Raw genomic sequence first — 230,686 nt, 5'->3', positions numbered from 1 at the left:
TTCTTTGAGGTTTTCATATTGATCACCTTTATTAGCCTGCCTTGAGTACGCTTTTGCAGCATAGTATTGAGCACGTTTTTCAAAACCTTTAGTTTTAGCAACCTGCATTTCGACTATCACTTGCACCCCATTTTCATCTCTGCAGAGAACATCAACAATGCTCTGCTTTTTAGAGGCAATTTCAGCATCTTGAATAGTGCTGAGAAACTCTATTTCTTTTATTTCATCCTTGCCAGTAAAGCCCAAGATATCATTGAGAAAATGAATGAGGATGTCCTTATTCTTTTCAGTACCAAAGATACGACGAAACGCTACATCATTTTTAGGGTCGAGAAATTTTGAGAAAGCCACAACTATCGTGCTTAAAATTATTAATAATTATACACTATTATTAATATTTATTCAACCGTATTTTTAAAGATAGCTAGTTTAAGCCATCTTTTACATTTGTTTCAAATTAAAAAGCTCAAGTAAAAGACCGCACCCTTCTAGAGTTACAGAGGCAGGTTATCATGCTTTTTCCATATCCTGTCTACTTTCTTATTCCTGAGTAGCTCTAATGCCTTATGAAGGTGATGCCTCGTTTTACTTGGCACTATTATACCATCAATATACCCATGTGATGCGGCAAAAAATGGATTAGCAAATTTTTCTTTGTATTCTTTAATTAGTGTTTGTTGGTCTTTTTCATGTCGAAATATAATTTCAACTGCACCTTCAGGGCCCATCACAGCTATTTCAGCAGTTGGCCAAGCATAGTTTATATCACCTTTTAGATGTTTAGAGTTCATGACGATATATGCCCCACCATACGCTTTTCTAGTGATAAGGCTAATTTTTGGCACAGTTGCTTCAGCATAAGCGTAAAGTAGCTTTGCTCCATGCTGTATTATATTATTGTATTCTTGATTTGTGCCGGGCAAAAACCCTGGAACGTCAATGAGTGTGATGAGAGGGATATTAAATGCGTCACAGAACCTTACAAATCTTGCAGCTTTTCTTGAGGAATCAATATCCAAACATCCTGCAAGGTGCATAGGTTGATTTGCAACAATACCAATAGTATTTCCTTTAATTCTACCAAAACCAATTATAACGTTACGAGCAAAATCAGGTTTCAGTTCAAAAAACTTCCTTTCATCACACACCTTTTCAATAAGTTCACACATATCATAAGGAGTATTAGGATTGTGAGGAATCAGGGTATTTAAGGATTCATCAATTTCATCAATATTATCGCAGGTTGGCACAGATTTAGGAGATTCCTGATTGTTTGCTGGTAAAAAGGTAAAGAATTCACGCATTTTTAGCAGCATTTCAACATCATTATTAAATGCGAAATCTGCGACTCCTGTTTTGCTTGTATGCACTTTTGCCCCACCGAGGTCTTCATGGCTTACATCTTCGTAGGTGACCTTTTTTACTACATCTGGTCCAGTTATAAACATGTATGAACTGTTTTTCACCATAAAAGTAAAGTCAGTTAATGCTGGAGAATAAACTGCACCGCCAGCACATGGTCCCATGATTAAAGAAATTTGTGGTATAACGCCTGATGCATTGACATTTCTTTGAAAAATCTCTCCATAACCGGCAAGAGAATTTACTCCTTCTTGAATTCTGGCTCCACCTGAGTCATTTAGCCCGATAATTGGAGTCCTGGCATTGATTGCCATATCCATAATTTTGCATATTTTCTTTGCATGTGAAGCACCAAGCGATCCACCAAAGACAGTAAAATCCTGGGAATAAACAAAAACCTTTCTGCCGTAAATAGTGCCATGGCCAATTACAACTCCGTCACCTAGAAAGTTGGCATTTTGCATGCCAAAGTCAGTTGCATGATGTTTTACGAACTTATCGTATTCTTCAAATGAGTTTTCATCGAGCAATATACTAAGCCTTTCTCTAGCAGTTAATTTCCCTTTTTCATGTTGTTTATTGATCCTATTAAGACCACCTCCTTTTTCAGCTTCTAGAGCTTTAGTTTTTAGATTTTCTAGTATTTTAAAATCTTGCATATCAAAAAAAGTGATTTTCAGTCAACGAAGTATACATTACTTTTTAAAAGTGTAAAAAATTCTGTTCTTGACATAAATAGCTTCTTAAGTGATAAATATGATTTTTAGCTACAGGGAGGCTACAAATGATGAGTGAAAAGCTTAGGGTAGCATGTGTACTGGCATTTTTGCTTACCTTTTCGGTTGAATGCTTGTCTAATGAGGCTCAAATAAACAACCTAGAAAATTTTTACGTTAAGGCCAACTATTTTGGAGCATTATTCAATAATATAGGAAGTCTAGAAGGAAAAGAAGATGCAAAAAGTGATGTAACAGATGGAGTTTTTAGTATTAATAAGAAAGGGAGAATTGAAGCTGGGCATAACCCTAAATACGTTCCAGGATTTGCTGGTGGTGCTTCAATAGGATATTCGCTGGGTGATATGAGAGTTGAGCTTGAAGGTTTATATTCTCAAACTGACTTATACGATAAAGATTATTCAAATAAAAATCATGCGAGGTATGTTGAACTTCGTCGTAAGAAAGAGTATTCTGTTGGAGCAAAATGTGGCTCACCCTGGGTAAGTATTAAGTTTTTTAAGACCAAGGATGAGGCTAAAGTAGATACTGAAAAATGTGACAACATTAGTAAAAATCTAGCAGATTTTAGAGCTGCATTCAGAATGAAAAATGAAGGCTTTAATAATTTGGCTGGAATGGTGAATGTATATTACGACTTTAATAAAGAAGAAATGCAACTTGTGCCTTATGTTGGTGTTGGTGGAGGATTGACTAAGGTCAAGTTTTTAGGAAGAACAAGATATGCATTTGCTTATCAAGCAAAGCTTGGTGCTAATTACCAACTCACAGCGCAAGTGCAGGCATTTGCTGGTTTGCGCTATTTCGGTATTCTCGGTAACGAATTTAAAGACATTGTACCTGTAATCAAGATACTAAAAGGTGAGAAATATACCCCTAGTGGAGGAAACAAAGCTGGGGTTGATGAACCCGCGCGCATTGAATCCACTACTGCAACTATCACAAATAGATTTGGTATATACGGTTTAGACTTTGGATTGACCTATCATTTCTGATGTGGATAGATGCTTCTAAGTATTTCAAAAGTATCTGTTCAGCGGAGTGGCAAAATAAGGTAGACAAGGTAGTATAAAAAGATAATCACAGAGTAAAAGTGAATTTACAACAAAGGGTGTCATTCCAGCGCTTGACGCTGGAATCCAGCCTTTTTTGCAGTCTTATTGAAAACGTTGTGTTTTAGTATAAGATTAGCTGCCTTCTATGATTACCAAATAAGTTTAGCAAGCAAACTTTCCTGGATCCAAGTGTCTGCTACTTTGATGACACCACTTTTGCTTCAATATTCGCACATTAGCCACGTTCCTGAACAGATATTTTTAAAGGTATATTAGAATTATTATATCCAAGTGTATAAAAACCTTTACCATTCCAAAAACTATAGGAAAGTACTTTTGCTTCTCCCAATAAAAAAGTCTAAAGCATGTCCTTTTTAAGTAAAAGCTCTTAAGTTAATAACATTACCTCTTGTTGGCTATTTTACGATAAAAACCCAAGATACTATCTGGTTTTTATTATACTCAAGCTAACAATATGCATAGTTTAAAATTATAGACATGATGAACCTCCTATAAGAAAGATCCAGGAAAAATGCAGCGCGCATACGACAGAAATAAGCATGCATGTGCACCTACATGCACTGAAGAAGATACACTAAGCTTTTTAGTGAACTTCGTTATTTAATGGAAAAGCTTGCAAGCGAAGAGAGATTTTTGGATCCTAAAACACCTTCGCCACCAGTTATAGTAAAGCTATAAAGTATGTTAAGCAATTTTTTGTAAAAAATATTTTAAGCTTTCTTTCTACTTTTCTCAGTAAGATTAATCAGCTACGAAATTAGATATGTTGATTGTTGTAAAATCACATAATTGTTTCGTGGAACTGTGCCCTGTGATAATTACTATGCCATTTTGCTCAGAACGTATTGAGATTAGGTTCAGCACTAATTCACAGGTTGCACTATCAAGATTGCAAAATGGCTCATCTATCAGCCAAACATTCGCATTAGAGATTAAAAGGCGAGCAAGTGCAACTCTTCTTTTCCAACCTGCAGAAAGTTCGCCGTACCTAATATTAAGAACAGGTTGTAACTGTAAACAACAGACAGCGGCCATAATCAATTCTTTAGTATCTCGTATTCCTGCCCAGAGTTCTATGTTTTCAGCAACAGTTAGACTATTCTTGCAGGCATTTTTATGCCCTATATAAACCATAGAAGGTATATAAGACTTTGGGTCATCATATATGTCTTTTCCACAGTGCCTTATGTTGCCTGATACTGGTGGTAAGAGTCCAGATAAACTTCTAATTAGGCTGGTCTTACCACTACCATTTGGACCGGTGATTAAGATCTTCGATTTTGGCTTAGCTTGGAAACTGAGATTTTTAAATAATATTTTGTTATTACGGGTGCAGGATAAATTTTCACATTCAAGCATTTACTGGACCTCCAAAGAGGATTTGGAGCCTAGATACTTTGATGTATGAACATTGCAATTTGCAAGCAGCTTGTGTAACAGATAGTAAATGCTTAATACGTAAGCATTGTGATTTGAAAATTCTTTTCACTAAAAGGGTGTCATCCCAGTGCCACGCTACAATGTTGAACATTTTTTTTGCGTTTCCAAAGCCAGTTCTTGAAACCGAAACACTATGTGCATATCATCGTGGTCAATTTTAATACCTCTCATTAAGAATAGAATTATCTTTAGTTTAGTCTCAAAATTTGCTTGATCAAGCTCTGATTTAAACTCAGAGGCAAAGGCTTTTGCACCTTCATCACCAATACTGTTCCACCCTAAGTCAAGCTTAGTGAGATTTTTGAGATTGGATAAAGCCTTTGCACCTTCATCATCAATTTTGCTATGGTATATACAAAGTTCAGTCAGTCTTTTCAAACTGGCTAAAGCTTTTGCACCTTCACCGCCAACATTGCTACAATCTAGGTGCAGTTTAGTAAGATTTGTGAGACTGGCTAGGGCCTTTGCATCTTCATCGTTAATACCATTATTTCGCAGATAAAGTTCAGTAACATATGCGTTACTTTGTAGGAAGCCTACCAATTCGCTTATATTTATTGAGGTACTATTCAATACTAAAATTTTGCCTCCCTTTTCGACGTACTTGCTAAAGTTCATTCTTTCTAGATTAACACTGCTGCATGAGTATTTTATCCAGTATTTGATGATTGTCAATTTTGTTAAAAAATTATGAATAACTTACAGAAGATACAAAACTCTGTGTGATCGTGAGAGGTGAATTATTTATTTCTCCAAAAAGACACAAAAATTTTGCAAAAGAGCACCATTTATGTAAGAATCTCGTTCTGGCAAAAATTAGACGTATTATATATGGCTAAAGTTCAAGCTTGGAGCTTACTAATCTTATTGTTTTTAATGCTAAATAGTAATGTTGCGTATACTGATAAAATAGTTATATCTTCGTGTGATAAAGTACCTTTAGATTATAATGGTAAGGTTTTTAGAATTAAGACTGATTATCCAACCAAGATTAGTGATAAAGAAAGACCATGGGAACACATATCATTTATAGAGGAACCACAGAAATATGCTGATACAATTTTAAAATATATATATAATGGGAACACCATCTGTGACTTTGATTTGCATTGCAATAAAGTTGCTGATTGGTATCATGCCCCATGGATGCATTATGGGGTAAATGGTAGAGAATTTGTTAATGGTCTAACAAGGGAACGCTCCTTTAAGCCAGGTGAGCTACATAACAATCAAAAATCAATAATACAGAATTGGGCAATTTCTATTATTAATGAGCAAGGAGCCTATACATATGGGCAGGTATGGCAAGATATAGATAATCCTGATATTACCAAGGGTCAATTCTTAGACGGTACAGTAAGCGCAAAATTAGTATTCACAGAGGCAACACAGAATGATATTCCATCTCTTAAAAATAGCGTTACTTGGACTGCCTATATTAATCAATCTGATAAAGGAACTCAAAAAGTATTTAAGCAAATTAGATTGTTTCAAATTGATTTTTTAGTCAAAGATAAGCGATCAGAAGAAACAGGGTGGGTTGCAGGTACGTTTATTTATGATTCTACTATAAATAATAGAAATCCATGGTTAAATATGAAGTTAGTGGGTGTTGCCTGGGGTAATGATTCTAATTATTTTACGGCCGATTACATAATCGGGAAGAAGCTGCTAGAATGTTGGATAAATCCCGATGTAGTACAAGGTTCTTTAGGGTATTTAGGCAGACTTAATGGTCCAGTGGATAATAAACAATCCTCATGTTTATCATGCCATAGTACAGCACAATATCCTGAAAAATCTTCATCAGTGCCACCAAAGCAGGCGACAGAAAGAGAAATAAAATATTGGTTTAGAAACTTCAAGGGAAAATCGTTTGATGGTGAGGCATTTAATTTTGATTATTCCAAGCAATTAAGCCATGGCATTAGAAATTACCATAGTGCTAAAAAAGAAAATGATCCTATTGGATGTAATAACTTTAATCGTAAAGATATTACTCAAGCTTCAATTAACTAATAAGCTATGAATCTTATATTGACGACATATACTTTTGAGATAGCTGTATAAACTTCTTTCACTACTGCCTTTTAAATTACTAAATCTACATTTGCATACCTTGTTTTTTTGCTGCATGTTCTACACGTACATCACTTCCTAGGGACTTAGATATATCTTCTTCATCTATAGTTTGTATTGCTGCTTTTCTCAAATTTTTTAAGTCCTCATCACTTAAATACTCAGCAATATATAAATGAGCAGGACCTCCCTTACTCAAACCATCAAAGTGTTTAATGACTATTTCACCTATATTTAAAGCTTCTACTCTTTGTTTCGCTTTCTTGAATAAATAGTCTAGATCATTGGCATATATAGGAAATTTATTTCGATAGTTACTTCTTTCTAATACTTTGGTGAATTGTTCATTCCGCATATAGTATTCTAGCTTATCAATACTCTTGCTTACCAAAATACTATAAAACGTAATATTTCCACCAACCTTTTCTTCTTTCATTTTTTTTACTTCATCTAGACATTTATCCCAATATTCAGAAATTTCTCTATGTTCTGTTAGGTAATCTGGCTTTCGTACCTCAGAACCCTTTAGTTTAATTTCATGTGCTATTAGAAACTCTGCTACATCTAATTCATCAAATTGAGCAGCAAAATGTAGAGCAGTTTTACCATTGTTATTTGCTTGATCAATATTAACATCTCTCTGTTCTACAAGGTATTTAACTATATCTAAGTGACCATTTGAAGCAGCAACGTGTAAAGCGGTTTCGCCATCGTTATCTACTTGATTAATATCAACGTTTCTTTGCTCTACAAGGTATTTAACTGTATCTAAGTAGCCATTCAAAGCAGCCCAATGTAAAGCAGTGTAGCTATCGTTGTCTACTTGATTAACATCAACATTTTTTTGTTCTATTAGGTATTTAACTGTACCTAAATGGCCATACTGAGCAGCCCAATGTAAAGCAGTGTCGCCGTAGTTATCTATTTGATTAACATCAACATTTTTTTGTTCTACAAGATATTCAACTGTATCTAAGTAGCCATTTGAAGCAGCCCAATGTAAAGCGGTTAAGCCATCGTTGTCTACTTGATTAACATCAACATTTTTTTGTTCTACAAGATGTTTAACTATACCTAAGCGACCATTTTCAGCAGCAACGTGTAAGACAGTTAAGCCATCGTTATCTACTTGATTAACATCAACATTTTTTTGTTCTACAAGGCATTTAATTATATCTAAGTGGCCATTTAAAGCAGCTATGTGCAATAATGTATGTTCTAGACAAATTTGACCATCTCGTATGTTAAATAGATGGTTTACGTTGAAACCTCCCTGTTCCCACTCTTTGTATGTGTCAAAATATTGTTCTTTTAATTTCGCTTTTACCTGTTCAAGTACATCACCTGGGTTGTTGTTGAATTCTACTGCATTTAATATTTCTTCCCACTGTTCCAGCGTTAAAGCCATATCTTCCTCTTAAATATCAATAGAGTTTCATTATTACACTTCTTAGACACATGAGAGTCAAAATTTGTCTGTATGAATTTTTAGTTTATTATAGCTTAGTTAATACAAAAATACACGCTAATATTTGTTTTGATACGAAGGAGGGATATTGATTTTAGTTCTACTGAATATAGTAAACTACTGGGTGATTTCTTCCAGCAAAGGCTAATTGTTAAGTAGGGATCAAGCCACACCAGCAGTAACTTTACCAAATTGATAGAGCATTTAATTAACGTTTCTGTTTCTTACCTACCTATTAAGATTATTTCCAAAGCCACCTACTTCTACATTAGAAAAACAAGTTGACACTTTGTCTTCTCCAAGCACATTTTTACAGAAACATTTTTTACATTCTTTTAAAACATTATCCAATCCAACATTACCACTAAACTCAACTCCTCTCTTAAAGCTTTCTACTATTTCTGGATATGCATTTTTAAGTTCAGCACGTACTCTAGCGCGTTCCTTCAGACTAAGATTTTTTATTTTATCTTCTATAAATGAATCAAATTTCTTAAGAGCAAATCTAACTGCAACATCAACACTTGGTACAACCTCTACTTCTTTACTTATCAAATTCTGATAACGCTTGCTTGCTGTTTTATCTAAAGCATCAGCAATACAACCAGCAGCAGTAATATTTGCAGGGCTTAGAATGTGACTTAGAAAACTAATAGGTCTACTACTCTTTATCGCTTCGCCATGCTGTGATGTGTTAGGTAAACTTTGTGCTGTATAGCTCTCTCCAGGTAATGCAACTTTGGAACTAAACAATATCCCTAAGGAATCCTTTGCGCGACCAAATAAGCTATTTACCAGCGAAGATGGCTTACTTCCTCTACTTGTAGCTTCATTACCTTTTATCATGATATTATCATTTTTAACACTACGTTGACTACGAGTATCTGTTGACAAGATTTCCTCTTTCTCTTTTCTCATACTTTCCTCTAACAAGCTAACTATTTCTATATGATTTGCTTTTGCAAGATCTAAAGGTGTTTTACCTTCATTATCCTTTGCATTAACATCAGCTCCTTTTTCTATGAGAAGCCCAACTAACTTTAAATTCCCTTCTTGGGCAGCATAGTGAAGTGCTGTTCTATGGCGATTATCTTGTACCGTTGCAAGAAAACTAGCTACTTCTGTTTTACCATTCTTACATGCTAACTCAAAAGGTGTTTTATTATCATCATTTTTAGCGTTAATATCAGCACCCATATCTATAAGAAGCTTAGCTATATTTCCTGTATTGGAGACAGCAGCGGAATGTAAAGGTGTCCAACCAAACCTGTCTTTAGCATTAATACTAGCACCTTTATCGACAAGAAACTTTACAACTTCCAAGTTACTTAATGATGCGGCGTGATACAGTGATGTACGTCCTTCTTTATCAGTATCATCGCTCGCACCACTGCTTAAAAGAAACTCTATAATATCTGTATTGCCTGTAATTGCAGCAACATGTATAGGTTGTTTGCCAGAATCATCCTTAGTAAGAATATCAGCCCCTCTACTAAGACATTCTTTAACCCTATCAAGATTACCTTACTTTATAGCGTTGAACAATTTCCTATCAACTTCTCTCATAAACCCTCCTATGATACTAGTCTTTCTTTACGCTATAAAATTGTTATTAAATTATGTAAATTTCAGTATACGTAGCACAGATATTTTTGGCATGCAACAAATTTTTTTTCTGCACGAAATTACCATTACAACTATATGCGATTCTTTTAGAGGGTTTTAAAATAGAGCTCTAGCATAATCTAAAAAGAATAGTGTAGGTGATATAAAAAACATTAATATGAAGTTCTCGTAAATTCTTATACAACAAAGCAATTGACAGTTGCTGAAACGCTAACTACGTTATACCTATGTTAATTGGGGGGTAAAGTGAATTTTAATCAGTACGTAAAAGGTGACGCTTTAGAAGTATTATATGTAAAAATCAATGTAAACGAGCTGGTAAATTTTTTACAAAATAATACACACATTATAAGGCTTAGTTTAGAACGAGCAGGAATTGATGATGAAGGTGCAAAAAGATTAGCCGAGCTTACACATCTTACTTCGCTTAATTTAGTAGGTAATGAAATTGGTAACAAAGGTGCAGAGGCTTTAGCTAATGGAAATCTTTTAAACCTTACTGAGCTTTATTTATCACATAGTGGTATAGGTGACAAAGGTGTAGAAGCCTTAGCTAATGGTAACCTGGTACGTCTTGCCAAACTTGATTTACATGACGAAAATGCTGAGAAATATATCATTACTTCATTAGAAAAAAGATGTAATAGAGAAATGGAAGAGAGTTCGTCAAGCTCTGATAGCGATACGGAAAAGAGTTCATCAGGTTCTGACAGAGACGGTGATCAATCAGATTTAATTCGCAGATTAAATGAACAGCATAATATAGCAGAAGTGTATTTAAAACAAGGTAGGTACAGTAAGGCTCTGGAAACATTACAGGTAGTACTTGAAAAAAGAAGAGATGTTTTAGGTCCTAACCATCCTGACACTTTAATGACTCGTTATCATATGGCGTTAGTGCTAGACAAACAAGATAACTACAGTGAGGCACTTAATATCTATCAGGAGGTATTTGAAAAAAGAAGAGACGTTTTAGGCTCTAGCCATCCTGATACTTTATGGACTCGTTATAATATGGCGGGAGTACTTGATGATCAAGGTAAGTACAGCGAGGCTTTTAACATCCTACAGGAAGTATTTGACATTCAAAAAAGAAGAGATGTTTTAGGCCCTAGCCATCCTGATACTTTAATGACTCGTTATCATATGGCAGAAGTACTTTATGATCAAGGTAAATACAGTGAGGCTTTGAAAACCTTTCAGGAAGTATTTGAAAGCAGAATAGGTGTTTTAGGCCCTGATCATCCTGATATTTTAGCTACTCGAAATAATATGGCAGAGGTGCTTACAAGCCAAGGTAAATATAGCGAGGCTTTGAAAACCTTTCAGGAAGTATTTGAAAAGAGAAGAGATGTTTTAGGTCCTGAGCATCCTGGTACTTTAAGGACTCGTTATCATATGGCAGTAGTGCTTTACAAGCAAGGTAAATACAGTGAGTCTTTAAGAGCTTCTCGGGAAGTGCTAAATATTCAAAAGGACAAGTTAGGACCTGATCATCCTGATACTTTAGATACCAAAGCTCTCCTTAATTTACTAGAAGAAAGATGTAATAGAGGAATGGAAGAGAGTTCGTCAGGTTCTGATAGAGATAGTGATCAATCAGATTTAATTTGCAGATTAAATGAACAGCATAATATGGCAGAAGCGTATTTCAAACAAGGTAGGTACAGTAAGGCTCTGGAAACATTACAGGTAGTACTTGAAAAAAGAAGAGATATTTTAGGACCTCTGCATCGTCACACTTTAATGACTTATTGTCATATGGCGGTAGTGCTTAAAGAACAAGGTAAATATGGCGAGTCTTTAAGAGTTTTTCGGGAAGTACTAAATATCCAAAAAGACAAGTTAGGACCTGGGCATCGTGATACTTTAAATACCAAAGCTCTACTTAACTCACTAGAAAAAAAATGCAACAGAGAAAGAAAGGAAAGCCATCCAAGGAGCAGAGTTAATGAAGTACTACAGCCAATAAATTTTGATCAGGCACCGAGCCCTTCCTTGTATCACTAAAGTGTGTGTAGGACTTCTATAAATTCTTATGCTATATCAGATAAAGTGGACATACGGAATGGGTAATGCTAAAAAGTCAAATGATGATAATCAATTTTCCAATCCCCGTAACACAGCTTCAGGCTCACTCAGACAATTGGATCCAGAAGTTACCGCTCGCAGACCACTGAAGTATTTTGCTTATTCTTTGATCGGCGGAACAGAGAAGACCCAGCTTGAAGTATTAAACAAATTGAAAGAACTTGGTTTCTGTGTTAACGAGTATAAATTTTTAGCAAACAATACAGACGAAATGCTAGAGTTCTACAATCAAATCTATAGTAATCGTTATAATTTAGGCTACGATATCGATGGCATAGTTTATAAGGTTAATGATTTGAAATCGCACGATAAATTAGGCAATACCAACAAAGCACCAAGGGGTTCCATAGCACATAAATTTCCTGCAGAATATGGAAAAACCATTATAGAAGAGATATCGATACAGGTTGGTCGAACTGGCATATTAACACCCATCGCTCAATTAGTTCCAATAAATATCGGTGGCGTTCTCATCACTAGAGCAACTTTGCATAATAAGGATGAAATTAAGCGTAAAGACATAAGAGAAGGTGATTTAGTGGTAGTAGAGCGAGCTGGTGATGTAATTCCTAAAATTACCAGTGTTGATAAAAGTGCCCGTCCTAAAAATACACCAAAATTTGTTTTTCCTGACATCTGCCCCGAATGTAGCAGTATAGTTGATAGCTGGGGAGCTATAGTTAGATGTTCAGGTGGAGACATATGTCCAGCACAGCAAATAGGAAAGGTAAAACACTTTGTTTCTCAGTTGGGCATGACTGGTTTTGGTGATAAGCAAGTGGAGTTCCTTTGTGATCTGGGCTTGATAGACAACATAAATGACATTTTCACCCTCGAAGAAAAACTCAAAAGATTTAACTTACATGAGCTAAATGGATGGGGAGAGAAGTCTATATCTAATCTACTGGATTCGATCAATAGTAGAAGAACCATAACACTTGAAAAATTTATAGCCTCTTTGGGAATTAGACTTGTTGGACCGCATGTAGCAAAATTACTAGCAAAGCATTATCAATCTTATGAAAATTGGTATTCTGTAATGTCTACATTGCCCTACAATAGAAAAGTTTCTGGTCAATTAATGAGCATCATCGGCATAGGCGAAGAAACTATAGCTTCTTTGAAAGAGTTTTTCTCCGATGTGGATAATATTGTAATGGTAAGTGATCTTGCTTCTCAACTAACAATTCAGTCTGTGAGTGCTAATACCAATGATTCTCCCCTTAGTGGAAAAGTAATAGTGTTTACTGGCACCCTTTTGACCATGGAAAGGAATGAGGCACAAGAAATGGCTGAATCTTTAGGTATGAAAGTTAGCAGTAGTGTGTCCAAGAAAAATACGGATTTTGTGGTTGTAGGTAAAAATCCAGGATCTAAGTACCAAAAAGCTTTAGAGTTAGGTATTAAAATCTTAACTGAGGAGGAATTCTTGAAATTAACCTAAGGACACACTTTGTGCTCTATAGCTAACCAAGGAAAGATTTCCCCAAGATAATATGAAAATGCAATTATATTATTAAGCAATAGAAGTTACCTTTGTCCTTAGCGCCCGGGGAAACCTAATTTGGGTTAGCTATATATGAAATTTTTGCTATGATACCTTCAAACTACGTAAATTCCTTAGCAGATAAACTAGATGCTCGTGAGATCACATTGATAGAAACGTCTAATTCAAGTAGTTTTTTTGCAACTTTGATCTTTTCTGCTTTTTTAATCTTGTCGGTCTTCATATCTTTAGATAAGGATCTCAATACCTCATCTAACATATCTACTGATTTTTGATTCTTAATTTTCCTGTACTCACTTTGGAAATCCCATAGTTTACTACTATCTTTTCTTGTTTCAGGCAATAGAGCTCTAAGAACATGTCTTCAAACTAATAAACGTGATAATTTATGAAGCATAACAGTAATCATATGAAAGAAGAGATTATTGAGGTGAGAGGAGAATGCTCATAATCTTTGCTCATACGCCTAAAATTGGAGAGCCAGGCAAATGTTCTTTCAACAATCCAACGTTTAGGAATAACCTGAAACCCTATATCAACTATTTTCTTGGTAATTGTTAATACACATCCAGTTTCCAATAAACAGCGATTTTGTAACTTACCAGTGTACCCCTGATCAGCAAAAAACTTGCATAGAGTTGGAGCTTTGCATTTAGCTTGAGCAAAAAGATTTAAAGCACCATTACGATCTTGCATGCTTGCACTATGTACTTCAGCAGCAATTATAAGACCTACAGTATTTACAATAATATGGCGTTTTCTACCCTTTATTTTTTTGCCAGCATCGTATCCTCTTGATCCCCTTTTTGAGTAGTTTTTACTGATTGGCTATCAATTATACCTACTGATAGAGTTTCATTCTTACCAATCATCTCTCTTACTTTTTTCACTAGAAAGTCGTGAATTTTTTGCCATATTCCACTTTTTCTTAAACGTGAATTACAGCTATACACAGTTTTCCATAGAGGAAAATCTTTAGGTAATTGTCTCCATTGACATCCTGTTCTCATTACATAGCGGATTGTGTCAATAATTGTTCTAATATTATGTTTTCTTGGTCTGCCGGTCTTTTTAGGTTCACAATAAGGTTCTATTATCTTCCATTCTTTGTCACTTATATCGCTTGAGTACATTTTAAATATATCTTATACCATACTTCTTAAATGCTTCCTACATAATTTGAAGACATGTTCTTAAACTCCAAGATATTTTGTTCAACATTGTAACAGGATCCCAGCGTCAAGCGCTGAAATGACAGGATTGTAGATTCCAATGTCAAGCGCTGGAATGACACCACTTTTACTTCAATATGCCTCTGAATGGATACCCATTTTATAATGCTTGCCCTATGCTAAAACACCATACGTAGTACCTAGACAAACACAGGCACTGTAAAACGGCTGCTCTTGCCAGTTATATTCTAACTTGGCTGATCATAATGTGATACTACTACACTTTCTCTCTCACCAGAATGTAAGTGACAACTATTATCCCTTAACAGTTTCTCGTCATAAGTTTCAATATCAAAATATTCTTCATATTTATCTATATTATTACAAAGTGAAAGTGCTCTAACCTTGCTCATAATCAAACCTGTACCAGCAGGAATTAATCTTCCTACTATAACGTTTTCTTTTAACCCACTCAAAGAATCTTCTTTTCCACAGAATGCTGCTTCTGTCAGCACTTTTGTTGTCTCTTGGAAAGAAGCAGCAGAAATAAAGGAGTTGGTTTCAAGGCTCGCTCTTGTGATTCCCTGCAAAATAGAAAGATACTTAGCAGGTCGTTTGCCAGAATTATTCATAGCATCATTTTCTTTATCAACTTCCAACCTATCAATGTTTTCCCCTACCAAGTACATAGTATCACCAGGATCAGTAATTTCTACTTTTTGCAACATTTGTTTTAATATCACCTCTAAATGCTTGTTGTCTATACGCACCCCCTGCAACCTGTAAACTTGCTGTATTTCAGAAATCATGTAGTGTGCTAAAGCTTCTAGCCCAAGTACACGTAAAATATCATGAAGATCAGGGTCACCATCCATCAACAGATCACCCTTACGCACAAAATCACCCTCATTGACTATTACATGCTTGCTTCTTGGTACCAAGTATTCGACTGGAGAGACTTCTCCAGCAATAGGCTTAACTAATATGCTACGCTTTCCTCTCCTGTCTTTCTCAGAAAATGACACGTAACCATCAACTTCACTAACAATGGCATGTTCTCTAGGACGCCGCGCCTCAAACAACTCTATAACTCTTGGTAAACCACCAGTAATATCACGAGTTTTGACCGATTCCCTTGGTGTTCTTGTAATGATGTCACCTGCATGAACCTTCTGACCATCTTGTACATTGAGTACCGCACCAATTGGTATAAAATAACATGCCTCAACACCACTTGCGAGTGTCATCACTTCACCCTTATCATCAAGTAGCACTATCCGAGGACGTAAATTAGCTCCACCGGAGTGCAATTTCCAGTCTTTTACTACTTTGCTTGATATTCCTGTAGATTCGTCCATAACCTCAGCAATTGATACCCCATCTTTCAGATCTTGATAAGATACTGTACCTGTCTTCTCTGTAATGATAGGCAATGTATAAGGGTCCCATTCTGCAACTTTATCACCAATTTTTACTGACTGGCCTTCATCTACATAAAGCTTTGCACCATAAGGTATACTATGTCTCAATTTTTCACTACCAAGACTATCAATCAATACAACTTCACAAGAACGACTTATTACAATTTTATCCCCGTTTTTGTCTATAATTATATTACTGTTATTTAACTTTATTTTAGCATTAATAGAAGCTATAACATTCGAGGATTCAACGCCTCTAGTCATTACTCCGCCTATGTGGAAAGTACGCATCGTTAACTGAGTACCCGGTTCTCCAACAGATTGAGCAGCTACTACACCGACTGCTTCACCTATTGAAACAACTCTGCCGGTTGCAAGATCTCTTCCATAACATAGAGCACATACACCTGGACTTATTTCACAGGTTAACGGTGATCTAATCTTTACAGCGTCAAGGCCTGCGATATTAATTTGCTTTACCTTACTTTCATCAATTAATTCTCCAGCTTTTACTAATAGTACTTTTGTTACTGGATTATATATGTCATTTGCAGCTGTTCTGCCTAGCACAACACTCTCTAAAGATGCAACTATGGTACCTCCTTCAACTGTGGCTCTCACAACAAGACCATTTTTAGTGTTACAGTCATGTTTTGTGACTATGCAATTTTGAGACACATCAACTAAACGACGGGTTAAATATCCAGAATTTGCAGTTTTAAGCGCAATATCAGCAAGACCTTTACGTGCACCATGAGTAGAATTGAAGTACTCAAATACGTTTAATCCCTCACGGAAGTTAGAAATTATAGGCGTTTCTATAATCTCACCAGAAGGCTTAGTCATGAGCCCTCTCATTCCAGCTAGCTGTTTCATTTGTGAAGTGGAACCCCTTGCGCCAGAGTTAACCATCATATACACTGAATTATACTTACTATTTTTAGTATACACAGATATTGCTTTTAACATATCATTGGCTATCATATCCGTACACTTAGACCACTCATCTATAACTTTATTATATCTTTCACTCCTAGTGATCAGCCCATCTTGATACTGCATAGAGAACTTCTTGATTTCACCTCTTGCATGATCAACATGTGTAGCTTTAGTTTCAGGTATAACCAGATCACAACGGCTAAAAGAAGTACCAGAAAACGTGGCATACTCAAAGCCAAGTACCATTAGCTTATCACAAAATTCCACTGTAGCACTTTGCCCACAGTTACGATATACTAAATCAACTACATTGGTTACTTCCTTGACTGTTAATACCTGATTTACAAAATCAAAGCTCAGATTTTCATGTTTAGGAAAGATTTGCCACAACATTAAGCGGCCGGGAGTTGTACAGACAGTTTTATAGCGGGTTTCGCCATCATCACTATACTTCATCCTATACCTTATACTAGAATGAATATGTAAAGTGCCATCGCTCAAGGAATGTTCGACTTCACCAAAAGTACCTAAAAGTGGCAAATTATCTTCCTTATCAATCTGATCTTGTAAAGTCAGGTAATATATACCAAGTATTATATCCTTACTAGGAACTATGATTGGTCTGCCATTTGAGGGACTTAGAACGTTATTAGTTGACATCATCAACACCCTGGCTTCGAGCTGAGCTTCTAATGAAATCGGTACATGCACCGCCATTTGGTCACCATCAAAGTCAGCATTAAACGCTGTACAGACAAGTGGATGAAGTTGTATTGCTTTGCCTTCGATTAGGATTGGTTCAAAAGCCTGAATACCAAGCCTATGTAGAGTAGGTGCTCTATTTAGCAAAACAGGGTGCTCTTTTATTACCTCTTCCAACATATCCCAAACTTCTGGTTTCTCTGCTCTTATCAGCTTACTAGCAAATTTAATAGTTGGAGCCATACCATACATCTTAAGTTTTGAGTAAACAAAAGGCTTGAATAATTCAAGAGCCATTCTTTTCGGTAACCCACATTGATTTAACTTTAAAGTTGGGCCAACAACTATTACAGAACGGCCAGAGTAGTCTACCCTTTTTCCTAACAGATTTTGGCGAAAACGGCCTTGTTTACCTTTTAGCATATCGCTAATAGATTTTTTATATCCGACAGCACCAGTTTTATTTGCCAGAGCATTACGACGGCTATTATCAAAAAGAGAGTCAACTGCTTCTTGTAACATCCTTTTTTCATTACGAATCATAATTTCAGGAGGGTTTAAACTTAATAGTTTTCTCAACCTATTATTTCTATTGATAATAGTCCTATAATGATGATTCAAATCAGAAACCGCAGGACGGCCGCTTTCGAGAGACACTAAAGGACGCAAATCAGGTGGTAGAATAGGTATTGTTGTAAGTATCATCCATTCAGGTTTATTACCTGATTTAATGAAGTTTTCAATAATACGCAACCTCTTTATAATCTTTTTTCTTCTTATTTCGGAAGCAACAGATTCTAACTCCTGTCTTAGATTTTTTCTGATTTCATGTAAATCAAGACGTGTTAGTAATTCCCTTATAGCTTCAACACCTTGCATAGCAACAAAACTATCAGCCCCATAAGTATCTTTAGCTTCATTGTACGCTTTTTCACTAATAATCTCACCTTTTTCAAAAGAGGAAACAAGAGGATCTATTACAACATAATTATCACTATATAAAATATTCTCAATGTCTCTTAGAGACATATCTAGCAATGCTCCAATTCTTGAAGGAAGTGACTTCAAAAACCATATGTGAGCAACAGGAGATGCAAGCTCTATATGACCCATCCTCTCTCTTCTCACTTTAGAAGATGTGACTTCCACTCCACACTTTTCACATATACGACCTCTATGCCTTCTCTTTTTGTATTTTCCGCACAAACATTCATCGTCATTAACGGGACCAAAAACCTTAGGACAAAACAGTCCGCCTTTTTCAACTTTAAATGTTCGGTAGTTTGCAGTTGAAACATCTTTTATCTCACCATAAGACATAGACTTAATGCTCTCAGGGCTAGCAACCGATATACTAATCTTATCGAAAGATTGTGCAATATTAGTATGAGATATGTCTTCAATAACTACATCATTTTGCTTTAAAGCTACATTTAAACATAGAGAACGCAGTTCTTTTATCATTACATTAAAAGACTCAGGGGTCCCACACTCAAAATTACTGTCACCTTTTATTATTGACTCATAAATCTTAATCCTACCATTAATATCGTCAGACTTCACAGTTAACATTTCTTGTAAGGTATAAGCAGCACCATAGGCTTGCAATGCCCAGCATTCCATTTCACCAAAACGTTGACCACCAAAATGGGATTTTCCTCCAAGAGGCTGCTGAGTAACCAAACTATAAGGCCCTACTGAACGTGCGTGAATTTTATCATCAACTAGGTGATGCAACTTAAGCATGTACATATAACCAACCGTAACCTTACGGTCAAATTTTTCACCAGTACAACCATCATACAATACGGTTTGTCCAGAATTATCCAAATCAGCGAGCTCGAATAATTTTGTTATTTTTTCATCTTTTGGACCTTCAAATACAGGTGCAGCCACAGGAACACCATCACGTAGCTTATTTGCAAACTCAATCAAATTACTATAATCAATTTCACGGATGTTATTGCAAATGGATACGTTACTACCACAACTATAAACTTCAATAAGGAAGCTACGTAAATTATTATATGCACTTTTACAAGAGTTTAAATAATTTCCCACTAACACATTTAGCTCAGCATTTAGTGCTTTCTGATTAGATATATTAAAAATAGAAGCCACTATCTCATCATCACTAACTTCTTCAGCTTTTCTATTATCAAGATATACTGCTGCGAATTTTGCAAAGTTGTCACAGTCCAGAGATCTAATTTCCTTACAGAAAGTACTTTTAATTTTATTGATTTCATCAAGAATGCTACCCACTTTTTCTCCTAGCTTTTTGCAAGCCCAACCTACGTGAGTTTCTAGTATTTGTCCTACATTCATCCTTGACGGAACACCAAGAGGATTAAGGATTATGTCAACAGGAGTACCATCTTCCAAATAAGGCATATCTTCCACTGGCACAACCCGGGAAATAACTCCTTTGTTTCCATGTCTACCAGCCATCTTATCCCCCGGCTGCAGACTATGCTTTACGGCAATGAAAACTTTTACTGACATTGACACACCTTGAGGTAGATCATAACCTTCATCTAGTTTTTCTACTTTTTGCTTAAATTGTGTTACTGTGTTTGATATTTTTTCATCAAAATCTTTTTTTAGACTCCTAACTTGCTCAGAGATAGAGCGGTCTTTTAATCCCATGCCCCACCATTGCTCACGCTCAACAGCATCAAATTTGGTCTGGCCTTGAGAGCAAGAATGAACAAGAAGCTTTTTTAGTTCATCATAAAAATACTCACTAGTAACATTGATTATATAATCTCGCTCTTTTTCTAAATCCTCCATTTCTTTCTGCTTAATAAGCAATGCCCTCTCGCTTTCCTCAACCCCTCTACGCGTAAAGACCCGTACATCAACCACTGTTCCTTCAACATCCGGTGGTGTATACAAAGAAGAATCTGCACAATCAAATGACTTTTCACCAAAAATTGTCATCAACAATTTTGTTTCAGGAGGTAAGGAAAGAGAAGGTTTAGGTGTAACTTTACCTACAAGAATATACCCTGGACCTACTCTTGTACCAATTTTTACTATACCACTATCATCCAAATGATATAAATTTTCTTCATTAACACTAGGTATAGCACGAGTTATTTTTTCTGATCCTAAGGGAGTATCATGTACAACACACTCAAATTCTTCTATATGTATAGAAGTAAATAGATCTCTTTCAACAACTTTACTGGAAATAATAATAGAGTCTTCAAAATTATAACCCTGCCAAGACATAAAAGCGACCAACAAATTTTTACCAAGTGCTAGTTCACCACTATTGATAGCAGGACCATCAGCTATTACATCACCCTCTTTAACATAGTCACCTACGCGTACTAATGGTCTTTGGTTAATGCAAGTATTATGGTTGGAACGTTGAAATTTTTTTAAATGATAAATGTCTACACCCAGGTAGTTAACCCTTTTTTCATCAAAAGTACGTATAACTATAGAATTACTATCAGAACTATCAACTATGCCATCGCGTTTTGCTAAAACTACAGCACCAGAACCAGAAGCCACAAAAGACTCCATGCCAGTGGCAACCAAAGGAGCAGTAGGTTTCAATAAAGGTACAGCCTGACGTTGCATGTTTGAACCCATTAACGCTCTATTAGCATCATCATTTTCCAAAAATGGAATTAAGGAGGCTGCAACTGATATTACCTGTTTAGGAGATACGTCAATGTAACTTACTTGATCACTGCTTACCATGACAAAACTACCAGCATATCTACAATATAGCATGTCATCGACAAAACGATTATTTTCATCAAGCTTGACGCTGGTATCAGCTATATAATATGAACCCTCATCGATTGCAGATAGGTACTCAATTTGATCAGTCACGACCCTGTTAACTACTTTTCTATAAGGACTTTCGATAAAACCATATTTATTAACACGTGCATATATAGCTAAACTGTTGATTAGCCCTATATTTTGCCCTTCAGGAGTTTCAATTGGGCAAATTCGCCCATAATGAGTTGGATGAACATCACGCACTTCAAACCCTGCACGATCCCTTGTTAAACCTCCAGGACCCAGGGCTGATAGCCTTCTTTTGTGTGTTATCTCAGATAATGGATTAGTCTGATCCATAAACTGGGATAACTGAGAAGAATTAAAAAAATCTCTCAAAACATTAGTTAACACTTTTGGATTAACAAAATCAGATGGAGAAACTTTGTCTAAACTAGAAGTAGACATGGAATCAATTATTACACGCTCCAATTTTACTAACCCAGCTCTAAACTGATTTTCTATAAACTCCCCAACTGATCTCACCCTTCTATTTCCTAAGTGATCAATGTCATCTACAGACCCTTGACCGTCACGTAACAGTACTATTTTTCTTATAATTTCAATAATATCTTCATGTGTTAAAACAGTTAAACCCTCATCGTAGTTTAACCCAAGGTATGAATTAAGCTTCAATCTACCAATATTAGATAAGTCATAATACTCGGAGTTAAAGAAAAGATTATGAAAAAACTCCTCTACTATCTCTAAAACAGGAACTTCACCAGGACGCAAGACTCTATATATTTCATATAGTGCATCCTGGTAAGACATGTTTTCATCTAAAAAAAGTGTATTTAATATATAAGGCCCAACAGATAGGTTATCGATATTTAATGCTGATATCTCATCTATAGATAATAACTCAAGCTTTTTTACGTCTTCCACCTTTATAGGCTCACCAGCAGACAAAATTTTCGTAGAACTAACACTATCTATTAAATCTTCTGCAAGAAATAAACCACATATAGAATCAAAAGGTACTAGATACTCTTTTAAGCCATCTTCGTATAGCTTTTTAGCTAACCTTGAGGTAATACGCACATTAGCCTTAAGTAACACATTGCCTTCAACATCCGTTAAATCAAAAGGTAACCTGACTCCCTTAAACCTGTCAGGCATGAAAGGTACTTTCCAACTATTTCTATATTTTACATACTTTATCTTTTCATAAAACTTATCAAGTATATCATTGTTTGACAGGCCTAATGCCTTTAACAAAACTGAGATTGGTAGTTTCCTTTTTCTGTCAATACGAAAATACAAGAGGTCTCTAACATCAAACTCAATATCAAGCCAAGATCCTCTATAAGGAATAACTCTAGCAGAATAAATTAGTTTACCAGAGTTGTAAGTTTTTCCCTTATCGCTGTCGAAAAACACACCAGGAGATCTATGCATTTGTGAAACGATAACTTTTTCCACACCATTAATTATAAAAGTACCTTTATCAGTCATCATCGGCAATTCACAAAAGTGGACTTCCTGTTCCTCTATGAATTTTATAACAGTTGTAAGCTTAGAATGATCTCCACTCTCTTTGATCAATTTATATTCATCGAGAGAAATACCGTCCTGCATAACAACAAGACGTATAAAAGCAACAACTCGAGCAGAAAAAGTTATACCACGTTTTATGCATTCAGACTCATCATATTTAGGATTGTCTATTCTACAGCTTATAAACTCAATAATGGCTCTATGCAGAGGATCATCTACTGGAAAGACCGAATGGAAAATAGCTTCAAGTCTTTCATTACCATGACCTCCAGGAATAAATGACTTATATGACTCTTTTTGAACCTTGACTAGATCTAATAAAGAATCTTTTAAATCAATCGACCTAGAATAAGAAACCCTAGGAAGAAAAGTACTAGAAACGTGCATACAAGAAGAACCAACCATCAAAATACCCCAAACTAACTAAAAGTGCTACATCAATATGAAGCTGATATATAAAAACAAGTATCTTATTCGAGTTCCACTTTGGTTGCTCCTGCTTCAATGAGTTGTTGCTTTATTTTTTCTGCTTCATCTCTGGGAATATTAGCAGTTAAATCTTTAGGCAGGGACTCAACCAGCTCTTTTGCCTCTTTCAAACCTAATGTAGAATCAACCTTCCTAACTGTTCTAATAACTTCCATCTTTTTGCTTGCATCAATTTCTTTAATTACAACCTTGCATTCAGTTTTTTCTTGAACAGCCGGACTTGCAGTATTATCACTAGTAGGCACACCAGCACCAACAACTCCACCAACAAAGGAACCAGCAGGTAATCCTATTTTCTCTTCTAGAACTTTTACAAGTTCAGCAGCTTCTAATAAGTTTAAAGATAATATTTTATCAACCAAATCGTTTGTTACATTACTCATACTACTACCTAAATTACCAACAAATTTATTTTTTAGAACTATAATAATCCAATCCTCTAATAAGCCTCATGGAAGGTGAGTTAATAGATAACGCTAATCGCGCAGGAATATTATAAGATATTAAACGCATAATTTTAATATGCAGCTCATCCAGAGAAGGCAACTTAGCTAATTTGTTAACATCTTCCACTGTAAGCAATTGATTTGAGTGAGCTGCGCAAATTACAGACATCTTCTCTTTATTAGCATCAGTGAAATCAACTATCAGTTTCGCAGCCTCCACTATACCACTGGAGTATACAATAGCAACTGGACCAGAAAACTTGTCTGACAGATAAGAAAACTTACCAGTTCTTTCCAAAGCCAAACGGGCTAGAGTATTTTTAACTACCAACATCCCACCTGCTACAGACTTTAGTCCATTCCTCAGAGCGAATGAATCGTTAGCATTTATAGATTTAAAATTCACCAATATTAAGAAATCATTACTTACGAACACATTTATTATGCTCTGTATAAACTCATCCTTATTTTCGCGCTTCACTGTATTACTCCCTAAACTATATCTTCCACTTTGCTTATTTTATAAGCTTTACCCATAGTTGAATTTAAAAAGATACTCTTAAAGTATACTCCCTTCACAGAAACAGGTTTATTATTTTTAATGACTTTAAGAAAAGCTTTCAAATTTTCTAGTAAATCATCAACGCTAAACTTGATATTTCCTAATTTACCGTGAATGATACCATTTTTATCTGTCCTAAATTTTACTTTACCAGACTTAATTGTTCTAATAGCTTCTTCGACATTAGGAGTTACAGTACCAAATTTAGGGTTAGGCATCAATCCTTTAGCACCCAATACTTTCGCAATAGGAGTGATTTTTGCCATGAAATCAGGAGTGGTAATACACCAATCAATATCTAGCTTTTTACCCTTCTTTATCTCTTCAACTAAATCCTCTCCTCCTATAATATCAGCACCAGCTTTTTCAGCTTCTGATAGATGTTTGCCCTGAGCAAAAACAGCTACTTTAATATCTTTTCCAACACCCTTAGGTAAAACTACTGTACCACGTACCTGCTCTTCAGACTTACGCGAGTCTATACCTAAATTAACTGCGATATCAATTGACTCGTTAAATTTTGCTGAAGCAGACTCAACAATCTTTTCTAAACATTGTTTGGGATTATCGTAATGCGTACTCATGACTTCTAACCTTCTATAACTTCTATACCCATAGATTTAGCAGTGCCTATAACCATCTTTATTGCTGAATCCTCATTATCCACTTTCATGTCAACCATTTTATATTTTGCTGTTTTAATTATAGCAGACATAGGCAATTTAGCCACTAATTCTTTACCTGGATTATTAGAACCTTTACTCAATTTAGCTTCCTGCTTGAGCAAATAAGCAACAGGTGGGCCGCTGACAGTGAAATCATGAGAGCGATCATCCTTTATAGAGATTCGCACTGTTACTAAATCTCCCACTTTATAATTTGCACTAGCTGTGCTAGTTACTTTATTAAAGGCCTCGCAAAACTTAGGAACTGGTATGCCACGTGGACCAAGAACTGAAGCAATCTTTGGCCCAGGCACTGCTTTCCCCGCTTCCATTAACAGGTTAATCTTAGCAATTACAACACTCATAATTAATCCTCTATTTTCTCTACTTGAGCTAAATCTAACTCTATTATTGTTGGCTTACCTAGAATTGACACCTCTACATTAATAATTTTTTTCTCATCGTTAATCATATCCACTTTACCAGTAAAATTTTGAAAAAGACCATCGTTAATTTTCACTTTTTCTCCTTTTTCATAACCATGACCTAATTTTTTTGTCTCTTGAGCATTATAAAGTGCGCTACACATTGAGGTGATTTCATCATCAGAAATTACCTTGGGAACGTTACCATTTTTTAAGAACCCATAGACTTTCAGAGATTTTGGTATATTATTGACAAAGTTTAACACTTCATCACATAAATTTACATACAAAAAAACATAACCAGGAAAACACCTTCTCCGCATAGCAGCTTTTTTAGACCTTAGTTCCGCTTCACTTGGTTCTTCGTATGGGATAAAAACTTCCTTAAAATAATTACTAACTCCCAATCTCATAGAATTCTCCAATATGTGTTGACACACTTTTTCTTCGTAATTGGAAGCAACCCTTAAAATATACCACTTGTATTTATTGAATTCTCGACGCTTTGCACTTACTTCATCATCTGAAACCACCTCAAAATCACTAAGTTCACCATTAGAGAATTCCAATGCTTGATTTAAAATACCTTTACTCTCATCACATAGATGCATGCACACGTACACTTCGCACGGCTGCTCCCTTATACCAGATTTTGAATTACACACCGTTTGATAAGGAATAAATACCTCCTTGAAATAAGTAGTACTACTTGCCAATTCAAGTACATGTTGTTCATGCCCGTAATTAATTTTAATGATGTACCATTTATATTCCATAAACAATTCCAAATAAAGCTTTAATGGCGTAAAGAGATATAAAATCTACAAAACAAAAGAAAACCGAAAAACACAGTATAACAATTACTACAACAAGCAAAGACGATAGCACCTCTTGCTTTTTTGCCCAGACAATCTTTCTTATTTCCTGCTTTATATCACAAAAAAAGATACTCAAACTTTTTAACATCTTTACCACAACATTAATGCAGGAGCGATAGGAATTGAACCTACAACCTCTGGTTTTGGAGACCAGCGCTCTACCAATTGAGCTACACTCCTATGACTAAAACTTTCTACTCCAAAATTTCAGAAACGACACCAGAACCAACAGTCTTGCCACCTTCTCTTATTGCAAAACGCAACCCCTTATCCATCGCTATCAATGCCTGTAACTCCACTTCTATACTTACATTATCTCCTGGCATTACCATCTCCTTTCCTTCTAGTAACTTTACACTCCCCGTTACATCTGTCGTCCTGATATAAAATTGCGGTTGATAATTTGCAAAAAATGGTGTGTGCCTACCTCCTTCTTCTTTCTTCAATACGTACACCTCCGCCTTAAACTTCTTGTGTGGCGTTATCGTACCTGGCTTCGCTAATACTTGCCCCCTCTCCACTTCTTCTCTCTTTGTTCCTCTAAGCAATATCCCTACATTTAATCCAGCACTCCCCTTATCTAGGCACTTCTTAAACATTTCTACACCAGTACATATCGTCTTTTGCGTCGCCTTCAAACCTACTATCTCTATTTCTTCCCCAGGCTTTACTTCTCCACATTCTATTCTCCCTGTCACTACTGTCCCACGCCCTGGTATTGAAAATACATCCTCAATTGGCATTAAAAATGGTAAATCTACACATCTCGGTGGAACTGCCACGTATTCATCTAACTTTTCCATCAATTTGTCTATTGACTGCTTTCCATATTCACTATCTTCACCCTCCAGCGCTTTTAATGCAGATCCAACCACCACAGGAATATCATCACCTGGAAACTCATACTTGTTGAGCAATTCTCTCACTTCCATCTCCACCAAATCAATCATGTCAGGATCAGCCACATCAGCTTTATTTATATACACAACAATATGCTCAACACCAACTTGCTTTGCAAGTAATATGTGTTCCCTTGTTTGCGGCATTGCTCCATCAACTCCTGACACTACTAATATTGCTGCATCCATCTGTGCTGCACCTACTATCATGTTTTTTACATAATCAGCGTGCCCAGGACAGTCTACATGTGCATAATGCCTATTAGCTGTTTCATACTCAACATGTGCTGTTGCTATCGTTATCCCCCTTTTTTTCTCCTCAGGTGCCTTATCTATTTCATCGTATTTTACTTTACACTTCGCATAACAGTGCGTTATCGCCGCTGTTAACGTCGTCTTCCCATGATCCACATGTCCTATCGTCCCCACATTTACATGAGGCTTCCCAAATGCTTCTACTACTGCCGTCATAATTTAAACTTTTCTACCTAAAATACAAATACATCAATAAATAATATGTTGATTTTATAAAAATACAACAAAAAAAAGAGCGGATAGTGGGATTCGAACCCACTCCACTAGCTTGGAAGGCTAGAGCTCTACCAATTAAGCTATACCCGCACAATGGAGGAGGTAGGATTCGAACCTACGTACGCTTTCGCGGACAGATTTACAGTCTGTTACCTTTAACCACTCGGTCACTCCTCCACAAAAATTTGTTAAGAAGCCAGTATCTTAACTTAATCTTTTACCATATTTAATAATAAATGCCTAAAACTAAAAAATCAAGCAGTAAAACCCTATATAATTAAAATCATGTGGACTTTGCTTTATATAACTCAATGTTGCTAACAAAGTGCCTGAACAAATAATGTGAATCGTGTGTACCAGGTGCTTCTTCCGGATGATATTGCACAGAGAAGACCGGGTAGTTCTTCATCATTATTCCCTCTACACTATTATCAAATAAAGAAATATGAGTCACCTCTACACTTTCTGGTAGGAAAGATGGATCAACAACAAAACCGTGATTTTGGCTGGTAATCTCAACTTTCTCGCTATTTATATTATAAACGGGATGGTTACTTCCTCGATGACCAACATCCATTTTAATAGTTTTTGCCCCTAAAGTGATCGCGAGTAATTGATGACCCATACATATGCCGAGAATTGGTATTTTAGACTTTACGATAACATCTATTTCTAAAATCACGCTTTTTCCTATTTCTTGCGGATCACCAGGGCCATTTGAAAGTACTATGCCATCTGGACACATACTTAATATCCTGTGAGCGAAACCTCTATCTGGCTTAATGAGTTCAATTATGCAGCCAAGTTCCATTAAGCGTGAAGCTATGCTAGACTTTACGCCAAAATCAACTATTATAACTTTATATTTTCCAACAGTCTGGACTTCAGTATTGACTGCTTGGGTTATAAGAGACATATTAACATCATTGCTTAAGCTGACTGTATTAGTTATCTCCATTCCGTTTATGGGTTTATATTTGTTCAATTCATCCGACAGTTTTTTTATCGAGTGAATAATGCTATCAGTATAGGTTTCGGTGTTACATACTGAAGATTGGGCCAGTGAATATATCATTCCATTTTGATGCCCATACCTTCTTAAGTGTCTAGTCAAGGCTCTAGTATCAACCCCTGATATTCCAACTACGTTATTTCTCCCTAACCAATCATTTAAACTAACATATGAAGAAGGATGAGACATAGGGGAAAGTTCACGCATAATCACACCACTTGCAAAAACTTTCTTTCCCTCATTATCCGTGTTATTTATTCCAATGTTACCAATGTGAGGAAAAGTGAACATTATAATTTGATCAGCGAAAGAAGGGTCTGTTATAGTATGCTGATAACCAGTCATACTAGTGGTGAAACAAATCTCACCTATGCACTTTCCTTTCTTACCTATCGACTTTCCTGAAAAGCATTTGCCATCTTGTAAAACTAAAACTGCATCCTGCACTCAATTCCCTCTAATTGACTATAAAGGTTCCAAACAATACGTACAACTCTTTCTAAAATTTTAAACGAACCAATTAAAGAATAACATGAAAAAACTTTTAACACACTCTATTCATATAAAACATACCTTGACTACTTTTGTATTGCATGTATAAATAAATTCTTAATAAGCAGAAAGGGGGTATAATGTTTAATGATGAAAATCAATCTAAATCAGTAAGCAGTAAGTTACTTGTCAAATGATGTTACCTTCTATTTTTCTTGGCAAAAATAGCTATAGGGCTAACTATGGTTTCAGTTGCAGCAATAGCGGTAAAAATTGCTTTAAAAACAATGTCGAATGTTTTTAAAGGCAAATCAGCTGATCAAGAACTAACAATGCAACAAGTAATACAAAGTAAAATCCTAAATCTAGCTATTGGATTAGTGTCCATACTTGTGGGTGGGCTATCACTCATTACCATCGCAAAAACAGGTGTAACTGCAGCATGTGCAGCTGTAACTGCTTTAGTTCTATACGGGTGTTTTGAAGAAATCGGTAAAAGCGTAAACGACAAGTTTGATGAAGTAGCTAATAATATAACAGACTTTATTATCAGTAATGTTAAGAAGCTTTTTCTGCCGCAAAGTTGCCAAGTGTAGCCTGCTTTTATATTTATTTTGGTACGTCAATCAAGTTTGTGTTTCTCTTAATTACCATAGGTTAATTATGCAATAACTGTTCACAAATGGCGTTAGCTTAAGAGCCTTTTTAAGGACATATTTCAAATTTTTTTTGTCAAAATAAAATGAAAACAAAAGCACTATTTTTTGCAGTTTTGGGGTAACTTAATGGAAAAAATTTTAGAGAGAAATTTTATATACAATCACTGACATTTTTCTTGAAACCGTTGCCATTATCCTTTCAGCATCGATCTTCTGATTTGCCATCAACGCTTCTCATCTGCTGAATGCAATTTGTATTTGATTAGCATTTGACCTTTTTCCAATTCTTTTAGCGCATTAAATGCTTTCGAAGTTGTTCAGCATCCATCTGTTGAAGTTTTTTAATAGTTCTATCACCGATTCATTAGAACCGAAAAAATCATGAAATCAATTTGTTGACATTTTTACCCTCTAGTTAATTAATATATTATAATTTTATATTCCCAATGATTAAATTGTTATGCTCTTTGCTTAACTATCTTGTTTTATCATTAATAGGCTATATTAATTAAACAATATTTTCACACGCAACACGTGTACCTTAATAAATCTTCTACACGTAATACGAGTAATGAAGTTTGAAATAAATATTTTTATGTTATATACTAAGTTATATTAAAAAGATTAGTTGAGTAGGAGCAACCGATGGCGCAACAAGAAATGGTAACAATTAATGCAGAATTACGTGATGTAACAAAAACAAAAGCGATGTATTCTCTGAGAAAGAAAGGATATATACCTGCAGTTATATATGGTAAAGGACATGATAATGTAAATTTAACGTTGTTCTCAAAGGAATTCACGAAACAATATAAATTGGGTTCCCTTGCTGCACATGTGATAGAATTGAACATTTCAGGTAAAAAAGAATATGCTCTTGTTCGCGATATTCAATGGCATGTGGTGAAGGATACTGTACAACATGTTGATTTTCAATTTGTTGATAAAGGCAGTGAAATCAAAATAGATATACCTTTATCATTCATAAATGAAAGTAAATCTCCGGGAATCAAGCTAGGTGGAGTGCTTAACATTTTATGTCGCTCCATTACTGTTAAATGTTCTCCTGATAAAATACCTCAGGCTATAGAAGTCGATTTATCTGGTAAAATGATTGGCCAGTCTATACACATAAATGATGTAAAACTGCCAGAAGGAGTTAAGCTTGCAGCACACGAGGAAGAAAACTTCACTGTTGTTACAATTTCTGCTGCCGATAGTGACGTTGAAGAGCCTCAAGCAGAAACAGAGGAATAGTGCATTTGATAATTGGGCTTGGCAATCCAGGTAGCCAATATGAGATAACTTATCACAATATTGGCTTTATCATTGTTGATGCAATTTGCAAGTGTTGGAATTTTCAGCCGTTCTCTAAAAAAGCTGATTACCTGATAACCTCTGGTATGATTAATGAAAATAAAACTATATTGTTAAAGCCTTATTCATTTATGAATAACTCAGGCATTCCCGTTGCAAAAATACGAAACTTTTACAAACTTTCATTAGATAACATCATTGTTATACATGATGATGCTGATCTAGAACTTGGAAGAATAAAAATAAAGAAGGGTGGCAGCTCTGCTGGACATAATGGACTTAAGTCTATAGACAGTTTTATTGGTAACGATTATTGGCGCCTAAGATTCGGAATAGGCAGACCTAATGACCAAAGAGATCTAGCGGATTATGTATTATCTAAGCTTTCAAACTTGGACAATATCACCCCTCTAGTAGAAAAAGTCGCAAAAAACATACACTTAATGCTTCAAGAAGATAACACAGCTTTCATCAGCTCAATTGTGCATTAATTTTACAAAATCGTCTTGTATAATTTGGAAGCCACCTAAAAAACTAGAGTACGTTTTCGAATAACTTCTAAACAAACATACAAAAGTATACTCAATGCTTACTTTGTAAAGTAAAAATTTATTGGGGCGAGCGACCAGGATCGAACTGGCGACATTCAGTACCACAAACTGACGCTCTACCAACTGAGCTACGCCCGCCAAATTTCTGCACACAAGTGCAAAAACTGTAAAACTTTTAACATATCAGCAAAAAAAAGTCAATTGACTATTTAAGCAGCATAACTCTCCATACTATTGCTCAAGGATTTTTTTTACAAAATATCTAAATGTGAGTGCAGTAAGTTAACCACCCATTGAAACAGATAAATCATCCTTATGTGGTTGAACATTTACTTGCTTAATCTGAGAAGAATTTTTAAATTCACTTCCTCCTCCCCGTTTAGCTTGAGAAGAATTTTCATACTCACTTTTTACTTCTTCAAAAAAGTTTGATTGACCGAAAGCATATCCTACTAAGTTAGCAGCATAATATTGAGCATTACCTAGAACCGTACAGTTAATTTTGCTTAGCATTCTCGAAGGGTAGTAAAAAAGAGACACGCTGTTGTTCGATTGAAAATCATTTTTATCCATTGCTTTAATAGCTTCATGGTAACCGTCTATTTTATGAACAGCATATTCTTCCGGTGCTGATACTCTCAATTGTGCACCTACATGAGCATAACCAAATGAACCAGGTGCTACTGCTGGCACTGGATCTTGTCTATGCTGAGTTACCCTAATAGTTTTTTCTTGAAGAGCATCATTATAAGTTTCACTAGCAGTAAGATCAAAGACTCTTGGATCACCAAAAGTTGCAACATGAAGGTCTTCAGCCTCTTCTGTTTTGTTGAAACATAAAGCTGCTATTTTAGCAACAGCTCCTCCCATACTGTGGCCTGTGAGGTTAATCTTAAAATCTTTAATTTCTGATCTTTGCTTTTCAGCATAAGATCTTAAGATACCATAAAGACTAGGCCATGAATCTGTAAATGCATTGTAAAAGCCACGGTGAATTCTTCCGCCTTCAGGTAAAAGTTCTGAGGTAGTAAAAAATGCGTTTACATCGGTTATCACATCGTTAAAGCCTTGAGTACCACGATAGGCTATAGTTACCTCCCTATCTTTTGCAAAAACAAAACCAGCGCATTTTCCACCGCTGTAATAAAATGGAATAATATTGTAACCTTCTTCAATAAAATCAGCTTTAGTTTTATAACCTCTGTCAGATAATATCGGATCATTATTACCATAGGTCATCTTAGAGAAAGCACACATCTCCAACAGCTTCTCTTTACTAAACCCTGCAATTTCTACAATACTTTCGCTTGTCTGATCAGGTAAGGAATGTATTTCATTTGGATCACGAGGATTTATAAATTCATAGTCTTCAATGATTTCAAACTCATCATCTTCTTCTACATTGTTTATACTATATTTATTACTATCTATTAAGGGAGAGCTTGACTGCTTAATATCATTCGGCTTTAAACTTACACTGCTTACACTGGTGTCTGTAGTACCAAACCAATTGCGCAAGAAGCTAAAATCCATAAATACCTCAATATATTGCAAATTATTACTCAGAGTATACTACAGGTTAATGCCATTGTCAATAATTAATTTTTTAACAAGAAAGTATTATATCACTTGGCCACAGAAAAATTTCACTTCCATAAAAATTAAGTAACGAAGTTATTTACATATAGATAAGTAAGACCTCTGCGCTAAGTTTTAGTTAACATATATGTTAGGCATATTAAAAAAGTTGCTCTTGAGGTATTGCATTTTGCTTTTGTTTTAGCTATAAGGTTGCTTTAAGTTGAATGTTCAACACTTTTGTACTATTTTACATTTAAGATAATGATTTTGAAATTTTTTGGGGGCACTTCATGAAAAAATCTACCTATACTAGAACTGCTCTAGCTTCTTTGTTAACTTTATGTTCTTTCAGTAGCTTTGCTGCTGACTTTTCTAACGAAGGTATAAAAAAGCAAGAGAGTACACCAACTTCTGAAAAAATGGAAGTTATGAAAACATCAAACAAAAGACTGAAAGAGAAAATGGACAGGATATGTAATGCTGATCCAAGGAAAAAAGCTGAAGAGCTTAAGAAAAAAAAGGAGCTGGAACTAACAGCCGAGAAAAAGAAAGAGGAGCTAGCCGAGAAGAGAAAGAAGAGGAAAGAGGAAGCAAAGCCAGCACATGAGAAAAAAACAAAAACTAAAGCTAAGGATTGTGATTTAAAAAGTTCGAAAGCTAAAAAGGTTAAAGCTGAAGCCAAAGTCACAAAAGTAAAAGTTGCTAATCAACATACAGAGGAAAAAAGCAAGGCAAGCACTGTTGTTTCAGTTGGTGGCGTTGATATTATCGATACTAACCAAGGGAAGAGTGGTTTGAGAATAACTTTCGGTGGTGTCGTTGATGCTCAAAGCTATGGTAAAGCAGGACCGAGTAGCAATGAGTATGAACGCTATAGCGTTATGCCAGGCAAATCTGCAGATTATTATCATGCCACTGAGGATAAAATTAAAGGAGCAAATCCGATATTTCCAGGAGGAATAGGAAATATCGGTGATTATAGCGAAAACATGGGTATGATTGCAGATGCAATATTGCACTTAAGAGCTGAAAATAAAAATGAAGATTTAGGTCTTCTTTATGGTGCTGACGTACAATTTCATGTTCCAGTTACTGAGGGTAAAGGGGCTTCACAAGGTGTGAATGCGGCAAGAGGCAGAAGTGCGCACGTATTTTTAAACTCAAAATACGGTGACTTGAAACTTGGTTATCAATTTGGTCCTGAAGCTCTGATGAGGCTTGATGCAACGAGAATTGCAACTGTTGACGGAGCTGCAGATAGTGACTGGTTTAGAAAAGTAAACTTAGAAGGAAGTGCTGCAAGCTTTCCATTTTACGTAACACCGCGCCTTTACACTGAAAGTTTCTCAAGTGAAAGTGAAAGGCTCTCTTTCCGCATGGCAGGGAAATACCATAAAGAAGTTATGACTACACTGCCGTTTAGAGTTGCTTACTACTCACCAAATTATATGGGTGCAAGGTTTAGTGTCAGCTACTCACCTCGTTATGATAGTAGTTTGTCCATTGTAAAAGAAATAGTTCCTGTCAAAGATCCTAAAGATGAAAATAAGGTAAAATATCAGGAAATATTAAAGCATGTCGGTCCAGATTATGAACACATAGTAAGTGCTGGTGCATCATATGAATATGACTTTAACAAACATAATATCAGAGTTAAAGCTGCTGTGGTTGGTGAGTATGGTAAAGCAAAAGAACCAAATAAAGATAAGCATCTTTATCGGGAATTTGTTGAGTACAATGACCTGATGGGTGTTAACTTGGGTGTAAGCACTGACTATAAGATTGATGAAGATCAAGGTGTAAAACTTGCAGCTTCTTTTGCATATTTAGGCAAATCTGGCCAGCCGAAAGATATTAAGCAGTTATACGGTAGTAAGTACGAGCAAATTAAGGAAAAAGTTGATGGGGGTACGGATAATCCAGATTATGTAAGAATTACAGGCTTAAAAGATCAGTTTGTAGGAGATGATAAAAATACTATGTATTGGACTGCAGGTGCTGGCTATCAATATGAGAGCTTCTACACGAGTTTAACATACTTTGGTAGTAAAATGAGTGATGGAGATAAGCTTCATGATTTTGCACTTGGTGTTCAATATGCACTCTCTCCTGTTTATAGTAAGAGCAAATTTGTTCCTTATGTATCCCTTCATTACTTTATGACTGATGAAAAGCAAGCTGATAGTTATAAGATTCCAAAAGCAGGCAGTAAAAATGAAGAGGTAGCACCTTCTAACCAAGGAATACTCTTTCTAACTGGCGTAAAGTTTTCTTTCTAATTAGCTAAGAATACATACCACAGTCGTGGTGTGTATTCTTTTCTAGGCAGTGCTGCCTAGTTGTACGAACATTATCCATTTTACTGTTTGGACTCTCTGTATCTTTCGATTGGCTTTGCTGTTCTTTCGCTGCCAGGTCTGTAGAATCATTTCCTAAATTCCGTTGATCATTGTCAACAAAGTTCTTCACTTTGTCAGTTGAATCTCCAAAAAGCTTCTTAATGCCGTTAAATCCTAAAGTTAAAGTAAGGCATATGACTCCAGCAATAGCTATCATAGAAACTGCTGCTCCAACTCCAATCTGTCCCTGAAAAAATGCAAATGCTGCCATTGCAACTACAGTGGTTGTTATTATAATTGTTAATAATTCACGAGTTCTACTTGCTGGATCCATGTATTTTCCAAAAGCAGATATTCCTTTTTTTAGACCAGAACCTATATCGTGTGCAGTATTCAATAATTTCTTCGGAAGAGTTTTGATGTTGTATTTTTTCTCAAGTTGCTCTTTTATTTCTCTAGCTTTTTCTTGCGCTTCATATGGAGTCTTATGATAATCTTTTAAATTCCGTAAAACTAGGCTCTATGAACAAAATTTTAGAGAAGCCATATGAGAGAGCCAACGAAGTTTAAAAAACCCATAAAAACCTCAGCAGTCTTGTCGAATCGAGAAAAAATCCGTCTAAAGTTCTTGATTTTTCCAAAGAAGCATTCAATCAAATGCCGCTCTTTATAAAGATGTTTGTCGTAGTTTCTCTGCACCTTTCGATTCCTCTTTGGTGGAATCACAGCTTTACACTTTCTGTTCTCAAGGCTGGCTACAAAAGCATTGCTGTCATAGCCCTTATTCAGCTACTACAATGGAGTTAACGAAGTTTTTAGTCAGCGTTTCAGCTTGTGTAATTTCGTTCCTCTGACCTGGTGTGAGTCAGTGGATTACCAAGTGCATCAACAGTAGCATGAATCTTTGTTGTGAAGCCACCTTTGCTGCGTCCTAAAGCTTCTTGATTCGCAGAGTTTTTCTTATATCCAGCAGAACAGGCATGAGCTCTCACGATTGTTCCGTCAATTATGTGCACTTCCAAATCTGGCTCCTGTGTATATTTAAACAACTTTTCCCAAATTTTCTTTTCACACCACTTTTTAAATCACCTGTGTATACTTCTGTAATTGCCATATACTTTAGGTAAAAGCCTCCACTGGCAGCCACTTTTGGCCATGTACCTACTGCTTCCACAAACATTCTCAATTTCTCTTCATTCTTGCTGTGTATTCCTTTCATGCTTTTCAAAAAGCCAAAAATTTGTTTCCAATTTCCTTCTTTTATATAATATTCCATTCGGTAGTTTCTCTATTCTAGCTAAGTTAAACTACCAGTTCTTACTACATTTTTCCTTATTTTTTCATGATGAAATTTTCTTCACAGAGCCTAGACTGACTGCATAACTTCTGAGATTTATTTTTAGATACTGGTATTCTCAACGCTTTCGAATTGCTTTAGCTATAAATATTAAGAAATTTACCAAATGAGAAAAAAGGCAAAAGAAGCCCCGATCGGTGGCTAATTATTTATATTAACCTTATAAATTGGCGTTTTTTTATTCTTAATGTCTAATCTAGCTGCTTTTAAGCTGCAACTGATCTAATTTTAAACGTTAAGAAATTTACTAAGCAGAAAAAAAAGGCAAAAGAAACCCAGAGCAGCTAGTATTCAAATTCTCCCTTGTTCTATTTGACGTACTATACTGTCTTGAACGACTTATAAGCGCGTTTCAGCTTGTATAGGGAAAAACCTAGAAGTCTAGGTGAAATTAATAAAGACATGAGGTGCACATAGTGCAAAAAATTAAACATAAGACGCCAACCGTGATACTTTCGTCGTTTAATCTGCACAGATTGAAACTAAATAAATAGCTTCGATCATATGATAAGCTGACTTTTGGGGATTGTCAAGTGGTTTTTTGTTTTTCACCGCGACGCTGAAAATTGTTGTGCAAAAAGTCTACTAAATTTATCATGATGAATACAAAGCCCGTCAAGATCTTTGTGCCATCAGATTTTTTGCAACATCAAGCGCTGCATAGGTAAATATTGCACTCGCACCTGCGCGTTTAAAGCCAATTAAAGACTCATAAATTACTTTGTCATAATCCAGCCAGCCATTGTTTGTTGCGGCCTTTATCATTGCGTACTCACCGCTTACTTGGTAAGCAAAAATCGGAAAATTAAACTTATTACTTGCTGTTTTAATTACATCTAAGTATGGCATTCCGGGCTTTATCATAATGAAATCTGCACCTTCGTTTATATCCATGTTAATTTCGCAAATGGCCTCTCTTGCGTTTCTACAGTCCATTTGATAACCACTTTTATCGATAGAATTTGATGACGCACATGAACCAACAACTTGCCTAAATGGTGCATAGAAACTGGAGCAATATTTTACTGCATAAGACAATATTGACACATCCTGAAGGTCATTATCATCCAATGTCCTTCTTATTTTTCCTATTCTACCATCCATCATATCAGAAGGAGCAACCATATTACATCCTGCTTTTGCTAAAATAAGTGCTTGCTTTAGCAACACTGAGATAGTTTCATCGTTTTCCACGTCTATCTGATTGCTTTTTAAAATGCCATCATGACCGTGAGTAGTGTATGGATCCAGTGCAACGTCCGCGATAATACCAATATTAGGCACCTTTGATTTTACGGCACGAATTGTCCTGCAGATTAAATTGTTTGGGTTGTATGCTTCTTCAGCATTCTCGGATTTTAATTTACTGTCAACTACAGGGAAAACTGCAATAGCATTAATTCCTAAATTTTCAGCTTCCTGAGCTATGGAAACCAATCCATCTATTGAGTAACATTTTATATCAGGTAAACCAGGAATTGGTTCTGTTGTTTCTCTTCTGTCATGAACAAAAAGAGGCAAAATCAAATCATTTATTGATAAAATGCTTTCACTCGTTAAATTGCGCACCCACACACTTGAGCGCCTACGTCTTAAACGTGTGCTTGGAAAATTAAACGTCATGCCTTTGTTTGATTCTTGTTGATAAAACCCAAGATATCATTGAGAAAGTGAATAAAAATATCTTTATTTTTTTAGTACCAAAGATATAGTGAAAGGTGACGTTATTTTTGGGATCGGAAAACTTAGGAAAAGCCACAACTATAGCGCTTAAAAATATTGATAATTATACACCACTCCTCACAAATATCCAATTTTATTTCGACTTACAACTTTAAACTTGATGTGCATGACTGTGTGCTATGCACTGGCTTCCAGATGGAAATATATTGAAATACTCAAACAGTTATACACTTGACACTGAGTTCTATGGCACTTACTTTGATAATAAGTTATTAGCAGAGCTGTTAGTTTTGCATAGGTGTTGTGATAATTACTATAATATATGGAAAACATGAAAATAACTATACATTCACAAGAAGACTTCAACTTTATGCGTAAGGCTGGCAGGTTAGCAGCTGAGACTCTTGATTTCATTACACCGTATGTAAAGGCAGGGGTAACAACTAATGAGTTAAACGATTTATGTCATGACTTCATAATCAAAGCAGGCGCAATTCCAGCACCACTTAATTACAGGGGGTATCCCAAATCAATTTGTACCTCAAAAAATGCTGTTGTTTGTCATGGCATTCCTGATGATAAGCCGCTTAAAGATGGGGATATTGTAAATATAGATGTTACAGTAATTTTAGATGGCTGGTATGGTGATACAAGCCGTATGTTTTGGGTTGGTAACCCATCAATAAAAGCAAAGCGCTTGTGTAGTGCTACTTATGGTGCATTGATGGAAGCAATAAAACAAGTCAAGCCCGGAAACAAATTGAATGAAATAGGGCTTGCTATAGAGAAATATGTTGGAAATTTTGGATATTCTATAGTACGTAATTATTGTGGACACGGTATAGGAAAGGTCTTCCATGCTCTGCCAAATGTATTACATTTTTATGATAAAGATGAAAGTCTTGTCTTAAAGGAGGGTATGTTTTTTACAATAGAACCAATGATCAATGCTGGGAAACATGAAACTTTGCTCAGCAAGCTAGACGGCTGGACAGTCACAACACGCGACCTTTCACTCTCTGCACAGTTTGAACATACGCTTGGAGTAACAAAAGATAGCGTTGAAGTATTTACATTATCACCTAAAAATTGGCACTTCCCACCTTATAACTAAAACCTTGCAGCTATCATTCTGTATCTGTCCAGAATTGCAGCAAAACAATTACTCGAAGAAGCTGAAAGAAAAACTATCTTCATAGAAGATTGTTACTAAAGATGGAGATAAGAGAAAAAGTAGCAAATAACCTTCTATCTTTTATTGTTGGAAGGGAAGTTCATTTTTAGCATTACTGGTTCATTCAAACAGATAATTTTCTAGGTATAAGATAATGATTCAGCTTGCTGGTGATAATTTGTTTGATAAGATTATTGTTAATAAAAATATATATTAAATGGAAAAAATCCGACTTTATGTCGAGGAAGCGTTATCGCAAGGCGTTAGTTTGGTGTTAAATCCGCGACAAAGTCATTACATTTGCAACGTAATGCGGCTTAAAGAGTATGATAATGTTTCCTTTTTTAATGGAAAAAATGGAGAGTGGTTAGGAGAGATAGTTGATATATCGCATAAATTGGTGAAGGTTACACTCAAAGAATGTACTAAACGGCAGCAATGCGAAGAAAATTTGTACTTATACTGTGCTATAGTAAAAAGTGCTGCTTTGAGCAACATAGTAAGACAGGCAACTGAAATGGGAGTAACCTGTATTCAATTCATTTTAACAGAACATACAGTAGTAAAAAATATTAATCTAAGTAGAGCAAGATTACAGGCAATTGAAGCAGCAGAACAATGTGGTAGAACAAGTGTGCCAGAGATCTTGTCCCCTATTCATTTTCGTGATTTATTTGACTCTCAGGATAGAAGTTTTATTTTATGTGATGAAACAGGGCAGGGAAAATCTCCTAATGAGGTTCTGAAAAACAAAAAAAATGTTGTTATTATTGTTGGTCCCGAAGGCGGTTTCTCACACGATGAACTTAGCTTTGCTGATAAGTTCTGTCAGAAATTAAGTCTGGGAAAAAGAATCTTAAGGGTGGACACTGCTGTGGTCGCTGCACTGGCTTTGGCTAATGCAAGATGGACTACACACCTTTGAGAGGCTGCTGACAAAGCTGAGAGGATTATCGTAACTTTCCTTACTGCTATCATACCTGCTGTCAGAGCTTGAAGATCTAGATAGTTTTCTCTTCTTTAAATGACCATTATAACTCTCACAATCGTTATGAGATGTGCTGTCACACCTTGGGGACCTAGGTCCTTCTTCTAAATCATCAATGTTTCCGGTAAGCTTATAAAATGTTTTTGCATGATCGTTAAAAATCTTTTGTTTACTAGTAAATAGTTGATGAATTTCTATACTTAACATTTCTACTTGACTGCTTAAGTATTTCACTTGACTATCTAAATCTTCTACTTCTCCTGTACTACTGCAAAGTTCATCCTTTACTTTTTTAATTTTTTGGACTTTATTCGCAACTATTTCTGTCAATGCTGTGAACATTTCTTCCCATCCTTCAATCTTTGCTTTTAATACGTCAATTTCACCTTCATACTCTTCAAATCTCGACTTCAGTTGCGGACCATACTTATCTACTATCTCTTGCGCTACTTCTGCTTGTAACTGGTCTCTTTGCTTCTTAACTTGTTCATCTGTTAGCTTTAGCTTTTCTGTTAACTCTGTAATTTTCCACAATAACTCCTCTATTTCTTGTTTAGAAGATTCTATACACGCCTTACTCTCACTTTCCAAGTTTTGCATTTGGGATTTTAAATTTGTTATATACTTCTCCTTTTCATTCATTATGCATTCTGCTTGTTCTACCTCTTCTTCAAATCGCTTTAATTCATCTTCTAGTTTCTCCCTCTTTGTATTAACAACTTTCAGGTCTTTTTCCATATTTCCTTTTTTTTCATACACACTTTCAAGTTCTTGTGTTGCCTCCTGTAGATTTTCTGATATGCTTGCCAATTCTTCACTCTTTTGTTTTAGTTTGGCTTGCAATTTCTCATGTTTTTTCTCCTCCATTTCGAGCTTATCTTGTAAACTATCATTCTGTTTACCTAATTCTTCAATCGTTTGCTTGGCCTTTACAAGTTCCTTATTCACTCCAGCCTTTTCTGCTTCAGCGCTTTTTAGACTATCGATTAGCACTTGTTTTTCTTGTCGTACTTCTGATAACCTTTCTTCCAAACTCAATATCTCTTGCAAAAGCTGTTCTTCTCTCTCTTTTATGCTCTTATTAGAACGTTCTAACCGGTCGTTCTTATCCTCTAATTCATAATTTTTCCCTTCTAGTTGATTTAGTTCCTTTTGTAATTCCCTTAACTTACTTAGCAACTCTTTCTTTTCTGCACTAGCCACTTCTAACTTTTTCTTTAGGTTTTCCTTTTCTTCATGTACATTTTCAAGTTCTCGTGTTTTCTCTTGTAGGTTTGCTGATGTGTTTGCTAACTCTTCATCTTTTTGTGTTAGTTTAGCTTGTAGCCCTAGATTGTTTTGCTTAGCCCGTTCGAGCTCATGTTGTAAATCATCCTTCTGCTTGTTTAATTCTTTAATTTCTTGCTGAGTTGCAGTTGATCGGAAGTCAGTATCCGTCTGAGACTCAACATGTTGTGTAGTAACTTCTGCCTGAACTGCAGCGTGTTGTAGACTAGCCTCTGTTTGGGTTGCAATTGGTTGAGAGTCAATTTCCGTCTGGACCGCAATGTATTGTGTAGTAATTCCTGTCTGAACCGCAGTGTGTTGTAAACTAGCCTCTGTTTGGGTTGCAATTGATTGGAGGTCAATTTCTGTCTGGACCTCAACGTATTGTGTAGTAATTTCTGTCTGGACCTCAACGTATTGTGTAGTAATTTCTGTCTGAGCTTCAGTGTGCTGTAGGCTAGCCTCTGTTTGGGTTGCAATTGGTTGAGAGTCAATTTCCACCTGAGTTGCAACCTGCTGTAGATTAATCTCTGTTTGAATTGATGCATTATTGTGAGTAGGAAAAAGGAGGTTATTGTTAGCATCATTTTCAAAGTTTTGCCCATCTAATTCCTTGTCCTGATTAACCTTTACAGATTCATTATTTTGCAGGTTATTATTAGCAATTGGTATAACATCAGGCAATGATGCATTTTTATTCCTTTCCAATAATGCTTTTACAGCCTCATGTAAAGAGAGGCCTTGAATGTATAACTCACGATTTTGCTCTATTAACTCTAAGACTTCATCTGACGCCGTAAAACTTTTACCATTAAATTTCAGTATTTCCGTGATACCATCATTACTCACCTTCATAACTAGGGTACACATAAAAGTTTTTCCCAATTTATCTATTGCAGACCAAGTGCTTGCCATTTCATAGTATGCACCATCTTGAAATTCATAATGTCTTTCCTTATCTTTTCGATAAGCGTGTATGTCATGTTTTTTATTACAATACACATTCAATTCACTAATATTTTTCTCTTGCTGTAAAATATCACTAATCCTTATTTGCTGCTCTTCATTATAATTAGTCAGGTTAATGTTTAAAATTCTATCAGCATCATTAGTTCCTGTATAATAAGCTTGAAACTCTATGCCTTTCCTTTCAAAGTACTTACTGACAGCTTTTTTTGTCTGGTTTGCTAATTTTATGTAGCAATCCAAGTCTTTTTTAAAGCTCTTGCTAAAATATTTTTCTATGTACGCTTGCTTAAAGTCCTTATCATTTGTTAAGTCTCTCAATAAGTCATGAAATTCCCATTCATCCTGACAGTATTTTCTTAGAACGGTAATGCTACTTTCCTTTTTCAGCTCTATTAATATTTCTTGTAATATCGGAAAATTTGTTGGCATAGCATACCTCCTTTGCTATATTAACCTAGTTCCTTTAAAAACAACCAGGCTATTAAAACCTCTTTACACTAACTTTTATAATTAGACTTACCGCAAGCGCTATGCTTGAAGTTTAGCTCTTTCGCTTCTTGTTATACATTGAACTTGCCCCACTACGTGTTTATATTACAATACTAAGTTAGTAATAGCATTGAATTCTCAGTGATGCAAGAATTTTTTTGGATATAAGAACTAACACAAGTGCTAACCAGTAATGTTGTATCTTTAAGAAAGCATTAGATGCTTTCTTAAAGATACAAGGCAATCTATTGAAAATCTTGACTTTTTTAAGTCTAATGTCACCTAAGAACGGCAGTTTATTGCATACCTCGTACGATTAAATTGTTGATACTTTTTCTCCTTTTTATCCATGCTCTAGAATGAGCATTATAAAATTCTTGATCGCTTTTTGTTTTTCATGCTCATCTTTTACTATAGATTAATTATTTGATTATAGTATCATCTTAATTAAGCTTATGCTTGAGATATTTATGAGAAGTATTTTATACTTTACATTGTTATTTATCGTATTTGGATCGTCGAACCTATTTGCTGTAGAGCAACTTGAGGGAAAAAAAATTGATGTGGGTGAATCAGTTGGTTCTGTACATGAAGATGTAGGTATAGAGAAAGACCTAAAGCAAGATTTACCACACAAGCTAATCCAGCAGGAAAACGAGCTGGAATTTTCCAAAAGCGACATTGATGAATTGAATATTGAAAAAACACAGGATACCAAAACTGAACAAGCGGCTGATAAAGAAGAGCTAAAGCACAATGAGAACGAAATTTCTACGGTTGAAAAAGTTATAAATGAAAAAGGGGCAAGAGATAAAGATTTTGACAATAATCTACCAGAAGAAAGTAAAAATGAAGTTACTCCAAGTCCACCAAGTGTAACCGATAAGGAAATGAACAAAAATTTGGCTTTATCTCCAAGCGTTGGTTTAGATGAAAATGCAACTGATCTGCAAAAAGATCTACAAGTTGATAGAAGGGTTGATGTTAAGGAGAATCAGCCTTCAGAAAATAGTGCAAATAAATTATCAGAAGAAAAAAAGGCGAATGGGCAAATTGAAAAAGAAGAAGTAGAAAAGTCAGCTGAAGACCGTGATGAAAAAAATCAAATAAAACCCATTGCTGAAAAAGGTAAACAAGAGGAAAAGAAAAACCTGCAGGAATGGACAAAGTTAAACAGGGAATCAATAAAAGAGTGGTATCATCAAAACGCACAAAGCAAATCAATATATAAGCGACAATATGATAACTTTAATGAGCACCTTCCAGCGACAGTATTTGTTGATGACTACAGTAAGCAGTTTTTTTATTGTATTAAAAAAAATAACTTAGTTTGTTTAAGGGGGATGATGGGTAAGTTAGAAAAGCTTGGATTAACAGTTCAGGAAGTGTTAAAGCTTAGAAATAAATTTGGAGATACTCCTTTAATTTATGCAGTTAAACGAGGGGAGATAGATATAGTACGTTTTCTCTTATTACAAGGTGCTGATCCTAAAGTGGTTAATAATAGTTTTCAATCTTCTATTGATATAGCGGTCGAGAAAGGACGGAGTGATATGGTAAATGCAATTGCTGAAATGATACCATACCTTTCAAACTATAAAAAAATAGATAATAAAGAAGGTCTAAAAATGTATGATTGGGCTGTAAAGACAAAAGAAGATAATGAACTACAGTGCAATGAAGAAGATGATTAGATTTTTGATATTAATTTTAGTTAGCTATTTGTGTTATGGGAATGAAGTAAATGATAGAAAAGATCTGATTAATGATTTTTTGAACACTTTGCATAAGATAGAATATGCGTCTTATAGCAAAGAAGACTTTGCTAAATTCTTAGTGAAGTGCCATAAAGAAGATATACCAGAGGATTTTGGGAAAGGTTTTGGTCCTGATTTAAATGGAGCTGATTTTAGTCGGCTATACCTAAATGGATCTATTTTTGATGGAGTCAGTCTAATTGGGGCTGATTTTTCTCATACTGACTTATCAGGAGTGTCCTTTATTAATGCTGATTTGCGTGGAGCTAATTTTTCTAATGCCAACTTACAAGATATAAGAATAGAAGGTACAAATTTAAGCTTTGCAAAATTTGTTTCTGCGAATTTGACAGATATTACATTTAATCAGTCTGATGTCAGTTACGCCGAGTTTGTCAGTTCTGATCTCAAAAAAGTGGAAATGTACAACACAACTGGTTTACATACTAATTTTTCAAACGTGAAAGTGAATTTTTCTAGTTTGTTAGATTCGAATGTTAATAGTGTAAACTTTAGTGATAGTGAAATAAACAATACTGTTGTGCAGAGGAGCAATCTCAATAACGCAAATTTTTTTGGAGTGGATTCCTATAGATTAAAAATACAATTTTCCTCATTAGAGAACGCTGATATGTATGGTGTAGAAATAAAGGAGTCAGATTTTACAGGCAGCAATCTCTCTAATGTTTGTCTCAATTCTTCTGCTATAATCGACAGTAATTTCAATAGGGCTAATTTAAGCAACGTACAAATTTCCTATCTGGACAGTACTAATTCAAGTTTTGTTCAATCTATATTGAATGGCTCTAAGATAAAACATTCATATGTTTCTGAAGTAAGTCTTCATGATGCTGATTTATCTAATATTGATTTTGGTTCTAGCGAATTGTATCAAGTTGATGTTTCTGATTCTGACGTTCGTCATGGAAAATTTGATAGTACTAAAGTTACAAATTCTAACATGAATGGTTCATTTTTTGACTATTCGTTATTTACCTCTACAAAGATAGAAGATACAGACCTTTCCTTAGCTTCAATGTATAAGGTAAAAGTACAAGATTCTCAAATTTATAATAGTAAACTCTCTCATCATAGCATCGATTCTAGTGAAATAGAAAGATCAACATTTTTTAATGTGGTAGCAAATAACTCAAGCTGGTCTAATCTAAAAGTCATTAATTCACATTTTGTTGAAAGCAATTTTGAATCTTCTTTGCTTCGCGGTAATGCATTTAAGAAAACGTGCTTTTTTCTTAATAATTTCAATAATTCAGCAATTGGTGGTACATCTTTTGATTCTTCAAGCATATACAAAGGTTCGGTTGTTGACGCTCACTTAACAGATTGTAAGTTTAACCATTCAATTTTAATTGGCAATAAAGGACAGGAAAAGCTTACAGGCTTAGAAAATGCTATAATCTCAATTAAAGATTTGCAAGAGGAAATATTGCGGAATAAAAGATTTGACGTAAATTATGCTTACTTTGAATTTCAGGACATGAATCTAGAAAATGCTGATCTTTCTGGTTCAATGTTGAGTAGAACAAAGTTTATAAATGTTAATTTGAATAAAGCAAACCTTGAAAAAACTGATCTGCGTTATGCTGTTTTTGATAACTCTTCTCTTGTTGGTACCAATTTTTTAAACTCTAATAGAGAGCATTCTGACTTTTCAAAATCTGATTTAAAGAACGCCGTATTGGAAAATTCAAAGTCTAATAAATGAGAAACTTTGTTTGTTGAGTTACTTAGAAAAGAAAAATGACTACAAAAAGTGAAGGTATATTATTAGTTCTATCTTCTCCTTCTGGAGCTGGAAAAACTACTATACTAGAGAGGTTACTTGAGCAATCAACTGATCTAGTTAGGTCTGTTTCTGTAACTACACGTAAACCTCGCCTCGGTGAAGTAAATGGAAAAGACTATTTTTTTGTGACTGAGGAAAAATTTCACGAATTATGCAAAGCTGGTCAAATGCTTGAATATGCCAAGGTTTTTGAAAATTTCTATGGTATACCGAAGGATTTTATAGAACAAAATCTGAGCAATGGAATAAGCGTTTTATTGAGTATAGATTGGCAAGGAGCATTTCATTTATTTAAGCTTATGAGGGAGAAAATCGTGAGTATTTTTATACTCCCCCCTTCAATGGAAGAGCTTAGATTGCGTTTGCAAAGGCGTAATAGCGATAGTGCAAGTGAGATAGAACGCAGACTAGCTGAGGCTCAAAAAGAGATGAACAAACGTGATAAATATGATTATATAATAATCAATGATAATATTGACAAAAGTATAGAAGAGATAAGCTCTATATTAGCAAAAGAAAGGCTTAAAAGATCAAAAGAGAAGCTGTAGTTAGGGTTTAGATGTATGTATGGTCCAGGACCTGGTGGTATAAAGGGGAGGGCAAAGTTTGTACATGAGCCTTATGCCCAGACCAAGCTTGGTTTTACAATTTATACAGTTGTTACATAAAATTTTATTTACTCTACGGCACGTTTATTTATAGTAGTACTGGTACAGAAACAAATTGAGAAGACATTGGAAAAAGAAAATTGCAATATTAAAGAATTGAAAGGAAACTTTTTAGAACAAGCAATCAGAGTAAACCATGCTGGGGAATATGGAGCTATTTGCATTTATTCTGGTCAAAAATTTATTCTTAAAAAATCTTTTATAATCAATGAAATAATTGAAATGGAAGAACAGGAAAAGAAACATTTTCATTATTTTAATGAGAAAATTAAAGAGCAAAAAGTTCGTCCTACTGTTTTGTTGCCAGTGTGGCATGTGTTAGGAGTGTCGCTTGGCGTTGCTACCGCAATGATGGGTAAAAAGGCTGCTATGGCTTGTACTGCTGCAGTTGAGGAAGTGATCGGAGAGCACTACAAAAAACAAGTCTCACATTTGGAAGATGGAGAGTTAAAAGAAACTATAAGTAAGTTTCGTGATGAGGAGCTAGAACACAGGGATATTGCAATTGAGCACAACGCTGAAGGTGCATTTGGTTATAACATCTTATCTTCGTTTATAAAAACAGGTTGCAAAGCTGCTATTTATTTATCTAAATTAATTTAGCTGATTTTTAGGCGGTTTTTGTCCATAAAGATAAAACTACATAAATGTGGCAACTTAAAGGCGCATGTTGTATAATACATGCGTTAGTAAGAGGTAGTTTATGGATTTGAGTAAAATAACTGCAAAAGCAGATTTTTTGAGCGTGATAATTGAGATAGGTGCAAATGCTGAGCCTATAAAGTATGAGTTCAATAAAGAGCTCGGATTATTACAAGTTGACAGGTTTTTGTCTACTGCAATGGCCTATCCTTGCAATTATGGATTTGTACCAAATACCTGTGCAGGTGATGGTGATCCTGTGGATGTTTTGGTGTTAACTCAATTTCCATTAGCATCTGGTGTTTTGATATCGGTACGTCCAATAGGTGCTCTACTTACTAAGGATGAAAAAGGGGAGGATGAAAAAGTATTAGCTGTACCTACTTCTAGCGTTGATAGTTATTATGATAACGTGAAGAACTACTCCGATTTGCCTGAAAGCTTGCTAGATAGAATTGTTCATTTCTTTTCACACTATAAAGATCTGGAGAAAGGGAAAACAGTAACAGTTGGAAAGTGGGTTGGCATGGAAGAAGCTAAGAAAATTATTGAAAAGGCTATTAAGTGAAAATTGGTGCATATCAACTGGGGTTAGTGCATTATACACCTGTAGAGAGGTTTTGTGGTTTATAATACGAAATACTGCCATTAAAAGAATTAGACAGGTTGTAAAGTCTTGGTATTATATAGACTTTAGGTTCAAGATTTGGAGAGGTGGCCGAGTGGCTGAAGGCGGCGGTTTGCTAAACCGTTATACGATTGAAAAGTCGTATCGAGGGTTCGAATCCCTCTCTCTCCGTGTTATTAGCGTATTAGCTATGTCAATCTATTTTTACTATTATTTGGATATATAAACTTACGTATCTATTCAGGGGTATGGTGAATATTGAAACAAAAGTGGCTCATCCCCTAACAGGCTTTGAATTACTTTAGATATATGCAGCAAGAAATTTACCAAGTGGGAAAAAGTAAAAGAAGCCCTTGCCAATATCTACTTAAGAAGTTGATGTTAATACTCTATAAACCTGACAAGTAGCTAACCTTGGGGTTGTAAATACTCATCATGCCACAGCAAAAGACTTGATGAGAGTGTAAAGAGACTTTGTAAGGGAAGAGCGGGAGAAGGGGCTCGAACCCTCGACCTCAACCTTGGCAAGGTTGCGTTCTACCAACTGAACTACTCCCGCAGCTAAACTAATTTAATTATAAACGTACACAACAATTTGTAAACCCCATGCATACTAAAATGTTAGGAGCTGCCTATTATTTGTATACTTAAAATTCACTTTCAATTATTATTAGTCTTTCAATGTTTTACAGAGCCTTATGAGGATATTTGTACATAAAGATGATTTACCGGCTAGTTCAATACCAGATAACGTAAGGTCTATAGCTGTTGATACAGAGGCGATGGGGTTACTTCATGGCAGGGATAGATTATGCCTTGTGCAGCTCTCTTTCAACGACGGCAATGCTCACTTAGTGCAATTCAAAAACAACTATACAGCTCCAAATTTAAGGAAAATATTGGAGGACGAAAAGATAACTAAAATATTTCACTTTGCACGGTTTGATGTAAGCATAATACGTTATTATTTGGAAACTTGGGCGCTTCCGTGCTATTGCACAAAAATAGCCTCACGTTTGGTTCGTACCTATACGGATAATCATAGTTTGAAAGAGTTATGCTTCGAACTACTTGATATCAAATTAAATAAGCAGCAGCAATCTTCTGATTGGGGAAATGAAAACTTAACAGACAAACAAAAAAGTTACGCCGCATCTGACGTTTTACATCTCCATCAAATAAAGGAAAAGTTAGATTTAATGCTGGAACGGGAAAACAGAAAAGAATTAGCACAGAAGTGCTTCGAGTTTCTCCCTACCCGTATTGAATTGGATTTAATGGGATGGGAAAATGCAGATATTTTCAATCATCAGATGTAATAGAAGTTTTTGCTTGTGTAAGAAACATTTTAGGGTATTTTTCTTGCTCTTTGGCGAAAATTTAGTTGATTAGTTCCCAGCCAGTGCGCTATTATTGTACAAATTAAGCTTAGGTATTTTATGAGTGGCGATATTACATCAATAAACGATCAAAATTTTAAGTCTGAGGTCGCTGATTACAAGGGGTTTGTATTAGTGGATTTTTGGGCAGAGTGGTGTGGACCATGTAAAAGTCTAATGCCGCGTATTGAACAATTAGCTCAGGATAAAAAAGGCAAGATCAAAATCTGCAAGTTCAACATAGATGAAGGAACTGAAGTTCCAAGTAAATATGGAATTCAATCTATACCTACTTTAATCGTATTTCAAGATGGTAAAGAAATTGCACGTAAAATTGGTGCAATAAATGACTTATCAAGTTGGGTTGATAGCGAAATAAGCTAATAGACAAATTTGTTTTTGTGTGTATTATAAATACTAATGAAGGGGATTGTAGCTCAGTTGGTTAGAGCAGTTCGCTCATAACGAATTGGTCGTAGGTTCGAGTCCTACCAATCCCACCGAGTATATATGCGGTAGTATCGTTGAAATCTCAGTTAATATTCCTCAGATTACCTATAAGTAAGCCTAAAACAAACACTTTACACACCATAAACAATAAGGTTAACTTATATAGCTATATTTTGGTAGAACCGCAATGGACGATTATCTCTCACTGCTAAATCCAGAACAACAATCGGCTGTGACTAACATAGATGGACCAGTTTTAATATTGGCAGGAGCTGGAACAGGAAAAACAAAAACGATCACCTCAAGAATAGCGCACATAATTAGAAACAACTATGCTAATTCTAATGAGATATTGGCGGTTACATTCACAAACAAAGCTGCAAACGAAATGGTATCGAGGGTGCTTGAACTCACGGGTACAAATATACCATGGCTTGGCACTTTCCATGCAATTGCAGCAAAAATTTTACGCCGTCATGCTGAAATCGTAGGCTTAAACTCCAACTTTACAATCATCGGTGTGGATGATCAATTGCAGGTAATAAAAAATATCATCAGTGAAATAGGCCCAGATAACTTATCAGAAAAACATAAGACCATTATGAGTATTATTCAACAATGGAAAGAGAAGTGTCTGTTGCCATCTGAAGTGGAAAGTGCTCAATTATTTAGGTCTGTGTATGTGACTGCGCTCAAAGTCTATCACCAGTATCAGGAAAGGTTAAAGTTCCTTAATTCCGTCGACTTTGGTGATTTATTATTATACAATATCCAGCTCTTTAATCAAAGTGCTGAAATCCTATACTACTACCAAAATAAATTCAAGTATATCATGGTAGACGAATACCAAGATACAAACGCAATACAATATCTTTGGCTGAAACACCTTGCAAAAGAGCATTCAAATATTTGCTGTGTAGGAGATGATGATCAGTCAATATATAGCTGGCGTGGGGCAGAAGTTGAAAATATTTTGAAATTTTCTGACGATTTCAAAAATGCAAAAACTGTTAAATTGGAATGTAACTATAGGTCAACATCCCATATACTTGCAACCGCTTCATATGTTATCAATCACAACAAAACTCGCTTGGAAAAAAAATTGTGGACGACAAACGCTCAAGGGGAAAAAGTAAATCTAATAAAATTGTGGGACGGGAAAGCCGAAGCAAGGTTCATAAGTGAACAGATACTAAAGCTCAATAAATATAGATTTAGTGACATTGCGGTGCTGGTAAGAGCCACTTTTCAAACTAGAGTTTTGGAAGAGTACTTTATCAAATATTCAATTCCCTACAAGATTATAAGCGGCGTAAAATTCTATGAACGTCAGGAAGTTAGGGATATAATTGCATATTTAAGGCTTGTTATAAACAATAATGATGACTTAGCTTTTGAAAGGATTGTAAATCGACCAAAACGAAGCATAGGTCTTACTACCCTGAAAAAGATATATGCAATTGCTCAAGACAACAAAACTTCTTTCTTCGAAGCAGCAAAAATATTAGTTGGCAGTAATCAAATCACTGAAAGGATTAAGCTATCGCTAAGTGATTTTTTAAATAAAATTAAAGCTTGGGGAGAAATGGTAAGTGTAAAGCCATTACATGAGTTTGTTAAAACTATAGCAAATAAATCAGGATATATTGAAATGCTTGAGGATGAAGGAGTGATGGGCTTAGCACGAATAGAAAATGTTAAAGAGCTCATCTCATCTTTAAAAAATTTTGACAACGCTACAGCTTTCTTGGAACACATAAGCCTAGTGATGGAAGTGGATAATATGAATAATGATGACACCGTGTATGTTATGACTCTTCACGCAGCTAAAGGACTTGAATTTCCATGCGTGTTTCTACCTGGTTGGGAGGAAGGATTATTCCCACATCAAAAATCTTTTGAAGATGAAAGTGGTAAAGCTTTAGAAGAAGAAAGGAGGCTCGCATATGTTGGGATAACCAGAGCAAAAGAAAGGTTGATTATTTCATGTGCAGACAGAAGAGAAATGAATAACCAGTGGCAATCAATGTATATATCGCGATTTGTCAAAGAACTACCAAGAGAAAATGTTGAGGTCATTAGAAGTAGCATCACCTACTGCTGAAACAGGCAATTGGAAGCTCACTTAAGAGATTTTGATAATATTTAATCCACTTGTTTTTCTATTTTCCATATCACGATGAGCCTCTATTATCTCGTTGAATTTGTACTTTCTGTTAATCCTTACAGCTAAGAGTTTTTTCTTTATCATCTCAAAAATTTCCATTGCAGTAAGTACTAGTGTGAATCTATCGCGCTTATAGTGATATATTGAAGTTCCTGTGGCAAATAGCGAACGTGAGCTAAGTAAAGAAAAGCTAACCGGAGCACTACCTGATATCTGTCCATAAGAAACATATATGCCAAATCTTCCTAAAGACTCAAAAGAAAGCCTGCTTGTGACGTAGCCTATAGGGTCATATACTGCACCCACCCCTTTATTTTGTGTAATCTCCATAATTTGAGAAACGAAGTTTTTATCATTGTAATTTAACGCATATGTGCAGCCATTCTGTAGAGCTACCTGCATTTTATCGTCGGAACTTACGGAACCTATTACTACTCCTTTTTTATTACTTGCCCACTGGCATAGTATCTGTCCTAGCCCGCCATTTACTCCGTGTACAAGCACAACAGCACCAGGTTTTATTTTGTAAGAGTGGTTAACCAGGTAATGGGCTGTCATGCCTTTGAATAGCACTGCGGCTGCAATTTCATCTGATATTTCATTTGGAATTTTTATCAAATATTTTTGGTGTATGACACGTTTTTCGCAATATGCTCCAGGTGGTGCTGTGCAGTATCCAACTCTATCTCCAATCTGTAAACCGTCACCTGCTTTTTTACCAAGCCTTTCAACAACTCCTACTGCTTCCACTCCGAGCACTGACGGTAAGCTTTTTATTTTACGAATGCCTTTTCTATGTTCCAAGTCATAACGGTTTAAACCTATAGCTGTGTGACGTACTAAAACCTCCTCGCCTTTTAGTTCACCTATACTTTGATCCACAAATTCCAATACTTCTACCCCTCCAATTCTTTTAATTTGTACAGCTCTAACCATAGTAAATGTTAAGAAAAAACTTTGATTATGTTATCTAATAACCAATACCTTGTAAAATTATTTACACCGTAAGATATGCATGAGTAGTGGGGTGGAGAATCGGGGCGGAGAGATTTGAACTCCCGACCCTTTGGTCCCAAACCAAATGCGCTACCAGACTGCGCCACGCCCCGACTTCTTTACTACAGAATATCAATGACTAAGAGAAAATGCAAGGTTCATTTAAAAAGCACTTGCTTTATGAATATGTTCATTATAATACCTTTGCGTTAGCTAGCTGGCATTTGGATTGTATAGAAACAGAACCAAAAAACCACTTGACGTTTCCAAAAAGTCAGCTTACCATGTGGCTGAAGCTATTCATTTAGCTTCAATCTGTGCAGATTAAACGACGAAAGTATCACGGTTGGCGTCTTATGTTTAATTTTTTGCACTATGTGCACCTCATGTCTTTATTAATTTTACCTAGACTTCTAGGTTTTTCCCTATACAAGCTGAAACGCGCTTATAAGTCGTTCAAGACAGTATAGTACGCCAATTTGCAGGATTAGAGAGTGAGCAGCTTCTACCACGTGATTTCTTTTGTCTTTTTTTCTGCTTAGTAAATTTCTTAAACTCTGTCATTCCAGCGCGTGACGCTGGAATCCAGCCTTATTTTCATTTTTATATAGAATCGAAAATAAGAGATTCCTTATGTTCATTGAAGGGTGTCATTCCAGCACGTGACGCTGGAATCCACAATCCTGTCATGCAAGTAACTGGACACTAAAATCCAGAAATTTTGACAAATAAGTGATCATAAAAGCTACGTTAAAATGCACCATTTTGGGCAAGCTGGATCCCAGTGTCGGGGCACTGGGATGACAAGAAAAGGAGCTACTTGGATGACACAATTGGAGCTACAGGGATGGACATCTGCAGATTACCTGCTGATTGCAATGTTCGTGACCATAATGCAAGAAATCTATCACCGTTAAGATAAGCTTTATTTTCATTTTACGCAAAATCGAAAATAAGAGGTTTCCCATGTTCATCAAAGGGTGTCATTCCAGCGCGTGACGCTGGAATCCAGAAAAAAAAGAGTGGATCCCAGTGTCTGGGCACTGGGATGACAAAAAATAAGCACTGGGATGACATTATTAGGCTACTCGGGTGACATTGTTGGGCCATTCAGATGACAAAAAGACATATGGGAATGACATCTACAATCCTGTCATTCCAGCGCGTGACGCTGGAATCTAGTGAAAAAAAGAGTGGATCCCAGTGTCTGGGCACTGGGATGACAAAAAATAAGCACTGAGATGACATTATAGGTGGCTACTTGGATGACATCATTCTTTGCAAACAAGTGCTCAATAGTTTTGTGTTACCACCTAACGTTTTCAAATTTAATCAATTATAGGAGGTGTTTATGCAAACTACATTAAAAAACCATTTAGCTGGAGAGTTACTTACCATTACTACATGCTGGAAATTAACGCTTGCAGATGGAAAAGTAATGGGATTCACTGATTACGATGAAGATTTGAGTATTGATAATATACTCTATAAGTCTTCAAGTGGATTCACAGCAAGTAGCATAATATTAAACAGCGACTTAAAGACTGATAATCTAGAAATTGAGGGAGTATTAAATAGCGATGACATCAGAGAAGAAGATGTCTTGTCAGGAAAGTACGACTTTGCAAATATCGAGATATTTCTTGTGAATTATAAGGATTTGAGCCAGGGAATGATGAATCTGCACCTGGGAACTTTCGGTAAAATAACATTAAATAGTGGAAGGTTTATCGTTGAAATCAGAGGACTAGCAACAAAGCTTGAGAGAAGCATAGCAGAATTATATTCCCCTGTATGCAGAGCACAATTTTGCGATGGTAGGTGTAAAGTCGATGCTAAAAAATTCAGTAAAATAGGCACGATTACTAAAGTGATAGATGAAAGAAGATTTGAAGGTACTAATTTAACTGAGAGCGATGGATATTATAAGCACGGATTAGTAAAATTCTTTGATTCAACAACACATGCAGCATTTGAAGGTATAGTGAAAGAACACAAAAATAAAGTAGTTACATTGTTTACTTCGCCTCCATATCAAGTTTCTGTTGGGGATAAATATTCGATACTCGCAGGTTGCGATAAAACATTTTCAACTTGTAAAAGCAAATTCCACAATACTGTAAATTTTCGCGGTGAACCCTATATACCTGGTTTTGAACTTGCTCAGCAGCACAATTTTTAATATTATAAGTAGTGTGGAAAGGTGGCTGAGTGGTCTAAAGCACACGCTTGGAAAGCGTGCACATATGAAAATATGTCGGGGGTTCGAATCCCCCCTTTTCCGTGTCGTATGCATGCGAGAACAAAAACATGAAGAATATAATGCTAATTGGTGGTGGAGTTGGAAATGCAGTATTGTTTTCAATAGGAAAAGCCTGTCTTGAAAATAATAATAGAGTTTTATACTTTGCTGGCTATAGGAAATTAAATGATGTATTTAAACAAGTACTGATAAAACGTGCATCAAGTGCGGTAGTTTGGGCATGCGAAGAAGGATTAATAAAAACAAACAGGGATCAAGACAAATCCTTTCGTGGGAATATAGTCGACGCAATAATCTCTTATCAAAAGGGAATATTAGGCGATATCACGATTAGTTTAGATGCTATAGACAAAATTATCACTATCGGTTCTGATAAAATGATGAAGGCCGTAAATGAAGCGAGAAAAACGATCTTAAGGCCATATTTGAAATCTAGTCACATGGCAATATCATCGGTCAATTCGCCTATGCAGTGTATGATGAAAGAAATCTGCGCTCAGTGTGTGCAGCGGCATATCAATACGAAAACGGGAGAAGAGAGTTATGTATATAGTTGCAGCAATCAAGACCAGGATATGGAGCTTGTTGACTTTGATTTTTTAAGTGAGCGCCTGAAGCAAAACAGTTTACAAGAAAAACTCACTGCAAAGTGGATAGACCATGTTCAAAGATATTAAACAACAAAAAAAGGAAATAAGAGAGCAATATAGGGCTATAAGAAAAAATATTGATGAGAGTTATTCCAATTGTGCAGCAAATTCTCTTGTTAATCTCTTCAATCAGAACTTAAGTTACATTAAAGGCAAAACAATTGCAGCTTACATTCCAATTGATGGAGAGATAAATGTTATACCTTTGATGCATAATTTGCTCAATTTAGGCTATAAAGTGGCAATTCCTGACGAAAACAAGCCACTAAGGTTTAAGGAATGGAATAAAACAGATGAAGATATAATTCCCGACACAATCATCACTCCAGTTATTGCTTTTGATGATCATTTGAATAGATTGGGTTTTGGTGGTGGTTGGTATGATGCGGTAATAAAAGAACTGCGGCCACTTGGCAAAATATTTATAGGTGTAGCTTATGAAAAACAATATTGCAAAAATCTGCCAATAGAAGAACACGACCAAAAATTAGATGTCATAATCACCGAGACACGTTTTAGGCGTGGGTAGTGGTTCTTCTAAAATCTTCAAAATATCAGTTGCACAGTAAACTCGCTCTCTCTTTCCCTTAGAAGTTTGTGAAACAATGCCTAAATCTTCAAGTTTCATGACCGCCCTTTGGGCTGTTGTAAATGCAACACCTAAGTTTTCAACTATTCTCTTTATAGTAAAGTAAGGGTTTACAGCTAAATATCTTATAATATCACTCGCAACTCCTTCGGTTTTAGAACTTTGCCAATCTGTAATTAAGTTGTTAATTTGTTCTGCCCTCGATAATACGTCCAACGATTGCAACGCTACACCATTTAAGAAATAAGAGAACCAATCATGCCACGTACCTTTGCTGTTTATATTGTAAAGTTGTATATAGTATTCACTTTGCGTAGCTTCGAAGAATGCGCTTATACATAACAAAGGAGATGGTAATAACTTTCTTTCGATAAGAAGTAATGTTATGAGTAGACGTCCAATACGCCCATTGCCGTTCGAAAACGGGTGAATTGCCTCAAATTGATAATGGCATAAAGCTATATATATGAGTGGAGGTAATGTCTTATCACGTAAAAACTTTTCAAAAGAATACAGACAATCCATCAACTCACCTGATGCTGGCGGAATATATTTTGCTGTATCTATTGTACACCCTGGGGCTCCAATCCAGTTCTGCATGTGACGAAATTCTCCTGGTCTTGCATACTGCATAAGTCTCCCGTAAATTTCTTTAATGAGTCGGAGCGACACTGGAATAGATTGTAAACGCATTAACCCATAATTGAGTGCTGCTATATAATTGCGTACTTTTTGTAAATCATCGGGGTTGCAATCTACATTAGCACCTGCTTCTTGAGCCAAAACTTCACCAAGAGTTGCTCGGGTCCCCTTGATTCTACTTGAAAGGACTGCTTCACGTGCTATAAAGGGTCGCATGAGAGGATGAGGGTTAGGTAATTTAGCCCCTTCTCTGGATAACATACCCAAAATATGATCTGCTCTGGAAAGGCTTTTGACTAAATCATTGTCCCATTCAAATTTTGGTGGCAAGGGATCGGGTATAAATGCCTGATAACCAGCAAGTGTATTAATGACCTTACCTGATGGTGATTCTTTAATATCCATTCATTCAATTCCAGCACACCATATTTTTATAGTATATATTATTTTCAAAAAAGTAAAAAATGAAAATAAGGCTTTATCCATTTGCGTGGATGAAAATGAGAAACCTCTTATTTTCGATTTTGTGTAAAAATGAAAATAAGGCTGGGTTCCAGCGTCACGCTACTTGCATGACACTGTTAGGAAGTGAACCAGCGTTAAGCGCTGGAATGACAGGGTTGTGGGTGTCATCTGAATGGTTCAGCGATGTCATCCAAGTAGTCCTTGTTTTTCTGTCATCCCAGTACTTGATACTTGGATCCATTCTTTTTTCACTGGATTCCAGCGTCACGCGCTGGAATGACACTCTTTGATGAACATAGGAAACCTCTTATTTTCGATTCTGTATAAAAATGAAAATAAGGCTGGGTTCCAGCGTCACGCTACTTGCATGACACCGTCAGGAAGTGAACCAGCGTTAAGCGCTGGAATGACAGGGTTGTGGGTGTCATCACTTTAGCCTCTACGATGTCATCCCAGTACTTGATACTTGGATCCACTCTTTTTTTTTTGGATTCCAGCGTCACGCGCTGGAATGACACCCTTTGATGAACATAGGAAACCTCTTATTTTCGATTCTGTGTAAAAATGAAAATAAGGCTGGGTTCCAGCGTCAAGCGCTGGAATGACAGGGTTGTAGATTCCAATGTCATGCGCTGGAATGACATCACTTTTACTTCAATATGCCTCTGAATGGATACATAAAAATTCCTTGCCATAAATTAGTTATTCAAGAGAGCTAATAATTTCAATTGAAGTTATTAAAATGGTATTTCATCATCAATTAGCTCTTCTTTTATTTCACTATCAAAATTTTCATACTGATTTTTTTGCACTGGTTCGTCTTGTTTGTACTCATTTGGTTTATAGTCAGAGTTTGGTGCACTATTTCGTGGATCCAAAAGTGTAAGAATGCCACTAAAATTCTGCAGCAGCACTTCTGTGATATATCTTTCACTACCATTTTGGTCAGTATATTTCCTAGTTCTCAAAGAACCTTCAACGTAAACTTTACTGCCTTTACGTACAAAATCCTTGACGATTTTTACTAATCCTTCACTAAACACTACAACATTATGCCACTCTGTCCTTTCAGAGCGTACACCGGAGAACTTATCAGTCCAGCTTTCAGATGTGGCTATTGAAAAACTTGCCATTTCTTTCCCATTCTGCATAGTTCTAATTTCGGGATCCCTACCTAAATTACCAACTAATATAACCTTATTTACAGTACCACCGGACATAATTGTGCTTTGAATAAACTAGCTTATATTATCTTATGTGAAAATACTGTTGTCAAATTTAATAAAAAGTGCGCTTGGAGGGATTCGAACCCACGGCCTTTGCCTCCGGAGGGCAACGCTCTATCCAACTGAGCTACAAGCGCACATATATCAAGTTATCTAATAGATAAACTATCTAAGTCAAATTTTTGGCTTGGATAAAGCGTGAACATAACGTTTCCATGCCCCAAATATACATTTTTAGAACTATTTGTTTGTTTTTTCATCATGTCTTGATCCACAGCCCATATAAAAGTTACATAGTTTTCAGTTACTGAATGAACTTTTAAATCCTTAGTGTTCGTAAACAGTCTCCCGTTCACCCATATTTTCCATGTGTCAGGAGAAAAATATAAGATTGAATCTAAACTCACTACCTTACAGTCAAAATTACTTAGTATACCTCCATTTTGAGCTCTTGAGAATCGCAAGTGAAACTTTTCCATTTCACTAACTATTCTATTAACCGGTTCTTCATCAAAAAAAATACTTTTCATGTCACTGTATTGTGATAAAACGTCAGAGTCGTTTTCTACTGCTTCCTTTATTATTTCATCTCGATCTGTGTAGCTTGTCTTCTGGTCGCTTATAAAGAAACATTCTTTTGCACGCGAATTTGCTATATCAGTAAAATCATCAATGTCTTGGTTGTTAACTTTAAAAATGCTTTCAAAATATTTTTTTTCCATCATCATCCCGTGCTTAGAGTGGTGACAAACCATTTCATCATTATCTTGTTTTTCTATATATACACATAAACCTCTGCTGTTTAATCCTAGTATTCTATGCTCGATAAAGTCTTCATTGCTAATATATTGTCGACAAGTATATTCTTTACAAACTTCTATACTTTCTATGATGCCTTTACAGCTACAATATGCATTAGCCTTGAAAAATAGTAGAGTAAAAATAAAAAATAGCTTTGTTTTCATTATCTCATCTACTTAGTATGGTGTACCAGTCAAAGACTATATCAGCTTTCACTATCTCTATCATATTACCATTTAAAATCTGATCCATAGTTGTAGCATCAATATCTCTTTCTTTATTCAGAACAAGGGATTTGATTGTAATATAACCAGGCAAACCTGGAATAGACTGTAAAAATAAAAAAATATGCTTATCGCTGATTGAACTAAAACTTAGAGCAACTTCACTTTTTATTACTTTCGTGTGTTCACTTTTACCGTGTAATTCAACCTCCTCAGGTATAGAAATTGATATTTCAGGTTTTAATATATAGTATTTTTTATATAGCCTACTAAGCTCAAAATTCAAGTTTGCAATGTACTTGCTGCTGTGTAAATTTGAGGAAGAAATTTTTTTCCACAAATTTAGGTTTTTATTTAAAATAACCTCCTTCTTTTGAACCTCAGTAATTTGTAAATTTATGGAACGTATTTCATCAATGGCATCTTGATTTTTACTATAGACCCTTTTGTTATAGACGACAATATAAGTAAGAGACCCTATTAACCCAATGGACAATAGTAAGTAAAATACAAGCTGAATTGCAACTCTTCTTTTTAACTGAAAAATAGTCATTATTTACATAGCCTCTCCTATTTGAACATCAATAGATACATTTTGTTTCTTAGTGGCAGGCAAACTAGAAATATCAACATCATAGGTACGAAAATTATTGTTTAACTTTTTTTGCAATTCCTTGTATTGATAAGAAATATCTTTACCAGGTTGAAAGGTAAACCTTAAAGTTGTAATAATATAATTTTCCGCCTCATTATAATTCCACTCAAATGATTGAAGTTCTACACCTGGTACTTTCAACCTTTCTGCGTACCTAACTTGTACAAGAGGAGAGTATTCCATCTTAGATAAAATGTTATTGATATTAATAAAATCGTAAACTTCATCTATTTTCTTCACATTATAACTTTGACTTAGCTTGATTAGTTGATTATCCAAGGCTTCCTTTTTTGCTAATAAATTACCAGCAACATTAAGATTTGAGTGTAGATTTAACAAATAAAGAGTATTGATTGCAATAAAAGTTGCGGCAAAGCATAGAAAAACTCGAGGAGAGTTTAAAGAAAGATAATTTAACAGGTAAAATTCTTTAGTTTCTTTCGTGTTGAAAACGGCTGCTGGTCCATTCTTAAAACTGTGGAATAGAATTATGGTATCGCAGAAACTGTCTTTTTCACTTACAGCCAATTCCGATCCCAGTAATTTACCTAACTCATATGGAGTGAATATACTAACGCTATTCTCTGAGAAATTTATGACTGATAAACTAGTTTTAATATTTTCTGGCACTACCATGCACAGATCAATAGGATCATTCTTTTTAAAGCCAAACTTAGTTAAAGACCGAATAGTATTTCGCACTTCTTGATATATCCCACCTGCAATAATTCCTGGTAGACTATCGTTAGTAAAGGGTACTAAACGGGTAAATACCATTTTATTCTCTTTAAGAACTACTTGCCTGTAGCCTCCAGTTTTAGTTGCAACAACTATGACTTTCCAATTATGAGAATTTTCACAAAAAACCTTTTTCGTCATATTATTTATTTCCATAGGAAACATTAATATTCCCTTAAAGTTAGAACCTCTCTCTATAAATATATTTAACCAATATTCTACTAAATGCTTTGCTTTTGATGAAACAAGGAGATAATACCAATTTGGGTTAATTTTGTTTGGCTTCTCAACAAGAAAAACTGAGCTTATATCATTATTACAAGCAAAATGCTCCATCTTTGCTTTTGCTGATAGATAGGCACTGATCCTATTTACTTTTGGAATGGACTGTAGTAAGTAATTCTGATCTGCATGATTGAGCACCAAATATAAAGGTGCTTTTTTATCTGATGCAAGACATAAGCTTAAATCAGAGACTGCTTTATCATTTTTGTCCTTAACAAAATATCTTTTATTTAAAGTATTATTTTTGAAATATAGTAATATTGTACCTCCTTCTCCAACAGAAAGCATAAACCTACTTTTGGATTTTGAACTAAACATATTAACAGAGCGTATATTTGTCCATAATTAAAAAAGCAATTTATTGAAATTCATTAAACATAGAGGTGAAATATTGTTATAAACTCCTACAACAACGTTATATATATTATAATTTTTTGATAAGTTTAGTACTGATATTAATACATTTGTGTAATAAAGTTAAGAAAATTTATTTTATATTTTAGTTGACATAAGCTATTAACCCACACTACCATTAATATTGCGTTAATATGTGAGGTAAAAAGTGAGTACTTCTATAGCCAGTCCAAAGAAGGTCTACGGGTGCTGAAAAATAAAATCAATAGTAGAATTAATATCAGGCTAAAAGTTCAGCATCATTTTTCTTACGGCATGTTTGATGACAAACCACAATTCTCAATTGGATCTGAATCTCACTTTTACCCACAAATGTAAGTGGAATGATTACGACTTACCAGATAAATGTCATGTTGAAATAGCTTTTGCATAAAGTCTATATGATATCTAGGCTAAGTATAATTTATTAATCACAGCCGAAGAAAAACGGACGGTGCCTATAACTAATTGGGCTTTAACTATTTCTCAACTTGATATTTTTTCCCTAGTCGATTAAAAGTTGAGTTGAACTAAAAATTTGGTTTGACACACTTTTTTAAACATTCCTCTTTTTCTGCTTCATTAGCCTTGTTAATTAAAATATGGGCATATTCTGGATATTGTGCTTGTAAGCTTTTTTGGTTGCCAAACTTACTGCGTACGTTTTTATTTCTTTCCCATATACTAACTAGATTATCAATGTTGCTTTCTCTTAAAAAGTCATACAGTGACTTATCCTCTTCTTTAAGTTTTCTGATTTCCTCTTGACATTGCTTCCAATATTCTAACACCTTCCTGTTAAAATTAGAATCCTGCTCTAAATAATCTAGTCTGTTCACTTCGGTATCTTGTAACAGAGTGTATTGTACCAAAATCTTTGCTACTTCCTCATGTTCGTGCTCGATAGAAACAACTTTTTGCACACCGGGTTCAAGGAATAAGTGAGGTATAAGTCTTATATGGTCATCTTCAACAACTAAACGTAATGGAGTTCTTCCATCTTTATCTACTCTATTAACACAAGCTCCTCTGTTTATTAGAGTTTTTACTATTCCTAGACGGCCATCTCTAGCAGCCAGATGCAATGGAGTTCTTCCATCCTCATCTACTACATCAATATCCTCAGCACCTTTGTTTATTAGAGTTTTGATCATCTCTAGGTGACCACTTTTAGTAGCCAGATATAATGGAGTACGTCCATACAGATCTACTGCATCAATATTCGCTCCATCTTCTATTGACTTTTATTATCCCTCCTTTTTTAATAGCACTAAAAAGCTGTTTATTTAACTCTGTTTGTTGTACTTCATTCATAAAATACCTCCAACTTATCAGTGTACTAATATAATAATGCAACATAGATATTTGATATTTATTAATATTGCTATATTTATATTGTGTATAAAATCTTCAACTCAACTTATCGCCACCCGGCAATGGTGGCAGACCGAAAGCTTCTCTTTTTTCGTTGAGGGTCATGAAGCTTGCGTTTTCTACGTATTTCCATAGCTTTTGCCTTTTTTCCATGAGGATTTCTATTGCATCCTTGTCATATGACAAGCACAGATCCTCGCCAAACTTTGGTGTCAGCCAAGAATTCAGATGACAAACGATATTTTCCAGTATCGGTAAAACCGTCTGCTCCCAAAGGGAAAGACGTGCTTCAACTAAATTGCTATAAGTGTTATCACCTGGTATGCCAAGCAACTGCGGTGGAACACCAAAAGCCAGCGCAATATCGCGAGCTGAACTATGTTTGGATTCGATGAAATCCATGTCCCTAGGTGTCAGGCTCATCTCCTTCCATTCTAAGCCTCCTTCAAGCAATATCGGTCTTCCAGCGTTGACGGAACCTGAATAGTGATCATTTATCTGTTCTTTCAAGCGTTGATACTGCTCCTGGCTTAAATTTCCACTGCTCCCATCTTTTGTTGATTTTACAATTATTGCGCCACTTGGTCTTGCCCCATTTTGCAGCATTGCCTGATTCCAAGCACCAGCTTGGTTATGCTGATCTATGCTATATGCTGCTGCCTCAATTGGTGACAGTCCATACCAATCACTCAAAGGATTGAAGGTTTTAAGATGTAGCACTGCTGAACGTCCAGTTAGCTTATCAACCCTAAAGTCATAGCTGTTATCATTTACAGTATAGCGGTATATATAAGGAACGTTATTTCTTCCAGGAATAATCTCAACTCTATCTGGGCGCAGAAGATAAAGCTCTGTTGGTAATTTTTTATTTGATTCAATCATCAGCACATAAGCGTTGCCGCTGATTAATCTATAGGTCACAATTCCCTCAATAAACTCTGACTTTGATACTCTTGGATTAGGAGAATAAAGTAATTTTAGTAATGGGTGGACTTTTAGTTGTGACTTTCCCTGATGAGTAAGTTGATAGAGAACCAAGGGTACCGAAGATGCAGCGTTTGCAATCATATTGATCGCTCGAAAAGCAATAACGTTTTTAACGTAGCCTTCCTCAGCAAAACTCGCATAACTGAGCTCACTCCAACTTGGATCCATTGTGAGCTGCAGAGCAGAATATTTGTGTGTTTTTCTCCTTTGAAAAATATTAAGGTTCATATTTACCTCCTGAAAAATTAAGTTTATTAAAAATTTGAGATTATAGTTAAATGAGTATAAAATATTAATAAGCTGGTGCCACAAGAAAGTATAGACCCGCTGCGAATCAAGCGATAAAAAAAGGAAAGGAGGGTGACTAAAATCAAGGTTAACTAAAAGGCGTGCTTAAGATTCACAATACCAGCAATAATATTGAACCTCAGGTTATATTTTTTCTGAAAATTGCGATAAACATTCGACATAATCTTAAATATCTTTATCTCTCGGATCTTATTTTCTACTCTCATTTTTACCTTACTCAATCTGCTGATTCTTCTTCTACCTCTCTCTCATCATTTTTTCAATCACTTTTGCAGCAGGTCTAGAGGCTGACTTTAGTTTACTGTTGACAATCGAGATTTAAGAGTGTTTATTTCTGAAGTTTTTGTAGGAAGTGTTTACTCTATTGTAATACGAATACAACATTATAGGTCTTTTCATTTAAACAATGGTTATACAGAATTCTTTAAATTCAAAAACAATTTTAAATATTGATGGAAAATCATATAGCTACTTTAGCCTTAGCGCTGCTGGTAAGTTTTTAGGAATAGATCCAACTAAATTGCCCTGTTCGCTAAAGGTTTTACTTGAAAACTTGTTGCGCAACGAGGATGGAGTAAGCGTAAAGCTGAATGATATAAAAATACTAGCAAGTTGTGTTGAGAAACACGTTAATCATGAAATTAGCTACAAACCGGCAAGGGTGCTGATGCAGGATTTTACTGGAGTTCCTGCCATCGTTGACTTAGCCTCAATGCGTAGTTATGTAAAGAAAATTGGGGGTGATCCAAGCAAAATAAATCCATCTGTGCCTGTTGATCTTGTGATCGACCATTCCGTTCAAGTGGACAGTTACGGGAACACTTCCGCGTTTGGTAAAAACGTTGAACTCGAAGTAAAAAGAAATTTGGAAAGATATGAGTTTTTGAAATGGGGAGAATCATCCTTCGCAAATTTTAGAGTAGTACCGCCTGGCACAGGAATTTGCCATCAGGTAAATATCGAGTATTTAGCGCAAGTTGTATGTAACGAGAATGAGATTGTATATCCAGATACCTTAGTTGGCACAGATAGCCACACCACTATGGTTAATAGTTTATCGGTTCTTGGCTGGGGTGTTGGTGGAATAGAGGCTGAGTCTGTGATGCTTGGTCAGCCAATTAGTATGGTAATTCCAGAGGTGGTAGGGTTTAAGTTAGTAGGAAGGCTCTCAGAAGGAGTAACTGCGACTGATTTAGTACTAACAATCACACATATCTTAAGAACAAAAGGTGTTGTTGGCAAATTCGTAGAATTTTATGGTAGTGGTTTAGATTGTTTATCTGTGGCAGATAGAGCAACCATAGCTAACATGGCTCCAGAGTATGGTGCAACTTGTGGATTTTTTCCGATTGATCAGAAAACTCTAGATTATTTAAGCTTAACCGGAAGGCCAGAAGAGCTGATTAAATTAGTTGAAGTCTATGCGAAAGAGCAAGGATTGTGGCGAAGCAATGACGAGTTAGTGTTTTTCGACATACTGGAGCTTGATTTATCAAGTGTGAAGCCAGTAATGGCCGGTCCCAAAAGACCGCAAGATAAGGTTTTTCTTTCGCAAGTGGCAGAGTCTTTCTCTACAGCATTTTCTGTTAATGAGTCGAAGGAAAGTGATAAATTCCAAGATGGAAGTGTAGTTATTGCTGCAATAACTAGCTGCACCAATACTTCAAATCCAAGTGTAATGATTGCTGCTGGTCTTGTAGCACGCAGTGCAGTTAAACTTGGAATTAAATCAAAGCCTTGGGTTAAGACTTCTCTTGCCCCAGGATCGCAAGTTGTAACGGAGTATTTAGAAAAATCAGGGTTACAAAACGATCTAAATGCTTTAGGTTTTAACCTAGTTGGGTATGGCTGCACGACTTGTATTGGAAACTCCGGTCCACTTGATGAAGATATAGAGGATGATATAAAAAGCAAAAATTTGACTGTTGCTGCGGTTTTATCTGGTAATCGTAATTTTGAAGGAAGAATTCACCCTTTAGCCAAAGCTAATTATTTAGCATCTCCGCCACTTGTCGTTGTGTATGCACTTGCAGGTACTGTGCGAATTGACCTAACGAAAGATCCTATATGCAAAGATAAGGATGGAAATGACATTTATCTTAAAGATCTATGGCCAACAAATAGTGAGATTGAAAGTTGTATTAAAAGTGTAGTAACACGTAAGATGTTCATACAAAAGTATAAGGATGTTTTTTCTGGTGATGAACATTGGCAAAAAATGAAATGTGAGAAAAGTGAAATTTATAACTGGGACACAAAAAGCACCTACATACAAAACCCGCCTTATTTTGATGATTTATCGACGGAAGGCGATGAAAATAATGTAGTTAACATAAAGGATGCGCGGATACTAGCAATGTTTGGTGATAGTGTAACCACTGACCACATTTCTCCTGCTGGAAATATTGCCTCAAGTAGTCCTGCAGGGATATATTTAAAAGGTCTTGGAATTGAGCCGCGCGATTTTAATTCATATGGATCTCGTCGTGGCAATCATAACGTAATGATGCGTGGGACTTTTGCTAATATCAGAATAAGAAACGAAATGGTGAGTATCGAGGGTGGATATACAAAGCATATTCCTTCTCAAGAGACTATGTCAATTTTTGATGCAGCAATGCACTACAAGAAAGAAGCGGTTCCATTAGTTGTTATTGCGGGAAAAGAATACGGCACAGGTTCAAGCAGAGATTGGGCAGCAAAGGGTACTGCATTACTGGGAATTAAAGCTGTAATTGCAGAAAGTTTCGAGCGTATACACAGGTCTAACTTAATCGGTATGGGTGTTCTTCCGCTCATGTTTCAAGATAGGATGACCAGAAAACTATTTGACGGTAGTGAGATAATAAACTTAAAAGGTAGAATAGTGCCAGACGGAAATCTAGAATGTGTCATTACAAGAAAGGATAATTCAAAGCAATCAATTCAACTTAAGTGCTGCGTACAAACCGCAACTGAAATGAAGTATTTGATAAGTGGCGGGGTACTAAACTACATACTTACACACTTCTCTTAACCTAATGAAGTTATTGTAGTAAACACTAGACTTTTTTAGTCAATTCTGGCCTGTTATGTAAATAATGATTTATTCTACGCGAAGTTATGATATAATTTTACCTTTCATAGTATCAGGTATTTTGTAGATAATTATGATCAGTTCTATACAAGAACCTAACGAACTGCAAAAACGTTTGCAGGGATTTTATCGTGCTGATGAAAAAAGTTACGTGCGTTATCTTGTGGAAAAGATAGAACTTTCGGCTGATTCAAAAAATAGAATTTACAATATTGCAAAACAAGTTGTCGAAAAAATTAAAGGCAGTAAATTAGGCATCATAGATTCTTTTATGCAACAGTACTCGTTTTCCAACGAGGAAGGAATAGCGCTGATGTGCATTGTTGAATCACTACTTAGAATACCAGACGATTATACGATAGATCAGCTAATCAAAGATAAAATTGCTAATCAAGAATGGAGTAAACACTTAGGACGTTCTTCTTCGTTATTTGTTAATGCTTCTACGTGGAGTTTAATGATAGGAAGCAGTATACTAAGGAGAAATGGAGAAGATCCAAAATTTTATCATGTAATCTCTAGATTACTTAAAAATTTAGGAGAGCCAGTAATCCGCAAAGCAGTAAAACAAGCGATGTTAATGCTTGGTAAGCATTTTATTATTGGGGAAACTATAGAGAAAGCATTGGAAAATATAGAGTCAGATGATCATAGCAAGTATTTATGCTCTTTTGATATGCTTGGTGAAGCTGCTTGCACATCTGAGGATGCAGAAGAGTATTTTAATTCCTATATGCATTCAATAAAAGCCATAGGTGAATCTACTGATACGAGTGATTACTTTAAGTCTCATGGAATCTCAATCAAATTATCTTCATTACACCCACGTTATGAGTTCAGCCAATTTGATAATATAGCCGAAGAACTTAGAAACAAAGTATTGGAGCTTTGCCATGAAGCAAAAAAGTACAATATTTCATTATGTATAGATGCAGAAGAATCAGAAAGGCTTGAGATGTCATTAGTTTTATTTGAGCAATTGCGTCTTGATGAGTCACTTTCTCAGTGGGAGGGGCTTGGCTTGGCTGTACAAGCGTATCAAAAACGTGCTTTATCTGTTCTTGATTTTATTGAGGATGTTGCTATTCGATCAAAACATAAAGTGATGGTGAGACTTGTGAAAGGAGCATATTGGGACTCAGAAATCAAGCGTGCACAGGAATTAGGATTAAGTGGTTACTCAGTGTTTACTAGGAAAAGCTACACAGATGTATGCTACCTTGCTTGCGCACAGAAACTTTTAAGCAAAGCAAGTCACTTTTATCCATGCTTTGGAACTCATAACGCTTATACTTTTGCTACTATAATAGAGCTTGCTGATAAAAATCACCCTGGATTTGAATTTCAACGTCTACACGGAATGGGTAAAAATCTGTATGATTATGCAATGTCAGAACTGGCAACAAACGTTAATTGCCGTGTATATGCTCCTGTTGGTAAACATAGTGATTTATTACCATACCTTATTAGACGCCTTCTTGAAAATGGAGCTAATAGTTCATTTGTCCATCAAATAAATGATTCTAACATTAAAATTGAAGAGTTAGTTTCAGATCCATTAGAAAAAGCTAAAAGCTTGGAGTATGAACCTCATCCGAGCATTCCATTGCCACAAGATATTTTTGGAGAGGAAAGGAAAAACTCTTTAGGCATGGATATCAGTGATTCAGTGACGGTTTCACAATTTGCAAACGACATAGAAGAATTTAGTCAAAAGAAATGGCAGGTTGGGCCGATAGTAAGTGGAGAGTTGCTATTTGGTGATACTGAATTTACTGAAGTAGTTAACCCAGCACATTTGGAAAGCGTGATCGGAGAGGTATCAAGTGCAACAAGTAGTCAGGCCTTAAACGCTCTTGAAATAGCACATAGTGCTTTTGCTAAATGGCAGAGTGTTTCAGCAGAGGAACGTGCTCAGTGCCTTGAAAGAGCTGCAGACTTGATTGAGGAAAAGATGAAAGAGCTGATTTACATTCTAATTGTGGAAGCAGGAAAGATTTTATCTGATGCAATAGCAGAAGTAAGGGAGGCAGTTGACTTTTTACGTTACTATGCAACAGTAGCAAAAAATGAGCTAAATAACTGGAAAAAATTGCCAGGCCCAACGGGCGAAGATAACTTTATCTTTTTTGAAGGTAGAGGGGTTTTCCTATGCATATCACCATGGAATTTTCCACTTGCTATCTTTATTGGGCAGGTTGCAGCCGCACTTGCGGCAGGCAATACAGTACTGGCGAAACCGGCAGAGCAAACGCCAATTATTGCTTGCGAAGCTGTTAAGATACTACACGAGGCTGGGATACCAAAAGATGTACTGCATCTTATTCCAGGGGATGGCCAGTATTTGGGTAAGACATTGGTGCCAGATAATAGAATCTCCGGTGTAGCTTTCACTGGTTCAATGCAAACTGCTCAAACAATTAATAGAATGCTTGCCAGCAGGGATGGTCCTATTGTACCACTTATTGCTGAGACCGGTGGATTAAATGCTATGGTTGTTGACAGCTCTGCTCTCTTGGAGCAAGTTACTTCAGATGTTTTACTTTCCGCATTTCGCAGTAGCGGCCAACGTTGTTCTGCGCTTAGAGTGTTATTTATTCAGGAAGATATAGCAGAAAAACAGATAAGGATGATATGCAGCGCAGCTCAAGAATTGAAGATCGGTGATCCAATACAGCTCAGCACTGATATTGGCCCAATAATTGACAAAGCATCTATTGATATGCTAACTAAACACACGGAGAAAATGTCAAGAGATAAAGATTCGAGCCTCCTATCGAAGGTGCCCGTAGATACAAGTTCTCATAACGGTTATTTCTTTTCTCCATATATTTATGAGATACAAAAAATTTCACAATTAAAGCAGGAGGTGTTTGGTCCCATTTTACATATAGTACGTTTTGATAAGTCACAACTAAATGAGGTTATAAGTGACATAAACAGTACAGGATATGGGCTTACGTTTTCTTTACAAAGCCGCATACAAAATCATATCAATTTAATAAGCAAAAAAGTGTCAGTTGGAAATGTGTACATCAATCGCAATCAGATAGGCGCAGCAGTTGGTGTACAACCATTTGGTGGTAGAGGGTTATCTGGCACTGGGCCAAAAGCTGGTGGTCCTAATTATTTACACCGTTTTTCTACAGAAAAGGTTGTAAGTGTCAATGCTACAGCGTTTGGCGGTAACGCTACACTTATGTGCTTGGATTAATTTGCAGAGATATTTTCTTTCTTTTAAAAGTGGGCTTCTTGTATAACCTAAACTCAGGTTATCAATACTGTGGTAGTCAGAAGTGTGTAGCTCAGTAGCTCAAAAATAAGACCAATCCGGTAAATAGGCGTTTGTGGGAGTAGAGATCATTTTGTGATTTTTCTTTACTAGGTCCACTAAATATAGTTTAGAGTTACTCTGTGATTCTGTTTTTGTAAAGATGATTCCCCTACCGTTTGGTAGCCATGCTGGAGATTCGATTTTATATCCTTCTGAGAGTAGACGTTCTTCTTTACCGTCTGGCTTCATGACCCCTATGTAAAATTTTCCCGATTGGATTTTCGTAAAGGCTATCAACTCTCCTTTCGGTGACCAAACAGGTGTAGCATATTTTCCACTGCCAAAACTAATTCTCTTCGGTTTTTTATTTTTTTTAGTAAAGTCGATTATGTATAGCTGCTGACTTCCACTTACATCAGAACTAAAAACCATATATTTCTGATCTGGAGAAAGAGATGGAGAAGTGCTTATCGCTGAACTTTTAGTAATTTTTTTCGTATGTTTGCTATTTAGATCTAGAGATAGTATGTTTGTTTCACCATTGGATGAGTGAGAGATTAAAAGAGATTTTCCATCAGGAGAAAATCTCGGAGCAGAGATGACTCCCTCGAATACACTAACTATTGACTCAACATCGTCTTTCAAATTTCTCAGTATTATATAGCTCCTACCATCCAAGTATGAGATGTAAACAATGCTTTCTCCACTGGGAGAAAATCTCGGTGTTGATACAAATCTATCACCGTTTGTTAAGTATTTTACATCACTTCCATCTTGATTCATAACAGCAATTTTGCGTATGGACTTATAGTTACTGTCTTTTTCTTCAGCAATGTAAGCTATCTTCGTGTTAAAGTGCCCCCTCTCACCAATTAATCTATCATGTATTGCATCTGAAATAAGATGGGCAATTTTTCTCCAGTCTTTTGCAGGGAAAACAATTGATTGAGTAAATAACTCCCTTTTTGTGAAAGCATCAGACAAACGCAATGATAGCTTTAAGGTTTTACTTGATACCTCACTTAAGCTAATTGTAGCTAATGCATCGCTTTTCCAAGATTTAGACGATGTAGTTTCCGTACCACGTTTTACATTAAATAAGCCACAATCAGATAAGTTTGTCTCAATTATTTTTGTAATGCTCTCGCTTAATTCACTTTCTAACTCTGTTTTACATGCGCATTTGGAAACGACAAGGCCAATGTTACTAACGCTGTTTTTTCTTATGTCAACATATAGAGCAGCTTTAGTAAAGCAAGGAATAAATAAAGAAAAAAGTAATACTAGCTGAATGAGCAACTTTATTAGATTTCCTACTTTACTCTCTGTCATCTCAGCAAATATTTATTTTGGAGTTAAACTGCGCAACAAGCGATGTCATAAGAATGGCTAATACTGAACTTCTCGTGTTACAGTAGAATAAGGACATGACATTAATTTCTGGTGTCATTCCAGTGCCAAGCACTGGAATCCAGAAATTTGACTGTAAGTAGGCGCACTGAGATGGTAAGCATAAAAGTAGCTGTTTTATGCTAAAACAAACGTCTTTGACGAGGTTGCACGAAAAACTGGATCCCAGTGCTCTGACACTGGGATGACACCTTCCTGGTGGAGATTGTCCTAAAGCTATAGTGTTTGTACAGTTGTACTCATGAGCAGTGGGATGACACCCCTCTGGTAGACTCAGATCACAATGTTCATATAGTTGTGTGCTTTGACACTGATTTTTTTTTACGGATTCCAGCATTGCGTACTGGGATAACATCAAAGAGTACATTGTCAAATTCCTACTCAAATAATGGTTGATATAAAGAGGTCTATTTCATACCTGTTCTATCTGAACCTCAATTATAGGCCTTTTTAGTAAATATTCCTTTAAGATACTAAATATTGAGCTTTCAATCTTATTCCTTATTTTTTTTGTCGACTGTAAACTAAACGCTGACTCAACCATTTTTATTATCCTTTGCATGATTGCTGTATCTTCTGATATTTCAAAAACACCTGGTGCGAATACTTTTGGTTTCGCAAGCAATTTATTTTTCCTATTGACAACTGCTGTTACTACAATGGCTCCTGCATCTCTCATCTTCTTACGCATTTTTATGACATTACTTTCTGGGTAGCGCAGTAACATACCATCAACACCAAAGTAATCAACATCAATTGAATCAACTTTTTCTCCGCTTTCCAGATTAACGATATCGCCCGGTGCGATCATCATTGCTTTTTTCACACCGCATTCCTTAGCAAATTTTACATGTGCGTGAGTGTGGATATATTCACCATGCACCGGAATAGCTATCTCAGGTTTTATCAAAGAATACATTTCTTTTAGCTCTGCTCTCACTGGGTGTCCGGAAGCATGAACATTCTCTGTTTTTTCAGTAACAACTTCTACCCCCATTTCGATAAAAGCGTTGAGCATGTTATGTGCGCGAGTTTCATTTCCAGGAATGATTTTTGATGAAAAGATCATTGTATCACCCTGCTGCATTTTGAATGCATGATGACTCTTGTAAGCAAGCTTTGAGGTTGCTGCCATTGGCTCACCTTGGCAACCAGTGCAGATTAATAATAGCTTTTCTCTTGGTAAATCTGCTACATCTTTTGCTTCAAGGAACTGGAAATCAGTTAAATAACCACTATCTTGTGCAACTTTTACTATTCTCCATAAAGACCTTCCAAGCAGAACGACTTTTCTATCTAGTGCGTTTGCAGCTTGGCTTATCGTCTCAATCCGTGCTACATTTGAAGCAAATAGTGCCACAGCAACTAGTTTTTTAGAGCGCTTTATTACATTATAGAGATTATTATAAATTTCACCTTCTGATTCAGGATTATGTTTACTTAATATGTTTGTTGAATCACAAATTGCTGCAAGCAAATCACCTTGGTCGCCAATTTCCTTTAAACGACTTACATTAGAGGTTGAACCAACAACAGGCTTCGGATCAAATTTCCAATCGCCAGTATGAAGCGCGCTACCCACATCAGTGCTAACCAATATTGAATGTGCTTCAGGAATTGAGTGAGTTACGTTTATAAACTCAACAGTGAAAGGACCCAAGTTTATGCTGCCGTTTATATCTACCTCTTCCACAGGCACCATACCCTCTAATCGAAATTCCTTCAGTTTCTCTTTGAGAAAATTAACTGTGAACTTTGTTGTATATATGGGACATTGCAATTCTTCCCATAAGTAAGGTACTGCACCACAGTGATCTTCATGTGCATGCGTAATTATTATTCCAAGTAAATCCTTTTTTCTTTGAGCAATAAAGCTTACATCAGCAATTAATAGCTCAATACCTGGCATAGTTTCATCTGCAAAACCAATACCAAGATCAATCATAATCCACTTATCTTGGTAATGATATAGGCTAACGTTCATTCCAATTCTGCCTATTCCTCCAAGTGGAAGAAATAAAAATTCATTTTTGTTTATGTTCATTAATTTTAAATTATTAAAATGTGAGAATAGCAAAACTTCAGCTTTAAATAAAGGCATTTGTTACTTTTGCATAACCCTGGAAGGGTTCAGGCAATAGCGTCAACTTAAGAGCTTTCCTTAGCAAACTCTTCTAAAGAGATGATGGCGTTTGGGCTTATCTACCTTATTGCAGTTATAGGGAAAACACAATCACTGACATTTTTCCTTAAGTTGACGCCATTGGCTGAACGTATACGATTCTTTAATATCCATTCATTCAATTCCAGCACACCATTTTTTATAATATACATTATTTTCGATTCTGTATAAAAATGAAAATAAGGCTTAGTAGCTGACATTGGGATCCAGTCTTTTTTTCACTGGATTCCAGCATCACGTGCTGGAATGACACCCTTTAATGAAAATAAAAAACCTCTTATTTTCGATTTTGCGTAAAAATGAAAATAAGGCTTAGTAGCTAACACTGGAATCCATTCTTTTTTTCACTGGATCCCAGTGTCGCGTGCTGGAATAACACCCTTTGTTGTAAATTCACTTTTACTCTATGGTTATCTTTTTATACTACCTTGTCTACCTTATTTTGCCACTCTGCTGAATAGACAATGGCTTTGACTTAAGAGCCTTCCTTAGCAAACTCTTCTAAAGACATGATAGCATTGTTTATCTACTTTATTACAGCTATAGGGAAAACACAATCACTGACATTTTTCCTTAAGTTGACGCCATTGAGGGTTCAGCCCTTCACATCATCTTAAATTCATACTGACTACAAAAATTGCTTTTAAGCGTAGTTAACTGCTTGACTTTGCCTAACTAATATTCCAAATTGTAAAAAAGTAAATGGTTCTATGGCAACAAGTCTATTACAAGGCAAAAAGGGGTTAATAACCGGGATAATAAATAAGAGGTCGATAGCGCATGGTATAGCAAAAACTCTCTTGGAGCATGGGGCAGAACTTGCAATCACCTACCAGAATGAAACAATAAAAGAAAAATTGTTACCTATAGCAGATGAATTAAATGTGGAGCTAATATTACACTGTGATGTTGCAAATGAGGGAACTATAGATGATGTTTTTAAGGTAATAGAAAAAAAATGGGGCACGCTCGATTTTTTGGTACACGCGATTGCATTCTCTGATAAGAATGAATTAAGTGGCAGGTATGTCAACACTTCACTGAACAACTTCCTCAACGCAATGCATATATCGTGCTATTCTTTCACTGCTTTAGCACAAAGGGCTGAAAAAATGATGCCAAATGGTAGTAGTTTACTTACTTTGTCTTATTATGGCGCTGAAAAAGTTATGCCAAACTACAATGTCATGGGTTTATGTAAAGCAGCACTTGAAGCAAGCGTAAAATATATGGCGTGCGATCTTGGACCTCAAAATATCAGAGTAAATGCAATTTCTGCTGGCCCAATCAGAACTTTAGCATCTTCTGGAATAAGCGATTTCCATTTCATATCAGAATGGAATAGAAACAATTCTCCACTTAGGCGTAACACCACAATAGAAGATGTTGGAAAGGCAGCACTGTATTTATTAAGTGACTTAAGTAGCGGCACCACTGGAGAAATTCTACATGTTGACTCAGGATACAATGTAGTAGGAATGAAGATAAGCGATTCAAGTACAACTCAAAGTTGATGGGCAAGTACAAAAAAAGCCTTTTGAAAATTGGTAATATGATTTATAATTACCTACATGGATTTTAAATACTCTATGCTCAAAAAGTTAGCCTGGTACTGGTCCTTTGTAGAATTGATTAAAGGGTTCACTATTACATTGAAATATATGTTTAAGCCAAAGGTCACGCTAAGGTATCCTATGGAGAAAGGACCTCTAAGTCCAAGGTTTCGCGGTGAGCATGCATTGCGTAGGTATCCAAATGGTGAAGAACGGTGCATAGCTTGTAAATTATGTGAAGTTATCTGTCCTGCCCAAGCAATAGTTATTGAAGCAGAGGAAAGAGAAGATGGCAGTCGCCGCACTACGCGTTATGATATTGATATGACAAAGTGTATATATTGCGGACTTTGTCAGGAGGCATGTCCAGTCGATGCAATTGTTGAGGGTCCCAACTTTGAGTTTGCAACAGAAACAAGAGAGGAGCTAATGTACAATAAAGAAAAGTTATTGCATAATGGTGAAATTTGGGAAGAAGCAATTGCACTAAGGCTGAAAAAGAATAGGCCGTATTACTAATGTCAAAAAGTTACAGTACGAGAGCTCTGTCATTCCAACGTCCTTCTATGCCATACCAGCACGTGACACTGGTTCTTTCTTTCTGGTCACACGCACACCTATACGAATGTTACAGATTTGAAGGCAAAAGTACAACAAATGGTGTCATCCGAGTAGCGGATACTGGCATCCAGTTTTTGGCAGTCTCGCTGAAAATGCTGTATAGTGGGCTTGTTTACGATCAGCCTTGCTGGATCCCAGTGTTAAACACAGAGTTGTACAAACATTGTGATACAAAAGTAGTTTTTACCAAGAAATATGTCATCCCAGTGTCCAGACACTGGGATTCAGCAAACTTAATTTTAAATGAGCACAGCAGATGGCTATATAATAGAAACTGGATTCCAGTGTCAAGCACTGGAACGACATCAATCGTTAATGTCTTACACTTACTCTATTGCTCTGTGGAGTATTTGAATAATTGTGCTTGTATTTGGATAACAACAAAAGGTATGATAAATGATTAGACTTACTTTTCCAACTGAACAAAAAGTAGAAGAATACAGCGGTAGAGTCACTGGTTTTGACATATTACAACCAGATGTTTTAAAGGAAGCAGTTGCCCTAAGGGTGAATGGTGAGCTGTATGACCTCTCACGCGAAATTGAATCTGATACAGAGATAGAAGTAATACGGTCCAGTGACGAAGTGGGTTTGAATATAATAAGGCACGATACTGCTCATATAATGGCTCAGGCAATAAAAGAGCTCTTTCCTGATACTCAGATTACTATTGGTCCGACAATTCAGGATGGTTTCTACTATGATTTTGCTACAGATCGTACCTTTACCACGGATGATTTTGCTGCAATAGAAAAGAAAATGAAAGAAATCATAAAAAGCAATCACAAATTTGTTCGAGAAGTTTGGACGCGTAAGCAAGCAATAGATTTTTTTAGCAGTATAGGTGAAAAATATAAGGTTGATATTATCTCCTCCATACCGGAAAGTGAAAATCTCACTGTTTATAGACAAGGTGATTTTGTCGACTTGTGCCGTGGTCCGCACTCGCCATCAACAGGTAGAGTCAAAGCGTTTAAACTCATGAAAGTTGCAGGAGCATATTGGCGTGGTGATGCTAATGGTCCAATGCTACAGCGAATATATGGCACCGCGTGGCAAAATAAGGATGAATTAAATGCTTATCTTAAGCGTTTGGAGGAGGCGGAAAAACGCGATCACCGCAAGATTGCTAAGGATATGGACTTATTTCACATCCAAGAGGAAGCTGTGGGGCAAGTTTTTTGGCATGAACAGGGATATATCTTATATAATGTGCTTGAGTCTTATATAAGAAAAAAATTAATAAATCACGGCTATTTTGAAGTAAAAACGCCTATTTTAGTAAGCAAAGAGCTATGGGAGAAATCAGGACATTGGGATAAATTTCGTGAAAACATGTTTATTGTTGATGAGTCTGGGGATAAAAAGCTAGCAATAAAACCTATGAATTGTCCTTGTCATGTGCAGATTTTTAACTCTCACACCAAAAGTTATCGCGGTTTACCAATACGTATGGCGGAGTTTGGTACATGTCATAGAAACGAAAGTTCAGGTTCATTGCATGGACTGATGAGAGTGCGTGGTTTTACGCAGGATGACGCGCACATTTTTTGCATGGAGGAGCAGATTAATTCTGAAACTGTAAAATTTTGTGACCTTGTAAAAGAAGTATATTCAGAGCTTGGGTTCAATGAAATCTCCGTGAAATTTTCAGACCGTCCAAATGTTAGAGCAGGAGATGATGAAGTGTGGGATAGAGCTGAAAAAGCGCTACTTGAAGCTGTCAGAGAAGCAGGTTTAAACTATGAGCTTAACCCTGGTGAAGGTGCATTTTATGGCCCAAAATTAGAGTTTGTTTTGAAAGATGCAACAGGTAGAAATTGGCAATGTGGAACGTTGCAAGTTGACTTCATTTTACCAAAGCGCCTGGAGGCTTTCTATATAGGAGCAGACGGACGAAAGCACCACCCTGTTATGCTACACAGGGCAATTCTTGGAACTTTTGAACGTTTTATTGGAATTTTAATAGAGCATTATGCAGGAAAATTTCCACTGTGGCTTGCTCCAACGCAACTTGCTATTCTAACTGTCACAAATGAAGCTGACAGCTATGCTACAGAAATTAGTAGTGCTTTAAAAAAACAAGGCATTAGGGTTAAAACTGATTTAACCAATGAAAAAATTAGTTATAAGATACGCTTGCATAGTTCAAATAAGGTTCCTATATTATGGATTGTAGGTAAAAATGAGGTTGCAAACAAAACTGTGTCAGTGAGAAATTTAGGATCAGAAAAACAAGAGTCTTTTTCTTATGAAAAAGCTGCTGAGTTGCTATTAAAAAATGTTAATTTGAGTTAAGGGAGTTAGAATTTGCAAATTAAAAAAAATAGAATTAATGAATTCATCACAGCCAGGGAAGTACGTCTAGTTGATCAGGACGGCAAAATGGTTGGAATTGTGTCAATAGAGCAGGCTTTAAGATCTGCACGGAATGTTGGTTTAGATTTGGTAGAAATTGCACCTGACTCAACTCCTCCGGTATGTAAAATACTAGACTACAGCAAACAAAAGTATGATGCAAAAAAGAAGGCAAGCGAGGCAAAAAAGAAACAAAAAACATTAACTATAAAAGAGGTTAAGCTGGGTCCCAATATTGGCGATCATGATTATGAAACAAAGTTGCGCCAAACGAGAGACTTTCTTGCACATGGGCATAAAATCAAGGTTACAATGAAATTTAGGGGTAGGGAGCTCATAAATACTGAGGTTGGACTGGAAAAATTAGAACGGTTAATTAGAGATACCGATGATATTGCAAAGGTAGAGCTGGCACCTAAACGAGAAGGGAATCAATATTTTTTGGCTTTGGTTGCTAAATAGTGAAGTTTGTTTACGTGAGAACCGTTTATCGGTTTTCACTTCAATTGACAGAACATTTTTCTTTTATCTCAATAAAGACATAGAAGGCTGGTACAGCACTATAACTAGGTATATGGGGCTAAAGTGTGATTAAAACATGAGAAATGTAATCGCAGGAAAAACTTCACCAATCAACTTTTTTGTCTGTGGCTTTAATTTGAAGCACAGATATCAAGCTGATTAACGCGCAGGCAGTAAGATAAATGCCTGCTGCAAGCATTGTTTCAGTTTTTTCTATAAGCCACATGCATATCGATGGAGAAAGACCGCCAAAAATACCTGCAGATATATTGTGTGCTAAGCTAAAGCCAGTGCATCTAACTTTCGTTGGAAACAATTCACAAGCAAGAGAATTATATATTCCAAAAGACGCACCTATTGGTATGCTCATCAATAGAAAAGTTAGTGCTACAATGTAGTGGTTATCGTAAGATAATAGCGAAAACGCCGGTAAGCTGACACAAGCTAAAACTACTAATATAGGAATCATCACGCTTTTCCTACCCACTTTGTCAGACAGTGTTGCAAGCAACACTGCAGATACTCCAAATGTGATTTCAACCATAATCCTTACTACATTTTTAATATCAATGCCTGAAAGGGTAAATTCTTTTACGGATATGTTATAAAACATGATTGCTGAATAAACGATTGCATTTTGGGCGATGCCAAGCCCGACTGCTATCAAAAATGCCCTTTTATAGTCTTTGATTAATTCTAGAAATGGAGAATGAGATAAACTCTTATTTTGATCATGAGTTGTATATGCCAGGCTTTCTTTTATTATGTACCTTATTAAAAAACCTATTACGCCCATAACGGAGCAGAAATAAAAGAGCAGTCTCCAACCCCAAATTTCATAGTTTTCGCCTGTAAATTTTTTACAAATAGCTATCATTACAAAGCATGTAATAGAACCAAGAGCACCACTAAAAGCTTTCATGCTACCCAAAAAGCCTAGATTTTTTTTATCGACCGAATGCTCTATTAAAAAGGCTGAGTTGATACTCGTTTCTCCACCTGCTGCCATTCCCTGTGTTATTCTACAAAGCAAAAGTAATATAGGAGAAAATATTCCTATTGCTCTAAAACTCGGTATAACTGCAATTGCAGTAGATGATATTGAAGCTAATATTACGGAAATTAGCAAAATTCTCCTCCTTCCGTGCTTATCTCCAATGTAACTAAAAATAAGTGCACCAAGTGGTCTAAACCCAAATCCAATTGCAAAACAGCCAAGAAATTTGATTGTGCTTAAATAATCATTTTCTGAAGGAAAAAAAACATTGCTTATTATATGCGTCAAAACCCCAAATAGAGTTAACTCATACCCTATAATCATGTTACAGATTATGCCCGATAGTATTGCTTTTTGGATGTTATTCATGATTTCTCAGTTTAATATAATCTATGGTACTTAGTTAATGACCTGCAAAGATAATTCATGTAAATGTCTATTGTCTACCTCAGAAGGAGCACCCATGAGAACATCTTCACCTTGCTGATTCATAGGAAAACAGATTACCTCACGAATGTTTGGCTCGTCAGCAAGCAGCATCACCATTCTATCAATTCCTGGTGCTATTCCGCCGTGAGGCGGCACTCCGAATCTAAATGCACGCACAAGCGCACCGAATTTTGTATCAACTTCCTCCTTGCTATAACCCGCAATGGTAAAAGCTTTGTACATAATATCCAATTTGTTATTGCGGATTGCCCCGCTTGAGAGTTCTACTCCATTACAGACAAGATCATATTGATATGCAAGGATATCTAGTGGATTTTTTTCTTCTAAATCTTTCAAGCCGCCATGAGGCATAGAAAATGGGTTGTGAAAGAAATCAATTTTTTTGCTTTTATCGTCATATACGAAATATGGAAAATCAATAACCCAACAGAACTTGAAGATATTGTCATCTATAAGGCCTAGTTCTGACCCTAAAAGAGAGCGTACTTTTCCTGCGATTGTTGCTGCTTCATTTTCTTGATCAGAAGCAAAGAACACGCTATCCCCAGGCTCTACATTCGTTATTTTCCTTATGCGACTTAACCTATTGTCATCAAGGAATTTAGCAATTGGCCCTTTTGCAGTGCCATCTTTATCAAATGTTATATATCCAAGACCTTTGGCACCGAATTCTTTTTGCGCATGTTCTATTTTTTTATCAAAAAAGCTACGTGATTCCTCTGCTGTTTTGGGAGCAGGAATAGCTCTCACTACCATACTACGTTCAATATTGCTTTTGAAAATATTGAACTCTGAATCACGAAAAATTTCTGTAACATCGCTGATCAATAATGGGTTACGCAAATCTGGTTTATCAGAGCCATATTTGAGCATTGCCTCTTTGTATGTAATGCGTGGAAAATCTTTATCGACAGACTTGCGAGAAAATTTGGCGAACACTTTATATAAAGCAGATTCAATAATATCGAATATGTCTTCTTGAGTCACAAAAGACATTTCAAGGTCTAGCTGATAAAATTCCCCAGGAGAACGATCAGCCCTTGCATCTTCATCACGAAAACATGGTGCAATTTGAAAATATTTGTCAAATCCCGAAACCATGAGCAACTGTTTGAAAATCTGTGGAGCTTGTGGCAATGCATAGAATTTACCAGGGTTTAGCCTGCTTGGCACTAGGTAATCGCGTGCTCCTTCAGGGGAGGAAGCCGTGAGTATTGGAGTTTGAATCTCCAACAATCCTTGCTCTATCATGAGCCTGCGGAGTTCTGCAATGACTTGTGAGCGCAAAATAATGTTGTTGCGGGTCTTTTCACGCCTTAAGTCAAGAAAACGATATTTAAATCTCATGTTTTCTGGGTATTCTTGCTCGCCGGTAATGCTTGCCAATATACTTCTTTCTTCTTTTGCTATTTCTTCATCCTGGTGGAACTTAACTTCTGATTCGACATGCAAACTGCTAACTATAACCTCAATTTCTCCAGTGGAAATAGAGCTATTTACTGTATCTTCAGTTCTAGCTTCAACTGTTCCCGTAACAGTAATTATACTTTCTGATTTTAAATTTGATATTTCATCAAAAAAATCTTTATCGTTATTGAACACTAGCTGAGTAATCCCATAGAAGTCTCTTAAATCAACAAAAATCAGATTACCGTGATTGCGCTTGCGGTATAACCATCCAGAGAGGGTAACCTCCTTCCCTACATCACTCCTCCTTAGTTCGCTGCACGTATGAGTTTTATAGCAGTTCATATTTGTTTGGTCACTTAGAATTCTTAAAAAGTATAGAAATAAACCTTATTACATACAAGCCCATTCGCTAGATATTTGTAAATTTTTAAAATAGCAGGGAAATTTTGGTATCCATTCATCGAATAGTGTCAACTTAAGGAAAAACATCAGTGATTGTATTCTCTCTATAGCAACGATTTTGAAGTCTAATATTGCCTCTTACTATCATCCTTTATATCGCCTTTCCGTGCAAAAAATTGCAAAATTCCTATAGTTGTGGTATAATTATAGATAACGCTTGCAATAAGCTGAGTACGAGACATGCCGTTCGAACAAATCGTTACATATGGTGCAACATTACTTGCTATAGCTGCAACATTTCTCTTTTTAAGGAAAATATACAGAAATCGGATTAGGAAAATCATATTTCCTAGAAGAGTCCTTAAAGAAGAGTGGGAAGAAAACAGAAAATTTAATGAATTATATCAAAAAAACAAGCAAAGAGAGTTTATAAAACATCAAGAAATGCTACGCGAAAAGCAAAAATATATACAGGTTTACAAAGAAGATCTAGAAATAGTTGAAATTGCAAAGCCAGTAGGTAAATGGACAAAAATGGTCATGATGGGTAATGGTTTAATGCAGCGTCTTGCACAACTTATACAGAGAGAAGGTGGACAGAAAGGGTTTTGGGAGCTTTTTGTAAAAGCTCAGGCTTCCACTCGGGGTAAACATAAAGGGAAAGGCAGGTAATGTACCCGTTATATAGCCTATCTTCTAATATTAAACTTCCTGAATTATGTTAAGTTTTACAGCCAGTGTTGCCTCAGACACAAGGATGTCATCCCAGTACTTGACACATGATTGTACGAGCATTTGTTTGTAAAGGTAATCTATACAAAAAATGGTGTCATGCTTGTGCTTGACACTGGGATGACACAATTGGAGCTACAGGGATGGACACCTGCAGATTACCTGCTGATTGCAATGTTCGTACAGCTTTGACCATAATGCAAGAAGTCTATCACCACTAAGATAAGCCTTATTTTCATTTTTATACAGAATCGAAAATAAGAGGTTTCTAAGATGTATGGTCCCAGAGTGTGGTGGTAAGGATTGAGTATAAATAAATCAGGAGACTGTGTCCACTGAGAACATATAAATTCAAAAGGAGTAAGACCATTAAGAGTTTTAAGTCTTTTAGCGTAATTGTAGGCCATAACAAAGTCATAAAGATGATCTTTGAGTTGTTGATGTGACCGATAATAATATTTCTTTACAGTAGCATTTTTTAAAGTTTTGTTCATACGTTCAACTTGCCCATTCGTCCAAGGATGGCTGATTTTTGTTAGACGATGTTCAATGTCATATTCTTGACAAACTCTATCAAATATGTGTTGGAAAGATGACGCTTCTGATTGGTAAATTGTATGCCGTTGTCGGTCAAAACGGTGTGAATTTTATACGGTAGAATTTTAATCAAATGACGTAAAAACTGAGCAGCTATGGGTTTTGTAGCACTTTTATGTAACTCAACATAAGTAAATTTGGATGTTCTATCTATAGCAACAAATAGATATAGTTTTCCCTTCTCTGTTCTAACTTCTGCAATATCAATATGGAAATATCCTATAGGATATTGTTTGAACTTCTTTTTTGTTTTAGCTTCACCATCAACATCTGGTAGTCTACTAATGTTATGCCTTTGTAAACAGCGATGCAAGCTAGAACGAGTTAAGTGAGGAATTGTAGACTGCAAGGTATAAAGGCAATCATCTAATGGTAGAAGTGTATGCTTGCGAAATGCAACAATTACAGCTTCCTCTTCCAGAGTTAAGATAGTTGATCTTGGATGCTTTGGACCCATATCAGCATCTTGGGTAAATGAGCGTTTTCTCCATTTTATAATAGTTTTAGGATTTAGGTTATAATATTTGGAGAGCTTTGCTATGCTCTCTTTACTATTTTGTATTGCTCTACGAATTGCCTCTGTTGTTCGGGCGCACCCATGTAATACTTGTCCCATAACTCCTCCTTCGATGGTATTTTTTTCTCATATTTTATCATACCATCACTCTCTGGGACCATACATCTTATGTTTATCCACGCAAATAGATAAAGCTTTATTTTCATTTTTACGCAAAATCGAAAATAAGAGGTTCTTATGCTCATCTACACAAATAGACAAAGCTTTATTTTCATTTTTACGCAAAATTGAAAATAATGTATACTATAAAAAATGGCGTGCCGGAGTTGAATGAACGGATACATTTTTATGAGAAACACAAATGAGCAGAGATTTATTATCTAAATTTCTATGGACTGCTTGTGTTACGCCTTTTAATTGTAGCGGAGATAGCATAGATTATCGCAGTTTGCAGCGTTTACTTACAATGCAAGCTGAAGCCGGAAATGGTTTAGTGTTGCTGGGCAGTACAGGTGAAAGCTTGTCGCTCACTGATTCTGAAAAATGCACCTTAGTTAACTTTGTACGTGGACTGGAATTAAACACGAAAATTATAGTCGGTGTACCAGGAGTGAATTTACATCAGACTCTTAGGTGGCTTGACTTTTGCAAGGATATGCCTATTCATGGGTATCTAATGACCACTCCTATCTACACAAAACCTGGAATCATGGGGCAGACTCTATGGTTTGAAAAGCTACTCGAGAAAGCACACGTCCCAGTTATGCTTTATAACATTCCTTCGAGAGCAGGGGTCAGTCTTTATCCTGAGACTGTACATAACTTATCCGGCCATGAAAGATTTTGGTCTATTAAGGACTCAAGCGGAACTGTCGATACTTTAATTGAGTATAAAAAGGTTGCCCCAAACATTGAGGTTTTTTGTGGAGATGATAATATGATATCTGATATGGCTAATAATGGTGTAGCTGGTTTGGTTTCCGTTGCTTCTAATGTTTGGCCACGTGTAGTACATAAATACGTTAAGCAATGTCTACACGATGAACCCCATTTACTTTCGTTCCAGCGTGCAACACTGAAATCTAGAAAAAAAACAACTACTCAAATGACAGAAGATGGCATAAAAAGCTTAGCAGATATTTGGCAACAAGCCTGCAAAGCCCTATTTATTGCCAGCAATCCAATACCTACTAAAGCACTTTTGCATGATATTGGACTCATAGAACACAAAACTGTCCGTCTACCTCTCAGCACAGAAGACTTACCCTGTATTGAAACATTAAGGCAAGTTAATGCTTGGGTGGAAGAAATTGATCAGTGATTATGGTGTAAGTATCTGTTCAGGAACGTGGCTAATGTGCGAATATTGAAGCAAAAGTGGTGTCATCACAGTAGCCTCTACGATGTCATTCAAGTAGTTCTTTTCTTGTCATCCGAGTAGCGGACACTGGGATCCATTCTTTTTTTTCACTGGATTCCAGCGTCACGTGCTGGAATGACACCCTTTGTTGTAAATTCACTTTTACTCTATGGTTATCTTTTTATACTACCTTGTCTACCTTATTTTGCCACTCCGCTGAACAGATACGGGTGTAAGGTCATATTTTTATTGCCCATATGATTGGGTACAGTTTTGCAAAATTGCTCAAATAAAAAAATTTTTAAAAACGTAGTTAATATCTTGAGAACCATCCATCATAGAGAGGATTTTCTTATTTTTTCCTTGTTTTCAGATTCATTTCTAACAATCTTTTTTCCACTGAGTATATCTTTGATTTCATCTCCAGTTAAGGTTTCAAATTCCAGTAGATTTTCAGCGATAAGTTCTAGATCCTTGCGACGTTTAGTCAATATATCCTTTGCTTTTTCATAACATAAAGACACTACTCGTTTTACTTCTTCATCTATTAGCTTCAGAGTGTCCTCAGAAATTATATCAGAACCATGTATATTTTGTTCGCGACTATGATATATTGGTCCTACCTTATCGCTCATCCCCCATTTTGTTACCATAGCGCGTGATAAATCAGATGCTTGTTTTATATCTGAAGATGCGCCACTTGTGACTTTATCATAACCAAAAATCAACTCTTCTGCCACTCTTCCACCCATGGCAACAGTAATATCTGCTATCATTTTTTCTCTTGTATGAGATACTCTGTCTGTTTCTGGTAATCTCATAACCAAACCTAATGCTCTACCTCTTGGAATGATAGTTGCTTTATGTATTGGATCAGAGGCAGGCATATTAACAGCAACTATTGCATGACCAGCTTCATGGTACGCAGTAAGCCTTCTCTCCTCTTCTGTCATAATTAAGGATCGTCTCTCTACCCCCATCATCACCTTATCACGCGCATACTCAAAGTCATCCATAGTAACAATTTTCTTGTTCCTTCTTGCAGCAATAAGCGCAGACTCATTTACCAAATTTGCTAAATCAGCTCCTGAAAAACCTGGTGTGCCCCTTGCAACTGTTTTGACATTTACATCTGGTGCTATTGATATTTTCTTTATATGTGTATTGAGTATCTTTTCGCGTCCATTTATGTCTGGTAAAGAAATAGTAATCTGTCGATCAAAACGACCAGGTCTAAGCAGTGCTGGATCTAAAACATCTGGACGGTTAGTTGCTGCAACTATTATCACACCTTCATTAGATTCAAAGCCATCCATTTCAACTAATAACTGATTTAATGTTTGCTCCCTTTCATCATTGCCACCACCAAGACCAATACCACGATGTCTACCCACTGCATCTATCTCGTCTATAAAGATTATGCAAGGAGCATTTTTCTTGCCTTGATCAAACATGTCGCGAACACGGCTTGCACCAACACCGACAAACATTTCGACAAAATCAGATCCGGAAATGCTAAAAAATGGCACATTAGCTTCACCTGCAATTGCACGAGCAAGTAAGGTTTTGCCAGTGCCAGGAGAACCAATTAGGAGACATCCTTTTGGTATTTTCCCACCTAATATCTGAAATTTTTGTCTTTGTTTTAGAAAATCAACAATTTCTACTAGCTCTTCTTTCGCCTCATCAATTCCAGCAACATCATCAAATGTCACTTTTTTTCCGCTAGTCATAAGCCTAGCTTTTGATTTGCCAAAGCTTATGGTTCTGTTGCCTCCTGCTTGCGTTTGTTTCAAAAGGAAGAGCAATAAGCCGATAAAGATAAATGTTGGGATCCATTGAATGAGCAATCCGCCAATGATGCTCATTGCAGAATCTCCAGTCGAAAAAGAGAATTTTACTTTTCTATCATGCAAATTTTTTATTAAGTCACTATATATAATGCCATTTGAGCTAAAACTTGATCCATCTCTAAACTTGCCTTCAATGCTCTGATTTCTTATAATAACATTTTCTATATCGTTATCTTCCAGTCTAGTTAAAAATTCTGAAAAAGGTATTGTTACCCTACTTTTACCTATATTCCCGCTGAATTGAATATAAGCAACCGAAATAAGTACAACTATTACTAACCAAATCAATAAACCTTCTAAAAATCTTTTCATTGTTACTTTCAACTAGATATCAATTAAGTTTACCAGATTTTGCCTTATTATGCTATTAGTAATGAATCGAATCTTATCATCATTGATACTCCCTCCGTCATAATAACCTATACAAGGATAAGCTAATACCTTTCTATTTTTTTGCACCACAGGCAAGGAGTAGAAAACTTCAGGGCAGCAATCAGAATCCTTTAAAAATTTAGGAATCTTCTGTGTTTTCTTCAGCGGAGCAATAGTTACTGAACACTCCTGATTTCCAGGTATCGTACAGCTAAATCTGTTATCCCATTCAATAGAGCCATTTAATGGCAAACTTACAGGTACTTCTTGTATTTTTGATGATTCTCTAATTACTAATATGCTTTTTCTACACTTTCTTATTTTACATTCGGAAAGCATACAATTAACATTGATGTCCTTTTGCAATATTTTGTTAAATATTGCAATCAGGCTATTATACCTTGGCTTATAGTATTTACTACTGATTAACATTATGGAGTAAAGAAGGAGCCTCAAGGCTATTTCTTCTGGCAATTTGTAAAATTCACCTAGTTTGATTTCAATGTAACCAAGATCATGAATATTAACACATTCATTAAACGCAAGACGTGTATAATGCATCAGTGCTTTTGTAGCCCTTTTCATGTGAAGAGCTGTGAGACATATGCGCTCTGTTAAAACTTCTTGATTATCACTTGCTTTAAACAAGTTACGGTGTAGTGTGCGCCTGTATTTCAAATTCTGATTGCTTTTATCTTCAATCCATCTCAATTGATGGAGATTTGCATACTCCTCTACTTCGCTGCGACTAAAACTTAACAATGGCCTCAGTATATAAATGCCATTAAAAAGAGATTTGTAATCCATAGATGATAATCCATCTATGCCACTACCGCGCTCAAGCCTGAGTAGAAATGTTTCTGCTTGATCGTTTTTGTGATGGGCAATAAACAGATACTTAATATCGTTATTTTTACACCATTCTGTTAGCAGACTATACCGTGCTTTTCGTGCCTGTAGCTGGACATTGCCTTTGATATTTTGCTTTTCCCAGTTTAATATAAATGATTCCTTTATTCCAAGCTCTTTTGCATAATTTGTAACAAACTCGGCTTCTTCTTTAGCCTCTGGGCGCAACCCATGATTTACTGTTAATGCTACAGGAAGTGGATACTGTCTTTTTTTTGCCCAACTAACCATTAAATGTAATAAAGTTATACTGTCAATACCACCTGACACGGCAACTGCAACTTTATTGTTATAGATGGCAAAACTGTAGATTATGTTTTGAAACAACAACTCTAACTCCATTGTGTCTCTCGCATAATCTGCTTCGTTAAGTTAACTATATAAGGTGGGACTTACTGGATTCTAACCACGCTAGCTATATCCTTTTATGTCACTCCTCCTTACTTTTATAGTCCCAGTACCCTTTCTTTAACACCACCTAGCCTCTTTCTTTATGCTATCCCAGTGCTCAACACTGGGATCTAGCCTTCAAAACAAGAAACTATTTTTTTGCTCCAGAAAATGAAAACTCCACCCTACGATTTTTAGCATGTTGTTTTTCATACTTGGAATTCTTAGAATCATCTTGTACATAAACCAGAGGTTCAGTCTCACCCCTAGAAGCAGTTTTTATTCTACTTTCTAAATAGGGCGCACAACTCACCATAAATTTCTTAGCTGCATCTGCCCTTCTCTCACCTAGTGCAACATTGTACTCGTAGGAACCACGGTTGTCAGTGTGACCAGTTACAGTAACCTTCATATCAGGGTTGTTTTGCAACACTTCCATTACATCGAGCAGCACATCTGCGCTTGCCTCTCCTATATTAGATTTATCATAATCGAAGAAAACTCTTTTTTCACCTATCTGTTTAACAACAGAGTTCATTTTACTTGCTGTGTGTACTCCCTTTTTCGGGCAGGAACTTACACCGGTAAGCAGTAAACAAAAACAGCACATTACAACTAATCTACTCCACATTACTAAACCTCCATAAATTTTAAAATAGTGCGTAACTTTAGTATTTAATAATCTCCCTATATCAGTCTAGTCAAGAAAAATAAAATACTAAATACTTTTCTACAATCTTACAATTAATTTTCTAATAAGATGCTGGACTTTTGATAAAAAAATCTAGTAAAAGCGTAGTATATACAATTTTTTGTTGTGCTTTGAGTAAATATACTTTTAACTGTATTGTTAATCTATTACGATGTTAAACAGATGTTTTCTAAAAAATGAACAAATATGGAGTCTTGTAAGTTCTTAGAGGGAGTATTGTATAGGGTAAGGAATATCGAAAATACGCTAAAAGTACTAAGCCAAAGTCAGTTAAACGTAGAAGATAAAGTTGAGCAAATGGGTCTTCTAGAAGAAATTAGACATGAGATTATCTCTCACGACATAGTAAAAGAGTCGTTAGCAGAAGCAGGTGTTGTTGGTAGCAAAAAAAGTGCTAATAATTGGCAACTGAAGTTAATAGAAAGGATGAATAAAAGCAGTAGTGCTATTTCCTTTGATTTAGTCAGATCTTTATCTAAAGCCAAAGTCGAATGCCAAAATTTATGGAGATTGTCTCAGTCTGAGACTGGTAACTTAAAAAAATTAAAAGAGCGCTTTGCTGATTTAGTTAAGCTCATTCGTGAAGTAGCTTCTATAAAGTCACAACAGTTAAAATGTTCAAAATATGACTCGCTACTTGCTGACTATGATTCCGATATTACAGAAAAAGATATAAGAGAAATCTTTCCTAAGGTGGGCAGATTTTTTAGCGAAAATGTAGATAAAGTAATTGAAAAGCAGAAGAAAGATAAAGCTATTCATATACAGAAAGTTGCTACTCACAAGCAGATTGAGCTTGGCTCGGTATGTTTACAGAAAATGGGCGTTAAATTATGCCATGCTTCTTATTATGGCTCCATAGATTATAACGAATCTGATTTTTGTTGGGGGTTGTTTTTACTTTTACGACATAGTGGTTATGAAATTTATCAAAAATGCTTGACACAAAACTCTATAAGTAGCCCAACTGAGCAACGTGTTATATATGAAACCCAAGGGTTATTTATGGAAAGAATGATCGGGACTTCTAGAGAATTTATTGAATTTATTCAACCTTACATAAAAGAGAAATTTACTATAAAAGGTAAAACTAATGCAAAAGCCAGCAGTGTTGAGAATTTGCACTTGATTTTCAATAAAATCAATCTTTCTTCCTCTTTGAAAAATGCAGATGAATTTAGTCTGTTAGCTCACATTATGCTGAGAACTAAATTAGAACAGGATATGATAGATGGTAGATTGGAAGTAAAAGATCTACATGATGCATGGTTGGATGGTATGAAGCATTATAAAATTCCAGTCAAAGCTGAAAATGAGTTAGACACTTATTTTCAAGATGAATATTGGGCAAGCGGAATTATGGGATATTTTCCTATTAAAATTATGGCTTTAGTTGCCGCTGTGCAGGTTTTCTCTTTTATTAAAAGAAATCATTATGAATTTCTAGGTTCCATAATAAAGGGAGATTTTAGTTTACTTATTGGTTGGTTATCTCAAAATATATATAGTACAAAATGCGGTTCTTCGGATCTGCTAAAAAAAGTAACAGGTAGGAGGTTAGATGTTGAATGCTGTACCAGCTATTTGTCCGAAAAGTATAATTTATCTCAATAAGTGGTTTTCTTGAGTTGTGATATGAAATTTTTTCAGAAATTAACCAGAAGGTTTTGTAGTCTTTTCACTTTTAAAGGTTTATTTGCCAGTGATATTGCCATAGATCTTGGCACTGCAAACACTGTAGTTTATCAAAAGAATCAAGGAATAGTACTTGATGAACCTTCAGTTGCAGCAAGAATAAAGGAAAAGGGCGGTTATGTTCCCTATGCTTTCGGTAAAAAAGCTAAAATGATGCTAGGAAAAACACCTGGAGAAATAGAGGCAATAAGGCCGCTGAAAGACGGTGTTATTGCTGACTTCAAAAGTGCAGAAGAGATGTTAAAATATTTCATACGCAGTGCAAATACAAAACTTACTGTCAATAAACCTAACATTATAATATGTGTTCCATCCGGATCCACTCCGGTTGAAAGGCGTGCTATACAAGACGCAGCAGAAAGTGCAGGTGCAAATGAAGTGTTTTTAATTGAAGAACCAATGGCTGCGGCAATTGGAGCTGGCCTTCCGGTTACCGAGCCTGAGGGTTCCATGGTTGTTGATATAGGAGGTGGCACAACTGAAGTTGCAATTATTTCTTTAGGAGGGATTGTTTATTCACGTTCTGCCAGAGTGGGTGGCGATATTATGGATGAGGCAATAAGGTCATACATTCGTGAAAATCATAAATTATTGATCGGTGAGACAACAGCTGAAAAGATTAAGAAAAGCATAGGTTCGGCTAGTTTACCAAGTGAAAACAATAAAGAAGGCATGATGGTAAAAGGCAGAGACTTAGTGAGCGGTATGCCAAAAGAAATGCTTTTATCAGAATATCAGGTTGCAGAAAGTTTAATAGAGCCTGTACATCAAATAATTTCTGCCATTAAGACAGCGTTAGAGAGCACTCCTCCTGAGCTTTCTTCTGACATAGTTGATAAAGGGATAGTTTTGTCTGGTGGTGGTGGGCTATTACGCAATCTAGGGAAAGTTATTAGTGAAACAACGAAATTGCCAGTACGTGTAGCAGACGATCCGCTTTCTTGCGTTGCTCTAGGCAGTGGTAAAGTACTTGAGAACATGGATTATTTTAGTCATGTTTTATTTAAACAAGATTAATTACGATTCGGCTATTGAAATTTTTTTTAAGGTTCCCAGAAAATATTTCTTATTGTAAAGCTAGGCACAAATTGCACTAATCCTTTCAATTTTCATATTGTTCTGTACAATATCTATTTGGCAGAATCTAATATTGAGATCGTAGCGGTATGATGTATAGAGATCTGAGTCTATGTTAGCTATATTTAATGAATTTATTTAGCCGTGCTAAAAGAATTTGAAATTGAGCCTTTGTTAAGAGATAAAGCTCCACATCAAACCAAAGCTGTGGTTGCAATGTCTGGTGGAGTTGATAGTTCTGTTGCTGCAGTTCTTCTACATCACCTTGGATATCAAGTGATAGGTGTGACTCTTCAACTATATGGCAGTGATGGTAATGCGAGAAAAGGTGCATGCTGTGCTGGACAGGATATCTATGATGCAAAGCGTGTAGCTGAAAGTACTGGTTTTCCTCATTATATCCTAAATTATGAGGAAATATTTAAAAAGGAAGTAATAGAAGATTTTGCAAATACCTATATGCGCGGAGAAACTCCTATACCGTGCGTAAAATGTAATCAAACAGTAAAATTTCGCGATCTATTACAGGTTGCAAAAAATCTTGGTGCGGATGTGTTAGTTACAGGACATTACGTGAGAAGGTCAGAAGAGAATGGCAAGGTCAAGTTGTGTAGAAGCATTGATAAAAGTAAAGATCAAAGTTATTTTCTGTTTGCTACAACAAAAGAGCAGCTGAAGCTTTTGAGATTTCCGCTTGGTAGGTTCTACAAATGCAATGTAAGAAAATTAGCAAAACACTTTGGTTTGCTAATTTCTGAAAAACCAGATAGTCAAGATATATGCTTCGTTTCCAAGAGCTATAGCAAAACAATAGCTGAGCTGGCTCCACAGTCCATGCAAAAAGGCAAAATTGTGGATATAAATGGAAAAGTACTAGGCGAGCATAATGGCATAGTGAATTTTACGGTGGGACAAAGAAAAGGCTTGGGTATTGCACACAGTGAACCTCTTTACGTGATAAAAATTAATACAGAAAATAAAGAAGTTGTAGTGGGTCCAATCGATGCATTAATACAAAGAAAAGTATTGGTAAAGGAGTTAAATTGGTTAGAACAACCAAGGGAAGGTATGGAAGTAACTGTGAAGCTCAGGTCATCACATGTGGGAAGTTTAGCAACAATATATCCAACTGCAGGACAAAACAAGGCCTGTATTATTTTAAACGACGATTACTTTGGTATCAGTCCCGGCCAAGCTTGCGTAATGTACAAAGATGAGCAAGTTATTGGCGGTGGATGGATATGTTCTTAACTAAGGAAGTGAATATCAAGGTCAGTTTGTCATTTTTTCCTTAACACTTAATGGGAGTGTGAACCCTTTTCCTGCTCTTATTTGCTAATTTGTGACAAGAATGTATTAATTTTTGGAAACATCACTTCATATGAATAACTTTCTGTTTGAGTAGCTAAAAAATCCTGTATTTTGTCTGAATGTTCCTCATATATTACCTTATATGCTCTTGCTAGGTTAATTAAGTTACCTCTATTTTTCTTATTGCTTACTTCAGTAATAGTAAAAAACTGATCAAAATGGTTTAAAAGGTCTTTATTTGTTATTAAAGATACAATACCATCGATCTCTTTTATGTATAAAGCAAGTTTATGTGCTTTGCTACGGTCTTCAAAACAAAGGTCAACAAGCTCATTACAAAATCTCTTTCTTGTAGTATCTCTTACTTCTGCCAGTAAGGTTTCTATCTTTTTTTGGCAATTCACTCTCTTGACTGACTCAGCAGGGTCAGTGATACCAAGAACATTGTTTACCAAAGATTTTTTCTCACAGCCAAATAGAAACATGTAATAACCCACAGATAGTGTGAAGAGCAAAAATATGGCTGGAAGCAAGAATGGTGTTAGTACACTCTGTGATGCAGGAAAAGCAAACTAGATAGCAGTTGCTGTTGATACAACGAGAAATAATCCCAATAAACTCAATTGCACTTTTCTTCTGTATTTACAATCAATAACCGTGTTAACACCAATAGAAGCTACATCAACCATTACTTATACCACACTAAATAATAACAGTAGCTTAAATGATAGCACTAATTGTAGCAAAAATCAAGTATTATAGCAGCTTCTAAAATGAATAGGCTTCCTTGTTCTCATTAGAAAGAGACCTCGTTGAGAAGATTAATTGCTTCACCGAAAGCCATCGTGAGGCTTACAAAATGTGATGACCTCGTAGGGTTTGGACCAACTGGCAATATTCTACTCTGATATATTGCTATATGCAAATTAGGGAAAAAATATGCGTCACATAGGAGTTAATTTAAGTGACAATAATTTTACTGTTTGTTCCTTGGGCGTATGGTTACAGAGTATTATGGTAGGGGTTCAGTATAAACGATTCAGCAGTAATTTTACCCAGAAAAGTTAGGGAGTTCAGGCAATGGTGTAAATTTAAGATCCTGAAAAAAACAACTATGAATTAGATTATATATAACTTACTGAAATCCTGTCTAGAACAACCTTAGCAAAACTAAAAATGTTAATTTGTCGTTATATTGCGTGAATTTGATTCTATTTAGAATGAGCAAGTTACTGAAATTCTTGAATTTTACTAAATTGGTAAATAGTAGTAAAGTTTTTTACTACTATTTAGGTATCAATTGACTGTTTTTATTATGAATGACAGAATAATAAGCTATTGATATTCCTGTGCTTTTTAATTTCTCATCCATATTTACGTCTCTAGATCTATTTTGTGAATAAAACTTCCATTTATTTAGTTATGATTATAGTAACCGGTTAAGCATTTCCTCAAAAGAACCCTCTGAGTTTTCTAGCACGACTTGGATGTTTTAATTTGCGTAGTGCTTTTGCTTCTATCTGTCTAATTCTCTCACGTGTTACGTTAAAGATTCTTCCTACTTCTTCTAAAGTGTGTTCCTTTCCGTCTTTACCAAGACCAAAACGCATTCTTAGAATTCTTTCTTCCTTTGGCGTTAAAGTGGCAAGAACATTGGTTGTAATACCACGCAGATCGGCAAGTATTGCAGCATCTTCTGGCTTTGAGACTCTTTTATCTTCTATACAATCACCAAAAGTGCTACTATCATCTTTCCCCGTTGGAGCTTCAAGGCTTACAGGATCTCTTGCTATTTTCATAACCTTGCGTATTCTTTCTAGAGGCATTCCAAGTTCTGTGCTCAGCTCCTCTAATGTAGGCTCTCTTTCCATTTCATGAGTCAACTTTCTGAGTGTCCTGTTGATTTTACTGATGATTTCTACCATATGAACTGGTATTCTCACTACTTTAGACTGCTCAGGTATAGCTCTAGTAATTGATTGTCTAACCCACCAGGTTCCATAAGTTGAAAATTTGTATCCGCGTTTGTAATCGAATTTATCCACGGCCTTCATAAGACCAATATTGCCTTCTTGTATCAAATCAAGCAAAGCAAGACCCCTGTTTGAATATTTTTTAGCGATGGAAACTACTAGCCTTAAATTGGCTTTTATCATTTCTTGCTTCGCCTCAGAGACTTCTCGTTCGTGTTTTTGTATCCTTTTAATTAATTCCTTAAATTCTTGCACATCATCTTCCTGTATGCATTGTTTAATGTTGTTCAAGGTGTTAGTGATGTGCTCGAAATTATCATCTATAAACCTTGCGAATTTACTTTTTAGTTCATCTGTAAAAGAAGACAGTTTCTTATTAATTTTGAGGTTTGCATCTTTTAACCCATGCTTTAAGAGTATATCGTTGTAAACCTTGTAGAAGCTTTCTCTGTTGATACCGTGTTTTTTAGCCTCGGAAATAAGATTGGCTTCTTCAAGCATGATAGATCTATTTATATTATAGAGTTTTTGTGTGATTTTAGCAACAGCAGCGTCACTTGGCTTGACTTGTAGCGCTATGGACCACACCTGATCATATAAATCTTTACATGCTAATTTGCTAGAGGAGTTTTTTCTTAGTGCCAACGCCTCATTTGCTAAAGTAATTATTTCATCTAGTGCAACTATGACCTTAGGCAATAAATCACTTTCCATTTCAAGAATAGAGACATTTAAGTTTGTTGAGCTTATATCCTCATTACTACTCTTTTGCTTATCGTCGTCTTTTGTATTATCCGTGTTATCGTCCTTATCATCTGTTTCATCATCTTCGCAGTGGTCACTATCTTGAGCATTTTCAGAGATATCCTCAGAATCCTCAATATCTTCAATATTTTCTTCGACATCTTCTTTAGGTATTGCATTAAAATCGGAATGATAAATTGCATCTAGGTCTATAATTTCTCTTAGTAAGAGAGCTCCACTGCTCAAATCATCGCGCCATGCTTTTATTATTTTTAATGTTACTGATGTTTCAACTATTGCACGTAGCATATTGTGCTTTTCAGATTCAATTCTTTTTGCTATCTCGATTTCGTCTGCTCTTGATAAGAGTTTTACAGAACTCATATCTTGTAGATAAACTCTTACCGGATCATCATTTTGTATTAAAGCTGTCGCAACGTTTGACAATGCATCATCGTCATCAAGCTTGTTATCATCGTTGTTAGAAATAGCTTCTTCTTCATCTTCGCTACTTTCAAGTACGTTAATTCCTGAATCTTGCAAGAGAGATATCGTATCATCTATAAAGTCAGATGAGAAATTTTCATCTGACAATTTGTCATTTATATCATCAAAAGTGATAAAACCACCCTTTCTTATACTCTTGGTTACTAGATCTCTGATGATTTTTTTCTTATCTTCTGCGTTATTAATAGTTGACATCATTACCTTTGTAATTAAAATTTTATCCCTTATTAGTAAATAGGCTTACAGCAAGTAAGCCTATGGTTTAGCTTTTGGCTATTTGTTACTTCACATAGTTTAAGATACCATTAACTCACATACACTTGTCTTGATCAATTGTTCCATATTTTTCTTCTATTTTTACTGCTATAGACAACCCAACTGAAAATGTTGCAATTCCAACTACTATGGCAGTAAGCATTAAAACATGCGATATGGGGTTGCTATATAAGTAAAAATTTGACATTAGTATAGGAGGCAAAGAGCCTCTTACATACCCTAAAGATATATAAAACAACAAAATAGATGCTTGAAAAATACTTATCCCTATCATTTTTTTTACTAGATTTTTGTCATTTATGATAGTGTACAGACCTAGTATCATTAATGTAATAATAATTGTATAGTTATATAAAGTCATTATTTTTTTCTAAGAGCAAAACTTATGTATATGATTAGCATAGAAGAACAGACAGTAAATGCTACGCCCAGTTCCACCAAAAAAATACCCAGTTTTTGACCAGCAACGTTGTCAGCTGATAATATATCATAAGATAAAAAACTTTTGCCAAGCAAAACTGTTGCAATACCTGTTCCCCCATAAATTAAGATACCTAGCATATTAGTAAATTTAATCACAGAATAAGGTATAGCTTTTAAAGTTGTAGTGATGCCAAATAACATTGAATACAATATTATTCCAGAAGCGATAATGATTCCTGCTTGGAAACCTCCGCCTGGAGTGTAGTCACCGTGAAATTGTATATATAAAGCAAATAGGATGATAAAGGGTACCATCAAAAATGTTACTGTATTTAATACTGGGTCTTTAATCATTTTCTTTTTTCAATATCAATGTTATACAAAGCGCAGCAGTAAAAACTACTAGGGTTTCTCCAAACGTATCATAACCACGAAAGCTTGCTAAAATAGCTGTTACTATATTAGGAATACCAGCAACTTTTTCAGTATTTTCTACGTAGTAAGGAGCAACATGCAAGTGAATTGGAGCATCTTGGCTGCCAAAATCCGGCAATTGAATCATAAAGTATGATAAGCATATAGCTAAAAGTAACATAAAAAAAAGTGTTATAGAGTTGTGAGATAAATTTACTTTATGGCTCTTGATCAGAGAGAGTGCAGCAAATGTAAAAACTGTACTGAGTCCTGCACCAACAGAAGCTTCAGTGATTGCAACATCAGGTGCGTTCATGGTTAAGTATACGAGTGCGATAAGTGAGCTAAATGCGCACATTAGAACACCACTCACAACTAAGTGTTTTGAAAGGACTATAAAAACTGTAACCGCAAGTAACAGCAAAAGTAATGCTTCACTTAGTATTCCTAACACCTTAATCCTCTTTAATAGTCTTTTCCTTACTTTTATAATAAGTACGAGCCAAAATATAACTGTTAGTTGAGTTAGCTATCCATATTATAAGAATCAATAATATAATTTTAACAATATTAGTTGAAAAATTATTTTGCAGAGCAAAGCCAATTAACAATAATATTGCGCCGCTGGAGTCTGTAATGCCTGTTGCGTGCAACTTAGTGTAAAAACTGGGAAATCTAATTACCCCCACAGTTGAAACGATTACTAAACAGATACCTAAGAATATGAAAAGAGATCCCATCATAAATTATCAAAGCGACATTAATTTCATTAGTGCTATGGTCGATATAAAACTAATGCTAGCGTACAGCAACGCTATATCAAGTGAAAAGAAATTGTTTGAAATAATCGATATTGCTACTATAAGCAAAACTGCTTGTGTTGAAAAATTGTTGAACGCCAGCACTTTGTAGTAAACATTATTTGACTTAGACACTATGCAATATAGCATTACACTTATGCAAAATAGCAGTACACAGATAGTAACGTGGACCATTTATGAATTACGCAGCCTTAGTAGTTCTCTACTTAATTTATTCTTCATCATTTACTTCTTCATCATCTATTTCTTCACTATCTTGATCATCTATTTCACTTTCTACTTCGCTGTCCTGAGTATCAGTGCTTTCTTGGTCCGCATCAGAATCTATGTTAAAGTGGCCATCAGAAAAGTTTAGTAGTTTTTCTAGCTTACTTGTACCACCGCTATAAACATTACTCATACTTCCTTTCATATATTCTTTACATCGACCTACCAGAAGACTAAACAACTCATGAATATCCACCTGTTTTTCTGCTATTTCGTATAAAGAAATAATAGTATTTTTGTGACCTTTAAACTTAGCTGCTTGAACTGGACTGCTTGCTCCTATGTTTAGGTCATGTGTCCTCTGACTTGCTAATAGAGCTAATTTAAAACGGTTACTCACTTGCTCTGTACATCTTTCTATAACAGATTCAGCCATAAAATACTACCTTAATAAACTTTATACTATACCAAACAAAACAAAATGTCAACTGTGTATCTGTTGAGACCCAGCTTCATGTTTTGCATTTTCTACTTCAGATTTTACTGCCCGACTTTCTGTGATTGTAATTGTTATTTCATAACCAAATTTTTTGAGAAAGCCTAACAATCGCTCTAAAGAGAAACCATCTGTTTTACCATTCTTAATTTGTGATATCTTCGGTTGATCAACACCTAGCTTTTCAGCTGCATGAGCTTGAGTCCAGGAGTTTCTTTCTATGACTTTACTGATTATGTTAAGTAATTTCTTTTTTACTTCTAAACTGCATGAATTGTTGTTTAACGATATTATTTCCATATACACTCACCTATCAATAGCTCTGTAAAACACATTACAACATAAATTTAATATCTCAAAGTATTAATATCATATAATTTGTGCTAAATAATTATATGGTAAATACACAAGACTTCGAATTTATCACCTGTTGATATCTTCATTAAATTTATATCTATCTTAAACTGTTATTTTACCTAAAAAGATTATTCATAGCAAGAACGAGCAATAACTACAAGACTCTGAGTGAAATCTTTTTTGTTTTATGCAAAAAAGTTTGTGTCTCTGTATACAGATGCTTACTTGAAGTTTCTATTTTACGAGAATGCCATACACTATATTCATAATGTAGTTCAAATATTTGTTGCTTTTTAACTGAAACATTATTTAGTTAGTAAATAAAATTATGTTTAATGTAGTAGAAATGAAAAAAGATGTTGCTGTAATTATGGGAAGTCAGTCGGATTATAGCACTATGTCTCATGCTGTTGATATGTTAAAAGAACTAGGGATTTCGCATGATATATTTATAATATCTGCACATAGAACGCCAGACAGGCTATTCAATTTTGCTAAATCTGCACAAGAAAAAGGTTTTAAAATTATTATAGCTGGTGCAGGGGGAGCAGCTCATTTACCTGGTATGGTAGCGTCACTTACTTATTTACCTGTTATTGGCATTCCTGTGCGTAGTAAAGAGTTAAATGGGCTGGATAGCCTGTTATCTATAGTCCAGATGCCAAAAGGCGTTCCTGTAGCAACAATGTCTATAGGAGAAGGTGGAGCATGCAATGCTGCTATTGCCGCTGCATCTATATTGTCAATTTCTAACAGTGAAATTGCAGGTAGGTTAAAAAAATGGAGAGACAAACAGACCGAAGCAGTGAAAGAAAAACCAACATCATGATGAACTTATGGCAATAATTCTTTTAGATGCACAAACCATAAACCGAATAGCGGCAGGAGAGGTGATAGAAAGACCAGCAAGTGCAGTAAAGGAGTTAGTAGAAAATGCAATAGATGCTGGAAGTTCAGAAATAGAGATCAAAATAGAAAGCGGTGGGCGTAATCTTATTGCTGTGAAAGATGATGGAAGTGGAATAGAAAAGAATGATTTAGAACTTGCGTTTATGCGTCATGCTACTTCAAAATTGAGCGACAGTCAATTAATAGAAATCAAGCATCTTGGCTTTAGAGGGGAAGCTTTACCGTCAATAGCAGCAGTAAGTAGGATAAAGTTATCGTCGAGAGCCAGAGGAGTAAACGAAGCGTGGTCTATAAGGTATGAAGGTGGAGAAAAAATAGGGAAATTGATGCCTTATTCCTTATCACAAGGTACACACATTGAAGTACGTGATTTGTTTTTTGCCACTCCAAATAGACTAAAGTTTCTAAAAACTGAAAGAGCAGAAACTCAAAACATTGTTGATATTGTAGATAACCTAGCAATGATTAACTATCACATAGGATTTACTCTAATGTCGGGTAACAAAAAGCTCTTAAAATATACCAAGCAAACCTCATTATTTAATAGGCTATGTGAAATAGAAAAGAAATTTCAAAACGATTCTCTTGAGGTTAATGAAGAGGAAAATGGTATCAGACTTATTGGACACATTTGCAAACCAACTGTCAATCGAGGTAAATCTGATATGATCTATACGTTTGTGAATGGCAGGCCAATTAAAGATAATCTACTGATTGGTGCGATTCGGTATGCATATCACGACTTGATTCCAAGCGATAGGTATCCTTTTGCAGTGCTGCATTTAGAGGTACCATATGATCAGGTCGATGTTAATGTACATCCGAATAAATCAGATGTAAGGTTTCAGAATAAGAGGGTAATATATGAAATAGTGAGAAGAGGGCTAATTAAAACGTTGTCAGCAAGAATAGATGCAATCCATCTTTGTGTCACTCCAGCGCATGATGCTCAAACCCAGACTGATTATGGCGTTAGGATGAAAAAGAATCCAGATCCCTTTAGCAAATCTAACGTTCAAGAAGAATTTTATGAAAAAAGGCCAAGCCGTTTAGAAAATCAGCTAATGAAGGAATTTACTGCCCCGAATGTAAAGGTAAAAAGCTTATCAGAACAGTTAGAACCATTTGATTATACTGATATACAAAAACCCCTGCCACAAGCAGAAACTATGGCCCTAAAAAGGAAAGTATTGGAGCAAGTTGATTTGATAGGGAACTACCCTCTAGGGTTTGCACGCTGTCAGGTCTACAACACTTATATCATTGCTGAGGCTAGAGGCAAATTGGTTATAGTCGATCAGCATGCAGCCCATGAGAGGTTAGTTTATGAGTGCTTAAAACAAAAATCAAGTATAAAAAGACAAAAACTGCTGCTGCCTGAAACAGTTGAAATTAAAAACCAAGCTGGAATAGAGATGGTTGAAACTTACAAAGATAAACTTTTTGAAATGGGCTTTGATATTGAAATCAAATCAGAAAACAAAGTAACGGTGAGGGAAATTCCAGCGATTTTAGGTATAATAGATGTGAAAGAGATGCTAACGAGTATGGTCGACAGATTGATAGAAATAGAAGATACACTCCCAATAGAAGACAAAGTAAATAAAATATTAGCCACTATTGCCTGTTATGGATCAATTAGAGCGGGCAGAAAAATGAAATTGGAGGAAATGAATACGCTACTTAGGCAAATGGAAGAAACCCCGTATTCTGGACAATGCAACCATGGAAGACCGACTTATATAGAAATGAAGCTAAGTGATATAGAAAAATTGTTTGAGCGTAGGTGAGAGGTTGCCAAGTGTGTTTGTTACGCGCTGCTAAAAGTTTGTTGCGTAGGAGCCTATAATTCAATTAATTTAAAATAATTAATGTAGTTATCAAAATTATTGCGATCCACAGCAGTTACCCAAGTTTGACATTGAATACTTAACACCTCTTCTATTAACACCTTTCTGTAATGCTTATCTAGATGAGACATTATATCGTCAAGCAAAAGAAGAGGTGCTTTATTGTAATGAATGCATCTTGCCTTTACGCTAGATAAAATAATAGAAAGCAATAATAACTTTTGTTCTCCAGTAGAACACAGATTTACTGGTATGTCTCTCCTTTGACAAAATACCTGAAATTTGTCGTTATTTACACAGAAGGTTACTCTGCTTGTAAGTGAATCTCTTTCTCTATTTTCCTTTAGACGGCTTTGAAAATATTCTGCAGTATCGTTTGAAGTTAGCTGACTGCTGAATCTTAAACTTGCTTTTGGAAAAAACTTAGTGGAGTGGTTATCAATTGTATCTTGCAGTGTTTTTAAAACAGATAGTCGCATACGTAATATGCTGACTGCGTTAACAGACATAACATTCTCAAGGCTAGATAACCAATTCTCATCCAAAACGTTTTCCCTGAGTAGTTTACTTCGTTCGTGTTTAGCTTTCCTATATTTCATGTAGCAATAAGTGTAATTTTCCTCAAATAGCGAAACTATACGGTCCAAAAGTTTTAATCTATCGCTTGGAGAATTAAGAAGAATATAATCCATTTGTGGAATTAGCCATATTACATTGGATATTCTATAAAGAGATGAATAACTTGATTGTGTTTTCCCATCAATTTGTATCAATTTCTTATTAAAATTCCTTGCGATACCAACTGAATTAAAATCCACTCCATTAAAAAACTTGTAATGCACTGCCCAATCTTCATGACTGAATTGATTTTGCATCTCACTGGCTTTTGCTTTTTTCATCCCATTGCTTTTAGCAAGCAACGAGATTGCTTCAAGTATATTAGTTTTGCCAACACCATTTTTGCCAGTTATAACAACCGAATTGTTACTCAGGTCTAGTTCAAAACTTGAATGGTTACGAAAGTTGTGTAATCTCAACTTTGTTATGTAGCAATGAGTAACCATTCATCTAAATAGTATTTGCCTATATCCTTCTTACTTCCTCTAAAACCTCATCAGCATGTCCGCTAACTTTTACATTTTTCCAGATCTGCGCTATTCTGCCTTTCTTATCTATTAGAAAGGTAGTACGTTCTATTCCCATATATTTTTTACCAAACATGCTCTTTTCTACCCAAACACCATATTTTTCTAACACTTCAGCGTTTTCATCAGAAACTAAATAAAACGGCAGGGAATATTTTGCTTTGAAGCTTGCATGGCATTTAATACTATCTTTTGATACACCGATTATGGCTGTATCAAGAGAAGAAAAGTCATTTATTCTATCTCTAAAATCTTTTGCCTCCATCGTACAACCTGGAGTATCATCTTTAGGGTAAAAATAAAGAACTACATTTTTCTTATCAAAAAAATCACTCAGTGATAAATTTTCACCAGAATCTGTTGGTAAGCTAAAATCAGGTGCATTATTTCCTACTGCTAATTCCATACCTTGCTCCGTCAATGACACTTGTAGTAGTATATTATAGCCAGAGCTTTCAAGAACTCTAGTTAAAAATCAATTAGGTTTTCACATGTTTGCTCTTCATAGAAAAAGTTTAACGTTATTGTAGTGCCAAGGTTCGCTTCACTTTTAATATCAAAAGTTCCACCCATTAGCTCTACTAGTTTTTTGCTGAGTGGTAACCCGATGCCCGTACCTTCGTTTCTGTATCCTGAATCTGCTTGGCCAAAGACAGACATAACTTTATATATGTCTTGCTGCATTATTCCTATTCCATTGTCATGGAACTCAATAGTCAATAAGTTTTTTTCTATATTCTCTTTAATCACCATTCTTATTAGGCCATCTTTGGGGGTAAATTTGATTGAATTTGACAATAAATTTATTATGACCTGCTTCATTCTTTTGGGATCAGCAATAACTAGCAATTGTTTATCAGGCATCTCTTTCTTTAAACTAATCCCTGTTTCTTTTAATTTAGGCGATAGCATATTTAAGCAAGAATCTATTATTTTATTCAGGTTAAACTTCACTTTTTCTACTGTTAGACTGCTTGCTTCTGCTTTCGAAAAATCAAGCACGTCGTTAATTAAAGCAAGTAAATGTGTTCCTGCATTATATATATCATCTGCATATTCCTTATATTGAGAGTGATCCATTGAACCTAAAGTTTCATTTTTGATTAACTCTGCGAATCCAATGATGGCATTAAGAGGTGTACGCAGCTCATGTGTAACGCTTGCAAAAAATTTTAGCTTATTTGCATTTTCTTGTTCTAATGCCTCTTTCATCTGTTGTAACTCAATATTAGTTTTATGTTGCTTAGCTAGTATTTGAGTATTAGAAAAGTGCAAATAAAGCATTATTAGTATTAAGATTACCAATAATAAGCCCACGAACGTTAAAAATAGACTATATACCATGACATAGGTATTGTTATGGTTTTGAATAATCTTTAAAAAAAATGACGGCTTAGTGTCACTTTCATGAAACATAGGAAAAATGGAAATTGATTTGTTTCCTATAGTATCAAATATCTCTTGGTTATTTAGTAGTTTATCAATTTCTTCGTTTGTAAGTAGCTGTTCATAATCATGATCTTGAGTGTTAAAGTGGCTGAAGATTATTCTGCTATTTTGATCATATAGTATTAAACTTAAGTTCCTTACTTTGCTAACTGATTGCAATAATTCAGCACGCAGCCTTATCAGCTGGTTTATATAATCAAAGTTTTTGTATTTAATGTGATGCCTTTCTATTAGCAAGTAATGGTACCTTTTTATTATACTATTTTCCAGTATGCTTTTTAAGCCTATACTTGAGTCACGGTAAGAAGAAAGAAAATTATTCCTCAGTGAGTAATTACAATATATTACACTAAACAAAACTACAAAAATTGATGAGAAAAATGTAGTAACTTTTACATATTTATTCTTTTTTAGTGCAGGAAGTATTAATTTACCTAGTTTATACATATCCTTCTCATTGTGAAATAATGGCTTTTATGTTATTAATTAAAATTTAGCATACCATATTTTTATGACAATTTCTCCTATCTTGCCAGTTTATTCTCCTATTAATATAAATTTTTCTTATGGTAAAGGTATTTACTTGTACGATACTGACAACAAGTGCTACATAGATTTTCATTCTGGCATAGCTGTTAGTAGTTTAGGTCACGCTAATTTGCAATTAATAAGCGCTCTCAAATCACAAGGAGAAAGGTTATGGCATATAACAAATACCTATAATATATCTGCTGCCAATAACTTTGCAGAGAAGTTAATAAACAACAGTTTTGCTAATACTGTATTTTTTACAAATTCTGGATCAGAGGCAGTAGAGTGTGGACTTAAAATTGCTAGGACCTATCAAAACGGAAAAGGTAATAAAAATCGCTATAGAATTTTGACATTTCATGGTGCATTTCATGGGAGAACCTTTTTAACCTGTGCTACAAACGATAGACAGAAATTTTCTGAATTACTGAATCCCTACATTGATTGGTGCGATAACATAGAGCCCAATATTGAGAGTGTAAAGAAGACAATTTCTAATGATATAGGTGTTGTGTTAGTAGAACCAATACAAGGGCAAGGCGGTATCAAAGTAATGGACGAAGCCTTTATGAAAGAGCTAAGGAAGCTGTGTGATGAAAACGACATATTACTATTTTTTGATTGTATACAATGTGGTGCTGGTAGAACCGGAAAATTATTTGCATACGAACATATAGAAGTGGAACCTGACATATGTGCTCTTGCAAAAGGGATAGGAGGAGGTTTTCCGCTGGGGGCCTGCCTTGCAACTGAAAAAGCTGCCCAATATATGGCAGTTGGCATGCATGGTTCCACTTTTGGGGGTAATCCACTTGCAACTTCGGTAGGCAATGCTGTATTTGATGAATTGCTTAGCTACGGCTTTTTAGAAAATGTTGAAATTAGAGGTAAGTATTTAAAAAATAAATTAGAAGACTTAGCAAGTCGGTTTTCAATGATAGAAGAAGTAAGAGGAAAGGGGTTGATGCTTGGAATAAAAGTGAAAATGAACAATCAAAAGTTTGCGGAAGAGTTAAGTTATCGTGGTTTACTTACTGTTGGAGTAACATCAGATAACGTTGTAAGAATTTTGCCTCCGCTCATTATCACTGAAAAAGAGATTGATAAAGGCATTAAGATTCTCGAGCAGTATTTATCTGAAAAATCTCCCAACTTGTATTAGCATGAACAACAATCTGATATGCCTAGGGGTAATTACTGCTCCCCATGGAATTAAGGGAGCAGTTAAAATAAAAACTTTTACTGAAAAGCCTGAGAATATCTCCTTGCACGGTAAGCTAATAAGTGGCAACGAAAGTTATAAAATAGATTCGGTGTCTGTCATAGGTGATGATTTGGTAATAGCTACAATAAGTGGAATAAATTCTCGTAACGAAGCAGAGCTCTTAAGAGGTAGAAATTTATATATCAAAAAGGACAGGCTACCAAAATTAAATGACGAAAATGAATTCTATCAAAGCGACCTTTTAGGTATGGAAGTAAGGCTGGAGAACAATGAATTATATGGCCATGTAAAATCTATATGTAATTTCGGTTCAGGAGACATCTTGGAAATTTCAGTTATTAGTATAAAAAAGAACATTATGTTGTCTTTTACCAAAGAGATATTTCCACATGTAAACACAAAGGAAAGATATATAATCCTCAATATGCCGGAGTTTATTGATTAATAAAGGCTTTGAATTTACACAAAAGCTACTTATAATTATTAAGATCAAACTGAAAATGTAATTATGGCAGAAAGAGCTAATGATATTAGGCCAGGTCAAGTGTTGGAGCACAATGGTGGTTTGTTTCTGGTTGTGAGTATTATGCATACTCAACCTGGTAAAGGTGGTGCATACATACAAGCTGAAATGAAAAATATCAAAACCGGAGCAAAACACTATGAAAGGTTTCGCTCTGATGCAACAGTCAGAAGGGCTATTTTAGATGAAGAGGAATATGTTTATCTCTTTACTGAAGGAAATATTGTGAATCTTATGCATCCGAGTAATTACGAGCAAATTACTATAAACTTGGACTTATTAGGAGAAAAAAAGGTTTATTTACAGGATAATATGAAAGTTAAAGTAGTAACTTACCAAGATAAGATAATCTCTGTGCATGTGCCTGATTATGTTACACTGACTGTAAAAGAAACAGAGTCTGTTATCAAAGGACAAACTGTTACTTCCTCTTACAAACCTGCAATTTTAGAAAATGGGATGCGCATTAACGTACCTCAATTTATAAAAGAAGAAGATAAAATTGTAGTACACACTCCCGATGACAGCTATTACGAAAGGGTAAAAGAGTAAAAGGAAGATGTCTATTTCATCACCTCGGATTAATGTGATGCTTGATTCTGTACGCAGTGCTTCTAAACAACTTATGCGCGACTTTAACGAATTACAAATTTCCAATGTTAAGTCAGCTGACTTTATCAATAAGACTTACTCAAAATCTAAGCAGGCTATATACGATTGCTTGCGCGACTACAAACAAGACTATGGTTTTATTTTTGAAGATGATGCCGATCAAGAAGTCAAAGATGACAATTATACCTGGTTCATTATGCCTATAGAAAGCAGGGATAATTTTTCCAGTTGCATGGTTCATTTCACAGTGTCAGTTTGTCTAATTCATAAAAACAAAGTTGTAGCGGCTGTAATTGATGCTCCTGCTCTTAGAGAAACTTTTTGGGCAGAAGAGAAGAAGGGTGCTTTTCTTGAAGACTCCAGATCTCGTCATATAAAGATGCGAGTGAAAAGTTGTGATAGGGGTTTGATCGATGTAAATGGTAACTTATTAGGTAAACTACTACCTGGCAACAGTAACGTGCGCTCTTTCGGTTCGACAATGTTAGGTTTTGCATACCTTGCTGCAGGAAGATACGGTGGTATAGTTTACTCTAAAGTTAACAAATATAAGGTTCTGCTTGGTAGGCTTCTTCTGCAAGAAAGCGGTGGAAGGCTAGTAGAAGACAATGGATTAATCATCGCAGGCGATATTAAACTGGGGTAAACAGGCTCTTGAAAAGTATCTGTTCAGCGGAGTGGCAAAATAAGGTAGACAAGGTAGTATAAAAAGATAACCATAGAATAAAAGTGAATTTACAACAAAGGGTATCATTTTAGTGAGTGACGCTGAAATCCAGTAAAAAAAAGATGGATCCCAGTGCCAGCTACTCGGATGACATTATTCAGTAGCACTGGGATGACATCGTAGAGGCTACAGGTATAGATACCATCTGTTACACCTGCTGATTGCAATGTTCGTGACCATAATGCAAGAAGTCTATCACCATTAAGATAAGCCTTATTTTCATTTTTACGCAAAATCGAAAATAAGAGCTCTCTTATGTTCATCCACGAAAATAAGGTAAGCCTTATTTTCATTTTTATATAGAATCGAAAATAAAAGGTTTCTTATTTTCATCAAATGGTGTCATTCCAGCGCGTGACGCTGGAATCCAGGCTTATTTTCATTTCTACGCAAAATCGAAAATAAGAAGCCTCTTGTGTTTATCCACGCAAATAGATAAGCCTTATTTTCATTTTTATATAGAATCGAAAATAAGAAATTTCTTGTGTTCATCGAAGGGTGTCATTAAAGTAGCTGACACTGGAATCTAGTGAAAAAAAGAATGGATTGTATTTTCCCTATAGCTGTAGCCCAAACGCCATCATACCTTTAGGAAAGATTGCTGATTGAGGCTCTTAAGTTGACGCCATTGCCTGAACAGATACCTCGAAAACTTTTACAAGAGACTCTGTTAAGTGCTCTATCATTTCATCGGTATGATAAGGCGTAGGAGTGATACGAAAACGTTCAGTTCCTCTTGGAACTGTCGGATAATTTATATGTTGAACGTATATTCCATGTTCATCAAATAACAATTTTGATGCCCTTTTGGATAACTTTGGGTCGCCAATTATTATTGGAATGATATGAGTTGTTGTTGGAATGAAATTGACTCCCGCATTTTTCAGCGAATTTTTTACTTTTTCTACAACTTGTTTTTGTTTTTCCCTTTCAACGTTACTTGATTTTAGATGTTCAACGCTTGCCTTTGCTGCTGCTGCTAAAACAGGCGACATGGCAGTTGTGAAAATAAATCCTGGAGCAGAACTTCTTATTACATCCACCAAGCTCTTTGAGGATGCTATATATCCACCCATCACTCCAAAAGCCTTTGATAATGTACCTTGAATGACGGTTACTCTATCCATTAGACCTTCTCTTTCTGCAATTCCACCACCGCGTGCACCATACATGCCAACTGCATGCACCTCATCCAAATAGGTAATTGCATCATATTCTTCTGCTAAGTCACATATTTCTCTCAGTGGCACTACATCGCCATCCATTGAATATACGGATTCAAGTGCTATTATTTTGGGTGTCTTTTTGCCGACAGACTGTAACAACTGCTCTAAGTGATCAATGTCATTATGCCTGAATATATATTTAGGTCTTTTTCCTGATTTTATGCCTTCTATCATCGAAGAATGGTTTTTCTCATCTGAAAAAATTACCACATCAGGAATGACAGATGATAAGGTGCTCAGCGTTGTCTGGTTGGCAAGGTAGCCACAAGCAAAAGTTAAAGCAGCCTCCTTGTTATGCAAACAAGCCAGGGATTGTTCAAGTTCAACAACCTCTTTTGTTGTACCAGATATATTTCTTGTTCCTCCTGCACCAACAGATGAATTCTGAATAGCGGCAATGACACTCTCATTTTGCGACATTCCTAAGTAGTTATTACTGCACCAGACGATAACTTCTCTATTTCTTTCATAATCCATAATGTAGGGAAGCCTGCCAGGCAAAGATGCAAAGTGCGTGAATTCACGATAGCGCCCTTCCTCCTTTATATCTTTGATTTTTTTTAAGAATATTTCTTCGTAGTCTACCAAGTTTTTATCTGTTAATAACTAATAAAATTATAATAAATTATTCAATAGTAGACTACTATATTTATTATAAAGATGTGGTTATAGGTCCTATAAAAGACAAGACTTGATCTAACAGGCAAGAATAAACTGACAGAAGAATAACCTTACAAAAAACAAGCCCTACAAAGAATTCTGGTTTGCTGCTATAGCCCAAACTCTTCATTGATTTTATCAACTATTTCTTGTGGTGGATCCTCTCCCCACCCTGAATATAAAATCTCTCCATAATCTGCAACATCCATAGAGCCAGTTCTGCTTTTTGCAAGAAATATTTCTCTCTTGTCTTTATCAACTAATACATAGTGCCACGCTGATCTTCCACGATCTTTACCACGGACTAGATATATGAGATCTGACCTGCTTCTTCTTGTTGCGTCAGCAAAAGACCTTTCATTCACAGTTTTACTTTTGCTTTTTATGCCGCCACTTTCGGAAAAAGGTTCTTTAGACTCAGTTTTTTTACTTGCTAGTTCAGAAATTTTCCCTTTTTCCCCTAGCGCACGCTCCTTGGTGTTTTGGGATGAATACTTACTGGAAAAACCCCCTCCTGTATCGCCAGGAGTCCTGTTTGTGAAACGCTTAGTGAATGAGTTATTATCGTTGTTCTCTGTCATAAAAGTCTCCAAACTTTAGATTGTAGAATCCAAATTTTTACTACACCCTATCATATGTTAATTAAATTAATATAAATGAGAGATAATATAGTAATTATTACAGGAATTACGGCCTCAGGTAAATCAGAATTATGCGATAACCTGATAGAAAAATATAGGAATATTAGAATAATAAACTGTGACTCAAAGCAGGTGTATAAAGAAATTCCCATAATTACTGCTCAGCCACTAAGACAAGGAGGATTTTACAGACTATATGGTTACGTCTCGGTAAAAGAGAATTATTCTGCGGGTTTGTGGCTGAAAGATTTGGAGAAGGAAGTCAATAACGCGCTGAAAAATTCACAAATACCCATTATTACTGGAGGAAGTGGACTTTACATCAGCAGTTTAATTAAAGGCTTATCATCGATTCCACAAATAAGTCAGGAAGTGAGACAAAATGTAAGTGAGCTAAGAAAGAACTTAGGCAAAGAGGAGTTCTACAAATTAGTGCTAGACAAGGACTCAAAAATTCAAGGAAAAATATTTACGAATGATTCGCATCGCCTATCAAGAGCACTTGAAGTGATTACTGAAACCGGCAAGTCAATCTTTACATGGCAAAAACATAGACAGCCTCCTTTATTCAATAATTTTAAGATATATACAATTCTCCCTGAGCGTGACAGTGTATACCAAGAAATAAATTCTCGTTTTATTAAAATGGTTAAAAATGGAGCAATTGACGAGGTAAAAAAACTACTTAGTATGAAACTAGCTCCACATTTGCCGGCTATGAAGGCACACGGAGTACCGGAAATTATAGAGTACTTAAAAGGTGAAATTACTTTGAACGAGGCAATACAAATTGCTCAAACAAATACGAGGCATTACGCAAAGCGCCAATACACTTGGTTTAAAAATCAATTTCCAAGTTCTGAAGTGATTGACTGTGCAAACAAGTTGATAGAATTTGAGATATTTTAATCATTAACACCAGGCGTACCACGTTTATTGCTAAGATCCACATTAGGATCTTTCACACAGCTATTCACTTCTAGTGGGTCGCCTAAATCATGTGCTATTTCTACTTCAAATTTAAATCCTAACTTCTCGCAGAGTTTGTAGAAATATTCTTTGATAATATCAAATAAACTTCTGCCATCAATTTTATAATCTCTCAAATTTCGAGGAACAGTGATCGACAATTTACCATCTTCATATGTTACACCATCTTTTCCATCTTGAGATGCAAGTGTAAACTCTAGCGAACTAGATAGATCACATACCTTGTCACCGAATTTGCCGTCACTTTTTTGGAAGAATATTGGTAATACCATATCAGACCTGACACTCACACTATTTTGGCTAATACGGTCAATACTTATTACTTTTTCAGGGTTTTCTATTATGAATGAATGTTGGCAGAGCGCACCTTGAAACTCCATATGTACACCAGCTTCATATCCTGCTTGATTACAATTGGTAATTAGCTCTTCCAGGATAGAATCACTTGGAACCTCTGCTTCAGCATATTTAAATATTTCCTTAAAAACTTCTTTTACAAATGGTCGATAATTTCCAGCGTCTTCCTTTGGTAAGAGATGAGTATATTTTGTACCTAGATTGTAAAATTCCTCAAATTTCTTTTTGTATTGGCCAGTTTTTTTATCATTAGTTTTTTCGTTTTCGCAATGTTCATTCCAAGATTTTTCAAGCCCATTTTGCTTAGCTCCTTTTATTAAAGCAATAGTTAAAGTACTATCTACACTTTCTCTGTTAATAACAAAATTCATTCTGTAAAAATCTAGAAACATTGTCTCACCAGAATTCGCTAATGTATTCTTTTCATCAGCTCTTAACATACTAAAATCAAACTTTTCTGCCTGAGCTTTTAGCGTAACTACTGGATTTTCCTTTTCTTCTGATATAGAGCTACTCATTATTAATGTTTTGATATTAACTATCAATAGTATAATAATACATAAAAATAGTTAATAAGTCAATAAAAATAGTTAACATAATCTATGACAATGCATAGCTTGACCATAAGATGACAGAATTTTAAGAAAGCCCTATTATGGATAAACAATTTTACACATGTATGAGTCTCAACGAGCAACCAGATGTGCTGGCCTTTCTAAATGGCAAGCTGGAGAATATACCTAAGTTTCATTCCACAATATTGCCTAAACTTTGTGGCGGAGATAGAGTAATGGACCTGCTGTTTTACAGGCCACTCAGTTATGTTGATAGAAGTAAATCGCTACTTGATGCTCAAGTTGGAGAACTTACAACTTTCACAGCAAAAGTTCATGAACATCAGCCCCCCACTTTTAGGGGTAGGCCATATAAAATAGTCGTTGAAGGCGAAAGTCAGTATATATTCATAGTCTTTTTTAATTACTCAGTTAAATATTTATATAAGTCATTTCCAATTGGAGCCCATGTAATCATCAGTGGTAAACTTGATAAATTTGCTGGATATTGGCAAATTACTCACCCAGACTACGTATCGCTTAACATCGACCAATTTGAAGAGATAGCTCGCATAGAACCGGTTTACCAATTATGTCGCGGCATTACTAACAAGAGTATTAAAAACATAATAAATTCCAATCTAAAAGAATTGCCTGATTTGCCAGAGTGGATAGATGGTACATTAATCGAGCAAAAAAAATGGCTGAGTTGGAGAGAAAGCATTATAAAGCTGCACAGACCAAGGTCATTGGCAGAAGCGGAAGTTTGTCGGAAAAGGCTTGCCTATGATGAATTGTTTGCGTATCAACTAGCACTAAAACTTGCAAGAGAAAATCACGTAAGAAAAGAGAGAAGAGAATTTACAATATCTAATAAATATAAGGAGCAAGTTTTAAATGGATTGTCGTTCCAATTAACAAACGATCAAATTCGTGCAATAGATGAGATCTCGGAGAGACAAAAATCCAAATACCGCATGGTAAGCTTGCTACAAGGTGATGTCGGTAGTGGCAAGACCGTGGTTGCACTTTTTGTGATGTTGAGTGTGGTGGAAAACAACATGCAGGCAGCTCTAATGGCACCAACTACTATCTTGGCGGAACAACATTATAATTGGATCGAAGAGGCTTTATCTTGCACCGATATAAAAGTTGCTCTGCTTACTGGTAAAACTACGCGCAAAGAAAGAAAGACTATCATGAACGAACTTGCAAGTGGTATTTTAAATATAGTGGTTGGCACTCATGCACTGTTTCAAGCTAACGTTACATTTAAAAATTTAGGGCTTGCAGTCATAGACGAACAACAGCGGTTTGGGGTGATGCAGAGAAATCGTTTGGTAGGAAAGGGAGAAAATACCGACATACTTTTCGTTACTGCCACTCCTATCCCAAGGACTTTGCAGCAAGCTATGTATGGCGATGTTGAATGCTCCGTTTTAAGGGAAAAACCAAAATCTAGGTTGCCAATAAAAACCGTCATTATGAACATTAAAAAAGTACCAGATATTATTGAAAAACTGAAAGGTGCTATAAGCAGAGGCGAAAAAGCATATTGGATTTGCCCGTATATAGAAGAAAACGAAGAGCTCAATATAGCTGCAGCAGAGATGCGCTTTCAGGAATTGCAAAAAACATTTTTTGATAAAGTTGGAATAATACACGGAAAACTAACTCAAGATCAGAAAGATCAAGCTATGTTTTCTTTTAAAAGAAATGAATTTTCTCTCCTAGTCGCAACAACTGTGATAGAAGTTGGTATAGATGTACCAGATGCAACCATTATGATTATAGAAAATGCAGAGCAATTTGGGTTATCGCAATTACATCAGTTGAGAGGCAGAGTAGGACGAGGAAGCAAGCCGTCTTTTTGCATATTATTATATGATAATCTGAGTCAAAGCTCATCCTCAAAGTTAAAGATCATGTGTGAGTCACAAGATGGATTTTACATTGCTGAGAAGGACATGATGCTGAGAGGCAGCGGAGATATCTTAGGCATAAAACAATCAGGGTGCATGGAGTTTAAATTTGCTGACTTATATAAAGATAGAGAGCTACTCAACCTTGCGTATAATAATGCAAAAGGTGCAATTGCAGAGGGCAAATCTTTTGAATTACTGCTTGATATGTTCGAATATAGAAGTAGATTACACTTTTCAAAATTTCAGTGAACTTCTCACACAGCCATATGAAAAATCCAGTAATCCTCTCTCTTTATATCATTCCAGCGCTCCCTTTCTTGTCATCCCAGTATCAAGATACTGGGATCCATTCTTTTTTTTCACTGGATTCCAGCGTCACGCGCTGGAATGACAGGGTTATAGATGTAATCCGAATGACCCAACGATGTCATCCTAGTAGCCTAATGATGTCATCCCAGTGCCCCGACACTGGGATCCAGTCTTTTTTTTCACTAGATTCCAGCGTCAAGCGCTGGAATGACACCGTCAGAAAGTGAACAAACGTCAAGCACTGGAATGACACCCTTCGATGAACATAAGAAATTTCTTATTTTCGATTCTGTATAAAAATGAAAATAAGGCTGGATTACAGCGTCACACACTGGAATGACAGGGCTGTGTATGTCATCCCTGTAGCCTCTACGATGCATCCAAGTAGTCTAATGATGTCATCCGAGTAGCCACCTATAATGTCATCCCGGTGCCCCGACACTGGGATCCAGTCTTTTTTTTTCACTAGATTCCAGCGTCAAGCGCTGGAATGACGCCCTTTGATAAACATAAGAAACCTCTTATTTTCGATTTTGCGTAAAAATGAAAATAAGGCTGGATTTCAGCGTTACGCGCTGGAATGACAGGGCTGTGTATGTCATACCAGTGCCCTTTTTTTGTCATCCCAGTACTTGATACTGGGATCTAGTTTAGTAATAAATATTTAAGAAATTTACCAAATGAAGAAAAAAGCAAAAGAAACCCCGAGGTAGCTAGTTATTTACTTTTGTGTCGAAATGTTGGCGTTTTTTTATCCTAAACGTTTAATAAGTGCGACTTAGCTGCTTTTTAATGCAACTTAACCTTAGCCATAAACGTTTAAGAAACTCACTAAGCAGAAAAAAAGCAAAAGAAACCCCGAGTAGCTAGTTATTCACTATCTATCTTATGATATTGGCGTTTTTGATGTCTTAAACGACTTATAAGCGCGTTTCAGCTTGTATAGGTAAAAAACCAGAAGTTTTAAAAAGACATAAGGTGCACATAGTGCAAAAAATTAAACATGAGACGCCAAATATGCTAAGTTTTTTTCTCATTTAATCTGCACAGACTGAAGATAAATAATAGCTTCAGTCTCATGATAAGCAGACTTTTTGAAACTGTCAAGTGGTTTCTTGGTTCTGTTTCTATAAAATCTGAATACTGACTAGCTGATTTAATGGTACCCATATTATATAATTTTCCGTAATAGTTAAAATTTGTAGAAAGTTACTGTAAATTCACGTATTTTGAAGCTATAATGATTAAAAATACGCGATATATGGACGATTTTATTAGAGTTAAGGGTGCAAAAGAACATAATCTACAAGGTATAGATGTTAATATACCAAAAAATAAGCTAGTTGTTGTAACTGGGCTAAGTGGTTCCGGCAAATCCAGCCTGGCGTTTGACACGATTTATGCAGAGGGTCAGCGTCGGTATGTTGAAAGCCTGTCGGCTTACGCACGTCAATTTCTCAACATTCAGGATAAGCCAGATGTTGAATCGATTATAGGCCTCTCTCCTGCAATATCGATCAACCAAAAGTCGATTTCAAGAAATCCAAGATCAACAGTTGGTACAGTTACTGAAATTTATGATTATTTACGCTTGATATATGCACGCATAGGAATTCCTTATTCACCTACAACTGGATTGCCGATAGCGAAACAAACCGTCTCTCAAATTGTAGATGCTATAATGGCATTACCTGTAGAAACTAAAATATATATTCTTGCTCCCATTGTACGTGGTAGAAAGGGAGAACATCTCAAAGAAATATTGGAAATTAAAAAGCAAGGTTACGTAAGACTAAAAATAGACGGTAAAATACACGAGATAAATGATTTGCCTAAGCTCAATAAGAACAAAAAGCACGATATCTTTGTAGTCGCAGACAGGATATCAATATCAGACGATATTGGAAATCGACTACCAAGCAGTATAGAGTCAGCATTGAGACTTGGTCATGGCTTAATGTATGCAGAAATAGTGAGCTTACCTGGCAATCGTAGTTCCGAATACAAAAGCGGCCAAATTTTAACTTTCTCAGAAAATTTTGCATGTCCAGAGTCCGGCTTCACTCTTGAAGAAATCGAACCAAGGTTTTTTTCTTTCAATAGCCCTTATGGCGCATGTGAATCATGTAATGGGCTTGGTAAGAAGCTAAGTGTTGATATAAAGCAGATAGTACCAGATGAAACGCTTTCAATATCTGAAGGCGCTTTAAGGCCAGTAGGATCAATGTTTCGTCCAGTACATACAAATTATGGATCTTTAAAAAATGCAATCCTATCACTAGCTGAAAATTGCAAATTTAGTCTCGATCTTCCATGGCAGAGCATGGAGCAAAAAGTGAAGGATATAATACTTTTTGGCTCTCAAGAAGTGAAATTTCAAGGTTTGGTTAGTATCCTAGAACGCCAGATGGATTATGATGAAACACTTATTGAGCAATATTGCTCTGTTAATTACTGTAAGGAATGTACTGGCTATAGACTGAAAAAAGAAGCACTTACAATCAAAATTGGCGAAAAACATATAGGTGAAATATCTAGGCTCAGCATCGATGAATCCCTTAAATGGTTTGAGAATTTGCCAAGCAGGCTTACAGAGCAACAGAAACAAATCTCAATTAGAATATTAAACGAAATAAGTAAGAGGCTAACATTTTTAAAGAATGTAGGGTTGAATTACCTGACGCTTGACCGCGAGTCCAGCACTCTTTCTGGTGGTGAAAGCCAGAGAATCAGACTTGCTTCGCAAATAGGTTCTGGCTTAACAGGAGTACTGTATGTGCTTGATGAGCCCTCGATTGGCCTTCATCAATGTGATAATGACCGATTAATCGCTACACTTAAAAACTTAAGGGATATGGGCAATACTGTAATTGTCGTTGAGCATGACGAAGACACAATAATGGCTGCTGATTATGTAATCGATATTGGTCCTGGGGCTGGTGTAAATGGAGGAAAAATTGTTGCAGAAGGAACACCAGATCAGGTGCAGAAAAGTCCTGAGAGCATAACAGGGCAATATTTGAGTGGAAAGAAAAAAATTTCCATTCCAAAAAGAAGAAAGCAAACGACTCAGTTCATAAAGGTAGTTAATGCGTGTGAGAACAACTTAAAAAATATAAATGTTGAATTTCCTATAGGGAATTTTATTTGTGTTACCGGAATATCAGGGGGGGGGAAATCAAGTTTAGTTATAGAAACACTATATAAATACTCGGCACACAAGATAAATCTTTCATCTGTAAAGTATGGCAAGTGCGACAAAATAGAAGGTCTTGAGTATATAGATAAAATTATAGAAGTTGATCAGTCACCAATTGGTAGGACTCCTGCATCAAATCCAGCAACATATGTTGGCATTTTTACTCATGTAAGGAATTGGTTTGCAGGTCTCCCGGAGTCGAAGGCACGAGGTTACAACATAGGCCGATTTTCATTCAATACCAAGGGAGGAAGATGCGAAGCGTGTAAAGGAGATGGAGATTTAAAGATAGAAATGCATTTTTTACCGGATGTTTATGTAAAGTGTGAACAGTGTAAAGGTCGACGATACAACCGAGAAACATTAGAGGTTACTTACAAAGGTAAATCAATCTCTGATGTACTTGATATGACGATAGATCAAGCTTGCGATTTTTTCGAAAACCTTCCAATGATAAAAGAAAAGTTAGTTTCTTTGCAAGAAGTAGGACTTGGCTATATAAAACTCGGGCAGTCATCAACAACGTTGTCTGGGGGTGAAGCACAACGAATAAAGCTATCTAAAGAGCTATCAAAGCGATTTACTGGGAGAATACTGTATATTCTTGACGAGCCAACAACTGGATTACATTTTGAAGATGTAAATAACTTACTGAAGATACTTCATAAATTAGTTGACCTTGGAAATACTGTTATAGTTATCGAACACAATTTACACGTTATAAAAACAGCAGATCACATAATAGACATTGGTCCAGAGGGTGGAGTGAAAGGTGGAAAAGTAGTTGCTTTAGGAACTCCAGAAGAAATAATAAACGTACCACAAAGTGTTACTGGTAAATATCTCAAGCAATACCTTTCAACAGTATAAAAGTTATACCGCAGTGTGTGAGGTGGTAGGCTTTGTTATGACCTTATCAGTTGATTTTAATAGAATAAAACTAATTTTCTGGTATAAAGATATAGAAGGAAATACTTCCTTTTTTAAAAACAACAACCATGAAAAATTTGAGCGAAGCAATATTTCAAATTACCAACTATAGATTTAAAAATGATGCCATACTAGAAGAAGCATTAACTCATCCAAGCTTAAATAAAAGGAATAGCAAAAATCAAATTGAAAATTACGAAAGGTTGGAGTTTTTGGGTGATAGTATTTTAAATATGGTTGTGTCTACAATACTGTTTAAACTATTTCCTGAAGAAAAAGAAGGGGCGCTAGCAAAGAGAAAAACAGATTTGGTTTGTGGCAGCACTATTGCTAATGTTGCCAAAGAGATAAAATTGGGCGATTTTATTATCATGAATAATAGTGAACGTTGTAATGGAGGAAAACGTAACCTAAAAAATTTAGAAAACGCACTTGAGGCACTGATAGGTGCAATTTATATTGATGGCGGATTTAAAAACGTTGAAAGATTTATTACCCAACATTGGGAGAAGCTAGCTAACAATATGCTTATCCCTCCTCAAGACCCTAAAACCTCATTACAAGAATGGACACAAAAAAATAAACTACCCTTACCAGAATATGAGCTTGCAAAACAGACTGGACCAGCACATAGCCCCGAATTTACTATATCGGTTTGTATAGAGGACCATGGCAAAGTTTCTGCACGCGCTTTTAGTAAAAAGGTTGCCGAACAAAAGGCCGCTGAGTTAATGCTAGAAAAAATCAACAGCGGTGAGAAGAACAATCCTATTTAAACAATCGACTCAAGCTCCAAGGAAACTCAAGAAAAGAAATAGGAGTTGTTTTTGGTTAAAATAAGGTATGAACACTATAACAATGTTTTATGGACACCTTTATAGATGAGAATTCCAGAGCTTTAGAACTACAAATATGTAGTTTTAAATGTAATGAATTTGCCAGATGAAAACAAAATTAAATACATTTTTAATATTTTTATAGAAATCTATTAGAGTGGTTTTGTATGCTTTTTTCTAATGGCTATTTTTAGATGCTTAATGCTCCTTTTTATCGTTGCTTACACGCACGTACCTACTCATGGAGATAATAAGGACCTTACCAAAACAGACGACAAAGATTATCATGATATAAGCGAGCACGGACATCCAATAAAGCAATGTAAAGATAGAATGTCTCTTGTGGAAAATAACGAACCAGTAGTACCAGAAATTGTGCCCTTGCCCGTAAAGTTTCCCGATCTAACAGCCAGTAGTCAGCTTATTTCGATCAATATTAGCGAAGAAGTGCCAGTAAAGGATTTACTAATTGAGATAGGGACACTTTCTGACATTAACTTGGATATAGACCCAAAAATATCCGGTAATATTATTTTAAAGCTAAAAGATAAAAATATAAATGAAGTAATTCAGAGCATAGCTGAGAGTGCCAAACTACGTTACTCAATAAGTAATGGTGTAATTAGAATTGAGCAAGATTTACCGTATGCACAAAATTATTATGTGGACTTTGTTAATATTCAACACTCTGCTCAAAGTAGCTTTGTCGTTAATAACAACATTACTAGTAGCGATGGAGGCAATGCTGATAAGGATTACAATAGTGTTATGAAATCTCAATATAGCAGTGATTTGTGGAATTCATTGGAAAAGGGCTTGAATGCAATAATGGATGTTAACGGGGTAAATGATGGAGAATTTCTTTCATCTAATAGAGAAGCTGGTGTTATTATTTTGAATGCTAGGAAAAGCATCCACAATGCTGTTGAAGAATATGTTAATAAAGTTAAGCAGTTAGCGTCCTCTCAGGTAATGATAGAGGCAAAAATAGTTGAAGTCGTGCTAGATGACAAATACCTTTCTGGTATCAACTTAAATGATTTACGTGATTGCACCAAATCTGCAATAAGTCAAGATAACTCTATTGTTAATCTAGCAATGAACTTTGGTGCGAATGACCTAGGAAATTTAGTAAAAAGCTTGGACAAATTTGGCACTTCAACTGTTATATCAAGTCCTAGAGTACATGCCATAAATAATCAGCAAGCAATGATTTCATTTACTAAAAATTATGTTTATTTTACTTCCGATGTACAAAAAGACTCTAAAAATCCCTATCAGTTCTTAGTTACTAGGATAAATAGCGTTCCAATAGGTGTGGTATTAATAATCCATCCAAGCATTAATATTGATACCAGTGAGATATTCATGGATGTACACCCAACTTTATCAAGAATTAATGGCTACACCAAAGATCCACATATAGAGTACATAGCGCAGCAGAGTAAAACAAAGTTAAATAGCAACATTCCAATTATTGAAATCAGAGAAATGAACTCTATGTTAAAAATTAAGAGCGGTGAAGTTATGGTAATTGGCGGACTGATAGAGCATAGAGAAGATAAGCAAAGCTTTAAAGCTATATCGCATCAAAAGTCAAAAAGGCTGGCAGATAACGTGAGGACAGTAGAAACTGTCATCTTTTTAAAAGCAACGATTGTACCAACATTTGGTTTATTAGATAAAAAAGATGAGAATTTATATATAAATCGTTACTAAAAATTAAATGTCAAACCAACCTCAATACTATGGGTTGATATATCGTCTGCAATAGGTATTGGAATACTGAGGTAACGGTAACCGAGGGAGGACTTGATCTCTGGAATTATTGGATAATCAACACCAAGTTTCAATTGATAGGCAAACCAAGGAACATTAAGTGGCATTAAATTTTGTGGCGATCCATTAATCTTTCTTAATCTAAAAACTGTTGGGCCTATACCAAGACTAATATACGGAGTAATTTTTGTATATTGAATACTGGGGTTATAGTAAGCATTGAACAAAAATGCAAATACGCTAGCTGATCTATCAAATATTAGAAAGGTATCACCGCTTTTAATATCAATTTTGGAATATATAACTTCAAAATCAATTCGGCCATTTTCTCCAGCGTAGTAACCTAAAGATATGCTATTAAGCCACTGAAAATCAACTTTACCATCAAACTTTTTTACGCTTTCAATTTCATCTGCTACTATATTTTTTACTATAACACCATAACGGGTTCCAACTAAAGTTAGGCATCTTTCTCCAATCGCTGTTATGCCGCTTACAAATGCTCCTGAGTTATCATGGTATATCTTGCCACTATTAGCGCTAACATAAAAATCAAGTCTTTTGCTTTTTACTGATGTAACCTCTTTTTCATCATATTTTCTAGATTTATGGCACATAGATTCATCTGCAAATATTAAATCTTCAACAAATTGTTCATCACCTACATTAGCCTGAGCAGAGAAAAAGCTAACATGCAGGATTAGCAACGCACCGAAAACAACGGATTTTCTAATCATGAATAAACTTACAACTTATAATATTACTATACATTTCTCTTATATTAAAAAATCAAGAAAGAATACTTCCAATTAAATAACCACTTTTCATTCCTATAGCGTTAGCTTTTACAATGCTTTTAGCCTGAACCTCTGATGAAAGCTTTATTAGTGCAAAATTTTCTGCCCTGCCGATATTATTTTGCTCAACTAGAACACTTTGTTCAGTACCTATTAAAGACCGATAAAAGTTATTCATCATTTCTCTATTTATTTCTCTTAAGTTTTTTACCCGTTCTTTACGGATATTCTCTGGTACTTGTGGCATTCGCGCAGCAGGCGTGTTCTTTCGCTTTGAATATGGGAAAGCATGTAGGTAAACTATATTCGCTTCCTTTAGTAGCTTAACAGTATCTTGAAACATTTCGTCAGTTTCCGTTGGAAATCCAGCAATAATGTCAGCACCGAACGCTATATCAGGTCTCAAACTCTTTACCTTATGACAAAATTCTACCACTTGTTCTCTGCTATGACGACGCTTCATCCTTTTTAGGATTAAATTATTACCAGATTGTAAACTTAAGTGTAAATGTGGCATAAATCTTGATTCGTTAACTATTAAACCCATCAATTCATCGTCGATTTCAGCAACATCAATGGAAGAAAGCCTAAGCCTCTTCAATTCTGGTACATCCCTTAAAACTCTTCTGATCATTGAACCAAGTGAAGGTTTGCCAAACAAATCTGTACCAAAATCAGTAATATCAACACCTGTAAACACTACTTCTTGGTAACCATTTGCTACGAAAACCTTGATTTGCTCTATAATATTGTTTATTGGGACGGATCGGTTGTTTCCTCTTGCTTCAGTAATTGAGCAAAATGTGCAGCTATGATTACAGCCATTTTGGACTTCAATAAATGCTCTTGATTTGTCTTCAAGCTTATTAATTAAAATAGGTTCTGATTTGCTTGCTTGATTATCACTGACCAATATTTTGTTATTATTTAGCAAATAATTTTCAGTCTTTAGCTTATCTTGATTGCCCAGCACTTTGCTTACACCAGGAATGTTGCTGTACGATTTAGGATCTAATTGAACGGCACAGCCAACTACAATAATTTCTTTACTTGGATCATTTTTATGAATCTTACGTATTTTTTGTTTCACCTGGCGTTCTGCTTCATTTGTTACTGCACAACTGTGCACTACAACAACATTTTCTCTCTCTGCTTTTTTTAGTGCTTCCTTGATTAACTCGCTTTCGTAAAAATTTAGACGACAACCAAATGTCACTACTTCATTCATGCTAGACTTCAATCGATTTTATAATTTAATTATTATATCAAACACTCAAGTAAAGTCATTAAGCCTCTTAATCATAGCAAGCAGCAACTTTACGTTTTCATCCTCCTAACTTCACAGATTTTGTTTTGTTTGATATAGGTTAATACAATTAGTAAAGTACAATAGCTTATTCAAGACAGCCTTAATACAAGAAGCTTTTTGCATGTAATGCTTTCATCAAACTTGACACGAAGTGATGTTGTAATTAATATTTAAACAGGTTTACTTAAGTCTATTGTTAATAATTAGGATTAAATATGTTCATTCCTGAAGTTTTTGCAGCAGATGCAGCTAGCAATACAGCAAGTGTTGGTGCATCCTTTGCCAATTTTATTCCATTGATTTTAATAGTTATAGTATTTTATTTTTTTATTATTCGTCCAAATCAAAAAAGATTGAAAGAACATAGAAAGGTGATAGATCAGATAAGACGTGGTGATACTGTCATCACCTCTGGTGGAATAATAGGTGAAGTTAGCAAAATTGACGAAGTAAATGCACAGTTTGTGATAGAAATAGCACCGAAAGTAGAGGTAAAAGTGCTAAAATCTGCTATATCTGAAGTTTTAAACAAGGAAACTCAAAAGACAGTAGCTAAACCAACTGAAAAGGGTAAAATTGAGAAGGAAAACAAAAAAAATAAAGGTCAGCCAGGTAAAAGTAAAAAGGGACAAGGCGATAAAGATAAAAATGCTTCGTAATTCTAAAACTCGGTTGTGTGTGGAATATTTGCTGCAGTCAGTGATGGTGATTCGATAATACCGACTTTGCTGGCCGGGTTGCGTAGATTGGAATATAGAGGATATGATTCTTCAGGAATAGCAATTGTAAATGGTGAAGGCAAGATAGAAGTTAAAAAATCAGAAGGTAGAGTTGAAAGGTTATGTGAAGTTGTTGACAACAGCGAAATGTCTAACAGCACAATTGGCATAGCGCATACTCGCTGGGCTACACATGGGGTTCCAGGTCTTAAGAATGCTCACCCTATTTATGCAAGTAATGTTGTTGTTGCTCATAATGGCATAATCGAGAATTACAATTTGCTAAAAAAGAGCTTAGAAGAAAGGGGAATGCAGTTTCATACTGACACTGACACAGAAGTCATACCGAATATGCTAACTATGTATCTTAACGAGGGGCTATCGCCTGTTGATTCTCTACTTAAGTGTTTAAACAATTTGCATGGCTCGTTTGCTTTAGTTTTATTATTTGCAGAATACCCAGATACTTTATTTGTTGCAAAAAGAAATCTACCTTTAGCAATAGGTTATAACTGCAATACTGTACTTGTTACATCTGATTCCAATGCTTTAAGCGCATTGGTAGAAAAAATATCTCATCTGAAAGATGGTGACATTGCAGTGATAAAGTCTAGAGAAGTTACTGTATATAATAATGGTACACGAGTTGAACGCAGCATAGAAAGCAACAGTCCGAGCAATTTTTTAGTCAGTAAAAAAGGTTTCTCTAGCTTCATGCTAAAAGAAATTTTTGAGCAGCCTTGTACATTAAATAAAACAATAAATCAATTTTATAAAGAATATAAAGAGGTAGTATCTGCCAATAAAAAGTTATTTTCTAAGCTTAGTCATATCACCATAGTTGGATGTGGATCATCTTATTTTGCTGGACTAATAGCAAAATATTGGTTGGAAAGTGTTGCCCAAGTTCGAGTATATTTGGAAATCTCATCAGAATTCAGATATAGCAACGTAAAGCTAGAAGAGGGAAGCTTTGGGCTATTTATATCTCAATCTGGCGAGACTGCAGATACCATGGAAGCACTACGATATGGAAAATCGCAAAAGCAAACAATCATTAGCATAACTAACACATTTAATAGCAGTATTGAAAAAATCTCAGATATTGTGTTACATACTCTTGCTGGACCGGAAATTGGTGTTGCTTCAACAAAAACCTTTTCTGCACAGCTTGCGGTTTTAGCATGCTTTACCTTGGAGCTTGCAAAAATAAAAGGTACATTGAGTAAAGAGAGGATAAAGCAACTAAACGATGCTATCAACTCTATTCCCGAATATGTTGAACGTGTTTTAAATATGGTGAAAGTGAAACATGTATCAGACAGTATACTAGGGTACAGCAGCATTATTTTAATCGGCAGAGGAAGCTCATATGGAGTTGCAATGGAAGGTGCATTGAAGGTAAAGGAGCTTTCATACATTAATACCATCGGCATTGCGGCAGGAGAGATGAAACACGGTTCAATTGCTTTGATAGATTCATCTGTGCTTGTCATAGCAATTATTCCATATGACAGTCTATTTTTTAAAACACTATCCAACATACAAGAAATTATCGCAAGAAAAGGCAACGTGATTGCTTTTAGCAACAGAGAGGGATTGCCATTCTTAAGAGGGGTATGTGCAGATGTGGTACAACTTCCAGACGTTGATAGTTTTATCTCTCCAATCATCTACAGTATTGCTATGCAATTCCTTGCTTATTCTACTGCAGTAAAAAAAGGATTAGATGCTGATTGTCCAAGGAATTTAGCTAAGTCTGTTACCGTTGAGTGAAACATGCACGTCAAGTTAAGAAAAGAAGGTATGAAAAACACACTAATTTCGCTGCAAGAGAAGATTTTACTACGAAAAAGATCGATTTTGTTTCCATTTGGGTCTTTCTAAGATACCATACGATGTAGGACAATCTAACCTATATTAGCTATAGATAGATTAAGAAATTCTACTTCGAAACTTTTGGCATATAATTCTCATCATGTTTTGCAAACACCGTATCTGCCAAAAAGATCCCATTGTCGAACATTTTACCTTGCACAACGATACCACTTTTTTCTGAAAACATCGGAGGAAGTATTCCTTGATACTTTACCACAACGCTTTTGTTAAAATCTGTCATCTGAAAAATCACTTCATTTTCGTTATGTATTATACTATTTTCAACAACCATTCCACCAACGCGGATTGGCTTTTGCTTATCTGGTAAAATTATTGCTTCACTTACTGTATAAAAAAATGAGATATTTTCTTTGAGTGTTGTTAAGATAAGAAAAGCTATACAATTTAAAAAGAAGAAAATTACTGAGGCTATAAGTAATCGCTTATGTTTCTTCTTCATTGTTATCTTTTAGACTTTCTAGAATTTCTTTACTTTTAATATAGCGGGAAATGGTAAAGATCAACTCTCCAACAATCAGCGCAAAACCAATAAGGTAAGCAAAAATTACATATGTATTCATAATGTATTACCAATAAATAACTCACCGGCATTAAAATAAATCAAGCTTCCGTCTTTTTGCTGCAATACTAATCTACCACTTGTATCTATATCAATAAAAATCCCATCATTCAATTTGCCAGCCAACCTTACGCTGATTTGTTCATTCATTTTGAGTGCTCTTTCCAGCCACATTTCTCTTATAGCGTGAAACCCATCAAATATCCACTGTTTTCTTAGTTTATTAAAATTTGTTATTAACTTTTTTAACAGATCTGTGTTAGATACAGGCTCACTGTAACTGCTAATACACGCTGCTCCTGGAAGTGGCGCGTGACTAATATTAATCCCAACTCCTATAACTAGCCAATTTGTATTAGACTTCTTCTCAAGCAATATTCCACTTATTTTCTTACCATCAACAAAGACATCATTTGGCCATTTATATTGGAGGTTTAGATCATTCACAAATGATAGTAATGTGTTGCCAACGGCAAGAGCAGTAACAAAAGTCAATTCTGTTAATTTGCTGACATCTGCAATTTTATTCACCAACCCCTTTGCCGTCATCTCAGTGCCATCTGATATCATCTGAGTAGCAGACACTGGGATCCATTTTTCTTTTTTTCTAGATTCAAGCGTCGTGTGCTCGAATGACACCGAAAACTGGCTTTCACTTGAATAATCGTTAAAGAGATTTACTATCAAACTCACATAAAAATTACCTTCCGGAGAAACCCAGCTTTTTCCAGTGCAACCTCTACCATTTGTTTGCTTATCTGCAATAATAACAGTTTCATTTGATACTCCTTTATCAATTAAGTCCAACGCTTCCCTATTAGTGCTAGAAACTTCTTTGTAATGATAAATATGAAAGCCCTCGAATGTTTCAGGAATCACTTTATAACCCTTTAGTTACTAAATGAATTAACGAGTATAAATCTTCTACATATATAAAAAGAGTAATATTGATTAAGGAAGCCACTGAGCTGATAATGAGTAGCCCCTTAGAGTAAGTAATTTTATCTCCACTAGCCTTATCAAAATACATAGCTTTTATGATATTTAGATAGTAGTAACATGATATAACACTTGCTACTACAAGGATCAAAGATAGACTGGTAAAGCCCGAATTTATTAAACCTTTAAATATAAACAGCTTAGTGAAAAAACCTGCAAGTGGAGGTATTCCAGCCATTGAGAACAATAGTATAGAAAGATGAAAAGCTAAAATTGGGTGTTTTTTTCCAACACCAGACAAACTGGTAACATTGCAATCATCATCATCAATTTGCACGAAATATGAAAACAATCCTATGTTTGTGACAATATATATTGCCAAATACATCAAGGCACTATCTGTGCCTGTCCGTGTAAAGATAGAAAGCGAAGCCAACATGAAGCCAACATGACCAATTGAACTGTAAGCAAGCAGCCTTTTTAGATTTTTTTGGCGTAAAGCCCCCAAAGCTGAGATAAGCACAGAGAGTGCTGAAATATATAAAAGAGCAGGTTGAACATAATTTTCAACATTTACTAATTCCTCATTCATCAGTCTAATTAAAAATGTTACAAGCGCAGCTTTTGGAGCAGTAGAAAAAAACGCAGTCACTATGGTAGGTGCACCTTGATAAACATCTGGAGCCCACATATGAAAAGGAACAACAGCAAGCTTGAAACACAAGCCAATGAGAATAAAAACCAACCCAAAAACTATTCCATAGGTTACCTGGTGGTTCTTTACAAATAAACTTAACTGAGAAAAATCAATTTGTCCTGTGTACCCATAAATTAGTGACATTCCGTATAGCATAATACAGGAGGATAATGCACTAAGCGTAAAATATTTCACTCCTGCTTCGCATGAGTAGACTGAATCTTTATTAAAGCTTGCAAGAACATATAGAGGTATGCTCATAAGTTCAAAAGCTAAATAAAAAGAAATTAAACTATTTGCTGAAACTAGAGTCATCATGCCAAACAACGCAAAAAGAATCAGTATTGAAAATTCATATTTATAGTCATATTTTGATAAGTTCAGCAGTAAAAGTACTAGAATTCCCACGATAAGGACCAATCCTTGGGATGATCGGATATACAAGTTGAGTTTTAACAATGAATTAAAGAAGAAAACTTCATTATTTTCTGCTAAGAGAACTAAAGCAATCAAGGTGATCACTGTGCAGCCCAGTGCTAATAAGTTAATAGTACGGCGGTTGAACACAATTCCAAGTAGCAACAATACTAATGAGGAAACAATGGAAAATGTTTCTGGCAACACCTGTATATAACTCATAGAGTATTATATTTAACTAATAAACTTGCCATACACGGCTTTAAATAACTCAGTACAAAAGTTGGATAAAATCCAAGCAAAATAACAAACACTGCAAGCACAGTTAAGACAGAAAATTCCATGCTATCCAAGCGGTTATTCAGCAAATTAGAATAACTAACCCCCCATATTGTTTTTTTACATAAATTCAGCATATACACTGCACTCAAAATAGTGCCAAGTGTTATAAATCCTGTAAAAAACCTTATGCTCTTAAACATTCCAATCATAGCCAAGAACTCTCCTATAAACCCAGATGTTCCAGGTAGTCCGATCGAGGCCATTGAAAATAAAATGAACATAAAGCCAAATTTTGGCATCGTGTTTGCTATGCCAAAATACTTTGCAATTTCCAAAGTTCCAGTTCGAGTATATAGCATCCCAACGCATAAAAATAAAGCAGCAGAAATAAGGCCGTGGCTAATCATTTGAAATATAGCACCAAGTACTCCCTCTTCATAAAACGAAAAAAGGCCAGCAGTAACGATTCCCATGTGTGCTATTGAAGAATAAGCTATTAGCTTCTTTATATCGTCCTGAGCAAAAGCAACTAATGAAGCATATATTATTGCAATTGCACTTAACACGACAACGAAATTTGAAAAATAAAAACTTGCCTGAGGAAGCATTGGAATAGAGAATCTTAAAAACCCATATCCCCCCATTTTAATCAGCAAGCCGGCTAAAATTACAGATCCAGAAGTTGGCGATTGCACATGCGCATCGGGAAGCCAAGTGTGGAACGGAAACATCGGTACCTTTATTGCAAAAGAGACAAAAAATGCAATCCACAACAATGACTGCACTCCAAAATCAAGACTTGGCATTAACGTGGCTAATTTTTGTATATCAAATGTTCCAAAAATATTATAGATGTACACTAGTCCAAGCAAAAACAACAATGAACCGGCAAGCGTATAGAGAAACAATTTGAATGCTGCATATATCCTTTGCTTTCCTCCCCAGATACCAATAATGAAGAACATTGGTACTAAAACAGCTTCAAAGAATACATAAAAGCTTATGGCATTCAGTGAAATAAAGAAACCTATGACAAAGCTCTCGAGCAGCAAAAATAGTGCCATATATGGCTTGAGAGTCGTATAACTCATTTTGCAATTGTAGAGTATACAAATAACAAATAAGAAAGTTGTGAGTAGAAGGAAAGGTAGCGATATACCATCTACCCCTATTCCAACATTTTTCATTGGATAGCTGACAAATTGGAGATCTATGTTGTTATTATCGAATTCTATACAAGTTACAATGCTAAGCAAAAATGGAAGTACGGTAAAAAACAAGGCAAGAAGTTTTAGGTATATCGATTTATGATTGACCTTAATTAGAGATAAAATCAACGCCCCTATTAGTGGAAGCAAGAATATACTAAGTAACAACACTTTCTATTTAATTCCAATAATATACAAAGCACCAATTATTAAAGTAACAAACATAATAAACACGTAATCAAATATATAGCCAGTTTGTAACTTTATAGAACTTTTTGAGCATTCACTAACCAACCTTACAACACCGTTTGGTCCAAATGAATCAATAGCCTTGACATCACACTTCCACAGAAGCTTAGATATAAATCCCATTGGTACCACTATAAAAAGTTCATATATCTCATCAAAGTACCATTTATTCTGCAGAAATTTAAGTAAAAACTTACTTTTAATTTGTTTGATTGTTTGATAATAGTAGATTAAGTACGCAAGTATTATTCCACCTATACTTACCAAAGTCGGCAGTAATTTGATAAAGAAATTATGGGCTTCATGCTCATTTGCAACTACTAGGCTTGACTTCCAAAACACATTACTAGTTATATTCAAAGCATTTGCTCCCCATATTCCAGAAAACACCGACCCAAAAGCAAGTATTAATAGTGGTATAAGCATGGTTTTTGGTGCTTCCTGTATATTAATTTTACTTTGTTTTTGGCTGTGAAACGCAAGAAGTAATAACCTCCAAGAGTAAAATGCTGTAAAGAATGCAACAACTAAGCTTACCACAAAAGCAAAGTTATCCGCGCCATGAGCATGTTCAATTATTAAATCCTTTGAATAAAAACCCGCAAAAGGAAATATTCCAGAAAGGGCAAGAGACCCAATCCACATGAGAGTATAAGTATAAGGAATCTTCTTCCAACAATTTCCCATTTTCTGAATATTTTGTTCGTGATGCATTGTGTAAATCACATTGCCTGCACCAAGGAATAATAAAGCTTTAAAAAAAGCATGTGTCATTAAATGAAAAATAGCAATATTGTAAGCAGAAAGGCCACATGCGATGAACATATAACCAAGTTGGCTGCAGGTTGAATAAGCAATTATTTTCTTTATATCATTCTGAGTAATTGCAACTGTAGCTGCAAAAAAAGCAGTAAGTGTACCAACAATAACTATCAATTCTCTGGCTACACTTGATAGCTCAAACAGTGGAGAACATTTTGCTACTAAAAATATACCTGCTGTTACCATCGTTGCTGCATGAATAAGTGCGGAAACAGGGGTTGGCCCTTCCATTGCATCTGGCAACCAAATATGCAGGCCAAGCTGAGCGGACTTTCCCATACAGCCGACAAAAAGTAATATGCATATTATATGAATTATTTTAAATTCACAACAGAATACCTTAATGTTCTGTGTACCAAGAAGATCAGCTGTATCAAAAATTTCAGAGAATTTCAAAGAATGAAATGTGTAATAAATAAGAAAAATTCCAATTAATAGCGCAAAATCTCCTACTCTGTTTACAACGAATGCTTTAAATGCTGCATTATTTGCAGAATATTTTTGAAACCAAAACCCTATAAGCAAATAAGAGCATAGGCCAACTCCTTCCCAACCAAAAAAAAGTTGTACAAAATTGTCGCTCATAACCAGCACAATCATGCAAAACGTGAACAGCGATAAGTAAGAAAAAAACCTTGATTTTCCCTTATCACATTCCATATAGCCAATAGAATAGAGGTGAACCACTAGTGAAACAGTGGTAACAACAATTAGCATTAAAGATGAAAGAGCATCTACACTAATTGCCCAATCTACTTTTAATATACTTAATGAAAGTAGAGGAAATAAACTTAAATGATAATTTTCAGAGAAAGTGAGGAAAACGTACCAGGATAGAATTGAAGATATTCCAACCCCTACAGTTGTAATTAACTGACTAAAAATATCCCTCCTAAAAAATGCCGCAAACAATGAACCAAAAAGTGGCAAAAACACTATTAGTTTTAGTATATTCATCATATCTTCATTCTTTCATTAAGTTCGCTCGTTCAACATCTATATTGCCGCGGCTTCTGTAATATACAACTAATATTGCAAGCCCTACTCCAGATTCCGCTGCTGCAACAGTCAATACAAACATAACAAAGATTTGCCCAACTATATCATTCATAAAAGCAGAAAAAGCGACCAGGTTGATGTTAATTGCCAGTAATAATACCTCTACTGACAATAATATGTTGATTATGCTCCTGCGATTGATGAAAATACCACACACTCCGATAGTGAATAAAATAGCAGCAACTACCAAAAAATGATTTAATCCTATTTCCATTCTACTCCTTTTCCAAATTCAGCTTTGACCAACTTTACAGATGAGGATTGCGTCAATTGCTTTAATACATTCTGTCTCTTAATTTCCTTTTTCTTGTCCTGCAAAGTAAGGGCAATTGCACCTACGATTGCAACAAGTAGCAGAATACCAGAAAGGTGAAAAGCGTACATGTAGTCAGTATAGAGCAAATTACCGATGGCTTTCACGTTGTTGGCGTTATAGTTTATAACATTGCTTATATCAAGCGCTGAGCTGCGGATTACAAAGCTGATAATTAGAAAAAATACAACGCACAATATAGCGCTAAGAGTTAAATGCTTTACAAACCCCTTATGTAACTTTACGTAGTCAATATCAAGCATCATCACTACAAAGAGGAATAACACCGCAACTGCACCAATGTATACTATCAGCACCATCATAGCAATAAATTCAGCCCCAAGGAGAACAAAAAGCACTGCAGAGTTAACAAAGGTGAAAATTAAAAACAACACTGCATGGACAGGGTTTCTTACACTGATCATGCAAGCAGCAGATAAGATGCTGAGAATTGCAAAAAAATAAAAGAAAAAAGGCATCAGTATTTTAATCGCAGCAATAGTTACTAATTTAAAGTAACTATTGCTGTCAAGTCAATAGACTTCTTGCATAGTAGTATGTTGAATTCAATAGAAACGCAAAAACCTCTTGACAGTTCCAAAAAGTTCGCTTATCATGTGGCTGAAGCTATTTGTTTAACTTCCCAATCTGTACAGGTTAAAATGACAAGAGAACTTGTATTTGGCGTACTATTGTTTAATTTTTCGCACTATGTGCACTGCATGTCTTTTTAAAACTTCGGGTTTTTGCCCATACAAGCTGAAACGCGCTTATAAGTCGTTTAAGACATCACCCAACGCCGGATTTTAAAATAGAGAGTGGAATAACTAGCTACCTCGGGGTTTTATTGTCTTTTCTTCCTGTCTGGTAAATTTCTTAAATATTATAGCTTAGACTAGTTGCGTTTAAAAGCAGCTAAATTGCAGCGTTTAAAGCATAAAAACGCCAATACTGAAAATAAATACCGATCAGGACTTCTTTTGCCTTTTTCTCCATTTAGTAAATTTCTTAAATATTTATTACTAAACTAGATCCCAGTATCAAGTACTGGGATGACAAAAAAAGGGCACTGGGATGACATACACAGCCCTGTCATTCCAGCGCGTGACGCTGGAATCCAGTGAAAAAAGAATGGATCCCAGTATCAAGTACTGGGATGACAGAAAAAAAGACTACTTGGATGACATCGCTGGGCCATTCGGGTGACATCCACGATCCTGTCATTACAACGTGTAACGCTAGAACCCACAACTCTGTCATTCCAGCGCGTGACGCTGAAATCCAGCCTTATTTTCATTTTTACGCAAAATCGAAAATAAGAGGTCTCTTATATTTATTCAAGCAAATAGATAAGCCTTATTTTCATTTTTACATAGAATCGAAAATAAGAGATTTCTTATTTTCATTTATCTATTGTGTCTTAAGCCACTCCCCTGAATAGATACAATAGGATTGCAATCTTAAATGACTTACAACTTTAAGTTGGTAATGCCACAGCGGATGTCTATCCTTCATTTGAGAAATTACTATACTACGAGGATTTTAAACAGGTTCTTATATTGACCAAATCTTTCAATTGATCGTTGTTAAATTCTGTAATCCAATTCTCACCACTACTTATAGTTAAATTTGCTAACTCTTTTTTGCTTTGGATCATCTCATCAATACGCTCTTCAAAAGTACCTGTTGAAAGTAGCCTGTACACCATAACATTACGCTCTTGCCCGATGCGGTACGCTCTGTCTGTTGCTTGTGCTTCCACTGCGGGATTCCACCATAAATCGTAATGTATTACATGATTTGCTGCTGTTAAATTAAGCCCTGTTCCACCCGCTTTTAATGATACTATGAGAATATTTGACTGAAATGAGTTTTGAAAATCACTTACCATTTCATCTCGTGCTTTCAGGGGTAGGCCTCCATGTAAAAATGGTATTGTTGAATTAAACCTTTCTTCAAGTAGCCTAGTCATAATTTCACCCATCGCAGTATATTGGGTAAATATTAGTGATTCCTCTGCAAGTTCGTTAATTCCTATTAGGATTTCTTCCAGCATCTGCATTTTTCCTGATTGCTCAATGCTCGCATGCTTTTTCTTCCCAAAATGCGACGGATGATTACAAATTTGTTTTAAAGAATTGATGAGTTTTAAAATGAGTCCCTTACGTTCAATTCCTTTACTTCCTTCTATCTTTTTCATAGTTGTATTCACTACCTCTTGGTAAAGAGCTGTTTGTTCTGGAGTGAGAAAACAATATCGATTATTCTCAATCTTATCTGGTAAATCCTTAATGATGCTCTTGTCGCTCTTAAGTCTACGTAAAATAAAAGGGCTGGTTATTTTCATGAACCTTTCTAGGCAAGATTTATCTCTCTCTTTTTCAATTGGTATAGCAAAATTGGTCTTAAACTGGGTAGCACTACCTAGATAAGACCTATTAGTAAAATCAAAAATACTCCAATACTCTAACAATCTATTCTCAACAGGTGTACCACTCATAGCTATTCTACATCTTGCTTTTATAGCTTTAACTGCTTTAGTTTGTTCACTATGAGGATTTTTTATGTTCTGTGCTTCATCAATTACAAGCATAAACCATCTTACTTCGTTAAGTTCTTTCTTATCACGATATGTAAGACCATAGGATGTTAGGACTACATCATAACCACTTGTTAATTCTCGATCTTGCCCATGATAAATTAAAAGCTTTAATCCTGGTGCAAAACGTTCTACCTCCCGTTGCCAATTGCTTAAGATGCTTGTTGGAGTTACTATTAATACTCCACCTTGATCTAAAAACCCTGCATTCTTACAATATAAAATTGCTGCAATAACTTGTATAGTCTTACCAAGACCCATATCATCGGCAATTATACTACCAAACCTATTTTCTATGTTCTGTACAAGCCAGCTAAATCCGCGTTCTTGATATGGGCGTAATTGTGCTATCAGATTGTTCGGTGTAGTTACAGGTGTATAAATATTAAGTTTATTGGACAAGTCTGTAAGCTGCTGGTCAAACACTATTTTAGCTTTATCCAACTCACCTGTTAAAACAGCTTGCATGAATTCTGCTCGATTGAGAGAATTAGGTAGCCTATCAAGTCTCTTGAGTAAATCTTCCGCCCGTTTTTCATCTAGAAGTACATACTGGTCCGCAATACGCACAAGTTTTCGAGAGTGCTTGAGTAGTTTCTTAAACTCTGAAACACTAAATTCCTTATCACCTATTGCTACTCTCCAATCAAACTTTAATATGTCTTCAAACATCATGGAAATTTCGTCATCATCTTCTTCTTTTATTTTATCTTGAGTAGACAAATTAAGACTGAATTGATGCTTGGAGGCTTTTTGCAAGGATTCTGGTAAAACAACTACAATGCCAATCTCTCTTAATATTGGCAAAGTGTCTGTAAACACTGATGAGAAGCTATCTAAGTATAGAAATAATGTACTATTATTGTCGATTGATTCTTCTAATTCTGGCATATGCTCAAGCAAGAATGCAAGACCGGATAAAATACTCAGCCTTAATTCTTCGTTTTGATTAGGAAGTGCCTTATCTAGTTTCATAGGCAACTCTATACCGTCCAAAGATATTTGTATGTCAAGTTCAAACCTGTCGTAATGATCACGTACAATTAAATGAAATTTATATGGCTTATCTGTTAAGTAAAGGTGTGACAACCAAACATTAATTATTTGCGACTTTTCTTCGTCGATTGATCCATGAAACTTTTGATATTTGCCAGTAAAAAACAATGTGAAGACGCTCGCGTATTTATACTCATCAAATGATTTAGGAAAATTATCTGTTATATATCCTAAAAGGATAAGAGAAGTAGCAACATTTACTTGTTCTTCAGGCTCTATAGGAATCTCTTGATATTGAACTAAGAGAGGTGGACACATAGATGATATTTTTCTATGAAATTCTTTGACCGATTCATTAAATAAAGCAGGAACCCACCTAATTATAATTTCTCCCCTTTTGTTTTGTAGTATTTGTGGTATTAGTGCTGACTTTTTCATGAGCATACGTGCAAACCGTGAAATCATATGCATGAAGCGAAGTTCAGGATTAAGCTTGTGGAGTAACGAACTGGGAATATCATTTAAAAATTGTGCTAAATTTTTCGGTAAATTGTCATCGTCTATAAATAACTTATTTATGCCATTACTTACCTGAGTTAACTGATAACGATCACTAACAAATAGTTGAAATGTTTGCCAATTTTCAATGTTTCCCCATCTTGCAATGAATAGTTCTTCTTCCTTAAAAGACTGATTTCCAACAGGATATCTTTTCCAATGCTTGTAAGCTGTTTTTAAAATGCTATAAAAATCTTGCTCAAAAAAAAGCGGATCGCTTGTTAAGATACCATAAATGTAATTAGCAAGATCGGGGATAGTTGAAAAATTAATATTATCTAAAATTGTTTGATCAGAAGTGACTTGATCAAGTGGCTTAAGTGTATTATCAATTGTTGAGACTTTTTGAACATTTCTTAATTTCTCACCCCAAAAATCGTCAATGAATGCTAGTAAATCACAATTGCGAATGCTAAAAACCAATAAAGGATTTTTATCAATCTTTTTAGCAATAAGATAGATTACAGCAGCAATGTGCTTACAAGGTACAACCCCATCAGGACAGTTGCACTTTGCGCTTACTTCTTTCCGCTTTGAAGTAAATAATTCAATACCAAGATTATTAAGCTTATCAGAAAAATCGATCGTTCTTACTTCTTTCCATTTCAAAGAAAACAATTTAGTGCAAAAATTATTAAGCTTGTCAAACAAGCTAATTGTTTTTATTTCTTCCCAGCTTGAAGGAAACAACTTAATACCAAGATCATCGATTTTGTCAAGCAAGCTGCTTGGTAATCGTCTGTTTATTAGTCGAGACAATATGGCAGGTGAAGTTTTGATAATTTGATGAATAATACGTTTTTCTGAGGCATTGAATTCTCTTAGTATAACTTTAACCCTATATGACTGACCAGAACCACGAACTGCAGCTATGATTACATTGCCATTAATTTTAATACTAGAAACCCTTCCATCATTGGCATAGGTTTTACCACGTTGTAATCGGTTACTGCAGTAAGCTCCACCAAGACATTGAAGCCACTTCTTACCCCACAATGTTCTTCCATACATAGACACCCTGATATTTTAACTTACTGATATTTTAACCTAGATAAGTTACTAGATGATTTCATCTAAATACAAAACACAAACTACTATAATTATAATGAGTAGGGAGTAAAAGCAATGAACACCTAAATTAGGAAATATACTCTACTGCTTAAGTAGGCAATTACCTTATGTTTTTTTGTTTTAAGCTATTGCTAAAGTAGCTTGTAAAAAACTTTCTGTTCTTATTTCTTTGAGTTTGCTAGACAAACTCTCTATAAATAAATCAGATTCAGTACAAATCTGCTCTACTTTTTTCGGAGATAAGGATGAGTCTACCCAGTCTGCTGCATCAGATATTTTATACAAGACTTTTCCAGCACCGTATGGTATATAAGAGGCGGTATATATAGCACCTGATGTAAGATCCAGCAAGTGCTGAGAAGTAGTAATGATTTTGTACTCTACTGCATCTTTATCTTTTTCCGCCTTAATCTTCTCAAGCACCTTTGATGTGCCATGAGGAATGTAAGACATTCCGGCCATAACGTATGAGGCACCATCTAAAGTATACGATGCAACCACTGTTGTTGCTGACAGTACTTTGGCTCCATATTTTGCAACGTAAAGCAACGGCTCCAGAGCGTAAGAAATAGTTCTATTTTGTGATTGAGAATCAAGTGACGAATTTAATGCTTCTAATTCCTCTTGTGTTTCTTTACATTCAAAAAATCTTTCTTCTGTTTCTGAAATATCAATTTCCTCAAAGCCCTCATCAATATCTATAGTTTCTACAGAAGCAGCTATTTCTTTTACAGAATTAACTTCTGTTTCTTTTGAATTTGAACTATTGAAATTTCTGCTGAAGAAACCTGAAAACATACTAAACACTTCTTACCTTAACATTAATGCTTATACCACCATAATAACCCAACATTAATTAAATGTCAAGCTTAATGGCTAATCAAGTTAACTATCTTTTTTACCAATTACAGTACTAAATATTAAATCTTCATCAAAACTCATCTTAGGACGCCAAATAGGACCATCTAAGTGCATATCAATATGGATTGGATTGCTACGACCTGGTGGAATAAAGAAAAACCTCAATAAAGAAATTAAAGTAAAGTTAGGTAAGTTCAAATTAGAAGAGACAGACCCTGATGCTTGATCAATTTCAAATTGCAGGCTAGCTAAACATACGCCATCTTTAATGCTTGCTTTTCCGCTGACATTTTCAAAAAATGTACTACCATTATATATACCAACATGAGTAAGCGTGGCAATTTCAGACCTATTTCTACTACTCAGTAAGTTAGTGATAAATGAATTAAAATCCACGTTAGTAAATTTTATTTCCTGTGCTTGGAAATTGATTTCTCCCGATAAAGTATTAGCCCAGTCGTAAAAGCTTTTTCCTTGAGCTTTAATTTCACCATCTAAGTTTACTTTACCACTTAAATTGTTAATTCCCACAACTCCACCTATCTTTTTGGTGTCCAAATTTTCAATAAAAAATTTTATATACATTGAAGCTGGGTATAAATAACCCTGAAAAGACATTTGTCCATGTTCTAGTGCATAACCTACTTTTCTGACAGCAATAGTGTTGTTTCTCATAACTGCATCTAAATTAAAATCCTCTAAAACATTTTGCCCAACCTTAAGCTTTGCAACATTGATCTGCACATTTGCATCAAAATTTTCTTTAGCGTTCAAGAAATCAAGCTGCTTTGTTGACCATTGAATTTGATTTATCCTATTTCTTGGATCCCTTTTCACTTCGATTAAATTCGGCAATTTAAAAATACTACCATTCAATTTATTGCCCGCGAGATTCAGATCTAACAAAGGCTTGATGTATTTTTGATCCACTAACATTTTGATATTACCAGTAATATCAAAATCCTCCCCGGATAACTTTATCTTATCTGCAACCAGCCTATTCTTTTCTATCTTCAGCAAGAAACTTAAATCTTCAACTTTTGTATCATTCAACGTGAAATCATTAATGTTAGTTTTGATATTTACATCATACTTCAGTTTTTTTAACCATTGCACTTTCGATAAACCATTCAGCAGTGAATAATCGTACTTATCTGCACTGAGATTGTGCACACTAAATCTACCACCAACCACATTATGCTTTTTTGTGTGATTTACCCTCATTGATCCTTGCCAAAATTCTTTATCATTGAGTAATCTAATATCTGAAATAGACAATATCCTGGGTGCAAAGTGTAATTTTGAGTTTAGTGTAAATTTATTTCTCTCTTTTTCTTTCATCTTTATAGAAGGAAAAAAACACGAAACGAACGACTCAAAATCATCTCCTTCTACCAATAAATGACCATTAAATTCAGATAGGGTACCATTATTTGAAACTTTTCCTGATAAGCGAGATTTAGCTCCAGGAATTTGAAATAGTGTATTAACTTTTATTTTGTCGTCAGCAAATTTTAGTGTAGTGTGAAATTTATCCAATATTCTATTTTGGTAGTGAATGTTCGAAGCCTCCACATTAAAGTCCAGGCTCAAATTCTTTGGCATCACCTCTCTAAAACATTCTAGAATATCCTTCATCTCTGTTGTTTCTTGTGGGTCGCTTTGTATAGAATCCAAGTCAACTTTACTAAAGTTAACGTTGATATTAGTGTGATTATTCTTTCTATCATTTCGTATTACACCATTGGCTTGCATGCTTTTAGAATTGATTTTCAGATCGGTCGCTGTGAACTCACTTCCACTCAGGTTGATAGTAGACGATATTCCAATATTCTCATTAGGAACAACATAAGCAAGAAAGCAAAGATTGATAACCTTTGCTAGATCATTTACAACACTAGAACTATTATTAATTGTAAGCGTTAGCTTGCCCTGGAGTCCCTCTTGGTTTCTGTTGCCTGCAAATAGCAAATTGATAAAGTCTGACGTGACATTAACAAGTACATTCTTTTTTGTGATGTTAATCTTTCCTGAAAAATCATAATTATTATCACCTATCTTGACTTTGCCAGAGAACTGCCTGCTTCTCTTAATAGCAAACTCTTTTATGTTAACAATATTTCCATAATCAGCGAAGTCATTGTGTAAATTTATTTGGCTATTTTTTATTACTATATTAACCTTACTGGCTTCTTCACTTATAATGCTAACAAAATTTTTTTTACTACTTTGCATACCAAATAATGTAATTGACTTTGGTTGTAACGAAAGTAAAAATAACGATAGAAGAGACGGCCTTACTTCAATCTTATTTACGCCAATCAGATCTGATAATTTTTGTTCTTTGTTGTTATTATACTGCAGGTACACGTTATAAATAGTAAGCTTGGGAGTAATTAGTGAGACTTCGACTTTTCCTCCAATATGTATCTTAGCGTTGTACGTGTTTTCTAATTTTTGTACAATAAGCTCCTTGTAGCCATTCCAGTTCTTGAAAGTTGCAGCAACGTGCAGAAGGGTTAATATCAAAGAGATTGATAATATTGCATATAAAGAAAGTTTCACAGTAGACCTCTTATGATGTCATCCAAGTAGTTGACACTGGAATCCAGCTTGTTTCATCATGAACATTATTTTTGACGTATACCCCTAGAATCTGTTGTCTATTGCACAATTTGTAAATACTTTTGTATCTGAACCCCAGTGTCAAGCACTGGGATGACAGGAATGGGTAACGAGATGACATGTAGCAATACAATGACATATAGCAACACAAAGAATTTAATTTATACATGTTTTAGATTACCCATAAATATTAGAGTACCAAAATAAATAACAACACTTAAAAATACTAAAGCTGCCAAATGAATAACGCGAGCAAATACTTTATCGAGAGATAATCCTGCCAATAGAGAACTAGAGATGTAAAGAGCTATCGACATGACTAAAGTCGCAACAAGAATTTTTATAATATTTAATAACAGTACTTGACTAATCTTATACATTTTATTTATTGTTAAATAATTAATTAATAAAATAGAATTTATCCAAGTGGAAATGGAAGTAGCAATAGCAATTCCTATATGTTGATATTTGTTCATTAATAGAAGGTTGAGTACTATATTAATGCCAAGGCACATCAGTGAGAATATAGTTGGTATTTTTAGATCACCCTTAGCAAAAAACGTGAGCAGCAGCACCTTGTTTATAATAAATGCAGGCAAGGAAAAAGAAAATGCTGTTAACGTAGGGGCAGTCTGCTGCACTGTATAGTAGTCAAACTTACCATAGGAAAAAAGTGTAAGTAAAATTGTATGAGGAATAATGATAAAAGCAGCAGTCGTTGGTATAATTAGCATTAACCCGACATTAAGAGCTCTGTTCTGTATTCTGATTGTGTTTTTAATATCATTCACTTGTTTTGAGATTAAAGGGAGGAGTACTGTACCAATTGCGGTACCAATTACTCCTTGTGGTAGTTGATTTATTCTATCGGCATAATATATATAGGACACTGCATTTGGTACAAAACTTGCCATAATCGTATCTACCCATAGGCTTATCTGAGTTACACAGTTGTTGATAATTGCTGGTATCACACGCTTAAAAAACAACTTTACTTCATTACTCAACTTCACGCTAAAAAAGAAGGTAGCTTTTGATCTGTACGCACCAAATAACATCAACAATAGCTGTAGCATCCCTCCGACCAAAACAGCCATAGAAAGATTGTGTGCTGGTGTTTTTATATAAGGCACAAATAAACTGATAATCAGGCAGAGATTCAAAATAATTGGGGCAATAGCTGTTGAAGCAAAATGTTGTTTTACTTGCAACATTCCCCCAATTAGTGATGCAATCGAAATGAAAATTATGTAAGGAATCATAATTCTTGATAGGGTCACGGTAAGGGTAAGCTTGCTTTGATCAAATCCAGGAGTAAATACTTGAACCATGTAAGGAAAGAAAGTTTGCATGGTAAGGCAAAAAATTACTAAAATAATAAACGTGAGAGATATTACGCTACTTGCGAAATTGAATGCCTTTTTACTGTCATGTGATTCTGTTGAATATAATGGTATAAAAGAGGTAGTAAATGCTCCCTCTGCAAAAAATGCTCGAAACAGATTAGCAAAGCGAAACGAAGAGAAAAATATGTCTGCAAGAGAAGTTGCACCAATAACTTTAGCAACCAATATATCCCTTATTAATCCCGAGATTCTTGAAATAGCTGTAAAAAAGCTAAATGTGAAAATACTTTTAAACATTGCTATCCACCACTACTCCAGATTGTAGTTAGTGTCAATACAATTGACTGCAATATGTAGTCCTAAAGTGTTATTGATGATATGAGAACAAATACCATCACATTGTAAAAACAATGGAATGACAAAGTTATCGGTGTCATTCCCATATGATGTCATCCAAGTAGCTCCTCTTCTTGTCATTCCGGCGGCCCCGTACAATGTCACCTGAGTAGCCTAATGATATCGTTCAAGTAACCATCTATAATGTCATCCGAGCAGCTGACACTGGGATCCACTCTTTTTTCCTAGATTCCAGCGTCACGCGCTGGAATGACAGAGTTGTGGGTTCTAGCGTTACACGTTGTAATGACAGGATTGTGGATGTCATCCCTGTAGTCTCTACGATGCATCCAAGTAGTCTAATGATGTCATCCGAGTAGCCACCTATAATGTCATCCCAGTGCCCCGACACTGGGATCCATTCTTTTTTCACTGGATTCCAGCGTCGCGCGCTGGAATGACACCATTTGATGAAAATAAGAAACCTCTTATTTTCGATTCTGTATAAAAATGAAAATAAGGCTGGATTACAGCGTCACGCGCTGGAATGACAGGGCTGTGGGTTCTAGCGTTACACGTTGTAATGACAGGATTGTGGATGTCATCCCTGTAGTCTCTACGATGCATCCAAGTAGTCTAATGATGTCATCCGAGTAGCCACCTATAATGTCATCCCAGTGCCCCGACACTGGGATCCAGGAAAATTTGCTTGTTCACAAGCAAACTGATTCGGTGATCATAGAAAGTAGCTAATCTTATGCTAAAAACGTTCTTGGTGAGGTTGCGTGATAAAGGATGGACAGAATTACACCTTCCTATCCAGTTCATAAATTACACTAGCTATAAATGTTAATAAATTTACTAAATGAGAAAAAAAGCAAAAGAAGCCCCGTGGTGGCTAGTTATTTACTTTTGTGTCGAAATGTTGGCGTTTTTTTATCCTAAACGTTTAATAAGTGCGACTTAGCTGCTTTTTAATGCAGCTTAACCTTAGCCATAAACGTTTAAGAAACTCACTAAGCAGAAAAAAAGCAAAAGAAACCCCGAGTAGCTAGTTATTCACTATCTATCTTATGATATTGGCGTTTTTGATGTCTTAAACGACTTATAAGCGCGTTTGAGCTTGTATAGGTAAAAAAACAGAAGTTTTAAAAAGACATACAGTGCACATAGTGCGAAAAATTAAACATGAGACGCCAAATATGCTAAGTTTTTTTCTCATTTAATCTGCACAGACTGAAGATAAATAATAGCTTCAGCCACATGATAAGCGAACTTTTTGGAACTGTCAAGTGGTTTTTGCGTTTCTATTGAATTCAACATACTACTATGCAAGAAGTCTATTAGTAAGGTTGGCAAATTAAGCTACAGATCTTCCTGAGAATGAAACCGAGCACTGAGTCTTAAGTCTTCCTCAGATGCTACAGAGCTTAGTAATAATCCTATACATATCAAGCTTGCAGCAGTTGTACTTCCACCATAGGAAAGAAATGGTAAAGGGTCTCCTATTATGGGTAAAAGACCTATTGTCATTCCGATATTTATGAAGAAATGAGCACCAAAAAAGGCAAAAATACCGATAGACACTAACTTAGAAAAATAATTTTTTGACCTATAGGCAATAGAGAATATTATAATAAACAGTGTAGTATAAAGGAAAATTAAAGCCATACTGCCTAAAAATCCCCATTCTTCCCCGAGCACTGCAAAAGCAAAATCTGTACGCTTTTCCGGCAAAAATCCAAGCTGAGTCTGACTTCCGCTGACAAAGCCTTTACCAAGCCCCCCCCCTGAACCAATAGCTATTTGAGATTGCTGCGCATTATAACCTATTCCAAGTGGATCAACTGATGAATCCAAAAATGACAGTATCCTCTGCTTATGATAAGGGCGTAAAAAAGGCCAAATAGATGGTATTGCCAGAATGCCGAGTGTTCCAAAAACTATTAAGTGAGACCTTTTTATTATTGATGTAAATATAATTGATGCCCCGATAAATAACATTATCATGGCTGTGCCTAAATTAGGCTGTCTTAACACTAAGAACACGGGTAAGAAAATGATTATAAATGCTTTAAATAACCTTTGAAATTCCATCATTTTATATATACTTTGCTTATTAAAATAACGAGCAAGTGCAAGTATTAAGCCTACTTTTGCAAATTCTGATGGCTGTAAACTAATTGACCCAATTTTTATCCATCTTGTTGCGCCCATTATATGCGCACCAAGAAAGTTTACTAATAGCAGCAAAGTTGCCGCTGCTATATAAAAAAAATAGGCGTGCTTCAAATAAAACTCTATCTCTATGAATGACATAGCTATAGCCAACAGAAAAAAGAGAGAGAATATAACTAGCTGGTGAATTGCAAATGGCATCCACTTTCCCCCAGCAGAAGAATATTGAACAATAATACCAATACAAAACAGAGCTATTACGTTAACTACTAATACCCAATGAATTTTCCTTAGCTTATCCATAGCCTTATGTCCTACAGTATTGCAAAACATGAAATAAAAATCAAAAAGCCAATTTTCCAACTACTAACCGAATTGGAGTACTGTATACTCCTGTTAACACTGTTAAAACTGCCATAAATAATAGACAGAAAAGCATGGATAGCGGTACTTTATTAACCGACCCAGGGGCCATTCCAGCATATGATGCTGCATCATTTTCAAAACACATTTTCTCCACCATCTTCCACATATATACTAATGCCAAAAAAGAACCAATAGCAAAAACTATAAGAGAAATCCATGCATGAGATTCAATAATTGCCTTCATCATATACCACTTACTTACAAAGCCGCTTGTTAAAGGTACACCGATTAATGCTAGGCTAAGTAGAGTAAATGCGAGTGTTGTATAAGGTATTGATTTCTTGAGTCCTGATAAATTCTCCATCCTTGTTGAATCAAATTTATATGAAATACATCCTGCAGTCATGAATAAAGATGTTTTTATTATACTGTGATTTACTGTATGTAGAATTGCTGCAAACAAACTTGTTTTGGAGTTTAAACCCAGCATTAAAATTATATAGCCAATCTGACTAATACTGGAGTTAGCAAACAGCCTCTTTATGTCTCTTGCTGTTATTGCATATATTGATCCAAATACAATAGCACAAAGCGCGAGTGTAAATATCACATTATTCAGTGGCGGTTTAAATAAAAAAAAGTTTTGATGAAAAACAGTATGAAAGATTCTGATAAAGACATATATTATCACTTTGGTTACTGTACCTGAAAAAAATATACTGATGAAACTTGGTGCCTCACTATATGAATTAACTAGCCATCTGCTCAATGGAAATAGTGCCATCTTGATTGAGAGACCAACAAAAATGAACAATGTGCCAAGCTTTACAATGTTATTGTCATACAGTGGCACTATCTTCTCAGCCATATCAGACATATTGAGTGTTCCTGTCATAGAATATAAAAGCCCAATACCAAATAAATAAAACGTTGCGCCTATTGTTCCACTAATCAGATATTCAAATGCTGCAACCAGAGCTTTTTTATCCCTTCCCATTGAAACTAGCACATAAGAAGAAAGAGACGAAATTTCCAAAAAAACATAAAGATTGAATATGTCGTTTGTCACTAAAATTCCAAGCAGTCCGCTTAAGCACAACAGAAATAAAGAGTAAAAACCGGTAATTTTGTTTTTGCTAATTTCTTTTTCGTTAATATGAAAGCTATAAAGGACGCTTATCAGCGCTATAAAATTCACTAGAGTTAGAATTAAGGAATTCAACATGTCGATTTTTAATTCTATTCCGTATGGGGGAGCCCAATCCCCAAGGCAATAAGTTATAACTTCGCCACTATAAGTTTTCACAAGCAGTATTGACGAAATAAAAAAAGTAGCTGCTGTTGCAACAAAAGAAGCAAACCAGGACATCTTATGTTCTCTAGTAAGAAAGCAAAACATCGACGCAACTATTGGTACGATAACTTGTAAAATTGGTAATTGCATTAAATTGTTGTTAATGGACTGTTAAAGTATTAGTATATATAATACTCTTTGTTTTAATACCTTTATGTTATCTAAAATTTGCAGTGCGATAAAACATCTATTACGGAAAGAAGGTAAATTTATAGGAAGAGATGAGAACGGAAACTCTTACTATGAATCAAGTAAAGGGGAAAGGTGGGTTGTGTATAGCGGTATTTTTGAACCTACAACAGTGCCTCCAGAGTGGCACATATGGCTTCACTATACCGATAATGCAGCGCCACTTAATAATAAAAAAAGAAAAGTAAAACATACTCCTAATTTGACGGGTACAAAATACGCGTACTACCCGAATCAAAAAGTGAAAAATTACTATGAAAGCTGGAGTCCTAACAATAACTAACAATGCGAAGATCAAATATACTTGAAATAGCCGCTGGATTGTTTGTACTGGCTCTTACTATCTTTCTTGCTTGTTTCGCTGTTAATAAACTATCTGACATAAAAAAAAGCTATAAGGATTGTTATAAGATATATGGCCTTTTTTCTAACGCTAACGGCATAGAAGTTGGAGATAGTGTCAAGATTTCTGGCGTAGATATTGGAAGCATAACTGGTTTATCACTTGATAAGACTACTTATGTAGCACGAATTGATATGTGCATAAGTAAAGACATAAAATTACCAGTTGATAGCTCAGCTCTCATAACTAGTAGTGGAGTTATTGGTAGTAAATTTATTAATATATCGCCAGGATCAGGCGTTAAACTAATTTCAAACGGCGGTAAAATAGAGTATACCCAATCTGAGGCAAATGTGGGTGGAATAATAGACAAGATTCTTGGTATGTTTTCAAAATAGACTCTTTTTCCTCTGTTTTGACAGCGATTCCTGTAAAGGTTAAGCGAGAGGTCCATTTATCAAGTCAAACCACTACTTTTTCTTCTCTTTCTTATTTTTTTTGCTTACACTGCTTATAAGGCTGCAATGGAGGTCTTATGAAAGAAAAAAACTACTGCCTACTTGTAACAATGGTTATAATGATGAGTGTGATAGGGCTGATGTCTTCAGATATTTACCTACCTGCATTACCAGTAATGGCAGAATACTTCCACGTGCGGACACAAGATATACAAACCACTTTAAGTGTATACCTACTTGGTTTATCTATTTCACAAATAATTTATGGTTCCTTATCAGACAGATTTGGCCGCCGGCCTGTTATTATAATAGGCGTTGCTATCTATACTATATTTTCTGGGCTTTGCATGGTTTCAATTAGTGTTAAAGCCTTAGTCGTTTATCGCTTTTTTCAGGCAGTAGGAGCGTGCTCTGGTATGGTATTAGGCAGAACAATTATTGGTGACTTATTCAAAAAAGAAGAAGCAGCACAAATTTTTGCGAGTATCTTTCCAATTATCGGTATGTCGCCAGCTATATCTCCTATTATCGGAGGGTACCTTACCTCTTATTTTGATTGGCAGGCTAGCTTTCTTTTTTTAGTAATTGTTGGAATTGTGTTGATGATCGTTATAGTAGCTTCGCTTGAGGAAACCTTACCTCAAGATAAAAGAGTCAGTATATTAATTACAGATCTTGTAAAAAACTATGGTAGAATATTATGTAATCCAATCTATTTAGCGTATAGTACAATCGTGTGTGCAGCCTATGGCGCTTATTTTGCCTATTTAGTAAATTCTCCATTTATTTTCAACAAATTAGGGTTTAATCCGGATAATATAGGTTTTTTCTATGTTACTATATCTTTATCGTATGTACTGGGTAATATATTGAGTAAAAAAGTGATAAAAATCATTACCATAGACAGTGCATTGCTATTAGGTACAATAATTTTTACTACCGGTGGGCTTGCAATGCTTGTTTTAGCTTGGAATATAATTAGTAACCCGCTAGAAATTATTATTCCTATGACTATCTTAACATTTGGTAACGGATTCCTCCTTCCACTCGGCGTAGCAAGTGTCATATCAATATTTCCAAAAATGGCTGGCACCGCTTCTGGTCTTATGGGCCTCATGCAACTTAGTGCTGCCTCTATATCATCAGTGGCTGCAGGTTATATCCTAAATGAATTAACTCTCTCTACATCATTGGTAGTTTTTATTACGAATATTATAAGTATTTTTTCAATACTTCTTATTCTGACAATAAAGGGTAAGTCAAAGCAAAAAAAGTTTTCCTCAGGAGATCTTTAGACTAAACTTCGAAAAACCCATAATTTATGTAGTCCATCTAAGAACGAAATTTACAGCTTTGCATTTAATAGATCTGCTTATGTAACAAGGTATATCACTAACACAGATCTCAAACTTTACTCACCCACTTTTTAATGATTACGGCCTACATGAATCATGCAGTTAAATCGATACATCAATGACTTTTCGACAATTTCCTATTATTCCACACTCAACATGAACTGAGTTTACTTTAGAGTTGGGAGCTTTAGGCTCTGATCTTGATCGTTCCATTTTCGTGTCAGAATCATAACCTGACTCATACTTTTGCCTTATTCTTTCTACATTAGCACCAACAGTTTTTCTGGTATTAATCTGCAACCCCTCTTTTTGACCTATTGTTGTGTTGACTTTTGATGTGTATTTACTTATTTTTTCTTCCCATTGATTTTTTCTATCTTTCACTAGTCCATGGTAGGTGCCAGAATCAGCTTTTATAGATTTTGCTTTCCTTTCTGATCTTTTTGCAGCAAGATCTACTGTAGCATATATAGGTTCTTGCTTTGATGAATTAATCGATTTTTTCAGTGTTTTACACTCTTCCGCACTAACGTAGAGTGGGTTCTTACGCTCTCTAACATCAGAAATTCTAGTATGTTCTTGCTTTGATGAACCAATCGATTTTTTCAGTGTTTTATACTCTTCCGCACTAACGTAGAGAGGATTCTTACACTCTTTATTATCAGAGATTCCTTCATATATAGACTTTTGCTGTGTTGTATACCTTTCTATACTGGAATAACCACTATCAAGTGAATTGTCATCTCTTCTAAAATGATCTATTTCTTCATAAATGTGTTCATCGTCTCTAAAGTGATCTATTTCCTCATAAATATGTTCGTCGTCTAATTCTGTGACCCCTTGTTTTGCAGCAAAATCGACTTGAGCATATTTATGCGGTGGATCAATTGATTTTTTTTGTGCTATAAGCTCTTTGATGCTAGAGTAGCCACTACTTAGAGAATCATCATCTTCAAAACCATCTACTTTCTCATAAATGTGCCTGTCATCGTATACAGGTTGTGTTTCAGTGTTCTTGGCAGGTATTTCTTCATAAACAGGCTCTGATTGCAAGGAGTGTCCTACGTTTCCCTTTATCGATAAAGCATGTCCTCCTTCTATATCCATGCTGTCTGTACTGTAATACTCAGAGCCTTTCACCAATAAAAATTGTACTATAGGGTGAGAGCTTATTTCCTCTGGCAAGTTTTTTGATGGGTTCACTAACAAGCCTTTTGAAGCAGCCAGTTTTTCCACGGCATGTGTTATAGCATTCTTGTTATTCTCATCTAGTGAGTTAACATCATCTCCCGCATTGACAAGTAACTCTACCATGTCATAATTAAGATTTTCCACAGCAAATACAAGAGCATCGTTTAAATGTTGATTGTTTTCCTTACTGTGAAGAGATTCTTTTTTTCTAACAGACAAAGAGAGCTTATCTAACACCTTAAAGAGACTTAAAGTAAATTTTACAATTCCTTTGTTGTTATACTTGGTAGCTTGAACTAATAAGTTGCTTTTGATGCCCATTGATTATACCTCACTGTTCATAATTTCTAGAAATATCCTACTCTATAGTGATTGATTTTTTCTTAAATCTGATGGTTTTTGCTCGGGTGGACAGTAGGCTTATAACTGAAGTAAACAAGAGTACGGACAATTGGAATCATATCAGGATTGATAAAGTTGCTAAGCGTGCCTGTGAAGTTTTATAAATTTTACCCTTGCTTTCACCTTGTGTATGGGTATTTTTTCACTTACCTCTTTCGAATTTGCTACCATATCTAATAGCTTTAAGTAGAATGTTGAAGCATTTTTGAAATCTGAAAGCTTATCCAAAATAACAGCTAGGTTATAGATATAAAAAATATTGTCTTGATCGAGAGAAATTGCAGCTATCATATACTCCTTAGCTTTTATATAATCTGCCTTTTTCATATAGATCAGGCCTAGATTTGCCAATAAGGAAGCGCAATTTTTATGTATATCATATAGTTTCAACATTTCACTTAACGCTAGATCAGGGTTATACTGCGAGACTATTGTCAAAAAATTCTCTAATATATAAGAGTTACTTGGGTATTCTTTTAACAGCCTGATGTAGATCTCTATAGATTTTTCGTATTCTTTATTAGTGTAATAAATGTTTCCCAGTCCAATCAAAGCGTTTTTGTGATAAGGAAATTTTGCAATGACTTGGTTAAGAAAAGAAATAGCCGCTTCATTATCTCCAGACTCAAAGGAGCCTTGCGCCCTTTCTAAGATAGAGTTTATACTCAAACTTTTGCCAAAGTTCTGTGCAACTTTGATATTAAATTTATTACTTTTTCTCTCAATAACTTCAAAGTTTTTATACTTGTCATCAGCTTTTATATATTTAGCAACATTATCAAAGACTTCTTGTATCTCCAAGTTCTCGTTAGCATAGGCAGGAGAAAACTTTAACAAAATCATGGAACAGATCAATATACAGACAAACATGGCCGAAGCACTGTAACCACACATTGACATCACTCCAGCACGTAACCAGTAAATTTTACTTTTTTGGACTATGTGTACCATAGTGTAAGTCTATGAATGCTGATTTAGCTATATCAATTAATAATAAAAATATTATTAATTGAAGTTTACACTTTTACAGCGCGTAAAGTTAGAGAAGGATTAACCAGTTTTATAATCTATCACTACCGTATTCGCAATTTTGTCATGAAAAGCTTGTCTATGTTTATCATCTACTGCACATGCTAAAACCAAGATTAGTATAGCTAAAAATAAAACAGGATTGCAAAGAGGTGTACAATAAATTATAAAAAAAGCGATAGCCCTTTTTACTGCTTGTATTAGAGTAATCTGCTTAAGAGTGTCTTTGTCTCTTACACGCATGCTAAATAATAAGTGCCCTGGAGTACCACCAAATTTTACTAACATGAATATGTGAAATACACATGGTATCATTAAAAGTAAAGAAAATACAATTGAGGTGATTACAATTATTGCTCCCATGATTCCTTTTATTACGTGTGTAAGTGAAAAACCTACCACCATTAAACAAAACGGTATTGCAATAAATAAAATACAATCAACTACAAATGCTAGAACACGTCTTGCTATTGTTGAATAGTTTATTTCTTTATCCATATACTGCCGATAAATAAAAGTATTAACTAGGTTTATAATCTATCACTACCGTGTTTGCAAATTTATCATAAAAAGTCTGTTTACATCGGTCGAATATTGCAAATATTAAAACTAAAATTAATACAACTAAAAGACATGCGGAAACATAATCAGGCAGCAGATCAGACAGAAAACTATAAATAATCCAAATACCTTCCTTGGAAAGGCACCTTATTGTTGCCTGCATGAGGGTAACATTTTGAAGTGTATTTGCATCTTTAATACGCATACCACACAATAACTTTCCTGGAGTACCACCAAGTCTTGTTACCATTAATATTTTTAATGCCATATATGGTACTAATATTATGACTGTTCCAACAATTTCTTCCATTAATGTCTCTGCTTCCTGTTGTTTTAATTTTTGAAGAAAATCATCTTTACCTAAAAATATAAGTATACCAATAAGTAAGGGAAAGAAAAATATGATGTAGTCAAGTATCTCTGCTACAGCACGCCTTGTAAATCCTACATAATTTATCTTAACATTTATTTCGGTATCCATACCCCCACCTGTATTTCATAACTTTACTAACTATAACATAAAAACATGTCATTAAATAATCGTAAACATGCTAATTTAGATAGCATTGACCCACTCTATTATTTGAATTAATATTAAATTATTTGTAGCTAGGGAAACTATGTCAACACCAATCACAGTTGCGTATGGTGACGGTATCGGGCCGGAAATTATGGAAGCGGTGCTATCGATATTGCGCGAAGCAGAGGCAAAAATCTCGGTAGATGTTATTGAAATAGGGGAGTGTGTTTATAACAGGGAATGGTCTCATGGAATTTCTCCAAGTGGCTGGGAGTCTATTGAAAGGACAAAGATATTACTTAAGTCTCCAACAACAACTCCTCAAGGTAAAGGCCACAAAAGCTTAAACGTTGCACTTAGAAAGAACCTAGGGCTATATGCAAATATCAGGCCGTGCATTTCATATCATCCTGTTATAGAAAATAAATTTGATAAGTTTGATGTCGTAGTAATACGTGAAAATGAAGAGGACGTTTACACAGGAATCGAGCACAGACTCACTGGTGACTCTTACCAATGCACTAAGATTATTACTAGATCCGGTTCAGAGAAAATATGCAGGTATGCTTTTGAATACGCGAAAAAGCATGATAGAAAGAAAGTAACTTGCCTAACTAAAGATAACATAATGAAAATGACAGACGGCACTTTCCATGCAGCGTTTGATCATGTTGCAAAAGAATACCCGGACATAAAGGCGGAACATTATATAGTTGATATTGGAATGGCACGTGTTGCCACAGAGCCCGAGAATTTCGATGTAATAGTAACTGAGAACTTGTATGGTGATATATTGTCAGATATAGTAGCACAAACCTCAGGTTCTGTAGGGCTTGCTGGAAGTAGCAATGTAGGCAGTAAATACGCAATGTTTGAAGCAGTTCATGGTTCTGCTCCTGATATCGCAGGAAAAAATATAGCTAATCCTTCAGGCCTTTTAAATGCCGCAGTGCATATGCTAGTTCACTTAGGTCAAGTGGGTGCTGCAAAACCGATTTACGATGCGTGGCTGAGAACTTTGGAGGAAGGGATACACACTGCTGATTTATATAAAGAGCAAAAAAGTAAACAAAAAGTTGGTACTAAAGAATTTGCAGAAGCTGTTATAGATAATTTGGGGAAAAAGCCTGGAACATTGCCTGAACTGATAATCAGCAACGGTGCAAATAGTAAAATGAGTAAAATACAAGATAGCTACAAACAGGATTACAAAACTAAAAAGCTGGTTGGTAGCGATATAACACTTGCCTGGAGTAAGTCGGCTGATTTTGATCAAATAGTGAAGTTATTTGAATCGAGTAATCCGAAAATTATAGCAATATACTCAAAAGGTCTTGCAATTTGGCCGGGAAGTCCAAAATCTTTAAGTGACCAAATAACCTGCAGGTTTATTGCAAATAATGAAAAGAAGACTATTACAAATAGTGATGTAAATAACCTGCTAGTCAAACTTGGAGAAAATAACTTTGACGTGGTGAGAATGGATAAGTTGTATTTGTATGATGGGAAGGAGGGGTTCTTTGATTAGTTGCCATTAACCATTTGGCAACGTTTAAGTGTACTATACTAAGGATATGACGTTTGTATAAGGTATAGTAATGGGTCATCATTTTAAACTTACTAATCAAGAATTTAATGATAATGCTAACCTATTTTATATATTAGAAACAAAAGCTGAGCAAGTTGTAGGTCAGAGCCATCAAGAGCTTAGTAGAGTTTTAACAGCACAATACAGAAAGTTGAGTCGTGTGCACCACCCTGACAAAGGTGGAAATGCAGAAAGATTTAAAGAGATTAATGAAACTTATAAAGAGTTAAACGCATATATTGAACCTTTAAAGTCAGGAAACCCTTGCAGTAATGGATGTTTAACAGCACGTGAATTTTATTATAGAAAGAAGTTATTTGAAAAATTGAATGTCATTGAGAAAGAAGCGGTTGGAAAAAATTATGCAGAATTAAGATTAATATTAAAAAATAAAAACCTCTCATTTGAAAAAAACCTAGAAAACTACAGTAAGCTTATCAGCCAAATCAGCAAAATTTTACAAAGCCCAAGCTTAGATATCTTCAGGAAAGGGAAAGAAATTGAAGGGTTAAAACAAGAATTGAATCAATATCGAGTAAAACCAGGTATACAATTATTTGAATATATTGTTCCCCTAAGCAAAAGTGAAAATCTAATTGAAGAAGATAAAAAGTCATTAGCATTAAAATTCATAGAACGTCAGAATTTTATTCAAACACATATTCAAGCTTATAGTGCTCTACCTTTATGCCTATTAGCTACAGTTACTATAGGTTATTATTTTTCATGGTGGATCATAGCATTTAACATCATTACCAATAAAGCTTCTCGTTTATTAATGAATGATTACATAGAAAAGTATAATAATGAAGAAATTTCTACTGACGAATTTATAAGTAAGATAAATTATATTGTGCTAGGCAGTAAATTACTTCTTATTTATCCTCTAGCTGCTTTTTCTGTTTACTTACTTACGACAAATTTTATTGCGAATGGATTAACTATTGGTGTAGGTATACTAGGCTCCCTATTTACACTAGCAATACTAATTGAAGCTTTAGCTCCTGTTTTCTCAAAAGGTTGCGAAATATATACTGAAAAACATACAAGGGACTTACTAGAAGAAGACCCAAAAGATAAAGTGCAGAAGGAGACTGATTTATTAAAACGGTATGATCCTCGAAAGTTATTAATGCCAATAATTATGCCTCTTGTTAGAAAATGTTTTGCAGAAGTAGTTGGTGAATGTACTGAAAGAAATTTTGATGAAGCAAACACTAATGTATCTGATGCTAAAGTTGAGCAACTACCTAAAGCAATTAGATTTACATAGTAAGATATTGCAGTATAGTATAAGCTTTTAGCTCTATGAAATGGATCCCAAAAAAGTAGAATTGATATTTGAAAAATTCAAGCAGTCGAATCACACACCGAAAATAGAGCTCAATTACACTAATCATTTTACGCTACTGGTTGCGATAGTTTTGTCGGCACGGACAACCGATGTAAGCGTGAATAAAATTACAAAAGAACTATTTAATATCGCCTTTACACCAGAAAAAATGTTGCGTCTTGGGCAAAGCGAGTTGAAAAAACGTATAAGCAGCATTGGTTTGTATAATTCCAAAGCAAAAAACATAATTGAGCTCAGTAGGATATTAGTTGAGCAGTATAACAGCAAAGTTCCTACAAATTTTGACGATCTGGTATCTTTACCAGGGGTAGGGAGAAAGAGTGCTAATGTGTTTTTGAATTCAGGACTCGGCATTCCAACACTGGCAGTTGACACTCATGTTTTTAGAGTTAGCAATAGAGTCGGATTTGTAAAAGAAAAAGATGTATTTAAAACGGAGCAGTCTCTTTTAAATGTAGTTCCAAAAAAATACCTGCTTTATGCTCATCATTGGCTGGTTTTACACGGTAGGTATGTGTGCAAAGCACAAAAACCTTTATGTGAGGCATGCATAATCCATGATTTATGTGAGTTTGAGTGCAAAAGGTATAAGATCTAGTATCTCTTCTTTTATAACTCTAGTACAACTGTATGAACATTAATTACAGAAAAATTGCACCTCCATTTAGCCTACTTTATCCTAAAATTTTGCTTGCTTCACTCTCTCTAGACAGACATCATGTTTGTGGGTAACAGTAAGATTCTGCAAGGGGCTGACAGAAACATTCTACTAATCTACTCTCCAAGTTACCCTATATTGGTAAACATATAATGTTCAATCGGAAGAAAGTTTCGTTGTACTTTTTGTGCCAGATTATTAATATGGTATTAATAATCGTAGAATCTGTGTAAAGATTATGAGCACTTATGCTAAATCAGGAGTAGACCTTAAGCTGTATAATAAGCTAATAAAAGAGGTCAACCTTATAGTTGGGAAAACTAAAAAAAAGGAAGAGGTTATTAGCGAAGAAGGTTCATTTTCCGCGCTGTTTGATTTCGCTGCGCTGAGTAAAAAATATGACCATCCAGTACTCGTTTCTTCAACTGATGGGGTGGGTACAAAGCTGTTGATAGCTCAAGAAGTAAACAAACATGGTACTATAGGCATAGATCTAGTTGCAATGTGTGTGAATGACTTGCTTGCGCAAGGAGCAACACCTTTATTTTTCCTCGATTACTTCGCAACAGGTACTTTGAGTAAAGATGTTCTATTGTCTGTAGTGCAGGGTATTGCAGAGGGATGTAAACAGGCCAATATAGCATTAGTTGGTGGAGAAACCGCAGAAATGCCTGGAATGTATAGTAATAATCACTATGACCTTGCAGGATTTGTGGTTGGAGTGGTCAATAAAAGTAAGATCCTTCCAAAATGTAACACTATGAAGGAAGGTGACTGTATAGTTGGCTTAGAGTCGAACGGAATTCACTCAAATGGGTTTTCTTTGGTGCGACATATTTTTAAAGATTTAGGCATAAATTATAATGACTTATCTCCGTGGAATAATAAAACCTGGGGTGAGATGCTACTTGAACCAACAAAAATATACGTTGATTCTTTATTACCTATTATGTCAAAGGTAAAAGGTATTGCACACATCACAGGTGGTGGCTTAGTGGATAATGTTCCGCGGATTCTTCCAGAAGATTTATTTGCCGACATAGACATTGGTTCTTGGGAATGGCCAGATATATTTTTGTGGCTGATAAAAGAGGGTAAAGTGGAGAAGAGAGAAATGTTAAGGACATTTAACTGCGGTATTGGTATGGTATTGATCGTAGATCCTGAGAATATGCAAAGTGTAAAAAATCATTTCCAAAAACGTGGAGAAAAAATTGAGATTATTGGAAAGCTTCATGAGAAATATAAACCACCGCTTGATGAAGTAGCGTCTTAGTTAGACTAACTTTACTGACAATCTTTCTGCAACTTCTAAATATGCTTCCTTTAGGTTTCCTAAACTTAGACGGAAGACATCTTTATCTAGTTTTTTGTGAGTACTGTTATCCCATAACCTGCAATTGTCAGGGCTGATCTCATCAGCTAGGATGATCTTTGCTTTATCGCTCATTAGCCTGCCAAATTCTAATTTGAGGTCGACTAAATCTATACCTGCATTTGAAAATAAGTCAACTAGAACTTTGTTGATTTTTAAGGTTGTAGTTTTAACCTCTTCCATTTCTTCACGAGATAGCCAGCCAAAATATAGCACGTGGTTTTCATTTACCATTGGATCAGCCAGATTGTCATCTTTATAGAAAAATTCGATTATAGGAGATATAAGCTTCTCGCCTTCTTTTACATTAAAACGTTTGCAAAAACTACCGGCTGCAATATTTCTCACTACTATTTCAAGAGGTATAATCTTTAGTTTTTTAACTAGCTGCTCTCTTTCATTCAGAGTTTTTATAAAGTGTGTGCCAATTCCTGCTTTTTCAAGCTTTTCCATGATAAAAGCGCTAATGAAGTTGTTGATTATTCCCTTACCCTCAATAACCTCATATTTTTCTTTATTAAAGGCTGTTACGTCATCTTTAAAGTGCTGTATGACAGTTAACGAATCTTTAGCTTCAATAATAGATTTCGCTTTACCTTCATATATTATTTTGCCTGGCAGCATATTTGATTTAACTATATATTGTAGATATTACATCAATTTACTACCTAAGTTTACTATAAATTTACAAAGATGTTCAATGTTACAATATTAACTATATTTCCAGAGATGTTTCCTGGATTTTTAAGCTATTCCCTTGCTGGAAAAGCGTTAGAAAAGAAAATATGGGACCTTGATGTAATAAATATACGTTTTTTTGCTAAAGATAAACATTCAACAGTAGATGATGCTCCATATGGAGGTGGAGCAGGAATGATTATGCGCCCTGATGTGATTGGTGATGCAGTTGATAGTGTACTTTCTGCTCATAGGGATACTAAATTTATTTATATGACTCCATCTGGCACGAGATTTAATCAAAGCGTTGCAAAAGAATTGATAGAATTTCCTCATATCACAATATTATGCGGTCGATTTGAGGGTATTGACCAAAGAGTGATTGATGAGTATACTCCTTATGAGTTAAGTATTGGAGATTATATACTTTCAGGAGGCGAGCCGGCTGCAATGGTAGTTCTCGATGCATGTGTTAGGCTTCTTCCTGGTGTAGTAAGTAATTCTGATAGTATTGCTGAAGAAAGTTTTAGTTATGGTGGTGGTATGCTTGAGTACCCTCAATATACTAAACCTAAGCAGTGGAGAGAACATAAAGTGCCTGAGATTCTGTTGTCTGGTAATCACAAAAAAATAAGTGATTGGAGGCGGAAACAGTCTCAAGCTTTAACAAAAAGGCGTAGGCCTGAATTATTAGATGGAGATATAAATGACAAGTTTACTTGAAAAGTTCAATAAGCAGCAAATGCAAGTGTTAGCTAAAGAATTGCCAGAGTTTCGTCCTGGTGATGATTTGAAGGTCACTTTTAAAGTGGTTGAAGGTGCAAGCGAACGTATGCAAATATTTGAAGGTGTATGTATATCAAAAAGAAATCGTGGGTTACATTCTTCTTTTGCGGTTAGGAAAGTGAGTCATGGAGAAAGTATAGTATCACAGTTTTTTGTTTATTCTCCTGCGTTAGTTTCAGTGCAAGTGACAAGAAAGGGAAAAGTTCGTAGAGCGAAATTATACTACTTATGTAAGCTATTTGGAAAAGCTGCAAGAATAAAAGAACGTACTACTTACAAAAACAGTAGATCTAAGTAGACGCCAGTGTAGATCTCAGTATAAACACTGGGTCAGGCGTTGAGGTGATAAAAAAGTATTGATGTTTAGTATAAGCAAGAAAATCTCATTTAGGCTAGCTACATAATGAACATAAAAACAAAATTCCTTAAGCTGCTTCAGTCGAGACGCGTACATGCTCGCATAAAAAAGAAAAACAAAAGAAATAAAACGCTGTATTTCTGTTCTCTTATAACGTTAGTTATTTCGCTAGGTTGTCCTATATGTATATTGCTAAGTATATTAATTAACTCTTACAGTGCTTTAACGGTAACTAAAGTTTTGTTGCCAATTGAAATAAACGCTGATTTTGCTTTAACAGATAGTCCTAGTGATTTGAGATATAAATCTATTGAGTTGCTCAATAATTCTCTACATAAAATATTTGAAGGAACTGATTTCAAAAATGTTGATGAAATTTTAGGTCGTAACTCTTACAAGGAATTGGAGAATTTTTTTTACAGGAAAGCAAAATACAGTGGTAAATATGAAATCTGGTTTACTGCTTCAGGTATAATCAATTCAATAAACAAAAATAAGTATTTTGACGATCATTATGCTAAATTACTCGACTGGCTGAAAGAAAAGGGAAGAGTGAAAAAATTCTTTAATAAGTCTTTATTTCTTAAATCTGATTCCCGTGAACCTGAAAATGCAGGGATTTTAGGAGCATTTGTTGGCTCGTTAATGACGATTATAGTATGCATGGCTTTAGCATTACCAATAGGAATTATGTCTGGTATCTGTCTTCATGAGTTTATGCCAAGAAGTAGTATAGTAACTAGCATTGTAGAGGTTAGCGTAAATAACCTTGCTGCAGTACCTTCAATAATATTCGGCGTAGTAGGTTTAACTCTCTACCTTGGTATATTTGGGCTACCGCGTTCTTCGCCGCTTGTTGGTGGAATGACCCTCTCATTCATGATGCTGCCTAATATTATAATTGCAACAAAAAATGCTTTTGCGAACGTTCCTATTACAATAAAAGATGCAGCTTTTGCTATTGGTGCACCTCACATCAAGGTAATATTAGACCACTCTTTACCGATTGCATTGCCAAGGATAATACACGGTGCTATGCTTGCAGTTGCAAGAGTTTTAGGTGAATCTTCTCCTCTACTTATGATAGGTATGGTAGCATTTATAGCTGATACACCAACATCTTTTTTTGACCCAGCAACTGTTTTACCTGTGCAAATATACATATGGTCAAGTAGCCCTGAAATTGCATTCATTGAACTTGCTGCTATTGCGATTATAGCTCTCTTGATAATGTTGTTTGCTCTAAATTTAGTGGCAAATTTTGTGAAAAGGAAATTCGAGTTTTTTAATTTTTAATTTATGAAAATTATTGTTTTATCTGGCTATGGTTTAAACTGCGAAAAAGAGACTGCATTTGCATTTATGGAGTGTAGTAGAAAACTTGGTATCAGCAATGTAAAGGTAAAAATCGTTCACATTAATGAAGTTATACATAATCCAGGTGAGCTGAAATCAAGTGATATACTTGCAATTCCAGGAGGTTTTTCCTATGGAGACGATACTGGTGCCGGTAACGCTTTTGCTCTACGCATCAAGAACAACTTATTGAACGAGCTTCAAGATTTTTTATTTCAGGATAAGCTTGTTATAGGGATATGTAACGGTTGTCAAATATTGGTAAAGTTAATCCCAGAATTCTCTAACCTAGCTTTAATACGTAATGATATAGGTAATTATCAATGTCGTTGGATTAGAGTTAAAGTTAATCCACATAGTAGTTCTGTTTGGCTACGCGGCCTAGATGAATTGTATCTTCCTGTTGCTCATGGAGAAGGCAAGTTCTTTATGAATCGGGATGCTTTGAATCAATTGATTGAGAGCGGTTCTGTTGCATTGCGTTACATTAATGAGGATGGTGACTATGCCAACTTACAGTTTCCTTACAATCCAAATGGATCTGTGTACGATCTTGCAGCTTTATCAGATAAAAGTGGCAGAGTACTAGCTTTGATGCCTCACCCGGAGAGAGGAATATTTTTTACTCAGCGAGACAACTGGCCACTTGAAAAAGAGAAGTACAAGCGCTTAAATTCTGCTGTGCCAAAGTATGGTGATGGGATGCTTATATTTGAAAATGCACTGAGATATTTTGCGCAAGCGTTGTAGATAAGATACTATGTAAGTGATGCCATTGCCTGAACAGCCATGCTTTTTCTATGATGTTCCGTAACGCCATAGAGGCTTATAGCTTCTCTGTGCTCTTTTGTTCCATATCCCTTATTTTTATGCCAATTATATTCCGGGTGTTGATTATGCAGCTCTTGCATTAACTGATCCCTTGTAACTTTTGCAATAATTGAAGCTGCCGCGATTGATACACTCAAACTATCGCCATTTACTATGGGCTTTACTTGCCATTTTACTTTGGGTGGTTGATTACCATCAACTAGCACATAATCTAGTTCTAGACCCAAGTTCATCAACGCACGCTGCATTGAAAGCTTTGTTGCCTGCAAAATATTGTATGAATTTATTTCCTCTACACTTGCTATCCCTATACCAAATTTTGCAACAGACGTTATTTTTTCATATAAAATTTGCCTGCTTTTGGCAGTCAATTTTTTTGAGTCGTTAATGCCTTCAATGATCATATTTCTATCAGTAAATACTACTGCTGCAGACATCACTGGACCAGCTAGCGGGCCCCTTCCAACCTCATCTACTCCTGCTATCACTCCTGACAACTCATTTTCTAGTGTAAAATCTGGGTATTTCATAGGTTTCTATAATAAGAAAGCTAAAGTGAAGATCGAACAAGTAATAGCAATTATCCAAAATTTTACAACTATTTCATTTTCTGACCATCCCTTTTTTTCAAAATGGTGATGTATTGGTGTCATGAGAAAAATCCTGCTGCCCTTGCCACATTTAAACTTCGTATATTTAAAGTACGATACCTGAATAATGACAGACAAAGTCTCCATCACAAAGATTGCTCCAATAAAGGCAAAAAGTACTTCCCTTTTAATTAGAACGCTAATTAATCCTAAGGCTGCGCCAACTGATAAGCTGCCAACGTCACCCATAAATACTTTTGCCGGATGTGTATTAAACCACAAGAAACTTAAAATTGCTCCTACAAATGCGATGCAGAATAAAATGATTCCCAAGTCTGCTTTAGCCATATATGCAATTAATCCCAAAGAAACAAAAGAAGTGATAGCTTGGGTTGCAGCAAGGCCATCGAGGCCATCTGTGAGATTCACAGCATTGGAAGAGCCGACAATCACAAATGCAGCAAACGGCACATATAGGCAGCCAAAGTCGATCACTACTTCTCTCAATAGAAACGTTTTTGTAAAACCTTCAGAAAAATATGGCTTGAATATAGACATAACAACCAGGATGACTATAAATTGGACAAGTATCTTAGTTTTTGCACTTAAACCTCGATGGTTATTTGCTTTTAATTTTAAATAGTCGTCAATAAATCCAATCAGAGCAAAAAACAAAGTTACAAATACCAGCAATAGGATCTCTGGTGTTAACTGAGCCCAAAGTAAAACTGGCAATAAAGTGGAAAACAGTATTATCACCCCGCCCATAGTAGGGGTGCTTCTTTTGGTGATCAAATGACTTTTCGGTCCACATAATCTGATTGGCTGTCCACCTTTGCTGATTCTTTTTAGAAGCTTTATAAAATAAGGATGAAGAACAAACCCAAAAATGAATGAGGTGAAAAATATTTTTGCAGGTAAGTACATCTTATTTAAATTAAGTATTATATCAATTGCTTGTAGATATCATAGCACAGGTGAATTTGTAGTCATTCTACCAATATCTCTCTTTTTCCTGAGTGATTTGGAGCGCTGACAATACCTTCTTTTTCCATTCTTTCAACAATGTTTGCAGCTCTGTTATAGCCTATTCTCAGTTGTCGTTGAATGTAACTGGTTGAAACCTTTTGATCCCTTTGAATGATAGCCACTGCTTGCTTGTATAGGTCGTTCTCTTCATCCTCTGTTTCACCTTCTGATTCCACAGAAGAATTCTCATCTTCTTTGGTAATTTCCTCCATATAGTGTGGTTCACCTTGTGCTTTTAGGTGATTAACTATATTTTGCACCTCATCATCACTTACAAATGGGCCATGAACTCGAATAATCTTACCACCAGAGGCCATATAGAGCATGTCACCCATACCGAGCAACTGTTCAGCTCCTTGTTCACCAAGTATTGTACGGCTATCTATTTTAGAGGTAACAGCAAAACTGATTCTCGTTGGAAAGTTTGCTTTTATCACGCCTGTTATGATATCTACAGATGGACGTTGCGTTGCCATTATGATATGTATTCCTGCAGCACGAGCCATTTGAGCTAAACGCTGAATAGAGCACTCTATCTCCTTTCCGGCAACAAGCATTAAATCCGCCATTTCATCCACAATCACTACAATATACGGAAATGTCTCCATTTTGATTGGCAGTTTTTCAAATAAAGGTTTACCTGTTGTTGAGTTGAAGCCGATTTGCACAACACGTTCCAACTCTATTCCATTATTCATCGCTTCTGTAATTCTTTGGTTATAGTTTATTACATTACGCACGTTTAAATATGACATCATGCGATAGCGGTTTTCCATCTCTTTTACTATCCATTTAAGAGCAATAACAGCTTTTTTTGGCTCTGTTACTACTGGTGTTATTAAATGTGGTATTGCATCATATATCGAAAGCTCAAGCATTTTTGGGTCAATCATTATCATCTTACATTCATCAGGACTTAACCGATAAACGAGTGAAAGAATCATAGTATTAATTGCAACTGATTTACCTGACCCTGTGGTTCCAGCAACGAGCAAGTGCGGCATTTTAGCCAAATCAGCAATTACTGGTTTTCCGCTTATCTCTTTACCGAGCGCAATTGGAAGATTCAAATTTGCATTTTGGTATTCTGGTGATTCGAGTAAATCACGCAACATAACAATTTCTCTTTCCTTGTTTGGCAGTTCTATTCCCATAGCATTTTGCCCACGAATTATTGAAATGCGCGCAGAGAGCGCACTCATTGACCGTGCTATATCATCCGCAAGGCCAATTACCCTTGCAGATTTTGTGCCAGCTTGTGGTTCAAGCTTGTATAAAGTCACAACTGGTCCATAACATACACTGATAATCTTTCCTTGTACGCCAAAATCACTTAAGACTTGCTCCAGCAGAGATAAATTCTTATTGCTTTCTATTTCATTCAGCTGTTTTCTCTGCAAAGACTCTTCCGCCTTAGAAAGTAAATGAATACTTGGAAACTCAAACCCACTAGAAGGTTTAAAAGTCTCTCCAGTAACTTTTTTCTGTCTTTCTTTTGGTTGCTTGCTGGTAGTGATTTGAGCCTTATGGCTTTCCTCTACTGTTAACGGTGCAATCGAATATTCAGCGGTTTTACGTGGCCTAAAAAGCAGAGCTTTTGCAAAAAGGCAAGTTGTTTTTTTACATAAGAAGAATAGAGAGTAAATTGTTCTCTTCCAACCAATCAATCCTACAGTACCTACCAACGCTGCTATTGCGAATATGTAAAATGGACAGTGATCAATTAGAGTATTTCCCACTATTCCACTGTGCATATACCTTGCAGTAATGCCAAGCGAAAACTGCGGTAATATAGCACATATTGCTAAATTGATTAATGTTAAATAGAAAATTTTCAGCAACTTTTTTGATGGATTGAAGATCAGAAAATAAACTGCAGTTGTAGTTACTGTAATGCTAGTAAGTCCAAGAAATTGAACTAATATATCAGCTAAGTATGAACCTACTATTCCACCCAAATTTGTTGCGTCTTCATTTGTAACTGTATTTAAAGATGGGTCTTTATAATTGTAGCTGAAAACTGATACACATGTATACACTAAGAGTGATAAGTATATCGCTGACTTTAGATATTTTTTTAACATCTACTTAAAGTAGTAAGTAATTGTATATTTTACAAAGTGTATTGCTATTATCAATATCATTACAGACAAATCTAATCCATTGAACGGTCTTATATACCTTCTGATAACCTTCAGTGGTGGATAAGTGAGCCGGTTTAAGGTGTGCATTATGTTACTCACAGTCTCATTATACGCGTTGACTACATTAAGCTTAATCAGCCAGTCCAGTACAACCCAACATATGAGAACGAAGCTGTAAAGATTAAGTAGCAGGCTGAGTAGGTATATGATTGGATGCATGGACATCTATTACATGAAAATTATATAAAAGATAAGTATTTAGAAATCTTAAATCAATCACCTTTCTAAATCCAGATTTTGCTTTTGTCTTCAATCCGTCATAGCTAGTAAAGCCACTCCAGGGTCAGCTATTGCATTTTTGGTCTTTTAAATTGCTTTAGCTATAAATATTTAAGAAATTTACCAAATGAAGAAAAAAAGCAAAAGAAACCCCGTGGTGGCTAGTTATTTACTTTTGTGTCGAAATGTTGGCGTTTTTTTATCCTAAACGCTTAATAAGTGCGACTTAGCTGCTTTTTAATGCAGCTTAACCTTAGCCATAAACGTTTAAGAAACTCACTAAGCAGAAAAAAAGCAAAAGAAACCCCGAGTAGCTAGTTATTCACTATCTATCTTATGATATTGGCGTTTTTGATGTCTTAAACGACTTATAAGCGCGTTTCAGCTTGTATAGGTAAAAAACCAGAAGTTTTAAAAAGACATACAGTGCACATAGTGCGAAAAATTAAACATGAGACGCCAAATATGCTAAGTTTTTTTCTCATTTAATCTGCACAGACTGAAGATAAATAATAGCTTCAGTCTCATTATAAGGGGGTTAGAGGAGTTTGTCAAGTAGTTTTTTTGTTTCTATTGGATGACGGCCGGATCAAGTTGCGGGGGTAGGATTTGAACCTACGACCTTCAGGTTATGAGCCTGACGAGCTACCGAGCTGCTCCACCCCGCGTCGTTGTTTATTTAGTTATTATATATACAATAATAGGAAATAAAAGAATAAAATCCTACTATTGTGTACATTTTGTGTATTTATTGACTCTTCTTGATATAACAGCCAGTTATATACGCAACAATCTGCACAATGAAAAACACAATTTGATACTATGGGTTCCTGTCTTTCAATGTGTGGGAATCTTAATTTATTTCTCTGTAAGTGCTGAACCAAGCTGTGTTTTTACCACATCTATTTTTCTCTCGCTTTTACCTATACTAATTCTAATTGCAATACTGTACAAAAGGTACGCAATATTATGTATTGCCTTGATTGCAATGCTTATAGGATTTACAGCCAGCAAGCTGAGAACAGCTTTAGTTGATACTCAAATTCTTGATAAAGAGAGGTATGTAAAAAATATCGTTGCCACAGTGAAGGATATTAGCAATAAGGGCTTATATAGACAGTTTCTGCTATCTGTTGAAAAACTCCCCCCTATTATCCCAGCGCCCAGACACGTGAATCCAGAAAAAAATACACAAATTCCAGCGTCATGCGCTGGTCGCATTACTTTAGACAACATAAGAATATCAGTTAGAACTAAAGTGGAAGAAGGCGTGGAAATAGGCGATCAAATAAAATTTTCAGCAAAGCTCTTTCCGCCAAAGATTGCACCTTCAGAGTATGCATATGATTTTGCAAGAATAGCATATTACCAGAAAATAAGTGCTACAGGCTTTACAACGAGCAAAGTAGCTTTACACAAAAAGGCTCAAGCAAGAAAATTTCAAGAGTATATAGAGTCTTTCCGTCAACATATTTATGAAAACCTGCAGCAAAATATCAAAAAACCACATGCAGACATAATCTCCGCATTACTGATCGGTAAAAAAGACGGAATAGACCAAAAAACTATGGATGCAATACGAGATTCAGGCATAGCACATTTGTTTGCTATATCTGGTCTGCACTTATCATTTGTTGCTGGCCTGTTTTTTATAGTGTTTCGTAATTTATTTGCAATGTCTGAAACTTTAACTCTTAAGTACAATACCAAGAAAATATCTGCATTTTTCACCATTTTGCCAACCACATTTTATCTGCTGGTCACCGGTATGCAAATCTCCGCTCAGCGTGCGTACATTATGGTGATTTTGGTACTTGTTGCAATAATAATAGAGAGGAAATATCGGGGATTAATAGCAATTGCGTTTGCTGCTTCAATGATACTTATAGTAGAACCAGAAGCGATTTTAAAGCCCGGCTTTCAAATGTCATTTTCTGCCGTTTTGGCACTGGTTGCCAGTTATCAGATTAATGCTAATAAGCTGCTTAAAATAAAAATAATGAAGTATTTTGTGTCGATAATGATCAGCTCAGTGATAGCAAGTCTAGCAACTGTTCCATACACAATATACAATTTTAACTATCTTTCAATCAGCAGCATTATCACAAATTTAGTTGCTATACCGATAGTAACATTGATTATTATTCCACTTGGAATAATCTATGTTCTATTGATTCCTTTAGGCATTGAGTGGATTATAGTGCCATTTATAGAACGTCCAATTGACGGTGTTTTGTATATGACAAATACAATCGCCAGTCTTCGGTATTTGGTTATTCCTATTCGCACTTTTCCTGCTTCATCAATTATTATCATAACACTTGGATTGTTGTGGCTGTGCTTGTGGGAGAGAACTTGGCGCTTCTTTGGAATTTTTTTTATCACGTTGGGCATTTTCTGCGGTGCTATGTATAGAACTCCCGATATTCTAGTCAGCACTAATAATGTTGCCATAAAGGAGAGTGACAACTTACTATATTCTCTCACTAGAAAAAATAGAAACTTTGTTATCAAAACGTGGGCAAGGCAAAACGGACAGAATCAAGTTTTGAATCATACCAAATACAATAATTCAAATAAAAAACTAAAGTGTAGCGATTATGGATGCATATATAATAAAGGGAATAACAAATCAGTGTTACTAGCTTATAAAAAAGAAGGGGTTGTAGAAAGTTGTGACAGAGTTGACTTAATAATTCAATTAAGCAAATTCGACTATCCATCCTGTAATACTAAAACTATCAAATACGCCGATTTAAAAACGTATGGCACATATTCTGTTTGGTTAACAAATAGTGACATAAAGATTAGTAAAGTGCGCTCCAACAGGCCTTGGCATGCGACTTTAAGTTAAAAAGCTTGCTTTTAAAGTGTTATTAATATATAATTAATTTAGTTAAGATATAAGGAAGTTTATGAACTCAGGTGCTCCACTCTCAGGTATTAATGTAACTCACAGTGTGGGTAATATAAATGATGCTATTGGCTTTTTCCCTAAAGCATGGCGTGCAACAAAGAAATATTCTGTAAATAACACGCTACCCACAGTTGCTGTAAGTACTTGGATTCAGTTTTCTTTGGCGTATGTTGCAGCAGTAATGATAACCCATAATAATCTGAGTTATATTACGGACATTTTTAATTCGCAATTAATGCCAGCTTACGCTCTTGCTTCTGTTATTCTTGGAACAATTTTATTAACCTCTCTTGTTATAAAGTATATACACACGCAAGAAATAAAAGATGAGAAATCAAAAAATGGTGATAGCTCAATAGATATAAAGATCAGAGGTGGAGAAAGTGATGGAATAAATGAGATTGCTCAGAATGCATCAGTAATAGAAATTGTTCCAGACACGAGCCTTATAGGCAACAAAAAAGAAAATTTTTCTATAGTTTTACCAATTGCCGAAAAACAGGGAGAAACATTGGAAAACAAAAGACAAGAGAACAGAAATAAAATTATTCTGCTCACTGCACCATATGTACTGAGTAGTCTAATTATAGCCGGTGCATTGGCAAAATTTGGCTTTGTCCATATCCGAAGTTGGAAAGAATGGACTTTCATTGCAGCAGTGGTCGCTATCACTGTTGTTAGTGCACTCATAACATTAATTAAAAATTTGAAGAATAATGAAGTGAATAATGCATGTAATATCGTTAAAAAATTCAATAGTGCAGATATTCTACTTCCATGGAGAAAAGGTGGTGTTATATCGGTAATGGAAAATAAATTTGAGAGTAAGGAGGAGAATGATTTACAATCACAAGCGTTAAGATTATTTGAAAGGTTTTTAACTGGTTTTAAAAATGATGTTTGTAGAATACTAGATAAACAACTAACTGAAGCTAATAAGTTGTTTAAGAAAGACCTTTTAGACCCTTCAAATGAAAAGATTCAAGAAGCTCTTAATCATCTCAAAGAGATTAGAGAGGATATCAAAAAAGATTTAGATTGGCTACATGCAGAAATTTCAAAAGTTTTAAACGACACTAAAGAATTGACAAAGAAAGCAAATTCACTAGATATTAAAGGTACTTTTTCTAAGCTGCAAAGTGCTATTAAAACTTTTAATGATACTATGGAGACAGTGAAAAATAAGGTAAAAAGCTTAAAACTTGGGAAATTTGGTATACCCTATTTTGATACAACGCAATCTGATCAAAATGAACATGAAAGTGGCAATAATCAGGCAGAAGGTGATAATGAGAATTCTCGGGATGTTGACGGAGGTTATAATCAACTTCTAGAAAGGTTATGTGATCTAGAAAAGGAAATACAAGAATTAAAGAAATCTTTAGAGGAGGCAAAAAACAAACAAGCTCAACCAAAAGAACTTGATAGTGGCGTCAGTTCTGAAACTAGCAGCCCCACCTCTAATGGCTCACAACGAGATGAAGAAGAAATATTGGATGAAGAACTAGCACGGCTAGAAAAAGAAGAAAGGATGGAAGAGAAGCGAGAAAAAATAAAAAACCTTAAGGAAGCGCGCCCTAAACAAAAAGAAATAAAGGAGTGGAAAAAAGAAATCAACGGCAAACCAAGTGAATTTTTATATTACGTATTAGAGTCCATTAAACTGGGAGAAAAGGCAACGTTGCGGAATCTTGACAACAAGATAATAATCCACTGGAAAGATGGTTCTCGGACAATTTGCTATATTGAAAAACAAGGTGACCTTCCTAGTACAGAAGTTGATTTCATAGATCCAGATATTCAAGCAGCATTTGGAGCAGCTTGTGTAGGGTAGTTACTATAGATATAACCTTGCATATCAACAGTGGTGAGAAGGTTAGACACCTACATAGCTGAAGAGTGCAACATATCACGCAGCAAAGCGCAAAGATTGATACAGAATGGGCAGGTGGAATTACTTGGTGTGCCTATAACTAATAACGATTACATAGTAAAATCAGGTGAGAAATATGTGGTGCATCTTACTTCTAATAACGAATCCACATCAATTGAGCCTAATCACAACATAAAACTCGATATCATCTACGAAGATGAGGATATTATAGTTCTCAATAAACAAAGTGGATTAACAGTGCACCCAGGTGCTGGAACAAACAATGATACGCTCCTAAATGCAGTTGTCGCTCACCTCGGTAAAATTCCATATACCCACGTAAGACCAGGAATTGTTCATAGGCTTGATAAAGACACCAGCGGACTAATGGTAATTGCAAAAAATGAGGAATCCCATAGTTTTTTGTCTGAATTACTATCAAATCGTAAAATAAGACGAGAATATCTAGCAGTAGTCTGGGGAACATTATCTAATCCGCAAGGAACAATAAAAACTAATATTGCCCCCAAACGTAGCAATAAAGAAGTGATGTGTGTAACGAAAACCACAGGAAAAAGAGCAATTACCCATTATTTGGTGCAAAAAATTATAGGGCAAGCGAGCTTAGTCAAATGTACTTTAGATACAGGTAGAACACATCAAATTCGAGTACACATGAGTTACATAGGACATTCTATTATTGGTGATCAGGTTTACGGAAAAAATAGTAGCAAAAGTGCAAAATATGCTAAACATTCTGATTTTATTTGTACCTTTAATAGACAAGCATTACATGCCTATAAACTAGGATTATATCACCCAAAGAGTAAGGAATATATGGAATTTCGTTCTGATTTACCGCAAGACGTGAGAACTTTAATTGATGAGTTTGAAGAAATATAGAATTATTTAAGAATAGAGCGGATGCCTTAGCAGTTGCAGTTAATGCTTCTCAATGATAAAATAATGGTTGGTGTATAATTTTGATGTTATGATTAGCTTATTGTTTGCTGTGCTATTGTTTTTTTATGGTGGCGAGGCATTTGCGAAGCAGGAACCACGTTCAATAGCTGCAGACAGTCACATAAAAGTAATAAATTATAATCCACAAGCTATACATAAATATACAGGCTTTTATGGTTATCAATCGAGCATATTGTTTGAGCCAGGTGAAGTAATACAAAACCTTTCAATGGGTGATCCAACTGGCTGGCAGCTTACTCCCCAAGGCAACAGGTTATTTATCAAGCCTATAGATGATATTGCTGACACTAATGCAACTATAATTACTAATAAAAGAGTTTATTACTTTGAACTTCATGCTGAGGAAGCAACTGGACTGGATGACCCAAGGTTAGCATACGAAGTAAGGTTTCTTTATCCTCTGTTTAACAGCGACGAAATCTACGCAACCGATAACGGTGACATTCTTGCACAAAACAGCCCCACCACTATTCCTGATATAAACGATCTTGAGGTTGCAAAGAAAGGTCTAAATTTTAATTACTCTATTTCACATATTAAGGGCAGCGAGTCAATTATACCTACCAAAGTCTTTGATGACGGAAAATTTACATACTTACAATTTAATAAGGAAAATTCTAACTTTCCAGCGGTCTTTATGGTTGATTCTGCAGGGTATGAATCTCTAATAAATTTCCGTACAGTTGATGATTATCTTATCATCGAAAAAGTTGGCTCTGTGTTTACTTTAAGAAACGGATCAAGTACAGTTTGCTTGTTTAATGAAAACATGCCTTTTAAAAAGGGTAAGTGATAAAAGCAAGTACATGTGCAGGTATAAGGTTTTTATCTGTTCAGATGAAAAGTGGTAAAAAACAATCCCAGCCATAATGATCAAAAGATTAGCCCTATTTGCAGTTGGCTATAACTGAAAAGTTATCTATCAATTTCACCAAAAACTATATCGAGTGAGCCAATAATTGCTGCGATGTCAGCAAGCATATGTCCTTTTGCCATAAAATCTAAGGCTTGCAAATGTGGAAAGCCAGGTGCTCTTATTCGGCATCTGTAGGGCCTATTGGTACCATCTGAAACTATATATACACCAAACTCACCTTTCGGTGCCTCAACTGCAGCATACGCCTCGCCTTTCGGCACATGATATCCTTCTGAATAAAGCTTAAAATGGTGAATTAGGGCCTCCATAGACCTTTTCATCTCTGTTCTTGGCGGTGGAGAAATCTTCCTGTCTTCAGTTTTTATTGGCCCTTTAGGCACTTTTTCTATACACTGCTTTACCAAATTGATGGACTGCCTAATCTCTTCCATTCTCACTAAATAACGGTCATAACAATCACCATTTTGACCGATCGGTATATCAAAATCTAGTTGGTCATATATTTCATATGGCTGGCTCTTTCGCAAATCCCAAGCAAGCCCAGCAGCACGCAACATTGGACCACTAAAACCCCAATCAAGAGCCTGTTTAATTGATATTTCACTGATTTCTACAGTACGTTGTTTCCAGATTCTATTTTCTGTCAAAAGCTCGTCAACATCGTCTATATATTTTGGAAACTGCTCTATAAACTTTGCAATATCTTCAATTAAACCTTCTGGAACATCTGCTGCGACCCCACCTGGTCTGATGTAAGCCGCGTGAAACCTTGCTCCTGAAGCCCTTTCATAAAATTCCAGTATTTTTTCCCTTTCTTCAAAAAGCCATAAAAGAGGAGTCATTGCCCCAACATCAAGTGCTTGAGAGGAGATATTGAGTAGATGGTTGAGTATTCTTGTTAATTCACAGAACAGAACACGCAAATATTTTGCCCTTATCGGCACTTCGCATTGCAACAACTTCTCTACACATAGCGAATATGCATGCTCTTGTGACATTGGTGATACGTAGTCAAGGCGATCAAAATAAGGCAAGGCTTGAAGATACGTTTTATGCTCTATTAATTTTTCAGTACCACGGTGCAGAAGCCCAATATGAGGATCAGCCCTTTCGATTACTTCACCATCCATCTCCAATACAAGACGCAACACCCCATGTGCAGCCGGGTGTTGGGGGCCAAAATTTAACATCATTGTCTTTAAGTCAGGCATGTCCGGTAGTTTAAGGTATTAAAGTTGTATAGACCAAAGCGTGTTGAAAGTCAATAAACTTCTCAAACAACGAACCAACAACGCATTAAACATCACAGCAATCAGAAACAAAAAACCACTTGACGTTTCCAAAAAGTCTACTTATCATACGGCTGAAGCTATTTATTTATCTTCAGTCTGTGCAGATAAAATGACAAAAAACTCAATGTATTTGGCGTCTCATGTTTAATTTTTTGCACTATGTGCACTTATGTCTTTAATAAACTTTCAAGGTTTTTACCTATATAAGCTAAAATGCGCTTGTTAAAGCGTTTAAAACAGTAAAAAACGCCGATTAAAAGATAGATAGTGAATAACTAGCTAACAGGGTTTCTTTTGCCTTTTTTCTGCTTAGTAAATTTCTTAACGTTTAAATTTAGATCAGTTGCGGTTTAAAAGCAGCGAGATTAGACGTTTAGAATAAAAAAACGCCAGTTTATAAAGTTAATATAAATAATTAGCCACCAACGGGTCTTCTTTTGCCTTTTTTCTCATTTAGTAAATTTCTTAAACTCTGTCATTCCGGCGCGTGACGCTGGGATCCAGCCTTATTTTCATTTTTACGCAAAATCGAAAATAAGAGGTTTCTTATGTTTATCCACGCAAATAGATAAGCCTTATTTTCATTTTTATATAGAATCGAAAATAAGAGATTTCTTATTTTCATCAAATGGTGTCACTCCAGTGCTTGACACTGGAATCCAGTAGAGTTTGCTTGCTAAACTAATCTTGTGAACATAGAAAGTAGCTAATTTTAATTTGAAACACAACATCTTGATTATTATGGAAGCTTGGATCCCAGTGTCGGAGCACTGGGATGACATCCACAACCTTGTCATTCCAGCGCTGGTCCACTTTCTGAAGGTGTCATTCCAGCGCGTGACGCTGGAATCCAGCCTTATTTTCATTTTTACGCAAAATCGAAAATAAGAGGTCTCTTATGTTCATCCACGCAAATAAGGTAAGCCTTATTTTCATTTTTATACAGAATCGAAAATAAGAGGTTTCTTATGTTCATCGAAGGGTGTCATTCCAGTGCGTGACGCTGGAATCCAGTGAAAAAAGAATGGATCCCAGTATCAAGTACTGGGATGACATCATTAGACTACTCGGATGGCAAAAAGACACACTGGGATAACGTCATACGGGTGACGCGCACAATCCTGTCGTTCCAGCGCGTGACGCTGGAATTTAGAGATTTTATAATGCACCATTTTGGCAATCTGGATCCCAGTGTCAGGGCACTGGGATGACAAGAAAAGGAGCTACTCGAATGACATCGTAAGGCTACAGGAATGACACCAGCAAATTACCTGTGATTGTAATGTTCGTGCAGTTGTTGTACACCATGTGCTGGAATGACAGGGGTGCTGAAATGACACTATCATAGGACTTCAGCTACACTATATAATCTTACACATCAAATTAATTATTTATATTTTTTTGCTAAGACGTAAATTATACTAATATGGAAATTTACGCTTTCTTTAGAGAAATTACTTTATGCTTGATATTGAAAGATTAATAAATTAGAGGTTAAAGTTATGACAATCAATCGACAAGTAAATAAAGGTATAACTAAAGAAGAATATTTCAACAATGGCGGTAAGGGATTTAACTCGCCATATATTATAGAAATAAAAGAGCTAAACATTAAAGTAGAGGTTTATTCTCATGATTTAAAAGCAAGTAAACTTGCTAACATTGAAAGCGAAATAAGAGAAACAGCTACTAATTTTAAAAATGCATTCGGATTAGAACGTGGCAGTTCGGAACAAACATTTAAGTTTTATGTGTTCGATGATAAAGCTGATTACACTCACCTTGGCGGAAGCGAACGTTTCGGTTCTTATCTTGGAGATGAAGGTGGTAAAACTTACTATATAGGGGAAGCTGGTATTGTTGCTGAGATGTACGTCTATCAACAAGGCGGTGTTCATAACCTTCAGCATGAATTTGCACATGGTTTGACTCACTTAGCGACGGGAGGTAACCGCTTACCTACAGTATTAATGGAGGGAATTGCAGATTACTTTGAACACCACTCAGACCATAAGTTCAATGCCCAAGGATCGAGCATTGATAAAACTGAAGCTACAAATTTAGATTTAAGTAGAATTTTAAATTTGGAATATTCAGAAAATAGTGAAGCAAATAGCCTGGTTTACAAAACTGGTCATGCGTTGATAATGTATTTACAAACAAATCATCCAAACTTGCTAAGTGATTACTTAAGCGCTATACGTGCCGGTGATAGCAGTAGATCAAAACAACTTTTGGAAGAAATACAACAGCATAACGATGCCTTTAAAGGCTGGCTTGCTGAAAATAGCACAGATGTTGCAATGCAGGACATCAATGCTTTACAAGTCACAAAAGGAGAGTCTATAGCAACTGGTCAAGAAATAGTAGGTGGAGAAATAAAAAACGTATCATACTATAGAGCAGATATAAAAACAATGAATGGAGAAAATGTTGGAAGTTTCTCTCCTGTAGAACATGTTGCATTTTATGATATTGCTCGTGCTGTTAACAGGGCAACAAATGATAGTCTCGATATATCAAAGGAATATCACTTTTTAAAGGTAATAAAAACTCCTGATGGGCAAACCAAACTCACTTACTCTGATCAATATGGTAATGAATATCGAAACAGTTTAGAGTATAAAATGCAAGCTTTCAGGATACTATCAAAGTATGATGAGAATTTGAAGAAGGCTTATGATAATGCATTAAAAAATCTGGATCAGGAGAGGCAAAAGGAATACTCTAAAATAGATAGAGAGCTTGGTGAAGGAAAGATTTCTTACGAAGAGTATTTAGAAAAATATCATTCAATTCCTTCTAAATATCAGAAATTAGAAAATGCCTTACTTGATAAAACCATAAATACTGGCCTAGAACAAGTAAAAGCGACTAAGAACATCGATATAGAAAAAATGTTAGAAGAGATGATCAATATCAATCCAAACTTAGTCAGAGGTGACCATATTGATCTACAAGAAGGTAAGATTCTCTCTATAAAAGCTCTCGGTAAAGGGGATATGGGTGCACTGTCTATATATGATGGAAATACAAAACTTGGAGAGTTATCAAGCGAGTCAGGCTTCTTTAAGCAAGTTGAGGGTCAAATTAAAGAAACTTTTATTTTTGAGGATATATTACACAACCTGAATACTCAATATGAAGGTGGTGCTTATATGGCAATTACAAAAGAAAATGGTCATTATAAAGCTTCTCTGATAGATGGCAGAATGGTTGAACGTGATGAATACTTCGATGAAGCACATTTACACGAAAATGAGTTGTTGCATCCTAGTGTTGGACATATCCAAAAAGACTTAGATCCTCTACTTCTTAAAGGTACTAGAATTTTGAATCATAAGGATTCAGAGCATGCCCAATATCCTCATGAGCAAAGAGAAAATGGAGTTATTGTAGAAAAAGGAAGATTATTGGATGATAAGGGAACTGACAGAACGGATGATGATGTACATGAAGCTGTCATAAAACAAGGAGGAGAGCGCTTATATGAATTCAGAAACATGGGTTTTTACATTAGTGAGAAAGGCGACCTATTTATTCATGACCATGGAGCAAACGTAAGGTTTCAACTACCAAAAAGTATTACTCATCTAAAGTTAGTACAAAAAGATGGAAAATATAAATTAGTTCCAACTGATGCTGATGGTAACGAATATAACGGTATACCAGATGAATACAAGTATATAGATCCAATATTTGCACATGAATATGAAAAGAGGGATTATTCTCATAAGCATGTCAATATAGGTCTTATAAATTTTGATAAATATCCCATTGGTAAACTTTTTGCTGTAAAACACGATCCGGATGATTATCACATACAGAGAAACTCCAACGGTGAAATAGTTAGAATAAACGGTCAAACATATTTCACTAAGGTAAAACTGTTTGATGGTGATGAAGAAATTGGAATGTTATCTAATAACTTCCATAACTTCCAAGGAAAAATGTTCTTTTCTGCTGACTACAACTACAGTTATAACGACTTCCTAGTGTCTGTTTCTCCTCAAGTTGAAATTGAGGATATGGGAGATGGAAGTAGAAGAATAACTTTTGGTCAAGGTAGTGGCGATATCGGTGACACTAATAGAGGTTACACTGACTATCAGAGAATATTTACAAAAGGGCACCAAAATGAAGGTTCACAAGCGAGTAATACTCAACCAGGAGTTGAGGTATCGAATACGAGTCCTAGTAATGACATTGAGCGACCTGTTGGAGTACAAGCTGGATTGGGCATTAGCAGAGAAAGTGATATGCAGCCTGATCAGTCAACTTCACCACAAGGTTTAACAAGACAAAAGAAATCAACTTCTGTAGAAGAAGAGCAAGAACAAGTGGTGTTGAAAGACACAATCTTGAAAATAGAAAAGAACTATGATCGAGATTCAGAAGGAAAACATAAGGCAAATGTCACTATAGATTATAGTGATATGAAAGCCTTGTATGATAGAGCTGAGGGAGCAGAAAAGCAATCTGTGTTAAAGTTTTGGCACAAATTGGCTGAATCTGGATATAAGATAGGTGCTTTGCCGGAAGATAAGTATTACTTTAAAGATGGCAAATTCGTAATTCACGATAGTGACGCGAAGAAGCTTATAGTATTACCTGAAGATAAGGTATCCATCAAGATAATGAAAGATGGCGATCATTATGATTTGGCTATATCTAATAAGGAAGGCAAGGTAATAAGTAGCATTACAAAAATAGATAACTTAAACTATGAGTTGCTGTCAGATACGAGCGGTATCAGTTTAGAAACGCAAGATAGCACTCTATTTTCGGATCAACATAATGAATATAATGTTTATCTAGAGAATGGTTTAGGAGAAATATTTAACTCTGCAAACGATTACGCTTATCACGATCATAACTTGTTCAACGTGGGTTAATAAACATAAGGAGTCGTTGTCTAAACGCAGCAACTCCTCGTGTGTGTAAGACTCCCATACTAAGTCAGACATAAACTTTACAAAATTACACACTTTTTGATATTAGCAAATAATGTAGTACCGCCTTGCGTATTGCCAATCCGAATTTTACCTGCTGTAAAATAACACAATCGGCTATATCACTGCCAATCTCAACTCCTCTATTTATTGGACCTGGATGCATCACAATCGCACTTGGTTTTGCGTACGATAATTTTTGTAAATCAAGCCCATATAAATGAAAATATTCTCTCTCTGAAGGAATAAAATGACCATTATTCATGCGCTCTCTCTGCAACCTCAAAAGCATAACTACATCGGCGTCTTTTATACCTTCAATTAATGAATAATAGACTGAAACCTCAGGAAAATGTCTACAAACCAGAGTTGGTGGTGCAATCAAGCATATTTTTGCTCTAAACATTTTTAGTAATCTTATATTTGATCTTGCAACTCTGCTGTGCAAAATATCTCCGCATATTACAATTTTGAGGTCCTTTATTTGCTTCTTATGACTACTGATTACAAAATAGTCCGCAAGGGCTTGAGTTGGATGTTCACTGCTTCCATCACCGGCATTGATTAGCGAGCAGCTAACATGCTCAGCCAGCACATTCAAAATACCGCTGTTTTTTTGCCTGATTATCATGCAGTCAGGATTCATTGTGTTTAACGTTTTCACCATATCTTTCAAATTTTCTCCTTTGTTAATAGAAGAAGATTTTATCGGCAGAGTTATGACATTTGCTCCAAGACTTTTTGCTGCTATTTCAAAAGATGCAAGAGTACGCGTTGAATCTTCAAAAAATAAGTTTATTACCGTTTTATTTTCTAAAATATGATCACTTGCAACTTCATTTTTCAGATATTGACTAGCTAGCTTAATTATATTCTCTACATCATTGATTGTGAGGTCCTGTATGCTTAGCAAATTCCTGCTATTGCTCATAGTTTCTTTTAATGCACAATAACCTATTCTACTTTCTTATTACCTTTTTTCAACGAACCTATTTGCAAAAATTATAGTTCAATCTATAGTAATTACATTAAAATAGAAACTGGTATTAACTAATAATTAGTGTTATAATTTTATCATAGTTAATATGTTAATAGTAAGTGAGGCTAAAAATGGTTGTAAAAAACGAAGAGGAAGATAGTAAAACTAGCTTGGGGAGCAAAATCCTAGACTACGTACCGTGGAGGATAGCGCTCACAGTTGCTGCTTTTGCTATTCCGGTCATTGGTCCTGTTGTTGGTGCGGCTGTTGGTGCTTTGACGTACGGTAATTATAGAAAGAATAATAAAACCAAAAATCCCGCTTCCGATGATGGACCTGATGAATCTAGTAATAAGGAAAGTAAAAAAGAAAGTGCACAACCAAGCCGTTTAGCAAGACTTGCATCTGAAGTTGGCACTATTGCAAAGAGAATCGGTGTTATTGCAATTGGTTTTCTGCTTGGAGGACCGATTGGCGGTATAATTGCTATAGGTCTTATGGTAGTTGACGGTATATCAGGTGGTAAAGTCTTTCAAATAGTAGAAAAAGTGCTGGATGCAGTTTATGATGCGCTCAGTGGAGTAGAAGATAAAATACAAGATGCAGGAAAATTGGCATCAGATAAGACGAAAGATCCTGAGAAGGGTAAATCAGAAAATGGGGAGAAGATAGGAATTCCAGCTCAAAATACTGCAAAAGACAATAAACAACCTATTGGCCCTGCAACCGAAAGGCTTGCAAAAGAAAGCTTAACGAGCAAAGAACAAAAGGCTGGAAAAAGTTGCTAGGTAAGCCAGCATTACTAAGCTACTTCCACTTACACTCGTCAGCTATCATAACAGCCTCTAAAAGGTGTTTTTCAAGTTCACTTAGAGGTAAATCATTTTGTAAATAATTTCCCCAAGATTTTAATGTATCGGAGGTGCCAACACCTTCAATAATGGGGTATTCTTGATTTTTTTTAGCATATAGTTCTTGAGCTTGCTCGCTCACTAAAAATTCCAGTAAAGCTACGGCATTTTCTCTATTTTTTACGTTTTTTGTTACTGCTGCACCGCTGGTATTCACCATTACACCGCTATTATCTTGATTGGGAAAGAAAATCCCCAATTTGTCTGCAATATTCCTTTTATGTGCATCTTTGGATGAAAGAATTCTTGCAAAATAATAGCTGTTTACTATTGCAACACCTCCTTCACCGGCAGCTACAGCGTAAATTTGATCGGTATCGCCACCACTTGGTTTTCTTGCCATATTGCTTACAATCCCACTAACCCATTCTTTCGTCTTTTCAAAACCGTTGTTTGCGATCATAAAAGCAATCAATGACCTGTTATATGGACTTGTGGAAGAGCGTACTAATATTTTTCCTTTCCATTTTGCATTTGCTAAATCTTCATAAGTGCTTAAATCCTTAGGATTTACTGATTCTTTATTGTAAACTAATATTCTAGTTCTCTTTGTGAGGCCAAACCAGTAATCCTCACTATCTCTAAACTTTGCGGGTATAGCACTTTTTAAAACCTCTGAATCTACCTGGGACAAAAGCCCTCTTTTTTTTGCCAAAATTAAATTTACCGCATCTGCAGTTAAAAATAAATCAGCTTCGCCGCCATTTTCCATACGTGAAAGTAGTTGAGAATAATCGTCAATGATATAACGTACCTTGATGCCTGTATTTCTTGTAAATTCATTAAATAAGGTATGTACTAATTCTTCTTTACGTGATGAATAAACATTTACTACTTGTGAGTTATCAGTCCCACTATTTTTATATAGAAAAGTAATAACTATTAAGACAACTGCTATTAGGGATGTGGATATTAAAGCTTTTTTCATATTGAATAAAACAATTCTCCCGCCCAGGGTACTCAAATAGCAAAATTTTAGCAAGGATAAAATCATCTATGTATCAAGTCATTAGGTTCCTTGCACAACAATTTTCAGCGGCATGTTGAAAACAACATCTGACACCCCTCGGAAATCCTCTTATCATATAGCTGAAGTTATTTTTTTATCTTCAGTCTGTGCAGATAAAATGACAAAAAAACTTAATGTGTTTGGTTCTCTAATGGCACATAAGTCAACAATAATTTTCACACAAATCAAAATGTATCTGTTCAGAGGAGTGGCTTAAGAAACAATAGATAAATGAAAATAAGGCTTTATCCATTTGCGTGGATGAAAATGAGAAACCTCTTATTTTCGATTTTGCGTAAAAATGAAAATAAAGCTTATCTTAATGGTGATAGACTTCTTGCATTATGGTCACGAACATTGCAATCAGCAGGTAATTTGCGTAACAGATGGTGTCCATCCCTGTAGCTCCAATGGTGTCATCCCAGTTCTCCGACACTGGGATCCATTCTTTTTTTTACTGGATTCCAGCGTCACGCGCTGGAATGACACCCTTTGATGAAAATAAAAAAAACCTCTTATTTTCGATTCTGTATAAAAATGAAAATAAGGCTTATCTTAATGGTGATAGACTTCTTGCATTATGGTCACGAACATTACAATCAGCAGGTAATTTGCGTAACAGATGGTGTCCATCCCTGTAGCTCCAATGGTGTCATCCCAGTTCTCCGACACTGGGATCCATTCTTTTTTTTACTAGATTCCAGCGTCACGCGCTGGAATGACACCCTTCAATGAACATAAGGAATCTCTTATTTTCGATTCTATATAAAAATGAAAATAAGGCTGGATTACAGCGTCACACGCTGGAATGACAGGGTTGTGGGTGTCATCCCAGTAGCCTCTGCGATGTCATCTGAGTAGCTGGCACTAGCCTTTTTCACCTTAGATTCCAGTGTTGGGGCATTGGGATGGCAGGAGAGCTACTTGAATGATATGAAAAAAGAATCTACTCTGAATCGGCTGATAAATTAGGTGCTTGATAAGCGTAATTTGGAGCTTCTTGTGTAATAATTATATCATGGGCATGGCTCTCTCTGAGTCCCGATGCAGTAATAGTAACGAATTTGCAGTTTTTCTTCATCTCCTCTATACTTCTATTACCAGTATACCCCATTGCAGCCTGCAACCCACCAATTAATTGATGGATTACCCCTGAAGCTGGACCTTTAAATGGGACTCTTCCTTCTACTCCTTGTGGAACTAATTTGAGTTTTGAGTCTTTATCTTGAAAATAGCGACTTGCTGAACCTCGTTTCATCGCGCTGATAGACCCCATTCCTCGATAGCCTTTGTATGCTCTGCCCTTGTACATGATGATTTCGCCTGGACTTTCGTCAGTGCCTGCAAAAAGTGAACCAATCATCACAGAATCAGCGCCTGCTGCGATAGCTTTTGCAACATCTCCTGAGTATTTTATCCCACCATCGGCAATTAATCTTACTTTTCTTGCTTTACATACTTCTGCAACATTTTGAATTGCGGAAAATTGTGGCACACCAACACCTGTAACTATCCTAGTTGTGCAGATTGATCCAGGCCCTATGCCAACCTTCACTGCATCAACGCCCGCGTCAATCAATGCTTCAGCAGCCTCTTTTGTGGCAATGTTACCACCTACTAGCTGCGTGTTTGGATACATCGCTTTTATTTCTCTAATGGTGCTGATAACATTTTCGGAATGGCCGTGAGCGGTATCTACGACAATCACATCAATTTCTTCTCCAATTAAAGCTTCACACCTTTCTATGCCATCCTTTTTGCCAGTGCCAACTGCAGCAGCAACTCTGAGCCGCCCTTTACTGTCTTTACATGAATTGGGGTATCTATTGTATTTTTCAATGTCTTTAACCGTAATTAGGCCTATACAACAAGAATTTTCATCTACGACCAGAAGCTTCTCTATTCTATTTTCATGCAACAATTTCATTGCTGAGGCGCTATCCACTTCCTGCTCCCGCACTGTAATTAGCCTGTCTTTTGTCATCACTTCAGAAACTTTTACACCCATGTTCTGGTCTTCAATAAACCTCACGTCCCGGTTAGTTAAAATTCCCACCAACTTAAATTGATCAACCACAGGAATGCCAGAATAATTGTGCTCTTTCATTAATGAAATCGCTTCCGCAACTGTTTTATCTGGAGAAATCGTGATTGGGTTATACACGATCCAACTTTCATATTTTTTTACTCTTCTGACTTCCGAAATTTGCTCATCTATTGATAGATTTTTATGTATGCAACCTATCCCACCATGTTGGGCAATAGCTATTGCAAAGTCTGATTCAGTAACAGTATCCATTGCAGAAGATATGATAGGGATATTGAGTTCTATGCTATTTGTTAAATAAGTTTTCGTATCTGCATCACAAGGCAATATATTAGAATGGGCTGGCAAGAGTAGTATATCGTCGAACGAATAACAAGCTTCCATTTTTTTCATACGCTTTATTTAAAGCTTATACATCAATTAATTGAATTGCAATAGAGCTTTGCGAAATTCGCTTTGAATGCCTGCATCAAAATTACTGTCACAAAACTAAGTTTAAAAAGAAATAAAATACTTGTGCTTTACCTACGCTAAAGTAAAATTAAACTTTACTCGATAGTTTCTATGCTTGATGAAATGCATGAAGAATGCGGAGTATTTAGTATAAGCTGCAATAAAGATGCTGCTTTTGACTCTATACTAGGCCTGCATGCTTTGCAGCATAGAGGTCAAGAATCTTTTGGTATAACAACGAGTAACAACGGTAAGCTGCATTCTTATCATTTTCAAGGTCAAGTGAGTAGTGTGCTTGACGATATAGGTGAAATAAAAAAATCCTTGCCTGGAGATTATGCAATAGGCCACGTCCGATATTCAACAAGTGGCAGTAAGGTCGGAGCGCAGCCCATGCTTGGCAAAAGCAGTAAGTTTGGAGATTTTGCTATAGCACATAATGGTAATTTAATTAATATTTTTCCAATACGCGAGCGGTTAATTAAACAGGGGTGTGTTTTTCAATCGGATATCGATACAGAAGTGGTAGTACGTTTAGTAGAAACCAATACAAAAGATAACTTTCTAGAGAGTTTTATATGTTCATTAAAGCAGATACAAGGCGCTTATTCCTTTGTTGCAATCAACCAAGAGATGGTTATTGGAGTGCGTGATCCAGCAGGAATCAGACCACTTGTTTTAGGAAAGTTAAACGGCTCTTACGTGCTTGCATCTGAGACTTGTGCTTTTGATATAGTAAATGCAGAGTTTATCAGAGAAATAGAACCAGGCGAATTAGTCACTATTGATCATAATGGCCATCTAACTTCAGCATTTCTTTTTGCACAGCAAAAACCGAGCTTTTGTATTTTTGAATACGTTTATTTCTCAAGACCAGATAGCATAATGGAAGGCAGGTCTATATATGATATGAGAAAAGAAATAGGGAAAACGCTCGCAGAGGAGAGTCCACCAAAAAACAATGTGGATATGATTGTACCAATACCTGATTCTGGAATACCTGCAGCCATTGGATATGCAAAGCATTCAGGGTTACCTATGGAGCTGGGAATAATTCGTAATCATTATATAGGAAGAACTTTTATACAACCAACTGCTGAAGTGCGTAAAGTCAGAATAAAGTTAAAATTCAACGCTAATAAGCACATTCTAAAGGGTAAAAACATAGTTTTAATAGATGACAGTATAGTACGTGGCAGTACACTCAGAAGCATAATAGTTATGTTAAAAGATGCAGGAGTAAGAGAAATTCACTTAAAAATTTCAAGTCCACCAATTAAATACTCTTGCTTTTATGGAATCGACACACCAGAGCGCAAGGATTTAATTGCTGCAAATCAATCTATAGAGGAAATAAAGGTAAGTATAGGAGTGAATAGTTTGACCTTCCTAAGTATTGATGGGCTATATCGGGCTGTTAAGAAAGAGAAACGCAATAATATAGCACCGCAATACTGCGATGCTTGTTTCACTGGTGATTATCCAATTGGTAAGTAATCGGTATAAAACGTTTTTCTATGTTATGTCGTCGGTATTAGAGGTTGTTGTCTACAGGTCAATAATAATTTTACGAGTTAAATAACATGTTTACTTGGGTTAGTTATTGTTTCCTCAGCAACCTATCACGTGCTGCATTTAACTTTTGTGCAAAATATTCTGAGCCTCCTTTATCTGGGTGAACTAACTTCATTAAATTTTGATATGCTTTATTGATTTCATTTTTGCTTGCTTCAGGATTTAGCCCCAATATTTTCAGTGCCTCATCTGTGGACACATTATCACCGGTGTAATTTTTAGCATGACTTTTACTACCATTTAGTTCGTTCAAAAACTTACTTAATATAGAATTCACCATGAAGCTTATGTTATTTTTTTTTGTTAGGAAAAGAAAAAATACAACAATGCTAGGCAGAACAAATGTAATTACTATGGATATTAAAAAAAGAAAAAAGATGAATGACATGTATATTTTTTTATCATTTTGTGATTAAATAGTAACAATTATAGTCGTCATGGTAAACAACATGTTCATTCAAATTGAAGAAACACCAAACCCAAACACGCTAAAATTTCTTCCTGGGTTTGCAATTTTAAACGAAGGAGAAACGGCTGATTTTTCAAATGCGGATGAAATAAAAAATTCTAAACTAGCAGCAAATCTTTTTCAAATAGAGCATGTTATTAGAGTATTTTTTGGTCATGATTTTATTTCAGTAACCAAATTAGATGAAATTAAATGGGACATATTAAAAGTGGAAATTTTAACTACAATTATGGATCACTTTACTTCTGGTGGGAAAGCACTTGATAAGGAAGGGGTGAATGATAATAATATACTAGAAGAAGAATTTTTTGATGAAAGTGATATAGAAATTGTAAACAGGATAAAAGAGTTGATGGAAAGCTATATTAAACCTGCAGTTGCTCAAGATGGTGGTGATATCAAATTTCGTGGCTATAAAGACGGAATAGTTTACGTTGAGCTGCAAGGAGCTTGTTCTGGATGTCCAAGTGCTGCAATTACTCTCAAGCAAGGAGTGCAAAACATGCTGTGTTATCATATACCAGAAATTTCAGGTATAGAAACTATAATATGACTAATCAAACGGTTAGAGGAACAAAAGATCTCCTATTTGATGAATGGTATAGGTTTAAATATGTTCAACAAACAGCAAGTGAAATTTCAAGTTTATATGGTTTTTTGCCTGTTGAAACTCCAATATTTGAATATACAGAAGTCTTCACAAAAACTTTAGGTGATAGTTCAGATATCATCAATAAAGAGATGTATACCTTTAATGATAAAGGGGGCAAGAGCATAACTTTACGTCCTGAGTTCACCGCAGCGGTCGTCAGGCTTTTGATTGAAAAAAAACTGCAAACACCAATAAAATTATTCTCGACAGGACCTGCATTTCGCTATGAAAGACCGCAAAAGGGGAGGCAAAGGCAATTTCATCAGATAAATTTTGAAGCTTTCGGCATAGAAGATCCAAAAGCCGATATTGAATTGATTACACTTGCTCAGCATCTATTAACTGAATTTGGTATCGATAAAAATGTAAGGCTGGAAATTAATTCTTTGGGCGATGGTGAAACAATAGGTAAGTATAGAAAAGCCTTAATATCATATTTTAAAAAGTTTCAAAACGACCTATCAGAAGATAGCCAAAATCGATTGATTAAGAACCCACTCAGAATATTAGATTCCAAGGACAAGACAGATAAAGAAATAATCTCTGGTGCACCTAAAATCAGTGACTATTATACAAAAGAGTCCTTGAGTTTCTTTGAGCAAATACTAAATGGATTAACAATTCTTGATATACCTTATACTGTAAACGATAAATTGGTCCGAGGTTTAGATTATTATTGCCACACAGTGTTTGAATTCGTCACGGAAGATTTGGGTAGCCAAGGAGCAGTTTTTGCAGGAGGAAGATATGATAATCTAGTATCTTCAGTAGGTGGGAAGCATACTCCGGCAATAGGGTTTGCAGGAGGTATTGAGCGCATAATGGAACTGACCAACTATTTCGTAAAAGAGGAAAGAGCTGTTTGTCTAATTCCTATTGGCAAAAAGGCTGAAGAGCATGCTCTGACACTTGCAAATGAGCTGCGCAGAAATGGTTTATATGTAATCTATGAGTATAGCGGAACTCTCAAAACCCGAATGAAAAAAGCAAATCAAGCGGATGCTAAAGTTGCGCTTATTTTTGGTGATGAAGAACTGAGCAGCAAAACCTTAAAGGTCAAAGATATGGACACAGGTGCAGAAAAAATAATTGCTCGTGGCAATATAATAGAAAACATTCATCAATCTTTGTTCGCGTGAGTTAAATAAATATAGTTTACTTCGTGTGGCACAAGTCATGCATTTTTTGATACGCTTTTTGGAAGCCAAGTAGAGAATAAGTGTCATCAACAGTTGTTGCTTTTATTTTACCATTAACCACCATTGATAATCCTTGCTTCATCTTGAGAACTAGCTCTTGATCTGTTTTTGTATGCTCTGCCCATGCAAGATTTCCCTGTGTTATAGACAATTTATATTTGACTTTTTTGTCAATATTGAGAACGACAGGCTCCTTGTCATACTGAAAGCCAGAAGTGACGCTTATCTCATCTGCTTTTTTGTCAACATAACTAACCATCACATACGGCTTACGAGTGGTTGTATAATGCTCGCTTTTCTTCTTAGGATAAGATACGATGTAACACACTTTTTCTCCATCTTCTAATGCGGTGTACACGAGCCAATCTTTATATTTTTCCTTTAACTGCACATCACTAACTGATGCCAGAGCACCTATTGAAAATAGTGTTAAAAATATAAAAAAACTACGCATGTAAACCAAGTTTTGAACTTTCTGATTGTATATGTTGTTTCACCTTACTCATCGCTTGTTCAGCCAGCTGCCTTATCCTTTCTCTTGAAATACTATACTTTTTACTCAGCTCGTCTAGAGTTTTAGTATTTTCAGATAAATATCTGCTGATAAAAATATCTCTCGACCTTTCATTAAGGTTTGCTAGTGCATTATTCAAAATTGTTTCTTTTAATTCTTTCTCTTCATGACTCTGATAGGTTATTTCTTGGCTAACTGAGTTACAAGGAATCATATCTTGTAGCTCCTTTTTAGAATCATCACCTATCTTTATGCAATTATTGAGTGACTGATCCTTACAAGTAAGACGATAATTCATCTGTACAACGTCTCCTTCGGATACAGAAAGTTCATTAGATATTGCTTTTATTTCTTCATTACTTAAGGTCTCTCTGTTTGTATATTGTAAAATCCTTTTTTTTATTTTACGCAAACTAAAAAATAACTTTCTTTGTGCTTGTGTTGTACCTATTTTCACAAACGACCAAGATTTCAATATAAAGTCTTTTATTGAAGCTTCAATCCACCAAACCGCATAAGTTGAAAAGCGAAACCCTAAATCAGGATTAAACTTTTTCACTGCATGCATTAAACCCATATTTCCTTCCATAATTAGGTCCATAAGCAACAATCCATAGTTTTTGAACTTCATTGCAATTTTCACTACCAAATTTAAATGGCTGGTAATTAACCTGTGAGCAGAAGAAATATCCTGATATTGTTGCCAATTTTTTGCTAGATATATTTCTTCTTCTTGGGAAAGCATAGGAAACCTTCGCACTTCAGCAATATACTGTGTGAGATTAGTGCTGCGATTAATACATAAACTTGCTGTTGGAATCAACATAACAACTTAAATTAAAACTTCATGCATATAATATACTGATTTTCAAGTAAAAATTCAAGTTTTTGCTTGAAAAAAAGTGCAGTTTATTGTTTTTCACCTGATTGAAAACCTTGTAGGCTTCAATTGTGAACACCAATCATACTGCATAAACTAAACAGCCTATAACAAACGATGTTATTCCAGTGCATAGAAACACTGGAATCCACATTTCTTTTTTTCTAGGTCCCAGCACCAGTTACCTGAAAGATAAGACTGGGACATAACAAGAAGAGCTGCGAAATAGATTAGAAATTAAACGTTACTCCAGCTTCTGCACCAACAGTACTGTAAAGAACTTTATATGCGCCTTTATCAGTAACCTTTTTGGTTGCATCGTCAGAATGTGCAGGATCTTGTTTTTCTCCATCAAAGTTAGCGCCATAAGAACCAAAATAACGGGCTCCAGCAAAGAGTTTGATTTCTGGAGTTACGTCATAACTGATACCAGCTTTTGCTTGATAAGCAAAACCAAATCCATGTTTTTGATCCCCCACAGGACTCTTCAAAGGATTGCTGAGATATGCTGCACCAACACCGACACCAACGTATGGGGTGATAGGCATGTCCTCAATTGCTACGTCGTAATACACATTAACTAGCCCTGACATTACTGATAAATCATCTGCAATCGCTGTATTGCCAGCTTTTGCTGTACCTGAGATTTCGTTTTTTTTGAGCTGCGAGTAAAGTCCCTCAACATCCACTCTGATGTCATCCATTTTATAACCAAAAGCAGCACCACCAGCCATAAAAGAAGCCTTGTAAGGATCAAAAGCTTTATTAGCACTATCTTGATATTGAATAGCATCAATTTTTGTTTTGAAAGGTAAAAATTCACCGTTGTACTGCAGGCGAATGTAGTAGCTAGTTTCTTCATCAGCTATTGGACCAACAGGATCTGAAAAAGCAGCGTTTGATAAACTTAGCAACGTCGCTAAAGCAGTTGCCGAAAAAAACTTTTTATAATGCATAATTGCCCTCGTTAAAAAAATTAAAATTCCACTTTAGCAATTTAAGTAAAAACTAAAGTTAAGTCAAGTACTAACTTAATAACATAAAATATTTGACATTTAAACTAATTTTTAGGGAAAAGGTAGGGATTTTATTAATGAAAATGAAATTATGTGACTTTTGACTTGATTCTTGATATTCCCTTACTAATTCCAGCATTGCTTTACTCTTTGCGTGTCACCTTCAATGCCACGGTTTCTTTCGTCTTTGACTATTTTTAGGTGTGCTTATTAAAATAACGCTAGTGCCAAAAGCATCAAAAACCTAATTAACAATATAGAAAAACTTAAAAGGGAAGCTTAAACCCAGGCGGCAGACCCATCATACCTGCAAGACCAGAGGTTGCATTTGCCATATCCTCCTCTGCTTTTTTAATAGCATCATTAAACGCCGCTGTTACTAAGTCTTCTACTATATCTTTTTCCTCATTTCTCATAAGTTCTAAGTCTATGTTTACCTTTTTGACTTTGTAACTACCTATTTTTATAATTTCTACCAACACAGAAACTTTACCACCACCAGAGATGCCTTGGAACTCTTTTCCAATGTATTTTTCTTGAGCTTCTGCAAGCTTTTTTTGCATCTCTTGTGCTTGCTTCATTATTTGACTAAAATCCACAACTTACTCCTTATTCTCTATATTAACTACCTTTGCACCTTTAAACGTATCAAGTACATCCTTAACCTCAGGTGCATAATTTAAGTTGCTCACTTCCCTGTTTATATAGCATGTATCAACTGTAATCACCCATTCTTGCTGAGTTACTTGATGCAAGTAATTTTTTAAATCATTACAAAAGTTACCACCCAACTGAGATACAGCTTTTAATTTTAAATATCCAGGTTTGCAGCTTACTAATTGTAGATTACTACATAGCTGTTTGTAAAGATAAATTTGGTTGTTCTGTCGTAATAGTTGCAAAATTTTATCGAAATCGTAATTTTTGTGCTGTGCACTCTCTATGTTATGTGTACTCCTTTGCTGTGTATTCTGTGCAAGAACTTTTTTGACTACCTGCTCGGGAGAAGGTAAATCAGAGAGATAACATAGGCTGATTAACATCATTTCAGCAGCAATATCATTACATGTTGAAGCTTTTATATCTTGAATGCCCTTGAGCAACACTTTCCACATCCTTGAGAAAAATATTAAAGACTTTTTTGTACCTAAGTCTTGTATTCTGTTCTTCTCGCATTCTGTTACCGAACTATCAATTTCTTTTGTAATCAAATAACGGCATATTAATTGGATTGTTTGTAATAAACCCTCGAAGATACTAATAGGGTTTGCTGTATTTGCTGCTTTGTCGAATACTGATAGAGCTTTCTGCAAATCACCATTCAGTGTTGCTTCTAGTAGATCAAATACAATATCTTTATCCACTAGGCCAAGTATTTCTATAACGCTCTTGATGGATATTGTACCATTTTTACTATATAACACTGCTTGGTTCATCAAAAATAAGGCATTGCGCATGGAATTGCCACAGTGGTGTGCAATTAATTCTGATGCTCCACTTTCGATGAGATAATTTTCTTTTTGTGCAACGTCATTCAAGCGCTCTACTATTTTAGCTGCAGGAATGTTGTACAAATCAAATCTTTGACAACGTGCAATGATAGTTATTGGTATCTTTTTTATTTCTGTGGTTGCCAAGATAAACCTTACGCTGGATGGTGGTTCTTCTAGGGTCTTAAGTAATGCATTAAATGCGCTGCTGGATAACATGTGTACTTCATCTATAATGTAAACTTTAAATTTAGAACTTATAGGTGAGTAACAAATATCTCCTAATATTACCTTGATATCTTCAACGCTAGTATGACTTGCCGCATCAATTTCAATCACATCGGGATGACTTGAGTTTTTTATTGCCAGACAATTTTCACATGATCCACAAGGTTCAAAAATTGGTCCTAAAGAACAATTTAAACATAGGGCTATTATTCTTGCTGTCGTAGTTTTACCAATTCCACTACTACCAGAAAGAAGTATAGATTGTGGAATTTTGTTAAGCGCAAAGGCATTTTCTAATATACGCACTAATACATCTTGACCTACCAAATCTTTGAAGCTGCTAGGACGATATTTTAATGTTATATTCATAGCTTCTAATAAAACAGACAATGAAGTAGGTATGCAACCCAAAAAGATCCTGGTGTGGCTGCTTCATTTCTGACCTGACCAAGTTACAGAGTTTTTGCCTGCATACCCTATAAAATATTATACTTTTTTTTTTATTTGGCAAGGTATATTCTATATTAGTTTTACAATTTGTATGTTAGACCTCTTGCAACACTACTTTGAAATAAGTCGTTGTTACCTAAAATACTCTTCTGTGCCAGATGGGATCCAGAAAAAAAGGATGTTGATATGTGCTGGAATGAGAGCCTATAAGTGTCATAATGACAAAGGAGGGAGTTTATGATTTTGTATCACTTCCCTTTGTGTCCATTTTCACGAAAAGTTAGAGCTCTTCTCAAGGAAAAAAAGTTGAGTTGTGATTTAGTATACGAAAATCCATGGGAGAAGCGCGATGAATTTATGAAGATTAATCCAATAGGACAGGTACCAGTACTTGTGGATAATAATTTTGTTATAGCAGACAGCAATGCTATTTGTGAATATATAGAAGAAACTTACAACAGCGATATTAAACTGCTGGATTTTTCTACTGCTGTTAAATCTAAAATACGAGCTTTAATTAACTGGTTTGACAATAAATTTTATAATGAAGTGACTAAATATATCATAAATGAGAAAGTGATTGTCAACCGCAGTCCTGACTCTAGATTTCTTCATGCAGCTAGGAATAACCTGTCTTGCCATCTGGAATACATTGAATACTTAATTAGCAAAAATGTCTGGCTTGCAACTGATAAGTTTACTTTAGCTGACATTACCTTGGCTTCACATGTTTCTGTGATGGACTACGTAAATAGTTTTCCATGGGAAAAAAGTAAAACTTTGAGAGAATGGTACTCTATTGTTAAATCTAGACCTTGCTTTCGTGATATGTTATTGGAGAGAGTTCTTGGTTTAACCCCTCCTAAACATTATGCCGACTTTGATTTTTAACTTATGTTAGCTTTAAAGCCACAGTCATCCCTTCATCAGTTGGAATCAATACAGAGCAATATTTCTTTTCGTCTGATAACCTATAATTAAATTCCCTCATGGCATGCCATGATTCTTTTGATACTTCTTTCGGAGGTGATTCCAAAAATACTGTGTTAAACAATAGAGTATTGTCAGCAATAATTAGTCCATCTTGTTTAACATGTAGCTCTGCCCAATCTAAGTATTTAGGGTAACCACTTTTATTTGCATCAATGAATGCCATGTCAAACGTTGCATGTGCTGACAACTCGTTCAATTTTTCCAATGCATTACCTTCTATTAAAGTAATTTTATTGTTCAGATTAAAAGCACTGAAATTTCTTTTTGCTATCCTTGAGTGCTCAGGATTATTTTCTATTGTGTATATATGGCCATGTTCAGGCAGAGCTTTTGCCATACAAATCGATGAGTAACCATATAACGTGCCGATTTCAACGATACTTCTTACTTTATGAATTTTTATGAGTAAACTGAGCAGCTTTCCTTCTTCAGCACTAATTTGAATATGTTGCTTTTTTTCAAGAACACAGCCTTCCTTTATTTTTTTGCAGTCCTTTGCAAATAAGTTTCTTATGTATAACGATTTCGTGCTGGAGTTATTACGTGCCATATCTTGTTATTAAAGGTTTAATTTATATAGAGTTTATATATTAGCTTAAGATAGTAAAAATACTTGTTTCAGGTTACTATTTCACAGTGTAAAATTTTAAGTGACAAAAATTATTATATATAATATTATAATTAACTAGTATAATAGTCGGTCGATTGTCATACTATAGTTAAAGAGACTGCTTATGTGCATTTCTCTTTATATTAAAATATAATTTTCATAATCAATTAGAGGGGGTTATATGTCTTATAATATTGCTGGTGAAGTTGAAACGCTAAGTAAGAAATCTAACAAAGACGAAGGGGTTGCATTACTGCATAACCCAGCTTATCGCGAGAAGTACAGGGAACGTTTCGATGAAGCACAGAAAAAAGTTATGGATATGGTTCAATTTTATGATGGGACAATAATATTAATAGAAAACAAAATTGCTATGTATTACTATGCTTGGCACAGTAAAAAAAGAGAGTTTGAGCGAAAAAAACAACAAGCAGTGATGAAAAATGACGGCTCAGCATAGTGGTCTTTTACGTGATAAGCTACAGTGGTACTAGCTCACTATAGCTTTTTCATATAGCTTATCTATTATATTGGTTAAGTATTCTAGCGTTTTATATCCTTCATGTTTGATTTTATTATGCTCTACATACAATTTATCATTATTAGGCTTAATGAAAAATATTGGAGTACCTGTAATGCCAAGCTTATTAATTGCCAGTGATTTATCGTTTATGATTTTATCCATTATTTTTTTATCATTGATGCATTGGTTGAACATGTCTTGCTTTAAGTTACTCAGTGCAGCAACTTTTTGTAACACAGTTAAGTCACTGAAATTATAGTAGTTCCACGAGTCTATTGAATTAAAAACAGCTTTATTGAAGTTAAAATAGTCTTCTTCTTTTTCGTAACAATAACTTAACATTGCAGCTTTTAATCCTCTATAATCCATGGGGAAGTGACGGAATACATACAACATCTTACCTTTATCTATATATTTCTTTTTGATTGCAGGAAAAACCTCCTTATGAAAAAGGGAACAGTGATAACAAGTTAGCGAAGCATACTCTATCATTAGAATAGGTGCTTTTGGATCTCCTAATAATTTATCGTCAGGCAATAGTGATAGTAGTTCTTTTGACGTCATTTCATCAGTTTTATGGGTGTGCTGGTTGTTGGGCAAGTCTTGCTTAACAACCGCATAAGAATTAACACTTATGAAAATTAATGTGAACAGTAACCTAAAAATCATTACAATACGAATACTAACCTGCTAAAAAAGTTATACATTTATATAAGTAATGTCAAGATACCTTTTACCCAGCAAGGCTTTCAACTCTATCTTTGAATGCAGCCATTATTTTGCTTTGTGTATATTTATACACTGAGTTTAATAGAGTCGAAAGTGAACTAGACTTGAACTCAAATTCTATATAAAACTTCACCATGGTCTTATTTTCATCTATAGAAATGAATTTCCATTCGTTGTACAAATGTTTAAATATTCCATTTGATGATACAGCTTTTATCCAACCTTCATTTGTTTTATTTGGAGAAAGAAAGGTTATTTTTGATGTATACCTACCTTTAATACCGTGAAAAGCCGCTAGTAGGTCCACGATCATTTGGCTGTTAGTTTTTTCTTTTATATACACAGCTTTGCACCAAGGAACAAAATCAGGATATTTCTCAACATCAATTACAACCTGAAATACATTATTAGGTGGACAGAAAAAAGTATCTTGTTCTTTATGTTGATAGAGCATGAATCTAAATTGACTAGAATAGGATCCGTGTCTACCGTTAGTCTTAGTAGATTCCTGAGACCTAAAGTTAAGGTGGGCATCGCGTATTAACTTCAATAGAATTAACAGAGGCAATTCCCTTGACTAGAAATTATCGCTCGGGAAATTTAACTTAACTTATAACGCGTAGCACAGACCCCTCTAAATTATAACTAGTTTACACAAGTTATGTCTATAGATATATTGTAGTCAGCAGTAGAACTAACTATTATTTAACCTTTATTAAATTTTACATTTTGAATGTTACGGTTAATGAGTATTACTAAAGTTTTAATCGGTATTGTTTCTATTATCATTTCTTCGGGTGTTTACGCTAATTGTGCAGAGCATAAAATTTTTGTGCACACTATGAAGCAACAAGTGGATAGCGTACCTACAAAAGAGGATAAAAAAAATAGAGAATACGTGTACAAAAAACTTCAGGAGATCATTCAAAGTAATGTTAACCTCAAAGAAATATCACGGTTTGTTATGGGAAAACACTGGTCTTTGGCTACCCAGAAAGAGAGAGAAAGTTTCTTAAAAGAATATGAAGTATACCTTACACGTTTATGTGTTAAAATTTTATATAAACACATAAATGGTAGCGAAATGACTATAATGGGTTCAAGAGCAGTTGATGACGAAACCTGCCTGATTAGCACAAGGTTTTCTTACGGTGACGAAGAATTTGTAAATATTGATTTTAAAGTTACTAAAAATGGCAATTCCTTCTTAATCAGTGATGTTGCAATGAATGGGATAAGCATTTCTATTAATCAACGCTCTCAATTTAGTGAGAAAATTGATACATATGGCATAGCGAGTGTTATCAGTGAATTAAAATGTAACAATAATCTATGATATACATGCCTCATTGGCCCAAACCACTTGGCAGCAGACCAAGAGATTTCTCTCTTGAGCGCATAAGAGGTTTTCTAGATAAGTTAGGAAATCCTGAGAGAAAAATACCCCCCGTAATTCACATAGCTGGAACTAATGGAAAAGGCTCAACATTGTCATTTATGAGGTACATGCTGCAAGCAGCAGGGTATAAGGTCCACACATATACCTCTCCACATTTAGTAAATTTCAATGAAAGAATAGTTGTTGCAGGTAGTTGTATCGATGATAATGAACTGCATAACTTATTAGAAGAGAGTCGTGCTGTAGTTGCAAATCAGCCTATCACTTTATTTGAAGCTGCAACAATTACAGCTTTTCTAACTTTCTCTCGTCATGAAGCCGACGTCACTTTAATTGAAGTGGGTATGGGTGGAAGGCTTGACGCAACAAATGTTATAGATAATCCGATTTTAACAATTATTACTTCCATCGCATTTGATCATACGGAGTATCTTGGCTCTACTTTGGAAACCATAGCAGGTGAAAAGGCTGGAATAATGAAACCTAATATTCCTTGCGTAATAGCACCACAGGAAAAAACTGTGATGAGTACGCTAGAACATTGCGCAATAAATAAGAAATCCCCTGTGTACAGAGGAGGCTTTGAGTGGAATTGCAGAAAACAAAACAGCAAGATGATTTTTCAATCGGCTGTTCAATCAATAGAATTTCCTTTGCCGTCTTTAAAAGGCGATCACCAAATAGTGAATGCAGGGAATGCTATTGCAGCATGTAGCATTTTGAGTGGAAAATATGGGTTTAATGTTGAAGAAGAAGATATCGTTTCAGGTTTACAGAGTACCTACTGGCCTGCACGGCTAGAACCTATAAACAAGGGCTATTTAATTTCTTTATTACCAAAAGACTGGCAATTATTTTTGGATGGAGCACATAATAATGACGGTGCTAGAGTATTAGCTGAATGGATAAAGGATAATTTTGCTGAAGGTATTTATGTAATTTTCGGCGTCACACGTAACAGAAGTGTAGAAGAGTTTTTGAAATACTTAAAACCATATATCAAATTATTATGTGCGGTTTGCGTTAAATCTGAGCCTAAGGCAACGAATACATGTCTAATCAGAAAAGGGGCTGATAATATAGGAATAAATGCGATTGAATGTGAATCAATCGGCAATGCAATATCAAATTACATATTAAAAGCTCCTATCCAGGACATCAAAACTATACTGATTTGTGGCTCATTATTTTTGGCTAGAGACTTTGCTATGGAAAATAGAATCCTTGCATAACAAACTGTTTCCTATCATCCAAACAGCCTTTTTTTGTCAACAAATTACATAACCTTTACAGAGATGACATTATAGGTGGCTACTTGGATGACATCGTTGGACTACTTGCATGACACTACTTTTGCTTCAATGTTTACCATACCCCTGAGTAGATACAATTCAAAAGCCCACAAAGGCTACATTTAAGCTATGTTAATTCTTTTAATTCTCACTTGCCAGATTGAGGCTTGCCCTTTGCATGTGCCGGCTGTCGGACTTGAACTGACAACCTACTGATTACAAGTCAGTTGCTCTACCAATTGAGCTAAGCCGGCATTAAATATATATACAATTATCAATGAATTCTCGTCAACTAGTTTTTAAAATTATCAAAATACTGCATAATAAAATAATATGAGAAAATTTTTATTGAAGCCGAAAAAGACTCTAGGACAAAATTTTATTTTATCAAACGACATCACAAAAAGAATAGTCGGTTTGGCTGGCAATCTGGAAGATTTTAACGTCATTGAGATTGGTCCTGGATATGGTGCATTAACAAGGGAGATATTAGCATGTAATCCAAAGTCGTTGCTTGCTATAGAAAAAGATAGCAACTTAGTGAAACATCATAATCAATTGCTGAATGAGTATAAAGAAAGGTATAGGATTATAGAAGCTGATGCACTTCAGGTGGCAGAAGAAGAACTAGTAGAACGTCCAATAAAAATTATTGCTAACTTACCTTACAATATTTCAGTAGCATTATTTTTAAAGTGGTTAAACAGCATAAAATTTTTTACAAGTTTGACATTGATGTTTCAAAAAGAAGTAGCAGATCGCATTGTAGCAAAACCCAATTCTAAGGACTATGGTTCCCTATCAATGCTAAGCCAGTTATTGTGCGATATAAAAAAGGAATTTGATATTGAACCTAAAGAGTTCTTTCCAAGACCAAAAGTACATTCCTCGATAATTACAGTGAAACCTTTGCCTACCCAAAGGTTTGCAGTAAATTTAGAAGCCCTAAAGAGATTAACACGTACTGTTTTCGCTCAAAGAAGAAAGATGCTGAGAAACAGCTTACAGAGTATAACAGATCACGTTGAAACCATCCTTGGAAACGCTAAATTAAGTGGTAATGAACGCCCAGAAAATTTAACTATTGACCAATTTTGTTTGCTAGCAAATGGTATGCAAAAAGAACTATTCAATAGTTAGGATAGCATATTAAACCTAAGTGTTAAAGGCTTAATAAAGCTGTTGGATTTAAAAGCAAAGCACTAACGATAATTAGCGGCTGTACTCTAAATGTAGAGCTTCAAGCCAAGAACGCAGAAGATGCTCAAGCTATTAGAGGTAGTATAGAGAATTGTGATTTTAAAATCAAAGTGAGTAAAAAAAGCTCTGTGTTACAAAGTCTAATAATCTTAACTCTTGACTTTGCCCTATAGAGTTTATACTTTATTTACTGTCACAGTCTAAGTTTATAGGGTCAAAATGGCGTTAAATCCGCTAGAACAATTTAAAATACACACAATCATAGAATTACCCAGGTTATTCGGATACGACATAAATTTTACTAACTCATCTCTTTTCATGATGATTTCAGTAATGGTAGTTGTACTTTTCTTACTTTTGGGAGTAAGGCAAGGACTAATAATACCAGGATATCTGCAAGCTGCAGTTGAGTGTGTATACGATTTTGTTATTTCCATAATAGAAAGCAATACTGGAAGCAAAGGCCTGGAGCACATTCCATTGATATTCACAGTATTTATTTTCACTCTATCGTGTAATTTAGTCGGTGTCCTTCCCTATAGTTTTACGGTTACAAGCCACGTGATAGTTGCTTTTGCCTTATCGATGATAGTTTTTACTTATACAACTGTTGTTGGATTCAAAGAAAAGGGAATAAAGTTTTTACGAATATTGCTGCCGGAAGGTACTCCGTGGTGGCTGGCGCCCATGATGGTTTTCATTAAGCTATTTGCCTACTTGGCAAGACCTGTAAGTTTGTCAATAAGGCTTGCTGCAAACATGATTGCAGGTCATACAATTATTAAAGTGATAGCAGGATTTATTATGAATATGCATTTGACTCTGACTCCTATACCGTTTTTATTCATAATTGCGCTAATAGGCTTTGAAGTGTTTGTTGCAATTTTGCAGGCTTATATATTCACCTCTTTAACATGTGTATACTTGTCAGATGCAGTAAAGTAATTGACTTTGTTTGTAGAGCGTTTTACAATTAATACTGTAAGGAAATGGTTAAAGGTAATATATGGATTTAGTAGCTTTAAAGTTTATAGCAATTGGTTTGAGTGTACTTGGCATGCTTGGAGCAGGTCTTGGTGTAGCGAATATATTTTCTACTATGTTAAGTGGACTTGCGAGAAACCCTGAGTCAGAAGATAAGATGAAAAAATATGTATATACAGGGGCAGCTTTAGTTGAAGCAATGGGATTGTTTGCATTTCTGCTTGCACTGTTATTAATATTTGTTGTTTAGTATGCCACAACTTGATGTTTCAACTTTCTTTTCTCAAATTTTTTGGTTTTTAATTTTTTTCTCTTTACTTTTTTTTGTAGTAAGCTATTTATTTTTACCAAAGCTGGATGAAATAATAAACATTAGAAGTAAGAAAGTGTTGGATTCTTTTAATAGTTCCATCTATCTTCTAAAGCTTGTAGAAAACCAGACTGTTAAATATAATGTAATTTTAAACGAAGCTAGAGCGCAAGCAAAAAAGGTTATAGATAATGCACTTACCCAAGTGGAAGAAATGAGGGCAAGTGTGAAAGATGTATTAGAAGAGGAAGACAAAAAGATGAGTAAGATAATTGAAGAAAAAGTATCAAAGTTTAAATCTGAGTACACCAGTGAATTAAAGCGAATAGCTACTGATATTGCCTTAATTTACTACAATAAGTTAACCAATTCTGAAATTGAAGAGGAGTTTGTTGCTAACTTAATATCCAAAGAATTTTAGAGGTTTTTATGTCTACATCAATAATTGTTAGTCTTGCTTTTTTGGTAGGGTTTATCCTTTTATACAGGTTATTAAAGAAATTAATAAAAGGCGTTCTTAATAAAAAACGTAATAAGAGCAGGCTTACGAACGAAGAGATTGAAAAATTTAGAAGAGATATGTTGGAATACTACAAAGAGTCTTCTGAAAAATATAAAAAATTAGATATAGAGGTTAATAAAATAATGAACGAAGCGCTTGATAAGGCTAATAGTATTATCAAGCACAATAGACAACTATTGGACCAGACATTAGATGATAATACCCGTTCTCGCTTGAAGAAAGTCACTGATCAAGCTGAAAAAGCCATTGGAGACTTACAAGCTAATACAGCAAATATAGCTGCTGACGCTGTAAAAAAAATAATGCGAGAACATAAGGATGATAAGCGCAGTAGCGAGATCATATCTTCACTTTCACGTGACTTAAATAAAAAACTGCATTAGATTTAATGCAACAACTGCCAATACTTCAAGCCAGCAATATAAAAAAAATTAGGATCGATTCCAGTTTATGCAAAGAACAAGAAAAGCCTTTTTACTATAAATTTAATGTAGTTCCTTGGCAAAAATTAAATAATACTACTTTTTTTATAATTGGAAATGTAAGTCAAGATGGCAACACCTGGATCAAGGCCCACTACAGTGATGACTGTGTATTGATAGAAGCCGATGACAGACAGGTTTTAGATCTGCTCAACTTACACTTTGGTATTTCAGAATTTGCAAGCAATTATTTATATTACAAGAATCCTGGTTTTTCAGTCAAGAGTACCAAGCTAAGCGCAATATTTTCTGCTTCCTTTTTTATCATAACTTCAATTTTAACACTAACAGGGAAATATACATACTGTGCCTTGATGTTTATGTTTGTAATTGGATGTTCTAGTTATTTATTCAAATTTATAACTACAGTTTTTAGTTTATACGGAACCTCCGATCGCAAAATAGATTGCGATAAGGTAAATAAAAAAGGTTTTCCTATATATACTATTTTATTGCCTGCTTTTAAAGAAAATGCAGTGATAGAACAGTTGATTAAAAACATTGAAAGTTTGGACTATCCAAAATCAAAATTAGATGTGAAGCTCTTGATAGAAAATGATGATCAGGAAATGCTTGCAGCCTTAGAGGAGCATACTTTACCGCAATATTTTGAAGTAATCAAAGTACCTCATTCTCTGCCTAGAACAAAAGCTAAGTCATGTAATTATGCCATGAGCTCTGTCGAAGGAAAGTACGTGGTAATATATGATGCAGATGATAAGCCAGACCCATTGCAGCTAAAAAAAGCACTAATTGAATTTAATAAGGGCGACAGTAAGTTAGCCTGTGTGCAGGCGAAGTTAAATTACTACAATTACGATTACAGCTTTCTTACAAAATCCTTTTCTCTGGAGTACATGAACTGGTTCCAGTATTTATTGCCCGGATTTCAAAAAATGAATATGCCAATACCTTTGGGTGGCAGTAGTAATCACTTTTCAGTCGAAATTTTGAGGAAAGTGCTTTTCTGGGATGCTTATAATGTTACTGAAGACGCTGATTTAGGCTTGAGGCTCGCACAAATGGGATACAGAACTAGAATTATTGATTCGGAAACATTGGAAGAGTCACCAACTAATGTGTTTGCTTGGATCAAGCAAAGAGCACGCTGGATTAAAGGTTATATGCAAACTTACATTGTTCATTTAAAAAATATAAAGTCACTTTACAAACATACTGGACTCAAGGGAGTTTTGTTATTGAACCTTTTTGTTGGCTCTGCAGCCTTTATGTTTTTTACCACCCCGTTTTTATTACTTTCACTTGTGTTAACTAAAGTTTTAAATGAACTGTTTTTGTGCTACTTCATAGTGGTTTATATTGTTAACCTGATCTTTTCGATAATAACTATCAGACAGCAAAAGATGCCTGCTTATTTTTATACAGTATCAATACTTTTTCCTGTCTATAGCTTGCTACATAGCGTTGCCGCTTTTTTTGCCCTGTGGGAATTTATTTTTTATCCTGAGCGATGGAACAAAACTCAGCACGGTTTATGGAACAAAAGCAATCAAAATTCATAGCCATTTGGCTTTTTCTTTGTTCTATCATGGTAATTTTTATGGTAGGAATTGGCGGGTTTACTAGACTTTCAAAAGCCGGATTGTCAATTACAGAGTGGAAACCTGTTACTGGAACGCTACCACCACTAAGTGAGCAAGATTGGCTGCAGGAAAAGTTAAAGTATGAGGATACACCTGAATATAAAGCGTTTAACTACGGTATTAGTATGAAGGAGTTTCGTGCTATATACTTAATAGAATATATACACAGATTATTTGCAAGGCTAACAGGTTTAGTTTTTGTTCTGCCGTTTATATATTTTATGCTAAGAAAGAAAATATATAAAAAGGTATTAATAAGGCTATCTATAGTACTGTTGTTTGGAGCATTACAAGCTTTTGTTGGTTGGTATATGGTAAAAAGTGGTCTGGTATCCGAACCTCATGTTAGTCACTACAGACTTGCACTTCACTTGCTGCTCGCATTGGTTATCTTTGCATTATTGTCATATCAATTCTTTGACTACCAAATCAGGCCAAAACAAACAAAACTCAGGGTTAGTTATAACACCAGGTACTATGTAGTAATTATTTTGGTTCTGGTCATGATACAAATAATCTTCGGTGCTTTTGTTGCAGGATTAAATGCTGGTTTAATTTACAATACTTTTCCACTAATGGACGGGAGAATCGTTCCTAAGGATTTATTTTTCTTACAACCTACATGGTTAAATATTTTTGAAAATAGAGCAACAGTGCAATTTATACATCGAGCATTAGCACTGCTAATATTAGTTTTAGCAACAATACTTACAATAAAAAATGCCAGTGTAAAGCCGGTATATATTATGCTGCTTTCTGTCATCACTCAGATAACCTTAGGAGTAGTTACTTTGTTGTTACACATACCAATGGTCATTGCTATAGCTCATCAAATGTTTTCATTTATCTTGTTTGGATCAGGTTTGTATTTCTTATGTTACTTAAGAAAGCAGACCTAATACCACATCGCCAGCCTGTATATTTTTTCCTTCTTGAACGGCAATATTTTTAATTACCATTGCTGCTTCAGCACATATGATATTTTCCATTTTCATAGCTTCCACAATGAATAAAGGTTGTCCTACCTCTACCTGATCTCCCACGTTTACGTGTAATTTAACTAACAAACCAGATATTGGAGATTTTACAGCATCTACTGAAACCCCTTCCGGTTCATTGTTTAACATCAATTTGCTTAATTCAGCTACATGGGGTTTAAACACATAATACTCAGCTTGCATCCCTGCATATCTTATAAAGTGTTTACTGCCTTGCCTTTCTACTTTAAGTATTATATCGGTGTCATCATTAATTGTGATACATAGCAACCTACGACTTGGCTTCCACTTGCCCACTACAGAGTATGTACTGTGATTATATACTGTTGTTAACGTGTTATCTTGATATTGCGCATTTATGGAGTACTCGTTGTCATTTATTCTCACTATGAATGCTTTATCTATTGACTTATTGTAATACCTTTCCTCATTTTCTAAGTGAACATATAATGCGGCGAAAATAAATATTTTGATATACTCTTCTGTAACGAAATCGCTGTGGAACCCACTGGGGTAATGATCTGGAATGAATCTCGTGTGGAGCTTTGCTGCAACAAAATTTGGATGGTGAAAGATAGATTCTAAAAACTTTATATTATTTGTTACTCCATCTATATAGCATTCAGATAATGCTTTCTGCATTTTGCTGATTGCTTCTATTCTATCTTTTCCATATGTTATTACTTTTGCAATCATCGAGTCGTAAAACATGCTGATTTCCGAACCTGCGGCAACTCCATCATCCACTCTTACGTGATCATTTTCACTCGGCTTATCGTAATATTTTATTCTTCCACTGGAAGGAAAAAATTTTTTTGATGGATCTTCAGCACAAATCCTACTTTCTATTGCAGAGCCAGTAAGTTTAATGTCATCTTGAATGAACCTTAGCTTTTCTCCACAGGAAATTCTAATCATTTCTTCTACTATATCTATTCCAGTTACAAATTCTGTTACTGGGTGTTCAACTTGCAATCTTGTATTCACCTCAAGAAAATAGAAATTTTGATCTTTGTCTACAACAAACTCAATAGTGCCCGCTGAGAAATAGCCAACTTGATTTGTCAGGGAAACACATTGGGCATACATTTCTTGCCTTACCCTCTCGCTGATGAATGGACTTGGCGTTTCCTCTATTATCTTTTGATTATTCCTTTGTACTGAACACTCCCTCTCCCCAAGACATACTACATTCCCGTATTTGTCTGCTATAACCTGTATTTCAATGTGCCTCGGTAACTCTATATATTTCTCTATAAAGATACTCCCATCCTTAAAACTTTTTTCTGCTTCATTCGTAGCTGATGTGAACGCTAGTTCAATTTCCTTTTTGGAATTTACAATTCGCATACCTTTACCACCGCCACCTGATGCAGCTTTAAGCATTACAGGGAAACCGATCTCTTCAGCAACTTGAGCTGCATGAGCAGTGTCGTTAATCTTGCCCATATATCCTGGTACTACATTTACTCCAGCCTTCCTCGCAGCCTCCTTTGCTGTTATCTTGTTGGCTGTGGCTTCTATTGTTTCTGTACTTGGACCGATGAAATCTATATTGTATTTTTGCAAAGCACGTGGAAAATCTGGATTTTCTGCTAAAAAGCCATAGCCAGGATGCACTGCCTGAGCACCTGTTTCAATTGCTACTTCACATATTTTTTCGATGTTTAAGTAACTGAGGTAAGCAGGCGAAGGGCCAATGTATTTTGACTCATCTGCTTGCCTTACATGTACAGAATGTGTGTCTGCATCTGAATACACACATACACAAGATATACCCATCTTGCGTGCAGTTCTAATAATCCTGCAGGCAATTTCCCCTCTGTTCGCTATTAAAACTTTACTGTACTTCTTTTTTGTCATCATGTGATTATACTTTCTTAAGTTAAGAAAGTAAATTTCTATATCATTGCCTGCAAGTGATTTTTCTTTTTATGTACTAAATTGGACCTGTGTAACGTGAAGCCATTTCCGTACTGATACCCTCCATTAGAGTGCTTGCGTCATTCAAGTCATATATCTCACCAAATGCTTTGAATGACAGGCATGCAGCCCCACCAGAAGCTATTGTCGCTGCCGAAGCTAATGCAAGGCTTTGAGAAACCATATACAGAAAGTATAAAGAAAGACACAAAGCAGCAATACACGCTATAGCTCCTATTATATATAAGCATAAGTGAAATTTTCTATTACATAAAAAACTTTTTTTTATGCCTGCAATCTCTCTCACTTCTTCCCGGACTTCCTTACTAACCATATCAAGAGGAGTCATCTTGCGGATATTTAACGCACATCTGTTGCTTAATGCATTTCTGACGTAACTTTTGAAACTCTCTGATTTTTCTTTTGTTACTTTTTCCGAATTCAAATACTCAAATATTCTGCTTACCACATTCGGTAATATTTTAAATTTTGCTGCTATGTGAAACGGATTTTCATGATTTTCGTTGTACTCTAACAAATGAATATCATTCTCAACGCTTTTCTTAAAAATAGATAAAAAAGTCTCAGTGCTTCTTGTTCTTGCAGCTAGATGTAAGAGATTATCTCCACTTACTATCACCTTATCAGATGGATCTGTGTAACACCAATTGATATTATTTTTATTATTTGAGAGCAAATTTTCTATTTTAGGTTCACCCACAACATACCTCGCTATATTGAATTGATATTAAGTTATACGCCATAATCTATGAAAAATAAATACAATTTTATCTCCATAGGATTAGTAATTTACAGTAATTCCACATTGTTGCAAGCATAAATTTTGGCTATTATCATTTACGTCACTGTAACAAATGAATATGTCAGATGTAGTTACTAGATTCGCTCCGTCACCAACGGGATTTTTACACATTGGTGGCGCTCGTACAGCTTTATTCAATTGGCTTTACGCAAAGCACCATGATGGTAGGTTTTTGCTGAGGATTGAGGACACTGACAGAAAACGTTCAACACAAGAGGCAATCGATGCAATAATGGATGGGCTAAAATGGCTTGGTGTAAGCTATGATGGAGAAATAATATATCAATCAAAAAGGATAGAGCGGCACATTAAAGTGGCAAATCTTTTAGTCAAACAGGGTAGGGCATATTATTGTTACTGCCCTGAGAATGAAGTTGCGGAAAAGAAGGCAAAAGCAAGAGAAGAAGGGAAAGTATACAAACATAAATGTACTAATGTGACACCAAACGTAAAGCCCGTTGTACGCTTTAAAGTACCAGACTCGCAAGAAATCGTTGTTGACGATAAAATATATGGTCAAATTAAAGTAAATAGCAGCCAACTTGATGATATAGTAATTCTACGTTCTGATAACACTCCAACATATATTTTTGCTGTGGTGATTGATGACCACGATGCCGGGATAACTGATATAATACGTGGTTCAGATCATCTCACTAACACCTTTAAACAAGTGCTGATATATCAGGCTTTCGATTTTAATATTCCACGTTTCGCGCATGTGCCGCTTATTCATGGGGAAGATGGGAATAAGCTTTCCAAAAGGCATGGTGCCACGAGCATTTGCGATTACGAGAAGATGGGAATATTGCCAAAAGCAATGCGTAATTACCTGCTGAGACTTGGTTGGAGCCACGGTAACGACGAGATTATTAACGATGAGCAAGCGGTAGAGTGGTTTAATTTAGAAAGCATCGGTCGTTCACCTGCACAACTTGATTTCAAAAAATTGGAGCATTTGAATAACCATTACATCAATAATATAAGTAATGAAGATATTCTGGCTCTAATACTTGGAGAAAATACTCTCACTGACAAGAAAAAAAACTATTTATTACAGGGACTAACAGAGCTAAAGAAAAGAGCAAATTACCTGACAGAATTACTGGATTTAGCAAAATTTTATATTCAAGATCCACCACTTGATTTAAGTGAAGAAGCTAGACAAATTGTCAAATCTAACCTCGATATAATCAAGTTACTTGCATCGTTTCTCTCGAATATTGATAATGAAAATTGGAACAAGAGCTTTCTGTCTTCTCAAATCAAGAAATTTGCAAAGTTACATGACGTTAAAATGAGTGACGTTTACCACTCACTACGTGCCCCTATAACTGGGATAATGGATGCACCCGGAATTATCGATATCATGGTGATTCTTGGAAAAGATGAGTGCATAAAGAGGTTGCGAGAACTGTAGTCGGCATTTGCTCTGGAATGCACATAATATTAACTAGCTACGAATCAGCATTGCCTTAAAGAGAGTACCCATATTTTCAGTTAATCTGAGACATTCACTAAAGATCCTATTCTTTTGTTCATTACCCACGTTTTCCATTAAAGCCTGTGTTCTCTCTTTTATACCAAAAAGGTATAAAAATTCCCTTTGAGTTAAAATTTCACAGTCTACGTGTTTTAATGAATCTCTTAATGCTTGAAAATTCACAAGTGCGGTAATATCACTATTACCAATATTTTCGAGAGAATTGACGTACTTATGTTGTTTCACCGATTGCAGGGTACTCTTGTATGGAGAAGATACATAGCCATAATCTATAATCAAAGCAGCTCCTCTGTAACTAACCATTTTTTCTTCAAGTTTTTTTAATATTTCGACTCCAACTGGACATACTTCCACCACTGCACCATTAAAAAGTTTTTCATTTGTTGCCTGAGTAACTGATGCTGGGACACATGATTCCTTTTTTCTGGATTCCAGTATCAAGCACTGGAATGACACCTCGTTATCCTGTTTTATCACCCTATTTTCGTACCATTTCCCATTACAATACACAAACTGATCAATCGGAAGAGCATCAAAGAATTCATTTGCTAAAAAAATAGTAGGCTGCTTTGGCAAATTATTAATATCCTCGTGCCAATTAATATCTAATCCCTTTAATTTTTCCTTTTGCATCCTCTGCAAAGAAGGACTTATTTCAACTAGGTGAATGGCCATTGAGCTAAAAAAATCCCTATATTTTTTGGTGACTCTTATTATATCGTGAATGAGTGTTCCTTTACCCGGTCCGAGCTCGACTAAAGAAAATTTTGGTGGTTTTCCTAATTGTTCCCATGTATGCATTACCCAAATTGCAATTATCTCACCGAATAATTGGCTAATTTCAGGTGCTGTAATAAAATCGCCATCTCTGCCGAACGGTAGTTTTTTCATGTAATATCCATACTCTTTATGATATAAGGCAGCGTTCATAAAGCTACTTATAGATATCGATCCTTGATTTTTATCAATTAATTCATGTATATAAGCAAGCATATTATTAATAAATGATTAACCATAGTGTGTCATAATATAAAGTAGTGGAGTATTTATATGTATAGTATAAACTTAAGAGCTTATTAACAATAGGTGCTTCGATTATGGACGATCAGGATACTAATAACATTGCCCTTGTGGACGCAGATAACAGCATTGAGTGCAAGTTTGAGGAAGCCATCAATCTTGTGGAAAATAAGGTCATAAGCGCTGATGGGTTAACTTTGGCGGAGGTATTTCAAGCACTGGTTCAAATGCTGGATGGTGATCTAGAACTGGTAAAAAAGGTGTTAGCTTATGCTAATATTATGGTGAAACATGGAATGAAGGTAGCGAAAGAATCACAACTAAGCAAAGCTGATGTCCTTCGAGTTCTTGGAGGCAAAGAAAATATCGTCAGCAGACAAGATATAAAGAAACCACTTCCTACACCTGCTGTAAAATCAACCAAAAAGAGAATTAGAGGTTTTTAGATGGCTGATTCTATAAAAAAATTTACTGTGCAATGTGATTTCAAAGGGCAAACTTCGCCTTTTGCAATATACATAGGAAACCCAAAAAGTGATACTCATCCAATTCACCATCAGGATTCCTGGCTCGTAAAAGAACGTGGAGGCAATATTCCGACTAAGGTAAAAGAAAGTCTACAAAAATTATATAAATTATCTCAGGAAAACGGAATCCCCTTTCCTGATTTATGTGCGTATGCCATCACTGTGGTTAATAATAGTGATAAAATAAGTGACAGCAAAAAGTAGTATCTTCCAGCATCTCTTTCCTGTTATCTAACAATTGTCTAATCTGTAAATGTTGCATTATCTGCATTTTATCAGCATAGTATAAAAGTAATGTGATGGAGATATGTATGGTCCCAGAGTGTGATGGTATGATAAAATGTGAAAAAGAGATACCATCAAAGGAGGAGTTATGGTTACATGGGTGCACCAGAACAACAGCGTAGAGCAATACAAAATAGTAAAGAGAGCATAGCAAAACTCTCCAAGCACTACAACCTTAACCTAAAAACTATCGTTAAATGGAGAAAACGCTCATTTACTAAAGACGCTGATATGGGTCCAAAGCATCCAAGATCAACCATATTAACCCTGGAGGAGGAAGCTTTAATTGTTGCATTTTGCAAGCATACACTTCTACCATTGGATGATTGCCTTTATGCCTTGCAGTCTACAATTCCGCACTTCTAGCCTACATCTCTGTTTACAAAGACATGATATTAGCAGATTGCCAGATGTTGATGGTGAAGCTAAGCCAAAAAAGAAATTCGAGAAATATCCTATAGGCTATTTCTATATTGACATTGCAGAAGTCAGAACAGATGAGATATCTATGTTGTTGAGTTACATAAAAGTGCTACAAAACCCATAGCTGCTGAGTTTCTACGTAATTTGATTAAAATTCTACCATATAAAATCCACACTGTTTTGACAGACAATGGTATACAATTTACCAACCAGAAACGCCATCTTTCCAACACATATTTGATAGAGTTTGTGAAGAACATAATATTGAACATCGCCTAACAAAAATCAGCCATACTTGGACGAATGGGCAAGTTGAACGTATGAATAAAACTTTAAAAAATGCCACTGTTAAAAAATACTACTACCGATCACATCAGCAACTCACAAAGCATCTTTACGACTTTGTCATGGCTTACAATTATGCAAAGAGACTCAAAACTCTTAACGGTCTTACTCCTTTTGAATTTATATGTTCTCAGTGGACAAAATCTCCTGAATTATTTATACTAAGTCCATACCATCACACTCTGGGACCATACACTTAACCTCTCAATATTTCATTTATAGAAGTTTTCGCTCTTGTTTTTTCATCTACTTTTTTTACTATAACTGCACAATAGGTTGAAATGTTATTTCCAGATAAAGTGGATCCTGGCACTACCACAGAGTAAGGTGGCACTTCGCCATAAAATACTTTACCAGTTTCTCTATCAATAATTTTTGTTGAGGATCCAATAAAAACTCCCATACCTAAAACCGATCCTTCTCTTATTATAACACCTTCAACCACCTCGCTACGCGCTCCTATAAAGCAATTATCCTCTATAATAACTGGAGAAGCTTGAATAGGTTCTAAAACTCCACCAATTCCTACTCCTCCAGAAATATGACAATCTTTTCCTACTTGTGCACAGCTACCAACTGTTGACCAGGTGTCTATCATTGTACCCGAACCAATGTATGCACCAACGTTAATAAAACTTGGCATCAGAACAACATTTGTATCTATGTAAGCAGATTGGCGGATAAAACACCCAGGAACTGCCCTAATTTTCGACTGGCGAAATTTTTCTTCATTCCATCCGTCAAACTTATTGTTTATCTTATCAAACCACCTATTGTTATCACCTATTGTTCTGCTTTCCTCAGTAAGAAAGTGTAATAATATTGCCTGCTTTACCCACGTATGTACTACCCACTCTCCGTTTGACAGCTTTTCTGCTACTCTGATTTTACCACTATCGAGAAGTTTCATTACCTCTCCAATTGTTGTTTTTACTGCTGTTTTTACACTGTGATTATCAAATTCGTTCCTATTTTTCCAAATATTTTCTACATTGTTTTGTATCTTATCTAATTGCAAGCTTTCCATTTACTACATATTGACAATAAGTTTACAGTTCTATATAACCTAGGCTTGTTACTACTTTACACATAAGTGTTGTGAAAATACAATGTAATAATTGTACTAAGATTTACTTAGTGCCTTCCGAGCAAATAGGTGAGTTTGGAAGAAAAGTAAGGTGCACAAACTGCAGTCACACGTGGTATGAATATTTACAAGAGTCAGGCGAGCTGCATGCTGCTGCACAAGAAAAAAAAGTCGGTGGAAGGAACTTTTTAGTATTTACTACTTTGGCTTTTGCTATAGTAACAGGGTTATGTGTTGTAGTAGCTAATCCTAAGGAAGTGAACAAGGTATATAAAACGATCAGTTTGTATAAAGACTCAATAAGCTATAAATTAGGTTATAAAAAAAAGCAAACCAATAGCTCAAATATAGAAAGGTTAACTACAAGTAAGTTTTATCAGGACCATCTTTTTTTACCCAATCTAAGATCTAGTTAAATCGAGCTTAATTTTCAACTGACCTTACCAGAAAAAGCTGAGGGTTCTGGTGGTAAAGAAGAGTGGTGTGATGATATGAGCCATTTATTTTTGTCCCACCTGTAAGTAAACGTGTAACGAGCACTTAACTCTTTTCCATCTTTTAGCTTAAAGGTATATAAACCTGTATCAACAGCTTTATTACATCCAATGCTTATAGTGCGTGACTCAACTTCTGCAGTTGGGTTTTTAGTCAAAAAATCTTTAAAGTAATCAACACGCTGAGTACTGGTTACTCTAGGATCAGAGGATAGAGTGGGCAGTAGTAAGGCATCATCAGTGTAATTTGCATTGACTTTGTAAGCATCGCCTGTTTTTAGTGAATCATTCCAACGATCAAACAGTGCTTCGATATCCTGATCACTAGCTTTGACACAATTTTGGCTTCTAATAAAAATTTGAACTATAACTACTAAAATCAAGGCAGTAAATAACAAACTCGCTATTGCAATAACTTTTTTCCTACACATCCTGCTCTACATGAATCAGAAATATTAACCTATAATATAAAAGTTAAATAACTATAAAAACAAGAAGATTATTTAAAGCTATCTTGCTTGTTCCTCAGCAATATTGCCAAGCAAGTACACATACTGTTCTATAGCTAGCTTAGCACTCAGACGCAATCGATTTTTACCTGCACTCTGATAGCAATTTTGTTTAAAACTTGCCTGCGCTCCTCTCAAGTATTCTGCTTTGATGTTTGTTTGTTGGTAGGCGGTAAAGAACGACATAAAGTTTTTCATGATAACCAGAAAGGTTTTGAAAAGCTTGTAGCTTTGTACAATAATCATGGAGCAGACCTTATTTATTTGTGTTTCGAAGCAACTGGTTGTTATAGTGAAGATATAGTTAATTTTATGCATGACCTCGGGTATAATATAAGTGTGATCAATATAACCAAAATCAAATTGCAAAATTTTTATCTATTATTTTACAATAATCATCCACAAAACGTCATAACTCTGTTATATTTTAAGTGACCTTCTATTGTTACTAAAATACTGGAATTTACCTTATTTCTCTTCTTTTCTCTATTCTCTTTCTAATCAATAGTTAGCGCTTAGAGTAGTCGAAACTAGATAAATCAGTGCTGATTAGTTCTTCATTTGCTACTGAATTCAACTCTACCCAGCACATCATTTTTCAGACCACTTTTTATATTTGAATCTCTGAAGGATATACTTTTCGTAACACTCTGCTTTTCTCTTTAAAAGTATTGATACTTTTCTTACTATATTTAGTTTTCAATGCACCTGGTCTTTTACAGACCTTTTTACTGCTACGTTTTTTAAACTGTGCACTACAATCAAAATTTGGCTCCCCTGTTTCATTTGAAAGTGCAGGTAGTCTTCTCTTATCTTGAGGTGTGATAAAAGATAGCGCATATCCTTCAGCTCCAGCACGTGCAGTTCTGCCTACACGATGGATATAATCAGCTTGTGATTGCGGTATGTCGTAATTGATAACGTGTTGAACATGGGGAATATCAAGACCACGAGAGGCAACATCTGTTGCAACCATAATTTGATTGCGGCCACGACGGAAAGAATTGATGACCCTTTCGCGTTTGTGCTGTCTTAAATCACCATGAATTGCCAAAGCGCTATAGCTATCTTTGCGCAATTTGTTAGCTAGCTGATCAGCTCCCTGCTTTGTTTTGACAAAAATAATGATTGATCCTTTACGTTGACATAATTGTGTAATAAGCTTGTCATATTTTTCTGGTTCTGAGGCATAAACAATTTCTTGCTTGATTTTTGTAGAAATTGTAACTTCATACTCAATAGAGACACGTTCTGGTCGATCAAGGTATTTCTCAGCAAGCTTAACTATATCACCAGGAAGAGTTGCAGAAAACATAAGGGTTTGTCGTATTTTTGGAAGATATTTCATAATCTCTTCAATTTGAATTCCAAAGCCCATGTCAAACATACGATCCATTTCATCAAGTACCAGAGTGTTGACATTGTGAGCCATTAAAGTTTTACGTTCAATATGGTCTATAATACGACCGGGAGTACCTATTACAATTTGCGGCTTTTTCTGAAGCTGATTTAACTGCCTAAAAATAGGCTCACCACCAATTAATAAGGCAATTTTTAACCTGGAATTTTGCAACAAGAGTTTTCTTATTTCACTCGTTACCTGCTGCGCAAGTTCTCTAGTTGGCACAATGACTAAAGCTGAATTAGCATTAGACCCGTCTAACAATTTAGCAACTAATGGAATAGCAAATGCCAAAGTTTTTCCAGTGCCCGTCTGAGCAGACCCAAGAATATCTTTACCCTGTAAGGCTAAGGGAATTGCCTGGATTTGAATCGGAGTTGGAATGAAAAGATTATGTTTGTCTAGAACTTGTTTGAGCAAAACCGGAAGATCCATCTCATGAAAGCTGCTCACAGCTCTATTAGAAATTTTTACCATCAAAATGTGGTTAACTTTCTAGCAACTTTAAATTTATTGCACACTTTTTCTCTTCTCCATTTCTACCACGCTCTTCTTTGAGCTCATAGCTGACTCTCTCTCCTTTTATTCCCTTCTCCTTATTTTCTCCTCTGAGTGAATCAGGTCTTATTCCTGAACGCTCTAGTGTACTGATATGCACAAAAACATCGCTTCCTTTAGCTTCTGGCTTAATAAAACCGTAACCCTTTTCGGCATTAAACCACTTTATATTACCAAATTCCATTTTAACAACTCCTAAAACTATTAACTAACATTACTAATGTGATGAAAAACTTTGAAATTACAATTGAAAATACCTGAAGCTTAGCCATTGACACTAAACCTCTATACTCCACAGTCTATTCTAACATTATACGATTATAATACATAATTATTGTACTTGATGCAACTACATTTTCTAATTATTAAGTGAACCCGCAACTGTCATTTCACTAACTTTAATCGTTGGTGAATTAAATTGCCCACAGAAAATTAAATCATTTGCAACAACTAAGTTGCTAAACATGTCTTTTAAATTGCCGGCAACAGTAATCTCGTGTATTGGATATGTTATCTTTCCATTCTCTATAAAAAACCCTGATGCACCCTGACTGTAATCACCATTGATTAAATTAACACCAAACCCGAATAAATCAGTTATATACACTCCTTCTTTCACTTCCTCAATTAATTCTTCAAACGATATATTGCCATTTTCAACATAGAGATTGCTAGCTGCAGGAATAATTGCTGCATTACTTGCGCGAGTAGCGTTTCCAGTTGTCTCCAAGTCTAATTTTTTAGCTGAGTATAGATCTAAAATCCAACTTTGTAGTACTCCATTTTTTACAAACGCATTCTGCCTACTTATTATTCCCTCTCCATCAAATGGTCTTGATTCTATACCTCTTGGTAGCAGTGGGTTGTCGACAATGTTAATTCTCTCATGAAAAACCTGAGCATTTAAATCATTTCTCAAGAAAGAACTATTACTTATAATGTTACTGCCATTTATAGCAGAAGCAAAGCTCTTTACTAGCTCTTTTGCTGCCCTTTTTTCAAAAATAACTGGAAATTTACCAGTTTTAATTGAACGCGCATTTAATTGCTCAATCGCTCTTTTTGCTGCTTCTTTTCCTATTAGCTCTGGTAATTTTAAATCATTGAAGTTGCACGCCACATCATAGTCGTAGCCAACCTTCATTTCGCTTTTTCTTCCGGCGATCACGGAAACCTGATTAGCAAAGGTTGATTTGCTAAATGAGCCGATAAAACCAGAAACAGTAGATAAGACTGTGTTGACTAAAGCATATGAAGAATAAGCTCCTTCAGAATTAATAATATCTTTATGTGCAAGGGCTGAATTTTCTGAGGTTTCAGCAATTTCTTTTAGATTATCAATAGTTACAACATTATTGTCTAGGATACCTAAATCTGCAGAAGAAGGATAATTATCTCCATACATAGCAAAACTAATATGCGGATCTTCCGGTGCATTTTTTGCCATTTCTATCACTTGGCTTACCGTATCACCAAGATTGTTTAAATCATTTGTAGAAATATATGCAGCTTTGGTTTTGTTCGCTATAGCTCTAATGCCTACTGTGCAATTCTTAGATTGTGATATTTGTTCAACCTTTGATAGCCGTTGAGAAACTGAGATTTTGTTGGTTTCATATATTGTAACTTCTGCGTCTTGATTTTGCTTTTTTATTAGATTTATTATGTCTGCTGCAATATTTAATATACTCATTTTTTTACCCTTGAGATTTCTATAAAGATTCTGCACCACCTATCACTTCGATCAAGTCAGTTGTGATTGCTGCTTGACGAGAACGGTTATAAAGCAATGCTAGCTTATTTAGCATCTCTTTAGTGTTTCTATTTGCTGATTCCATAGCAACCATTCTAGCACTATTCTCACTTGCTGCACTCTCAAGTAACGCAGAATAAAGAGCGGATATAACGTAATCTTGGATCAAAGATCGCAAAATAAATTTAGTATTTTGTGGTTCATATTCATAGCTGTCATTCGCTGTTGGAGTAATCAGAGAACTATCAACTAAGGATGAGTCTTTACTCCATGGTTTTATTGTTTCTAACGTTGGCTTTTGTGTAAAAGTATTATAAAATTTGTTATAAAAAACTTTAACCTTGTCGTATTTACTTAGATCTATATTATTAACCAAAGCCTCCACATGTTTTAGCGTAATTCCCTTGCTATTTTCAATTTTTAAAATACTCCTGGAGTCAAATCTACTTTTACCTATGTCGAAAGCTTTTTTGCCAAGAAATATAATATCTATTCTTTTACCATTTGTGATTAATTTATTTACATACTCTTGACTAGACTTTATAATAGAGGAATTAAAATTGCCGCATAAGCCACGATCAGATGCAATAATAAATACTAGGTAATAATTGTCGTTACCAATATTTAAAATTTTTGCCAGCAATTCTTGATCGGCTGATATTATTAATGAAGAAACAATGTTATGCAGCTTAGATATATACAATTTTGAATTTGATAACTTTTTTTGGCTATGCAATAACTTTGCTGCAGAAACCATTTGCATTATTTTTGTAGTTTTCTGTACAGATCTAATATTCTTAATTCTTAAGGATAATTCCTTTAAGCTCTTCATTTGTATACAACTCTAATTTATTAAAAATATATAATTATTTACATCAAAAAACAAGTTTTTTTGATACGAAAAAAACATGCAATCCAGAGTCAGCATTATTGACTTTCGGCATACTTTAGCCTATACAACTCTAATGTCTTAAACCATCAGCATGCGAGGTTAGGTACCTAACCTCGGAGATACTATTCCATAATAGATTAGCGCTAACAAGCAGTAGGGTAACGAACTGTTGGTAGATCTAAGTTGCTTTAGCTATATATTCCGGATGATGAAAATCAAGAAGCCAAGAGTAGGGCTGCTAATATAAAGAATCATTCTACCGGTGTCAGCATTATCGTTTGGTATAAACATTTCCTTATGTGCTCCATACCTCTAAACTACTTGAGTGTATCTTAAATTAACTTTGCCAATTTTTATGTTAAGCTGTTTAGTGCTCATAATTTTGTTTGCAGTCTTGTAGCTACACATAATGAATAAATTTTCTTATATATTCATTCTTAGTATTTTTTATTTCTTGAACGGTTCCATGAGAGATAATATTTCCTTCATGTAGTACAGCTATTTTATCAGCTATCTTAAATGCACTGTGAATATCATGTGTGATTGTGATAATTGTAGGATTAAGATCTCTTGATAACTTTATTATTATCTCATTTACTATATCTGACATGATTGGATCTAGCCCTGAAGTTGGCTCATCCAATATAATGATTTCTGGGTTGTGTGCAATTGCTCTTGCAAGCGCTACCCTTTTCTTCATTCCACCTGATAACTCTATCGGAAACATATCTGCTATGCTTTCTTCTAGTCCAACGTCATTCAACTTTACTATCGCTAATTGTTTTGCTTCCTTCTTGTTGATATTGAAGCGTTTTTTGTAATTAAAAGATATATTTTCCCATACTGTAACATAGTCAAACAAAGCAGAATTTTGAAATAAGACTCCAAATTTATTTTTACTTTTGCTATCTATTTTAATAGACCCCAAGTCTGGTGCAAGTAAGCCGATAATTGTTTTTGCTAATACCGACTTGCCACTTCCTGAGCCACCGAGTATGACTAATGATTCTCCTTTCGATATATCTAAACTTATGTTGTTTAATATTGTTTTATCGTCAAAAGATACGCTCAAGTTCGATATTGATATTATAGGGCTATGCATGTATCAAAGTAATTAAGTAATTTGCTAAAGTGATCAATACGGATGATAAAACAACAGTTGATGTTGTAGCAATGCCTACTCCTCGTGCTCCTTCTCTACAATAGTAACCGTAATAGCAGCTTGAGACAGAAATTATAACACCAAAAGCAGTTGCCTTTACTAGTCCAGTGATAAAATCATGCATATTAAAGAATTGAGCTGTATATTTTACATATATATTCATATTGTGGTTAAACTCGAAAACTGCAGTGATATATCCTCCAAACATTCCTATTAGATCTGCGCATATTATCAGCACAGGAAATACTATAACTGATGCTAAAATTCTTGGTACAATTAAATATTTGAAAGGGTTGATATTTAAAGTTGTAAGTGCGTCTATTTGTTCGGTGATGCGCATCGTGCCAATTTCTGCTGCAATTGATGAGCCAACCTTTCCTACCATCATGAAGCTTATAAAAACTGGCCCTAACTCTTTAATAATAGTGACCGTAACAAGTTTGGGTATTATCTGCTCTGGGTTAATCAATGGACCACTCAAGTTGCTTTGCAAAACTATCACCGCTCCTATAAAAATTCCTGCAAGTCCAACAATTGGTAAAGAGAAAAAGCCTATTTCTATGATCTGCCTTCCTACGTTACCCAAATAGTATGGTGGTACAAAGCAGTGATATAGAGATTGGATAAAAAATGTGAATGCGCTACCAAGCCTCAACAAAAGCTTGATAAAGTACTTACCGATTATTCTAATACCATTTATATCAAAAGGGCTCACTTCGTATTTTCCCTAGCTAAAAGTTAGTTTTACTGATTTTATTGAAATTTTTGTTAACTTCACCGCAGAGTATAACTGAAGTATGTCCTTAATTCAATATACTTTAGACTTCTTACATAACAGACTTCTTAGCAGCGCATTGGAAAAAAAAGTTTCTTGACACCTATTGCCAGTTCTTTCCCCATAGGATTAAGGGTATTTTGACTCAAAACTTGTTTTTGATCCGTGTGAGTTCAATGGTAAAAATTCAGTAAAAATTTAAGGTATTTATTGGCGGATTATATAAAATAATCGGAGCTGCATGTCTTTTGAAATTTTTTACATTTAGCCAAATCGTGCTTAAACTAAACGTCAGTATATTATTACAGTACCAAATTACAGTATTAGAGGGTCAAAACTCGTATCACGGAGTTCCTTTTGCCTCTTTGCTTATTAAATTCTTAATACTTGTAAGGCAGTTTAAGAGCTTATATAACAATGCTCGTACAGTCATGTGTAATCAGTGCTAGCTATTGAGGGTCTGTAGCTAGCGTTTGCCTTTTACTGCCAATTCACTATACTTACTCGGTAAGATCTAGTTTGATTAAATGCATAAAATATTAGTAAAGAATAGCAGTAAGCCCTTAGTTGGCAAAATCAAAATTAACGGTTCAAAAAATGCTATTCTGCCGATAATGGCTGCAAGCCTATTGAGTAATTCCTTAGTGACTTTATATAATGTACCCGATTTAATAGATGTGCATCTGATGTCTGAGCTGCTTGAAAATCTTGGAGCGAAAGTAAACTTTACACGCAACGAAGATTGCAAAGCAAATCATACTTTAGAGATTGAATGTAGAAATATCAACAATCACGTGATGTCATATGAAACTGCAAGTAAGCTAAGAACTTCTTTTCTAATGCTAGGGCCAATGCTTAACAGATTTGGCAAAGTGAGAACAGCATTTCCTGGCGGATGCAATATCGGAAAGCGTCCTGTTGACATGCATATTAAAGCGTTGGAAGAGATGGGGGCAGAAATTGAAATTGATGGTTGCAATATAACTGCGATAGTGAAAGGCAAACTACAAGGGAAAGAAATCACACTTGAGAAAGTAAGCGTTGGCACAACAGAAAACATAATAATGGCAGCAACACTCGCAGAGGGAGTAACAACAATAAATAACGCTGCAATTGAACCAGAGGTTCTTGATTTAATAAAATTCTTAAAAAAAATGGGTGCTAATATTGAGGTTGGTAATAAAAAGATCAAGATAACGGGAGTTGAAGCATTAAATGGGTGTGAGCACAAGATAATATCAGATCGCATAGAGGCAGGCACTTATGCGTTGGCTGCTGTTATTACTGGTGGCGAGCTAAAGTTAGAAGGAATAAGTCTGTCTGATATAAGATGTATTGTGAATGAATTGAAGGCTATAGGGGCTAATGTTGAACTATATAATGAGGGGGTTATAATTTCTAGGGAAAATGGCTTTATTAGGTCTACTAACGTTGCAACATATCCATATCCCAACTTTCCCAGTGACATGCAACCACAACTGATGTCTGCAATGTGCATTGCTGATGGGGTATCAGTAATTGAAGAAAACATTTTTGAAAATAGGTTTGCACATGCAGATGAATTGAGAAAGTTAGGTGCTAATATTAGCATCGAAAAAAGTAAAGCTACTATAAATGGAATAAAGAACTTATCAGGAGCTAATCTATATGCTACTAACTTAAGATCAACAGCGGCTTTGGTGCTGGCTGCTTTGGTGGCTAGTGGAGAAACTACAATAAATAATTCGCATCATTTATGGAGGGGATATGAAGCAATGCACGAAAAACTCAATTCATGTGGAGCCGATATTTCAATTTTATCTTGAGGGTATGTTATGAATAAGGAGTATTATTCAACTAAACGAGCCACAGTAAAAGAAATAGATGAAATTTTATATGAGCAACATAAGGTATTAGATCATGGCTTTATTCGAGTAGTCGATTATATGGGCTCTGATAGTGCTATAGTTCAAGCCGCTCGTGTTTCTTATGGAAAAGGAACAAAGCAAATCAGTCAGGATGAAGCACTAATAAAGTATTTAATGAGACATCATCACACAACTCCGTTTGAGATGTGTGAAATTAAGTTTCACGTGAAACTTCCAATTTTTGTTGCGAGACAATGGATAAGGCATAGAACTGCAAATGTGAATGAATATTCGGCAAGGTACTCAATACTTGATCACGAGTTTTATATACCAAGACCAGAACAGGTTGCAAAACAATCTGATAGTAATAAACAAGGCAGTGGTGAAGCTTTTGACTCATATACGTCAAAAGAAATAATAGATTCTCTGACAAATGACTCTAATTCAGTATATTCTCATTATGAAAAGTTTGTTGAACAGGGGCTTGCAAGAGAAATCGCTAGAACTAATCTAACACTTAATTATTACACACAATTTTATTGGAAGGTAGACTTACATAACCTGCTTCACTTTTTGAAGCTTAGAGCGGATAAACATGCCCAATACGAAATTAGAGTCTATGCGGAAGTTATGTTGGATATAATAAAGAAGTGGGTCCCAATAGCATACAGCGCTTTCGTTGAATATTGCTTAAAATCGGTTTGTATTTCAAGAACCGGTCTAGAAGTAGTCCGCAGATTAATTAAAGGAGAAAATGTTACTAGAGAGGAAAGCGGAATTGGTAAAAGGGAATGGAACGAGTTGATGTTTACACTCGATAAGAAACCTTAAAGATAAAAATCTGTTGCATAGTTGTTATTTACATAGCGCGTGATGGGCAGCTATACGAAACTTAAAGGGTGTCATTTCAGTGCTTGACACTGGAATGACAGCAGAAAATCTCATTCCTTATAATTCTCGTCCGTCAAGTTGAATCTAGCCCTTTATATTACACTAATTCATCACTTTTATAGAACATCTCGTTAAAATCATCTAAAGTTCCAAAGTCCTGGCCCTTGATAAATAGATGATCGCCAGCAACATATGCTTTATCAAGAGTAAATGACTCGTAATAATGATTGTTAGCTGGCCTAACAATTTCATTATACAAGACCATAACTTGCTCGTAGGTATATTCTTTGCTCTCATGGTATTTGTTACGTACGATATCATAAAAATTCTTTACATCGTCATATGTCACTTGCAATTCCACCTTATACTTCCCCGTTTCAATAGGTTCACCTATCTTTACCTTTAAAGGGTGCTTTGGGTCGTCTTCTTCTTTATCATCTTTCATGCTGTCTATAACACTTGTTATGACTACTTCCTCTTGTTCGTCTTTATCTTCTTCTAGTGACCTTTTACTCCTTTTTCTTTCTTCATTAGTAGGGTGTTCAGTTTTATCTTCTTGTGTACTTGATACTTTGTGTTCACGCTTCAGGTACTCTTCACCACTCAATTGAACCTTAACCCATTGCTTAAATTCCTGATCATAACCTTTCAGCTTAGCCAAAAATCTCTCAACTAACTCTTCACCCTGAGATCTATTTGTACCAGAAGTAGAAAGGTTCTTTAGCAAATTATCGATCATATCTGGGTGTTTATCTTCGAGAAATTTTATCACTTGCTCAGCATCTGAATGATAATGTTCCCCTTTATTACTTATAATATTATTGCGCAATATCTCGTCTGGTTTAAGATCTTTATTTCTTATTGCAATTAAAGCTTCTTTATCTCCGTGATCGTTAACATGCTGACCATCTTCTAAACTTGCTACATAGTTAGCAATTCCTTCATGCATAGCTTTAGGCAGAACACTGCCTGTGCCATAATAGGAATTAATAATAATTAAGGCGTGTCCCAATTCATGTTTTAAAGTTTTACATGAGTTATTGAATTGGTCCTGCAAATAAAAATAAACATGAATATCTGAACCGCGGCCCTGAAGCGTCAAACCAGAATTACCTTGATAACCAATACTCAATTCTTTTAGATAATTTTCGTAGTCACTCCTTGTATTAAATACGAAGATGTTGACTTTATTGGGTATATTGTGCCAAGGTTGAGAATTATTAATACCAAATGCTGAGTCAAAATCTTTTATAGCATCTTCAATAGTGTCTTTTATATTACTTAACCTGTTTTGATTTAGCTCTTCATTATCATATTTTATGTTTACTTGAAGTTTGTGTTCATTGAAAGTAATAATTTCACTGTCTGGTACAAGGTCTTCAGCAATTTTATTACCACTTTTTACATCCATCCACTGCTTAAATTCCTTCTCAATTTCTGGGTTGTTTAAAAGATATTTGAATTTTGACATTGCTTGTACTCCATTAAAGGATATCTCAGCAAGCAATTGTTTTATGAGTTGAGGATGCTCCTCTTGTAGGAATGTGACCAAGCAATCTGCCATTCTGTAGTCGTTAGACATACTGGCTATTTTATAAGGTGTAGTGTGTCCAGATTCCAGCATTTTATCGTATGCTTCTTTTGTATAATGCATATCGCGAGTACTTTCTTTTTTAGCTGCATCATAACTCCACATGAAAAGTTTCATACCGGTGCGTAAAACTTCGGGTACTTCATTAAAATTGCCAGTATAGTACTCAAGAAATGCATCACTCATCTTTTCCATTAAAATTTTAGATTTTGCACAAAGCAAGCCATTTACATCTCCAAAAATGAAAGTTTTCGCTATCGTACCATCAGCTTCATGCGCTCTTACTGTTCCACCACCCCATAATTCATTATGGTCTTTACCACCTGAAAGTTCCTTTATATGAGCTTTATAATCGTCATAATTTTTCAGCACATAAAGCTGTAATTTTACCGGGCCAGTATTACTGCCTTTCTGTGAGTAAAAATTATTAGACCAAGCTACATAAGCATCTTTCACAGTTTGCTTGATATAATCAGGCGTGTAACTAACTAGCCCACCATACTTCACTTCTATTGTAAGCTCATCGTTTATTATTACACTTTCTGTATTTGGAAATAGCTTTTGTACTAGTTCCTGTGACACAGAATTTTCTTGAGGTCCAACAGCCGTTATTTTCTCACCCTCACTTTTTGTGTAAGTATTTACTGAATTACTAACTGTTTCTCCATTATCGTTTTCTTCAGCTGCTCTCTTTATTCTAGGCTTGGTTTCATTCTCTAATACAGCTTCTTCATCTCTTTGTTCATTATTAATAGTAAATTTAGCACCTACTTGATTATTACCTTCCTTCAATTCATTAGATAATTTTTCAGATAGTTGATCGCCTTTTAAATATGGTTCTTTTGAATATTTAGCGTAATTATGGGGATCAGTACTGTCTGCCGAATAAAACCCGCTTTCAAAGCCAGAGTGGGAGCTTTGATTTAGAACAAAAAATAAATTATCGTAATAATATATATCCACATGGTCAAGATGGCTAGCTAAATATTCACCATCTTCATCTTTTCCTATATAGTATTTACTTGTATCAAGAGTTATCTCATTTCCTTCCCTTTGATCAAGTCGTAGAACTGCTGCTGAACGTCCATCACCTATATCATGACCTTTTATCACTTTAAATATTTTAATCTCATCTTTTTCTATAAGTTCTTTTAACTCTTCGTTCTTTTGATTTAACTCTTCTTCCCTCTGTCTTTCTTCTTCTCTTTCTTTTTCCAATCTCTCTATTTCTTCAGCAGCTTCTTTTTGCAGATGTAAGAATACATTTTGTAATACATCCTGTGTAGATAAGTTATTTTTATTGCTTAGAAAATTATCCAACATGTTTGATGCCACTGGCAGCAGTTTACCATGATCATCAAATACTTTTTCCTTTGTCTTATTATAATGGCTAGGGTTGTAGATTGCATACAGAGGATAAAAACCATAATCTGCGATTGATGCTCCGTTGGCTGATAGTTCCATTGAAAATCCGTAATGATTGAGCGGGAGGTTAGAAGCTAAATATCTACTATTATCATCTCTAACATATAGCTCGTCTCGATATGCATATTGATTGTAATAAATATAAAAATTTTCAGGATTGAGATCTAGGGGGCTATCTAGGTTATCAAACTCAACTGCATTGCCGAGCTTTTCACGCAAAAGATTTTTGCTTTCATCTGTAAGCTTTATACGTGCAGAAAAATAATATTGGTTTATAGGTTTGCCTTTTTCTATTTCAAAATTTAAAGTAATAGTATTATTAACCATTAGTAGCCTCCATAAATTATGTAAATCTATTAATTTATCAATTATATGATATGTACTATGAAAAATATGTTAAAAGTTAAGGTTTTTTGTATACCTGATTTTTCCGCATTATCCATGTTGTTAAAAGTTACAAGCTCCCAAGAACAGTGATAAACTCAATTGCTATGACAAGAACAATTGACGCATTACTACCACTTCCAATTGACCAGTTATTTTCATATGCAGTTGAAGAAAATACTAAAATTTCAGTTGGGGATTACGTGGTAGTGCCATTTGGCAAAAAACGTTTAATAGGAATAGTTTGGAAATACGGTGATAAGGGTGATCGAGAACTAAAATTTATTGAGCAAAAGATCAATCTACCAAGCGTTAGACCAAAATTGATCGCATTTGCAGAGTGGGTTGCACAATACAATTTAATACCTATTGGTATGTTTGCAAAAGTAATAATGGGAGGAGTATTAAAAGTAAACCAAATAGACAAACTGGTTTGTATTGAAAAAGATCAGGAGATAAGTGAAATAGGTTGCCAGTTAAGCCCTGAGCAGCAGATAGCTAGTGACAAAATAACAAGCAATTTGAACGAATACTCAGTGACTTTGCTTGACGGTGAAACAGGATCTGGGAAAACGGAAGTTTATTTATCTGTGATTGCGAAGTTAGTTGACACTGTAAACGACGCTCAAGTTTTAATTCTCTTACCCGAAATTATTTTAACTTCACAATTGGTAAATCGTATTCGCAGTCAGATATCAAGAAACCTAGCTCAGTGGCACTCGGGGCTCACTCCAAAGACTCGCAGAAATAACTGGCTTGATATAGCAAATGGAGATGTACAAATAATCATCGGAGCACGGTCAGCACTTTTTTTACCTTATAAGAACCTAAAATTGATTATCGTTGATGAAGAGCACGATTCATCTTTCAAACAAGAACAGGGGATTATATACAATGCTCGAGATATGGCGATAATCTTAGCCAAAATTGAAAATATTCCAATAATTCTGTCGTCAGCTACTCCACTGCTCGAAACGATTCATCACGTTAAAAATGGGAATTACAATCACGCGAAGTTAACTAGGCGATTCGGTGGTGCGGAATTGCCACTCATTAGAGTAGTGGACATGAGAAACAACAAACAATGGATTTCCGATGAGCTTTTCGAGTGCATAAAACAAACCATAGAGAAAAAACAGCAGGTTATGCTTTTTTTGAACCGCCGAGGGTATGCGCAACTTGCAGTTTGTAAAAAATGTGGATATAAAATTTCCTGCCTAAATTGTGCTGTTTGGCTTATATATCACAAGAAAAAAAATGCTCTCCTGTGTCATCACTGTTCTTATCAGTTAAAGCTTCCAGAGAAGTGTTCTAATTGCCAAAGTGAGCAGTCATTATCCCTTTATGGTGTAGGAATTGAAAGGTTGCTTGAAGAAATGGTCAAACTAATACCAAACGCAAAAACTGCAATTATAAGCAGCGATCAGAAGTCGGTTAGCAACATCATTGACTTAGTGTTAAAGGAGGAAGTGAACATTATAATTGGTACACAGATCATTGCTAAAGGGCACAATTTTCCTAAATTAACTTTGGTTGGTGTGATAAATGCGGATTTGAGCCTCGAAAATTCTGATCTGAGAGCAGCAGAAAAGACATACCAATTATTGCACCAAGTTGCAGGGAGATCTGGAAGGTTCAACGAAAAAGGGACAGTAATAATACAAACCAATAATCCTAAAAGCTCGATAATAAAAGCATTGCAGCATCAAAAGAGGGACACATTTTATGAAATTGAACTTGAGTCAAGACGCAAAGCCAAAATGCCACCGTTTAGCAGGCTAATAGCACTTATAGTTTGTGGTAAGGATCAGATTGCGACACAAAAAGCAGCAAGCAAGATAACGAGCTTCTTG

The 230,686-nt window shown here is 35.4% G+C and carries 213 protein-coding genes, 12 tRNA genes, 2 other RNA genes and 7 pseudogenes (2 of these 234 only partly in view); 99 read left to right on the top strand and 135 right to left on the bottom strand.

Features of this window, described 5'->3' with window-relative positions:
• Positions 1 to 351 carry the start of an Rpn family recombination-promoting nuclease/putative transposase gene (locus HF196_RS02760; protein ID WP_168455711.1) on the bottom strand. Its footprint begins 537 nt before the window's first position, so the window shows 351 of its 888 coding nt (coding positions 1-351); its start codon is at positions 349 to 351; its stop codon lies beyond the left edge, outside the window.
• A 143-nt stretch (positions 352 to 494) separates the two neighbouring features.
• Complete coding sequence (locus tag HF196_RS02755) at positions 495 to 2,021, bottom strand: acyl-CoA carboxylase subunit beta (protein ID WP_168455710.1); 1,527 nt, start codon at positions 2,019 to 2,021, stop codon at positions 495 to 497.
• 125 nt (positions 2,022 to 2,146) lie between these two features.
• Between HF196_RS02755 and HF196_RS02750 the strand changes: the two genes are divergently transcribed.
• Positions 2,147 to 3,094, top strand: a complete 948-nt coding sequence (locus tag HF196_RS02750) for a P44/Msp2 family outer membrane protein (RefSeq protein WP_174855509.1) — start codon at positions 2,147 to 2,149, stop codon at positions 3,092 to 3,094.
• 822 nt (positions 3,095 to 3,916) lie between these two features.
• On the opposite strand, the gene ccmA is transcribed toward HF196_RS02750, so the two are convergent.
• Both ccmA and HF196_RS02740 read right to left on the bottom strand, forming a co-directional pair.
• Complete coding sequence (gene ccmA, locus HF196_RS02745; RefSeq protein WP_168455709.1) at positions 3,917 to 4,534, bottom strand: heme ABC exporter ATP-binding protein CcmA; 618 nt, start codon at positions 4,532 to 4,534, stop codon at positions 3,917 to 3,919.
• 156 nt (positions 4,535 to 4,690) lie between these two features.
• On the bottom strand, positions 4,691 to 5,233 hold the full coding sequence (locus HF196_RS02740) for a leucine-rich repeat domain-containing protein (RefSeq protein WP_168455708.1): 543 nt from the start codon (positions 5,231 to 5,233) through the stop codon (positions 4,691 to 4,693).
• A gap of 213 nt (positions 5,234 to 5,446) precedes the next feature.
• On the opposite strand from HF196_RS02740, the gene HF196_RS02735 reads away from it, so the two are divergent.
• Positions 5,447 to 6,634 carry a hypothetical protein gene (locus HF196_RS02735; protein ID WP_168455707.1) on the top strand — a complete coding sequence of 396 codons (1,188 nt, stop codon included), beginning with the start codon at positions 5,447 to 5,449 and terminating at the stop codon, positions 6,632 to 6,634.
• Between the two features lie 85 nt (positions 6,635 to 6,719).
• On the opposite strand, the gene HF196_RS02730 is transcribed toward HF196_RS02735, so the two are convergent.
• Positions 6,720 to 8,102: an ankyrin repeat domain-containing protein gene (locus HF196_RS02730; protein ID WP_168455706.1), complete on the bottom strand. Its 1,383-nt coding sequence runs from the start codon at positions 8,100 to 8,102 to the stop codon at positions 6,720 to 6,722.
• A gap of 288 nt (positions 8,103 to 8,390) precedes the next feature.
• Positions 8,391 to 9,674: pseudogene (locus tag HF196_RS05880) on the bottom strand (ankyrin repeat domain-containing protein); the annotation flags it as partial.
• A 360-nt stretch (positions 9,675 to 10,034) separates the two neighbouring features.
• Here HF196_RS05880 and HF196_RS02720 point away from each other — a divergent pair.
• Both HF196_RS02720 and ligA read left to right on the top strand, forming a co-directional pair.
• Positions 10,035 to 11,798 (top strand): tetratricopeptide repeat protein, encoded by a 1,764-nt coding sequence (locus HF196_RS02720; RefSeq protein ID WP_168455705.1) that lies wholly within the window; start codon positions 10,035 to 10,037, stop codon positions 11,796 to 11,798.
• A 28-nt stretch (positions 11,799 to 11,826) separates the two neighbouring features.
• Positions 11,827 to 13,323, top strand: a complete 1,497-nt coding sequence (gene ligA, locus HF196_RS02715; protein ID WP_168455704.1) for an NAD-dependent DNA ligase LigA — start codon at positions 11,827 to 11,829, stop codon at positions 13,321 to 13,323.
• A 163-nt stretch (positions 13,324 to 13,486) separates the two neighbouring features.
• Here ligA and HF196_RS02710 read toward each other — a convergent pair whose 3' ends face one another.
• From HF196_RS02710 to carA, 16 genes are all read right to left on the bottom strand, one after another.
• Positions 13,487 to 13,729: a hypothetical protein gene (locus HF196_RS02710; protein WP_168455703.1), complete on the bottom strand. Its 243-nt coding sequence runs from the start codon at positions 13,727 to 13,729 to the stop codon at positions 13,487 to 13,489.
• 62 nt (positions 13,730 to 13,791) lie between these two features.
• On the bottom strand, positions 13,792 to 14,133 hold the full coding sequence (locus HF196_RS02705) for a transposase (RefSeq protein ID WP_246198621.1): 342 nt from the start codon (positions 14,131 to 14,133) through the stop codon (positions 13,792 to 13,794).
• Positions 14,134 to 14,153: 20 nt separating this feature from the next.
• Positions 14,154 to 14,519 carry a transposase gene (locus HF196_RS02700; RefSeq protein ID WP_168455702.1) on the bottom strand — a complete coding sequence of 122 codons (366 nt, stop codon included), beginning with the start codon at positions 14,517 to 14,519 and terminating at the stop codon, positions 14,154 to 14,156.
• Between the two features lie 26 nt (positions 14,520 to 14,545).
• The gene (locus tag HF196_RS06000) at positions 14,546 to 14,680 is read right to left on the bottom strand and encodes a hypothetical protein (RefSeq protein WP_256359384.1); all 135 of its coding nucleotides are present in this window, start codon (positions 14,678 to 14,680) and stop codon (positions 14,546 to 14,548) included.
• Between the two features lie 126 nt (positions 14,681 to 14,806).
• Positions 14,807 to 23,329 (bottom strand): DNA-directed RNA polymerase subunit beta/beta', encoded by an 8,523-nt coding sequence (locus HF196_RS02695; RefSeq protein WP_168455701.1) that lies wholly within the window; start codon positions 23,327 to 23,329, stop codon positions 14,807 to 14,809.
• 65 nt (positions 23,330 to 23,394) lie between these two features.
• The gene (rplL, locus tag HF196_RS02690) at positions 23,395 to 23,796 is read right to left on the bottom strand and encodes a 50S ribosomal protein L7/L12 (protein WP_168455700.1); all 402 of its coding nucleotides are present in this window, start codon (positions 23,794 to 23,796) and stop codon (positions 23,395 to 23,397) included.
• 25 nt (positions 23,797 to 23,821) lie between these two features.
• Complete coding sequence (gene rplJ, locus HF196_RS02685; protein WP_168455699.1) at positions 23,822 to 24,340, bottom strand: 50S ribosomal protein L10; 519 nt, start codon at positions 24,338 to 24,340, stop codon at positions 23,822 to 23,824.
• An 11-nt stretch (positions 24,341 to 24,351) separates the two neighbouring features.
• Complete coding sequence (gene rplA / locus HF196_RS02680) at positions 24,352 to 25,005, bottom strand: 50S ribosomal protein L1 (protein WP_168455698.1); 654 nt, start codon at positions 25,003 to 25,005, stop codon at positions 24,352 to 24,354.
• 5 nt (positions 25,006 to 25,010) lie between these two features.
• Complete coding sequence (locus tag HF196_RS02675; protein ID WP_168455697.1) at positions 25,011 to 25,451, bottom strand: 50S ribosomal protein L11; 441 nt, start codon at positions 25,449 to 25,451, stop codon at positions 25,011 to 25,013.
• A gap of 2 nt (positions 25,452 to 25,453) precedes the next feature.
• Complete coding sequence (nusG, locus tag HF196_RS02670; protein WP_168456270.1) at positions 25,454 to 26,293, bottom strand: transcription termination/antitermination protein NusG; 840 nt, start codon at positions 26,291 to 26,293, stop codon at positions 25,454 to 25,456.
• Positions 26,277 to 26,477 carry a preprotein translocase subunit SecE gene (gene secE / locus HF196_RS02665; protein ID WP_246198605.1) on the bottom strand — a complete coding sequence of 67 codons (201 nt, stop codon included), beginning with the start codon at positions 26,475 to 26,477 and terminating at the stop codon, positions 26,277 to 26,279. The genes nusG and secE overlap by 17 nt, the downstream gene beginning before the upstream one ends.
• A 19-nt stretch (positions 26,478 to 26,496) precedes the next feature.
• Positions 26,497 to 26,569 (bottom strand) — tRNA-Trp (locus HF196_RS02660).
• Positions 26,570 to 26,583: 14 nt separating this feature from the next.
• Positions 26,584 to 27,759, bottom strand: a complete 1,176-nt coding sequence (gene tuf, locus HF196_RS02655; protein WP_168455695.1) for an elongation factor Tu — start codon at positions 27,757 to 27,759, stop codon at positions 26,584 to 26,586.
• A gap of 78 nt (positions 27,760 to 27,837) precedes the next feature.
• Positions 27,838 to 27,909: transfer RNA gene (locus HF196_RS02650), tRNA-Gly, on the bottom strand.
• 4 nt (positions 27,910 to 27,913) lie between these two features.
• A tRNA-Tyr gene (locus HF196_RS02645) sits at positions 27,914 to 27,996 on the bottom strand.
• Between the two features lie 106 nt (positions 27,997 to 28,102).
• On the bottom strand, positions 28,103 to 29,278 hold the full coding sequence (carA, locus tag HF196_RS02640) for a glutamine-hydrolyzing carbamoyl-phosphate synthase small subunit (RefSeq protein WP_168455694.1): 1,176 nt from the start codon (positions 29,276 to 29,278) through the stop codon (positions 28,103 to 28,105).
• Between the two features lie 287 nt (positions 29,279 to 29,565).
• Here carA and HF196_RS02635 point away from each other — a divergent pair, with 287 nt between their 5' ends.
• The 3 genes from HF196_RS02635 to pth all read left to right on the top strand — a co-directional run bounded on the left by HF196_RS02635 (position 29,566) and on the right by pth (position 31,790).
• Positions 29,566 to 29,919 carry a hypothetical protein gene (locus HF196_RS02635; RefSeq protein ID WP_246198603.1) on the top strand — a complete coding sequence of 118 codons (354 nt, stop codon included), beginning with the start codon at positions 29,566 to 29,568 and terminating at the stop codon, positions 29,917 to 29,919.
• Between the two features lie 708 nt (positions 29,920 to 30,627).
• Positions 30,628 to 31,239 carry a 50S ribosomal protein L25/general stress protein Ctc gene (locus HF196_RS02630; RefSeq protein WP_168455693.1) on the top strand — a complete coding sequence of 204 codons (612 nt, stop codon included), beginning with the start codon at positions 30,628 to 30,630 and terminating at the stop codon, positions 31,237 to 31,239.
• Positions 31,239 to 31,790 (top strand): aminoacyl-tRNA hydrolase, encoded by a 552-nt coding sequence (gene pth, locus HF196_RS02625; protein ID WP_168455692.1) that lies wholly within the window; start codon positions 31,239 to 31,241, stop codon positions 31,788 to 31,790. Before HF196_RS02630 ends, pth begins: the two co-directional genes overlap by 1 nt.
• A 122-nt stretch (positions 31,791 to 31,912) precedes the next feature.
• Here pth and HF196_RS02620 read toward each other — a convergent pair.
• Together HF196_RS02620 and HF196_RS02615 are read right to left on the bottom strand one after the other, a co-directional pair.
• A tRNA-His gene (locus HF196_RS02620) sits at positions 31,913 to 31,988 on the bottom strand.
• 144 nt (positions 31,989 to 32,132) lie between these two features.
• A complete protein-coding gene (locus tag HF196_RS02615; RefSeq protein ID WP_168455691.1) occupies positions 32,133 to 33,383 on the bottom strand; it encodes a lipase family protein in 1,251 nt (416 codons plus the stop codon).
• A gap of 338 nt (positions 33,384 to 33,721) precedes the next feature.
• Between HF196_RS02615 and HF196_RS02610 the strand changes: the two genes are divergently transcribed.
• Positions 33,722 to 35,710 (top strand): WD0745 family porin, encoded by a 1,989-nt coding sequence (locus HF196_RS02610; RefSeq protein WP_168455690.1) that lies wholly within the window; start codon positions 33,722 to 33,724, stop codon positions 35,708 to 35,710.
• A gap of 4 nt (positions 35,711 to 35,714) precedes the next feature.
• Here the strand turns inward: HF196_RS02610 and HF196_RS02605 are convergent, their stop codons facing one another.
• From HF196_RS02605 to HF196_RS05875, 4 genes and pseudogenes are all read right to left on the bottom strand, one after another.
• Entirely contained in the window at positions 35,715 to 36,167 is a 453-nt protein-coding gene (locus tag HF196_RS02605) for a hypothetical protein (protein WP_168455689.1), read from the bottom strand.
• A gap of 137 nt (positions 36,168 to 36,304) precedes the next feature.
• A pseudogene (locus HF196_RS02600) lies at positions 36,305 to 37,046 on the bottom strand (IS5 family transposase).
• Positions 37,047 to 37,742: 696 nt separating this feature from the next.
• Positions 37,743 to 38,750 carry a porphobilinogen synthase gene (gene hemB / locus HF196_RS02595; RefSeq protein WP_168455688.1) on the bottom strand — a complete coding sequence of 336 codons (1,008 nt, stop codon included), beginning with the start codon at positions 38,748 to 38,750 and terminating at the stop codon, positions 37,743 to 37,745.
• Positions 38,751 to 38,761: 11 nt separating this feature from the next.
• Positions 38,762 to 38,886, bottom strand: a pseudogene (locus HF196_RS05875) (Rpn family recombination-promoting nuclease/putative transposase); the annotation flags it as partial.
• Between the two features lie 255 nt (positions 38,887 to 39,141).
• Here HF196_RS05875 and map point away from each other — a divergent pair.
• The gene (map, locus tag HF196_RS02590) at positions 39,142 to 39,924 is read left to right on the top strand and encodes a type I methionyl aminopeptidase (protein ID WP_168455687.1); all 783 of its coding nucleotides are present in this window, start codon (positions 39,142 to 39,144) and stop codon (positions 39,922 to 39,924) included.
• A 277-nt stretch (positions 39,925 to 40,201) separates the two neighbouring features.
• Entirely contained in the window at positions 40,202 to 40,909 is a 708-nt protein-coding gene (locus HF196_RS02585) for a 16S rRNA (uracil(1498)-N(3))-methyltransferase (protein ID WP_168455686.1), read from the top strand.
• Here HF196_RS02585 and HF196_RS02580 read toward each other — a convergent pair.
• On the bottom strand, positions 40,841 to 43,636 hold the full coding sequence (locus tag HF196_RS02580; RefSeq protein WP_168455685.1) for a hypothetical protein: 2,796 nt from the start codon (positions 43,634 to 43,636) through the stop codon (positions 40,841 to 40,843). The two genes, HF196_RS02585 and HF196_RS02580, sit on opposite strands and share 69 nt — an antisense overlap.
• 530 nt (positions 43,637 to 44,166) lie before the next feature.
• Here HF196_RS02580 and HF196_RS02575 point away from each other — a divergent pair.
• The 6 genes from HF196_RS02575 (at position 44,167) to HF196_RS02550 (ending at position 49,369) form a co-directional block, all read left to right on the top strand.
• Positions 44,167 to 45,390 carry an ankyrin repeat domain-containing protein gene (locus HF196_RS02575; RefSeq protein ID WP_168455684.1) on the top strand — a complete coding sequence of 408 codons (1,224 nt, stop codon included), beginning with the start codon at positions 44,167 to 44,169 and terminating at the stop codon, positions 45,388 to 45,390.
• Complete coding sequence (locus HF196_RS02570; protein ID WP_174855522.1) at positions 45,383 to 47,179, top strand: pentapeptide repeat-containing protein; 1,797 nt, start codon at positions 45,383 to 45,385, stop codon at positions 47,177 to 47,179. The genes HF196_RS02575 and HF196_RS02570 overlap by 8 nt, the downstream gene beginning before the upstream one ends.
• Positions 47,180 to 47,214: 35 nt before the next feature.
• On the top strand, positions 47,215 to 47,808 hold the full coding sequence (gene gmk / locus HF196_RS02565; RefSeq protein WP_168455683.1) for a guanylate kinase: 594 nt from the start codon (positions 47,215 to 47,217) through the stop codon (positions 47,806 to 47,808).
• Positions 47,809 to 47,994: 186 nt separating this feature from the next.
• On the top strand, positions 47,995 to 48,531 hold the full coding sequence (locus HF196_RS02560) for a demethoxyubiquinone hydroxylase family protein (protein WP_168455682.1): 537 nt from the start codon (positions 47,995 to 47,997) through the stop codon (positions 48,529 to 48,531).
• 100 nt (positions 48,532 to 48,631) lie between these two features.
• Positions 48,632 to 49,138, top strand: coding sequence for an inorganic diphosphatase (ppa, locus tag HF196_RS02555; protein ID WP_168455681.1), 507 nt, complete (start codon positions 48,632 to 48,634; stop codon positions 49,136 to 49,138).
• Positions 49,139 to 49,278: 140 nt separating this feature from the next.
• Positions 49,279 to 49,369, top strand: a tRNA-Ser gene (locus tag HF196_RS02550).
• Positions 49,370 to 49,684: 315 nt separating this feature from the next.
• Here HF196_RS02550 and HF196_RS02545 read toward each other — a convergent pair.
• Positions 49,685 to 49,757: transfer RNA gene (locus HF196_RS02545), tRNA-Gly, on the bottom strand.
• 139 nt (positions 49,758 to 49,896) lie between these two features.
• Here HF196_RS02545 and HF196_RS02540 point away from each other — a divergent pair.
• The 4 genes from HF196_RS02540 (at position 49,897) to HF196_RS02525 (ending at position 53,131) form a co-directional block, all read left to right on the top strand.
• Positions 49,897 to 50,517: a ribonuclease D gene (locus tag HF196_RS02540; protein WP_168455680.1), complete on the top strand. Its 621-nt coding sequence runs from the start codon at positions 49,897 to 49,899 to the stop codon at positions 50,515 to 50,517.
• Positions 50,518 to 50,637: 120 nt separating this feature from the next.
• Positions 50,638 to 50,961 carry a thioredoxin gene (gene trxA / locus HF196_RS02535; protein ID WP_168455679.1) on the top strand — a complete coding sequence of 108 codons (324 nt, stop codon included), beginning with the start codon at positions 50,638 to 50,640 and terminating at the stop codon, positions 50,959 to 50,961.
• Between the two features lie 42 nt (positions 50,962 to 51,003).
• Positions 51,004 to 51,077 (top strand) — tRNA-Ile (locus HF196_RS02530).
• 137 nt (positions 51,078 to 51,214) lie between these two features.
• The gene (locus tag HF196_RS02525; RefSeq protein WP_168455678.1) at positions 51,215 to 53,131 is read left to right on the top strand and encodes an ATP-dependent helicase; all 1,917 of its coding nucleotides are present in this window, start codon (positions 51,215 to 51,217) and stop codon (positions 53,129 to 53,131) included.
• A 21-nt stretch (positions 53,132 to 53,152) separates the two neighbouring features.
• Here the strand turns inward: HF196_RS02525 and HF196_RS02520 are convergent, their stop codons facing one another.
• Both HF196_RS02520 and HF196_RS02515 read right to left on the bottom strand, forming a co-directional pair.
• A complete protein-coding gene (locus tag HF196_RS02520; RefSeq protein ID WP_168455677.1) occupies positions 53,153 to 54,130 on the bottom strand; it encodes a quinone oxidoreductase family protein in 978 nt (325 codons plus the stop codon).
• A 99-nt stretch (positions 54,131 to 54,229) separates the two neighbouring features.
• Positions 54,230 to 54,303 (bottom strand) — tRNA-Pro (locus HF196_RS02515).
• A gap of 642 nt (positions 54,304 to 54,945) precedes the next feature.
• Here HF196_RS02515 and HF196_RS02510 point away from each other — a divergent pair.
• On the top strand, positions 54,946 to 55,107 hold the full coding sequence (locus tag HF196_RS02510; RefSeq protein WP_168455676.1) for a hypothetical protein: 162 nt from the start codon (positions 54,946 to 54,948) through the stop codon (positions 55,105 to 55,107).
• Positions 55,108 to 55,126: 19 nt separating this feature from the next.
• Here the strand turns inward: HF196_RS02510 and HF196_RS02505 are convergent, their stop codons facing one another.
• Positions 55,127 to 55,300, bottom strand: a complete 174-nt coding sequence (locus HF196_RS02505) for a hypothetical protein (protein ID WP_168455260.1) — start codon at positions 55,298 to 55,300, stop codon at positions 55,127 to 55,129.
• 4 nt (positions 55,301 to 55,304) lie between these two features.
• Here HF196_RS02505 and HF196_RS05995 point away from each other — a divergent pair, with 4 nt between their 5' ends.
• The 5 genes from HF196_RS05995 to HF196_RS02485 all read left to right on the top strand — a co-directional run bounded on the left by HF196_RS05995 (position 55,305) and on the right by HF196_RS02485 (position 57,632).
• Positions 55,305 to 55,430: a hypothetical protein gene (locus HF196_RS05995; RefSeq protein ID WP_256359383.1), complete on the top strand. Its 126-nt coding sequence runs from the start codon at positions 55,305 to 55,307 to the stop codon at positions 55,428 to 55,430.
• Positions 55,431 to 55,541: 111 nt separating this feature from the next.
• Positions 55,542 to 56,372 carry a DUF2163 domain-containing protein gene (locus HF196_RS02500; RefSeq protein ID WP_168455675.1) on the top strand — a complete coding sequence of 277 codons (831 nt, stop codon included), beginning with the start codon at positions 55,542 to 55,544 and terminating at the stop codon, positions 56,370 to 56,372.
• Positions 56,373 to 56,387: 15 nt separating this feature from the next.
• Positions 56,388 to 56,474: transfer RNA gene (locus HF196_RS02495), tRNA-Ser, on the top strand.
• A 26-nt stretch (positions 56,475 to 56,500) separates the two neighbouring features.
• The gene (locus HF196_RS02490; RefSeq protein ID WP_168455674.1) at positions 56,501 to 57,130 is read left to right on the top strand and encodes a ferredoxin reductase domain-containing protein; all 630 of its coding nucleotides are present in this window, start codon (positions 56,501 to 56,503) and stop codon (positions 57,128 to 57,130) included.
• Positions 57,114 to 57,632: a 5-formyltetrahydrofolate cyclo-ligase gene (locus tag HF196_RS02485; RefSeq protein ID WP_168455673.1), complete on the top strand. Its 519-nt coding sequence runs from the start codon at positions 57,114 to 57,116 to the stop codon at positions 57,630 to 57,632. The genes HF196_RS02490 and HF196_RS02485 overlap by 17 nt, the downstream gene beginning before the upstream one ends.
• Here HF196_RS02485 and HF196_RS02480 read toward each other — a convergent pair.
• Complete coding sequence (locus HF196_RS02480; RefSeq protein ID WP_168455672.1) at positions 57,591 to 58,739, bottom strand: Fic family protein; 1,149 nt, start codon at positions 58,737 to 58,739, stop codon at positions 57,591 to 57,593. The genes HF196_RS02485 and HF196_RS02480 overlap by 42 nt on opposite strands.
• 59 nt (positions 58,740 to 58,798) lie before the next feature.
• Here HF196_RS02480 and HF196_RS02475 point away from each other — a divergent pair, with 59 nt between their 5' ends.
• Together HF196_RS02475 and HF196_RS02470 are read left to right on the top strand one after the other, a co-directional pair.
• Positions 58,799 to 59,089: a hypothetical protein gene (locus HF196_RS02475; RefSeq protein ID WP_168455671.1), complete on the top strand. Its 291-nt coding sequence runs from the start codon at positions 58,799 to 58,801 to the stop codon at positions 59,087 to 59,089.
• Positions 59,089 to 59,235, top strand: a complete 147-nt coding sequence (locus HF196_RS02470) for a hypothetical protein (protein ID WP_168455670.1) — start codon at positions 59,089 to 59,091, stop codon at positions 59,233 to 59,235. Before HF196_RS02475 ends, HF196_RS02470 begins: the two co-directional genes overlap by 1 nt.
• 106 nt (positions 59,236 to 59,341) lie before the next feature.
• Here HF196_RS02470 and HF196_RS02465 read toward each other — a convergent pair whose 3' ends face one another.
• From HF196_RS02465 to HF196_RS02425, 9 genes and pseudogenes are all read right to left on the bottom strand, one after another.
• Positions 59,342 to 59,494 (bottom strand): hypothetical protein, encoded by a 153-nt coding sequence (locus tag HF196_RS02465; RefSeq protein ID WP_168455669.1) that lies wholly within the window; start codon positions 59,492 to 59,494, stop codon positions 59,342 to 59,344.
• Between the two features lie 42 nt (positions 59,495 to 59,536).
• The gene (gene ssb, locus HF196_RS02460; RefSeq protein ID WP_168455668.1) at positions 59,537 to 60,019 is read right to left on the bottom strand and encodes a single-stranded DNA-binding protein; all 483 of its coding nucleotides are present in this window, start codon (positions 60,017 to 60,019) and stop codon (positions 59,537 to 59,539) included.
• A 69-nt stretch (positions 60,020 to 60,088) separates the two neighbouring features.
• Positions 60,089 to 60,162 (bottom strand) — tRNA-Arg (locus tag HF196_RS02455).
• Between the two features lie 12 nt (positions 60,163 to 60,174).
• Positions 60,175 to 60,990, bottom strand: a complete 816-nt coding sequence (locus HF196_RS02450; RefSeq protein WP_168455667.1) for a hypothetical protein — start codon at positions 60,988 to 60,990, stop codon at positions 60,175 to 60,177.
• 4 nt (positions 60,991 to 60,994) lie between these two features.
• Positions 60,995 to 61,603 (bottom strand): hypothetical protein, encoded by a 609-nt coding sequence (locus HF196_RS02445; RefSeq protein WP_168455666.1) that lies wholly within the window; start codon positions 61,601 to 61,603, stop codon positions 60,995 to 60,997.
• 3 nt (positions 61,604 to 61,606) lie between these two features.
• The gene (locus HF196_RS02440; RefSeq protein WP_168455665.1) at positions 61,607 to 63,046 is read right to left on the bottom strand and encodes a hypothetical protein; all 1,440 of its coding nucleotides are present in this window, start codon (positions 63,044 to 63,046) and stop codon (positions 61,607 to 61,609) included.
• 605 nt (positions 63,047 to 63,651) lie between these two features.
• Positions 63,652 to 64,326 carry an ankyrin repeat domain-containing protein gene (locus HF196_RS02435; protein ID WP_256359387.1) on the bottom strand — a complete coding sequence of 225 codons (675 nt, stop codon included), beginning with the start codon at positions 64,324 to 64,326 and terminating at the stop codon, positions 63,652 to 63,654.
• A gap of 205 nt (positions 64,327 to 64,531) precedes the next feature.
• The gene (locus HF196_RS02430) at positions 64,532 to 65,710 is read right to left on the bottom strand and encodes a phage portal protein (RefSeq protein ID WP_168455664.1); all 1,179 of its coding nucleotides are present in this window, start codon (positions 65,708 to 65,710) and stop codon (positions 64,532 to 64,534) included.
• Positions 65,711 to 65,862: 152 nt separating this feature from the next.
• Positions 65,863 to 65,997 (bottom strand): annotated as a pseudogene (locus HF196_RS02425) (IS5/IS1182 family transposase); the annotation flags it as partial.
• 206 nt (positions 65,998 to 66,203) lie between these two features.
• On the opposite strand from HF196_RS02425, the gene acnA reads away from it, so the two are divergent.
• On the top strand, positions 66,204 to 68,807 hold the full coding sequence (acnA, locus tag HF196_RS02420; protein WP_168456267.1) for an aconitate hydratase AcnA: 2,604 nt from the start codon (positions 66,204 to 66,206) through the stop codon (positions 68,805 to 68,807).
• A gap of 133 nt (positions 68,808 to 68,940) precedes the next feature.
• Complete coding sequence (gene putA, locus HF196_RS02415) at positions 68,941 to 72,081, top strand: bifunctional proline dehydrogenase/L-glutamate gamma-semialdehyde dehydrogenase PutA (protein ID WP_168455663.1); 3,141 nt, start codon at positions 68,941 to 68,943, stop codon at positions 72,079 to 72,081.
• Between the two features lie 99 nt (positions 72,082 to 72,180).
• Here putA and HF196_RS02410 read toward each other — a convergent pair whose 3' ends face one another.
• The 4 genes from HF196_RS02410 to HF196_RS02395 all read right to left on the bottom strand — a co-directional run bounded on the left by HF196_RS02410 (position 72,181) and on the right by HF196_RS02395 (position 75,933).
• Positions 72,181 to 73,446, bottom strand: coding sequence for a Tol-Pal system protein TolB (locus HF196_RS02410; RefSeq protein WP_168456266.1), 1,266 nt, complete (start codon positions 73,444 to 73,446; stop codon positions 72,181 to 72,183).
• Between the two features lie 28 nt (positions 73,447 to 73,474).
• On the bottom strand, positions 73,475 to 73,918 hold the full coding sequence (locus HF196_RS02405; protein ID WP_246198601.1) for a hypothetical protein: 444 nt from the start codon (positions 73,916 to 73,918) through the stop codon (positions 73,475 to 73,477).
• Between the two features lie 45 nt (positions 73,919 to 73,963).
• Entirely contained in the window at positions 73,964 to 75,595 is a 1,632-nt protein-coding gene (locus tag HF196_RS02400; RefSeq protein ID WP_168456265.1) for a ribonuclease J, read from the bottom strand.
• A gap of 158 nt (positions 75,596 to 75,753) precedes the next feature.
• Positions 75,754 to 75,933: a hypothetical protein gene (locus HF196_RS02395; RefSeq protein ID WP_168455662.1), complete on the bottom strand. Its 180-nt coding sequence runs from the start codon at positions 75,931 to 75,933 to the stop codon at positions 75,754 to 75,756.
• 510 nt (positions 75,934 to 76,443) lie between these two features.
• Between HF196_RS02395 and HF196_RS02390 the strand changes: the two genes are divergently transcribed.
• The 5 genes from HF196_RS02390 (at position 76,444) to infC (ending at position 80,727) form a co-directional block, all read left to right on the top strand.
• Entirely contained in the window at positions 76,444 to 77,247 is an 804-nt protein-coding gene (locus HF196_RS02390; RefSeq protein WP_168455661.1) for an enoyl-ACP reductase FabI, read from the top strand.
• A gap of 75 nt (positions 77,248 to 77,322) precedes the next feature.
• Complete coding sequence (gene nuoI, locus HF196_RS02385) at positions 77,323 to 77,805, top strand: NADH-quinone oxidoreductase subunit NuoI (protein WP_168455660.1); 483 nt, start codon at positions 77,323 to 77,325, stop codon at positions 77,803 to 77,805.
• The gene (locus HF196_RS02380; RefSeq protein ID WP_168455659.1) at positions 77,805 to 78,311 is read left to right on the top strand and encodes a WPE palindromic element domain-containing protein; all 507 of its coding nucleotides are present in this window, start codon (positions 77,805 to 77,807) and stop codon (positions 78,309 to 78,311) included. The genes nuoI and HF196_RS02380 overlap by 1 nt, the downstream gene beginning before the upstream one ends.
• Positions 78,304 to 80,205 carry a threonine--tRNA ligase gene (gene thrS / locus HF196_RS02375; RefSeq protein ID WP_168455658.1) on the top strand — a complete coding sequence of 634 codons (1,902 nt, stop codon included), beginning with the start codon at positions 78,304 to 78,306 and terminating at the stop codon, positions 80,203 to 80,205. The genes HF196_RS02380 and thrS overlap by 8 nt, the downstream gene beginning before the upstream one ends.
• Positions 80,206 to 80,217: 12 nt before the next feature.
• Positions 80,218 to 80,727, top strand: coding sequence for a translation initiation factor IF-3 (infC, locus tag HF196_RS02370; protein ID WP_168455657.1), 510 nt, complete (start codon positions 80,218 to 80,220; stop codon positions 80,725 to 80,727).
• Between the two features lie 163 nt (positions 80,728 to 80,890).
• Here infC and HF196_RS02365 read toward each other — a convergent pair whose 3' ends face one another.
• Together HF196_RS02365 and aspS are read right to left on the bottom strand one after the other, a co-directional pair.
• Positions 80,891 to 82,153 carry an MFS transporter gene (locus HF196_RS02365; RefSeq protein WP_168455656.1) on the bottom strand — a complete coding sequence of 421 codons (1,263 nt, stop codon included), beginning with the start codon at positions 82,151 to 82,153 and terminating at the stop codon, positions 80,891 to 80,893.
• 30 nt (positions 82,154 to 82,183) lie between these two features.
• Positions 82,184 to 83,986: an aspartate--tRNA ligase gene (gene aspS, locus HF196_RS02360; RefSeq protein ID WP_168455655.1), complete on the bottom strand. Its 1,803-nt coding sequence runs from the start codon at positions 83,984 to 83,986 to the stop codon at positions 82,184 to 82,186.
• A 300-nt stretch (positions 83,987 to 84,286) separates the two neighbouring features.
• Here aspS and HF196_RS02355 point away from each other — a divergent pair, with 300 nt between their 5' ends.
• Positions 84,287 to 84,718 (top strand): hypothetical protein, encoded by a 432-nt coding sequence (locus HF196_RS02355; protein ID WP_168455654.1) that lies wholly within the window; start codon positions 84,287 to 84,289, stop codon positions 84,716 to 84,718.
• A 335-nt stretch (positions 84,719 to 85,053) separates the two neighbouring features.
• On the opposite strand, the pseudogene HF196_RS02350 reads toward HF196_RS02355, so the two are convergent.
• Positions 85,054 to 85,991: pseudogene (locus HF196_RS02350) on the bottom strand (IS481 family transposase); the annotation flags it as partial.
• A 262-nt stretch (positions 85,992 to 86,253) separates the two neighbouring features.
• Here HF196_RS02350 and dapA point away from each other — a divergent pair.
• Complete coding sequence (gene dapA / locus HF196_RS02345; protein ID WP_168455653.1) at positions 86,254 to 87,213, top strand: 4-hydroxy-tetrahydrodipicolinate synthase; 960 nt, start codon at positions 86,254 to 86,256, stop codon at positions 87,211 to 87,213.
• Between the two features lie 85 nt (positions 87,214 to 87,298).
• Here dapA and HF196_RS02340 read toward each other — a convergent pair whose 3' ends face one another.
• From HF196_RS02340 to HF196_RS02325, 4 genes are all read right to left on the bottom strand, one after another.
• A complete protein-coding gene (locus HF196_RS02340; protein WP_168455652.1) occupies positions 87,299 to 87,412 on the bottom strand; it encodes a WPE palindromic element domain-containing protein in 114 nt (37 codons plus the stop codon).
• Positions 87,413 to 87,587: 175 nt separating this feature from the next.
• On the bottom strand, positions 87,588 to 89,417 hold the full coding sequence (gene ftsH / locus HF196_RS02335; protein ID WP_168455651.1) for an ATP-dependent zinc metalloprotease FtsH: 1,830 nt from the start codon (positions 89,415 to 89,417) through the stop codon (positions 87,588 to 87,590).
• A gap of 12 nt (positions 89,418 to 89,429) precedes the next feature.
• Positions 89,430 to 90,728, bottom strand: a complete 1,299-nt coding sequence (tilS, locus tag HF196_RS02330) for a tRNA lysidine(34) synthetase TilS (protein ID WP_168455650.1) — start codon at positions 90,726 to 90,728, stop codon at positions 89,430 to 89,432.
• Between the two features lie 199 nt (positions 90,729 to 90,927).
• Complete coding sequence (locus HF196_RS02325) at positions 90,928 to 91,407, bottom strand: OmpA family protein (RefSeq protein WP_168455649.1); 480 nt, start codon at positions 91,405 to 91,407, stop codon at positions 90,928 to 90,930.
• Between the two features lie 267 nt (positions 91,408 to 91,674).
• On the opposite strand from HF196_RS02325, the gene HF196_RS02320 reads away from it, so the two are divergent.
• The 3 genes from HF196_RS02320 to mnmA all read left to right on the top strand — a co-directional run bounded on the left by HF196_RS02320 (position 91,675) and on the right by mnmA (position 95,511).
• Positions 91,675 to 93,102, top strand: a complete 1,428-nt coding sequence (locus tag HF196_RS02320; RefSeq protein WP_168455648.1) for a carboxypeptidase M32 — start codon at positions 91,675 to 91,677, stop codon at positions 93,100 to 93,102.
• Between the two features lie 21 nt (positions 93,103 to 93,123).
• A complete protein-coding gene (locus tag HF196_RS02315) occupies positions 93,124 to 94,200 on the top strand; it encodes a rod shape-determining protein (protein WP_168455647.1) in 1,077 nt (358 codons plus the stop codon).
• 204 nt (positions 94,201 to 94,404) lie between these two features.
• Positions 94,405 to 95,511, top strand: coding sequence for a tRNA 2-thiouridine(34) synthase MnmA (gene mnmA, locus HF196_RS02310; RefSeq protein WP_168455646.1), 1,107 nt, complete (start codon positions 94,405 to 94,407; stop codon positions 95,509 to 95,511).
• A gap of 77 nt (positions 95,512 to 95,588) precedes the next feature.
• On the opposite strand, the gene HF196_RS02305 is transcribed toward mnmA, so the two are convergent.
• The 9 genes from HF196_RS02305 to HF196_RS02265 form a co-directional block, all read right to left on the bottom strand.
• The gene (locus HF196_RS02305) at positions 95,589 to 96,056 is read right to left on the bottom strand and encodes a hypothetical protein (protein ID WP_246198600.1); all 468 of its coding nucleotides are present in this window, start codon (positions 96,054 to 96,056) and stop codon (positions 95,589 to 95,591) included.
• A gap of 966 nt (positions 96,057 to 97,022) precedes the next feature.
• Positions 97,023 to 98,990 (bottom strand): RNA polymerase sigma factor RpoD, encoded by a 1,968-nt coding sequence (gene rpoD / locus HF196_RS02300; RefSeq protein WP_168456264.1) that lies wholly within the window; start codon positions 98,988 to 98,990, stop codon positions 97,023 to 97,025.
• 115 nt (positions 98,991 to 99,105) lie between these two features.
• Positions 99,106 to 99,432 (bottom strand): cation:proton antiporter subunit C, encoded by a 327-nt coding sequence (locus HF196_RS02295; RefSeq protein WP_168455645.1) that lies wholly within the window; start codon positions 99,430 to 99,432, stop codon positions 99,106 to 99,108.
• Positions 99,432 to 99,848, bottom strand: coding sequence for a Na(+)/H(+) antiporter subunit B (locus HF196_RS02290; RefSeq protein ID WP_168455644.1), 417 nt, complete (start codon positions 99,846 to 99,848; stop codon positions 99,432 to 99,434). Before HF196_RS02290 ends, HF196_RS02295 begins: the two co-directional genes overlap by 1 nt.
• Complete coding sequence (locus HF196_RS02285) at positions 99,841 to 100,362, bottom strand: DUF4040 domain-containing protein (protein ID WP_168455643.1); 522 nt, start codon at positions 100,360 to 100,362, stop codon at positions 99,841 to 99,843. The genes HF196_RS02290 and HF196_RS02285 overlap by 8 nt, the downstream gene beginning before the upstream one ends.
• A gap of 1 nt (position 100,363) precedes the next feature.
• On the bottom strand, positions 100,364 to 100,651 hold the full coding sequence (gene mnhG, locus HF196_RS02280; protein WP_168455642.1) for a monovalent cation/H(+) antiporter subunit G: 288 nt from the start codon (positions 100,649 to 100,651) through the stop codon (positions 100,364 to 100,366).
• A gap of 6 nt (positions 100,652 to 100,657) precedes the next feature.
• Positions 100,658 to 100,858 carry a monovalent cation/H+ antiporter complex subunit F gene (locus HF196_RS02275; protein WP_246198599.1) on the bottom strand — a complete coding sequence of 67 codons (201 nt, stop codon included), beginning with the start codon at positions 100,856 to 100,858 and terminating at the stop codon, positions 100,658 to 100,660.
• A gap of 82 nt (positions 100,859 to 100,940) precedes the next feature.
• Positions 100,941 to 101,372, bottom strand: coding sequence for a DNA-directed RNA polymerase subunit omega (rpoZ, locus tag HF196_RS02270; RefSeq protein ID WP_168455640.1), 432 nt, complete (start codon positions 101,370 to 101,372; stop codon positions 100,941 to 100,943).
• A 48-nt stretch (positions 101,373 to 101,420) separates the two neighbouring features.
• Entirely contained in the window at positions 101,421 to 101,732 is a 312-nt protein-coding gene (locus tag HF196_RS02265; RefSeq protein ID WP_168455639.1) for a helix-turn-helix domain-containing protein, read from the bottom strand.
• Between the two features lie 385 nt (positions 101,733 to 102,117).
• On the opposite strand from HF196_RS02265, the gene purE reads away from it, so the two are divergent.
• Both purE and mutL read left to right on the top strand, forming a co-directional pair.
• On the top strand, positions 102,118 to 102,618 hold the full coding sequence (gene purE / locus HF196_RS02260; protein ID WP_168455638.1) for a 5-(carboxyamino)imidazole ribonucleotide mutase: 501 nt from the start codon (positions 102,118 to 102,120) through the stop codon (positions 102,616 to 102,618).
• A 7-nt stretch (positions 102,619 to 102,625) separates the two neighbouring features.
• The gene (gene mutL / locus HF196_RS02255) at positions 102,626 to 104,488 is read left to right on the top strand and encodes a DNA mismatch repair endonuclease MutL (protein ID WP_168455637.1); all 1,863 of its coding nucleotides are present in this window, start codon (positions 102,626 to 102,628) and stop codon (positions 104,486 to 104,488) included.
• A gap of 53 nt (positions 104,489 to 104,541) precedes the next feature.
• Here the strand turns inward: mutL and recF are convergent, their stop codons facing one another.
• The 3 genes from recF to HF196_RS02240 form a co-directional block, all read right to left on the bottom strand.
• The gene (gene recF, locus HF196_RS02250) at positions 104,542 to 105,612 is read right to left on the bottom strand and encodes a DNA replication/repair protein RecF (protein ID WP_168455636.1); all 1,071 of its coding nucleotides are present in this window, start codon (positions 105,610 to 105,612) and stop codon (positions 104,542 to 104,544) included.
• Positions 105,613 to 105,631: 19 nt separating this feature from the next.
• The gene (gene bcp, locus HF196_RS02245) at positions 105,632 to 106,099 is read right to left on the bottom strand and encodes a thioredoxin-dependent thiol peroxidase (RefSeq protein ID WP_168455635.1); all 468 of its coding nucleotides are present in this window, start codon (positions 106,097 to 106,099) and stop codon (positions 105,632 to 105,634) included.
• Between the two features lie 62 nt (positions 106,100 to 106,161).
• The gene (locus tag HF196_RS02240) at positions 106,162 to 107,589 is read right to left on the bottom strand and encodes a sensor histidine kinase (protein ID WP_168455634.1); all 1,428 of its coding nucleotides are present in this window, start codon (positions 107,587 to 107,589) and stop codon (positions 106,162 to 106,164) included.
• A gap of 64 nt (positions 107,590 to 107,653) precedes the next feature.
• On the opposite strand from HF196_RS02240, the gene HF196_RS02235 reads away from it, so the two are divergent.
• From HF196_RS02235 to HF196_RS02220, 4 genes are all read left to right on the top strand, one after another.
• Positions 107,654 to 108,835 (top strand): aspartate aminotransferase family protein, encoded by a 1,182-nt coding sequence (locus HF196_RS02235; protein ID WP_168455633.1) that lies wholly within the window; start codon positions 107,654 to 107,656, stop codon positions 108,833 to 108,835.
• Between the two features lies 1 nt (position 108,836).
• A complete protein-coding gene (gene rimM, locus HF196_RS02230; RefSeq protein ID WP_168455632.1) occupies positions 108,837 to 109,343 on the top strand; it encodes a ribosome maturation factor RimM in 507 nt (168 codons plus the stop codon).
• A 63-nt stretch (positions 109,344 to 109,406) separates the two neighbouring features.
• The gene (efp, locus tag HF196_RS02225; RefSeq protein ID WP_168455631.1) at positions 109,407 to 109,973 is read left to right on the top strand and encodes an elongation factor P; all 567 of its coding nucleotides are present in this window, start codon (positions 109,407 to 109,409) and stop codon (positions 109,971 to 109,973) included.
• A gap of 7 nt (positions 109,974 to 109,980) precedes the next feature.
• Positions 109,981 to 110,679: an inositol monophosphatase family protein gene (locus HF196_RS02220; protein WP_168455630.1), complete on the top strand. Its 699-nt coding sequence runs from the start codon at positions 109,981 to 109,983 to the stop codon at positions 110,677 to 110,679.
• Positions 110,680 to 110,783: 104 nt separating this feature from the next.
• Here HF196_RS02220 and HF196_RS02215 read toward each other — a convergent pair whose 3' ends face one another.
• The 4 genes from HF196_RS02215 to HF196_RS02200 form a co-directional block, all read right to left on the bottom strand.
• Positions 110,784 to 111,053 (bottom strand): hypothetical protein, encoded by a 270-nt coding sequence (locus tag HF196_RS02215; RefSeq protein WP_168455629.1) that lies wholly within the window; start codon positions 111,051 to 111,053, stop codon positions 110,784 to 110,786.
• A 49-nt stretch (positions 111,054 to 111,102) separates the two neighbouring features.
• Entirely contained in the window at positions 111,103 to 111,252 is a 150-nt protein-coding gene (locus HF196_RS02210; RefSeq protein WP_168455628.1) for a hypothetical protein, read from the bottom strand.
• Between the two features lie 122 nt (positions 111,253 to 111,374).
• Entirely contained in the window at positions 111,375 to 112,574 is a 1,200-nt protein-coding gene (gene hemA / locus HF196_RS02205) for a 5-aminolevulinate synthase (RefSeq protein WP_168455627.1), read from the bottom strand.
• A gap of 182 nt (positions 112,575 to 112,756) precedes the next feature.
• A complete protein-coding gene (locus tag HF196_RS02200; RefSeq protein WP_168455626.1) occupies positions 112,757 to 113,227 on the bottom strand; it encodes a hypothetical protein in 471 nt (156 codons plus the stop codon).
• Positions 113,228 to 113,302: 75 nt separating this feature from the next.
• Between HF196_RS02200 and miaA the strand changes: the two genes are divergently transcribed.
• A complete protein-coding gene (gene miaA / locus HF196_RS02195) occupies positions 113,303 to 114,196 on the top strand; it encodes a tRNA (adenosine(37)-N6)-dimethylallyltransferase MiaA (protein ID WP_168455625.1) in 894 nt (297 codons plus the stop codon).
• On the opposite strand, the gene HF196_RS05795 is transcribed toward miaA, so the two are convergent.
• Positions 114,193 to 115,152 (bottom strand): hypothetical protein, encoded by a 960-nt coding sequence (locus tag HF196_RS05795; RefSeq protein ID WP_246198598.1) that lies wholly within the window; start codon positions 115,150 to 115,152, stop codon positions 114,193 to 114,195. The genes miaA and HF196_RS05795 overlap by 4 nt on opposite strands.
• 161 nt (positions 115,153 to 115,313) lie before the next feature.
• Here HF196_RS05795 and recG point away from each other — a divergent pair, with 161 nt between their 5' ends.
• Together recG and HF196_RS02180 are read left to right on the top strand one after the other, a co-directional pair.
• The gene (gene recG / locus HF196_RS02185) at positions 115,314 to 117,362 is read left to right on the top strand and encodes an ATP-dependent DNA helicase RecG (RefSeq protein WP_168456263.1); all 2,049 of its coding nucleotides are present in this window, start codon (positions 115,314 to 115,316) and stop codon (positions 117,360 to 117,362) included.
• A 17-nt stretch (positions 117,363 to 117,379) separates the two neighbouring features.
• A complete protein-coding gene (locus tag HF196_RS02180; RefSeq protein ID WP_168455624.1) occupies positions 117,380 to 117,649 on the top strand; it encodes a hypothetical protein in 270 nt (89 codons plus the stop codon).
• On the opposite strand, the gene HF196_RS02175 is transcribed toward HF196_RS02180, so the two are convergent.
• The 3 genes from HF196_RS02175 to HF196_RS02165 are packed head-to-tail and all read right to left on the bottom strand — an operon-like array spanning position 117,605 to position 118,046.
• Positions 117,605 to 117,802: a hypothetical protein gene (locus tag HF196_RS02175; RefSeq protein ID WP_168455623.1), complete on the bottom strand. Its 198-nt coding sequence runs from the start codon at positions 117,800 to 117,802 to the stop codon at positions 117,605 to 117,607. The genes HF196_RS02180 and HF196_RS02175 overlap by 45 nt on opposite strands.
• A complete protein-coding gene (locus tag HF196_RS02170; protein WP_168455622.1) occupies positions 117,739 to 117,888 on the bottom strand; it encodes a hypothetical protein in 150 nt (49 codons plus the stop codon). The genes HF196_RS02175 and HF196_RS02170 overlap by 64 nt, the downstream gene beginning before the upstream one ends.
• Complete coding sequence (locus HF196_RS02165; protein ID WP_168455621.1) at positions 117,888 to 118,046, bottom strand: hypothetical protein; 159 nt, start codon at positions 118,044 to 118,046, stop codon at positions 117,888 to 117,890. Before HF196_RS02165 ends, HF196_RS02170 begins: the two co-directional genes overlap by 1 nt.
• A 637-nt stretch (positions 118,047 to 118,683) precedes the next feature.
• Here HF196_RS02165 and uvrA point away from each other — a divergent pair.
• From uvrA to HF196_RS02150, 3 genes are all read left to right on the top strand, one after another.
• A complete protein-coding gene (uvrA, locus tag HF196_RS02160) occupies positions 118,684 to 121,491 on the top strand; it encodes an excinuclease ABC subunit UvrA (RefSeq protein WP_168456262.1) in 2,808 nt (935 codons plus the stop codon).
• A gap of 128 nt (positions 121,492 to 121,619) precedes the next feature.
• On the top strand, positions 121,620 to 122,327 hold the full coding sequence (rnc, locus tag HF196_RS02155; RefSeq protein WP_168455620.1) for a ribonuclease III: 708 nt from the start codon (positions 121,620 to 121,622) through the stop codon (positions 122,325 to 122,327).
• Positions 122,328 to 122,567: 240 nt separating this feature from the next.
• Positions 122,568 to 124,106, top strand: a complete 1,539-nt coding sequence (locus tag HF196_RS02150) for a type II secretion system protein GspD (protein WP_168455619.1) — start codon at positions 122,568 to 122,570, stop codon at positions 124,104 to 124,106.
• On the opposite strand, the gene HF196_RS02145 is transcribed toward HF196_RS02150, so the two are convergent.
• Positions 124,103 to 124,903 (bottom strand): P44/Msp2 family outer membrane protein, encoded by an 801-nt coding sequence (locus HF196_RS02145; RefSeq protein ID WP_168455618.1) that lies wholly within the window; start codon positions 124,901 to 124,903, stop codon positions 124,103 to 124,105. The two genes, HF196_RS02150 and HF196_RS02145, sit on opposite strands and share 4 nt — an antisense overlap.
• Before the next feature lie 52 nt (positions 124,904 to 124,955).
• Positions 124,956 to 126,191 (bottom strand): tRNA (N(6)-L-threonylcarbamoyladenosine(37)-C(2))-methylthiotransferase MtaB, encoded by a 1,236-nt coding sequence (mtaB, locus tag HF196_RS02140; RefSeq protein WP_168455617.1) that lies wholly within the window; start codon positions 126,189 to 126,191, stop codon positions 124,956 to 124,958.
• A gap of 296 nt (positions 126,192 to 126,487) precedes the next feature.
• On the opposite strand from mtaB, the gene yajC reads away from it, so the two are divergent.
• Positions 126,488 to 126,931, top strand: coding sequence for a preprotein translocase subunit YajC (gene yajC / locus HF196_RS02135; protein ID WP_168455616.1), 444 nt, complete (start codon positions 126,488 to 126,490; stop codon positions 126,929 to 126,931).
• 15 nt (positions 126,932 to 126,946) lie between these two features.
• Positions 126,947 to 128,767 (top strand): glutamine--fructose-6-phosphate transaminase (isomerizing), encoded by a 1,821-nt coding sequence (gene glmS, locus HF196_RS02130; RefSeq protein WP_168455615.1) that lies wholly within the window; start codon positions 126,947 to 126,949, stop codon positions 128,765 to 128,767.
• Between the two features lie 169 nt (positions 128,768 to 128,936).
• Here glmS and ccmE read toward each other — a convergent pair whose 3' ends face one another.
• From ccmE to HF196_RS02090, 8 genes are read right to left on the bottom strand one after another with little or no spacing between them, the layout of a single operon-like run.
• The gene (gene ccmE, locus HF196_RS02125) at positions 128,937 to 129,329 is read right to left on the bottom strand and encodes a cytochrome c maturation protein CcmE (RefSeq protein ID WP_168455614.1); all 393 of its coding nucleotides are present in this window, start codon (positions 129,327 to 129,329) and stop codon (positions 128,937 to 128,939) included.
• On the bottom strand, positions 129,313 to 129,450 hold the full coding sequence (locus HF196_RS02120) for a CcmD-like small membrane protein (RefSeq protein ID WP_168455613.1): 138 nt from the start codon (positions 129,448 to 129,450) through the stop codon (positions 129,313 to 129,315). Before HF196_RS02120 ends, ccmE begins: the two co-directional genes overlap by 17 nt.
• Positions 129,447 to 130,328: a biotin--[acetyl-CoA-carboxylase] ligase gene (locus HF196_RS02115; RefSeq protein WP_168455612.1), complete on the bottom strand. Its 882-nt coding sequence runs from the start codon at positions 130,326 to 130,328 to the stop codon at positions 129,447 to 129,449. The genes HF196_RS02120 and HF196_RS02115 overlap by 4 nt, the downstream gene beginning before the upstream one ends.
• A gap of 1 nt (position 130,329) precedes the next feature.
• Positions 130,330 to 131,724 carry an NADH-quinone oxidoreductase subunit N gene (locus HF196_RS02110; RefSeq protein ID WP_168455611.1) on the bottom strand — a complete coding sequence of 465 codons (1,395 nt, stop codon included), beginning with the start codon at positions 131,722 to 131,724 and terminating at the stop codon, positions 130,330 to 130,332.
• Positions 131,721 to 133,163, bottom strand: coding sequence for a complex I subunit 4 family protein (locus HF196_RS02105; RefSeq protein ID WP_168455610.1), 1,443 nt, complete (start codon positions 133,161 to 133,163; stop codon positions 131,721 to 131,723). The genes HF196_RS02110 and HF196_RS02105 overlap by 4 nt, the downstream gene beginning before the upstream one ends.
• Positions 133,164 to 133,166: 3 nt before the next feature.
• Entirely contained in the window at positions 133,167 to 135,023 is a 1,857-nt protein-coding gene (nuoL, locus tag HF196_RS02100) for an NADH-quinone oxidoreductase subunit L (protein ID WP_168455609.1), read from the bottom strand.
• Between the two features lie 4 nt (positions 135,024 to 135,027).
• Entirely contained in the window at positions 135,028 to 135,336 is a 309-nt protein-coding gene (gene nuoK / locus HF196_RS02095) for an NADH-quinone oxidoreductase subunit NuoK (RefSeq protein WP_168455608.1), read from the bottom strand.
• Positions 135,327 to 135,914 (bottom strand): NADH-quinone oxidoreductase subunit J, encoded by a 588-nt coding sequence (locus HF196_RS02090; RefSeq protein ID WP_168455607.1) that lies wholly within the window; start codon positions 135,912 to 135,914, stop codon positions 135,327 to 135,329. Before HF196_RS02090 ends, nuoK begins: the two co-directional genes overlap by 10 nt.
• Positions 135,915 to 136,509: 595 nt before the next feature.
• On the opposite strand from HF196_RS02090, the gene HF196_RS05990 reads away from it, so the two are divergent.
• The gene (locus HF196_RS05990; protein ID WP_256359382.1) at positions 136,510 to 136,641 is read left to right on the top strand and encodes a hypothetical protein; all 132 of its coding nucleotides are present in this window, start codon (positions 136,510 to 136,512) and stop codon (positions 136,639 to 136,641) included.
• Positions 136,592 to 136,876, top strand: coding sequence for a hypothetical protein (locus tag HF196_RS02085; protein WP_168455606.1), 285 nt, complete (start codon positions 136,592 to 136,594; stop codon positions 136,874 to 136,876). Before HF196_RS05990 ends, HF196_RS02085 begins: the two co-directional genes overlap by 50 nt.
• 90 nt (positions 136,877 to 136,966) lie before the next feature.
• Here the strand turns inward: HF196_RS02085 and HF196_RS02080 are convergent, their stop codons facing one another.
• The 10 genes from HF196_RS02080 to HF196_RS02035 all read right to left on the bottom strand — a co-directional run bounded on the left by HF196_RS02080 (position 136,967) and on the right by HF196_RS02035 (position 149,815).
• Complete coding sequence (locus HF196_RS02080; protein ID WP_246198596.1) at positions 136,967 to 140,599, bottom strand: DEAD/DEAH box helicase; 3,633 nt, start codon at positions 140,597 to 140,599, stop codon at positions 136,967 to 136,969.
• Between the two features lie 180 nt (positions 140,600 to 140,779).
• Positions 140,780 to 141,457, bottom strand: coding sequence for a hypothetical protein (locus HF196_RS02075; protein WP_168455605.1), 678 nt, complete (start codon positions 141,455 to 141,457; stop codon positions 140,780 to 140,782).
• Positions 141,458 to 141,544: 87 nt separating this feature from the next.
• Positions 141,545 to 144,085: an AsmA-like C-terminal region-containing protein gene (locus HF196_RS02070; RefSeq protein WP_168455604.1), complete on the bottom strand. Its 2,541-nt coding sequence runs from the start codon at positions 144,083 to 144,085 to the stop codon at positions 141,545 to 141,547.
• A gap of 10 nt (positions 144,086 to 144,095) precedes the next feature.
• Positions 144,096 to 144,284, bottom strand: coding sequence for a hypothetical protein (locus HF196_RS02065; protein ID WP_168455603.1), 189 nt, complete (start codon positions 144,282 to 144,284; stop codon positions 144,096 to 144,098).
• A 22-nt stretch (positions 144,285 to 144,306) separates the two neighbouring features.
• Positions 144,307 to 145,788: a murein biosynthesis integral membrane protein MurJ gene (gene murJ, locus HF196_RS02060; protein WP_168455602.1), complete on the bottom strand. Its 1,482-nt coding sequence runs from the start codon at positions 145,786 to 145,788 to the stop codon at positions 144,307 to 144,309.
• Positions 145,789 to 145,800: 12 nt separating this feature from the next.
• Positions 145,801 to 145,992, bottom strand: coding sequence for a hypothetical protein (locus tag HF196_RS02055; RefSeq protein ID WP_168455601.1), 192 nt, complete (start codon positions 145,990 to 145,992; stop codon positions 145,801 to 145,803).
• A 34-nt stretch (positions 145,993 to 146,026) separates the two neighbouring features.
• Complete coding sequence (locus tag HF196_RS02050) at positions 146,027 to 146,260, bottom strand: WPE palindromic element domain-containing protein (RefSeq protein WP_168455600.1); 234 nt, start codon at positions 146,258 to 146,260, stop codon at positions 146,027 to 146,029.
• A complete protein-coding gene (locus tag HF196_RS02045) occupies positions 146,257 to 146,454 on the bottom strand; it encodes a hypothetical protein (RefSeq protein WP_168455599.1) in 198 nt (65 codons plus the stop codon). The genes HF196_RS02050 and HF196_RS02045 overlap by 4 nt, the downstream gene beginning before the upstream one ends.
• Positions 146,455 to 147,192: 738 nt before the next feature.
• On the bottom strand, positions 147,193 to 148,308 hold the full coding sequence (gene rodA / locus HF196_RS02040; protein ID WP_168456260.1) for a rod shape-determining protein RodA: 1,116 nt from the start codon (positions 148,306 to 148,308) through the stop codon (positions 147,193 to 147,195).
• Positions 148,309 to 148,348: 40 nt separating this feature from the next.
• Positions 148,349 to 149,815, bottom strand: coding sequence for a proton-conducting transporter transmembrane domain-containing protein (locus HF196_RS02035; RefSeq protein WP_168455598.1), 1,467 nt, complete (start codon positions 149,813 to 149,815; stop codon positions 148,349 to 148,351).
• Between the two features lie 64 nt (positions 149,816 to 149,879).
• On the opposite strand from HF196_RS02035, the gene HF196_RS02030 reads away from it, so the two are divergent.
• From HF196_RS02030 to HF196_RS02020, 3 genes are all read left to right on the top strand, one after another.
• Complete coding sequence (locus tag HF196_RS02030) at positions 149,880 to 150,197, top strand: NADH-ubiquinone oxidoreductase subunit NDUFA12 family protein (RefSeq protein ID WP_168455597.1); 318 nt, start codon at positions 149,880 to 149,882, stop codon at positions 150,195 to 150,197.
• A gap of 2 nt (positions 150,198 to 150,199) precedes the next feature.
• Positions 150,200 to 150,655, top strand: a complete 456-nt coding sequence (gene mlaD, locus HF196_RS02025; RefSeq protein ID WP_168455596.1) for an outer membrane lipid asymmetry maintenance protein MlaD — start codon at positions 150,200 to 150,202, stop codon at positions 150,653 to 150,655.
• A gap of 137 nt (positions 150,656 to 150,792) precedes the next feature.
• A complete protein-coding gene (locus tag HF196_RS02020) occupies positions 150,793 to 152,010 on the top strand; it encodes a multidrug effflux MFS transporter (protein ID WP_168455595.1) in 1,218 nt (405 codons plus the stop codon).
• A gap of 162 nt (positions 152,011 to 152,172) precedes the next feature.
• Here HF196_RS02020 and HF196_RS02015 read toward each other — a convergent pair whose 3' ends face one another.
• The 4 genes from HF196_RS02015 to HF196_RS02000 form a co-directional block, all read right to left on the bottom strand.
• Positions 152,173 to 153,582, bottom strand: a complete 1,410-nt coding sequence (locus tag HF196_RS02015; RefSeq protein WP_168455594.1) for an ankyrin repeat domain-containing protein — start codon at positions 153,580 to 153,582, stop codon at positions 152,173 to 152,175.
• A gap of 159 nt (positions 153,583 to 153,741) precedes the next feature.
• Positions 153,742 to 154,614: a tetratricopeptide repeat protein gene (locus tag HF196_RS02010; protein ID WP_168455593.1), complete on the bottom strand. Its 873-nt coding sequence runs from the start codon at positions 154,612 to 154,614 to the stop codon at positions 153,742 to 153,744.
• 99 nt (positions 154,615 to 154,713) lie between these two features.
• Positions 154,714 to 155,190 (bottom strand): RDD family protein, encoded by a 477-nt coding sequence (locus tag HF196_RS02005; protein WP_168455592.1) that lies wholly within the window; start codon positions 155,188 to 155,190, stop codon positions 154,714 to 154,716.
• A gap of 22 nt (positions 155,191 to 155,212) precedes the next feature.
• Positions 155,213 to 155,734 (bottom strand): RDD family protein, encoded by a 522-nt coding sequence (locus HF196_RS02000; protein WP_168455591.1) that lies wholly within the window; start codon positions 155,732 to 155,734, stop codon positions 155,213 to 155,215.
• A 139-nt stretch (positions 155,735 to 155,873) separates the two neighbouring features.
• On the opposite strand from HF196_RS02000, the gene icd reads away from it, so the two are divergent.
• The 4 genes from icd to purM all read left to right on the top strand — a co-directional run bounded on the left by icd (position 155,874) and on the right by purM (position 160,649).
• A complete protein-coding gene (gene icd, locus HF196_RS01995; protein WP_168455590.1) occupies positions 155,874 to 157,301 on the top strand; it encodes an isocitrate dehydrogenase in 1,428 nt (475 codons plus the stop codon).
• A gap of 70 nt (positions 157,302 to 157,371) precedes the next feature.
• The gene (locus HF196_RS01990; protein ID WP_168455589.1) at positions 157,372 to 158,634 is read left to right on the top strand and encodes a molecular chaperone DnaJ; all 1,263 of its coding nucleotides are present in this window, start codon (positions 157,372 to 157,374) and stop codon (positions 158,632 to 158,634) included.
• Between the two features lie 40 nt (positions 158,635 to 158,674).
• Complete coding sequence (gene nth / locus HF196_RS01985) at positions 158,675 to 159,313, top strand: endonuclease III (RefSeq protein WP_168455588.1); 639 nt, start codon at positions 158,675 to 158,677, stop codon at positions 159,311 to 159,313.
• 298 nt (positions 159,314 to 159,611) lie between these two features.
• Entirely contained in the window at positions 159,612 to 160,649 is a 1,038-nt protein-coding gene (gene purM, locus HF196_RS01980) for a phosphoribosylformylglycinamidine cyclo-ligase (protein ID WP_168455587.1), read from the top strand.
• Here purM and purC read toward each other — a convergent pair whose 3' ends face one another.
• Positions 160,650 to 161,372 carry a phosphoribosylaminoimidazolesuccinocarboxamide synthase gene (purC, locus tag HF196_RS01975; RefSeq protein ID WP_168455586.1) on the bottom strand — a complete coding sequence of 241 codons (723 nt, stop codon included), beginning with the start codon at positions 161,370 to 161,372 and terminating at the stop codon, positions 160,650 to 160,652.
• A 69-nt stretch (positions 161,373 to 161,441) separates the two neighbouring features.
• Here purC and trmD point away from each other — a divergent pair, with 69 nt between their 5' ends.
• The 4 genes from trmD to HF196_RS01955 all read left to right on the top strand — a co-directional run bounded on the left by trmD (position 161,442) and on the right by HF196_RS01955 (position 164,676).
• Positions 161,442 to 162,149 carry a tRNA (guanosine(37)-N1)-methyltransferase TrmD gene (trmD, locus tag HF196_RS01970; protein ID WP_168455585.1) on the top strand — a complete coding sequence of 236 codons (708 nt, stop codon included), beginning with the start codon at positions 161,442 to 161,444 and terminating at the stop codon, positions 162,147 to 162,149.
• On the top strand, positions 162,133 to 162,510 hold the full coding sequence (rplS, locus tag HF196_RS01965) for a 50S ribosomal protein L19 (protein ID WP_168455584.1): 378 nt from the start codon (positions 162,133 to 162,135) through the stop codon (positions 162,508 to 162,510). Before trmD ends, rplS begins: the two co-directional genes overlap by 17 nt.
• 105 nt (positions 162,511 to 162,615) lie before the next feature.
• Positions 162,616 to 163,866, top strand: coding sequence for a PstA family ABC transporter permease (locus HF196_RS01960; protein ID WP_168455583.1), 1,251 nt, complete (start codon positions 162,616 to 162,618; stop codon positions 163,864 to 163,866).
• A 3-nt stretch (positions 163,867 to 163,869) separates the two neighbouring features.
• Complete coding sequence (locus HF196_RS01955) at positions 163,870 to 164,676, top strand: phosphoribosylformylglycinamidine synthase subunit PurQ (protein ID WP_168455582.1); 807 nt, start codon at positions 163,870 to 163,872, stop codon at positions 164,674 to 164,676.
• Positions 164,677 to 164,684: 8 nt separating this feature from the next.
• On the opposite strand, the gene HF196_RS01950 is transcribed toward HF196_RS01955, so the two are convergent.
• The 5 genes from HF196_RS01950 to HF196_RS01930 all read right to left on the bottom strand — a co-directional run bounded on the left by HF196_RS01950 (position 164,685) and on the right by HF196_RS01930 (position 169,467).
• Positions 164,685 to 165,287 (bottom strand): ribonuclease HII, encoded by a 603-nt coding sequence (locus HF196_RS01950; protein ID WP_168455581.1) that lies wholly within the window; start codon positions 165,285 to 165,287, stop codon positions 164,685 to 164,687.
• A gap of 6 nt (positions 165,288 to 165,293) precedes the next feature.
• Positions 165,294 to 166,274, bottom strand: a complete 981-nt coding sequence (gene mraY / locus HF196_RS01945; protein WP_168455580.1) for a phospho-N-acetylmuramoyl-pentapeptide-transferase — start codon at positions 166,272 to 166,274, stop codon at positions 165,294 to 165,296.
• Positions 166,275 to 166,336: 62 nt separating this feature from the next.
• A complete protein-coding gene (locus HF196_RS01940; protein WP_168455579.1) occupies positions 166,337 to 168,460 on the bottom strand; it encodes an FtsK/SpoIIIE family DNA translocase in 2,124 nt (707 codons plus the stop codon).
• Entirely contained in the window at positions 168,461 to 168,739 is a 279-nt protein-coding gene (locus HF196_RS01935; protein WP_168455578.1) for a YggT family protein, read from the bottom strand.
• A gap of 654 nt (positions 168,740 to 169,393) precedes the next feature.
• Positions 169,394 to 169,467 (bottom strand) — tRNA-Met (locus tag HF196_RS01930).
• Here HF196_RS01930 and HF196_RS01925 point away from each other — a divergent pair.
• The 4 genes from HF196_RS01925 to virB9 all read left to right on the top strand — a co-directional run bounded on the left by HF196_RS01925 (position 169,431) and on the right by virB9 (position 175,366).
• Positions 169,431 to 171,653, top strand: a complete 2,223-nt coding sequence (locus HF196_RS01925) for a ComEC/Rec2 family competence protein (protein ID WP_174855520.1) — start codon at positions 169,431 to 169,433, stop codon at positions 171,651 to 171,653. The two genes, HF196_RS01930 and HF196_RS01925, sit on opposite strands and share 37 nt — an antisense overlap.
• Positions 171,654 to 171,714: 61 nt before the next feature.
• A complete protein-coding gene (locus HF196_RS01920; RefSeq protein ID WP_168455577.1) occupies positions 171,715 to 173,550 on the top strand; it encodes a hypothetical protein in 1,836 nt (611 codons plus the stop codon).
• A 96-nt stretch (positions 173,551 to 173,646) separates the two neighbouring features.
• On the top strand, positions 173,647 to 174,492 hold the full coding sequence (locus HF196_RS01915) for an RluA family pseudouridine synthase (protein ID WP_246198617.1): 846 nt from the start codon (positions 173,647 to 173,649) through the stop codon (positions 174,490 to 174,492).
• Between the two features lie 88 nt (positions 174,493 to 174,580).
• On the top strand, positions 174,581 to 175,366 hold the full coding sequence (virB9, locus tag HF196_RS01910; protein ID WP_168456257.1) for a P-type conjugative transfer protein VirB9: 786 nt from the start codon (positions 174,581 to 174,583) through the stop codon (positions 175,364 to 175,366).
• A gap of 122 nt (positions 175,367 to 175,488) precedes the next feature.
• Here the strand turns inward: virB9 and HF196_RS01905 are convergent, their stop codons facing one another.
• The 3 genes from HF196_RS01905 to HF196_RS01895 all read right to left on the bottom strand — a co-directional run bounded on the left by HF196_RS01905 (position 175,489) and on the right by HF196_RS01895 (position 177,608).
• Positions 175,489 to 176,661, bottom strand: coding sequence for an NADH-quinone oxidoreductase subunit D (locus HF196_RS01905; protein WP_168455576.1), 1,173 nt, complete (start codon positions 176,659 to 176,661; stop codon positions 175,489 to 175,491).
• 556 nt (positions 176,662 to 177,217) lie between these two features.
• Complete coding sequence (locus tag HF196_RS01900; RefSeq protein WP_168455575.1) at positions 177,218 to 177,367, bottom strand: hypothetical protein; 150 nt, start codon at positions 177,365 to 177,367, stop codon at positions 177,218 to 177,220.
• The gene (locus HF196_RS01895; protein WP_168455574.1) at positions 177,330 to 177,608 is read right to left on the bottom strand and encodes a hypothetical protein; all 279 of its coding nucleotides are present in this window, start codon (positions 177,606 to 177,608) and stop codon (positions 177,330 to 177,332) included. The genes HF196_RS01900 and HF196_RS01895 overlap by 38 nt, the downstream gene beginning before the upstream one ends.
• A gap of 147 nt (positions 177,609 to 177,755) precedes the next feature.
• On the opposite strand from HF196_RS01895, the gene HF196_RS01890 reads away from it, so the two are divergent.
• Both HF196_RS01890 and HF196_RS01885 read left to right on the top strand, forming a co-directional pair.
• A complete protein-coding gene (locus tag HF196_RS01890) occupies positions 177,756 to 177,953 on the top strand; it encodes a hypothetical protein (protein ID WP_168455573.1) in 198 nt (65 codons plus the stop codon).
• 291 nt (positions 177,954 to 178,244) lie between these two features.
• Complete coding sequence (locus HF196_RS01885) at positions 178,245 to 181,637, top strand: collagenase (RefSeq protein WP_168455572.1); 3,393 nt, start codon at positions 178,245 to 178,247, stop codon at positions 181,635 to 181,637.
• An 85-nt stretch (positions 181,638 to 181,722) separates the two neighbouring features.
• Here HF196_RS01885 and HF196_RS01880 read toward each other — a convergent pair whose 3' ends face one another.
• On the bottom strand, positions 181,723 to 182,625 hold the full coding sequence (locus HF196_RS01880) for an aspartate carbamoyltransferase catalytic subunit (protein WP_168455571.1): 903 nt from the start codon (positions 182,623 to 182,625) through the stop codon (positions 181,723 to 181,725).
• Positions 182,626 to 182,804: 179 nt separating this feature from the next.
• Between HF196_RS01880 and HF196_RS01875 the strand changes: the two genes are divergently transcribed.
• On the top strand, positions 182,805 to 183,461 hold the full coding sequence (locus HF196_RS01875; protein ID WP_168455570.1) for a hypothetical protein: 657 nt from the start codon (positions 182,805 to 182,807) through the stop codon (positions 183,459 to 183,461).
• A gap of 19 nt (positions 183,462 to 183,480) precedes the next feature.
• Here HF196_RS01875 and HF196_RS01870 read toward each other — a convergent pair whose 3' ends face one another.
• Positions 183,481 to 184,512 (bottom strand): extracellular solute-binding protein, encoded by a 1,032-nt coding sequence (locus HF196_RS01870; RefSeq protein WP_168455569.1) that lies wholly within the window; start codon positions 184,510 to 184,512, stop codon positions 183,481 to 183,483.
• 312 nt (positions 184,513 to 184,824) lie between these two features.
• Here HF196_RS01870 and HF196_RS01865 point away from each other — a divergent pair, with 312 nt between their 5' ends.
• Both HF196_RS01865 and HF196_RS01860 read left to right on the top strand, forming a co-directional pair.
• Positions 184,825 to 184,998, top strand: coding sequence for a hypothetical protein (locus tag HF196_RS01865; protein WP_168455568.1), 174 nt, complete (start codon positions 184,825 to 184,827; stop codon positions 184,996 to 184,998).
• Positions 184,980 to 185,234: a hypothetical protein gene (locus tag HF196_RS01860; protein ID WP_168455567.1), complete on the top strand. Its 255-nt coding sequence runs from the start codon at positions 184,980 to 184,982 to the stop codon at positions 185,232 to 185,234. The genes HF196_RS01865 and HF196_RS01860 overlap by 19 nt, the downstream gene beginning before the upstream one ends.
• Here the strand turns inward: HF196_RS01860 and HF196_RS05985 are convergent.
• Positions 185,193 to 185,318 (bottom strand): hypothetical protein, encoded by a 126-nt coding sequence (locus HF196_RS05985; protein WP_256359381.1) that lies wholly within the window; start codon positions 185,316 to 185,318, stop codon positions 185,193 to 185,195. The two genes, HF196_RS01860 and HF196_RS05985, sit on opposite strands and share 42 nt — an antisense overlap.
• Before the next feature lie 221 nt (positions 185,319 to 185,539).
• Positions 185,540 to 187,033 (bottom strand): IMP dehydrogenase, encoded by a 1,494-nt coding sequence (guaB, locus tag HF196_RS01855; RefSeq protein ID WP_168455566.1) that lies wholly within the window; start codon positions 187,031 to 187,033, stop codon positions 185,540 to 185,542.
• A 171-nt stretch (positions 187,034 to 187,204) separates the two neighbouring features.
• On the opposite strand from guaB, the gene purF reads away from it, so the two are divergent.
• Complete coding sequence (purF, locus tag HF196_RS01850; protein WP_168455565.1) at positions 187,205 to 188,590, top strand: amidophosphoribosyltransferase; 1,386 nt, start codon at positions 187,205 to 187,207, stop codon at positions 188,588 to 188,590.
• Between the two features lie 103 nt (positions 188,591 to 188,693).
• On the opposite strand, the gene HF196_RS01845 is transcribed toward purF, so the two are convergent.
• Positions 188,694 to 188,948, bottom strand: coding sequence for a J domain-containing protein (locus tag HF196_RS01845; protein WP_246198592.1), 255 nt, complete (start codon positions 188,946 to 188,948; stop codon positions 188,694 to 188,696).
• A gap of 169 nt (positions 188,949 to 189,117) precedes the next feature.
• Here HF196_RS01845 and HF196_RS01840 point away from each other — a divergent pair, with 169 nt between their 5' ends.
• Positions 189,118 to 189,690 (top strand): NifU family protein, encoded by a 573-nt coding sequence (locus tag HF196_RS01840; protein WP_168455563.1) that lies wholly within the window; start codon positions 189,118 to 189,120, stop codon positions 189,688 to 189,690.
• Positions 189,687 to 190,928, top strand: coding sequence for a histidine--tRNA ligase (hisS, locus tag HF196_RS01835; RefSeq protein ID WP_168455562.1), 1,242 nt, complete (start codon positions 189,687 to 189,689; stop codon positions 190,926 to 190,928). The genes HF196_RS01840 and hisS overlap by 4 nt, the downstream gene beginning before the upstream one ends.
• Before the next feature lie 16 nt (positions 190,929 to 190,944).
• Here the strand turns inward: hisS and HF196_RS01830 are convergent, their stop codons facing one another.
• The 6 genes from HF196_RS01830 to ffs form a co-directional block, all read right to left on the bottom strand.
• Entirely contained in the window at positions 190,945 to 191,442 is a 498-nt protein-coding gene (locus HF196_RS01830; RefSeq protein ID WP_168455561.1) for an invasion associated locus B family protein, read from the bottom strand.
• Positions 191,435 to 192,328 carry an RNA polymerase sigma factor RpoH gene (rpoH, locus tag HF196_RS01825; RefSeq protein WP_168455560.1) on the bottom strand — a complete coding sequence of 298 codons (894 nt, stop codon included), beginning with the start codon at positions 192,326 to 192,328 and terminating at the stop codon, positions 191,435 to 191,437. Before rpoH ends, HF196_RS01830 begins: the two co-directional genes overlap by 8 nt.
• A 284-nt stretch (positions 192,329 to 192,612) precedes the next feature.
• The gene (locus tag HF196_RS01820; RefSeq protein WP_168455559.1) at positions 192,613 to 193,338 is read right to left on the bottom strand and encodes an acyloxyacyl hydrolase; all 726 of its coding nucleotides are present in this window, start codon (positions 193,336 to 193,338) and stop codon (positions 192,613 to 192,615) included.
• Between the two features lie 326 nt (positions 193,339 to 193,664).
• Positions 193,665 to 193,979, bottom strand: coding sequence for a YbaB/EbfC family nucleoid-associated protein (locus tag HF196_RS01815; RefSeq protein ID WP_168456256.1), 315 nt, complete (start codon positions 193,977 to 193,979; stop codon positions 193,665 to 193,667).
• A gap of 21 nt (positions 193,980 to 194,000) precedes the next feature.
• Positions 194,001 to 195,485 (bottom strand): DNA polymerase III subunit gamma/tau, encoded by a 1,485-nt coding sequence (gene dnaX, locus HF196_RS01810; protein ID WP_168455558.1) that lies wholly within the window; start codon positions 195,483 to 195,485, stop codon positions 194,001 to 194,003.
• Positions 195,486 to 195,505: 20 nt separating this feature from the next.
• Positions 195,506 to 195,597: signal recognition particle sRNA small type (gene ffs / locus HF196_RS01805), an RNA gene on the bottom strand.
• Positions 195,598 to 195,803: 206 nt separating this feature from the next.
• Here ffs and HF196_RS01800 point away from each other — a divergent pair.
• Positions 195,804 to 196,457: a glutathione S-transferase family protein gene (locus HF196_RS01800; RefSeq protein ID WP_168455557.1), complete on the top strand. Its 654-nt coding sequence runs from the start codon at positions 195,804 to 195,806 to the stop codon at positions 196,455 to 196,457.
• A gap of 1 nt (position 196,458) precedes the next feature.
• On the opposite strand, the gene HF196_RS01795 is transcribed toward HF196_RS01800, so the two are convergent.
• Positions 196,459 to 197,109 (bottom strand): O-methyltransferase, encoded by a 651-nt coding sequence (locus tag HF196_RS01795; RefSeq protein WP_168455556.1) that lies wholly within the window; start codon positions 197,107 to 197,109, stop codon positions 196,459 to 196,461.
• Between the two features lie 241 nt (positions 197,110 to 197,350).
• On the opposite strand from HF196_RS01795, the gene HF196_RS01790 reads away from it, so the two are divergent.
• Positions 197,351 to 197,629 (top strand): DUF2671 domain-containing protein, encoded by a 279-nt coding sequence (locus HF196_RS01790; RefSeq protein WP_168455555.1) that lies wholly within the window; start codon positions 197,351 to 197,353, stop codon positions 197,627 to 197,629.
• Between the two features lie 30 nt (positions 197,630 to 197,659).
• Here HF196_RS01790 and HF196_RS01785 read toward each other — a convergent pair whose 3' ends face one another.
• The 3 genes from HF196_RS01785 to ssrS form a co-directional block, all read right to left on the bottom strand.
• The gene (locus HF196_RS01785; protein ID WP_168455554.1) at positions 197,660 to 198,361 is read right to left on the bottom strand and encodes a thioredoxin domain-containing protein; all 702 of its coding nucleotides are present in this window, start codon (positions 198,359 to 198,361) and stop codon (positions 197,660 to 197,662) included.
• A gap of 64 nt (positions 198,362 to 198,425) precedes the next feature.
• Positions 198,426 to 198,875: a type II toxin-antitoxin system RatA family toxin gene (locus tag HF196_RS01780; RefSeq protein WP_168455553.1), complete on the bottom strand. Its 450-nt coding sequence runs from the start codon at positions 198,873 to 198,875 to the stop codon at positions 198,426 to 198,428.
• Positions 198,876 to 198,893: 18 nt separating this feature from the next.
• A non-coding RNA gene (gene ssrS / locus HF196_RS01775) (6S RNA) lies at positions 198,894 to 199,055 on the bottom strand.
• A 111-nt stretch (positions 199,056 to 199,166) separates the two neighbouring features.
• Between ssrS and HF196_RS01770 the strand changes: the two genes are divergently transcribed.
• Positions 199,167 to 199,757, top strand: coding sequence for an MlaC/ttg2D family ABC transporter substrate-binding protein (locus tag HF196_RS01770; RefSeq protein ID WP_168455552.1), 591 nt, complete (start codon positions 199,167 to 199,169; stop codon positions 199,755 to 199,757).
• The gene (locus HF196_RS01765) at positions 199,754 to 201,052 is read left to right on the top strand and encodes a bifunctional folylpolyglutamate synthase/dihydrofolate synthase (RefSeq protein WP_168455551.1); all 1,299 of its coding nucleotides are present in this window, start codon (positions 199,754 to 199,756) and stop codon (positions 201,050 to 201,052) included. Before HF196_RS01770 ends, HF196_RS01765 begins: the two co-directional genes overlap by 4 nt.
• A gap of 241 nt (positions 201,053 to 201,293) precedes the next feature.
• Here HF196_RS01765 and HF196_RS01760 read toward each other — a convergent pair.
• Positions 201,294 to 201,366: transfer RNA gene (locus HF196_RS01760), tRNA-Thr, on the bottom strand.
• A gap of 79 nt (positions 201,367 to 201,445) precedes the next feature.
• On the opposite strand from HF196_RS01760, the gene rsmA reads away from it, so the two are divergent.
• The 7 genes from rsmA (at position 201,446) to HF196_RS01725 (ending at position 207,114) form a co-directional block, all read left to right on the top strand.
• On the top strand, positions 201,446 to 202,252 hold the full coding sequence (gene rsmA, locus HF196_RS01755; RefSeq protein WP_168455550.1) for a 16S rRNA (adenine(1518)-N(6)/adenine(1519)-N(6))-dimethyltransferase RsmA: 807 nt from the start codon (positions 201,446 to 201,448) through the stop codon (positions 202,250 to 202,252).
• Positions 202,253 to 202,531: 279 nt separating this feature from the next.
• The gene (locus HF196_RS01750; RefSeq protein ID WP_168455549.1) at positions 202,532 to 203,257 is read left to right on the top strand and encodes a F0F1 ATP synthase subunit A; all 726 of its coding nucleotides are present in this window, start codon (positions 202,532 to 202,534) and stop codon (positions 203,255 to 203,257) included.
• 61 nt (positions 203,258 to 203,318) lie between these two features.
• Entirely contained in the window at positions 203,319 to 203,546 is a 228-nt protein-coding gene (locus HF196_RS01745; RefSeq protein WP_168455548.1) for a F0F1 ATP synthase subunit C, read from the top strand.
• A 1-nt stretch (position 203,547) separates the two neighbouring features.
• A complete protein-coding gene (locus tag HF196_RS01740; RefSeq protein ID WP_168455547.1) occupies positions 203,548 to 204,027 on the top strand; it encodes a F0F1 ATP synthase subunit B family protein in 480 nt (159 codons plus the stop codon).
• A gap of 8 nt (positions 204,028 to 204,035) precedes the next feature.
• Complete coding sequence (locus HF196_RS01735; RefSeq protein WP_168455546.1) at positions 204,036 to 204,512, top strand: ATP synthase F0 subunit B; 477 nt, start codon at positions 204,036 to 204,038, stop codon at positions 204,510 to 204,512.
• 14 nt (positions 204,513 to 204,526) lie between these two features.
• A complete protein-coding gene (locus HF196_RS01730) occupies positions 204,527 to 206,134 on the top strand; it encodes a glycosyltransferase family 2 protein (protein WP_168456255.1) in 1,608 nt (535 codons plus the stop codon).
• Positions 206,083 to 207,114, top strand: coding sequence for a COX15/CtaA family protein (locus HF196_RS01725; protein WP_168455545.1), 1,032 nt, complete (start codon positions 206,083 to 206,085; stop codon positions 207,112 to 207,114). The genes HF196_RS01730 and HF196_RS01725 overlap by 52 nt, the downstream gene beginning before the upstream one ends.
• Here HF196_RS01725 and HF196_RS01720 read toward each other — a convergent pair.
• Both HF196_RS01720 and HF196_RS01715 read right to left on the bottom strand, forming a co-directional pair.
• A complete protein-coding gene (locus HF196_RS01720; RefSeq protein WP_168456254.1) occupies positions 207,097 to 209,076 on the bottom strand; it encodes an acetyl-CoA carboxylase biotin carboxylase subunit in 1,980 nt (659 codons plus the stop codon). The genes HF196_RS01725 and HF196_RS01720 overlap by 18 nt on opposite strands.
• Before the next feature lie 76 nt (positions 209,077 to 209,152).
• Positions 209,153 to 209,857 (bottom strand): hypothetical protein, encoded by a 705-nt coding sequence (locus HF196_RS01715; RefSeq protein WP_168455544.1) that lies wholly within the window; start codon positions 209,855 to 209,857, stop codon positions 209,153 to 209,155.
• A gap of 160 nt (positions 209,858 to 210,017) precedes the next feature.
• Between HF196_RS01715 and gltX the strand changes: the two genes are divergently transcribed.
• Positions 210,018 to 211,379, top strand: a complete 1,362-nt coding sequence (gene gltX / locus HF196_RS01710; protein WP_168455543.1) for a glutamate--tRNA ligase — start codon at positions 210,018 to 210,020, stop codon at positions 211,377 to 211,379.
• A gap of 33 nt (positions 211,380 to 211,412) precedes the next feature.
• On the opposite strand, the gene HF196_RS01705 is transcribed toward gltX, so the two are convergent.
• Entirely contained in the window at positions 211,413 to 212,456 is a 1,044-nt protein-coding gene (locus tag HF196_RS01705) for a class I SAM-dependent methyltransferase (protein ID WP_168455542.1), read from the bottom strand.
• 104 nt (positions 212,457 to 212,560) lie between these two features.
• Here HF196_RS01705 and HF196_RS01700 point away from each other — a divergent pair, with 104 nt between their 5' ends.
• The 3 genes and pseudogenes from HF196_RS01700 to HF196_RS01690 all read left to right on the top strand — a co-directional run bounded on the left by HF196_RS01700 (position 212,561) and on the right by HF196_RS01690 (position 214,263).
• Complete coding sequence (locus HF196_RS01700; RefSeq protein ID WP_168455541.1) at positions 212,561 to 212,929, top strand: hypothetical protein; 369 nt, start codon at positions 212,561 to 212,563, stop codon at positions 212,927 to 212,929.
• Positions 212,930 to 213,214 (top strand): DUF2610 domain-containing protein, encoded by a 285-nt coding sequence (locus HF196_RS01695; RefSeq protein WP_168455540.1) that lies wholly within the window; start codon positions 212,930 to 212,932, stop codon positions 213,212 to 213,214. It begins immediately after the preceding gene.
• A gap of 177 nt (positions 213,215 to 213,391) precedes the next feature.
• Positions 213,392 to 214,263, top strand: a pseudogene (locus HF196_RS01690) (integrase core domain-containing protein).
• On the opposite strand, the gene dapD reads toward HF196_RS01690, so the two are convergent.
• Positions 214,260 to 215,090 (bottom strand): 2,3,4,5-tetrahydropyridine-2,6-dicarboxylate N-succinyltransferase, encoded by an 831-nt coding sequence (dapD, locus tag HF196_RS01685; RefSeq protein WP_168455539.1) that lies wholly within the window; start codon positions 215,088 to 215,090, stop codon positions 214,260 to 214,262. The pseudogene HF196_RS01690 and the gene dapD overlap by 4 nt on opposite strands.
• A 71-nt stretch (positions 215,091 to 215,161) precedes the next feature.
• On the opposite strand from dapD, the gene HF196_RS01680 reads away from it, so the two are divergent.
• The gene (locus tag HF196_RS01680; RefSeq protein WP_168455538.1) at positions 215,162 to 215,566 is read left to right on the top strand and encodes a zinc-ribbon domain-containing protein; all 405 of its coding nucleotides are present in this window, start codon (positions 215,162 to 215,164) and stop codon (positions 215,564 to 215,566) included.
• A gap of 14 nt (positions 215,567 to 215,580) precedes the next feature.
• On the opposite strand, the gene HF196_RS01675 is transcribed toward HF196_RS01680, so the two are convergent.
• The gene (locus HF196_RS01675) at positions 215,581 to 216,075 is read right to left on the bottom strand and encodes an SgcJ/EcaC family oxidoreductase (protein WP_168455537.1); all 495 of its coding nucleotides are present in this window, start codon (positions 216,073 to 216,075) and stop codon (positions 215,581 to 215,583) included.
• Between the two features lie 201 nt (positions 216,076 to 216,276).
• Here HF196_RS01675 and HF196_RS06160 point away from each other — a divergent pair.
• A pseudogene (locus HF196_RS06160) lies at positions 216,277 to 216,516 on the top strand (IS110 family transposase); the annotation flags it as partial.
• A gap of 247 nt (positions 216,517 to 216,763) precedes the next feature.
• Here HF196_RS06160 and HF196_RS01665 read toward each other — a convergent pair.
• The 6 genes from HF196_RS01665 to HF196_RS01640 form a co-directional block, all read right to left on the bottom strand.
• The gene (locus HF196_RS01665; RefSeq protein WP_168455535.1) at positions 216,764 to 218,008 is read right to left on the bottom strand and encodes a DEAD/DEAH box helicase; all 1,245 of its coding nucleotides are present in this window, start codon (positions 218,006 to 218,008) and stop codon (positions 216,764 to 216,766) included.
• A 34-nt stretch (positions 218,009 to 218,042) separates the two neighbouring features.
• Entirely contained in the window at positions 218,043 to 218,297 is a 255-nt protein-coding gene (locus HF196_RS01660; protein ID WP_168455534.1) for a cold-shock protein, read from the bottom strand.
• A 174-nt stretch (positions 218,298 to 218,471) separates the two neighbouring features.
• Positions 218,472 to 219,806: a TldD/PmbA family protein gene (locus tag HF196_RS01655; RefSeq protein ID WP_168455533.1), complete on the bottom strand. Its 1,335-nt coding sequence runs from the start codon at positions 219,804 to 219,806 to the stop codon at positions 218,472 to 218,474.
• 19 nt (positions 219,807 to 219,825) lie between these two features.
• Complete coding sequence (atpG, locus tag HF196_RS01650; RefSeq protein WP_168455532.1) at positions 219,826 to 220,698, bottom strand: ATP synthase F1 subunit gamma; 873 nt, start codon at positions 220,696 to 220,698, stop codon at positions 219,826 to 219,828.
• A 460-nt stretch (positions 220,699 to 221,158) separates the two neighbouring features.
• Positions 221,159 to 221,860 (bottom strand): ABC transporter ATP-binding protein, encoded by a 702-nt coding sequence (locus tag HF196_RS01645; RefSeq protein WP_168455531.1) that lies wholly within the window; start codon positions 221,858 to 221,860, stop codon positions 221,159 to 221,161.
• A complete protein-coding gene (locus HF196_RS01640) occupies positions 221,853 to 222,635 on the bottom strand; it encodes an MlaE family ABC transporter permease (protein WP_168455530.1) in 783 nt (260 codons plus the stop codon). The genes HF196_RS01645 and HF196_RS01640 overlap by 8 nt, the downstream gene beginning before the upstream one ends.
• 587 nt (positions 222,636 to 223,222) lie before the next feature.
• On the opposite strand from HF196_RS01640, the gene murA reads away from it, so the two are divergent.
• Both murA and thyX read left to right on the top strand, forming a co-directional pair.
• Positions 223,223 to 224,500: a UDP-N-acetylglucosamine 1-carboxyvinyltransferase gene (murA, locus tag HF196_RS01635; RefSeq protein WP_168455529.1), complete on the top strand. Its 1,278-nt coding sequence runs from the start codon at positions 223,223 to 223,225 to the stop codon at positions 224,498 to 224,500.
• A gap of 9 nt (positions 224,501 to 224,509) precedes the next feature.
• On the top strand, positions 224,510 to 225,373 hold the full coding sequence (thyX, locus tag HF196_RS01630) for an FAD-dependent thymidylate synthase (protein WP_168455528.1): 864 nt from the start codon (positions 224,510 to 224,512) through the stop codon (positions 225,371 to 225,373).
• Between the two features lie 157 nt (positions 225,374 to 225,530).
• Here the strand turns inward: thyX and HF196_RS05870 are convergent, their stop codons facing one another.
• The gene (locus tag HF196_RS05870; protein ID WP_246198586.1) at positions 225,531 to 228,776 is read right to left on the bottom strand and encodes a hypothetical protein; all 3,246 of its coding nucleotides are present in this window, start codon (positions 228,774 to 228,776) and stop codon (positions 225,531 to 225,533) included.
• Between the two features lie 164 nt (positions 228,777 to 228,940).
• On the opposite strand from HF196_RS05870, the gene priA reads away from it, so the two are divergent.
• On the top strand, positions 228,941 to 230,686 hold the 5' portion of the coding sequence (gene priA, locus HF196_RS01615) for a replication restart helicase PriA (RefSeq protein ID WP_168455527.1). The gene runs 258 nt beyond the window's last position; only the first 1,746 of its 2,004 coding nucleotides appear in the window; its start codon is at positions 228,941 to 228,943; its stop codon lies off the right edge, out of view.

This window comes from Wolbachia endosymbiont of Ctenocephalides felis wCfeJ (genome assembly GCF_012277315.1).
Taxonomy (GTDB): Bacteria; Pseudomonadota; Alphaproteobacteria; order Rickettsiales; family Anaplasmataceae; genus Wolbachia.
Note: the sequence above shows the minus strand (reverse complement) of the source record. Positions and strands in the feature narration are given on the sequence as shown.

Bases quoted from the DNA above. Each gene is read 5' to 3' on its own strand.
- HF196_RS02755 (WP_168455710.1), bottom strand. From the start codon at position 2,021: ATGCAAGATTTTAAAATACTAGAAAATCTAAAAACTAAAGCTCTAGAA.
- HF196_RS02750 (WP_174855509.1), top strand. From the start codon at position 2,147: ATGATGAGTGAAAAGCTTAGGGTAGCATGTGTACTGGCATTTTTGCTT.
- ccmA (WP_168455709.1), bottom strand. From the start codon at position 4,534: ATGCTTGAATGTGAAAATTTATCCTGCACCCGTAATAACAAAATATTA.
- HF196_RS02740 (WP_168455708.1), bottom strand. From the start codon at position 5,233: ATGAACTTTAGCAAGTACGTCGAAAAGGGAGGCAAAATTTTAGTATTG.
- HF196_RS02735 (WP_168455707.1), top strand. From the start codon at position 5,447: ATGGCTAAAGTTCAAGCTTGGAGCTTACTAATCTTATTGTTTTTAATG.
- HF196_RS02730 (WP_168455706.1), bottom strand. From the start codon at position 8,102: ATGGCTTTAACGCTGGAACAGTGGGAAGAAATATTAAATGCAGTAGAA.
- ligA (WP_168455704.1), top strand. From the start codon at position 11,827: ATGCTATATCAGATAAAGTGGACATACGGAATGGGTAATGCTAAAAAG.
- HF196_RS02700 (WP_168455702.1), bottom strand. From the start codon at position 14,519: ATGTACTCAAGCGATATAAGTGACAAAGAATGGAAGATAATAGAACCT.
- HF196_RS02695 (WP_168455701.1), bottom strand. From the start codon at position 23,329: ATGGTTGGTTCTTCTTGTATGCACGTTTCTAGTACTTTTCTTCCTAGG.
- rplL (WP_168455700.1), bottom strand. From the start codon at position 23,796: ATGAGTAATGTAACAAACGATTTGGTTGATAAAATATTATCTTTAAAC.
- rplA (WP_168455698.1), bottom strand. From the start codon at position 25,005: ATGAGTACGCATTACGATAATCCCAAACAATGTTTAGAAAAGATTGTT.
- HF196_RS02675 (WP_168455697.1), bottom strand. From the start codon at position 25,451: ATGAGTGTTGTAATTGCTAAGATTAACCTGTTAATGGAAGCGGGGAAA.
- secE (WP_246198605.1), bottom strand. From the start codon at position 26,477: ATGTTAAAAAGTTTGAGTATCTTTTTTTGTGATATAAAGCAGGAAATA.
- tuf (WP_168455695.1), bottom strand. From the start codon at position 27,759: ATGACGGCAGTAGTAGAAGCATTTGGGAAGCCTCATGTAAATGTGGGG.
- HF196_RS02635 (WP_246198603.1), top strand. From the start codon at position 29,566: ATGGTTTCAGTTGCAGCAATAGCGGTAAAAATTGCTTTAAAAACAATG.
- HF196_RS02630 (WP_168455693.1), top strand. From the start codon at position 30,628: ATGGCGCAACAAGAAATGGTAACAATTAATGCAGAATTACGTGATGTA.
- HF196_RS02615 (WP_168455691.1), bottom strand. From the start codon at position 33,383: ATGGATTTTAGCTTCTTGCGCAATTGGTTTGGTACTACAGACACCAGT.
- HF196_RS02610 (WP_168455690.1), top strand. From the start codon at position 33,722: ATGAAAAAATCTACCTATACTAGAACTGCTCTAGCTTCTTTGTTAACT.
- hemB (WP_168455688.1), bottom strand. From the start codon at position 38,750: ATGACGTTTAATTTTCCAAGCACACGTTTAAGACGTAGGCGCTCAAGT.
- map (WP_168455687.1), top strand. From the start codon at position 39,142: ATGAAAATAACTATACATTCACAAGAAGACTTCAACTTTATGCGTAAG.
- HF196_RS02585 (WP_168455686.1), top strand. From the start codon at position 40,202: ATGGAAAAAATCCGACTTTATGTCGAGGAAGCGTTATCGCAAGGCGTT.
- HF196_RS02580 (WP_168455685.1), bottom strand. From the start codon at position 43,636: ATGCCAACAAATTTTCCGATATTACAAGAAATATTAATAGAGCTGAAA.
- HF196_RS02575 (WP_168455684.1), top strand. From the start codon at position 44,167: ATGAGAAGTATTTTATACTTTACATTGTTATTTATCGTATTTGGATCG.
- HF196_RS02570 (WP_174855522.1), top strand. From the start codon at position 45,383: ATGATTAGATTTTTGATATTAATTTTAGTTAGCTATTTGTGTTATGGG.
- gmk (WP_168455683.1), top strand. From the start codon at position 47,215: ATGACTACAAAAAGTGAAGGTATATTATTAGTTCTATCTTCTCCTTCT.
- ppa (WP_168455681.1), top strand. From the start codon at position 48,632: ATGGATTTGAGTAAAATAACTGCAAAAGCAGATTTTTTGAGCGTGATA.
- HF196_RS02540 (WP_168455680.1), top strand. From the start codon at position 49,897: ATGAGGATATTTGTACATAAAGATGATTTACCGGCTAGTTCAATACCA.
- trxA (WP_168455679.1), top strand. From the start codon at position 50,638: ATGAGTGGCGATATTACATCAATAAACGATCAAAATTTTAAGTCTGAG.
- HF196_RS02525 (WP_168455678.1), top strand. From the start codon at position 51,215: ATGGACGATTATCTCTCACTGCTAAATCCAGAACAACAATCGGCTGTG.
- HF196_RS02520 (WP_168455677.1), bottom strand. From the start codon at position 54,130: ATGGTTAGAGCTGTACAAATTAAAAGAATTGGAGGGGTAGAAGTATTG.
- HF196_RS02510 (WP_168455676.1), top strand. From the start codon at position 54,946: ATGCACCATTTTGGGCAAGCTGGATCCCAGTGTCGGGGCACTGGGATG.
- HF196_RS02505 (WP_168455260.1), bottom strand. From the start codon at position 55,300: ATGGCCCAACAATGTCACCCGAGTAGCCTAATAATGTCATCCCAGTGC.
- HF196_RS05995 (WP_256359383.1), top strand. From the start codon at position 55,305: ATGACAAAAAGACATATGGGAATGACATCTACAATCCTGTCATTCCAG.
- HF196_RS02500 (WP_168455675.1), top strand. From the start codon at position 55,542: ATGCAAACTACATTAAAAAACCATTTAGCTGGAGAGTTACTTACCATT.
- HF196_RS02490 (WP_168455674.1), top strand. From the start codon at position 56,501: ATGAAGAATATAATGCTAATTGGTGGTGGAGTTGGAAATGCAGTATTG.
- HF196_RS02485 (WP_168455673.1), top strand. From the start codon at position 57,114: ATGTTCAAAGATATTAAACAACAAAAAAAGGAAATAAGAGAGCAATAT.
- HF196_RS02480 (WP_168455672.1), bottom strand. From the start codon at position 58,739: ATGGATATTAAAGAATCACCATCAGGTAAGGTCATTAATACACTTGCT.
- HF196_RS02475 (WP_168455671.1), top strand. From the start codon at position 58,799: ATGAAAATAAGGCTTTATCCATTTGCGTGGATGAAAATGAGAAACCTC.
- HF196_RS02470 (WP_168455670.1), top strand. From the start codon at position 59,089: ATGAACATAGGAAACCTCTTATTTTCGATTCTGTATAAAAATGAAAAT.
- HF196_RS02465 (WP_168455669.1), bottom strand. From the start codon at position 59,494: ATGGCAAGGAATTTTTATGTATCCATTCAGAGGCATATTGAAGTAAAA.
- ssb (WP_168455668.1), bottom strand. From the start codon at position 60,019: ATGTCCGGTGGTACTGTAAATAAGGTTATATTAGTTGGTAATTTAGGT.
- HF196_RS02450 (WP_168455667.1), bottom strand. From the start codon at position 60,990: ATGAAAACAAAGCTATTTTTTATTTTTACTCTACTATTTTTCAAGGCT.
- HF196_RS02445 (WP_168455666.1), bottom strand. From the start codon at position 61,603: ATGACTATTTTTCAGTTAAAAAGAAGAGTTGCAATTCAGCTTGTATTT.
- HF196_RS02440 (WP_168455665.1), bottom strand. From the start codon at position 63,046: ATGTTTAGTTCAAAATCCAAAAGTAGGTTTATGCTTTCTGTTGGAGAA.
- HF196_RS02430 (WP_168455664.1), bottom strand. From the start codon at position 65,710: ATGAACCTTAATATTTTTCAAAGGAGAAAAACACACAAATATTCTGCT.
- putA (WP_168455663.1), top strand. From the start codon at position 68,941: ATGATCAGTTCTATACAAGAACCTAACGAACTGCAAAAACGTTTGCAG.
- HF196_RS02405 (WP_246198601.1), bottom strand. From the start codon at position 73,918: ATGTACTCTTTGATGTTATCCCAGTACGCAATGCTGGAATCCGTAAAA.
- HF196_RS02400 (WP_168456265.1), bottom strand. From the start codon at position 75,595: ATGAACATAAACAAAAATGAATTTTTATTTCTTCCACTTGGAGGAATA.
- HF196_RS02395 (WP_168455662.1), bottom strand. From the start codon at position 75,933: ATGTCAGCTACTAAGCCTTATTTTCATTTTTATACAGAATCGAAAATA.
- HF196_RS02390 (WP_168455661.1), top strand. From the start codon at position 76,444: ATGGCAACAAGTCTATTACAAGGCAAAAAGGGGTTAATAACCGGGATA.
- nuoI (WP_168455660.1), top strand. From the start codon at position 77,323: ATGCTCAAAAAGTTAGCCTGGTACTGGTCCTTTGTAGAATTGATTAAA.
- HF196_RS02380 (WP_168455659.1), top strand. From the start codon at position 77,805: ATGTCAAAAAGTTACAGTACGAGAGCTCTGTCATTCCAACGTCCTTCT.
- thrS (WP_168455658.1), top strand. From the start codon at position 78,304: ATGATTAGACTTACTTTTCCAACTGAACAAAAAGTAGAAGAATACAGC.
- HF196_RS02365 (WP_168455656.1), bottom strand. From the start codon at position 82,153: ATGAATAACATCCAAAAAGCAATACTATCGGGCATAATCTGTAACATG.
- aspS (WP_168455655.1), bottom strand. From the start codon at position 83,986: ATGAACTGCTATAAAACTCATACGTGCAGCGAACTAAGGAGGAGTGAT.
- HF196_RS02355 (WP_168455654.1), top strand. From the start codon at position 84,287: ATGCCGTTCGAACAAATCGTTACATATGGTGCAACATTACTTGCTATA.
- dapA (WP_168455653.1), top strand. From the start codon at position 86,254: ATGAGCAGAGATTTATTATCTAAATTTCTATGGACTGCTTGTGTTACG.
- ftsH (WP_168455651.1), bottom strand. From the start codon at position 89,417: ATGAAAAGATTTTTAGAAGGTTTATTGATTTGGTTAGTAATAGTTGTA.
- tilS (WP_168455650.1), bottom strand. From the start codon at position 90,728: ATGGAGTTAGAGTTGTTGTTTCAAAACATAATCTACAGTTTTGCCATC.
- HF196_RS02325 (WP_168455649.1), bottom strand. From the start codon at position 91,407: ATGTGGAGTAGATTAGTTGTAATGTGCTGTTTTTGTTTACTGCTTACC.
- HF196_RS02320 (WP_168455648.1), top strand. From the start codon at position 91,675: ATGGAGTCTTGTAAGTTCTTAGAGGGAGTATTGTATAGGGTAAGGAAT.
- HF196_RS02315 (WP_168455647.1), top strand. From the start codon at position 93,124: ATGAAATTTTTTCAGAAATTAACCAGAAGGTTTTGTAGTCTTTTCACT.
- HF196_RS02305 (WP_246198600.1), bottom strand. From the start codon at position 96,056: ATGTTTCTATTTGGCTGTGAGAAAAAATCTTTGGTAAACAATGTTCTT.
- rpoD (WP_168456264.1), bottom strand. From the start codon at position 98,990: ATGTCAACTATTAATAACGCAGAAGATAAGAAAAAAATCATCAGAGAT.
- HF196_RS02295 (WP_168455645.1), bottom strand. From the start codon at position 99,432: ATGACTTTATATAACTATACAATTATTATTACATTAATGATACTAGGT.
- HF196_RS02290 (WP_168455644.1), bottom strand. From the start codon at position 99,848: ATGATTAAAGACCCAGTATTAAATACAGTAACATTTTTGATGGTACCC.
- mnhG (WP_168455642.1), bottom strand. From the start codon at position 100,651: ATGATGGGATCTCTTTTCATATTCTTAGGTATCTGTTTAGTAATCGTT.
- HF196_RS02275 (WP_246198599.1), bottom strand. From the start codon at position 100,858: ATGCTATATTGCATAGTGTCTAAGTCAAATAATGTTTACTACAAAGTG.
- rpoZ (WP_168455640.1), bottom strand. From the start codon at position 101,372: ATGGCTGAATCTGTTATAGAAAGATGTACAGAGCAAGTGAGTAACCGT.
- HF196_RS02265 (WP_168455639.1), bottom strand. From the start codon at position 101,732: ATGGAAATAATATCGTTAAACAACAATTCATGCAGTTTAGAAGTAAAA.
- purE (WP_168455638.1), top strand. From the start codon at position 102,118: ATGTTTAATGTAGTAGAAATGAAAAAAGATGTTGCTGTAATTATGGGA.
- mutL (WP_168455637.1), top strand. From the start codon at position 102,626: ATGGCAATAATTCTTTTAGATGCACAAACCATAAACCGAATAGCGGCA.
- recF (WP_168455636.1), bottom strand. From the start codon at position 105,612: ATGGTTACTCATTGCTACATAACAAAGTTGAGATTACACAACTTTCGT.
- bcp (WP_168455635.1), bottom strand. From the start codon at position 106,099: ATGGAATTAGCAGTAGGAAATAATGCACCTGATTTTAGCTTACCAACA.
- HF196_RS02240 (WP_168455634.1), bottom strand. From the start codon at position 107,589: ATGTATAAACTAGGTAAATTAATACTTCCTGCACTAAAAAAGAATAAA.
- HF196_RS02235 (WP_168455633.1), top strand. From the start codon at position 107,654: ATGACAATTTCTCCTATCTTGCCAGTTTATTCTCCTATTAATATAAAT.
- rimM (WP_168455632.1), top strand. From the start codon at position 108,837: ATGAACAACAATCTGATATGCCTAGGGGTAATTACTGCTCCCCATGGA.
- efp (WP_168455631.1), top strand. From the start codon at position 109,407: ATGGCAGAAAGAGCTAATGATATTAGGCCAGGTCAAGTGTTGGAGCAC.
- HF196_RS02220 (WP_168455630.1), top strand. From the start codon at position 109,981: ATGTCTATTTCATCACCTCGGATTAATGTGATGCTTGATTCTGTACGC.
- HF196_RS02215 (WP_168455629.1), bottom strand. From the start codon at position 111,053: ATGAAAATAAGGCTTACCTTATTTTCGTGGATGAACATAAGAGAGCTC.
- HF196_RS02210 (WP_168455628.1), bottom strand. From the start codon at position 111,252: ATGAACACAAGAAATTTCTTATTTTCGATTCTATATAAAAATGAAAAT.
- HF196_RS02200 (WP_168455626.1), bottom strand. From the start codon at position 113,227: ATGACAGAGAACAACGATAATAACTCATTCACTAAGCGTTTCACAAAC.
- miaA (WP_168455625.1), top strand. From the start codon at position 113,303: ATGAGAGATAATATAGTAATTATTACAGGAATTACGGCCTCAGGTAAA.
- HF196_RS05795 (WP_246198598.1), bottom strand. From the start codon at position 115,152: ATGAGTAGCTCTATATCAGAAGAAAAGGAAAATCCAGTAGTTACGCTA.
- recG (WP_168456263.1), top strand. From the start codon at position 115,314: ATGAGTCTCAACGAGCAACCAGATGTGCTGGCCTTTCTAAATGGCAAG.
- HF196_RS02180 (WP_168455624.1), top strand. From the start codon at position 117,380: ATGAAAAATCCAGTAATCCTCTCTCTTTATATCATTCCAGCGCTCCCT.
- HF196_RS02175 (WP_168455623.1), bottom strand. From the start codon at position 117,802: ATGCATCGTAGAGGCTACAGGGATGACATACACAGCCCTGTCATTCCA.
- HF196_RS02165 (WP_168455621.1), bottom strand. From the start codon at position 118,046: ATGACAAAAAAAGGGCACTGGTATGACATACACAGCCCTGTCATTCCA.
- uvrA (WP_168456262.1), top strand. From the start codon at position 118,684: ATGGACGATTTTATTAGAGTTAAGGGTGCAAAAGAACATAATCTACAA.
- rnc (WP_168455620.1), top strand. From the start codon at position 121,620: ATGAAAAATTTGAGCGAAGCAATATTTCAAATTACCAACTATAGATTT.
- HF196_RS02150 (WP_168455619.1), top strand. From the start codon at position 122,568: ATGGCTATTTTTAGATGCTTAATGCTCCTTTTTATCGTTGCTTACACG.
- HF196_RS02145 (WP_168455618.1), bottom strand. From the start codon at position 124,903: ATGATTAGAAAATCCGTTGTTTTCGGTGCGTTGCTAATCCTGCATGTT.
- mtaB (WP_168455617.1), bottom strand. From the start codon at position 126,191: ATGAATGAAGTAGTGACATTTGGTTGTCGTCTAAATTTTTACGAAAGC.
- yajC (WP_168455616.1), top strand. From the start codon at position 126,488: ATGTTCATTCCTGAAGTTTTTGCAGCAGATGCAGCTAGCAATACAGCA.
- ccmE (WP_168455614.1), bottom strand. From the start codon at position 129,329: ATGAAGAAGAAACATAAGCGATTACTTATAGCCTCAGTAATTTTCTTC.
- HF196_RS02120 (WP_168455613.1), bottom strand. From the start codon at position 129,450: ATGAATACATATGTAATTTTTGCTTACCTTATTGGTTTTGCGCTGATT.
- HF196_RS02110 (WP_168455611.1), bottom strand. From the start codon at position 131,724: ATGAGTTATATACAGGTGTTGCCAGAAACATTTTCCATTGTTTCCTCA.
- nuoL (WP_168455609.1), bottom strand. From the start codon at position 135,023: ATGATGAATATACTAAAACTAATAGTGTTTTTGCCACTTTTTGGTTCA.
- nuoK (WP_168455608.1), bottom strand. From the start codon at position 135,336: ATGGAAATAGGATTAAATCATTTTTTGGTAGTTGCTGCTATTTTATTC.
- HF196_RS02090 (WP_168455607.1), bottom strand. From the start codon at position 135,914: ATGCCTTTTTTCTTTTATTTTTTTGCAATTCTCAGCATCTTATCTGCT.
- HF196_RS05990 (WP_256359382.1), top strand. From the start codon at position 136,510: ATGACATACACAGCCCTGTCATTCCAGCGCGTGACGCTGGAATCCAGT.
- HF196_RS02085 (WP_168455606.1), top strand. From the start codon at position 136,592: ATGACAGAAAAAAAGACTACTTGGATGACATCGCTGGGCCATTCGGGT.
- HF196_RS02080 (WP_246198596.1), bottom strand. From the start codon at position 140,599: ATGTATGGAAGAACATTGTGGGGTAAGAAGTGGCTTCAATGTCTTGGT.
- HF196_RS02075 (WP_168455605.1), bottom strand. From the start codon at position 141,457: ATGTTTTCAGGTTTCTTCAGCAGAAATTTCAATAGTTCAAATTCAAAA.
- HF196_RS02065 (WP_168455603.1), bottom strand. From the start codon at position 144,284: ATGTCATTGTATTGCTACATGTCATCTCGTTACCCATTCCTGTCATCC.
- murJ (WP_168455602.1), bottom strand. From the start codon at position 145,788: ATGTTTAAAAGTATTTTCACATTTAGCTTTTTTACAGCTATTTCAAGA.
- HF196_RS02045 (WP_168455599.1), bottom strand. From the start codon at position 146,454: ATGCATCGTAGAGACTACAGGGATGACATCCACAATCCTGTCATTACA.
- rodA (WP_168456260.1), bottom strand. From the start codon at position 148,308: ATGGATAAGCTAAGGAAAATTCATTGGGTATTAGTAGTTAACGTAATA.
- HF196_RS02035 (WP_168455598.1), bottom strand. From the start codon at position 149,815: ATGCAATTACCAATTTTACAAGTTATCGTACCAATAGTTGCGTCGATG.
- HF196_RS02030 (WP_168455597.1), top strand. From the start codon at position 149,880: ATGTTATCTAAAATTTGCAGTGCGATAAAACATCTATTACGGAAAGAA.
- mlaD (WP_168455596.1), top strand. From the start codon at position 150,200: ATGCGAAGATCAAATATACTTGAAATAGCCGCTGGATTGTTTGTACTG.
- HF196_RS02020 (WP_168455595.1), top strand. From the start codon at position 150,793: ATGAAAGAAAAAAACTACTGCCTACTTGTAACAATGGTTATAATGATG.
- HF196_RS02015 (WP_168455594.1), bottom strand. From the start codon at position 153,582: ATGGGCATCAAAAGCAACTTATTAGTTCAAGCTACCAAGTATAACAAC.
- HF196_RS02010 (WP_168455593.1), bottom strand. From the start codon at position 154,614: ATGGTACACATAGTCCAAAAAAGTAAAATTTACTGGTTACGTGCTGGA.
- HF196_RS02005 (WP_168455592.1), bottom strand. From the start codon at position 155,190: ATGGATAAAGAAATAAACTATTCAACAATAGCAAGACGTGTTCTAGCA.
- HF196_RS02000 (WP_168455591.1), bottom strand. From the start codon at position 155,734: ATGGATACCGAAATAAATGTTAAGATAAATTATGTAGGATTTACAAGG.
- icd (WP_168455590.1), top strand. From the start codon at position 155,874: ATGTCAACACCAATCACAGTTGCGTATGGTGACGGTATCGGGCCGGAA.
- HF196_RS01990 (WP_168455589.1), top strand. From the start codon at position 157,372: ATGGGTCATCATTTTAAACTTACTAATCAAGAATTTAATGATAATGCT.
- nth (WP_168455588.1), top strand. From the start codon at position 158,675: ATGGATCCCAAAAAAGTAGAATTGATATTTGAAAAATTCAAGCAGTCG.
- purM (WP_168455587.1), top strand. From the start codon at position 159,612: ATGAGCACTTATGCTAAATCAGGAGTAGACCTTAAGCTGTATAATAAG.
- purC (WP_168455586.1), bottom strand. From the start codon at position 161,372: ATGCTGCCAGGCAAAATAATATATGAAGGTAAAGCGAAATCTATTATT.
- trmD (WP_168455585.1), top strand. From the start codon at position 161,442: ATGTTCAATGTTACAATATTAACTATATTTCCAGAGATGTTTCCTGGA.
- rplS (WP_168455584.1), top strand. From the start codon at position 162,133: ATGACAAGTTTACTTGAAAAGTTCAATAAGCAGCAAATGCAAGTGTTA.
- HF196_RS01960 (WP_168455583.1), top strand. From the start codon at position 162,616: ATGAACATAAAAACAAAATTCCTTAAGCTGCTTCAGTCGAGACGCGTA.
- HF196_RS01955 (WP_168455582.1), top strand. From the start codon at position 163,870: ATGAAAATTATTGTTTTATCTGGCTATGGTTTAAACTGCGAAAAAGAG.
- HF196_RS01950 (WP_168455581.1), bottom strand. From the start codon at position 165,287: ATGAAATACCCAGATTTTACACTAGAAAATGAGTTGTCAGGAGTGATA.
- mraY (WP_168455580.1), bottom strand. From the start codon at position 166,274: ATGTACTTACCTGCAAAAATATTTTTCACCTCATTCATTTTTGGGTTT.
- HF196_RS01940 (WP_168455579.1), bottom strand. From the start codon at position 168,460: ATGTTAAAAAAATATCTAAAGTCAGCGATATACTTATCACTCTTAGTG.
- HF196_RS01935 (WP_168455578.1), bottom strand. From the start codon at position 168,739: ATGCATCCAATCATATACCTACTCAGCCTGCTACTTAATCTTTACAGC.
- HF196_RS01925 (WP_174855520.1), top strand. From the start codon at position 169,431: ATGAGCCTGACGAGCTACCGAGCTGCTCCACCCCGCGTCGTTGTTTAT.
- HF196_RS01920 (WP_168455577.1), top strand. From the start codon at position 171,715: ATGAACTCAGGTGCTCCACTCTCAGGTATTAATGTAACTCACAGTGTG.
- virB9 (WP_168456257.1), top strand. From the start codon at position 174,581: ATGATTAGCTTATTGTTTGCTGTGCTATTGTTTTTTTATGGTGGCGAG.
- HF196_RS01905 (WP_168455576.1), bottom strand. From the start codon at position 176,661: ATGCCTGACTTAAAGACAATGATGTTAAATTTTGGCCCCCAACACCCG.
- HF196_RS01900 (WP_168455575.1), bottom strand. From the start codon at position 177,367: ATGAAAATAAGAAATCTCTTATTTTCGATTCTATATAAAAATGAAAAT.
- HF196_RS01895 (WP_168455574.1), bottom strand. From the start codon at position 177,608: ATGAAAATAAGGCTGGATTCCAGCGTCACGCGCTGGAATGACACCTTC.
- HF196_RS01885 (WP_168455572.1), top strand. From the start codon at position 178,245: ATGACAATCAATCGACAAGTAAATAAAGGTATAACTAAAGAAGAATAT.
- HF196_RS01880 (WP_168455571.1), bottom strand. From the start codon at position 182,625: ATGAGCAATAGCAGGAATTTGCTAAGCATACAGGACCTCACAATCAAT.
- HF196_RS01875 (WP_168455570.1), top strand. From the start codon at position 182,805: ATGGTTGTAAAAAACGAAGAGGAAGATAGTAAAACTAGCTTGGGGAGC.
- HF196_RS01870 (WP_168455569.1), bottom strand. From the start codon at position 184,512: ATGAAAAAAGCTTTAATATCCACATCCCTAATAGCAGTTGTCTTAATA.
- HF196_RS01865 (WP_168455568.1), top strand. From the start codon at position 184,825: ATGAAAATAAGGCTTTATCCATTTGCGTGGATGAAAATGAGAAACCTC.
- HF196_RS01860 (WP_168455567.1), top strand. From the start codon at position 184,980: ATGGTGTCCATCCCTGTAGCTCCAATGGTGTCATCCCAGTTCTCCGAC.
- guaB (WP_168455566.1), bottom strand. From the start codon at position 187,033: ATGAAAAAAATGGAAGCTTGTTATTCGTTCGACGATATACTACTCTTG.
- purF (WP_168455565.1), top strand. From the start codon at position 187,205: ATGCTTGATGAAATGCATGAAGAATGCGGAGTATTTAGTATAAGCTGC.
- HF196_RS01845 (WP_246198592.1), bottom strand. From the start codon at position 188,948: ATGGTGAATTCTATATTAAGTAAGTTTTTGAACGAACTAAATGGTAGT.
- HF196_RS01840 (WP_168455563.1), top strand. From the start codon at position 189,118: ATGTTCATTCAAATTGAAGAAACACCAAACCCAAACACGCTAAAATTT.
- hisS (WP_168455562.1), top strand. From the start codon at position 189,687: ATGACTAATCAAACGGTTAGAGGAACAAAAGATCTCCTATTTGATGAA.
- HF196_RS01830 (WP_168455561.1), bottom strand. From the start codon at position 191,442: ATGCGTAGTTTTTTTATATTTTTAACACTATTTTCAATAGGTGCTCTG.
- rpoH (WP_168455560.1), bottom strand. From the start codon at position 192,328: ATGTTGATTCCAACAGCAAGTTTATGTATTAATCGCAGCACTAATCTC.
- HF196_RS01820 (WP_168455559.1), bottom strand. From the start codon at position 193,338: ATGCATTATAAAAAGTTTTTTTCGGCAACTGCTTTAGCGACGTTGCTA.
- HF196_RS01815 (WP_168456256.1), bottom strand. From the start codon at position 193,979: ATGAAGCAAGCACAAGAGATGCAAAAAAAGCTTGCAGAAGCTCAAGAA.
- dnaX (WP_168455558.1), bottom strand. From the start codon at position 195,485: ATGAATATAACATTAAAATATCGTCCTAGCAGCTTCAAAGATTTGGTA.
- HF196_RS01800 (WP_168455557.1), top strand. From the start codon at position 195,804: ATGATTTTGTATCACTTCCCTTTGTGTCCATTTTCACGAAAAGTTAGA.
- HF196_RS01795 (WP_168455556.1), bottom strand. From the start codon at position 197,109: ATGGCACGTAATAACTCCAGCACGAAATCGTTATACATAAGAAACTTA.
- HF196_RS01790 (WP_168455555.1), top strand. From the start codon at position 197,351: ATGTCTTATAATATTGCTGGTGAAGTTGAAACGCTAAGTAAGAAATCT.
- HF196_RS01785 (WP_168455554.1), bottom strand. From the start codon at position 198,361: ATGATTTTTAGGTTACTGTTCACATTAATTTTCATAAGTGTTAATTCT.
- HF196_RS01780 (WP_168455553.1), bottom strand. From the start codon at position 198,875: ATGCTCTATCAACATAAAGAACAAGATACTTTTTTCTGTCCACCTAAT.
- HF196_RS01770 (WP_168455552.1), top strand. From the start codon at position 199,167: ATGAGTATTACTAAAGTTTTAATCGGTATTGTTTCTATTATCATTTCT.
- HF196_RS01765 (WP_168455551.1), top strand. From the start codon at position 199,754: ATGATATACATGCCTCATTGGCCCAAACCACTTGGCAGCAGACCAAGA.
- rsmA (WP_168455550.1), top strand. From the start codon at position 201,446: ATGAGAAAATTTTTATTGAAGCCGAAAAAGACTCTAGGACAAAATTTT.
- HF196_RS01750 (WP_168455549.1), top strand. From the start codon at position 202,532: ATGGCGTTAAATCCGCTAGAACAATTTAAAATACACACAATCATAGAA.
- HF196_RS01745 (WP_168455548.1), top strand. From the start codon at position 203,319: ATGGATTTAGTAGCTTTAAAGTTTATAGCAATTGGTTTGAGTGTACTT.
- HF196_RS01740 (WP_168455547.1), top strand. From the start codon at position 203,548: ATGCCACAACTTGATGTTTCAACTTTCTTTTCTCAAATTTTTTGGTTT.
- HF196_RS01735 (WP_168455546.1), top strand. From the start codon at position 204,036: ATGTCTACATCAATAATTGTTAGTCTTGCTTTTTTGGTAGGGTTTATC.
- HF196_RS01725 (WP_168455545.1), top strand. From the start codon at position 206,083: ATGGAACAAAACTCAGCACGGTTTATGGAACAAAAGCAATCAAAATTC.
- HF196_RS01720 (WP_168456254.1), bottom strand. From the start codon at position 209,076: ATGACAAAAAAGAAGTACAGTAAAGTTTTAATAGCGAACAGAGGGGAA.
- gltX (WP_168455543.1), top strand. From the start codon at position 210,018: ATGTCAGATGTAGTTACTAGATTCGCTCCGTCACCAACGGGATTTTTA.
- HF196_RS01705 (WP_168455542.1), bottom strand. From the start codon at position 212,456: ATGCTTGCTTATATACATGAATTAATTGATAAAAATCAAGGATCGATA.
- HF196_RS01700 (WP_168455541.1), top strand. From the start codon at position 212,561: ATGGACGATCAGGATACTAATAACATTGCCCTTGTGGACGCAGATAAC.
- HF196_RS01695 (WP_168455540.1), top strand. From the start codon at position 212,930: ATGGCTGATTCTATAAAAAAATTTACTGTGCAATGTGATTTCAAAGGG.
- dapD (WP_168455539.1), bottom strand. From the start codon at position 215,090: ATGGAAAGCTTGCAATTAGATAAGATACAAAACAATGTAGAAAATATT.
- HF196_RS01675 (WP_168455537.1), bottom strand. From the start codon at position 216,075: ATGTGTAGGAAAAAAGTTATTGCAATAGCGAGTTTGTTATTTACTGCC.
- HF196_RS01660 (WP_168455534.1), bottom strand. From the start codon at position 218,297: ATGGAATTTGGTAATATAAAGTGGTTTAATGCCGAAAAGGGTTACGGT.
- HF196_RS01655 (WP_168455533.1), bottom strand. From the start codon at position 219,806: ATGAGTATATTAAATATTGCAGCAGACATAATAAATCTAATAAAAAAG.
- atpG (WP_168455532.1), bottom strand. From the start codon at position 220,698: ATGAAGAGCTTAAAGGAATTATCCTTAAGAATTAAGAATATTAGATCT.
- HF196_RS01645 (WP_168455531.1), bottom strand. From the start codon at position 221,860: ATGCATAGCCCTATAATATCAATATCGAACTTGAGCGTATCTTTTGAC.
- murA (WP_168455529.1), top strand. From the start codon at position 223,223: ATGCATAAAATATTAGTAAAGAATAGCAGTAAGCCCTTAGTTGGCAAA.
- thyX (WP_168455528.1), top strand. From the start codon at position 224,510: ATGAATAAGGAGTATTATTCAACTAAACGAGCCACAGTAAAAGAAATA.
- HF196_RS05870 (WP_246198586.1), bottom strand. From the start codon at position 228,776: ATGGTTAATAATACTATTACTTTAAATTTTGAAATAGAAAAAGGCAAA.